Annotated in this window: 232 protein-coding genes, 4 pseudogenes and 1 riboswitch (1 of these 237 only partly in view); of the genes and pseudogenes, 138 read left to right on the top strand and 98 right to left on the bottom strand. The window is 28.0% G+C overall.

What is annotated here, in order from left to right:
* Nucleotides 1–138, top strand: partial view of a hypothetical protein gene (locus tag CINS_RS05405; protein WP_039650516.1) — the 3' end only. Its footprint begins 234 nt before the window's first position; the window shows 138 of its 372 coding nt (coding positions 235–372); its start codon lies off the left edge, out of view; its stop codon occupies nt 136–138.
* A gap of 19 nt (nt 139–157) precedes the next feature.
* On the opposite strand, the gene CINS_RS08080 is transcribed toward CINS_RS05405, so the two are convergent.
* From CINS_RS08080 to CINS_RS05395, 3 genes and pseudogenes are all read right to left on the bottom strand, one after another.
* Entirely contained in the window at nt 158–598 is a 441-nt protein-coding gene (locus CINS_RS08080; protein WP_414973615.1) for a methyl-accepting chemotaxis protein, read from the bottom strand.
* A gap of 936 nt (nt 599–1,534) precedes the next feature.
* A pseudogene (locus CINS_RS08075) lies at nt 1,535–2,092 on the bottom strand (cache domain-containing protein); the annotation flags it as partial.
* A 138-nt stretch (nt 2,093–2,230) separates the two neighbouring features.
* Entirely contained in the window at nt 2,231–2,695 is a 465-nt protein-coding gene (locus tag CINS_RS05395; protein WP_039650512.1) for a low molecular weight protein-tyrosine-phosphatase, read from the bottom strand.
* Between the two features lie 112 nt (nt 2,696–2,807).
* Between CINS_RS05395 and thiD the strand changes: the two genes are divergently transcribed.
* The 3 genes from thiD to CINS_RS05380 are packed head-to-tail and all read left to right on the top strand — an operon-like array spanning nt 2,808 to nt 4,918.
* On the top strand, nt 2,808–3,614 hold the full coding sequence (thiD, locus tag CINS_RS05390) for a bifunctional hydroxymethylpyrimidine kinase/phosphomethylpyrimidine kinase (protein ID WP_039651414.1): 807 nt from the start codon (nt 2,808–2,810) through the stop codon (nt 3,612–3,614).
* A 48-nt stretch (nt 3,615–3,662) separates the two neighbouring features.
* The gene (gene thiE / locus CINS_RS05385; protein WP_039650510.1) at nt 3,663–4,286 is read left to right on the top strand and encodes a thiamine phosphate synthase; all 624 of its coding nucleotides are present in this window, start codon (nt 3,663–3,665) and stop codon (nt 4,284–4,286) included.
* The gene (locus CINS_RS05380) at nt 4,283–4,918 is read left to right on the top strand and encodes a uroporphyrinogen-III synthase (RefSeq protein ID WP_039650508.1); all 636 of its coding nucleotides are present in this window, start codon (nt 4,283–4,285) and stop codon (nt 4,916–4,918) included. The genes thiE and CINS_RS05380 overlap by 4 nt, the downstream gene beginning before the upstream one ends.
* Here CINS_RS05380 and CINS_RS05375 read toward each other — a convergent pair.
* Entirely contained in the window at nt 4,899–6,227 is a 1,329-nt protein-coding gene (locus tag CINS_RS05375) for an MATE family efflux transporter (RefSeq protein ID WP_039651412.1), read from the bottom strand. The genes CINS_RS05380 and CINS_RS05375 overlap by 20 nt on opposite strands.
* Nucleotides 6,228–6,466: 239 nt before the next feature.
* Here CINS_RS05375 and CINS_RS05370 point away from each other — a divergent pair, with 239 nt between their 5' ends.
* Nucleotides 6,467–7,087: a hypothetical protein gene (locus CINS_RS05370; RefSeq protein ID WP_039650506.1), complete on the top strand. Its 621-nt coding sequence runs from the start codon at nt 6,467–6,469 to the stop codon at nt 7,085–7,087.
* A 26-nt stretch (nt 7,088–7,113) separates the two neighbouring features.
* Here CINS_RS05370 and lepA read toward each other — a convergent pair whose 3' ends face one another.
* The 15 genes from lepA to ribE form a co-directional block, all read right to left on the bottom strand.
* Nucleotides 7,114–8,904: a translation elongation factor 4 gene (gene lepA, locus CINS_RS05365; protein WP_039650504.1), complete on the bottom strand. Its 1,791-nt coding sequence runs from the start codon at nt 8,902–8,904 to the stop codon at nt 7,114–7,116.
* Nucleotides 8,904–9,329 carry a hypothetical protein gene (locus tag CINS_RS07645; RefSeq protein ID WP_052251979.1) on the bottom strand — a complete coding sequence of 142 codons (426 nt, stop codon included), beginning with the start codon at nt 9,327–9,329 and terminating at the stop codon, nt 8,904–8,906. Before CINS_RS07645 ends, lepA begins: the two co-directional genes overlap by 1 nt.
* An 8-nt stretch (nt 9,330–9,337) precedes the next feature.
* The gene (gene ccsB / locus CINS_RS05355; protein ID WP_039650502.1) at nt 9,338–12,568 is read right to left on the bottom strand and encodes a c-type cytochrome biogenesis protein CcsB; all 3,231 of its coding nucleotides are present in this window, start codon (nt 12,566–12,568) and stop codon (nt 9,338–9,340) included.
* Between the two features lie 2 nt (nt 12,569–12,570).
* Nucleotides 12,571–13,266: a high-affinity branched-chain amino acid transporter, ATP-binding protein gene (locus CINS_RS05350; protein WP_039650500.1), complete on the bottom strand. Its 696-nt coding sequence runs from the start codon at nt 13,264–13,266 to the stop codon at nt 12,571–12,573.
* The gene (locus CINS_RS05345) at nt 13,253–14,023 is read right to left on the bottom strand and encodes a high-affinity branched-chain amino acid transporter, ATP-binding protein (RefSeq protein ID WP_039650498.1); all 771 of its coding nucleotides are present in this window, start codon (nt 14,021–14,023) and stop codon (nt 13,253–13,255) included. Before CINS_RS05345 ends, CINS_RS05350 begins: the two co-directional genes overlap by 14 nt.
* The gene (locus tag CINS_RS05340; protein WP_126437491.1) at nt 14,020–15,051 is read right to left on the bottom strand and encodes a branched-chain amino acid ABC transporter permease; all 1,032 of its coding nucleotides are present in this window, start codon (nt 15,049–15,051) and stop codon (nt 14,020–14,022) included. Before CINS_RS05340 ends, CINS_RS05345 begins: the two co-directional genes overlap by 4 nt.
* A 2-nt stretch (nt 15,052–15,053) precedes the next feature.
* Complete coding sequence (locus CINS_RS05335) at nt 15,054–15,950, bottom strand: branched-chain amino acid ABC transporter permease (RefSeq protein WP_039650495.1); 897 nt, start codon at nt 15,948–15,950, stop codon at nt 15,054–15,056.
* 8 nt (nt 15,951–15,958) lie between these two features.
* The gene (locus CINS_RS05330; protein WP_039650493.1) at nt 15,959–17,074 is read right to left on the bottom strand and encodes an ABC transporter substrate-binding protein; all 1,116 of its coding nucleotides are present in this window, start codon (nt 17,072–17,074) and stop codon (nt 15,959–15,961) included.
* A gap of 10 nt (nt 17,075–17,084) precedes the next feature.
* On the bottom strand, nt 17,085–18,197 hold the full coding sequence (locus tag CINS_RS05325; protein WP_039650491.1) for an ABC transporter substrate-binding protein: 1,113 nt from the start codon (nt 18,195–18,197) through the stop codon (nt 17,085–17,087).
* A gap of 15 nt (nt 18,198–18,212) precedes the next feature.
* A complete protein-coding gene (locus CINS_RS05320; RefSeq protein ID WP_039650489.1) occupies nt 18,213–18,650 on the bottom strand; it encodes a c-type cytochrome in 438 nt (145 codons plus the stop codon).
* Nucleotides 18,651–18,772: 122 nt separating this feature from the next.
* On the bottom strand, nt 18,773–18,994 hold the full coding sequence (locus CINS_RS05315; RefSeq protein WP_039650487.1) for a ribbon-helix-helix domain protein: 222 nt from the start codon (nt 18,992–18,994) through the stop codon (nt 18,773–18,775).
* Nucleotides 18,995–19,004: 10 nt separating this feature from the next.
* The gene (locus CINS_RS05310; RefSeq protein ID WP_039650485.1) at nt 19,005–19,571 is read right to left on the bottom strand and encodes a bacteriohemerythrin; all 567 of its coding nucleotides are present in this window, start codon (nt 19,569–19,571) and stop codon (nt 19,005–19,007) included.
* Nucleotides 19,572–19,685: 114 nt separating this feature from the next.
* Nucleotides 19,686–19,892, bottom strand: a complete 207-nt coding sequence (locus CINS_RS05305; protein WP_039650483.1) for a hypothetical protein — start codon at nt 19,890–19,892, stop codon at nt 19,686–19,688.
* 1 nt (nt 19,893) lies between these two features.
* Entirely contained in the window at nt 19,894–20,571 is a 678-nt protein-coding gene (gene pgeF, locus CINS_RS05300; RefSeq protein WP_039650481.1) for a peptidoglycan editing factor PgeF, read from the bottom strand.
* Nucleotides 20,535–21,143, bottom strand: a complete 609-nt coding sequence (gene ribE / locus CINS_RS05295) for a riboflavin synthase (protein WP_039650480.1) — start codon at nt 21,141–21,143, stop codon at nt 20,535–20,537. The genes pgeF and ribE overlap by 37 nt, the downstream gene beginning before the upstream one ends.
* A gap of 117 nt (nt 21,144–21,260) precedes the next feature.
* Here ribE and mnmG point away from each other — a divergent pair, with 117 nt between their 5' ends.
* The 13 genes from mnmG to argS all read left to right on the top strand — a co-directional run bounded on the left by mnmG (nt 21,261) and on the right by argS (nt 34,618).
* Nucleotides 21,261–23,111: a tRNA uridine-5-carboxymethylaminomethyl(34) synthesis enzyme MnmG gene (gene mnmG / locus CINS_RS05290; RefSeq protein WP_039650478.1), complete on the top strand. Its 1,851-nt coding sequence runs from the start codon at nt 21,261–21,263 to the stop codon at nt 23,109–23,111.
* A gap of 143 nt (nt 23,112–23,254) precedes the next feature.
* Nucleotides 23,255–23,758: a ubiquinol-cytochrome c reductase iron-sulfur subunit gene (petA, locus tag CINS_RS05285; RefSeq protein WP_039650476.1), complete on the top strand. Its 504-nt coding sequence runs from the start codon at nt 23,255–23,257 to the stop codon at nt 23,756–23,758.
* Nucleotide 23,759: 1 nt separating this feature from the next.
* Complete coding sequence (locus CINS_RS05280) at nt 23,760–25,004, top strand: ubiquinol cytochrome c oxidoreductase, cytochrome b subunit (RefSeq protein ID WP_039650474.1); 1,245 nt, start codon at nt 23,760–23,762, stop codon at nt 25,002–25,004.
* Nucleotide 25,005: 1 nt separating this feature from the next.
* The gene (locus CINS_RS05275; RefSeq protein ID WP_039650472.1) at nt 25,006–26,133 is read left to right on the top strand and encodes a ubiquinol cytochrome c oxidoreductase, cytochrome c subunit; all 1,128 of its coding nucleotides are present in this window, start codon (nt 25,006–25,008) and stop codon (nt 26,131–26,133) included.
* A gap of 170 nt (nt 26,134–26,303) precedes the next feature.
* Nucleotides 26,304–27,467 (top strand): class I SAM-dependent methyltransferase, encoded by a 1,164-nt coding sequence (locus CINS_RS05270; protein WP_039650470.1) that lies wholly within the window; start codon nt 26,304–26,306, stop codon nt 27,465–27,467.
* A 115-nt stretch (nt 27,468–27,582) separates the two neighbouring features.
* Nucleotides 27,583–28,371 (top strand): 30S ribosomal protein S2, encoded by a 789-nt coding sequence (gene rpsB / locus CINS_RS05265; protein ID WP_039650468.1) that lies wholly within the window; start codon nt 27,583–27,585, stop codon nt 28,369–28,371.
* Nucleotides 28,371–29,447, top strand: coding sequence for a translation elongation factor Ts (tsf, locus tag CINS_RS05260; protein ID WP_039650466.1), 1,077 nt, complete (start codon nt 28,371–28,373; stop codon nt 29,445–29,447). The genes rpsB and tsf overlap by 1 nt, the downstream gene beginning before the upstream one ends.
* 2 nt (nt 29,448–29,449) lie before the next feature.
* Nucleotides 29,450–30,085: an ABC transporter ATP-binding protein gene (locus CINS_RS05255; RefSeq protein ID WP_039650464.1), complete on the top strand. Its 636-nt coding sequence runs from the start codon at nt 29,450–29,452 to the stop codon at nt 30,083–30,085.
* Nucleotides 30,072–30,842 (top strand): flagellar biosynthetic protein FliR, encoded by a 771-nt coding sequence (gene fliR / locus CINS_RS05250; RefSeq protein WP_039650463.1) that lies wholly within the window; start codon nt 30,072–30,074, stop codon nt 30,840–30,842. The genes CINS_RS05255 and fliR overlap by 14 nt, the downstream gene beginning before the upstream one ends.
* Before the next feature lie 60 nt (nt 30,843–30,902).
* On the top strand, nt 30,903–32,162 hold the full coding sequence (locus CINS_RS07865) for a hypothetical protein (protein ID WP_039650461.1): 1,260 nt from the start codon (nt 30,903–30,905) through the stop codon (nt 32,160–32,162).
* Nucleotides 32,159–32,773, top strand: coding sequence for a deoxyguanylate kinase / guanylate kinase (locus tag CINS_RS05240; protein WP_039650459.1), 615 nt, complete (start codon nt 32,159–32,161; stop codon nt 32,771–32,773). Before CINS_RS07865 ends, CINS_RS05240 begins: the two co-directional genes overlap by 4 nt.
* Nucleotides 32,774–32,775: 2 nt before the next feature.
* The gene (locus CINS_RS05235; protein WP_039650457.1) at nt 32,776–33,012 is read left to right on the top strand and encodes a twin-arginine translocase TatA/TatE family subunit; all 237 of its coding nucleotides are present in this window, start codon (nt 32,776–32,778) and stop codon (nt 33,010–33,012) included.
* A 10-nt stretch (nt 33,013–33,022) separates the two neighbouring features.
* Nucleotides 33,023–34,618 (top strand): arginine--tRNA ligase, encoded by a 1,596-nt coding sequence (argS, locus tag CINS_RS05230; RefSeq protein WP_039650455.1) that lies wholly within the window; start codon nt 33,023–33,025, stop codon nt 34,616–34,618.
* Here the strand turns inward: argS and CINS_RS05225 are convergent.
* The 5 genes from CINS_RS05225 to CINS_RS05205 form a co-directional block, all read right to left on the bottom strand.
* Nucleotides 34,609–35,124: a threonine/serine exporter family protein gene (locus tag CINS_RS05225; RefSeq protein WP_039650453.1), complete on the bottom strand. Its 516-nt coding sequence runs from the start codon at nt 35,122–35,124 to the stop codon at nt 34,609–34,611. The two genes, argS and CINS_RS05225, sit on opposite strands and share 10 nt — an antisense overlap.
* Nucleotides 35,121–35,897, bottom strand: a complete 777-nt coding sequence (locus tag CINS_RS05220) for a threonine/serine exporter family protein (protein WP_039650452.1) — start codon at nt 35,895–35,897, stop codon at nt 35,121–35,123. The genes CINS_RS05225 and CINS_RS05220 overlap by 4 nt, the downstream gene beginning before the upstream one ends.
* Before the next feature lie 65 nt (nt 35,898–35,962).
* Complete coding sequence (locus tag CINS_RS05215; RefSeq protein WP_039650450.1) at nt 35,963–36,562, bottom strand: DedA family protein; 600 nt, start codon at nt 36,560–36,562, stop codon at nt 35,963–35,965.
* Between the two features lie 104 nt (nt 36,563–36,666).
* On the bottom strand, nt 36,667–37,149 hold the full coding sequence (locus CINS_RS05210) for a peptidylprolyl isomerase (RefSeq protein ID WP_039650448.1): 483 nt from the start codon (nt 37,147–37,149) through the stop codon (nt 36,667–36,669).
* Between the two features lie 8 nt (nt 37,150–37,157).
* Nucleotides 37,158–37,865, bottom strand: coding sequence for a YebC/PmpR family DNA-binding transcriptional regulator (locus tag CINS_RS05205; RefSeq protein WP_039650446.1), 708 nt, complete (start codon nt 37,863–37,865; stop codon nt 37,158–37,160).
* 146 nt (nt 37,866–38,011) lie between these two features.
* Between CINS_RS05205 and CINS_RS05200 the strand changes: the two genes are divergently transcribed.
* From CINS_RS05200 to CINS_RS08070, 5 genes are all read left to right on the top strand, one after another.
* Nucleotides 38,012–38,353 (top strand): DMT family transporter, encoded by a 342-nt coding sequence (locus CINS_RS05200; protein ID WP_039650444.1) that lies wholly within the window; start codon nt 38,012–38,014, stop codon nt 38,351–38,353.
* Between the two features lie 2 nt (nt 38,354–38,355).
* Complete coding sequence (locus tag CINS_RS05195) at nt 38,356–38,664, top strand: DMT family transporter (RefSeq protein WP_052252010.1); 309 nt, start codon at nt 38,356–38,358, stop codon at nt 38,662–38,664.
* 12 nt (nt 38,665–38,676) lie between these two features.
* A complete protein-coding gene (locus tag CINS_RS05190) occupies nt 38,677–38,871 on the top strand; it encodes a heavy-metal-associated domain-containing protein (protein ID WP_039650440.1) in 195 nt (64 codons plus the stop codon).
* Nucleotides 38,864–40,981, top strand: a complete 2,118-nt coding sequence (locus tag CINS_RS05185) for a heavy metal translocating P-type ATPase (protein ID WP_039650438.1) — start codon at nt 38,864–38,866, stop codon at nt 40,979–40,981. The genes CINS_RS05190 and CINS_RS05185 overlap by 8 nt, the downstream gene beginning before the upstream one ends.
* Nucleotides 40,982–41,342: 361 nt before the next feature.
* Nucleotides 41,343–41,468, top strand: a complete 126-nt coding sequence (locus tag CINS_RS08070; protein WP_414973614.1) for a DUF2165 family protein — start codon at nt 41,343–41,345, stop codon at nt 41,466–41,468.
* 91 nt (nt 41,469–41,559) lie between these two features.
* On the opposite strand, the gene CINS_RS05175 is transcribed toward CINS_RS08070, so the two are convergent.
* From CINS_RS05175 to alaS, 6 genes are all read right to left on the bottom strand, one after another.
* Nucleotides 41,560–43,455, bottom strand: a complete 1,896-nt coding sequence (locus CINS_RS05175) for an NAD(P)/FAD-dependent oxidoreductase (RefSeq protein WP_039650436.1) — start codon at nt 43,453–43,455, stop codon at nt 41,560–41,562.
* Nucleotides 43,456–43,532: 77 nt separating this feature from the next.
* Nucleotides 43,533–44,078 (bottom strand): ferric reductase-like transmembrane domain-containing protein, encoded by a 546-nt coding sequence (locus CINS_RS05170; protein WP_039650435.1) that lies wholly within the window; start codon nt 44,076–44,078, stop codon nt 43,533–43,535.
* The gene (gene msrP / locus CINS_RS05165) at nt 44,078–44,971 is read right to left on the bottom strand and encodes a protein-methionine-sulfoxide reductase catalytic subunit MsrP (protein ID WP_039650433.1); all 894 of its coding nucleotides are present in this window, start codon (nt 44,969–44,971) and stop codon (nt 44,078–44,080) included. Before msrP ends, CINS_RS05170 begins: the two co-directional genes overlap by 1 nt.
* A gap of 82 nt (nt 44,972–45,053) precedes the next feature.
* Entirely contained in the window at nt 45,054–46,985 is a 1,932-nt protein-coding gene (locus CINS_RS05160; protein ID WP_039651407.1) for a transglycosylase domain-containing protein, read from the bottom strand.
* Nucleotides 46,972–47,523: a septum formation inhibitor Maf gene (gene maf / locus CINS_RS05155; RefSeq protein WP_039650431.1), complete on the bottom strand. Its 552-nt coding sequence runs from the start codon at nt 47,521–47,523 to the stop codon at nt 46,972–46,974. The genes CINS_RS05160 and maf overlap by 14 nt, the downstream gene beginning before the upstream one ends.
* Nucleotides 47,523–50,060 carry an alanine--tRNA ligase gene (gene alaS, locus CINS_RS05150; RefSeq protein ID WP_039651405.1) on the bottom strand — a complete coding sequence of 846 codons (2,538 nt, stop codon included), beginning with the start codon at nt 50,058–50,060 and terminating at the stop codon, nt 47,523–47,525. The genes maf and alaS overlap by 1 nt, the downstream gene beginning before the upstream one ends.
* A gap of 108 nt (nt 50,061–50,168) precedes the next feature.
* Here alaS and CINS_RS05145 point away from each other — a divergent pair, with 108 nt between their 5' ends.
* From CINS_RS05145 to hemH, 3 genes are read left to right on the top strand one after another with little or no spacing between them, the layout of a single operon-like run.
* On the top strand, nt 50,169–51,245 hold the full coding sequence (locus CINS_RS05145; protein WP_084594001.1) for a DegT/DnrJ/EryC1/StrS family aminotransferase: 1,077 nt from the start codon (nt 50,169–50,171) through the stop codon (nt 51,243–51,245).
* Nucleotides 51,242–52,105, top strand: coding sequence for a Gfo/Idh/MocA family protein (locus CINS_RS05140; protein ID WP_039650429.1), 864 nt, complete (start codon nt 51,242–51,244; stop codon nt 52,103–52,105). The genes CINS_RS05145 and CINS_RS05140 overlap by 4 nt, the downstream gene beginning before the upstream one ends.
* Nucleotides 52,105–53,001 (top strand): ferrochelatase, encoded by an 897-nt coding sequence (gene hemH / locus CINS_RS05135; RefSeq protein WP_039650428.1) that lies wholly within the window; start codon nt 52,105–52,107, stop codon nt 52,999–53,001. Before CINS_RS05140 ends, hemH begins: the two co-directional genes overlap by 1 nt.
* Nucleotides 53,002–53,024: 23 nt before the next feature.
* Here the strand turns inward: hemH and CINS_RS05130 are convergent, their stop codons facing one another.
* The 17 genes from CINS_RS05130 to sstT form a co-directional block, all read right to left on the bottom strand.
* Complete coding sequence (locus tag CINS_RS05130) at nt 53,025–54,815, bottom strand: cell division protein FtsI/penicillin-binding protein (RefSeq protein WP_039650427.1); 1,791 nt, start codon at nt 54,813–54,815, stop codon at nt 53,025–53,027.
* A gap of 3 nt (nt 54,816–54,818) precedes the next feature.
* On the bottom strand, nt 54,819–55,106 hold the full coding sequence (gene fliE / locus CINS_RS05125; protein WP_039651403.1) for a flagellar hook-basal body complex protein FliE: 288 nt from the start codon (nt 55,104–55,106) through the stop codon (nt 54,819–54,821).
* Between the two features lie 11 nt (nt 55,107–55,117).
* Complete coding sequence (gene flgC, locus CINS_RS05120) at nt 55,118–55,612, bottom strand: flagellar basal body rod protein FlgC (RefSeq protein WP_039650426.1); 495 nt, start codon at nt 55,610–55,612, stop codon at nt 55,118–55,120.
* 10 nt (nt 55,613–55,622) lie between these two features.
* Nucleotides 55,623–56,054 (bottom strand): flagellar basal body rod protein FlgB, encoded by a 432-nt coding sequence (gene flgB / locus CINS_RS05115; protein ID WP_039650425.1) that lies wholly within the window; start codon nt 56,052–56,054, stop codon nt 55,623–55,625.
* A gap of 92 nt (nt 56,055–56,146) precedes the next feature.
* On the bottom strand, nt 56,147–56,788 hold the full coding sequence (gene aat, locus CINS_RS05110; protein WP_039650424.1) for a leucyl/phenylalanyl-tRNA--protein transferase: 642 nt from the start codon (nt 56,786–56,788) through the stop codon (nt 56,147–56,149).
* Entirely contained in the window at nt 56,763–58,892 is a 2,130-nt protein-coding gene (locus tag CINS_RS05105) for an ATP-dependent ClpAP protease, ATP-binding subunit ClpA (RefSeq protein ID WP_039650423.1), read from the bottom strand. The genes aat and CINS_RS05105 overlap by 26 nt, the downstream gene beginning before the upstream one ends.
* On the bottom strand, nt 58,889–59,182 hold the full coding sequence (locus CINS_RS05100; RefSeq protein ID WP_039650422.1) for an ATP-dependent Clp protease adaptor ClpS: 294 nt from the start codon (nt 59,180–59,182) through the stop codon (nt 58,889–58,891). The genes CINS_RS05105 and CINS_RS05100 overlap by 4 nt, the downstream gene beginning before the upstream one ends.
* Nucleotides 59,166–59,780: a thioredoxin domain-containing protein gene (locus CINS_RS05095; RefSeq protein ID WP_039650420.1), complete on the bottom strand. Its 615-nt coding sequence runs from the start codon at nt 59,778–59,780 to the stop codon at nt 59,166–59,168. Before CINS_RS05095 ends, CINS_RS05100 begins: the two co-directional genes overlap by 17 nt.
* A gap of 14 nt (nt 59,781–59,794) precedes the next feature.
* Nucleotides 59,795–60,250, bottom strand: a complete 456-nt coding sequence (gene smpB, locus CINS_RS05090; protein WP_039650418.1) for an SsrA-binding protein SmpB — start codon at nt 60,248–60,250, stop codon at nt 59,795–59,797.
* 3 nt (nt 60,251–60,253) lie between these two features.
* Nucleotides 60,254–61,006, bottom strand: coding sequence for a 4-(cytidine 5'-diphospho)-2-C-methyl-D-erythritol kinase (locus tag CINS_RS05085; RefSeq protein WP_039650416.1), 753 nt, complete (start codon nt 61,004–61,006; stop codon nt 60,254–60,256).
* A complete protein-coding gene (csrA, locus tag CINS_RS05080; RefSeq protein ID WP_039650414.1) occupies nt 61,003–61,230 on the bottom strand; it encodes a carbon storage regulator CsrA in 228 nt (75 codons plus the stop codon). The genes CINS_RS05085 and csrA overlap by 4 nt, the downstream gene beginning before the upstream one ends.
* On the bottom strand, nt 61,224–62,042 hold the full coding sequence (locus tag CINS_RS05075; RefSeq protein WP_039650411.1) for a pseudouridine synthase family protein: 819 nt from the start codon (nt 62,040–62,042) through the stop codon (nt 61,224–61,226). The genes csrA and CINS_RS05075 overlap by 7 nt, the downstream gene beginning before the upstream one ends.
* On the bottom strand, nt 62,035–64,101 hold the full coding sequence (locus tag CINS_RS05070) for a UvrD/REP family helicase (RefSeq protein ID WP_039650409.1): 2,067 nt from the start codon (nt 64,099–64,101) through the stop codon (nt 62,035–62,037). The genes CINS_RS05075 and CINS_RS05070 overlap by 8 nt, the downstream gene beginning before the upstream one ends.
* Complete coding sequence (locus tag CINS_RS05065) at nt 64,098–64,544, bottom strand: hypothetical protein (RefSeq protein ID WP_039650407.1); 447 nt, start codon at nt 64,542–64,544, stop codon at nt 64,098–64,100. Before CINS_RS05065 ends, CINS_RS05070 begins: the two co-directional genes overlap by 4 nt.
* Nucleotides 64,537–66,258: a M3 family oligoendopeptidase gene (locus tag CINS_RS05060; RefSeq protein ID WP_039650405.1), complete on the bottom strand. Its 1,722-nt coding sequence runs from the start codon at nt 66,256–66,258 to the stop codon at nt 64,537–64,539. The genes CINS_RS05065 and CINS_RS05060 overlap by 8 nt, the downstream gene beginning before the upstream one ends.
* Complete coding sequence (locus CINS_RS05055) at nt 66,255–67,139, bottom strand: aspartate carbamoyltransferase catalytic subunit (RefSeq protein ID WP_039650403.1); 885 nt, start codon at nt 67,137–67,139, stop codon at nt 66,255–66,257. Before CINS_RS05055 ends, CINS_RS05060 begins: the two co-directional genes overlap by 4 nt.
* An 11-nt stretch (nt 67,140–67,150) precedes the next feature.
* Nucleotides 67,151–68,377 (bottom strand): serine/threonine transporter SstT, encoded by a 1,227-nt coding sequence (gene sstT, locus CINS_RS05050; RefSeq protein WP_039650401.1) that lies wholly within the window; start codon nt 68,375–68,377, stop codon nt 67,151–67,153.
* 136 nt (nt 68,378–68,513) lie between these two features.
* Here sstT and metK point away from each other — a divergent pair, with 136 nt between their 5' ends.
* Nucleotides 68,514–69,710: a methionine adenosyltransferase gene (metK, locus tag CINS_RS05045; protein ID WP_039650400.1), complete on the top strand. Its 1,197-nt coding sequence runs from the start codon at nt 68,514–68,516 to the stop codon at nt 69,708–69,710.
* On the opposite strand, the gene CINS_RS05040 is transcribed toward metK, so the two are convergent.
* Nucleotides 69,702–71,027, bottom strand: a complete 1,326-nt coding sequence (locus CINS_RS05040; protein WP_039650398.1) for an apolipoprotein N-acyltransferase — start codon at nt 71,025–71,027, stop codon at nt 69,702–69,704. The genes metK and CINS_RS05040 overlap by 9 nt on opposite strands.
* Here CINS_RS05040 and yajC point away from each other — a divergent pair.
* The 13 genes from yajC to hpf are packed head-to-tail and all read left to right on the top strand — an operon-like array spanning nt 70,997 to nt 85,053.
* Nucleotides 70,997–71,272 (top strand): preprotein translocase subunit YajC, encoded by a 276-nt coding sequence (gene yajC / locus CINS_RS05035; protein WP_039650396.1) that lies wholly within the window; start codon nt 70,997–70,999, stop codon nt 71,270–71,272. The genes CINS_RS05040 and yajC overlap by 31 nt on opposite strands.
* Entirely contained in the window at nt 71,265–72,845 is a 1,581-nt protein-coding gene (secD, locus tag CINS_RS05030; RefSeq protein ID WP_039650394.1) for a protein translocase subunit SecD, read from the top strand. The genes yajC and secD overlap by 8 nt, the downstream gene beginning before the upstream one ends.
* Nucleotides 72,845–73,816, top strand: coding sequence for a protein translocase subunit SecF (secF, locus tag CINS_RS05025; protein WP_039650392.1), 972 nt, complete (start codon nt 72,845–72,847; stop codon nt 73,814–73,816). The genes secD and secF overlap by 1 nt, the downstream gene beginning before the upstream one ends.
* Before the next feature lie 2 nt (nt 73,817–73,818).
* Nucleotides 73,819–74,163 (top strand): DUF6394 family protein, encoded by a 345-nt coding sequence (locus CINS_RS05020; RefSeq protein ID WP_039650390.1) that lies wholly within the window; start codon nt 73,819–73,821, stop codon nt 74,161–74,163.
* A gap of 19 nt (nt 74,164–74,182) precedes the next feature.
* Entirely contained in the window at nt 74,183–76,612 is a 2,430-nt protein-coding gene (leuS, locus tag CINS_RS05015; protein WP_039650388.1) for a leucine--tRNA ligase, read from the top strand.
* Nucleotides 76,609–77,106 (top strand): LPS assembly lipoprotein LptE, encoded by a 498-nt coding sequence (lptE, locus tag CINS_RS05010; RefSeq protein ID WP_039650386.1) that lies wholly within the window; start codon nt 76,609–76,611, stop codon nt 77,104–77,106. The genes leuS and lptE overlap by 4 nt, the downstream gene beginning before the upstream one ends.
* Nucleotides 77,106–78,479 (top strand): hypothetical protein, encoded by a 1,374-nt coding sequence (locus CINS_RS05005; protein WP_039650384.1) that lies wholly within the window; start codon nt 77,106–77,108, stop codon nt 78,477–78,479. The genes lptE and CINS_RS05005 overlap by 1 nt, the downstream gene beginning before the upstream one ends.
* Nucleotides 78,476–79,645: a bifunctional tetrahydrofolate synthase/dihydrofolate synthase gene (locus CINS_RS05000; protein ID WP_039650382.1), complete on the top strand. Its 1,170-nt coding sequence runs from the start codon at nt 78,476–78,478 to the stop codon at nt 79,643–79,645. The genes CINS_RS05005 and CINS_RS05000 overlap by 4 nt, the downstream gene beginning before the upstream one ends.
* Nucleotides 79,632–80,543 (top strand): zinc metallopeptidase, M23 family, encoded by a 912-nt coding sequence (locus CINS_RS04995; protein WP_052251978.1) that lies wholly within the window; start codon nt 79,632–79,634, stop codon nt 80,541–80,543. Before CINS_RS05000 ends, CINS_RS04995 begins: the two co-directional genes overlap by 14 nt.
* Nucleotides 80,471–80,875 (top strand): bactofilin family protein, encoded by a 405-nt coding sequence (locus tag CINS_RS04990; protein ID WP_039650378.1) that lies wholly within the window; start codon nt 80,471–80,473, stop codon nt 80,873–80,875. Before CINS_RS04995 ends, CINS_RS04990 begins: the two co-directional genes overlap by 73 nt.
* Entirely contained in the window at nt 80,865–83,801 is a 2,937-nt protein-coding gene (locus tag CINS_RS04985) for a transcription-repair coupling factor (RefSeq protein ID WP_039650376.1), read from the top strand. The genes CINS_RS04990 and CINS_RS04985 overlap by 11 nt, the downstream gene beginning before the upstream one ends.
* Nucleotides 83,798–84,481, top strand: coding sequence for a 3-methyladenine DNA glycosylase (locus CINS_RS04980; protein WP_039650374.1), 684 nt, complete (start codon nt 83,798–83,800; stop codon nt 84,479–84,481). Before CINS_RS04985 ends, CINS_RS04980 begins: the two co-directional genes overlap by 4 nt.
* Nucleotides 84,482–84,534: 53 nt before the next feature.
* Entirely contained in the window at nt 84,535–85,053 is a 519-nt protein-coding gene (gene hpf, locus CINS_RS04975) for a ribosome hibernation-promoting factor, HPF/YfiA family (protein ID WP_039650372.1), read from the top strand.
* A 24-nt stretch (nt 85,054–85,077) separates the two neighbouring features.
* On the opposite strand, the gene CINS_RS04970 is transcribed toward hpf, so the two are convergent.
* Nucleotides 85,078–87,612, bottom strand: a complete 2,535-nt coding sequence (locus tag CINS_RS04970) for an RNA polymerase beta'' subunit family protein (RefSeq protein WP_039650369.1) — start codon at nt 87,610–87,612, stop codon at nt 85,078–85,080.
* Nucleotides 87,613–87,776: 164 nt separating this feature from the next.
* On the opposite strand from CINS_RS04970, the gene groES reads away from it, so the two are divergent.
* From groES to CINS_RS04955, 3 genes are all read left to right on the top strand, one after another.
* A complete protein-coding gene (groES, locus tag CINS_RS04965) occupies nt 87,777–88,037 on the top strand; it encodes a co-chaperone GroES (RefSeq protein WP_039650367.1) in 261 nt (86 codons plus the stop codon).
* A 12-nt stretch (nt 88,038–88,049) separates the two neighbouring features.
* Nucleotides 88,050–89,690, top strand: coding sequence for a chaperonin GroEL (gene groL, locus CINS_RS04960; protein WP_039650365.1), 1,641 nt, complete (start codon nt 88,050–88,052; stop codon nt 89,688–89,690).
* A gap of 129 nt (nt 89,691–89,819) precedes the next feature.
* Entirely contained in the window at nt 89,820–90,386 is a 567-nt protein-coding gene (locus tag CINS_RS04955) for a nudix-type nucleoside diphosphatase (protein ID WP_039650363.1), read from the top strand.
* Nucleotides 90,387–90,396: 10 nt separating this feature from the next.
* On the opposite strand, the gene CINS_RS08065 is transcribed toward CINS_RS04955, so the two are convergent.
* The 5 genes and pseudogenes from CINS_RS08065 to rpmB form a co-directional block, all read right to left on the bottom strand.
* The gene (locus CINS_RS08065; protein ID WP_373274099.1) at nt 90,397–90,864 is read right to left on the bottom strand and encodes a CZB domain-containing protein; all 468 of its coding nucleotides are present in this window, start codon (nt 90,862–90,864) and stop codon (nt 90,397–90,399) included.
* Nucleotides 90,853–91,137, bottom strand: a pseudogene (locus tag CINS_RS08060) (methyl-accepting chemotaxis protein); the annotation flags it as partial. The gene CINS_RS08065 and the pseudogene CINS_RS08060, both read right to left, overlap by 12 nt.
* A gap of 409 nt (nt 91,138–91,546) precedes the next feature.
* Complete coding sequence (locus CINS_RS04945) at nt 91,547–91,762, bottom strand: HP1242/YdcH family protein (protein WP_039650361.1); 216 nt, start codon at nt 91,760–91,762, stop codon at nt 91,547–91,549.
* A gap of 58 nt (nt 91,763–91,820) precedes the next feature.
* Nucleotides 91,821–92,948 carry a potassium channel family protein gene (locus CINS_RS04940; protein ID WP_039650360.1) on the bottom strand — a complete coding sequence of 376 codons (1,128 nt, stop codon included), beginning with the start codon at nt 92,946–92,948 and terminating at the stop codon, nt 91,821–91,823.
* 34 nt (nt 92,949–92,982) lie between these two features.
* Nucleotides 92,983–93,177 carry a 50S ribosomal protein L28 gene (rpmB, locus tag CINS_RS04935; protein WP_039650359.1) on the bottom strand — a complete coding sequence of 65 codons (195 nt, stop codon included), beginning with the start codon at nt 93,175–93,177 and terminating at the stop codon, nt 92,983–92,985.
* Nucleotides 93,178–93,329: 152 nt separating this feature from the next.
* Between rpmB and rpe the strand changes: the two genes are divergently transcribed.
* The 3 genes from rpe to thiC all read left to right on the top strand — a co-directional run bounded on the left by rpe (nt 93,330) and on the right by thiC (nt 96,231).
* A complete protein-coding gene (gene rpe, locus CINS_RS04930) occupies nt 93,330–93,977 on the top strand; it encodes a ribulose-phosphate 3-epimerase (RefSeq protein ID WP_039650358.1) in 648 nt (215 codons plus the stop codon).
* Entirely contained in the window at nt 93,974–94,741 is a 768-nt protein-coding gene (locus tag CINS_RS04925) for a 3'-5' exonuclease (protein ID WP_039650357.1), read from the top strand. Before rpe ends, CINS_RS04925 begins: the two co-directional genes overlap by 4 nt.
* A gap of 28 nt (nt 94,742–94,769) precedes the next feature.
* A riboswitch (TPP riboswitch) is annotated at nt 94,770–94,874 on the top strand.
* A gap of 61 nt (nt 94,875–94,935) precedes the next feature.
* Nucleotides 94,936–96,231 carry a phosphomethylpyrimidine synthase ThiC gene (gene thiC / locus CINS_RS04920; protein WP_039650356.1) on the top strand — a complete coding sequence of 432 codons (1,296 nt, stop codon included), beginning with the start codon at nt 94,936–94,938 and terminating at the stop codon, nt 96,229–96,231.
* Nucleotides 96,232–96,270: 39 nt separating this feature from the next.
* On the opposite strand, the gene CINS_RS04915 is transcribed toward thiC, so the two are convergent.
* Together CINS_RS04915 and nrfH are read right to left on the bottom strand one after the other, a co-directional pair.
* Complete coding sequence (locus CINS_RS04915) at nt 96,271–98,103, bottom strand: ammonia-forming cytochrome c nitrite reductase subunit c552 (protein WP_039650355.1); 1,833 nt, start codon at nt 98,101–98,103, stop codon at nt 96,271–96,273.
* Between the two features lie 15 nt (nt 98,104–98,118).
* Entirely contained in the window at nt 98,119–98,619 is a 501-nt protein-coding gene (gene nrfH, locus CINS_RS04910) for a cytochrome c nitrite reductase small subunit (RefSeq protein WP_039650354.1), read from the bottom strand.
* Nucleotides 98,620–98,822: 203 nt separating this feature from the next.
* Between nrfH and CINS_RS04905 the strand changes: the two genes are divergently transcribed.
* On the top strand, nt 98,823–100,916 hold the full coding sequence (locus CINS_RS04905) for an RNA degradosome polyphosphate kinase (RefSeq protein ID WP_039650353.1): 2,094 nt from the start codon (nt 98,823–98,825) through the stop codon (nt 100,914–100,916).
* Between the two features lie 22 nt (nt 100,917–100,938).
* Here the strand turns inward: CINS_RS04905 and rpoD are convergent, their stop codons facing one another.
* Nucleotides 100,939–102,816: an RNA polymerase sigma factor RpoD gene (gene rpoD / locus CINS_RS04900; RefSeq protein WP_039650352.1), complete on the bottom strand. Its 1,878-nt coding sequence runs from the start codon at nt 102,814–102,816 to the stop codon at nt 100,939–100,941.
* A 131-nt stretch (nt 102,817–102,947) separates the two neighbouring features.
* Between rpoD and CINS_RS04895 the strand changes: the two genes are divergently transcribed.
* The 13 genes and pseudogenes from CINS_RS04895 (at nt 102,948) to purU (ending at nt 113,653) form a co-directional block, all read left to right on the top strand.
* Nucleotides 102,948–103,757 (top strand): flagellar hook-basal body protein, encoded by an 810-nt coding sequence (locus CINS_RS04895; RefSeq protein WP_039650351.1) that lies wholly within the window; start codon nt 102,948–102,950, stop codon nt 103,755–103,757.
* 19 nt (nt 103,758–103,776) lie between these two features.
* On the top strand, nt 103,777–104,571 hold the full coding sequence (gene flgG, locus CINS_RS04890) for a flagellar basal-body rod protein FlgG (RefSeq protein WP_039650350.1): 795 nt from the start codon (nt 103,777–103,779) through the stop codon (nt 104,569–104,571).
* Between the two features lie 172 nt (nt 104,572–104,743).
* Nucleotides 104,744–107,518 carry a periplasmic nitrate reductase subunit alpha gene (gene napA, locus CINS_RS04885; protein ID WP_039650349.1) on the top strand — a complete coding sequence of 925 codons (2,775 nt, stop codon included), beginning with the start codon at nt 104,744–104,746 and terminating at the stop codon, nt 107,516–107,518.
* Between the two features lie 3 nt (nt 107,519–107,521).
* On the top strand, nt 107,522–108,271 hold the full coding sequence (gene napG / locus CINS_RS04880) for a ferredoxin-type protein NapG (RefSeq protein ID WP_039650348.1): 750 nt from the start codon (nt 107,522–107,524) through the stop codon (nt 108,269–108,271).
* Nucleotides 108,268–109,059, top strand: a complete 792-nt coding sequence (gene napH, locus CINS_RS04875) for a quinol dehydrogenase ferredoxin subunit NapH (RefSeq protein WP_039650347.1) — start codon at nt 108,268–108,270, stop codon at nt 109,057–109,059. The genes napG and napH overlap by 4 nt, the downstream gene beginning before the upstream one ends.
* A complete protein-coding gene (locus CINS_RS04870; RefSeq protein WP_039650346.1) occupies nt 109,049–109,567 on the top strand; it encodes a periplasmic nitrate reductase, small subunit, cytochrome c550 protein in 519 nt (172 codons plus the stop codon). The genes napH and CINS_RS04870 overlap by 11 nt, the downstream gene beginning before the upstream one ends.
* A gap of 2 nt (nt 109,568–109,569) precedes the next feature.
* Nucleotides 109,570–110,496, top strand: coding sequence for a nitrate reductase accessory protein (locus CINS_RS04865; RefSeq protein ID WP_039650345.1), 927 nt, complete (start codon nt 109,570–109,572; stop codon nt 110,494–110,496).
* On the top strand, nt 110,483–110,818 hold the full coding sequence (locus CINS_RS04860) for a chaperone NapD (protein ID WP_039650344.1): 336 nt from the start codon (nt 110,483–110,485) through the stop codon (nt 110,816–110,818). The genes CINS_RS04865 and CINS_RS04860 overlap by 14 nt, the downstream gene beginning before the upstream one ends.
* Nucleotides 110,819–110,820: 2 nt before the next feature.
* Complete coding sequence (locus tag CINS_RS07830) at nt 110,821–110,991, top strand: SoxR reducing system RseC family protein (RefSeq protein ID WP_145961682.1); 171 nt, start codon at nt 110,821–110,823, stop codon at nt 110,989–110,991.
* Between the two features lie 92 nt (nt 110,992–111,083).
* Entirely contained in the window at nt 111,084–111,329 is a 246-nt protein-coding gene (locus CINS_RS04855; RefSeq protein WP_039650342.1) for a hypothetical protein, read from the top strand.
* Between the two features lie 56 nt (nt 111,330–111,385).
* A pseudogene (locus CINS_RS04850) lies at nt 111,386–111,751 on the top strand (CiaD-like domain-containing protein); the annotation flags it as partial.
* Complete coding sequence (locus CINS_RS04845) at nt 111,720–112,829, top strand: multifunctional tRNA nucleotidyl transferase/2'3'-cyclic phosphodiesterase/2'nucleotidase/phosphatase (RefSeq protein ID WP_039650338.1); 1,110 nt, start codon at nt 111,720–111,722, stop codon at nt 112,827–112,829. The pseudogene CINS_RS04850 and the gene CINS_RS04845, both read left to right, overlap by 32 nt.
* Nucleotides 112,826–113,653, top strand: a complete 828-nt coding sequence (purU, locus tag CINS_RS04840) for a formyltetrahydrofolate deformylase (RefSeq protein ID WP_039650336.1) — start codon at nt 112,826–112,828, stop codon at nt 113,651–113,653. The genes CINS_RS04845 and purU overlap by 4 nt, the downstream gene beginning before the upstream one ends.
* A 28-nt stretch (nt 113,654–113,681) precedes the next feature.
* Here purU and glnA read toward each other — a convergent pair whose 3' ends face one another.
* Nucleotides 113,682–115,112: a type I glutamate--ammonia ligase gene (gene glnA / locus CINS_RS04835; RefSeq protein ID WP_039650334.1), complete on the bottom strand. Its 1,431-nt coding sequence runs from the start codon at nt 115,110–115,112 to the stop codon at nt 113,682–113,684.
* A gap of 201 nt (nt 115,113–115,313) precedes the next feature.
* Between glnA and CINS_RS04830 the strand changes: the two genes are divergently transcribed.
* The 18 genes from CINS_RS04830 to CINS_RS04745 all read left to right on the top strand — a co-directional run bounded on the left by CINS_RS04830 (nt 115,314) and on the right by CINS_RS04745 (nt 128,100).
* On the top strand, nt 115,314–116,021 hold the full coding sequence (locus CINS_RS04830) for a hypothetical protein (RefSeq protein WP_039650332.1): 708 nt from the start codon (nt 115,314–115,316) through the stop codon (nt 116,019–116,021).
* Nucleotides 116,018–117,274 (top strand): peptidase U32 family protein, encoded by a 1,257-nt coding sequence (locus CINS_RS04825; protein WP_039650330.1) that lies wholly within the window; start codon nt 116,018–116,020, stop codon nt 117,272–117,274. The genes CINS_RS04830 and CINS_RS04825 overlap by 4 nt, the downstream gene beginning before the upstream one ends.
* The gene (purE, locus tag CINS_RS04820) at nt 117,271–117,765 is read left to right on the top strand and encodes a 5-(carboxyamino)imidazole ribonucleotide mutase (RefSeq protein WP_039650327.1); all 495 of its coding nucleotides are present in this window, start codon (nt 117,271–117,273) and stop codon (nt 117,763–117,765) included. The genes CINS_RS04825 and purE overlap by 4 nt, the downstream gene beginning before the upstream one ends.
* Nucleotides 117,766–117,774: 9 nt before the next feature.
* On the top strand, nt 117,775–118,281 hold the full coding sequence (locus CINS_RS04815; protein WP_039650325.1) for a DUF3972 domain-containing protein: 507 nt from the start codon (nt 117,775–117,777) through the stop codon (nt 118,279–118,281).
* Nucleotides 118,281–119,141 (top strand): glycine--tRNA ligase subunit alpha, encoded by an 861-nt coding sequence (glyQ, locus tag CINS_RS04810; RefSeq protein ID WP_039651401.1) that lies wholly within the window; start codon nt 118,281–118,283, stop codon nt 119,139–119,141. The genes CINS_RS04815 and glyQ overlap by 1 nt, the downstream gene beginning before the upstream one ends.
* On the top strand, nt 119,131–119,853 hold the full coding sequence (locus tag CINS_RS04805; protein ID WP_039650323.1) for a Nif3-like dinuclear metal center hexameric protein: 723 nt from the start codon (nt 119,131–119,133) through the stop codon (nt 119,851–119,853). The genes glyQ and CINS_RS04805 overlap by 11 nt, the downstream gene beginning before the upstream one ends.
* A gap of 11 nt (nt 119,854–119,864) precedes the next feature.
* Complete coding sequence (locus CINS_RS04800; protein ID WP_039650321.1) at nt 119,865–120,584, top strand: zinc ribbon domain-containing protein; 720 nt, start codon at nt 119,865–119,867, stop codon at nt 120,582–120,584.
* Entirely contained in the window at nt 120,581–121,756 is a 1,176-nt protein-coding gene (gene waaA / locus CINS_RS04795) for a lipid IV(A) 3-deoxy-D-manno-octulosonic acid transferase (RefSeq protein WP_039650320.1), read from the top strand. The genes CINS_RS04800 and waaA overlap by 4 nt, the downstream gene beginning before the upstream one ends.
* Nucleotides 121,746–122,498, top strand: coding sequence for a pseudouridine synthase family protein (locus tag CINS_RS04790; protein ID WP_039650318.1), 753 nt, complete (start codon nt 121,746–121,748; stop codon nt 122,496–122,498). Before waaA ends, CINS_RS04790 begins: the two co-directional genes overlap by 11 nt.
* Before the next feature lie 57 nt (nt 122,499–122,555).
* A complete protein-coding gene (gene ffh / locus CINS_RS04785) occupies nt 122,556–123,893 on the top strand; it encodes a signal recognition particle protein (protein WP_039650316.1) in 1,338 nt (445 codons plus the stop codon).
* A gap of 68 nt (nt 123,894–123,961) precedes the next feature.
* Complete coding sequence (rpsP, locus tag CINS_RS04780) at nt 123,962–124,189, top strand: 30S ribosomal protein S16 (protein WP_039650314.1); 228 nt, start codon at nt 123,962–123,964, stop codon at nt 124,187–124,189.
* Nucleotides 124,190–124,192: 3 nt separating this feature from the next.
* On the top strand, nt 124,193–124,435 hold the full coding sequence (locus CINS_RS04775; RefSeq protein ID WP_039650312.1) for a KH domain-containing protein: 243 nt from the start codon (nt 124,193–124,195) through the stop codon (nt 124,433–124,435).
* On the top strand, nt 124,428–124,958 hold the full coding sequence (rimM, locus tag CINS_RS04770) for a ribosome maturation factor RimM (protein WP_039650311.1): 531 nt from the start codon (nt 124,428–124,430) through the stop codon (nt 124,956–124,958). The genes CINS_RS04775 and rimM overlap by 8 nt, the downstream gene beginning before the upstream one ends.
* A complete protein-coding gene (trmD, locus tag CINS_RS04765) occupies nt 124,955–125,659 on the top strand; it encodes a tRNA (guanosine(37)-N1)-methyltransferase TrmD (protein WP_039650310.1) in 705 nt (234 codons plus the stop codon). Before rimM ends, trmD begins: the two co-directional genes overlap by 4 nt.
* Before the next feature lie 11 nt (nt 125,660–125,670).
* Complete coding sequence (gene rplS, locus CINS_RS04760) at nt 125,671–126,027, top strand: 50S ribosomal protein L19 (protein ID WP_039650309.1); 357 nt, start codon at nt 125,671–125,673, stop codon at nt 126,025–126,027.
* 20 nt (nt 126,028–126,047) lie between these two features.
* The gene (locus tag CINS_RS04755) at nt 126,048–126,383 is read left to right on the top strand and encodes a cupin domain-containing protein (protein WP_039650308.1); all 336 of its coding nucleotides are present in this window, start codon (nt 126,048–126,050) and stop codon (nt 126,381–126,383) included.
* A 53-nt stretch (nt 126,384–126,436) separates the two neighbouring features.
* Nucleotides 126,437–127,777 carry a class II 3-deoxy-7-phosphoheptulonate synthase gene (locus CINS_RS04750; protein ID WP_039650307.1) on the top strand — a complete coding sequence of 447 codons (1,341 nt, stop codon included), beginning with the start codon at nt 126,437–126,439 and terminating at the stop codon, nt 127,775–127,777.
* Nucleotides 127,774–128,100, top strand: coding sequence for a Spx/MgsR family RNA polymerase-binding regulatory protein (locus CINS_RS04745; RefSeq protein WP_039651399.1), 327 nt, complete (start codon nt 127,774–127,776; stop codon nt 128,098–128,100). Before CINS_RS04750 ends, CINS_RS04745 begins: the two co-directional genes overlap by 4 nt.
* A gap of 48 nt (nt 128,101–128,148) precedes the next feature.
* Here CINS_RS04745 and CINS_RS04740 read toward each other — a convergent pair whose 3' ends face one another.
* The 4 genes from CINS_RS04740 to fliP form a co-directional block, all read right to left on the bottom strand.
* Nucleotides 128,149–130,383 carry an autotransporter outer membrane beta-barrel domain-containing protein gene (locus tag CINS_RS04740; RefSeq protein WP_039650305.1) on the bottom strand — a complete coding sequence of 745 codons (2,235 nt, stop codon included), beginning with the start codon at nt 130,381–130,383 and terminating at the stop codon, nt 128,149–128,151.
* A gap of 93 nt (nt 130,384–130,476) precedes the next feature.
* Nucleotides 130,477–131,043, bottom strand: a complete 567-nt coding sequence (locus CINS_RS04735; protein ID WP_039650304.1) for an anthranilate synthase component II — start codon at nt 131,041–131,043, stop codon at nt 130,477–130,479.
* Nucleotides 131,040–132,791 carry an aminodeoxychorismate synthase, component I (aminotransferase-4 domain-containing) gene (locus CINS_RS04730; protein WP_039650302.1) on the bottom strand — a complete coding sequence of 584 codons (1,752 nt, stop codon included), beginning with the start codon at nt 132,789–132,791 and terminating at the stop codon, nt 131,040–131,042. The genes CINS_RS04735 and CINS_RS04730 overlap by 4 nt, the downstream gene beginning before the upstream one ends.
* A gap of 136 nt (nt 132,792–132,927) precedes the next feature.
* Nucleotides 132,928–133,662 (bottom strand): flagellar type III secretion system pore protein FliP, encoded by a 735-nt coding sequence (gene fliP / locus CINS_RS04725; RefSeq protein ID WP_039650300.1) that lies wholly within the window; start codon nt 133,660–133,662, stop codon nt 132,928–132,930.
* A 182-nt stretch (nt 133,663–133,844) separates the two neighbouring features.
* Between fliP and glmU the strand changes: the two genes are divergently transcribed.
* From glmU to truA, 7 genes are read left to right on the top strand one after another with little or no spacing between them, the layout of a single operon-like run.
* The gene (gene glmU / locus CINS_RS04720) at nt 133,845–135,137 is read left to right on the top strand and encodes a bifunctional UDP-N-acetylglucosamine diphosphorylase/glucosamine-1-phosphate N-acetyltransferase GlmU (RefSeq protein ID WP_039650298.1); all 1,293 of its coding nucleotides are present in this window, start codon (nt 133,845–133,847) and stop codon (nt 135,135–135,137) included.
* Nucleotides 135,134–136,297 (top strand): bifunctional phosphopantothenoylcysteine decarboxylase/phosphopantothenate--cysteine ligase CoaBC, encoded by a 1,164-nt coding sequence (coaBC, locus tag CINS_RS04715; protein WP_039650296.1) that lies wholly within the window; start codon nt 135,134–135,136, stop codon nt 136,295–136,297. Before glmU ends, coaBC begins: the two co-directional genes overlap by 4 nt.
* Nucleotides 136,294–136,914: a hypothetical protein gene (locus tag CINS_RS04710; protein ID WP_039650294.1), complete on the top strand. Its 621-nt coding sequence runs from the start codon at nt 136,294–136,296 to the stop codon at nt 136,912–136,914. The genes coaBC and CINS_RS04710 overlap by 4 nt, the downstream gene beginning before the upstream one ends.
* 3 nt (nt 136,915–136,917) lie before the next feature.
* A complete protein-coding gene (gene uppS, locus CINS_RS04705; protein WP_039650292.1) occupies nt 136,918–137,586 on the top strand; it encodes a polyprenyl diphosphate synthase in 669 nt (222 codons plus the stop codon).
* Nucleotides 137,583–138,338, top strand: coding sequence for a prepilin peptidase (locus tag CINS_RS04700; RefSeq protein WP_052251977.1), 756 nt, complete (start codon nt 137,583–137,585; stop codon nt 138,336–138,338). The genes uppS and CINS_RS04700 overlap by 4 nt, the downstream gene beginning before the upstream one ends.
* The gene (locus tag CINS_RS04695; protein WP_039650290.1) at nt 138,335–139,360 is read left to right on the top strand and encodes an LptF/LptG family permease; all 1,026 of its coding nucleotides are present in this window, start codon (nt 138,335–138,337) and stop codon (nt 139,358–139,360) included. The genes CINS_RS04700 and CINS_RS04695 overlap by 4 nt, the downstream gene beginning before the upstream one ends.
* The gene (truA, locus tag CINS_RS04690; RefSeq protein WP_039650288.1) at nt 139,360–140,082 is read left to right on the top strand and encodes a tRNA pseudouridine(38-40) synthase TruA; all 723 of its coding nucleotides are present in this window, start codon (nt 139,360–139,362) and stop codon (nt 140,080–140,082) included. Before CINS_RS04695 ends, truA begins: the two co-directional genes overlap by 1 nt.
* Here the strand turns inward: truA and CINS_RS04685 are convergent.
* Nucleotides 140,076–140,528, bottom strand: coding sequence for a methylated-DNA--[protein]-cysteine S-methyltransferase (locus CINS_RS04685; protein ID WP_039650286.1), 453 nt, complete (start codon nt 140,526–140,528; stop codon nt 140,076–140,078). The genes truA and CINS_RS04685 overlap by 7 nt on opposite strands.
* 91 nt (nt 140,529–140,619) lie before the next feature.
* On the opposite strand from CINS_RS04685, the gene CINS_RS04680 reads away from it, so the two are divergent.
* The 8 genes from CINS_RS04680 (at nt 140,620) to CINS_RS04640 (ending at nt 149,718) form a co-directional block, all read left to right on the top strand.
* Nucleotides 140,620–141,867 (top strand): ankyrin repeat domain-containing protein, encoded by a 1,248-nt coding sequence (locus CINS_RS04680; RefSeq protein WP_052251976.1) that lies wholly within the window; start codon nt 140,620–140,622, stop codon nt 141,865–141,867.
* The gene (locus tag CINS_RS04675) at nt 141,864–142,616 is read left to right on the top strand and encodes a short-chain dehydrogenase/reductase, subgroup 5 (protein ID WP_039650285.1); all 753 of its coding nucleotides are present in this window, start codon (nt 141,864–141,866) and stop codon (nt 142,614–142,616) included. The genes CINS_RS04680 and CINS_RS04675 overlap by 4 nt, the downstream gene beginning before the upstream one ends.
* A gap of 8 nt (nt 142,617–142,624) precedes the next feature.
* On the top strand, nt 142,625–144,337 hold the full coding sequence (locus tag CINS_RS04670; protein WP_039650283.1) for a Na+/H+ antiporter NhaC family protein: 1,713 nt from the start codon (nt 142,625–142,627) through the stop codon (nt 144,335–144,337).
* On the top strand, nt 144,337–145,377 hold the full coding sequence (trmA, locus tag CINS_RS04665; protein ID WP_039650281.1) for a tRNA (uridine(54)-C5)-methyltransferase TrmA: 1,041 nt from the start codon (nt 144,337–144,339) through the stop codon (nt 145,375–145,377). Before CINS_RS04670 ends, trmA begins: the two co-directional genes overlap by 1 nt.
* A gap of 668 nt (nt 145,378–146,045) precedes the next feature.
* Nucleotides 146,046–147,257, top strand: a complete 1,212-nt coding sequence (gene ilvA / locus CINS_RS04655) for a threonine ammonia-lyase (protein ID WP_039650276.1) — start codon at nt 146,046–146,048, stop codon at nt 147,255–147,257.
* A 23-nt stretch (nt 147,258–147,280) separates the two neighbouring features.
* Nucleotides 147,281–147,772: a PAS domain-containing protein gene (locus tag CINS_RS04650; RefSeq protein WP_039650274.1), complete on the top strand. Its 492-nt coding sequence runs from the start codon at nt 147,281–147,283 to the stop codon at nt 147,770–147,772.
* 69 nt (nt 147,773–147,841) lie between these two features.
* Entirely contained in the window at nt 147,842–148,333 is a 492-nt protein-coding gene (locus CINS_RS04645; RefSeq protein ID WP_039650272.1) for a PAS domain-containing protein, read from the top strand.
* A gap of 11 nt (nt 148,334–148,344) precedes the next feature.
* Nucleotides 148,345–149,718, top strand: a complete 1,374-nt coding sequence (locus tag CINS_RS04640) for an MCP-domain energy taxis signal transduction protein (protein ID WP_039650270.1) — start codon at nt 148,345–148,347, stop codon at nt 149,716–149,718.
* 18 nt (nt 149,719–149,736) lie between these two features.
* Here the strand turns inward: CINS_RS04640 and CINS_RS04635 are convergent, their stop codons facing one another.
* From CINS_RS04635 to bamD, 4 genes are all read right to left on the bottom strand, one after another.
* Nucleotides 149,737–151,518 (bottom strand): aminopeptidase P family protein, encoded by a 1,782-nt coding sequence (locus tag CINS_RS04635; protein ID WP_039650268.1) that lies wholly within the window; start codon nt 151,516–151,518, stop codon nt 149,737–149,739.
* 10 nt (nt 151,519–151,528) lie between these two features.
* Nucleotides 151,529–153,022, bottom strand: coding sequence for a peptide MFS transporter (locus CINS_RS04630; RefSeq protein ID WP_039650267.1), 1,494 nt, complete (start codon nt 153,020–153,022; stop codon nt 151,529–151,531).
* 206 nt (nt 153,023–153,228) lie between these two features.
* On the bottom strand, nt 153,229–155,607 hold the full coding sequence (gene lon, locus CINS_RS04625; protein ID WP_039650266.1) for an endopeptidase La: 2,379 nt from the start codon (nt 155,605–155,607) through the stop codon (nt 153,229–153,231).
* Complete coding sequence (bamD, locus tag CINS_RS04620) at nt 155,607–156,263, bottom strand: outer membrane protein assembly factor BamD (protein WP_039650265.1); 657 nt, start codon at nt 156,261–156,263, stop codon at nt 155,607–155,609. The genes lon and bamD overlap by 1 nt, the downstream gene beginning before the upstream one ends.
* A gap of 181 nt (nt 156,264–156,444) precedes the next feature.
* On the opposite strand from bamD, the gene fliW reads away from it, so the two are divergent.
* The 5 genes from fliW to CINS_RS04595 all read left to right on the top strand — a co-directional run bounded on the left by fliW (nt 156,445) and on the right by CINS_RS04595 (nt 159,002).
* Nucleotides 156,445–156,843 (top strand): flagellar assembly protein FliW, encoded by a 399-nt coding sequence (gene fliW, locus CINS_RS04615; RefSeq protein WP_039650264.1) that lies wholly within the window; start codon nt 156,445–156,447, stop codon nt 156,841–156,843.
* Nucleotides 156,843–157,577: a pyrroline-5-carboxylate reductase gene (locus tag CINS_RS04610; protein WP_039650263.1), complete on the top strand. Its 735-nt coding sequence runs from the start codon at nt 156,843–156,845 to the stop codon at nt 157,575–157,577. The genes fliW and CINS_RS04610 overlap by 1 nt, the downstream gene beginning before the upstream one ends.
* Nucleotides 157,574–157,867, top strand: a complete 294-nt coding sequence (locus CINS_RS04605) for a prepilin-type N-terminal cleavage/methylation domain-containing protein (RefSeq protein ID WP_039650262.1) — start codon at nt 157,574–157,576, stop codon at nt 157,865–157,867. The genes CINS_RS04610 and CINS_RS04605 overlap by 4 nt, the downstream gene beginning before the upstream one ends.
* Nucleotides 157,848–158,474 carry a type II secretion system protein gene (locus tag CINS_RS07640; protein WP_052251975.1) on the top strand — a complete coding sequence of 209 codons (627 nt, stop codon included), beginning with the start codon at nt 157,848–157,850 and terminating at the stop codon, nt 158,472–158,474. The genes CINS_RS04605 and CINS_RS07640 overlap by 20 nt, the downstream gene beginning before the upstream one ends.
* Nucleotides 158,475–158,567: 93 nt before the next feature.
* Complete coding sequence (locus CINS_RS04595) at nt 158,568–159,002, top strand: hypothetical protein (RefSeq protein WP_039650260.1); 435 nt, start codon at nt 158,568–158,570, stop codon at nt 159,000–159,002.
* Here CINS_RS04595 and CINS_RS04590 read toward each other — a convergent pair.
* The 6 genes from CINS_RS04590 to CINS_RS04565 form a co-directional block, all read right to left on the bottom strand.
* Nucleotides 158,977–159,612: a MarC family protein gene (locus CINS_RS04590; protein WP_039650258.1), complete on the bottom strand. Its 636-nt coding sequence runs from the start codon at nt 159,610–159,612 to the stop codon at nt 158,977–158,979. The genes CINS_RS04595 and CINS_RS04590 overlap by 26 nt on opposite strands.
* A gap of 50 nt (nt 159,613–159,662) precedes the next feature.
* Complete coding sequence (gene rpsR, locus CINS_RS04585; RefSeq protein WP_039618521.1) at nt 159,663–159,923, bottom strand: 30S ribosomal protein S18; 261 nt, start codon at nt 159,921–159,923, stop codon at nt 159,663–159,665.
* A gap of 10 nt (nt 159,924–159,933) precedes the next feature.
* Nucleotides 159,934–160,467: a single-stranded DNA-binding protein gene (locus CINS_RS04580; protein ID WP_039650256.1), complete on the bottom strand. Its 534-nt coding sequence runs from the start codon at nt 160,465–160,467 to the stop codon at nt 159,934–159,936.
* Nucleotides 160,468–160,469: 2 nt separating this feature from the next.
* Complete coding sequence (gene rpsF, locus CINS_RS04575; protein WP_039650254.1) at nt 160,470–160,844, bottom strand: 30S ribosomal protein S6; 375 nt, start codon at nt 160,842–160,844, stop codon at nt 160,470–160,472.
* A 92-nt stretch (nt 160,845–160,936) separates the two neighbouring features.
* The gene (holA, locus tag CINS_RS04570; RefSeq protein ID WP_039650252.1) at nt 160,937–161,902 is read right to left on the bottom strand and encodes a DNA polymerase III subunit delta; all 966 of its coding nucleotides are present in this window, start codon (nt 161,900–161,902) and stop codon (nt 160,937–160,939) included.
* Complete coding sequence (locus CINS_RS04565) at nt 161,895–163,835, bottom strand: RNB domain-containing ribonuclease (RefSeq protein ID WP_039650251.1); 1,941 nt, start codon at nt 163,833–163,835, stop codon at nt 161,895–161,897. The genes holA and CINS_RS04565 overlap by 8 nt, the downstream gene beginning before the upstream one ends.
* A gap of 119 nt (nt 163,836–163,954) precedes the next feature.
* Here CINS_RS04565 and ilvC point away from each other — a divergent pair, with 119 nt between their 5' ends.
* Genes ilvC through CINS_RS04540 form a run of 5 tightly spaced genes read left to right on the top strand, consistent with a single transcriptional unit; the run spans nt 163,955 to nt 168,086 of the window.
* Complete coding sequence (ilvC, locus tag CINS_RS04560) at nt 163,955–164,977, top strand: ketol-acid reductoisomerase (RefSeq protein ID WP_039650248.1); 1,023 nt, start codon at nt 163,955–163,957, stop codon at nt 164,975–164,977.
* A complete protein-coding gene (locus CINS_RS04555) occupies nt 164,978–166,075 on the top strand; it encodes a divergent polysaccharide deacetylase family protein (RefSeq protein WP_039650246.1) in 1,098 nt (365 codons plus the stop codon).
* Nucleotides 166,059–166,823, top strand: coding sequence for a DNA-processing protein DprA (locus tag CINS_RS04550; protein WP_039650244.1), 765 nt, complete (start codon nt 166,059–166,061; stop codon nt 166,821–166,823). The genes CINS_RS04555 and CINS_RS04550 overlap by 17 nt, the downstream gene beginning before the upstream one ends.
* Nucleotides 166,820–167,206: a Holliday junction resolvase RuvX gene (ruvX, locus tag CINS_RS04545; RefSeq protein WP_039650242.1), complete on the top strand. Its 387-nt coding sequence runs from the start codon at nt 166,820–166,822 to the stop codon at nt 167,204–167,206. Before CINS_RS04550 ends, ruvX begins: the two co-directional genes overlap by 4 nt.
* On the top strand, nt 167,193–168,086 hold the full coding sequence (locus CINS_RS04540; RefSeq protein WP_039650240.1) for an RsmB/NOP family class I SAM-dependent RNA methyltransferase: 894 nt from the start codon (nt 167,193–167,195) through the stop codon (nt 168,084–168,086). Before ruvX ends, CINS_RS04540 begins: the two co-directional genes overlap by 14 nt.
* A 194-nt stretch (nt 168,087–168,280) precedes the next feature.
* Here the strand turns inward: CINS_RS04540 and rpsO are convergent, their stop codons facing one another.
* On the bottom strand, nt 168,281–168,553 hold the full coding sequence (gene rpsO, locus CINS_RS04535) for a 30S ribosomal protein S15 (RefSeq protein WP_039650237.1): 273 nt from the start codon (nt 168,551–168,553) through the stop codon (nt 168,281–168,283).
* A 210-nt stretch (nt 168,554–168,763) separates the two neighbouring features.
* On the opposite strand from rpsO, the gene CINS_RS04530 reads away from it, so the two are divergent.
* The 8 genes from CINS_RS04530 (at nt 168,764) to dnaK (ending at nt 176,766) form a co-directional block, all read left to right on the top strand.
* Nucleotides 168,764–169,168: an Rrf2 family transcriptional regulator gene (locus CINS_RS04530; RefSeq protein ID WP_039650235.1), complete on the top strand. Its 405-nt coding sequence runs from the start codon at nt 168,764–168,766 to the stop codon at nt 169,166–169,168.
* Entirely contained in the window at nt 169,161–171,320 is a 2,160-nt protein-coding gene (gene flhA, locus CINS_RS04525; protein WP_039650233.1) for a flagellar biosynthesis protein FlhA, read from the top strand. Before CINS_RS04530 ends, flhA begins: the two co-directional genes overlap by 8 nt.
* A 9-nt stretch (nt 171,321–171,329) precedes the next feature.
* Nucleotides 171,330–172,382, top strand: coding sequence for a DHH family phosphoesterase (locus CINS_RS04520; RefSeq protein ID WP_039650231.1), 1,053 nt, complete (start codon nt 171,330–171,332; stop codon nt 172,380–172,382).
* Nucleotides 172,383–172,437: 55 nt separating this feature from the next.
* Complete coding sequence (locus CINS_RS04515) at nt 172,438–172,602, top strand: hypothetical protein (protein WP_232012959.1); 165 nt, start codon at nt 172,438–172,440, stop codon at nt 172,600–172,602.
* Complete coding sequence (locus CINS_RS04510) at nt 172,599–173,228, top strand: hypothetical protein (RefSeq protein ID WP_039650229.1); 630 nt, start codon at nt 172,599–172,601, stop codon at nt 173,226–173,228. Before CINS_RS04515 ends, CINS_RS04510 begins: the two co-directional genes overlap by 4 nt.
* 358 nt (nt 173,229–173,586) lie before the next feature.
* Nucleotides 173,587–174,369: an HrcA family transcriptional regulator gene (locus CINS_RS04505; RefSeq protein WP_039650227.1), complete on the top strand. Its 783-nt coding sequence runs from the start codon at nt 173,587–173,589 to the stop codon at nt 174,367–174,369.
* On the top strand, nt 174,366–174,875 hold the full coding sequence (gene grpE / locus CINS_RS04500) for a nucleotide exchange factor GrpE (RefSeq protein WP_039650225.1): 510 nt from the start codon (nt 174,366–174,368) through the stop codon (nt 174,873–174,875). Before CINS_RS04505 ends, grpE begins: the two co-directional genes overlap by 4 nt.
* 22 nt (nt 174,876–174,897) lie before the next feature.
* Entirely contained in the window at nt 174,898–176,766 is a 1,869-nt protein-coding gene (gene dnaK / locus CINS_RS04495; protein ID WP_039650223.1) for a molecular chaperone DnaK, read from the top strand.
* A gap of 21 nt (nt 176,767–176,787) precedes the next feature.
* Here dnaK and CINS_RS04490 read toward each other — a convergent pair whose 3' ends face one another.
* The 3 genes from CINS_RS04490 to CINS_RS04480 are packed head-to-tail and all read right to left on the bottom strand — an operon-like array spanning nt 176,788 to nt 178,855.
* The gene (locus CINS_RS04490) at nt 176,788–177,441 is read right to left on the bottom strand and encodes a DNA/RNA endonuclease G (protein ID WP_039650221.1); all 654 of its coding nucleotides are present in this window, start codon (nt 177,439–177,441) and stop codon (nt 176,788–176,790) included.
* A complete protein-coding gene (locus tag CINS_RS04485; protein WP_039650218.1) occupies nt 177,438–177,881 on the bottom strand; it encodes a GatB/YqeY domain-containing protein in 444 nt (147 codons plus the stop codon). Before CINS_RS04485 ends, CINS_RS04490 begins: the two co-directional genes overlap by 4 nt.
* Nucleotides 177,878–178,855 carry an exopolyphosphatase, Ppx/GppA family gene (locus tag CINS_RS04480; protein ID WP_039650216.1) on the bottom strand — a complete coding sequence of 326 codons (978 nt, stop codon included), beginning with the start codon at nt 178,853–178,855 and terminating at the stop codon, nt 177,878–177,880. Before CINS_RS04480 ends, CINS_RS04485 begins: the two co-directional genes overlap by 4 nt.
* Nucleotides 178,856–178,909: 54 nt before the next feature.
* On the opposite strand from CINS_RS04480, the gene CINS_RS04475 reads away from it, so the two are divergent.
* From CINS_RS04475 to CINS_RS04465, 3 genes and pseudogenes are all read left to right on the top strand, one after another.
* A complete protein-coding gene (locus CINS_RS04475; protein ID WP_039650214.1) occupies nt 178,910–179,677 on the top strand; it encodes a pyridoxine 5'-phosphate synthase in 768 nt (255 codons plus the stop codon).
* The gene (gene pdxA, locus CINS_RS04470; protein WP_039650212.1) at nt 179,674–180,774 is read left to right on the top strand and encodes a 4-hydroxythreonine-4-phosphate dehydrogenase; all 1,101 of its coding nucleotides are present in this window, start codon (nt 179,674–179,676) and stop codon (nt 180,772–180,774) included. Before CINS_RS04475 ends, pdxA begins: the two co-directional genes overlap by 4 nt.
* Before the next feature lie 46 nt (nt 180,775–180,820).
* Nucleotides 180,821–182,334: pseudogene (locus CINS_RS04465) on the top strand (inorganic phosphate transporter).
* Here the strand turns inward: CINS_RS04465 and mnmH are convergent.
* From mnmH to CINS_RS04430, 7 genes are read right to left on the bottom strand one after another with little or no spacing between them, the layout of a single operon-like run.
* Nucleotides 182,323–183,306, bottom strand: a complete 984-nt coding sequence (gene mnmH, locus CINS_RS04460) for a tRNA 2-selenouridine(34) synthase MnmH (protein ID WP_039650210.1) — start codon at nt 183,304–183,306, stop codon at nt 182,323–182,325. The pseudogene CINS_RS04465 and the gene mnmH overlap by 12 nt on opposite strands.
* Entirely contained in the window at nt 183,299–183,787 is a 489-nt protein-coding gene (locus tag CINS_RS04455; protein ID WP_039650208.1) for an HIT family hydrolase, FHIT branch, read from the bottom strand. The genes mnmH and CINS_RS04455 overlap by 8 nt, the downstream gene beginning before the upstream one ends.
* A gap of 1 nt (nt 183,788) precedes the next feature.
* Nucleotides 183,789–184,388, bottom strand: coding sequence for a beta/alpha barrel domain-containing protein (locus CINS_RS04450; protein ID WP_039650205.1), 600 nt, complete (start codon nt 184,386–184,388; stop codon nt 183,789–183,791).
* On the bottom strand, nt 184,373–185,608 hold the full coding sequence (locus CINS_RS04445) for an ATP-dependent nuclease subunit B (RefSeq protein ID WP_126437489.1): 1,236 nt from the start codon (nt 185,606–185,608) through the stop codon (nt 184,373–184,375). The genes CINS_RS04450 and CINS_RS04445 overlap by 16 nt, the downstream gene beginning before the upstream one ends.
* A complete protein-coding gene (locus CINS_RS04440; protein ID WP_039650203.1) occupies nt 185,584–185,955 on the bottom strand; it encodes a YkgJ family cysteine cluster protein in 372 nt (123 codons plus the stop codon). Before CINS_RS04440 ends, CINS_RS04445 begins: the two co-directional genes overlap by 25 nt.
* Nucleotides 185,942–186,637 (bottom strand): tRNA1(Val) (adenine(37)-N6)-methyltransferase, encoded by a 696-nt coding sequence (locus CINS_RS04435; protein WP_039650200.1) that lies wholly within the window; start codon nt 186,635–186,637, stop codon nt 185,942–185,944. The genes CINS_RS04440 and CINS_RS04435 overlap by 14 nt, the downstream gene beginning before the upstream one ends.
* Entirely contained in the window at nt 186,638–187,579 is a 942-nt protein-coding gene (locus CINS_RS04430; RefSeq protein WP_039650198.1) for an NAD(P)-binding domain-containing protein, read from the bottom strand.
* 237 nt (nt 187,580–187,816) lie between these two features.
* Here CINS_RS04430 and CINS_RS04425 point away from each other — a divergent pair, with 237 nt between their 5' ends.
* Nucleotides 187,817–189,064: an MFS transporter gene (locus CINS_RS04425; RefSeq protein WP_039650197.1), complete on the top strand. Its 1,248-nt coding sequence runs from the start codon at nt 187,817–187,819 to the stop codon at nt 189,062–189,064.
* Nucleotides 189,061–191,070 carry a CocE/NonD family hydrolase gene (locus CINS_RS04420; RefSeq protein ID WP_039651392.1) on the top strand — a complete coding sequence of 670 codons (2,010 nt, stop codon included), beginning with the start codon at nt 189,061–189,063 and terminating at the stop codon, nt 191,068–191,070. Before CINS_RS04425 ends, CINS_RS04420 begins: the two co-directional genes overlap by 4 nt.
* A gap of 36 nt (nt 191,071–191,106) precedes the next feature.
* On the opposite strand, the gene CINS_RS04415 is transcribed toward CINS_RS04420, so the two are convergent.
* A complete protein-coding gene (locus CINS_RS04415; RefSeq protein ID WP_039650194.1) occupies nt 191,107–194,613 on the bottom strand; it encodes a 2-acylglycerophosphoethanolamine acyltransferase / acyl-acyl carrier protein synthetase in 3,507 nt (1,168 codons plus the stop codon).
* Between the two features lie 55 nt (nt 194,614–194,668).
* Nucleotides 194,669–195,280, bottom strand: a complete 612-nt coding sequence (locus tag CINS_RS04410) for a nitroreductase (RefSeq protein WP_039650192.1) — start codon at nt 195,278–195,280, stop codon at nt 194,669–194,671.
* A 134-nt stretch (nt 195,281–195,414) separates the two neighbouring features.
* On the opposite strand from CINS_RS04410, the gene CINS_RS04405 reads away from it, so the two are divergent.
* From CINS_RS04405 to gltS, 4 genes are all read left to right on the top strand, one after another.
* Nucleotides 195,415–196,548 (top strand): efflux RND transporter periplasmic adaptor subunit, encoded by a 1,134-nt coding sequence (locus CINS_RS04405; RefSeq protein WP_039650191.1) that lies wholly within the window; start codon nt 195,415–195,417, stop codon nt 196,546–196,548.
* A complete protein-coding gene (locus tag CINS_RS04400) occupies nt 196,545–198,473 on the top strand; it encodes a MacB family efflux pump subunit (RefSeq protein ID WP_039650189.1) in 1,929 nt (642 codons plus the stop codon). The genes CINS_RS04405 and CINS_RS04400 overlap by 4 nt, the downstream gene beginning before the upstream one ends.
* Nucleotide 198,474: 1 nt before the next feature.
* Entirely contained in the window at nt 198,475–199,815 is a 1,341-nt protein-coding gene (locus tag CINS_RS04395; protein ID WP_039650187.1) for a TolC family protein, read from the top strand.
* A 113-nt stretch (nt 199,816–199,928) separates the two neighbouring features.
* Nucleotides 199,929–201,137, top strand: a complete 1,209-nt coding sequence (gene gltS, locus CINS_RS04390; protein ID WP_039650185.1) for a sodium/glutamate symporter — start codon at nt 199,929–199,931, stop codon at nt 201,135–201,137.
* 25 nt (nt 201,138–201,162) lie between these two features.
* Here the strand turns inward: gltS and nth are convergent, their stop codons facing one another.
* A complete protein-coding gene (nth, locus tag CINS_RS04385) occupies nt 201,163–201,786 on the bottom strand; it encodes an endonuclease III (protein ID WP_039650183.1) in 624 nt (207 codons plus the stop codon).
* Nucleotides 201,787–201,865: 79 nt separating this feature from the next.
* On the opposite strand from nth, the gene CINS_RS04380 reads away from it, so the two are divergent.
* The 5 genes from CINS_RS04380 to CINS_RS04360 all read left to right on the top strand — a co-directional run bounded on the left by CINS_RS04380 (nt 201,866) and on the right by CINS_RS04360 (nt 206,959).
* Nucleotides 201,866–202,681, top strand: a complete 816-nt coding sequence (locus CINS_RS04380; protein WP_039650180.1) for a major antigenic peptide/PpiC-type peptidyl-prolyl cis-trans isomerase — start codon at nt 201,866–201,868, stop codon at nt 202,679–202,681.
* Nucleotides 202,681–203,745 (top strand): class II fructose-bisphosphate aldolase, encoded by a 1,065-nt coding sequence (fbaA, locus tag CINS_RS04375; protein ID WP_039650179.1) that lies wholly within the window; start codon nt 202,681–202,683, stop codon nt 203,743–203,745. Before CINS_RS04380 ends, fbaA begins: the two co-directional genes overlap by 1 nt.
* 74 nt (nt 203,746–203,819) lie before the next feature.
* Complete coding sequence (locus tag CINS_RS04370) at nt 203,820–205,151, top strand: MotA/TolQ/ExbB proton channel family protein (protein WP_039650177.1); 1,332 nt, start codon at nt 203,820–203,822, stop codon at nt 205,149–205,151.
* Nucleotides 205,138–206,100, top strand: a complete 963-nt coding sequence (locus CINS_RS04365; RefSeq protein WP_039650175.1) for an OmpA family protein — start codon at nt 205,138–205,140, stop codon at nt 206,098–206,100. Before CINS_RS04370 ends, CINS_RS04365 begins: the two co-directional genes overlap by 14 nt.
* Nucleotides 206,087–206,959: a pyridoxal-phosphate dependent enzyme gene (locus CINS_RS04360; RefSeq protein WP_039651391.1), complete on the top strand. Its 873-nt coding sequence runs from the start codon at nt 206,087–206,089 to the stop codon at nt 206,957–206,959. The genes CINS_RS04365 and CINS_RS04360 overlap by 14 nt, the downstream gene beginning before the upstream one ends.
* 42 nt (nt 206,960–207,001) lie before the next feature.
* Here the strand turns inward: CINS_RS04360 and CINS_RS04355 are convergent, their stop codons facing one another.
* A complete protein-coding gene (locus CINS_RS04355; RefSeq protein ID WP_039650173.1) occupies nt 207,002–208,351 on the bottom strand; it encodes a sodium-dependent transporter in 1,350 nt (449 codons plus the stop codon).
* Nucleotides 208,352–208,447: 96 nt separating this feature from the next.
* On the opposite strand from CINS_RS04355, the gene CINS_RS04350 reads away from it, so the two are divergent.
* Nucleotides 208,448–209,623, top strand: a complete 1,176-nt coding sequence (locus CINS_RS04350) for a type II NADH dehydrogenase (RefSeq protein ID WP_039650171.1) — start codon at nt 208,448–208,450, stop codon at nt 209,621–209,623.
* Nucleotides 209,624–209,627: 4 nt separating this feature from the next.
* Here CINS_RS04350 and dsbD read toward each other — a convergent pair whose 3' ends face one another.
* Nucleotides 209,628–211,316: a protein-disulfide reductase DsbD gene (gene dsbD, locus CINS_RS04345; protein ID WP_039650169.1), complete on the bottom strand. Its 1,689-nt coding sequence runs from the start codon at nt 211,314–211,316 to the stop codon at nt 209,628–209,630.
* Nucleotides 211,317–211,429: 113 nt separating this feature from the next.
* On the opposite strand from dsbD, the gene CINS_RS04340 reads away from it, so the two are divergent.
* The gene (locus CINS_RS04340; RefSeq protein WP_039650167.1) at nt 211,430–212,209 is read left to right on the top strand and encodes an amino acid ABC transporter permease; all 780 of its coding nucleotides are present in this window, start codon (nt 211,430–211,432) and stop codon (nt 212,207–212,209) included.
* On the opposite strand, the gene CINS_RS04335 is transcribed toward CINS_RS04340, so the two are convergent.
* From CINS_RS04335 to CINS_RS04315, 5 genes are read right to left on the bottom strand one after another with little or no spacing between them, the layout of a single operon-like run.
* Nucleotides 212,206–212,970 carry a transporter substrate-binding domain-containing protein gene (locus CINS_RS04335; RefSeq protein ID WP_039650165.1) on the bottom strand — a complete coding sequence of 255 codons (765 nt, stop codon included), beginning with the start codon at nt 212,968–212,970 and terminating at the stop codon, nt 212,206–212,208. The two genes, CINS_RS04340 and CINS_RS04335, sit on opposite strands and share 4 nt — an antisense overlap.
* Nucleotides 212,967–213,692: a 3-deoxy-manno-octulosonate cytidylyltransferase gene (gene kdsB, locus CINS_RS04330; RefSeq protein WP_039650163.1), complete on the bottom strand. Its 726-nt coding sequence runs from the start codon at nt 213,690–213,692 to the stop codon at nt 212,967–212,969. The genes CINS_RS04335 and kdsB overlap by 4 nt, the downstream gene beginning before the upstream one ends.
* Nucleotides 213,689–215,095: a threonine synthase gene (gene thrC, locus CINS_RS04325; protein WP_039650161.1), complete on the bottom strand. Its 1,407-nt coding sequence runs from the start codon at nt 215,093–215,095 to the stop codon at nt 213,689–213,691. The genes kdsB and thrC overlap by 4 nt, the downstream gene beginning before the upstream one ends.
* A 1-nt stretch (nt 215,096) precedes the next feature.
* Nucleotides 215,097–216,008 (bottom strand): tetraacyldisaccharide 4'-kinase, encoded by a 912-nt coding sequence (locus CINS_RS04320; protein ID WP_039650159.1) that lies wholly within the window; start codon nt 216,006–216,008, stop codon nt 215,097–215,099.
* Entirely contained in the window at nt 215,995–216,735 is a 741-nt protein-coding gene (locus CINS_RS04315) for an NAD+ synthase (RefSeq protein ID WP_039650157.1), read from the bottom strand. Before CINS_RS04315 ends, CINS_RS04320 begins: the two co-directional genes overlap by 14 nt.
* A gap of 61 nt (nt 216,736–216,796) precedes the next feature.
* On the opposite strand from CINS_RS04315, the gene CINS_RS04310 reads away from it, so the two are divergent.
* The 6 genes from CINS_RS04310 to CINS_RS04285 are packed head-to-tail and all read left to right on the top strand — an operon-like array spanning nt 216,797 to nt 221,047.
* On the top strand, nt 216,797–217,396 hold the full coding sequence (locus tag CINS_RS04310) for an MBL fold metallo-hydrolase (protein WP_039650155.1): 600 nt from the start codon (nt 216,797–216,799) through the stop codon (nt 217,394–217,396).
* A complete protein-coding gene (locus CINS_RS04305; RefSeq protein ID WP_039650153.1) occupies nt 217,396–217,677 on the top strand; it encodes a hypothetical protein in 282 nt (93 codons plus the stop codon). The genes CINS_RS04310 and CINS_RS04305 overlap by 1 nt, the downstream gene beginning before the upstream one ends.
* A gap of 55 nt (nt 217,678–217,732) precedes the next feature.
* On the top strand, nt 217,733–218,710 hold the full coding sequence (locus CINS_RS04300) for an agmatine deiminase (RefSeq protein ID WP_039650151.1): 978 nt from the start codon (nt 217,733–217,735) through the stop codon (nt 218,708–218,710).
* Nucleotides 218,707–219,588 (top strand): cation diffusion facilitator family transporter, encoded by an 882-nt coding sequence (locus tag CINS_RS04295; RefSeq protein ID WP_039650149.1) that lies wholly within the window; start codon nt 218,707–218,709, stop codon nt 219,586–219,588. The genes CINS_RS04300 and CINS_RS04295 overlap by 4 nt, the downstream gene beginning before the upstream one ends.
* A 4-nt stretch (nt 219,589–219,592) precedes the next feature.
* Nucleotides 219,593–220,465, top strand: coding sequence for an N-carbamoylputrescine amidohydrolase (locus CINS_RS04290; RefSeq protein ID WP_039650148.1), 873 nt, complete (start codon nt 219,593–219,595; stop codon nt 220,463–220,465).
* Nucleotides 220,466–220,477: 12 nt separating this feature from the next.
* On the top strand, nt 220,478–221,047 hold the full coding sequence (locus CINS_RS04285) for a 4-methyl-5(beta-hydroxyethyl)-thiazole monophosphate synthesis protein (protein ID WP_039650146.1): 570 nt from the start codon (nt 220,478–220,480) through the stop codon (nt 221,045–221,047).
* A 24-nt stretch (nt 221,048–221,071) separates the two neighbouring features.
* On the opposite strand, the gene CINS_RS07985 is transcribed toward CINS_RS04285, so the two are convergent.
* Nucleotides 221,072–221,311, bottom strand: a complete 240-nt coding sequence (locus CINS_RS07985; protein ID WP_257719617.1) for a SelT/SelW/SelH family (seleno)protein — start codon at nt 221,309–221,311, stop codon at nt 221,072–221,074.
* A 96-nt stretch (nt 221,312–221,407) separates the two neighbouring features.
* On the opposite strand from CINS_RS07985, the gene dnaE reads away from it, so the two are divergent.
* Entirely contained in the window at nt 221,408–225,019 is a 3,612-nt protein-coding gene (dnaE, locus tag CINS_RS04280) for a DNA polymerase III subunit alpha (RefSeq protein ID WP_039650144.1), read from the top strand.
* Entirely contained in the window at nt 225,006–226,247 is a 1,242-nt protein-coding gene (locus tag CINS_RS04275) for a DUF2920 family protein (protein ID WP_039650142.1), read from the top strand. The genes dnaE and CINS_RS04275 overlap by 14 nt, the downstream gene beginning before the upstream one ends.
* Nucleotides 226,248–226,681: 434 nt before the next feature.
* Here the strand turns inward: CINS_RS04275 and CINS_RS07635 are convergent, their stop codons facing one another.
* The gene (locus CINS_RS07635) at nt 226,682–227,353 is read right to left on the bottom strand and encodes a HepT-like ribonuclease domain-containing protein (RefSeq protein ID WP_052251971.1); all 672 of its coding nucleotides are present in this window, start codon (nt 227,351–227,353) and stop codon (nt 226,682–226,684) included.
* Nucleotides 227,354–228,196: 843 nt separating this feature from the next.
* Here CINS_RS07635 and CINS_RS04265 point away from each other — a divergent pair.
* Nucleotides 228,197–228,382, top strand: a complete 186-nt coding sequence (locus tag CINS_RS04265) for a hypothetical protein (protein ID WP_039650140.1) — start codon at nt 228,197–228,199, stop codon at nt 228,380–228,382.
* A gap of 181 nt (nt 228,383–228,563) precedes the next feature.
* Here the strand turns inward: CINS_RS04265 and CINS_RS04260 are convergent, their stop codons facing one another.
* The gene (locus CINS_RS04260) at nt 228,564–229,097 is read right to left on the bottom strand and encodes an RloB domain-containing protein (RefSeq protein ID WP_170161464.1); all 534 of its coding nucleotides are present in this window, start codon (nt 229,095–229,097) and stop codon (nt 228,564–228,566) included.
* Nucleotides 229,090–229,332, bottom strand: a complete 243-nt coding sequence (locus CINS_RS04255) for an AAA family ATPase (protein WP_039650138.1) — start codon at nt 229,330–229,332, stop codon at nt 229,090–229,092. The genes CINS_RS04260 and CINS_RS04255 overlap by 8 nt, the downstream gene beginning before the upstream one ends.
* A gap of 504 nt (nt 229,333–229,836) precedes the next feature.
* Between CINS_RS04255 and CINS_RS04250 the strand changes: the two genes are divergently transcribed.
* Both CINS_RS04250 and CINS_RS04245 read left to right on the top strand, forming a co-directional pair.
* Nucleotides 229,837–230,109 (top strand): hypothetical protein, encoded by a 273-nt coding sequence (locus CINS_RS04250; protein ID WP_039650136.1) that lies wholly within the window; start codon nt 229,837–229,839, stop codon nt 230,107–230,109.
* Between the two features lie 3 nt (nt 230,110–230,112).
* Complete coding sequence (locus CINS_RS04245; RefSeq protein ID WP_039650134.1) at nt 230,113–230,487, top strand: HNH endonuclease; 375 nt, start codon at nt 230,113–230,115, stop codon at nt 230,485–230,487.
* Nucleotides 230,488–230,686 lie beyond the last annotated feature (199 nt).

The following is a 230,686-nucleotide window of genomic DNA, read 5'->3' as shown; positions in this document are numbered from 1 at the left end:
TCTAAAATGGCTGAGTTTTATATGTTTGATATGAAAATATTGTTTTTATTAGATGAGATAAAAAACTTAAAAAAAATGTATGAATTACAAGTTGATGGAGTGTGTTTAATATCATACATTAACAACAAAGAGGTATAACAATATACCTCTTTAATTATTAAAACTTCTTCTTCCCTGCATCTTCTAAGATATCATGAGCTATTTGATTTACATTCTCTGATATAACTGAACTATCTTTAGCTATTTTTAAATTCTCTTGAGTTACATGATCAATTTGAGCTACAGCATCATTAATTTGAGTAATACCTGTAGTTTGTTCTTTAATACTTTCACCCATTTCATTAATAGATTGAACTAAGATATTAGTATTAGCTTCAATTTCACCTAAAGACTTTTGAGTTCTTTCAGCTAGATTTCTAACTTCATCTGCAACAACAGCAAATCCACGTCCATGTTCTCCAGCACGAGCTGCTTCTATTGCAGCATTTAATGCTAATAGATTGATTTGATCAGCAATATCTCCTATGATAGAAGTAACATTTTTAATCTCTTCACTTTGAGCTATTACTTCACTAGTTTTAGATGAAACATTTTGCATAGAAGAAGTTATTTCTTCTAAAGCTGCTGCAGTTTCTTCTAAAGAAGAAGCTTGACTAGAAGATGAATCTGTTAATTCTCTAACAGCACTTTGTAATTTACCACTTTCTGTTGCTAATAAATTAGCAAATTCAGAAGATTGTCTTAACATTTGAACAATTTCTTGTCCTAATACATTAGTAGTTACTTCTACTTCACCTTTAGCATTTTTAACTTCAGTAGTAAAGTCTAATGCTTTATAGCTATCAAATACACGATTGATTTCATTCATATTAGAACCAACTTTTGCTTCTAATACACTAAGCATTTTATTTAATACATTTTTTAATTCTATTAATTGAGGATTAGCAGGTATTGCAGTAATTCTTGCTGTTAGATTACCACTTTCTATTTCTTTAGCTGTTTCAACTGATTGTTCTACTGCTAGACCATCTTGTTCTAAAGCATTTTTAGTTTTAGTAATGTTTTCATTAATAGCTAAAGCCATAGCACCAAATTCATCATTAGTATTAACATTAATCATAGCAGAGTCTTTTGTTTTATGATTGATGAAGTCAAAGAATGAGTTTAGGCCGGTTTGGATTTTTTCCAAAGGAGATAAATAGCGTGAAACGATAAAGTATAATAATAAAACACTTAAAATACTTGTAAATATAACTATAATAGCTTGAATATAAGCAATTTTTTCACTAGAATGATTGATAGTATCGGTATATGTCATAGTACAAATAGTGTTATCATTTACAATATTGCAAATACCAAGTCTTTTACTTCCTGTGCTACTAGTATAAAAAAATGGTTGATTATTGCTTGTTGTCGCAAATGTATTTGCTACAATTGATACGCTTGGAGCATCTCCAAGATAATTGCTATTTGTTGAGACAAAGGCAAATTTATTTTTATCATAAGCAAGAGAATCTCCAGGCATTTGTTTTAGATTCTCTTCTAAGTCTTTAACCAAAATATCAATTGCCAAAATTCCAATAAATTTTCCATCTTTGATTAAGGGCATAGCATAAGTAAAGCAAGGTAATCCGGTAGTAACGTCGATATAAGAGGCTGTAATGTATAATCCATTTTTCTTTTTGGCTTCTATATAAAACTCTCTAGTTCTTGCATCATATCCATCAGCTTTTCCATAAAGTCCAAAATCTAGATTTCTACTATCACTATCAGGATCACTTACTATTAACTCTCCATCAGGCTGAGCGATATATACAGCAAGGTAATTTCCAGCATCTCTAAATGCTTTTAATTGAATCCCAACATTTTCCATTAACATTTCTTGTGAATTAAGCTTAGAATAAGGATTTCTAAGAATAGTTTCTGAAAGTTTCTGTAAAGAATTTGAAGTATTTTCTCGAAAATTTTCTACTAAATTTACCGTAGCAACTAAGCGATTTTGTTCTGATTGTATAATTTCATTAAATAAAGATTGTTTAACGAAAATAAAAGTTATGATACCTAGAATTAGCAAGCAAGCTACAGCTATCATATTTGCAATGAGTGAAACTTTAAGTTTGATACTTTTCATGCCTTAAATCCTTTTTTTAGTTTTTTTGTAAATATTTTTGAAGATTAAGATTATAACACTTGAGTAATTAAATTAAGATAAAGTAAAATTAGATCTTGTTTAGATGCGTTGGGATTTGATACAAGTAAGTAAGTTATTGCAAGCATTTGAAAGTATTAAATAGGTTTCATCAAAATCGCCACTATACCAAGGGTCAGGAACTTCATCATAATCTAAATTTACAACATAATCTGTAAGTTTTTTGATTTTATCTTTATATGCTGGAAACATTTTGATGGTATTTTTTAGGTTGGAATTATCCATAACTATGATTAAATTATTTTCTTGACACATTTTTTCATTAAGTTTTTTACTACAAAAATTTTTAACCAAAATATTTTTATTTTTTAGAATTTCTTTCGTTTTATAATGAGCATCTTCTCCATCATGATAACCTGATGTTCCAGCACTACTTACATTGATTTTATTGTTTAGATTGTTTTGAGCTATGAGATCTTTCATTATGAATTCTGCCATAGGAGAACGACATATATTACCCAAGCATACAAAAATTATATTAAACATACTATATACCTTTTAAATTTTTGTAATTATATATAATTTAAGTATTTTTAGATTAATTAAATCTAAGTTATAATCTATTTTAGATATAAAATAGAGTTTGAGGATAAAAATGATACAAGCAAAAACACAACATAAAATTCCTATTTTAACTATTGCTGGAAGTGATTGTAGTGGTGGTGCTGGCTTGCAAGCTGATTTAAAGACTTTTAGTGCTCATGATTTATTTGGCATGAGCGTGGTTGTAAGCGTGGTTGCTGAAAATACTGCTAGAGTTATCTCTTGTTTTGATATACCTAAACAAATGATAGATGAACAAATGTTGGCAATTTATGAAGATATTAAGCCAGAAGCTGTAAAGATTGGTATGCTTGGATCGAAAGAAATCATACAATGCGTTAAAGAAAATTTACTTCAGTTTGAATCTAAAAATATAGTAATTGATCCTGTGATGTTTGCTAAAAATGGCTATGCTTTGATGCCTTTAGAAAATTGTCAGTTTTTTAAAGATGAAATTATATCTTTGGCTGATGTCTTAACACCTAATATACCTGAGGCTGAATTTTTATGTGATTTTAAGATTACCAATGAAGATGATATGAGAAGAGCAGCTATTGAGCTTCATAAGATTGGAGCTAAAAGTGTTTTAGTTAAGGGCGGGCACAGTAAAAATAATACCAATGATGTTTTTTTTGATGGAGAAAAATTTAGTATCTTTAAAGGTGAAAAAATTGATACTAAAAATACTCATGGAACGGGTTGTACATTAAGTTCAGCTATAGCATCAAATTTAGCCCTTGGTAAAGAAAAAAATGAAGCTATAGCTTTGGCTAAGGAATATGTCTTTGGAGCTATTTTAAATTCTTTAGCACTTGGAAAAGGATGTGGTCCTACAAATCATTTCTTTAAATTTGAGAAATAAATATGTTTATAGAATGCATCAAATTAGATACTACATTAGGGCAATTATATGAATTCATCTAAACTTTATCTGGTTGCTAGTAAGGGTAAAAAAAGTGAGAATGAATTTTTAAATATTATTAAGACTTCCTTAGAGGCAGGGGTTGATATAATTCAACTTAGAGAAAAAAATCTTAATACCTTGGAATTTTATCACTTGGCATTAAAGGTAAAAGCTATATGCGATGAATTTAAGATTCCATTTTTAATTAATGATCGATTGGATATTGCTTTGGCAATTGATGCTAGCGGAGTGCATATTGGGCAAACAGATTTACCCTTACAAAAGGCTAGAAAGCTTTTAGGTAATGAAAAAATTATAGGAATAACCATTAATCATAAATTTGAATTAGAAAATATAAAAGGTGCTGATTATTTGGGTGTTGGAGCTGTATTTAATACTCCTAGTAAAGAAAATTGCGTTGTGCTTGGAATTGAAGGATTAAAAGAAATTACAAGATTGAGTTCTTTGCCTGTGATTGCAATTGGTGGTATAAATGAAAATAATATAAGTATGTTAAAAGATAGTGGTGTTACCGGTGTGGCTGTAATTAGAGCAATTATGGATGCTAAAAATCCATATGAAGCAACTTTATTTTTAAAAAAAATAATTAAAGATTTGTATTCGTTATGATATATTTTATAGGTAGAGAAAAATTTTACGGTGTGGAAAATATTATTTTAAATGAAATTAAATTTTTTGAATTTAATGTTAATCTTAATGATTTTGATTGCTTGATTATTAGTTCAAAAAATTCTATCAAAGCTTTGATGCAAAGCCATTCTACTTTAAATTTTAATATTAATTTATATGCAGTGGGTGCTAAAAGTGCTCAGTTTGCAAAGAGTGTTGGATTTGTAAATGTGAAATATCCTAGTTGTGCTTATGGAAAGAATTTAGCTGAAGAATTTATGTGTGAATTTAAAAATAAAAGATGTTTATATTTAAGAGCTAAAAAAATTAGCTCTTGTATTGATACTTATTTATTAAATCAAGGAATTAATTTAAGACAAATTGTTGCTTATGAAAATGTGGCTTTAAATCCGCAAGAAACAATAAAATTAAAACATCCTGCTGTTTTTATTTTTTGTGCCCCATCAAGTATTGAACAATTTTTAAAATTTTTTACTTTTAAAAAAGAAGATAAAGTAGTAGCTATAGGTCAAAGTACCGCTTCAAAACTTAAAAATTTTAAAAATTTATATATTTGTGAAAAACAAGATCTAAACTCATGTTTAAGTTTGGCTAAGAGTTTAGATGTCTAAAAACTTTTTTAAGCATCAAAGATACGATAATTAATATAACACAATCAGCTACAAATGGAGTAATCCAAACTCCATTTAAATTAAAAAAATGTGTCAAAATTTTCAAAAATAGATAAGGTAGAATTAAATTTTGCATAATAGAAACAAATAAGGAAAGCAAAGGTTTATCTAAAGCAGTAAAAATGGAAATACCAACATCTCCAAACCAATTTATTAAAAGAGAAAAACAAAACAAATATAGAGCATTACTTCCTATAGTTAAAAATAATTCATTTTCTTCTTTGTTGAAAAAAGACACGATATCCTCATGATAAAAAAATACACATAAAAAGATTAGAAAAGAAAATATACAAGAACCCCAAAACATTCTTTTAAAAATTTGTTTAATTCTTGAAATATTTTTACAACCATAATTATAGCTTATAGCAGGTTGCATAGCATCACACATTCCTATGACTATCATATAGGAAAAAGTACTAAGATAAGTGATTACCGAAAATGCTGCAACAGCTATATTTCCTGATATATTTAATAAAAGTATATTAGCTAAAATAGTATATATTGAACTAGAAATATTGGAAAAAAATTCTGAAGACCCATTATAAATAATATTTTTTAATGTATTAAAGCTCACTAAAGGTTTGCTAAATTTTAGTGTTAAATTTTGAAAAACAAAAGGAATAAAAGCTAAAATACTTCCTATAGACATACCTATACAAGTGGCAAGAGCAGCTGAAAAAACACCCCATTGAAATACTATAATAAAAAGCCAATCTAAAAATATATTTATAAGAGCTATTAAGATATTTATTACCATACTATAAAGTGTCTTGCCACAAACTCTTAAGTAATTATCTATTGCAAAGCTTATGATGATTATTGGAGAAAATAAAGCAAATATTTGCATATATTGGGTTGAAAGCAATTGTATATTTTGATCTGCACCCATTGCTATGCTTAATGGTTGTGCTAGAAAAAATTCTAAAATTCCCATAATGCACGAAATTATAAAAATAAGAATAATACAAAAAGAAAAAATTTGTTTTGCTTTTTGTACCTTTGCCTTTCCAAGATTAATGGCAATTTGAACTGATGAGCCAATGGCTATCATGTCAGCTAAAGCAAAACTTATCATAATAAAAGGTATCATTAAATTCATTGCGGCAAGTGCATCAGAGCCTAAGTATTTTCCAACAAAAATTCCATCAATAATTACATAAAGATAAATGAAGGCCATGCTAGCCATATTAGGTAAAGCACATTTTATAAAAAGTGTAGTAGGGTTTGAGTTGGTGTAAAAATTACGTATTGACATGATTTTCCTTATTAAATTATTTTGTTTTGAGCGTAAATGAATAAAAATTTAATAAAGAGATTCGATGCCTTCTATAATATCTTTAAAATATGGATCAACAATTATGATAAAAAAATTAAAAAGCATTGCATAACCTAAATTTTAAAAATATTTAGTTGAAATTGTATCATATTTGATATAAAATTTAATTTTTTTTATCCGATTTTTATAGACCTACAAAAAAAGGAGCAAGGATGCAAATAAATTCGTATTCACGTGTGGCAATGGAGTCGCAAATTAGCAATAGGAAGGCTGATTTGAATACAAAACTCGAAGATACCAACACTAAGAGTGCAAATAGCACAAAGGATATTGATAAAGACAAGCTAGATAAGCTTGCTAGTTTAGGTGGCAAAGGTATTACTGAGCTTTATACGATGAGTTTTATGCAACAAACTTTAAGTATTAGTTCATATAATAGTTTTTCTCAAGCTGGCATTGCGAATTTTACAAATTCAAATAATTCTTTATCGTCAATACTTTCTGGTGTGGATTTTAAAGCTATAGGCTATGAGGGAAAAGATATACTTAGTCTAAATAGCGAAGAAGCCAAAGAGCTTATTGGAGAAGATGGTTTTTTTGGTGTAACAAAAACTTCTCAGAGATTAGCTGATTTTGTTATTAATGGAGCTGGTGAAAATATAGATAAACTTCAAAAAGGCTTAGAGGGGCTAAAGTCAGGATTTGCGCAAGCAGAAAAAATGTGGAGTGGTAAGCTTCCTGATATTAGCCATGAAACGATTGATAAAGCTATTGAAAAAGTAACTCAAAAAATTAATGATTTGGGTGGAAATTCTTTAAATATCAACGCGTAAAATTTCTCCTAGTTATACTAGGAGAATTAATCTATTTTTAATACACTTAAAAATGCTTCTTGAGGTAGATGAACTTTTCCTATGGCTTTCATTCTTTTCTTGCCTTCTTTTTGCTTTTCAAGCAATTTTCTTTTTCTTGTGATATCTCCGCCATAGCATTTTGCGGTAACATTTTTGCCCATGGATTTTACATTTTCTCTAGCAATAATTTTGTTGCCAATACTTGCTTGTATAGCTACTTCAAAAAGTTGTCTTGGAACGATTTCTTTCATCGCTTTGACTAATTCTCTGCCTTTACTTAAAGCTTTTTCACTTGGAACAATAATGCTTAATGCATCCACATTTTCTCCAGCTACCTTAATGTCAAGTTTTACCAAATCACCTACTCTAAATTCTATAGGTTCATAATCAAAACTTGCATATCCTTTGGTTAAAGATTTTAATTTATCATAAAAATCCATCACTATTTCATTTAATGGTATATCATATTCAAGCAATACCCGTTCAGTTGTAATATAATCCATTTTAATTTGAATACCACGTTTTCTATTTAGCAAAGTAATAAGATTTCCCAAGAATTCACTTGGGGTGATTATTGTAGCTTTTACATATGGTTCTTTGATATGATCAATATTATTAATAGGCGGTAATTCACTAGGATTTTGAATTTTTAATATTTCTCCATCTGTTTGATATACTTCATAAGTAACAGTTGGTGCAGTAGCGATTAGATCAAGATTAAATTCTCTTTCTAATCTTTCTTTAATAACTTCCATATGTAAAAGACCCAAAAATCCCACTCTAAAACCAAAACCAAGAGCTAATGAGGTTTCTGGTTCGTAAGTTATAGAACTATCATTAAGTTTTAGTTTATCAAGAGCATCTCTTAAATCTTCGAATTTATCTGTTTCTATAGGATATAATCCGGCAAAAACAAAAGCTTTAGCTTTTTCAAATCCTCCTATAGCTTCCTTAGCTTTATTTTTTGTAAGTGTTATGGTATCACCAACTTGTACATCGGCAACATTTTTTAATCCAAGCACTATCACGCCAACTTCACCAGAGTGTAATGTTTTTGTTTTTATAGGACTTAAAGGATGTGGATAAAATAGGTCTTGAACTATATGTTTTTTATCTGTACTCATTATAAGCACTTCATCATTTTTATTAATACAGCCATCATAAACTCTCACTAAGGCTAACGCACCAAGATAATTGTCAAACCATGAATCATAAATTAAAGCTTTCGTTGATAAAGCATCATTATCTTTAGGTGAAGGTATTTTTGTAATAATTGTTTCTATAAGTTCTTTAATACCAATTCCTGTTTTAGCGCTAACGCAGATAGCATTTGAACAGTCAATACCTATAATATGTTCAATTTCGTGTTTAACCTTTTCAACATCAGCTGATGGTAAATCGATTTTGTTAATCACTGGAATGATTTCTAAATCATTTTCTAGGGCAATATATACATTAGCAATAGTTTGTGCTTCAACTCCTTGAGAAGCATCTACTACAAGTAAAGCTCCTTCACAACTAGCTAAAGAACGACTTACTTCGTAAGAAAAATCCACGTGACCTGGGGTGTCTATTAGGTTAAGTATATAATTTTGATTATTGTATTTGTAGTTTAAATGTACTGATTGAGCTTTTATGGTTATACCTCTTTCTTTTTCTATATCCATAGTATCCATAACTTGTGAGCTCATCTCTCTATCGCTAATAGCACCGCATTCGCTGATTATTCTATCAGCAAGAGTACTCTTTCCATGGTCAATATGTGCTATGATTGAGAAATTTCTAATATTTTTCATTAAGCTTCTCTCATTTTTCTTTTAGCTAAGCCGATTTGTTCATAAGCATCAATTTCTTTTTTTAAAGACATATATCTCTTTTTTAATTCATTATTTAAAAATGAAATATTTTTTGGTGTTGCATTGCTATTAGCTGAAATAGCACTAACAAAATCAAGTTTTATTTTTGTGGATTTATCTTTTGAGTTAGTGTTTAATTTTTGTGAATTTAAAAATTGTAAAATTAATTCATGTATAGCTTGAGAATTTTTAGCAGAATTAGCTTTTGAAATAAAATCTTCTATATTACTAGTGGATATATTGGGTTTTAAATTTTGTTGTTTTGTGTTTTTATCATTACGATTGAAAAATATTATAGCAACTATACCCAAGACAATGGCAAGTATCAAAATGAAAATTAAAATGATTAAAAAAGAAGTACTCATTTATATCCTTATAATTTCTTTGCATAAGATCTTTTAAAATAGCTAACTATACTCAATACTACCATAAAAATAAAACCCCAATATACATAATCAGGTATTTTTACTGCATCTCCAGCTGCGTAAGAATGCATTCCACTTAAAAAATAATTTACTCCAAAATAAGTCATAATAATTACCCAATATGCAAACATTGAGCACATTGCAAAAATATACTGATTTGCCCATTTAGGAATCATACGAATATGTAAAATAGCAGCATAAACTAATATACTAATTAGAGCCCATGTTTCTTTTGAATCCCAACTCCAATATCTTCCCCAGCTTTCATTTGCCCATATGGCACCTAAGAAATTTCCAACCGTGAGCAGACAAAGTCCTAAAATCATAGCCATTTCATTGATTCTTGTAGCTTCTGTTATATTTCTTAATACATTTTCATTATGTTTGCCATTAAATTTTAGTATAGAAAATAATATTAAAACAAAAATTCCAAGTAAGGCACAAAGTCCTAAAAATCCATAACTAGCTGTAATTACTGAAACATGTATTGTTAGCCAATATGATTGCAAAACTGGAACCAAATTAGTAATTTGTGGATCCATTTGACTTAAATGAGCTACTCCTAAAGTCACACCAGCTAAAATAGACGTTAAAGAAAGTGCAATAGGGCTTTTTTTTGAAAAGAAAATTCCTGATAAAGATAATGCCCAAGCTATATAAACCATGCTTTCATAAGCATTACTCCAAGGTGCTCTACCTGCTATATACCAGCGAAAAGCAAGTCCTAATGTATGAATTAAAAATGCAATAATATTGACAATATAAATAAATTTAAAAGCAAGATTAATGCGAATTTTTGGCATTAGCATTTTTATAAAAACAATTATAAGAAGCAATATCCCTGCAAATAAATAAAGTGGAGTGAGATTTACAAAAATTTGGCTTTTATTAAAAAATATTTCTGCTTTAAGTTTGTTTGGATTAGGCATTACTTCATGCCCATATTTGTTTTGATAAATTTTAATTTCATTTAGTGCTTCATCTGCATCTTTCCAATTGTTAGATTTTATAGAGTTAGATACAGCATTAAAGTAATTTTCAAGTAGCTTTCGTACTTCTAGACCTTCTTCGCCTTTTAAACCGATATATGCTTGATAAGGAGATAACCATTGGTTATTTGTATGATTTTGCAAAGGTATAAATTTAAAGATTTCACCAGAAAAAATTAAATTAAGTATATTAACTCTTTCATCAAGCTTGAGAATTTCTTTATCAAAAACACTTCTACGGTTGGGATTTTTTCTATTTGCATTTTCAACATATTTTTGTAGTTTGTAGTCTTTAGTGGTGAAAAAATCTTTAAAACTAACATAAAGAGAAGGTTTAATTTCTAAGATTTTAGAAATTTCTTCATTAATAATTTTATTTTTTGGCATAAAAATTACATTTTTATCATACCAAGCACCACCATCAAAAATCATTGAAATAATTACTGCTTCTGCACTTTTTTTATCATAACTAGTGCTTTTATGAATTTTTTCTAAAACTTCAATCGCAAGAGTATTAAAAGGAACCATTCTGCCATCTGATTTTTGAACTACTAGTGTGGCTAATTCTTTTGCGTGTTGTTCGTTTACTGTTATGGGTTCAATAGCATAAATTTTTGTTGAAGTAAAAAATACAAAAGCAAATAACAATACTACGCTAGTTTTTTTGAGTGTATCTTGATTAACCAATTTAGCTAATATTCTAAATCTTGAATGTGGGTTTAAGATATTTAAAAACATACCTAAAGTTAAGAAAAAATATCCTAAATAAGTAGGAATTTTTCCAGGATCTTTATTGACTGAAAGTATTGTTCCATTTTCATCTTGATCATAAGAACTTTGATAAAACCTATAACCATTATAATCTAAAACATTGTTCATAAAAATTTTATAATCAAATTTTTCATTACCATTATCAACTTCAACATAACTTGCATAAGACATAGGTGACATAGAACCTGGATAGCGTATTAATTCAAAATCTTTTAAATACATTTCAAATGGCATTTCAATACCTTTAGGTCCCCATCTTAGAAAAAATGCTTGTCCGGCAACATCTACTCGTATAGGGGAATTATATTCTATTAAAAATACTTCTTTATTTTCACCTTTATAATTAATCGTTAAATTTAGAGCGTTGATGGCATTGCTGGAGAGCTGGGTTGGCATATATTTTGTACTCTGCGCAAAATCTTTAAAATTATTTAATACAGAATTATTCCAATATTTTGCTTCACCAAATAAAGAAATTAAAATATTTCTTCCAAATTCTATCCAACTTGATTTAAACCATGTAAAAAAACTTTCATCTTGCGCTTGATTGACGCCTTCTAAAGTTTTTTTACCATGTAAAGATGCAAATTTTATAACAAAATTGATGTCATTAAAAGAATATAGTCTTTTATCGTGTGTATTTGCTTTTTGCGAAGCTTTGAGAACATTTTCTTTACCATCAGCCATCGACATAAATTTTAAATCAATACTTGAGCTAATATTTAAATTTTTATCGATTTTTATGAAAGGACTAGGGGTGTTATCGTTTAAAAAAGAAATATTGACACCGCTTAAATTTTCTATTTCACCTTCTTTGAGAATTAATTCTTTCGCGTTGTTATTTTGTGAAATCATTAATGATAAAATTGGATTAGAATTATTATCTTCAGTATAAATTTCTTTAGCATCTAAAATTAAATTTTTATAAGTCACATTAGCTTTATCTTGAGGTAAAATTAAATCAAAAGAAAAATTATTAGCAAATGGTAAGCTAGCAATATATTCAGATTTTGAAGCACTATAAACTTTATCATCATATAAAGTAGCTATATAAATATAACTTTGTGAAGTTTCAATAAGATTATTTTTTTCATTTTCTCTAATGTGTAAATTTCCTTCAAATCCTGTATATCTAGTCACTGCAGAGCCAAACAAAATAAGCAAAAAAGAAGCGTGAAATATAAAAAGAGGAATTTTATTCTTATTAAACATTTTATATTTAAAGATAGCAGCTAAAAGATTTAATCCTAAAAGTAATTGTATAAAACCAAACCAAGATGTTCCATAAATCATTGCCCATGCAGTTGGTGTGTCGTAAGTACTTTCTATGAATGTAGCCAAGGCACAAAGTAGAGCAAATAATAAAAATAAAAAAATGGAAATTTTTATATTGCCAAAAATTAAGAGTTGATTTTTCAACTTTAAGCTCCTAAATATTTTTTTCGTATTTCATCGTTTCCGATAAGATCTTTTGCGGGTGAATGCATTGCTATCTTCCCATTTTCTAATACATAAGCATAATTACTAATTTTAAGAGCAGAAAATGCGTTTTGTTCCACAAGCAATATAGTTATTCCCTCTTCTTTAAGTTTTACAATAATATCAAAAACCTCTCCAACTATTTTTGGAGCTAGTCCTAAAGAGGGTTCATCTAGCATTAAAAGCTTTGGTTCGCTCATCAAAGCTCTAGAAATAGCTAGCATTTGAGCTTCTCCACCACTTAAAGTTCCAGCAAGAGCATTTCTTTTATCTTTTAGTCTTGGAAAAAGTTTATACATTTGATTTTTTAAATGTTCATAATTTTCAGCATTATTAAATGCTCCTATTTTTAAGTTTTCCTCTATGGTTAAATTTACAAACACCCTTCTACCTTCTGGAACTAAGGCTATACCTTTTTGAACTAAAGTATGTGGTAAATGTCTTTGGGTGTCATAACCTAAGAAAGTGATTTCACCTGATTTTTTAACACAATTTAACATTGCATTTAAAGTAGATGTTTTACCTGCGCCATTAGAGCCTATTAAGCTAACAATTTCGCCCGTATTAATAGTAAAATCAATACCTTTGACAGCTTCAATCAAGCCATAATATACATGTAAATCTTTAACAACTAGCATTAAAATCTCCTAAATAGGCATTGATAACTTCAGGGTTTTGCACAGCATCTGTTGGCTTTCCTTCAAATATAGTTTTACCATAATCAAGTACCATAACTTTATCACAGAGTTTATTAACAAATTTCATATCGTGTTCTATTAGTAGAACGCTAATTTTTTTAGTATCTCTTATATTGAAAATTAGCTGTGCTAAATCATCGCTTTCGGTTGAATTCATACCAGCTGCTGGCTCATCTAGTAATAATAACTTTGGATTTGTAGCTAAAGCTCTCGCAATTTCTACTTTTCTTTGCTGACCATAGCTTAAATTTGTAGCATTTTCATAAGCTAAATCAGCAATATTAAGTTGTTCAAGTATTTCATATGCTGCTTGCTTGGTATTTTTTTCTTGATTGCGAAATCTTCCTAAATGTAAGAAGGCTTCAAAAATATTATATTTAATACTTTGGTCAAAACCAATTAAAACATTTTCTAAAACACTCATGCTTGAAAAAAGACGGATATTTTGAAAAGTTCTTGCTATACCAAGATGAACAATTTCATGAGGTTTAAAATTATTAATTTTTTTATTAAGAAAAAAAACTTCACCGTTGCTTGGTTTATAATTTCCAGTGATAATATTAAATAATGTTGTTTTTCCAGCACCATTTGGCCCGATAAGTCCAAAAATTTCACCTTCTTTAATAGAAAATGAAGTATCCACTATAGCTGTAACTCCACCAAAATTTTTATGAATATTTTTAAGTTCTAAAATCATTTTTTATTCCTTTTAGAAAACTTAAATAAAAAGTCTGTAAGTTCTTTATCTCCCATAATACCTTTTCTTGCAAAAAGCATTACTAGGATTAATATTACTGAAAATACTACCATTCTTAATCCAGGCATAGCAGGAGTTTCGTAACCAAAAATATTCATACTTTCATCTAAAAATCTTAAGTATTCGCTTCCACCGATTACTAAAATAGTTCCTATAATAGCGCCAGTAGTAGATCCAAGACCTCCTAAAACAATAATAATAAGAAGTTGAAAAGTAAATAAAAAGTCAAATTGTTCAGGCGAAACAGATGCCAAAGCACAAGCAAGCAGTCCACCGCCAACACCTTCTAAAAATGCTGAAGTGCTAAATGCTAAAGTCTTAATCTTAAAAGTATTAATACCCATAGCTAAAGCAGCATCTTCATCATCTCTTACTGCTTTCATAGCTCTTCCAAATTTGGAATTTATGATATTTAAAATAATAATAACTGATAAAATAGCTATCCCACCACTCCAATATAAGGTTGTGTGTTTTGGAATATCATTAAGCCCCAAAGAGCCATTTGTGATGGATGCAAAATTAATAGCCATAAGTTTGATAATAATGCCAAATCCCAAAGTAACAATGGCTAGGTAATCTCCTCTGACCCTAAAAACGGCAAAAGCTAAGATTAAAGACAATATCATAGAGCAAATTCCAGCTGCTAATAATGCAATGATAAAACTTGGTGAATGAATTGCTAAAATAAAACTGCTAGGATCTTCTAAAGAAAATTGATCTATCTTACTTTCGCTAGTAAGTAAGACTAAAGCAGCTATATAAGCGCCAACTGCAACAAAACCATTAGGCTCTAATGAAAATTGACCTGTAACTCCATTTATAAGATTGTAACTTACAGCTAAAATAATAAAAATAGCAATATTACTTAAAATACCTACTTTATAATCGTTAAGAAAATAGGGGGATAGTGTAATAATAGCAATAGCAATAATAAAAAATATCAAATGAGTAATTTTTTTACAATTCATAATTAAAACCTACTTTTTTCAAAATTTATACCTAAAATTCCAGTAGGTTTAAATAATAATATTAAAACTAAAAATATAAATGCAAATGCATCTTTAAAACCTGAAAGATCTGGAAAAAGCGCTACTACAACTACTTCTGTAAAACCGATAATCAAACCACCTAAAACTGCTCCAGCTACTGAACCAATACCACCTAAAACTGCAGCTCCAAAGGCTTTTAAACCTATTAAGGTTCCCATGCTAGGTTCTACTGAAGGATAGCTCACAGCCCAAAAAATTCCACCAATAGCAGCTAAGGCAGAACCTAAAGCAAAAACTATGGCGATAATACGATTTGCATCAATACCCATTAAGTTTACTGTATGTATGTCAAATGCCAAAGCCCTAATGGCGATGCCATATTTGCTTCTATAAAGAATATATAAAACGATTAATAGGATAAAAAAAGTTAAGATAGGTACTAAAATACTATTTACACTAATACTTATTTCATTTATATTAATCACATTTTCTAAGTAAGTTGGAATTGGAAAATATCTAGGAGTAGAACCAAACATCACATTGAAAACATTCTGTATTAAAAAACTAATACCTATAGCTGTAATCAATAAAGAAATCCTAGGTGCTTTTCTCAAAGGTTTATAGGCAATTTTATCTATGGCAATACCTAAAGCGGCCGCAAAAAGCATAGCTAGCGACAAAGCTCCTAAAAAAGGAACATTCATGTTTGTCACACAAAATAATGCTGCATAAGCACCCACCATCATTATATCGCCATGAGCAAAATTAATTAATCTTAATACGCCATATACCATAGTATAACCTATGGCTATAAGTGCGTACATACTACCTAAACTAAAACCATTAATAATTTGTTGTAAAATTAAAGAATTGTCCATTTAACCTCTTAAGGAAGAATTGAATCTTTATAAATTTGCTTTTGATTTTCTATCGTTTTGATGACGATCGATCTAGTGGCATTCCCACTTTTATCAATACTAATAACACCGCTTACACCATGAAAATTTGATGTAGAGTGAATATTGTTATTAATGCATTCTGTATTGAAATTATTAACACATTTTTCCATGGCATTATAAATAACAAAATAAGCATCAGCTCCCATTGCGCTGAAATTTGGTACTTCTTTGTTTTGTTTTTCTTTTTCATAGGCTTGGATAAAATCTTTTGATAAGTCAGTAGGAGGATTATTATAATCAAAACTATCTGTAAAAATATAACCTTCTGCTGCATCTTGAGCTAAATTTATAAAAGTTTCATCAGCAACCCCATCTGCTGAACCCATAGGAATATTTAAACCCATAGATTTTGCTTGTCTTGCAAATAATGATGCTTCAGTATAATATACTGGAAGATATATAAAATCAGGATTTAAAGTCTTGATTTGAGAAATTATTGCTTTAAAATCTTTATCACCTGCGGTAATTCTAAATTTATCTAGGATTTTACCACCTTGCTTGCTAAATTCTTGATCAAAGGCTCTAGTTAATCCTAAAGAATAATCTGTTGTTTGGTCAGTTACTATAACTGCTTTTTTATATTGGAGTTTATTTTTTATATAATTTGCCAATGAAGAGCCTTGGAAACTATCCATAAAACAGACTCTACTTGCGTAAAGTTTTTTATTTAAAATTTTATCAGCTGTTGCAGCAGGAGCAACAACAGGAACTTTCTTTTCTTCTCCGATTCTTATAACTTGTAAAGTATTTGCTGTAATCATTTCTCCAATTAAAGCTTGAACATTATTTTGAGAAACAAGTCTTGTGCTTGCATTTGCACTTTCAATTTTATCGCCTTTAGTATCTACCACTACAAGATTAATCGTATCACCATTACTTAGTGTATTTTTCATAGAATTTGCAATTTTAATGCCATCTAAAGCACTTTGTCCGTAAGCAGCAGTAGCTCCAGTTAAAGGAAGAACAACACCAATATTTATTTCTTTTGCTTGTAAAATGTTTGCAACTATGATTGATAATACAGCGATACTAATTTTTTTCATATCATTCCTTTCAAGGATTAATAATAGTTTTATAATTTTGTTTTTGTTCTTGTATTTCTTTAATAACTACAGAACGACTTGCATTTCCATTTTGATCAATACTTATGATTCCACCAACACCTTCGAAGTTTGAAGTAGAATGAATTTTATCATTTATGCATTGAGAAGTAAGATTTTTTGAACATTCATTCATAGCATTAATCATCACATAGTAAGCATCAGCACCCATTGCAGAAAATGCTGGAAGTTCTTTAGTGTTATGTTCTTTTTCATAAGCTTGTATAAACTTTTTTGATAAATTAGTAGGAGGATTATTATAATCAAAACTATCTGTAAAAATTACACCATTTACTGCATCTCCACCAAGTTCTATAAAAGTTTTATTATTAACTCCATCTCCTGCACTTAAAAGTTTATCAAAACCTACAGCTTTTGCTTGTCTAGCAATTAAAGCAGCCTCAGGGTGATAAATTGGCATATAAACAAAGTCAGGATTGATGTTTTTTAATTGAGATACGATAGCTTTGAAATCTTTATCTCCAGATGATATAGTTAGTTTTTTAAGTATTTTTCCACCATTTTTCTTAAATTCTTTTTCAAATGCTTTGGCAAGTCCTAAAGAATAAACATTGCTTTGATCTACAATAATAGCAACATTTCTCAAATTTAGGTTTTGATAAGCATAATTTGCAAATTTATCACCTTGGAAACTATCCATAAAACAAACTCTACTTGCATAAGTTTTTTTATCTAGAAGTTTATCCCCTGAAGCAACAGGAGCTATAGCAGGAATTTTTCTTTCTTCAGCTATTGATAAAACTTGCATGGTATTTGGAGTTACTGCTTCGCCAATTAACCCTAATACTTTATCTTGAGATATTAATCTAGTTGTAGCATTTGCACTTTCAATTTTATCACCTTTAGTATCAACCACTATAATCTTAACACTGTCTCCATTTTGTAAATTTGGGTTGAGAGAATTTGCAAGTTTAATACCTTCATAAACATCATTACCATAAGCTGCCAAAGAACCAGTCAACGGCAGAACAATACCTATTTTTACCTCTGCAGCATACATAAAACTTGCATAAAATAAGCTAGCTAGTATAAGTTTTTTTTTCATAACAACACTCCTTTTTTATTTTAAAAATATCCCATGTTTTGTTTTAGCTTTTGGTTCTTCTTCTAACAATTCTTCTCGGTTTAATTCCATAGAGAAATTTTGTCCTTTTAAATAAGCGATAATATGATCCATATCACTATCACTTAGTCTTTTTGCATAAATTCCCATTTGAATATTATCTGTATTGGAATTAGGGTAATATCCATTGGCATAATCTTTTAGTGAGCCTTTAATTTGTGCGGGAGTTAAACTATTGATGGATCTTTTGCCATAATTAGATTTTCCACCATTATCTCCATGACAAACATTGCATTTGTTGTCAAAATATATTTTTTTAGCTTTTTGCATATCATAATTAGTATTACCATTAAATGTATATGTCAATAAAGATTTAACATTAAATGCCATTAGAGAATTTGTAAAAAATAAAACAAACAAAATCAATCGTAACATAAAAATATACCTTTGTTTTAGCAAATAAGGGTTGATTATATCTAAAAAAGATAAATACTAATTTTTTTATATAGAAAAATAACAATTTAAATTTGAATAACTGAGTAAATATTGATACTAAATTAGCATTTTAATTTTTTTATAATGCTATCAAGCTTTTTACTATTTCCATCTTTTAAATCTTCTAAAGCTTCAATAGCTGGGGCAAAATCTTCCATATCATCTAGATAGTTTTCTAAAGCATCTCTTAAAATTTGTGCTTTTTTCTTTTTAGCAAGTTTAGCTGTTTTATCTAAGCGATCGAATAATTCTTGTGAAAGTGAGAGAGTATAGCGTTTTTTCATATTTAAACCTTTACTTTAATTTTATATATTCTTGACAAATCTTGCATTTGTAATGAACATTTGAAGTTTGAATCTTTTTGTGAATCTCATATGAGACTTTGTGAATCTTGTTTTTACAAGAGCAAATATAATTATAAGTATTTTGTAATGGTTCTTCTTCTATTTCAATAGAACTTTGTTTTTTTAAATGCTCTTGGTGCCATTTTTCTATTTTCATATCTTCTTGCAATATATGCTCTAATAACCATTTAGAAGCTATAATATTTAATTTTTCTTTTAAATCATTCGTACTTTTTATATTTTGTATTAGATCTATCATAGATTGTATTATGCTTTTGTGAATTTTCTGATGGTTTGGGAGATCAGGATATCCTATTTTTGCCATATATTTTTCTTCATCAGCAAAATGTTCTTTCATATAGTTAAAAAAATCAGCAAGTAAAAATTTAACCTGTCCCTTGTGTATAGGTTTATCAGAGATCATTTCAGCATTAGCAGCTAATTCAAAGAGTTTTTTATGTTGCTCATCTATGTCTTTATTATGGATGCTGTATTTATCACACCATCTTGGTAACATATTAACTCCTTGTTTATCAAAAGTTATAAGTTTATGAATTATATTTTATTATTTATAAATATAATATAAATTTTTTAAATACTTCAATGTCTATTATAAAAATATAAAACAAAATTATTTGTTACTCATTTTTGCTTTTTCTTTTGCATCAATTAGCGTTGTAATAAAATTTGAAATTTCTTTAGTATCTTGAGTACTAAGTGGCGTTACTGTTTGGTTTAAAATTTGAGTTACTAAAAGCTCGTTACTTAAATCATTATCTGAAAACTCTCTTGCTTTTTGTAAAATTTTTAAGGCTTGTAAATTTCTTATTTCATACATTTTATATTTTATCCTTTAAATAAATTGCACTCACAATGCGATTTGAAGTTTGATTTCTTCTATATGAAAAAAATCTTTCATCTTCAAATGTGCAGATATTAATATCCAAAATTTTAGTTATACCTAGATTATTTGCTTGAAATTTAACCATTTTTTTAAGATCAAGCATATTTTTCTCTAGAAATTGAGGAAATTTTTTTTCAGCATATTGTAAAATTTCTCCGTTAATTTCATAATTTTTAGCACAAATTCCAGCAGAAATAATAAGCTGAATGTCTTTAGGAATGCTGTTGAAATTAGTTTGCATTTTAAAAACAGCTTGTTTTAAAATATTTTGAAAACATCCTTGTCTGCCAGAATGTAAAGCAGCTATAATTTGTTTATCTTGATCATACAAAAGTATAGGCAAACAATCAGCGCTTAAAATACATAAAGCTGTATTTTTTGAATAACTAATCACTCCATCACAGTTTATATTAAAATTATTCTCATAAGTAGTTACGATGTTGGAATGAATTTGATTTAAAAATACACAAGTTTGAATATTTGTATCAAAAGAGAATACACTAGCGCCAACTATTTGTTTTTTAAAAACACTATAATCTTTATCAAAAGCAACAAAGGCTTTAATGTGCTCATTTTCTAATATAGTGATGAAATTTTGTCTATTTGTTGCCATGTAAGATTTTCTTTGTAGTGTATTTGTTTATAAATATAGCGCGCTAAGAGGTCACTTTCTATATTTACTCTTCTTTTTACAATATAATTTTTAAACAATGTTTCATTAAAAGTAATAGGGATGATAGTTAAGCGAAAATGATCATTAAACACTTCATTTATTGTTAGACTAACCCCATCAATACCAATACTTCCTTTATTTGCTATAAATGGCATAATATTTTTTGGAGCTGTTATATAAAAATCTACTCCATTTTCATTTGTTTGGATTTTTATGATTTCTCCAATTGCATCTATATGTCCTTGCATTAAATGCCCATCAATTCTATCACCATAACATAAAGCAGGTTCAATATGAACGTAATGTTTTAAATTTTCTATAGCTATGTGAGTTCGGCTTTCATATGAAAGTTCAACACTAAAGCTGTCTTGATAAACTTTAGTTACACTTAAACACGCGCCATTTACTGCTATACTATCGCCTAAATTTGGCTTGTATTTCGCCTTTAAAGTGAGAATGTTATTTTGATAAGATTTTACAAACGCTAACTCTCTAATAAGCCCATTAAACATTAAAAAGCCTTGATTTTTTATATGGATTTTATCTAAAACTTATAAATTTAGTTTTAAGCACTTTGTTGAAAAAAATATTATATAATTTTTGCCTTTTTATAAATTTAAGGGCAAGATATGTTTGACATTATTGTAATAGGTGGTGGCCATGCTGGTGTTGAAGCTAGTGCAGCAGCAGCTAGAATGGGTAAAAAAACTTTACTTTTGACAACTTTAATAGAACAAATAGGCGCAGCAAGTTGCAATCCTGCCATAGGAGGCTTAGCTAAAGGACATTTAGTTAAAGAGATTGATGCTATGGGTGGCTTGATGGGTCAAATTACCGATGAGGCGGGAATACAATTTAGGGTTTTAAATGAAAGCAAGGGCGTAGCTGTGCGAGGTAGTAGGGCTCAAATAGATATGGATACTTATAGAATTTGTGCTAGAAATAAACTTTTAAAATTAGATAATTTAGAAATTTCGCAAGAGCAAGTTTTTTCTTTGATTATTGAAAATAACGCAGTTATGGGTGTAAAAACGAATTTAGAAAATACATATTTTGCAAAAAAAATTATTTTAACAACTGGAACTTTTTTAAATGGATTAATTCATATAGGAGAAACTCAACTTCAAGCAGGTAGAGTAGGGGAGCTTGCGGCTGTAAAATTAGGGGAATATTTAAAGCAAAGTGGTTTAAAAATAGGAAGATTAAAAACTGGAACTTGTCCGCGAGTGGATTCTAAAAGTATTGATTTTAGTAAGTTGGAAATTCAATATGGTGATGAAAATCCTAAGGCTTTTAGCTTTAAAACAAAGCAATTTAAACCTACTCAACTTCCTTGCTATATAGCAAGAACAAATTTGAATACGCATAAAATTATAAAAGATAATTTTTATAGGGCTCCGCTTTTTACAGGACAAATTGAAGGGGTAGGTCCTAGATATTGTCCTTCTATAGAAGATAAAATTAATCGTTTTAGTGATAAAGAAAGTCATCATTTGTTTATAGAACCACAAACTAAAGATGCGACAGAATATTATATAAATGGTTTTTCTACTTCATTGCCTTATGAGGTGCAAATTGCCATGTTACGTAGTATTGAAGGATTTGAAAATGCTAAAATTACACGTTTTGGATATGCTATTGAGTATGATTATATTGATCCAACAGAATTAAAACATACATTAGAAACTAAAAAAATTAGTAATTTATATTGTGCTGGACAAATTAATGGAACAACTGGTTATGAAGAAGCTGCAGTACAAGGATTTATGGCAGGAATTAATGCAGTTTTAGCTATAGATGAAAGAGAAGCTTTTGTACTAAGAAGAGATGAAGCTTATATAGGTGTTTTAATTGATGATTTGGTGACCAAAGGGACTAAAGAACCTTATAGAATGTTTACTTCAAGGGCTGAATATAGATTACTTTTAAGAGAGGAAAATGCTATTTTAAGACTTGGGGAATATGGATACAACTTTGGACTTTTAAGCAATGAAGATTTTTTATATATAAGCACCATTAAGGAAAATGTACAAAGAGGTCTTGAATACTTATTACAAACTGCTTGGACTCCAAGTGGCACCAATAATGATTTTTTGCAAAATATTAATGAAGAAAAAATCACTTCTATTGTAACTTTACAAAAAATTGTTGCGCGAGCTAGTTTTAGTATAGAAAAATTAAAAGCTTTAAGTGCTATGTTTGAAGATATGGATGAATATTCTTTAAATGAAATTTTAAATGAAGCAAAATATTATCATTACATAGCTATGCAAAAAGTACAAATTGAAAAAATGAAACATTTGAATGAGCTTAAAATTCCTGAGAATTTTGATTTTACAAAAGTTAGTGGATTGAGTAATGAGGTGGTTGAAAAGTTACAGAAATTTAATCCTCCAACGATTTTTGCTGCTTCTCAAATTAGTGGAATTACTCCAGCTGCACTAGATATTTTGCATATTTACATTAAAATTAAGAAATAATTTAGATATTTGGTATCTAAATTATTTTAATGATACCTTTTTTATCCTATTATTTGGTATTTTGCGAAAGAAAAAATTTATTATTTTTACGATACACTACTTGCTTTTACACTGAAAAATTAAATCAAAATAAAGGAAGTATTATGGCTACATCTGAGAGCAGGCGAAGCTTTATGGGATTTGCCTTTGGAACAGTAGCTGCTGTGGGTGGTGCTTTTTCATTAGTTGCAATGAAAAAAACTTGGGATCCATTGCCAAGTGTTAAAGCAGCAGGAGTTACTACAGTTGATCTTACTGGAATGAAAGAAGGTGAATTAAGAACTATTGAGTGGCGTAAAAAACCAATTTTCATTTTAAAAAAAGATGCTGAAATGGCAAAAGATAGTAAACGAGATGTTGTTGTAGGTGATGTTGCTTATACCGTAGTAATAGGACTTTGTACGCATTTGGGCTGTATTCCAGCTTATGCACCTAGTGATAGAATATTTAAATGTGCTTGTCATGGAGGAGAGTTTGACACTAGTGGTAAAAATATATTTGGTCCTCCTCCAAGACCTTTAGACATTCCACCTTTTAGAATTGATGGAACAAAATTAGTTTTGGGTGAAGAAGGTCCAGAATATAAAAAAATAATGGCGGAGGCTTAAAATGGCGCAAATTAGAAAAGCTACTGGTATTATTGATTGGCTTGATCAAAGATTAGCCGTAAATAAACTTTTTAATGTTTTAATGGCACAATATTGGATACCAAAACAAATTAATTTTTTATGGGCAATGGGCGTTATATTAACAACACTTTTTGCAGTACTGTTTGTTTCAGGATTGTTTTTAGTAATGTACTATAAACCAGATGTTGCTTTGGCTTTTGATAGTGTTAATAAAACTATCATGCAAGAGGTTGAATATGGATGGCTTTGGCGTCACATGCATGGAGTTGCCGCTTCTGTTATATTTTTGATTATTTATATTCATATGCTTACTGGAATTTATTACGGTTCTTATAAGAGAGGTCGTGAAATGATTTGGGTAAGCGGAATGTTATTGTTTGTTGTTTTTTCAGCAGAGGCATTTAGTGGTTATATGTTGCCTTGGGGACAGATGAGTTTTTGGGCTGCTCAAGTTATTACTCAACTTTTTGGAGGAATTCCATTTATAGGTGATGAGTTGGTTATTTGGATAAGAGGAGATTTTGCTGTTTCAGATCCGACCTTAACAAGATTTTTTATGCTCCATGTTTGTCTGCTACCTATTGTGATTTTGGCGATTATAGCTTTCCACTTTTATTCATTAAGAATTCCTCATGTTAATAATGAAATTTCAGAAGAAATTGATTTTGATTTAGAAGCGGAAAAATATTTAGCAGGTGATACTAAAAGCGCTAAAGTTATCCCTTTTTGGCCCGCATTTTTAGCAAAAGATTTCATGTATATTGCATTATTTATGATTTTCTTTTTCTATTTAGTGAGTTTTAATTTTAATTTTGCAATGGATCCTATAAATTTTGATCCTGCCAATTCTTTAAAAACTCCTGCACATATTTATCCTGAGTGGTATTTCTTATGGAGCTATGAAGTTTTACGAGGATTTTTCTTTGATATAGCTGGCATTAAGGCTTTTGATATAGGTCTTGCTGCTTTTGGTATAGCTCAAATTATTTTCTTTTTATTACCATGGCTAGATAGAAGTGATGTCGTAAAACCTGCACATGAAAGACCGTTGTTTTTTGTATGGTTTTGGGTTTTGTTGGTAGATATGATTGTATTAACTGTGTATGGAAAACTTCCTCCAACAGGTATTAATGCATGGATAGGATTTTATGCATCTATAGTATTTTTATTGCTATTATTAGTTGTATTGCCAATTATTACAATTATGGAAAGAAAAAGGGGTTAATATGAGAGAATTAAAAATATTTTTCGTAGTTGTATTTTTTACTGGTTTGGTGTATTGGGGCGTAGAACCTTTTGCTCATTCTGTTATGAATCCTCTTTCTACTCCTGTAAATTTTAATTTTGCACAAGCAGATGAAGAATTTTTTAAACAAGAGATAGCCACCAAAGAAAAAGCATTGGAAGAAGCTAAAGCAAGTGGAAATGAAAAAGCTATTGTAAATTCTCAAAAAACTTTAGATGCTGCAATGCAACAAGAGCAACAAGTCAAACAAATGTGGGAAAAGATTGCTAAAATTGATTTTTCAAAAGCTAATGTTCAAAAAGGAAAGGAAATTTTTGAAGGAAATTGTGTGGCTTGCCATGGTATGAAAGCTGCTGAAATTCCTGCTAGTATTACGGACTCTTCTTTAGGCGTAACCCCTCCTGATTTAAGTGATGCTGGTAGTATTTATGATGAGAAATTTTTAGCAGCATTAATTATAGATCCTGTAAATACTTTGCAAATTTCACATAAATTTAATGACGAAAATCCTTTTTTGATGCCTGCATATCCTTTAAGTGGTGATGAGGTTCAAGATAGTAGTGATCTAGCTAATTTGATAGCTTTTTTAAAAGATACGGCAATAAATTATGAAAAAGATTTTGAAGCAACATTAAAAACTCAATTAGAAGAAAAATATTCTAAAAATCAAGATTTATCAGATGCAGCTAAAACAGCTTTGATTACGAAAGAAATTGATTTTGCAAAAAATAAAAAAGTATTTGAAAATGCTTGTGGAAGATGTCATGATGTAAAATACGATGGTTTTATGTCTAGTTCTAATATGAGTGATTTAAAAAATTATCTTGGCATGACCCCTCCTGATTTATCAATGATGATTCGTTCTAAAGGCGAACATTATCTTAATATTTTTATTAATGAACCACAAAAGAAAATTCATGGGACAGCTATGCCTAGAGTTGGACTAAATGAAAAATCACAAACTCAAGTTATTGATTATCTTGAAAAGGTTGGAGATAGTAAAAAAGAAGAAAGAGAGCAAACTGGAATTTATATTATGATTTTCTTTGCGATCTTAAGTATTTTTGCTATAGGTTGGAAACGATCAGTTTGGTCAAAACTTCATTAATTACTGTAATCCGCCATTGGGAATAATGGCGGATATTTTTATTTATTATCCAAATTTTTAATTATAAATTATAAATATTTTACTATTTTGTGTATTGACTTAGTTTTATGTAAAATTAATATTATTTTAATTATTATTCTTTGATAAAAATTATTATTAAGGAATAATTAGTGTTTGAGAAATTATTAATAAAAAAAATGTTTAAAAGATTTACTTACGGTGATTTTAAAGTTATTTTTTGGGATGGAGATGAATTATGTTTTGGAAAAAATGAAGCCAAATTTTCTTTAGTTTTTAAAGAAAAAATTCCATTGAAATATTTATTTGCAGACGTAAGTTTAGTTTTTGCAAGGCACTATATGCAAAATAAATTAGATATATATGGCAGTTATGATGAATTGATGAAAGTGCTTTATTATTTTTCTAATAGAAATTTTTTAAAAAATGATAAGATTATTTTAAGTAAAATACATCAACATCAAGAAAGCAAAAATATTAAAAGTCATTATGATTTGGGTAATGATTTTTACAAACTGTGGCTTGATGAAACCATGAGTTATTCTTGTGCTTATTTTAAAGAAGCTAGCGATACGCTTTATGATGCACAAATTAACAAAATAAATCATACTCTTAAAAAACTTGATTTAAAGCCTAACGAAAAACTTTTAGATATAGGTTGTGGCTGGGGTTTTCTTTCTGTTAAAGCTGCTTTAGAATATGGAGTTAATGTTGTTGGTATTACTATTTCTCAAGAGCAATTTAATAAAGCTAATGAATTAGTGAAAAATTTTCAGCTTGAAAATAAGGTTGAAATAAGATTGCAAAATTATCAAGATTTAGAATTTAAAGACTATTTTGACAAAGTTGTTTCTGTAGGTATGTTTGAACATGTTGGAAAAGATAATTTGGATTTATATTTTGCTAAAGTTAAACAAGTATTAAAACCTGGTGGAAGCTTCTTATTGCATTCTATTTTGTCTCTTTTTGAAGGAAAAACCAATGCTTGGATAGATAAGTATATTTTTCCTGGTGGATATTTGCCTTCTTTAAGAGAAGTCATAAGTATTGCAAGTGAATCCGATTTTCATCTTTTACTTGCTGAAAGTTTGAGAATACATTATGCAAAAACATTAGATTGTTGGTATGAGAATTTTACTAATGTATTAAGTGAAGTTAGAAAAAAATATGATGAAGAATTTATAAGAATGTGGAGTCTTTATTTACGTTCTTGCTCAAGTGCTTTTAGAGTTGGTAGTGTTGATTTGTTTCAGTTTTTATTAACTAAAGAAATTAACAATAATTTATCTTTAACTAAGGAATACGTTTATAAGTAAAAACTAAACTTAAATTTGGTAAGATTCCAGTTTCATTTCACACGCATCAATCCTTTTTAGCTTGTTTAAATTAAGGGGTGCGGAGGAATAAAGCTAAATTAATAAGGAGAAGCTCATGGTTAGTATGAGAGATTTATTAGAATGTGGTGTTCATTTTGGACATCAAACAAGAAGATGGAATCCAAAAATGAAAAAATTTATTTTTGGTGAAAGAAAAGGAATTTATGTAATTGATTTACAGAAAACCTTAAGATATTTTAGATATACCTATAATATAGTTCGTGATGCTGCTGCAGAAGGAAAAACTATACTTTTTGTTGGAACAAAAAAACAAGCAGGCGGAGCAATTAAAGAATATGCTGAAAAATGTGGAATGCCATATGTAAATCATAGATGGCTTGGCGGTATGATGACAAATTTTGGAACAATTCGTCAATCAATTAGAAAATTAGAAGTTATAGAAAAAATGGAAGAAGATGGAAGTATTAAGCTTCTAACAAAAAAAGAAGCTTTGATGCTTACTAGAAAAAAAGAAAAATTATTAGCGTATCTTGGCGGTATTCGTTATATGAAAACTCAACCAGATATGATTTTTGTTATTGATACAGTTAAAGAAAAAATTGCTGTACAAGAAGCAAATAGACTAAAAATCCCTGTTGTAGCTCCACTTGATACAAATTGTGATCCTGACTTAGTTGATTTCCCAATTCCAGGTAATGATGATGCTATTCGTTCGGTTCAGCTTTTTTGTCAAGAAATGGCTGAAGCTATTAATGAAGGAAAAGCCTTGAGAGATCAAGATGGTGACGTTATAGATCAAGAGGCACCAGTTAGCGATGAAGAAAAAAAAGAAATTTTGGAAGAAGCTATGAGTGAAGAAGATTTTGAAGGAGATAGAGAATAATGGCTGAAATCACCGCACAGATGGTAAAGGAATTGCGCGAAAGTACTGGCGCAGGTATGATGGATTGTAAAAATGCCTTAAAAGACACAGATGGAGATTTTGAAAAAGCAGTTCAACTTTTAAGAGAAAAAGGTTTAGGAAAGGCTGAAAAAAAAGCTGATCGTTTGGCAGCTGAGGGTCTTGTTAGTGTAAAAGTGAGTGATGATTTTAAGATTGCAACTGTAAGTGAAATTAATTCTGAAACAGATTTTGTTGCCAAAAATGAACAATTTATTTCATTAACTAAAGATACAACAAATCATATTCAAACTAAAAATATTCAAGATATCGAAGAACTTTATTCAAGTGAGATTGATGGAGTTAAATTTGAAGAATATTTGAAAAGTCAAATTGCAACTATTGGTGAAAATTTGGTCGTAAGAAGACTTGCAACATTAAAAGCCGGTGCTAATGGCGTAGTTAATGGTTATATTCACACCAATGGTCGTGTAGGTGTTATTGTAGCAGCATCTTGTGATAGTGAAGCAACAGTCTCAAAGTGTAGTGAATTTTTAAAACATCTTTGTATGCATATAGCTGCCATGAAGCCTAGCTACCTATCTTATGAAGATTTAGATATGGAATTTGTAGAAAATGAATACAAGGCTTTAGTGGCTGAATTAGAAAAAGATAATGAAGAAAGAAGAAGATTAAAAGATCCAAATAAACCTGAGCATAAAATTCCAAAATTTGCGAGTAGAAAACAGTTGAATGAAAGTATTTTAAAGGAAGCAGAGGAAAATATTAAAGCTGAGCTTAAAGCGCAAGGAAAACCTGAAAAAATATGGCATAACATTATTCCTGGAAAAATGAATAGCTTTATTGCTGATAATTCTCAATTAGATAGTAGACTCACATTGATGGGTCAATTTTATGTAATGGATGATAAAAAAACTATTGAGCAGATTATAGCTGAAAAAGAGAAAGAATTTAATGGAAGCATCAAAATAGTAGACTTTATCCGTTTTGAAGTTGGAGAAGGTTTAGAAAAGAAAACAGAAGATTTTGCTGCTGAAGTTGCTGCTCAGATGAGTTAATAATGGAAATTTTAAGAGCGGAAAATTTAAAACATAGTTTTGATTATCCGCTTTTTGAAAATCTTGATTTGTCATTATATGCAAAAGACTGTGTGGCTATACAAGGACCTAGTGGGTGTGGTAAATCAACTCTTTTGCATATACTTTCTACCTTATTAAAACCGCAATACGGAAATGTTTATTATAGAGGTAAAGATATATATAATATACAAGATAAAGAATTGTTAAATATTCGTCGCAATGAATTTGGAATTATTTTTCAAACTCATTATTTATTTAAGGGTTTTTATGCTTTTGAAAATATAGAACTTGCTAGTATCTTGAGTAAACAAAAGATTGATAATGAACTTTTATATAAACTTGATATAGCTCATTTAATGAAGCAAAAAATAACTAGATTAAGCGGTGGACAACAACAAAGAGTTAGTATTGCAAGAATTTTGAGTAAAAAGCCAAAAATTATTTTTGCAGATGAAGCTACAGGAAATTTAGATTATAAAAATGCTTGTAATGTGATTGAAATTCTAATTGATTATGTAAAAAATAATAAAGCTATATTAGTCTTTGTGACACATGATCAAGAACTATCAAAAAAGTGTGATTATGTTTATCATTTAGGAAATCATGGAATTTGTTAAGTATCTTGGTGATCAAAATGTTATTACTTTTATGCTACTTTTTGCGAGAATGAGTGGTTTGATTGTTTTTTTTCCATTTTTTTCACACAATAGCATTCCTTTAATCATTAAAACCACTTTGACATTGTTTTTAACAATGTTTTTATTTCCTTTAGCAAAATTAGAAAACAATATTTTAGATAATTTTTTTATACTTTTTATTTTAAGTGAAATTTTATTTGGTATGATCGCTGGTCTTATCTTACAAATGGTTTTTGCTATTTTGCAAATGGCAGGTGAGCAGGTATCTTTTACTATGGGTTTTTCTATGGCTAGCATAGTTGACCCAACTACAGGTGTTAATACACCAGTTATTTCACAAGTTTTAAATTTATTAGCTTTGCTTTGCTTTTTAGCTTTTGATGGGCATCATTTGATTTTGCTTTTTATATCGAACTCTTTAGAATATATTAATTTGGGTGGATTTTATCCTCATGAAAATTTAATGCTATATCTAAACAAATCTATGGTAAATATCTTTGTTCTAGGTTTTTCTATGGCTTTTCCTATTTTAGCGATTTCTTTATTATCAGATGTAATTTTTGGCATGCTGATGAAAACAATGCCTCAATTTAATTTATTAGTTATTGGTTATCCCATAAAGATATTTTTGTCTTTTGCTGTTTTAATAGCAATTTTATTAATAATGATGCAGTATTTTAAAAATTTAATTATGAAAGGTTTTGAACATATAGAATTATTATTTTTCAACATATAAGCAATAAATAATTAAAAATATTTTAAAATAACAGTATTTTTTTAGTTTTAGGAGATGCAAATGAAAGTTTTGCTTGTTAATTCTAATGTTGCAGTATCTAAGTTGGTTAGTTTGGGTGTGCAAAAACTTGGTTATGATTTTGAAGAAATTGCTAATATTGATGATGAACTTTCATATTATGATATTATTCTTGTTGATCACGATAGCGAAGTAGATTTTGATTATCTTGCAACTAAGTGTGAACGATTAATTTATTTATTGCCAAGAAATCAAGAAAAAAAGGATGGAATAGAGTATTTATATAAACCTTTTTTACCAACTGATTTTATAGAGTTACTTAGTGAAACTAGAGCTGTTGTTAAAAATATTGATAGTGAAAATATAGATGAAGAATTGTTAGAAATTAATGATGATATGGATATTGACAAAGATATTGAAAATGATGAGTTATTAGAAGAACTAAATTTAGATGAAGAAGAAAATCTAGAAGAAAATCTAGAAGAAAATCTAGAAGAAAATCTAGAAGAAAATCTAGAAGAAAATCTAGAAGAAAATCTAGAAGAAAATCTAGAAGAAAATCTAGAAGAAAATCTAGAAGAAAATCTAGAAGAAAATCTAGAAGAAAATCTAGAAGAAAATCTAGAAGAAAATCTAGAAGAAAATCTAGAAGAAAATCTAGAAGAAAATCTAGAAGAAAATCCTGCCGATTTACTTAATATTAATAATTTAGAAGAACCTCTTGTAGAGGAAGTCGGAGAAAAGGAGATCGATTTTACTGATATTCCAGATGATGCTAAATTTATTGGTGAAAATGATGATATAAACTTTGAAAATTTACACGATGAACAGCCTCATGTAGAAGAAATCTTGGAACAACAAGATAAATTGCAAAATGATGAATTTGTTTTAGAAGATGAAATTAGCACTCAAGATAAAATTAAAGAAGAGCTTGCTGCTATTGATGAATTGGATGAAGAATTTAATACAACTAATGATGAAATGGTAGAAAAAAATAATATGGGTAAAAATATGGAACAAGAATATGACTTTTATTCTTTAAATGAAAAAGACATTAAAGAAGCTTTAGGTGAAAATATTTCTGAACAATCAATAAGTGATAATATTGATGATACAGTTGATCATATTGTATGTGATAAATCTTTAATGAAGGAACAAAGTGAAGAAATGGTCAATGAGCTAAGTAAAAGTATTGCACAAACCATTACTTCGAGCATTACAGATGATACCTTAAAAGCAGCATTAAAAGGTATGAATATGAGTATAAATATAAATATAAGTTTTGATGAGAATAAACATTGAGTGGTCAAATTTTAATTATATCAGGACCAAGTGGAGCAGGTAAGAGCACTTTATTGAAAAAACTTTTTGAAGAAAAAAAAGATATTTATTTTTCTGTATCAAGTACTACCAGAATGCCAAGAAAAGGTGAAAAAAATGGTATTGATTATTTTTTTATTAGCGAGAATGAATTTAAACAAGGTATAGAAAATGGAGAATTTTTAGAATGGGCTTTAGTACATAAAAACTATTATGGCACTTCTTTGGTTCCTATAAAGCAAGCATTGCAAGAAGGAAAAAGTGTTATTTTTGATATTGATGTACAAGGTTTTTGTATAGCAAAAGAAAAAATGTCACATTTTATCACTTCAGTTTTTGTTACAACTAAAAGTAAAAAAGAGCTTGAAAAAAGATTGCTTAAGCGAAATGCTGATAAAATGGAAGACATTGATAAAAGACTAGAGAATGCTAGTAAAGAAATGGAATTCTTAGATCAATATGATTTTTTGATAATTAATGAGGATATTCAAACAAGTTACAAGCAGTTAGAAGCAGTATTTGAAGTATCTAAAATAAAAAGTCAAAAGTATAATTTAAAAGAAATTATAAATCAATGGAATAAAGGAGAATAAATATGCATATGCCAAGTGGAACCCAATGGTTAATTATACTTCTTATAGTAGTATTACTTTTTGGTGCTAAGAAAATACCTGAACTTGCAAAGGGTTTAGGTAAGGGAATTAAAACTTTTAAGGATGAAATGAATACCGAAGATGATAAGAAAATAGTTCAAGATGATACTCAAAAAATTGAGAAAACGAATGATAAAAATGATTTTGTAAAAGAAAATGACGAAATAAAAAAAGCATAAAAGGTAAAAATTGAAAACTTTAATTTATGAAATAATTAAAGAAAAGATAGGAATGGATTTTATTTTAGAAAATCCTAAAAATAAAAATCTAGCACATTTTGCAACTCCGTTGGCATTTTCTCTAGCCAAAGAATTAAAACAAAATCCTATGTTGATTGCAAAAGATATAGCTTTAAAGTTACAAAAATGTGAGTGTTTTGATAGTGTTGAAGTGGTTAATGGATATGTAAATTTTAAGCTTTCTAAAGATTTTTTAAATACTTTAGCTAATAAAGCCTTGAAAGATCCTAACAACTTCGCAAGAGATGAAAAAAAAGAAGAAAGTTTTTTGCTTGAGTATGTTAGTGCAAATCCAACAGGTCCATTGCATATAGGACATGCAAGAGGCGCGATTTTTGGTGATACCTTAGCAAGGCTTGCAAGGCATTTGGGATATAAATTTGATACTGAATATTATGTGAATGATGCGGGCAATCAAATTTATCTTTTAGGATTGTCAATTTTACTTATCGTTAAAGAATATTGTTTAAAAGAAGATGTAGTTTATCCTCAAGAGTATTATAAAGGTGAGTATATTATTGATCTTGCTTATGAAGCATTTGGTAAATTTGGTACAGAATTTTTTATCGAGGAAAATATTTTAAATCTTGCAATATGGGCCAAAGATAGAATGCTTGAATTAATAAAACAAAATTTAGCTGATGCAAATATTTATATTGATTCTTATGTAAGTGAAACTAGTTATTATAAAGATTTGGAAAATACCCTAGAAAGTCTAAAAAAACATGGTGGGATTTACGAAAAAGATGGAAAAATTTGGCTTGCATCTACTGCTAAGGGTGATGAAAAAGATCGAGTAATTTTAAAAGATGATGGGAAAGGTACTTACCTAGCTGCTGATATAGTTTATCATAAAGATAAAATGAGTCGTCCATATACAAGATGTATCAATATTTGGGGTGCTGATCACCACGGATATATAGCTAGAGTAAAAGCTGCTATGGATTTTTTAGGTTTTAACAGCAATAATTTAGAGATTATTTTAGCACAAATGGTTTCATTATTAAAAAATGGTGAACCATACAAAATGAGCAAAAGAGCTGGTAATTTTATATTAATGAGTGATGTTTTAGAGGAGCTTGGCAGCGATGCGCTTAGATATATTTTTCTTAGTAAAAAATGTGATACGCATTTAGAATTTGATATAGATGAATTTACAAAAGAAGATAGTTCTAATCCTATATTTTATATAAATTATGCGCATGCTAGGATTCATCAAGTTTTTGCTAAGGCTAATAAATCAATAGAAGATGTTGTTGATATTGAATTTAATACATTAAACGAAGAAGGTATGAATCTTTTATTTGAAAGCTTAAATTTAAAAGCTGTTTTAAAAGACGCATTTGAGAATAGGGCATTGCAAAAAATTCCAGATTATTTAAAAAATTTAGCAACACTTTTTCATAAATTTTATAATGAAAATAAAGTAGTTGGTTCTAAAAATGAAGATGAATTATTAAAACTTTTCGCAATCTGTGCTTTGAGTATAAAAACTGCTTTTATGTTGATGGGAATTGAAGCAAAAAATAAAATGAATCATGATTGATCTTGATCATGATTTTTTATATTTCTTGTCATCATAAAACTTTGCTCAAAAAACAAAAGCAAAGTCACACTAACTCCTACTGCTAAGGCTAAAGTTACAGAAAGAGTTGTAAAAAAATAATCGAAAAATTGTATTAGAAATTCTGTTTTTAATTTGATTTCATCGGTCCTTATGAAGGATATAAGATATAATATCGCTTTGTATGCATAAATTCCGGGTATCATCGGAATGAGTGCTGGAAAAGCTATGATTTCTGCAGGAGTTTTAAAAATTTTAGCTAAAAAAAGTCCAATGCAACCTATAGCAAAAGATGCGATAAATGTTGATATGGCTAAAGTTTCGAATCCAAAATAATTTATTAAAGTAAAACGCAAACTATGGGCAATAGCAGCCAAAAGAGCAGATAAAAAAAGAGTTTTTAATGGAGGATTGCATGCATATGCAAAACCAAATCCTGTAATAGCTGCAAAAAGCATATCCCAAAGTATAGATGAATAATCAATCATTGTAAAATTCCAAAGTTATTAATACTTAAAGTTGTATAAATTCCAATAGCAATACAACAAATCAGTATCGCTACGCTAATAATGCGACTAAAACCCATTAAAATATGATTTTTTAAAATATCTATTATAGAATTTATAAAATAAACTCCTGGTATGAGATATAAAATACTAGATCCAAGCGCCACATTTGATTCTTTGATAAGATTTAGATCAACTCCCAAAAAAACTATTAGTGAAGAAACAAAAGAGCATATAATATATTGAAATCTTAAATCAATTTTGATTTTAGTGAGAATAAATCTTAAGTTTAGCCCAACTAATGTAGCAATAAAAACAAAACCGCATCCATAAATATCACCACCAAAAAGTTTGCAAAATGCGGAATTTGCACTAGAAACTAGAAAAATATTCAAAAATACTGAGCCTTTTTTAACTTGGGTTATTTTGTAGAATAAAATTTTAGCTTGACTTAGATTATATTTATTATCATAAATTTTCCAGCTTAATGCACTCAATTCTAGAATAAGTGTGAAATTAATATGTTTATGTTCATTAGGGACAATAAAAGTTCTTTGAATAGAGTTATTTTCTCTATCATAAATATTGATTGCGGTATGATGGAAGAAAAAATTCATATTTATTTCATAATTGTAAGCATCAGCTATTCTACTTACACATTTTGCAACTCTTGCAGTATAAGTACCAGCACTTAAAAAAATGGTAATATATGATATTAAAAAGTCTGTTAATTCTTGAATATTTGGTTTATACATTTTTCCTCTAATTTTGTTTTATTGATTAATTGTATCAAAATAAAATTAAGTAAAAAATCAATATTTTATTGATTTTTCTTTCTTATAAGAATATAAATTAATATTACAAAACATACAAAAATAATACAAGAGATTACAACTAAGTGTAGGTATTCTTTTAATAAATTTTCATTTTGACCTAAAACATATCCCAATATAAGTAAAATTAAGCACCAAATTCCAGCTCCTAAACTTGTATATAATATGAATTTACTCAAATTCATTCTTGCAAGTCCAGCAGGAAGTGAAATATACTGACGTAAGCCAGGGATCAATCTACCCGTGAATGTTGAAATTTCTCCGTGTTTATTGAAAAAAAATTCAAATTTGTTAAATTTTTCTTCATTAATTCCAAAATATCTACATATTTTTAAAACTATATTTCGCCCTAAAAAATAACAAAGATAATAGTTAAATAACGCTCCTAAAAGTGCTCCGAAAATTCCACAAAAAAGGCAAATGAAGAAGTTTAATTCATTTTGTTGTGCTAGGTACCCTGCAGGAATCATTACTATTTCACTAGGAAAAGGAAAAAAAGAGCTTTCAATAAACATTAAAAAAATTATTCCTAAATAACCCCAATCTTTTGCGAGTGTTAATAAAAAATTTATAAGATCTTCAAGCATTTATATTCCTAATTTAGTTTTGAGAAGTTTAATTTAGTATTTTAAATTTTTAGATAATTTAAGAGTAAAACGAGTATTTTCTCCTTGAATTTAAGGAGAAATATTTATTTGCTTTTTAAGATTTTAATAATTTTAATTTTATCCTCAGCTTTAATGCTATCTAAAACTTTTAAACTTTCTTTGTCATTTTCGTCAATTTGTCCAAATACGGTATGAACTCCATCGAGATGGGCTTGTGAACTATGGCAGATGAAAAATTGAGATCCGCCTGTGTCTCTTCCTGCGTGTGCCATAGATAAGCTTCCTCTTAAGTGCTTATGTTTTTGATTGTCACATTCGCACTCAATTTCATATCCTGGTCCACCCGTGCCTGTACCATAAGGACAACCACCTTGTATAACAAAATTTGGTATAACTCGATGAAAACTTAGTCCGTTATAAAATTCTTCATTTGCTAAATTTGCAAAGTTGCAAACAGTTTGTGGTGCTTCATCAGGAAACAATTTTAAAGTCATATCACCTTTATCAGTACTTATAATAGCATAGTTATAATTATTAGCATTTTGAGTGTCAATTTTTTTTAGCATATTTTTCCTTATTCTATATTAGTATAAACTGCTTGAACATCATCATCATCATCTAATTTATCAAGTAGTTTTTCTATGTCAAGCAATTGTTCTTCGCTGAAAGTTACTGGATTATTAGCAAGGTATTCTAAACCTGCTTTTTTTAGCACTAAACCTTTTTTTTCTATAACATTACTTAATTCACCAAAAGCAGTATAATCTCCGATAATTAACAATTCTTCTTTGTTTTGTTCTAGTTGTTCAAGTCCAAAATCAATAAGCTCAAGTTCAAGCTCTTCTAAGTCTCCCTCAAATTTTTCTAAATGAAAAACAGCCTTATAAGAAAACATAAAAGTTAAAGAACCATTTTGTAAAATTTCTCCACCATTTTTGCTAAAAATTGCCTTAACATTTGCTACAGTTCGGGTAGGATTGTCGCTCATACATTCAACTATAATTAAAGCTCCATGTGCTGCTTTTCCTTCATAGTGTATATTTTTAATATCTGCACCATCTTTACCGCTAGCTCTTTTTATGGCCGCATCAATATTATCTTTTGGCATATTATTAGCTTTTGCAGTAGCTATGGCACTACGAAGCTTAGGATTCATATCAGGATCAGTTCCACCTTCCTTGGCTGCTACTTGTATAGCTTTGGCAAGTTTTGGAAAAAGTTTGCTCATTTTATCCCATCTTGCTTCTTTAGAGGCTCTGCGGTATTCAAACGCTCTTCCCATAAATTCTCTCTTTCTTGAATAATTTAAACGTAAAAGTATAAACTAATAAGTCTAAATTTGATTTTAAAGAATTGTAAGATAAAATAAACAAATATTAAATTGTATTCTCAATATCAACATAAAAATCAAAATATATAAGGACGTCAATGAATGCGAAAAAGGAAGTTTTAATCGCATGGTTATTTTTGATTGGAGCTATTGTTTTTGAAGTAATAGGCACAAGTTTTTTAAAAATGGAAAATAAAATTTTTGCTTATTTTTTTATGGCTCTTTTTATAGCTTGTTCGTATTATTTTATGGGTCTTGCGATCAAAAAAATTCAAATTGGTATTGCGTATGCTGTATGGGAACTTTTAGGAATGATTTTGATTCTTTTAATTTCTTTTTTATTGTTTAAAGAGACTCTAACAAATCTGCAGATGTTAGGAATTGTTTTATCTATTGTTGGCATAGTGATGATTAATGTTGGTGAGGTAAAAGAAGAATGAAAATATACTTATTGATGATTATTTTATCTGCTTTACTTGATATTGCTGCTAATTTATTGCTTAAAAAATCTGAAAGTTTTAAATATAAAAAATGGGGTTTTAGTGCTATTATTTGCGCCATTATGGCTTTTTTCATTTTATCTTTTAGTTTAGAATACGTACCTTTGAGTATAGCTTACTCAACTTGGGGTGCAGTTGGTATTATAGGAACTTGCCTTGGAGGATGGATTTTATACAAAGAAAAATTAAATAAAATAGGTTTAGCTGGTATCGTTGTTGTTTTGGTAGCTATGGTGCTTTTAAATTCTTAAAAAAGGAAAAATATGCAAATAAAAACAAAAAATATTAATTGCCAAAGTTGTGTGAATTTAATTAAAGCTTCTTTAGAAGATGAGTTTGGTCCTATGCAAATTGATATTGAGAATAAAACGATTAATATTGATTTACAAGATAATCAAATTCAAAATTTTAAAGACCAATTAAAAGATTTAGGTTTTGAAGTTTTAGAAAATGACTGAATTAAAATTTAAAATAGCAAATATGACTTGTGTAAATTGCTCTAATGCTATAGAAAAAGTTTGCTCTAAAATTGACGGGGTGAAAGATGTTAGTGTTTCTTATTTAAATTCGAGCGGTGTTTTTTTGGTAGAAAATGAAAATCTCAAAAATAAAATTGAAGAGAAAATTAAGGCTCTAGGATTTGAAATTTTAGAAGATGAACAAAATTTACAGCTTTATAAAATTTCACAATTGAAAAAACTTAAAAATATGTTTTTTTTGAGCATGATTTTAAGCGCTATCATAATGTATTTTGAAATGTTTATTCAAAATACTCTTTCAAGTTTTGTGCAATTAGCTTTATCATTTGTAGCCATTTTTTATTGTGGAAAAAGCTTCTTTTCTCACGCGATTAAAGGATTGTGGCATAAAAATTTAGATATGAATACTTTAGTTTCGCTTGGAGCTTTAGTATCTTTTGTGTATTCTTTTTTGGTGTATGTAGAAATCTTCAGCAAAGATGGTTATTTATATTTTAGTAGTGGGGCTATGATTATAAGTTTTATACTTTTAGGTAAATACTTAGAGGAAAATGCCAAATTTAAATCCTTAGAATATCAAAATAAATTAAAAAGCATAGATGTAAAATATGCACACATTATTTTAGAAGATGGTAGTGTAAAAGAAATTTCCAGTTCTTTTGTAAAAAAAAATGATTTGATTATGGTAAAAGAAGGTGAGAGTGTTGTCGCTGATGGCTTTGTGGTAAATGGAGAAGCTGAAGTAGATGTAAGCTTTTTGACAGGGGAATTTTTGCCTCTTATAAAAAAAGAAGGTGATGAAATTCTAGCAGGCAGTATTTTGCTTAATGGAAATTTAAAAATTAGAGCAAGTAAAAAATCTATAGAAAGTTCTTTAGAGCAGATTAAAAATTTAGTATCTAAGGCAGGGAGCATAAAAACTCCATTAACGAATTTAGCAAATAAAATTTCAGCATATTTTGTAGCTTTTATTATTTTATTAGCTATATGTGTTTTTGTATTTTGGTATTTTGCACAGGGAATAAATGTAGCCTTTTTGCATGCTTGTGCTACGCTTTTGATTTCTTGCCCGTGTGCTTTAGGTCTTGCAACCCCTATAGCAATAATCAGTGCTTTATCCAATGGAGCAAAAAATTCTATCTTAGTGAAAAATCCTGCTATTTTAGAAAATTTATATTCGATTAAATTGGCTATTTTTGATAAAACAGGAACTTTAACAAAAGATGAGTTGAGTGTATATCGACACAACTTATCTTCAAATGATTTTGAAAAATTAGCTCAGATTGAAAAATTAAGCTCACATCCCATAGCTCAAGCTATATCTAAGAATTTAAATACAAATTTAAATTTAACAGGTAAGCTAAGTGTTATGATTGGAAATGGTTTGTCCTATATAGAAAATGATGATGAATATTTTATAGCAAATGAAAAATTTTTTAAATATAAAAATATTGACATCAGTAAAAGTAAAGAATTTTTAAGAGAATTTAAACAGCAAGCTCCAACAACTCTTTATTTTGTAAAAAATAAAATTTGTTTAGGTGGAGTTTGTTTAGCAAATGAATTAAAGCCTATGGCAAAAGAAATGATTAATAATTTAGCGGATAAAAATATAAAAAGTATTATATTAAGCGGAGATAATGAAGCAAGTGTATCTAAAATAGCTAAAGAGTTAGGTATTAAGGAATATTATGCAAATTTAAATCCAGAAGAAAAACTAGATTTTATTAAAGAAAGATTACAACAAGAAAAGGTTCTTTTTGTAGGTGATGGTATCAACGATGCACCAGCATTGATTTTGTCTAGCGCTAGTATTAGTTTTTCTAAAGCAAGTAATTTAGCTAAAAAAAGTGGTGATTTTATTTTGATAAAAGATGATTTAATGTTGATTGATTATTGTTTTAAACTTTCTAAAAAAACTCGAAATATTATAAAACTAAATTTATTTTGGGCTTTTATTTATAATATTCTTTGTATTCCAATAGCCGCTGGATTTGTTTCTTTTATTAGCTTAAGTCCTCATTTGGCAGCTTTAGCTATGTGCTTTAGTTCCATAACTGTCATATTAAATTCGCTCAGAATACGTTAAATATTTAATATTAATTAAATTAAACTAATATTAAATTAACATAGAAGGAGTTATTAGATAAATTGCAACTGCGATTTTTCGATAATAAACATTATAAGATGTTCTAAAATAGCTATTTTGCTTACAATAGCTTCTTTAACAACTATCTATTGTTGTTTTTGGTAATATAACTGATTATAATTTCTAAGCCTGAATATTTGGCAATACTATAGTTTATATAGCGATTTTAAACCCCATGCATCACAGTGCTTACATTTTTATCATTTGTTTTGAAGCCTTTATTATGTTGACAGCTTTTAAAGGTGCTTTAGATATGTTTAAAACTAGAAATTTAGATGCAAAAATTTTATAAATCTAAAAAATTGGAATTATCGTCTTAGCTTGTTGCTGTTTGCTTTGGTTTTTTGGTTTTCAAGTGGTAGCTGTAGAATGGTTTGGTATGTGGATGAGAAAATATAAAATGGCCTGTCTGATGCTAATAGATTAGTAACTTATATGTTTTTGACTTTAATTTATGTAAGCATCAAAAATGATGATTAATTTTTTCCAAGCTCCTTTTAAATAGGAGCTTGAAGTAATTACAATTCATTAACAGCGCGATATGCTTGATCTATAGCTGAGTGCATATATGCTGACCATTCAGAATCTGAATTTGCTATGGTGATATTCCCAAAAGGTTTTCTTGCAAGTTCGATTGTTTTTTCAACTTCATCGCTATCATCAAAAAGACTATTTTCTCCATATGAATAGCAATGACCCCAACGATTTACAACAATAGCTTGAATATCTTTTTTATGATTAAATCCAGCAGAACCTAGCATACCTTGGAGTTGATCGCGTATAATTTTTTCATGATCTTCAAAAGTCATTGTAAATAATAAATTTCTACCAACTCTAGCTCTATCTCTTGCATCTAAACCATCAAGATCAATTCCTTGCATAGAAGCAAATACTAATGGAGAACAAACCATATGCACACAAATAGGTTTTTTTGGATCTCTTGGATGATGATAACCACCCATGTCCACTGGATAGTCTAGTTTTGTTCTAGCATAAGGCATTTTTGGAGAATAAATTTCGTGAACTCCAAGTTTTATAAATGGCTCCCAGTTGCTAATAATAACATTTGTATGTAAAAGTGAAGTTTTTACATTTTTACTTAAAGCTTCTTTTTGGTCAGCAGGGAGTGTTGGTATTATATAAGGTATCATACTATTATAATTTGCCATAATAACTTTTTTGGCTTTTACTCTATAGTTTTTACCTTTATTTATATAAGTTACCAATGCTCCATCTTTGATATTTTCTACATTAATTACTGTGCTATTTAATCTTAAGCGGACTTTATTTTTAGCTAAATCAAGTTTAGAATAATCAAAATGAGCTAAAGTAATCTCGTCCATATCTTTACCTTTTTTAGATACTTCTGGGATTAATTTTTTTACCATCAATCTAGCAACAGTTGCATTGCCATCAGCACAATGGTGAATATAAGGCTCTTCCATCTCAGCTAAAGCTTCGCCTTCGATAGGATCAAGTCCAAGTTTATCAAATCCAGGTAAGAATGAAGTTCTTGCATCTGAGCAAGATACTGCATCAATTCCTAAGGCTAAAAAATCATCAGTCATACCTTCAAAAAATTTTATAGCTTGAGGTGAAAGTTTTACTTTTTCTTCCAAGAATTTTTTATAGCTTGTTTTATCTACGTATTCATCTCTTTGTGCTTTGGTCATACCTTTTAAATAATCTTTTTCGCTTTTAAATAAAGAAATTAAATCTTTTTTGTCTTTTTCGTTTAATGGAAAATCTGCTATAAAATCTTCTATGCTTTTTCCATTGTGCTTTCCATCTGGTATATCATCACAAATTACTTTTCTAGGGTTACCATTAACAACTTTATCGACTCCAAATTCAGATTTAGCAAAATATACTCCTCTGCTAAGTTTTAAATCAGGATAGAAATCTACATCAAAGCGTTTAGCAAGTTCATCAATATTAACACCTATAGAAGATAACAAATCCACTACTTCTTTAGAATATAATGCATTTGGAGACTGGAAAGTTTCGCTTCCGCCGTAGCTTAAAATAGTTCCACTTTCTAATTCTATTTCATTTCTTCTTGCGTGCCCTCCAAAATCATCATGATTATCAAGAATTAAAATTTTTTTATCTTTTCCAAATTTATCTTGATAAAAACAGGCAGCTGCCAAACCACTTATGCCAGCACCTACTACCACTAGATCGTATTCTTGTTTAAGTTTTAAAGCACTAAAATCAAATTTTTGTCCATCTCTTAATATATGTGCAAATTCATAACTTGCATTATTGCTACCTCTTAAGCCAAGCCATTTAGGTGGATAGTATTCTTTAGTAAAATCATCAATTTTAGCTTCTTTTCCGTAAAGAACTTGCAGTGGAGTCATACCAGCAACAATGCCAAGTGCCATTCCGTTTAAAAAATCTCTTCTTTCCATAAGTTATTTTTCCTTAAAATTAAGATATAAAAAGTCTTATTTTAAGGAATATATCATTACAAAAATCTTAATGTTGATTATTTTTTCTTTTTAATTACTTTAAAAAATTTGATTGATAAAAAAATAATGGCTATAGTTAAAAATAAAAAATGCGGTAATTGAGGAATTTTTGCAGATATAAAATAATGCCAAGCGGTGATTGTAAAACAAATATATCCAAATTTTCTAATTTTACTAAGTTTTCTAAAAAATTTAAAAGAACTAATAAACATTAAAGTGAGTATTAAAAAAGATAAAAACCCACTAAATTCTAAATTTTTACTAAAAGTATCTTTTAAAAAAACGAAAATATTGAAATTTTTTGTAAAAATAAAATAATTTAGAAAATGTATTAAAGCCCAAAAAAACGCGTAAAACCCTAAAAATTTAGGGTAATCTTTGGTAATTTTAAATTTGTATAAAGAAAAGAATAAACTTGAAGCAAAAAAGATTAAGCTGCATAAACCACTGTAAAAATATACCGCTTTGACTATATCAAATTCGCCCAAAAGTTGATATGTGCTAAAAATAATACTAAAGCAAAATAATGCAAAAATAATTAAATTCATTTGCTTTGATTTCATTAAAAATTAACCTTTAAATCCATATTTGCGTATAAATGAGCCACTTCTTTAGTATAACCATTAAACATCAAGGTTGGTTGAGTAAAAAATTCTCCTAAAGGTCGTTCGTTAGCCTGAGACCATCTTGGATGAGAAACATCAGGGTTGACATTAGCATAAAAACCATATTCTTTAGGGTTTGCTAATTCCCAAGTTGTTTGAGGCTGCTCTTTTGTAAATTCTATTTTCACTATGGATTTAATACTTTTAAACCCATATTTCCAAGGTACCACCAAACGAATCGGAGCCCCGTTTTGTCCTAATAGAGGTTTTTTATACATACCCACAGCCATTAAAGTCAAAGGATGCATTGCTTCATCTAATCTTAAAGCTTCCACATAAGGATATTCAAGAGTTGGGAAAAATGAAGCTTGATCGGCAAATTGATTTTTATCAAAAAGAGTAGTAAATTTTATAAATTTAGCATTGCTTGTAACTTTGCATTTTTCGATTAAAGCTCTTAATTCAAATCCAATCCAAGGTACCACCATAGACCAAGTCTCTACGCAACGAAATCTATAAATTCTTTCTTCTAGAGGAAAAGATAATAAATCTTCCATGGTTAAAATTAAAGGTTTTTCAACCTCTCCGTTTATTTCTATTTTCCAATTGTTGGTATTAAAATTTTTAGCTAGTTCAACAGCCTTTTTTTTATTGGTAGAAAATTCATAAAAATTTACATAATTTGTAACATTTTTTTCATCGCTAATTTTTAATTTTTCTAAATTTTGACTAGGGGTGAAATTTAAAGCCATAAGTTTAGATTGCATTAGACTTGTTCCTAATAGAGCCCCTGCTCCGAGTTTTAAAAAATGACGTCTTTTGTTGTATAAATTTTCTGGAGTGATTTTCATAACAATCCTTTATATAATTTTTAAAAATTAAATCATATAAAGGAAAATAAAAAAGAAATTTTATTAGTTTATAAAAAATATTTTAGAAAATTATTTCATTGTTTTCTAAAAGAGTGGAATTTCGTTTAGGAAAAGGAGAAGTTTGGGTATAGTATTCCTTACTTTTTTCAAAAAATCCTTGAAAAACTCCATTTGGAATTTTAAATTTTCTAGCGCTATCAGGATAAAGTTCTAGATATTTAGTTAAAAAATCTTTAAAAACTGGAGCCGCAGTTCTTGCGCCACCTTCTATTTGTCTCATAGGCTTGTTATCATCATTACCATACCAAATAATTGCTTCTATTTCTGGAGTTATGCCGCAAAACCAAGCATCAATACTTTTATTTGAAGTACCTGTTTTTCCAGCTATTTCTATATCTTTAACTTTTGCATTTTTTCCAGTTCCTTCTTTGACAACATTTTGCATCATATCATTAACTAAAAAAGCTTGCGCTGGATCACTTATCCTTTTTTCGTTAGAATTAAATTCCACTACAACTTTACCATCTTTATCTAATACTCTTTTTATTAAAATAAGTTCCTTTTGTACACCGTAGTTTCCAAAAACAGTGTAGAGTTCAGCATAATCATAAATAGAAATTCCAAAACTTCCTAAAACTATAGAAAGATCAACGGGAATATTATTAAATCCCATATTGCTTAGCTTATCATGTATTACATCAAGCCCCAAAGATAAGGCAAGATTAATAGTAGCTAGATTTCTTGAACCTGTTAATGCGTCTTTTAAAGTGATTAGCCCTTGAAAATTACCGCCATAATTTTTAGGCTTCCAGTCTTTTTCATTTTTATTATTGCTTTCGAAAATTCTTGAAATATCTGCAACCTTACTCATAGGAGAATATCCCATATCAATAGCTATTTGATATAAAAATGGTTTAAAGGAACTTCCAGGTTGTCTTAAGCTTTGCGTAGCACGATTAAAATTACTTTTTGTATAATTTACTCCTCCAATTAAAGCTAAAATATCACCAGTTTGATGATTTGCGACTATCATAGCGCCATTTAATGTACTTAAATTTGCATCTTTATCACGCCTTACTATTTCATCATAGCCAAATTTTAAAGATTCTCTTGCTAGGTTTTGCACATCAAGATCTATAGTTAATTCAATTTTGTAACCTCCACTTTTTAAATCTTTTATACCGCTTAGTTGTTTTAATACTTCTTGAGTAACATAAGGTGCTGAATTTTGTGTTAGGGTATCATCGTAAACTTTTGGAATTTCATTTAATGCATTGGCATATTCTTCGCTGGAAATCCATCCAAGATTATACATTCTTTGTATTACACTATTGGCTCTAGCTAGAGATAAATCTAAATGTTTTGTAGGATCATAAGCACTTGGTGCTTTTGGCATACCAACTAAAATAGCTATTTCTTTTAGACTTAGTTCATCTAAATTTTTTCTAAAATATCCTAAAGCAGCAGTTTTAACTCCATAATATCCATGTCCTAGAAAAATAAAATTTAAATATCTTTCTAATATTTGTTCTTTGCTAAGTGTGTGTTCTATTTTGTATGCAAGTATTGCTTCTTTTAGTTTTCTACTAAGTGTTCTTTCTGATGTTAATTCTGTGTTTTTTATAAATTGTTGGGTTAAAGTAGATGCTCCTTCTACAGTTTTACCACCGCTACCAATAATTTTAATAGCAGCTCTAATAATGGCATCTACATTAACTCCATTATGCTCAAAGAAGCTTGTATCTTCTATAGCAACCAAGGCTTCTATTAATCTTGGGGGAAGTTCTTCATAAGGAGCATAAAAACGATGCTCATCAAAAACATTAGCTATTAACTTGCCATTTTTATCAAAAATTTGAGTAGTGAGTGGTGGTTTGTAGTCTTTAAAGGTGTATTGATTTAAGTTTGAATCTGAAAATAAGTATACAGCAAAAATTAGTATACCTATAATACAAACTATACATAAAGAAGTAAGAATTTTAATTATTTTCATCATAAAATGCTTTCAAAATTTCAATATTTAAGCCTAAGATTGTACTTTGATTTCCTATGATTTTTTTAATATATTTTTTATGAAAACCTTCACTCATAACTCCACCAGCCTTGTTTTGATAAAGCTTTGAATCGATATAATTTAACATATCATTATTATCAAAATGATCTAACATCAGATCGCCTTTACTAAGGTTTATAATTTTTTTATTTTTTAGTATTAATATCATAGCATTAATTACGCTAATATTCCTGCCACTTTGCATATTTAGCATCTTTAGAGCTTCTTCATCATTTTTTGGTTTAGTTAAAATTTGATTTTCAATACAAACAATACTATCAGCAAATAAAACACTTTCAAAATTAGAATGTTTAGCAAAAAATTGTTTTTGTTTTTCTAAAACAACTTTTTGTGTATACAAATATGGCGATTCTTCTTTAATATTTTCATCATAATTAAAAAAGATTTGTTCAAAGTTAATACCTGCTTCTTTAAGTAAATTAGCTCTAGAGGTTGAGCTTGATGCGAGATAAAGCATTAATTTAATTTTCCTTTTATAATTTCTTTAGCCTTTTTTAATGCTTGTTCGATTTTACTTATATCTTTACCCCCAGCGGTAGCAAAATCATCTCTTCCGCCTCCATTGCCATCTAATATAATAGCAATTTCTTTTACTAAACTACCGGCTTTAATAGGTGTATTCTTAGAGCCTGCTACGATAAGTACTTTATTATCTTTTTCTTGTAAAAGCAAAATGACACTTTTTTCAAATTTATTCTTAAAATCATCAACTAAGCTTTTTAAGTCAGCATTTTGAATTTGTGCAATGCTTATAGCTGTATCGTTAATTATTTCATGTTTTAAATCTAATTTATTTGAATTTTTTATTTCATTTTTTAAGGCTTGATTCTCACTTTTTAATTTATTAAAAGCATTTAAAATATCATTGGTTTTAAGTGTTTCTTTTATATGATTTAATTCTTCAAAAAGAGTGTTAGCATATAAATTAGCTGCTTTGCTTACAACTGCTTCTATTCTTCTTATTCCAGCACTTACTCCACTTTCTTTTACGATATAAAAACTTCCAATTTCTGCACTATTTTTAACATGCGTTCCACCACAAAGTTCTTTGCTTTCTCCAAGAGTGAGTACTCTTACTTTATCACTATATTTTTCACTAAATAAAGCAATAGCACCACTTTGTTTAGCTTCATCTAAATCTAAAATTTCAATCTTAGCTTCCACTGCTTTTGCTATATAGTCATTAACTAGATTTTGAATTTGTGTCAATTCTTCTTTACTTAAAGCTTTTGCATGGGTAAAATCAAAACGCAATTTATTATGCTCCACTAAAGAGCCAGCTTGTGTAATATGTGGGCCTAAAATTACTCTTAAAGCATGGTGCAATAAATGCGTAGCGCTATGGTGTCTTGCAGTTTGTTCTCTTTTGGTTGTATCTATACAAGCAATAACTTCTTCATTTTCTTTAATATCTTGAACTAATTTAGTTAGAGATAAATTAATATCAAAGAATTTTTGTGTATTTAGAACTTCATTATCATTGATTGAACCATTATCGCCATTTTGACCCCCGCTAGTAGCATAAAATGGAGTTTTTTCTAACATTATCCACACATTTTCATTTGCTTTAGCATGAGTTATAATCTTAAAATTTTCATCTAAAATAGCTAAAATTTTAGTCCTTTCTTCATAATTTTCATAACCACTAAAGGTATTGGTGCCAAATTTTTCAAGTAGTATTTTGAAATCTCCATTGACAGCTTTATCTCCACTTCCTTTCCAAGAAGCTTTTGCTCTAAGCTTTTGTTCTTGCATTAATGCTTCAAATTTGGCTTCATCAATTACAATATTTTTTTCTCTTAACATGTCAGCGGTTAAATCAAGCGGAAAGCCATAGGTATCATAGAGTTTAAATGCGACTTCTCCGCTAAAAGTATCTTTAGTATTTTTTAATTCTTCATTAAAAATGTGGATACCATTTTCAATAGTGCTTAAAAATCTTTCTTCCTCAAGATAAATCTGTTCTTTAATAAAATCTTTCTTTTCATTTAGATAAGTATAGTGTTTACCCATTAAATCACATACAATATCAACCAATTTATACATAAAAGGTTTTTTAAGTCCTAATAAATAACCATGTCTCAAAGCTCTTCTTAGAATTCTTCTTAGAACATAACCTCTACCTTCTTTATCAAAGCTTGTACCTTGAACTAATAAAAAAACGCTTGATCTTATATGATCAGCTATTACTCTATAACTTGCTCCATTTTCATAAATATAAGTTTTGTCGCAAAGTTTTGCTATTTCTTCAATGATAGGCATAAAAAGTGAGCTATCAAAATTGCTAAATTTTCCTTCTTTGATGGCAACAACTCTTTCTAGACCCATACCTGTATCAATACTTGGTTTTGGCAAAGGAGTGAGCTTTCCATCAGCACTTCTTTCATATTGCATAAAAACAAGATTCCAAATTTCTAAGAACCTATCTCCATCTCCACCCATATAATCTTCATCACTATTAAAATATTCTGCACCTTGATCATAAAAAATTTCACTACAAGGACCACAAGGACCAGTATCGCCCATTTGCCAAAAATTATCTTTATCGCCGAATTTGTAAATTCTTTCTTTTTCTATGTGTTTTAACCACATATTAAAGGCTTCATCATCATTTTCATGCACAGTAACATAAAGTTTATCTTTAGGTAGTTTTAAAATTTCAGTTACAAATTCCCAAGCATAAGCAATAGCTTGTTCTTTAAAATAATCTCCAAAACTAAAATTTCCAAGCATTTCAAAAAAAGTATGGTGACGTGCTGTGTACCCAACATTGTCTAGATCATTATGTTTACCTCCTGCTCTGATACAGGTTTGACAACTTGTTTTTCTTGGAGGATTTGGACGAGGAATTTCTCCTGTAAAAATGCTTTTAAAAGGTACCATTCCAGCATTAGTAAAAAGCAAGCTCGCATCATCAGGTACTAACGGTGCACTAGGGGTTATATCATGTCCTTTTGATTTAAAAAAATTTAAATATTCTTCTCTTATATCCATATGTGTTTCCAATAATTTTTGCTCAAAATGATACCAAAAATACTTTAAATTAAGTAAAACTATTTTATAATCAAATGTCATTTTGAATTAAGGTTTAAGTATATGCAAATTCCTTTTATAGATTTAACAACTCAATATAATACTTATAAAAATGAAATAGATCAGACTATTAGTGAAGTATTACAAGAAGCTACTTTCATAGGTGGAAAAAAACTTGAAGATTTTGAAAAAAATTTGGCAAATTATGTGAGAGTAAAACATGCCATAGGATGTTCTAGTGGAACTAGTGCGCTTTATCTTGCTTTGAAAGCTTTATGTATTAAAGAAAATGATGAGATAATTTTGCCATCTTTTACTTTTATAGCAACTGCTGAAATGGTAGCTTTAATTGGAGCCAAACCTGTTTTTGTAGATATTGACTTTAAAGATTATAATCTTTGTTTAGAACAGGTAAAAAAAGCTATTACTCAAAAAACTAAAGCAGTTATAGCAGTAAGTATTTTTGGATTAATGCCTGATATGATAGCGTTGCAAGAAATCTGCAAAAATCATCATATTTTTTTAATTGAAGATGGGGCGCAAAGTTTTGGTGCTAGCGAAAGACAACAAAAATCATGCTCTATAGCTGATATCTCTTGTACAAGTTTTTTTCCTTCTAAGCCTTTGGGAGCTTATGGTGATGGTGGTGCTATTTTTACTGATGATGATGAATTAGCTCAAAAAATTAGAATTTATTTAAATCATGGGCAAATTCAAAGATATAGACATAAATATATAGGTGTTAATGCAAGGCTTGATACAATTCAAGCTGCGATTTTAAATGTGAAATTAAAATATCTAGATGATGAAATATTAAAACGAGAAAAAATTGCACAAATTTATGATGAGAATTTAAAAAATTGCATACTTCCACCAAGAAAATTGGATTTTTCTAGCGCTTGGGCTCAATATAGTATTCGCGTTAAAAATAGAGAAAAGCTTATGCAAAAATTACAAGATCAAGGTATACCAACAGCAATACATTATCCTTTAGGACTACATTTGCAAGAAGCATTCGGTTATCTTAATTATCAAAAAGGAAGTTTAATAAACACAGAGCTTTTAAGTGAAGAAATTTTATCTTTACCTATGAGTGCTTTCTTAAAAGAAGAACATCAAGCGAAAATAATCAAGGTATTACAATGATTATAGGTTTGATAGGTTTGGGCAAAATGGGAAAAAATCATTTAAAAGAGCTTGAAAAAAATTCAAAAATAAAAAAAATTTGTTTATTTGACCCTTTTTGTAAAGAAAATTTTCAACATGTTTTGTATGATGATTTTGATAGTTTTTTAGAAGAAAAGTTAGATGCTGTTATTATAGCTACACCTACTAATACACATTTGCAAATCTCATTGAAAGTGTTTACCAAGATTAAAAATGTTTTGATAGAAAAGCCATTGGCTTTGAATTTGGAGCAAATGCTACATATACAAGATATTGCTAAAATTCATAAAATAAAAGTCGGAATAGGTTTTTGTGAAAGATTTAATCCTGTTATATTAACCTTAAAAGAAAAACTTTTACAAGATGAGGTAATAAGTATCAATATCCAAAGGATTTCTTTGTATCCTCAAAGGATTATTGATGTTGGAGTATTAAGTGATCTTAGTGTGCATGATCTTGATTTATTACGTTTTTTAACTCAAAAAGAGATCACTAAAATCAACATTCATAAAGATTATTATCATAATGAAAGATTTGAAGATGAAGTGATGATGAGTTTGGAATTAGGACATATTTTAGCAAGCATCCACAATAGCTGGAATGCAAAAAAAATTACACGAAAAGTTACTATTTTGGGAAAAAACCATACCTATGAAGCAGATCTAAAAAATTTTACGCTTTATATAGATGATAAAAAAGTGGAAAATTTATATAATAATTCTCCTTTACAAGGAGAACATGAAGAATTTTTTAAATTTTTACAAGGCGCTACAACTCAAAATTTAGCTAGTATAGAAGACGCTTTAAAAATTCAAGAAATTTTAGAAAGAGTTTGCTAATGAAATATGTTTTTTTTCTTAATATGGGCGGAGTAAATCAACTAAGCGAATGCGAAGTTTTTTTAAAAAATATGTTTAATGATCCTTATATTTTAGATATTAAAAATGCTTTATTAAGAAAATTTGTAGCTTTTATGATAAGAAAGTCAAGACTCAAAGCTATGATAAAAAATTATGAGAAAATGGGAGGAAAATCTCCTTTAACACAAATTACGCAAAGTTTATGTAATAAGTTAAATTCTCAAAATAAACAATATCATTTTGATTTTATAAGTTTATACGTACCACCTTTTGCTTGTGATGTTTTTGGTAAATATAATTTTAAAAAAGAAGATGAAGTTATTTTATTTCCTTTGTATCCGCATCATTCTAAAACAACGACTACAAGTTCTGTTGAATCAGCACGAATGAATTTGACAAAATTAAAAAATCAAGCAAGTGTTAGAGTTATTGATACGTTTTATAAAGATGAAATTTATAACAAAATGATAATTGAACATATTTTAAAACAAAAAAAGTACGAACACAAAATTTTAATTTTTTCTGCACATTCTTTACCTATTTCTATTATTAAAAAGGGTGATTTGTATGAAAAGCATATTAAAGATCACGTAGATATATTAAAGAAGGCTTTAAAATCTCATTTTGATGAAATTGTACTTTCTTACCAGTCTAAGTTGGGTCCTGTAAAATGGTTAGAACCAAGTACAAGTGAAATTTTATCCAAGATAGAATCCAAAGCTTTGATTTATCCTATATCTTTTTGCATAGATTGTTCGGAAACTATTTTTGAATTAAGTATGGAATATAAACATTTAGCAAAACAAGAATACGATCTTATTGCTTGCCCCAATGATTCTGTTGAATTTATTGATTTTATTATATCTAGGCTTTAATGTTGATATAAATAAAGATAAAGTTATTTTTTATCTTTTATAGGAATTAAATAATTTTCTTTGATGAGAATATGAACTATATCTTTAAATATTGGCAATGCGCTTTGTGCAGCATAATAACTATAGGCTTTAGTGGGATTTCTCACTAGAACTCCTATGGTATAAGCATGATTTGCATCATTGGCAAATCCAAAAAAAGAAGCATTGTAACGATTAGAGGTATATCCTTTTGTTTCGGCTATACGAGCAGTTCCTGTTTTGCCACCTATGATAATGCCTTCAGTAAAAGCTTTTTTTCCTGTGCCTTGTTCGATAACATTGATTAAAATTTGTTGCATTTGTTGGGCTGCTTTACTAGATAAAATTTTATCTTTTTTTATATCTTTATCTAAATTTACCAAACGTCCATCTTGATAAAATTTATTTGCAATTTGTGGAGTAATATAAATTCCGTCATTATTAAAAACATTATAGGCAGCTAAGAGTTGCATAAAAGTAGTTTTTAATCCATATCCATAACTTAAAACAGATTTTTCTATGTCTTTTAATCTTTTTGGGTTAGGAATTTCGCCTTTTTGTTCATAAGGTAAATCTATACCACTTTTTTCGCCAAATCTAAAAATTCTAAGCCCTGAAATAATTTCTAAGTTACTAAGTCTTTGAGCAATTTTTATCATACCAATATTAGACGAATAAGTAATAACTTCTTCCATAGTCATTTTATTTTTGATATGATCATCTCGTATGGTAAAACGACCTAGTTTGTATCGGCCTTTGTTTGTATCTATAATCTCATTTGTTTTTATTTTATCAAGCATTAAAGCGGTAGTAAAAATAAAAGGTTTGATAACAGAACCAGCTTCGTATCCATATTCTACAGCACTAGCATTTAAGACTGATAAATCTTTTCCACGGTTTTGTGGGTCGTATCTTCTCGAGCTAGCTAGTGCTAGAATTTTACCACTTTTACTTTCCATTACAGCAACAATTATTTCATTGGCTTTAAGATCATCATTTTTTTGATCTATAGCTTTTTCTAGACTTTTTTGAAGCTTTAATGATATGTTTAAATACAAATCACAGCCATTAACTTTACGTTGCTCATAAGAATATAAATTTAAGATAATATTTCCACCTATATCTTTTAAACCTTGAATTTTAGCATTTTGTAGAGGATTTAAACACTCATTATAATATTTTTCTAAACCTTTAATACCTGAATTCTTTAAAATATCACTTTCAGTATCCATATAAGTTCTAGTGTATCCTATAATAGGGGTTAAAGAATCTTTTGGCATATACACACGATCTTCTTTATGTTCTATTATATTAAGCCCTCTTGTTTCAACTCGTCCATTATTGTTTGTAAATGGTTGAAAAAAACCTTGGGTGTAGAGTTTTTTTGCAAGTTCTTTAAGATAACTTGCATTTTTTGAATTGATATTTTGCAATAAAATAAAACTATAACTCCTTTTTTTGCCATTCATTCTTTTTTTTATATCTTGCATTTCTTCGTCACTGGCGCCACTATAAATTTGAAAAAGCGTTAAAAAAAGATCTTTTTTACTAGGATCTAAACTTCTTAAATCTATCTCTGCTCTGTAAATTTGTCTACTAGAAGTAACAATAAAATTATCATTGGTGATAATATTACCTCTTAAGGCAGAAAAATATTGTTCTTTTTCTGTATTTGGAATATGTCTTTTAGAAGTGAGAAAAAATGTAGACAATAAAAATAACACCATGAAAAATAGAGCCATACAAAAAGCAAAAGCAACCTTAGAGACTCTATTTCGAGTAGCATTTTGGAGCATATATTATATTTGAGTTCTTGAAATTTCTTTATACGCGTTTATAGCTTTATTTCTAACTTCAAGCATAAATTTCATACTTGTTTCAGCTTTGCTAATTGCTATAGCTGCTTGATGCAAATCTTTTACCTCTCCAGTAGCAATATCTGTCATCGCTGCTTCAGCATCTTCTTGATTTTTATTAAGATCGTTAATAGAATTTTTTAATAAACTTGAAAATTCATTGCCAATACTATTTGTATTAGTTGAGTTGGTTTTGTTGTTTAAGTTGTTGAGTTGATTAATGTTGTTTATATTCATTTGTATTAACCTCTTAATAAATCTACAGCACTTTGTGCTATGGTTTTGGTGCTAGTAAATGCACTTACATTTGCTTGATAAGCTCTAGTTGCTTCTATTAAATCAGCCATTTCTATTACAGGATTGATATTTGGAAATGCGACATAACCTTGTTCATTTGCATCTGGATGAGATGGATCAAACTTCATACGAAAATCCTTATCATCTCTTACCACTTTATCAACCACAACACTCATTATAGCAGGTTTTGCATCTTTTTGTGAAGCCGGATCATTAAGTGGATTTTCATATTCCAAAAAATTACTATTTTTTTCTATTTGTTTGTTTAAAATTTCACTAAAATCAGTTGCTTTAAAAATCACTTCTCTTCTTCTATAAGGACCGCCTTCAGCTGTTCTAGTTGTATTTGCATTAGCTATATTTGAGCTAATTACATTCATTCTAAAACGTTGAGCACTAAGTCCGTATCCACTAATGTCAAAATCACTTAAATAAGCCATTATTTATCTCCTAGCCTAATTTTGAACTTGTTTCAATAATAGTTGAAAAAAGATTACCTTGTCTTTTTAAGACACCATCTAAAGCAGAAATCATCATAGTGTTTTTACTCATTTCTGTAGTTTCTACATCTAGATCAACTGTATTGGCATCATTTCTTGCTAAATGTCCATCTCTTAAATAAATTGTAGATTTATTTGGATCTGGAAATTTCCAAGGTTTTTGATGATTTGTATCAGTATTTGCAAGTTCAAGTTCTTTAGTATCTTTTCTTTTGAAAATTTCATTTGCTCGATTAACTAAAGCAGTTTCAAATTCGATATCTCTTGCTTTATAAAAAGGAGTGTCAACATTTGCGAGATTAGAACTTATCATTTGACTTCTCAAATTTCTACCCGCTAATGCATTAACAACAAGTTCTTTTGATTTAAAAGGGCTTATCATTTTTCTTTCCTTTCATAAAAGCTTTCGCTAGAATATAAGCAAAAAATATTCCAAAATTTAATATTCTTATTTAAATGAGGAATTATATCTTTTTAGAGTAAATTTTTGAAATTCTTAAAACCACTTTGAGAGTTAACTTTTGTTTCTAAAATTTTTAAAAAGTCTTTTTTAATTAATTCTTGTGCCCCCATGAATTTTAAGTGTTCATTGGGCACTTGACAATCGATAATAAAATCAAAAGGAGATAAAATTTCACAAAGTTTTATTAGTGCGATTTTAGAAGTATCTTTTTTCACGCTAACCATACTTTCACCGAAAAATACTTTACCTATGATAAGCCCGTATAAACCACCGATAAGTTCGTCTTTCTCATATACTTCAACACTATGTGCTAAATTTTGTTCAAAGAGTTTATTGTAAATTACAATAAATTCTTTTGATATCCATGTTTTGGATCTTGATGCACAAAGATTGATTAACGCATTAAAATTGCAATCAAGTTTAATATTGTAAATTTTTAAAGCCTTTTTTATACTTTTTTGTATATGAATATTTGTAGGAAAAAGTACCATTCTAGGAGAAGGACACCACCAAGTAACAGGATTGCTTGTCCATGGAAAAAGCCCTAATTTATATGCGTGAGGTATAAAATCTAACTCCAGTTTTTCACTTATAAAAACTGGAGCATCATCAGGACTTTGTAAAAGTTTAGAATATAAATTCGATTTTTTCATCTTTAGAAAGTCTTAATTTAACTTTTCCACCGTTTTTAAGTTTACCAAATAAAATTTCATCACTTAATTTTTCACCAATTTCATCAGCTATCACGCGTTTTAATAGCCTAACTCCAAAATCTTTAAAAGATGCTTTTTTTGCAATAAATTCCTTTACTTTTTGATCTGCTTCTATGCTAATATCTTTTAAATTCGAAATTATAAGTTCAAGTTCTTTTTGAACTATTTGTTCTAAAATTTCATTATTTAAATCATTAAAATGTACGATTTTATCAATACGATTAATAAATTCAGGAGCAAAAAAATCTTTTATAGCCTTGTTGTTTTTTTCTGTATTATTACTTAAAAACCCTAGTTCATTTGTTTCCTTAAGACCTAAATTGGAAGTCATAATAATAATAGTATTTTTAAAATCAGCCTTAAGACCACTATTGTCAGTAAGGCTTGCATTGTCAAAAATTTGCAAAAAAGTATTAGTAAGATCAGGATGAGCTTTTTCTATTTCATCAAAAAGTATCACGCTAAAAGGATTTTTTCTAATACTATTGCTTAACAATCCTCCATCTTCATATCCTACATAGCCTGCTGAAGTGCCTATAAGTTTGCTAACATCGTGTTTTTGAGCATATTCGCTCATATCAAATCTTTCAAGATTTAAATTTAAATTTTGTGCTAATTGTTTTGCAAGTTCAGTTTTACCAACTCCGCTTGAGCCTGTAAATAAGAATACACCTCTAGGAGTGTTTTTAGCTTTTAAACCTGCATAACTTTGCTTTAAAATAGAACACAAAGCTTTTATGGCTTCATCTTGTCCAAAGATACTTTTTTCTAAATTTTTTTCTAAATTTTTTAAAATTTTTCCTTGATCGCTTTCATAAATTTTATGAGAATGAGTCATTCTAGCTAGGGTATTTTCTAAATCTTTATTTTTAATTATTTTTTTATTTTTTTTATCTTCTAATGCAAAACTAGCACCTAATTCATCTATTAAATCTACTGCACTATCGGGTAAAAATTTATCGGGTAAAAATTGTTTAGCAAGTTTAATGCTAGTTTGTAAAATTTCATCATTAAGTTTTATTTTGTGGAAATTTTCATATTTATTTTTTAAACCTTTTAAGATGAGGAAGCATTCTTCTTCGCTTGGTTCATCTATATCTATTTTAGCAAATCTTCTACTTAAAGCTTTGTTTTTATCAAAAGTATTTTTGTATTCTATAAAAGTAGTTGCTCCAATGCATTTAATGGAACCATTACTTAAAGCAGGTTTTAATAAATTGGACATATCTGCGTGACTTTCATTGCTCGCACCTGTACCTACTATAGTGTGAATTTCATCTATAAATAAAATTGCATTAGGTATGTTTTCTAATTCCTTAATAATATCTTTTAATCTTTTTTCAAAATCACCTCTATATTTAGTCCCTGATAATAAACTAGCCATATCAAGGCTGTAAATTTTTGAATCTAGTAAATGTTTAGGTACTTTGTTCTGGGCAATAGCTAAAGCTAATCCTTCTACAACTGCAGTTTTTCCAACTCCAGGTTCTCCTACTAAAATAGGATTATTTTTTTTACGTCTACTTAAAATTTGCATCATTCTTTCAAGTTCAAATTTTCTACCAATAACAGGATCTATTTTTCCCGATTTGGCAAATTCTACAAGCTCAATTGTATGAGTTTTTATATTTTCAAATTCACTATTTTGTAAAAGTTTTTCTAATTTTTCTTTGTTGATTAAGTGTTTTTTTAAAAGTTGATGAGAATATGATTTTTCTTCTTGAATTAATATAATTAAAAAATTCAATACACTGGCTTGATTTTTTTTGTTTAAATTTTGCAAAATATCATCAAGTACTATGGAGAATACAGGTTCTGTATCTTTTTTTAAAATTTCATTATTTTTTGCTAGATAGTTTTTTAATTCTATTTCAAAAGTTGATAAATCTCCATCTCCAATTTCTTCAAGTATTGTTTTAAAATCATTGCTTAATTTTACTAAAGTAAAAAGTAGGTGTTCGCAAGTTATAAATTCATGGTGATTAATAAAGCTTAAATGTCTTGCATTTGGGATAAATGAATCTATTAATTCTTCATATTTCATTGTTCTTCTATCCTTGCTTGTAATGGAAAATTGTTATTTCTTGCAGCTATTTCAACTTGCTTTTTTTTACTTAAGGCAATTTCTTGAGTATAAATTCCGCACACTCCACTGCCTTGGTTGTGAATTTCTAGCATAATAGTACTTGCTTTTTCGAAATTGTGATGAAAAATATTCATTAAAATATCTATAACAAATTCCATTGTTGTGATATCATCATTTAATAACAAAACCTTGAACATTTTAGGTTCTGCTAGTTTTTGTTGCTCTAAAACTTCATTCTTTAGACTCATTAAGAATCCTATCAATATCTTTTTGCATAATCTGGGTTGGGACTTTTCCTAAATAATATTTTACAAAATGTTGTGAATTTTTATTCCAAAAATCACTTAAATTTTGATAGCTTTTATTTTTTAAAACTACTTTAAATGGAAGCTGCTCCATATTTTTATAATCTATATCTTTTAAAATTTGTGCAATGATTCTATCATTTTCTTTAGAATTACTTAAAAAATAATATGCTCCATATGCGATAGCAAAATCTTTAACTGCTTGATCGCTTACATCTTCAAAATGACTTAGTCCTATTAAGATAAAATTAGAACTATTTTTTTGCCACAAATTTGTAAGAGAAGATGCTTCTTCTTGGCAAGGTGTGCAAAAAGTTCCAAAAAAGTCTAACATTAAAATTTTTTCTTCCTCTCCTTTAATTACGAACCCATTTTCAGTTCTTACTAGAGTCTTTTCACCCCCATTAACGCTTTGCAAGACTATTTCTTCACCTGTTTTAAATTCTTCAAAGGCGAAATCATTCTCTATAGTAGTTTGATTAGAACAAGCATTTAAAAAGAGTCCAATACCTACTAAAATTACATATATAATTTTTTTCATGTAAATCCTTTAAATTAATAATGATTTTTTATAGCAGCTCTTGTTTCAAGGTCTGCTTGCTTTTTCTTAAGACTTTCTCTTTTATCATGTAAGTTTTTTCCTTTTGCTAAGGCTATCAAAATTTTAACTTTATTTTTTTCATTGAAGTAAAGTTCTAAAGGTACTATTGTGAATCCTTGAGTGCTAATTTTACCAAAAAGCTTATCAATTTGTTTTTTGTGCATTAAAAGTTTTCTAACGCCTTTTTCATCATGTCTGTAAAAAGCATGTGTGGTATTTAGATGAGATATGTGAGCATTTAGCAAAAAGATTTCTCCTTTAATAATACGCACAAAAGAATCTTTTAAATTTGCTCTAAGAGCTCTTAATGCTACAACTTCAGAGCCTTTTAAAACTATACCCGCTTCAAATTTTTCTAAAATTTCATAGTCAAAAAAAGCTTTTTTATTTTTTACAATAGTTTTTTTCATTGATTAAGCCTTAAAAACACTGCTTCCACTTCCACTTAAAAAATATCCTTGAGAAAGAAATTTCTGCATTTTAGGATAAATTTTTACACAAGGAGCAAATAAATCATTTAATTGAATATTTTTAAAGTCTAATAATTGTTGTGTTTTGAGTTGATTAAATTGTTTAGCTAGTTGTAAATTTTCTTTTAAATCATAATGTGTTTCATCAAATGCTTTATAAACTTTAGCACTAGAGCAAGCAAAATCTAAAAAAGTAAAATTTAATAAAGTAAAATTATCTTCAAAATATTCTATAATTTCACCGCAACCACTAACATTTGCACTCTCATAACCACTTAAAAAAAAGAGTAAATCAGAACCAAGTTTTTGGCAAATTTGTTTTAAAGTATCTTGAGATAATTTTAAATTTAATTCTTCATTAACCATAAGTAAAAAAGCAACAGCATCGGTGCTGCTTCCACCAAGACCTCCACCTATGGGGATATTTTTAATTAGTTTTAAGCTTTTATTTTTAAAAAATTCTTTTAATTGTTCTTTATATCCTAAATTTTCAAGTTCATAATATGCTTTATGAATAATAGTATCTTCTTTAAAATTTCCAATGATTTCAAAACCTTCTTTATTTTTTTCATCACTAAAATTTAGTTCATCATATAAATGTTTTAATAAAACAAAACGCGATGATATCAGATGATAAGATCTTGTATCAAAACCTATAACTTTTAAAAATATATTAGCTTTTGCAAAAGCCTTCATTTTTTAAGCTTTTTACTTAAATCATCAAGTTTAATAGTTTCATCGCTAATAGAGTGTAAATTTTCACTTTTTACTTGTTCAATAAGTTCTTTTCTTAAAATCATTAGAGTTTTGGGAGCCTCAATACCTATTTTTGCGTATCCTTTTCCTGTTTGGACTATTTTTATTTCTATATCATCACCAATTTGTATACTTTCATTTTCTTTTCTTGATAAGATTAGCATTTTAAAACCTTATTTAAATAATATTGTACTTGATTGTTTTCTATATTTATAATGGAAAAAAAATCATCTTCTTCTAAGAGATAGCAACCTTTTTTTTGAATTTCTAAATCGTCTAAAAAGATTTTTTGTCCATTGTGTAATTTTTGAGGATATTTTATCGTATTTTTTTTAAGATTTAAATAATCTAATATATTAAGTTCTTTTTCGTTTTCATAATAAAAATTACCTTCGCAAAGTCTTTCAAGAGAGCTTAGGGTAGCATCAATTCCTAATTTTTTAGCAAATAATTCACAATAAGATCTGATATATCCCCCCTCGCTTACTGAAATTTCCATAGTTAAAAATGGATGATGATAATGCAAAATTTTTGAATAAAAAATTTCCATTTTACAAGTTTTCAAATTTGTTTCAAGACCTTTTTTTGCTAGCTCATAAGACCGTACGCCATTGATTTTTTTAGCACAATAAGCAGGTGGAATATAAGAAATAATCCCCAAAAGTTCTTCTTGTATTTTTTGTAAGATTGAAAAATCAAATGGTGGTAAAGAAGTTATATTTTCTATATTTTGATTATCAAGACTTTTAGATTTTACACCAAACCAAAGTGTAGCTTTATAAATTTTAGGACTTTTTTTAAAAAATCTAAATAATTTAGTATATTGTCCAAAAGCAATTAGCAAAACACCTTTTGCAAAAGGATCAAGAGTGCCAGAAAAGCCGGCTTTTTTGTTGTTATATTTTTTTTTAAGTTGATTTAAAAATGCATTAGAACTTAGTCCACTTGGTTTGTATGCTACAAAAAGTTTATTCATATAATTTTTCTACAAAATTTGACATTATAACTCTTTCTATGCCGCCAAAATTAATGGTTAATTTTTCTTCAATTCTTGTTTTACTTACACCTATAACTCTACCTATACCAAAAATTTTATGTTTGATTAAATCACCTTTTTTATATGACTTAGTATTATCATCAAAAATTAATTCTTTTTTGATTACATTACTTTCGCCTAAAAATCTACTTTTAGCGAGTTTGGTTCTACTACCTTTGTAAAATCTTGAATTGGCATAGCTTAAATAGAGTTTTTTCTTAGCTCTTGTGATAGCTACATAGGCCAATCTTCTTTCTTCTTCTATATTGCTTGATTCACTTGTTAGCGGAAAGAAACCTTCTTCTAATCCTACAATAAAAACATAATCAAATTCAAGACCTTTGCTAGCGTGTATACTCATAATACAAATACTTTCTTGCTCTAAGCCATCTTGTTCATTTAAAAGTGTGATTTCATTTAAAATATCATCTAAATTTTCATAGTTTCCATGGGAAATTTTATCTTTTAAATTAGCATAAAGCTCATCAATATTTAAAATTTTATCTTCACCTTCTGGAGAATTTTTGTAAAATTCTTTTAATTTAAATTCATTTTCCAAGGAAGTAATAATATCAAGTAAATTATTTTTTTCTTTGAGTTTGTGTATGCTTAATATAAATTTTTCTATTTCATTTTCTGTTTTTTTGCTAAAAAATCCGTTTCCTGTCATTGTGCAAAGTGCTTCAAATAAAGACAATCGGTGTTCTTTGGCATAGTCTTGAAGTTTGTTTAATGTAGCTTTGCCAAAATTTCTTTTAGGTTTATTTATAATACGCTTAAAAGAGTAATCATCATTTAAATTAGATAATAATCTTAAGTAAGAAATAATATCTTTGATCTCAGATCGCTCGTAAAATCTAATTCCGCTTAATAACTTAAAAGGAATTTTTTCTATGGTGAAAACTTCTTCTAAGGCTCTAGAAAGTGCATTAACTCTGTAAAGTATAGCAATTTCACTAGGATCAATACCTAATTTTAAGAGTTTTGTAACTTTTTCTGCGACTTTAAAACTTTCAATTTTTTCATCATCATTTTGTAAAACTTCAATTTCTTCACCTTTATCTTTTGTACAAATTAAAACTTTACCTAATCTTTTTCTATTATGCTCGATCAATTCATTTGCAGCTTGTAAAATAGCATTAGTGGAACGATAATTTTGCTCTAGTTTTACAAGTTTAACATTGCTAAATTGTTCTTGAAAATTTAAAATATTTTCTATTTTAGCTCCACGCCATCCGTAGATACTTTGATCATCATCACCAACTACGCAAATATTTTCATGATTTGAGCATAATTTTTTTAGAATTTGATATTGTAAAGTATTTGTATCTTGATACTCATCAACTGTTATGTAAGCATATTTTTTACTTTGTTCTTTTGCAAAAACTTCATCTTCTAAAATTTTATTTGTCAGCATTAGCAAATCATCAAAATCCATAAAATTATTTTGGATTAAAAATTGTTCATATTGCTCATAGGTGTGAATAATTTCTCTATAACTTTTGCTTTTCTCATCTTCTAATAATTCTAATTCTTGTTGGATTTCTTGAGCATTTTTACTTTGATTTTTAAAATTTGAAATATAAGCTCCAATATTAGATAATGAATTTTGTAAATTTTCACTTGCTAAATCTTTTAAAATCTTTTTTTTGTCGTCTGTATCAATAATAACAAAATTATTTGCCCGTGAAATTCTTTCACTATAAAGCCTTAAAAATAACAAGCCAAATTTATGGAAGGTGCAAAGTAGAGGATTTTGTGAATTTTCATTTTCAATTAAAGACAATGCTCTGTGTTTCATCACGCTAGCAGCTTTATTTGTGAAAGTAAGAGTCAGTGTGTGGTGAGCTGGAATTCCTACTTTATCAATTAAATATGCAAGTCTTGTAGTGATAGTTTTTGTCTTTCCACTACCTGCGCCAGCAAGTATCAACATAGCACCATCTATATGTAAAACAGCTTCTTTTTGGCTTGGATTTAAACTTTGCAATAAATTCATTTTTTTAGTATATCTTTATTGCTTGGATTGTTTAAAAAGGCATTCATAGATTTTTCTTTATGTTTTTGATCATTATGTTTTTTAAAATAATTAGAAAAATTTACAAAAATTATATTGTCTGATACTTGAATTTGAGTGATTGCTCCTAGGTCAACTTTTACAAAAGTTGCAAAATCATCAGGGCCAAAACCAGCGTGAAATTCTATATTTTCGTGGTTTAAAATTATAGATTTAAACGTATATCCTCCTAGCGCAAAAACACAATAAGGATTATTGCTTATCATATCGATTTCTTTTGGGAGATGAGGTTCTAAAGTTACAAATTTAGTATTTACTAAAATGCTAAATTCTATATCTTCTTTAATTAAAATTTGTAAGCACTCATATATGCCCTTTTGCATTAAATTTATAAAATTTGTGTCGTTTAAAATTTTATCAATCATCACTAAGCCTTAAAAATTCATCTACCATTTTTTTTACCTGCTCTAAACCTATGTTCCAAAATTCATCACTTTCTATATCAAATCCAAACATAGACACAAGCTCATTTGGACTTTTACTTCCTCCACTACTTAAAAATTTGATATATAGTTGTACAAAATTTTCACATTTTTTGCTTTTATATAGACCATATAAAGCAAGTACTAGAAGTTGTGCATAAGCATAAGCATAGCAATAAAATGGTGAATGGATAAAATGTGGTATGTAAGAATACCATAATGAATATTCTTTGCTTAATTTGACACTATCTTTAAACATCTTTTGGGATTCTTCCATCCAAATTTCGCTTAATTCCTTGGAATTTAACTCTTCGCTTTTGGCATGAAATTTTCTTTCAAATGTAGTAAAATTAATTTGCCTATACAATGTAGCGAATATATCTTCGATTTTAGCAGCATATAAAGATAAAAGTTCGTTTTTATTTAATTTTTCTTTTATATGGTCAAAAATTAACATTTCAGCAAATACTGAAGCTGTTTCTGCAGTAGTTAATGGTGTATCTTGATTTAAAAAACTAACATTATATGAAAGTTTTTGATGGATGGTATGACCAAGTTCGTGGGCTAAAGTGAAAAGATCTCGTCTTTTATTAGTAAAATTTAATAAAATATATGGATGCGTTAGTGGAGTGCTAGAATGAGAAAAAGCTCCGCTTTGTTTGAAGTCTTTAGGATAAACGTCGATCCAACCATTGTTAAAAGCTTCATTAGCTATATTATAAAATTCTGTTGAAAAATTTTTAAAAGCTTGCAAAACAGTTTGTTTTGCATCTTCAAAATTTATTTGCATATCCTGTCCAATTGGTGCATATCTATCGTAATCTTTGAGATGTTTGTAGCCTAGTATTTTCTTTTTAGCATTGTAAAATTTAGCAACTAGATCAAAGGAATTTTCAGTTGAATTAATGAGTGCATCTACACTTTTTTTAGAAATTTGATTTTTGATATGTCTTGGAGTTTCAGGATTTTCATAAGCTCTCAATTTACATATACTAGAAAGTTCTGTTTTAATCATATTAAAAATATAGACTAAAAGCTTATTTTGCTTTTTTAAACCTTTGCTAAAACATTTTGATGCTTTTTTTCTAATACTTCTATCAGAATCATAAAGCTTACTTAGAATTTCTTCTTCACTTATTTTTTTTCCATCAAATTTAAATCTTAATGCGCTAAAAGTTTCATCAAACAATCTTGAAAAAGCACTAGCACCAGTATTTGATAGGTGCAAAATTATTCTTTCTTCTTTTTGTGAAAGATTATGTTGTTTATGTTTTATAAGATTTTCTAAGTAAAAAGCATAATTTTTACAATGATTTATAAAATCTTGACTTTTTTCTTCACTTAATTCACAAAATTCAAGTTCAAAAAAAAGCAAATTTTCTTCTATTTCTTTGCTCAAATTTTCGTATTTTGCATAAAATGAACCTTTGGTTGTATCTTGGGCAAATATTAAATATACATAAGTCAAAACATGAGAGAGCTTTAAAATTAGATTTTCGTATTTTTGTAAAGCTTGTAAAAAATTCTCATTGTTTAAACTATTCAAGTTGTTTTCGTAGTTTTGCTTAAATTGTTTCGTTTGTTTGCTTAGCTCATCTATATATAAATTTAATTCTTTTTCATCTTTAAATAAGATACTCAAATCCCAAGTTTTCATATTTTACTTTCTAAAATTAATTTTTTTAATACAGCCATTCTAATAGCAACTCCATTTTTGACTTGCGTTAAAACTTTTGATCTTTTATCTGCCATAATTTCATCGCTTATATCTATATTTCTATGTACAGGACCTGGATGTAGTATGATAAGTTCTTTATCTTTTATAAGCTTTTTTGTGATACAAAAATCATTTGCATAATCTTTCAATGATGCATAAGTTGGTATATTATGTCTTTCAGTTTGTGTTCTAAGACTCATAATTATATCAACATCATCAATAATATCTTTTAATTTGTGAAATTGTTTTATAGGATAATTTGGCATAAAATGTGGAGGTCCAACTAAAGAAATATCGATACCAAATCTAGGAAGTAATTCTAAATTCGAAGCTGCAACACGAGAATTTTTTATATCCCCGACTATAGCAATTTTTTTATCTTTAACATTATAGTTAAAATATTCCATTATAGTAAAAAGATCAAGAAGGGCTTGCGTTGGATGCGCATGTTTTCCATCACCACCGTTAATAATGGGACAATGAGTATAATTAGCAAGTGCATATGGAACACCTGAATTTTTATGTCTTACTACAATGACATTAGGCGCCATAGCATCTAAATTAGCAGCAGTATCAAAAAGTGTTTCACCTTTGCTTGAGCTACTTCTTGAAACATCAAGTTTTAATACTTTTGCACCTAATCTTCTTGCTGCGCTTTCAAAGCTTGATTGTGTTCTTGTTGAATTTTCAAAAAAAATTGTTGTAACGCTTTTGCCTTTTAAGTCATCTCGTTCTTTTTCATCTAAATAAGACTTAGCGTCTTTAAAAAGCTCTAAAATTTCTTGATTGCTAAAATCTTTTGTGGTAATTAAGTGCTTCATGAAAAACCTTTTTAAAATTTTAAATTAAGCTCATTATCAGAACAAATTGCACTAAATAAAACATCTGTAGAGCTATTAAGTGCAGTTTCTACGCTATCTTGAATAACCCCTATAATAAATCCTACAGCCACAACTTGCATAGCAATATTATAATCAATATTAAATAAAGAACATGCAAGTGGTATTAAAAGTAGCGATCCTCCAGCTACACCGCTTGCTCCACAAGCAGCAAAAGCTGCTAAAATACTCAACAATATAGCTTGTAAAAAATTAATTTCAATTCCAACTGTATGAGCAGCAGCTAAGCTTAATATGGCTATGGTTACAGCAGCTCCAGCCATATTAATAGTGGCACCCAAAGGTATAGAGATGCTGTAAAGATTGTTGTCAATATTAAGTTTTGAGCATAAAGCCATATTTACAGGAATATTTGCTGCAGAACTTCTTGTAAAAAATGCAAACACGGCACTATGTTTTATACAAATAAAAATCAATGGATATGGATTTTTTTTTGTATAAATAAAAACAATTAAAGCATTGATAATAAAAGCTACAAAAAGCATAGTTAAAACCAAGATTATCAACAATTTTGCATAACTTAAAAGACCTTGAGCTCCAGTTTGAGCTACAGAATTTGCCACAAGGCCAAAAATTCCAAAAGGAGCGAGTTTGACAATAAATTTAACTATTTTTAATACACCTTCGTTAATATCTGTAAAAAGTTGTTTTGCGTCATTAGAACAATGTCTAAGAGCAAAACCTCCACCTATTGCCCATACTAAAATACTTAAATAGTTTCCTGAAGAAAGAGCATGTATGGGATTATCTACCATTTGAAACAGTAAAGTTTTAAAAACTTCACCAATATGAGATGGACTTGAATTCGAAGCTTTTTCAATATTTGTTAAAACAAGTTCAACAGGAAAGATAAAACTAATACTCACAGCGCTAAGTGAGGCTAAAAAGGTTCCAAATATATATAAAAAAATGATATGTTTTATTTTAGTGTTTCCATGATTGAATTCTTTTGTGCATATTGTTGTTAAGATCAAAATAAATACCAAAATAGGCGCTATTGCTTTTAATGCTCCTGTAAATAAATTACCCAATATGTCAGCAAAAGCAGCTAGATCCTTAGAAAGCAATCCAATGAGTATCCCTAAAATAATACCAATACAAATTTGCAATATTAAGTTACCATTTTTATAATGTGTAATTATACTAGAAATAAAATTCATTAGAAACCTTTTTTGATTATGTATTGACTATACGGTTAATTCTATCAAAGCAAAGCTTAAAGTTTTTGATTTTTAAGTAAAGTTTTGTTAAAATCAGGAGAACAATTAAGATAATTTTAATTTTTAAAGGAAAAAAATGTATTTATTTACTTCTGAGGTTGTTAGCGCAGGACATCCAGATAAGTGTGCAGATATAATAGCTGATAATATTGTTGATGCTTTTTTAATTCATGATAAAGATTCGCGTGTTGCTAGTGAAGTATTTGTTGCTGGTAATAAGGTTGTAATTGGTGGTGAAATTAAATCTAAACATAAATTAGAAAAGATAGATTATGAAAATATAGTCAAAAAAGCCTTAGCTGATATTGGTTATAATGGTCACCCACATTTTAGCAAAAAACAATGCTTACATCCTGATGATGTGGAGGTTATGGTATTTTTAAATGAGCAAAGTCCTGATATTAATCAAGGTGTTGATCAAGAAGATGGTGAAACAGGAGCTGGTGATCAAGGTATAATGTTTGGTTTTGCAAGTGATGAAGCTAAAGAATATATGCCTGCAGCGATTTCTTATGCAAGAATGCTTTGTGATAAAGTATATAATTATGCTAAACAAAATCCTGATAAGCTTGGAGTTGATATAAAAACTCAAGTTACAATTGATTATGAGACTAAAGAAAATTTTGAAAATTGCAAACCTAAAAGTATTCACACCATAGTGGTTTCAGCACCATGCGTAGATAATATGGATATTGAAAATTTAAGATCTTTGATTATGGAATTAATTTTAGATACAAATTTACCAAAAGAACTTTTTCATATAGATAAAACAAGAATTTTGATTAATCCGACAGGAAAATATGTAAATCACAGTTCATTACATGATAGTGGCTTAACAGGAAGAAAGTTAATAGTAGATAGTTTTGGTGGTTATGCTCCAATAGGTGGAGGAGCGCAATCTTCTAAAGATTACACCAAGGTGGATAGAAGTGGCTTGTATGCTGCAAGATGGCTTGCTAAAAATATAGTTGCCGCTCAGCTTGCAAAAAAATGCATTGTCCAGCTTTCTTATGCTATAGGTGTTGCTAAACCAACTTCAGTAAGCGTGGATTGTATGGGGACGAATACTAGATTAAACGATGATGTTTTGAGTGACTTTGTGATGAAGAATTTTCCTTTAACTCCTAATTGGATTAAAAATAAATTTGCTCTTGATAAACCTAGCAAAGATACATTTTTATATGCTGATGTTGCTGCTAGAGGTCAAGTTGGTCAGGCGGATTATCCTTGGGAAAAACTTGATGCTGTGGAAGAGTTTAAATCATTAAAATGAGGCTTTAAAAAGCTTCATTTTATCTTTTATCTTTTGTAATAAGATTTCTTTTGGTTTTATTACTGCATTACCTTCTCCATTAGTTGAATGATATATACTTACATTGTAATTGTTCGCATAAAATCGAAGTAAAATATTTTGCAGTCTATGTTGAATAGAGTGGTTAAACCATGCGTTGTTTGAAATAGCTATGATAATTTTAGAATCTTTATATAATTGTTCTTTTGTTGCTTCATAGCATATAGCATTAGTTATATTTTGTCCATTTAAGCTATATCGATTAAGCATACTTCCTTTTGAAAATTCTTCTAAATCATAAAAATTTTTTTTAAATAATTTCTTGAAAATAGGAATTTCTTCCCCAAATGGAACAAGATAATATTTGTTAAAAATTTCTATTTTTCCTTTATTAAAGATATAAGTACTATTATAAATATTATTAGAAGATAAGCTTATGGCTCCAGTGATGATAATGATTTTGTGAGATAGTTCTTTTAAAAGTTGTATGTGATATGAACTTTTATTTAATGCAAAGGCAAAGGCAGTTTCTGGAAAAACTATTAATTCTTTTTTTTCTTTAATTGCTTGTATTATTTGATTTATAATCATATTCGAATGAGTTTGTAAATTTTCTTGTATGAATTTTTGATCTTGAGGTATGTGAGTTTGGATGAGTTTGTAGTCTAATTTTAATTCGTCTGGAAATTTTTGCTCGTATTGGAGACCTATTAAAATTAAAATTAAAATAATGCCTATTTTATAGTATCTTGAGATATATCTTTCGTAATAAAAATAAGCTATAAGAAAAATAATAACTGCACCCTTATAATTTGCATCAAATATTCCATATACACTTAAAATTCCAAAATTCAGCCAATCAAAACCAAAAGGATGTATAAAACTTAGTAAAAAAATTCCGCAAAGACGTAAAAAATCAAAATGTAAGAAGTAGCAAATTAAAAATAAAACACCATAAATAATTCCAATAATAAATATCTCTACAGGAATCAAATAAGATAAATTAAAATAAATTGATGATAATCCTATCCACCAAAACCATAAAATTCCTATAAAAAAACCTGTTAGAAAATAGGACATTTTACTTTTACTACGCAATAATATAACTAGACCATAGATACTTAAAAAAGGATTAAGTAATTCTAAAAATAAAATTTCAAAAAAAGAAAGATATATAAAATTTGAAATTAAAAGTGCAGAAAAAAAGGCTTTTATTATTTTAAAGATGATAGAATTAGAGTTTATAAATTTTAAAAAAAGGGGAAGAAATGGCAGAAAACGGAAATATTTGGACTTCATTGTTGCCTCTCGTTGTGCTTTTTGCAATTTTTTATTTTTTGGTTATTAGACCACAACAAAAACAAGCAAAAGACCATAAATTAATGATTTCATCTTTAGAAAAAGGTGATAAAATCATCACTAGTGGTGGAATAATTTGCGAAGTGGTAAAACCAGAAGAAGATTTTATCAAAGTTAAGCTTAATGATGAAAATGTAATGATAAAAATTTCTAAAGATTTTATAGCAAAGAAAATTGATGCGTAGTGGAAAAATTACCTACAGAAGTATTATTTTTCTTATAGTTTTTATTATCGGTCTAGTTTTTTCTATACCTTCTTTTATGCAAACTCAAAATGGAGCTAAAATTAATTTAGGACTTGATTTGCAAGGTGGCTTATATATGTTACTTGGGGTTGAGGTTGATGAGGCAATTAAATCAAAAATCAAGTCTATAGCTTCATCTCTTAGTTATTCTATGAATAAAGAAGATATTATTGTTGATAAGATAAAAGTTAATGATGATAATATAAATTTTACCCTTTTAGATGAAAATGATGTTACTAGAATTGATCTGTTGTTAAAAGATATTAAAGGTTTGGCTATTGAACATCAAGATTTTCATTATACAATTTCTTTAACTCAAGAAGAAATTAAACTTACGCAAGAACAAGCTATATTACAAGCAGTTGAGACTATAAGAAATCGGTTGGATCAATTTGGACTTGCAGAACCAAATGTAGCACGCTCAGGAGAGGATAAAATTTTGGTTGAACTTCCTGGTATTAAAACTGCTGCAGATGAAACAAGAGCAAGAGAGCTTATTGCTAAAGCAGCACATTTGCAATTAATGGAAGTAGATGATGTAAGAATGGATCAAGTTAATAACCTCACACCAAGAGAAGCTGCAGAATATGGAGATGTAATTTTTGAAGATGCTAAAAATCCTCAAATAAAATACATTGTAAAATCTATACCAATATTAGATGGTGCAATGTTAACAGATGCTAAAGTTGGTTTTGGGCAAGGAAATAATCTACCAGTTATCAATTTTACTTTAAATTCAGAAGGCGCAAAAAAATTTGGAGATTATACGGGAAATAATGTAGGTAAGCGTCTAGCGATAGTTTTAGATAATAAAGTGTATTCTGCACCACGAATTAATGAAAGAATTGGTGGGGGTAGTGGACAAATTAGTGGTGGTTTTACGGTGGAAGAAGCTCACGATGTTGCTATTGCCTTGAGAAGTGGTGCGCTTTTGGCACCTGTAAAAATGCTTGAAAAAAGAAGTGTTGGCCCATCATTAGGAGCTGATAGTATTAAAATGAGCATGATTGCTTTGGCTGGAGCGTCTATTTTAGTAATTGCTTTTATGATCATATATTATGGTATAGCAGGAATATTTGCTAATATTGCTTTGGTCGCAAATATTTTGATGATTATTGCTGTAATGGCGATGTTTGGAGCTACGCTTACTCTGCCTGGTATGGCCGGTTTAGTTTTAACTGTTGGTATGGCTGTAGATTCTAATGTTATTATAAATGAAAGAATTAGAGAGTTATTAAGAGAAGGTATGAGTATAAAACAAAGTGTTGAAGGTGGATATAAACATGCTATGAGTGCGATTTTAGATTCAAACATCACTTCACTTATCACTTCTGTAGTGCTTTATGCTTATGGAACAGGTGCGGTTAAGGGTTTTGCTGTAACTTTAAGTATAGGAATTTTAGTTTCAATGATTACATCAATTGTAGGAACTCATGGAATGTTTGAAATATTTATGAATCGTATGGAAAAAAGCAATAATACTCGACTTTGGTTTGGATATAGGAGACCTTAATGCAGTTTTTCAGTCAAAAACACATTTATGATTTTATGAAGATGAGATTTGCAGCAATATCTTTATCTCTTATTTTATTTTTTGGTTCAATTTTTGTTCTTTTTACTAAAGGTTTAAATTTTGGCATTGATTTTACTGGTGGAACATTAATACAATTACAATACGAGCAAAAAGCTCCACTTGCTGATATAAGAAAAGCAATATCTTTTAATGAAAATTTAAAAGGTGCGAGTGTTACTGAATTTGGTAGTGAAAATGAGGTGATTATTCGTTTTTCAGGAAGTAGTGATAGTTTGGGATCAGATCCTGGCAGTAGTATTGCAAATTTGTTACAAAGTACTGGTAAATTTGAAGTACGTCGCGTGGATGTGGTTGGTCCTAAAGTGGGTGATGAGTTAAAAAATAAAGGTCTTATGGCAGTTGGTATTTCTTTGATTGCTATTTTGATTTACCTTGCTATCAGATTTGAATGGCGTTTTGCTATGGCTTCTATAGTTAGTGAAATTCATGATATTGTGATTACTTTAGGAGCTATTGCTTTATTTGAAATTGATGTAAATTTAGATATTTTAGCGGCAGTTTTAACTGTACTTGGATATTCGTTAAATGATACTATTATTATTTTTGATAGAATCAGAGAGGGTGTTAAAACAAGTAAAAAATCACAACTTGACCTTATTATAAATGAATCGGTTTCAGCTACTTTATCAAGAACGACTCTTACTAGTGGTTTGACTTTAATTTCAGTTGTTGTATTGTATTTTTTTGGTGGTTCGATGATAGAAGGTTTTGCATTAACCATGATAGTAGGTATTTTAGTAGGAACTGCAAGTTCTATTTTTGTGGCAAGTCCTGCATTATTGTGGTTTAAATTTAGTGTCACACAATACCGTCAAAAAGAACTAGAAAAAGTTAAAAAAAGACAGGAAAAAGATAAATTAAGATCTATGTATGAAAAAGGAATGGTTTAAAAATGAATTGGGGTAAAGTTATATATATCTTTTTTGCTCTTATGAGTTTAACTACCATAGCAGGTTTTTTGTATGAACAAAATGAAGTTGCTTTATTTGTAGCAGCTTGTGTAAATTTAATTTCTACATTGTTAAAAATAGGTGTTAGAAATTTTTTAGCAGCAGAGTTATTTGCCAGTTCTTTAGTTGCAGATTTACATTTAATACCTGCATTTGCACTAATGCAAATTAATCCAGGAGCAATTATAATGGTTTATACTTTAGCTATAGGAGCACTGATAGCTAATATATTTTCAATGATTTTAGTAATAGTTGATTCAGTAAAAAATACAGAGGATGATAATTAATAATTAGGAGTGATAAATAATGGCATATGAAGCAGCACGAATAGAAAAAAAATGGCAAGAGAAGTGGCAAGAAAATAATTATTTTGAACCAAAAAATGATTATTCTTTGCCAAAAAAATATGTTTTGTCAATGTTTCCTTATCCTAGTGGTAGAATTCATATGGGACATGTTAGAAATTATTCTATAGGTGATGCAATTGCAAGGTATTACAGAAAAAAAGGTTTTAATGTTTTACATCCAATAGGTTTTGATAGTTTTGGTATGCCTGCTGAAAATGCTGCTATAAAACATGGTATTCATCCGAAAAAATGGACTTATGAGAATATTGATTATATGAAGAATGAATTATTTTCTTTAGGTTTTTCATTTTCGAAAAAACAAATGTTTGCAACTTCAGATCCTTTATATACTAAATTTGAACAAGAAATTTTTATTAAAATGTATGAAAAAGGTCTTATCTATACAAAAGAAGCTGAAGTAAATTGGTGTGATTATGATAAAACAGTTTTGGCAAATGAACAAGTAGAAGATGGCAAATGTTGGCGTTGTGGTCATGATGTTATTAGAAAAAAAATGCCTGGGTATTACATTAAAATCACCGCATATGCCGAAGAATTATTGCAAGATTTGAAAAAATTAGAAGGTAAGTGGCCTAATCAAGTTTTAACAATGCAAGAAAATTGGATAGGAAAAAGTATTGGTCTTAGTTTCGATTTTGCTTTGGATAAAAATGAAAATATAAAAGCTGAAAAAATTAATGTCTTTACCACTAGAGCAGAAACAATATACGGGGTTTCTTATATCGCTTTAGCTCCTGATCATAAAATTGTAAATGAATTAATTTCTAAAAGACTTTTAAAGCAAGATATAATAGATAAAATTCAAAATATACAAAACCAAAGTCCTCGCCAAAGGCAAGCATCTAAAAAAAAAGGATATTTTTTAAATCTTTATGCTATACATCCTTTAAGTCAAGAAAAAATTCCACTATGGGTTGCAAATTTTGTATTAGGAGATTACGGTAGTGGAGCCATTATGGGTGTTCCAGCCCACGATGAAAGAGATTATGAATTTGCAAAAGAATATAATATTGCTATAAAAAAAGTAATTGAAAAAGATCAAAGCGATCAAGAATATTATTTTATTAAAGAAGGTAAATTAATAAACAGTGCTGAATTTAGTGGATTAGAATGCGATGAAGGAAGAGAGAAAATAATTTCAAAAATTGAAGAGTTAGGTATTGGTAAAAAAATAACTAATTTTAAAATTCGAGATTGGGGTGTTTCAAGACAAAGATACTGGGGTGCACCTATACCTATGATTAAATGTCATAGTTGCGGTTTGGTACCTCAAAAAATCGAAAATCTACCTATAACCTTACCTGAAGATGTAGTGATTAATGGAGAAGGTAATCCTTTGGATAAACATAAAGAGTGGAAAGAATGTATTTGTCCAAAATGTGGTCAACAAGCTCAAAAAGAGAGTGATACTTTAGATACTTTTTTTGAAAGTTCTTGGTATTTTGTACGTTTTGCAAGTGATAATTCTACTTGGGAAAAGCAAGCTGTCAGTGAAAAAAGTGTTGATTATTGGATGAACGTGGATGAGTATATTGGGGGTATTGAACACGCAATCTTGCATTTGCTTTATGCTAGATTTTTTCAAAAAGCGTTGAGAGATTTAGGATATCTAAAAGATAGTGAACCTTTTGAAAGACTTTTAACTCAAGGAATGGTTACCAAAGATGGCTTTAAAATGAGCAAATCTAAAGGTAATGTTATTGATCCTGATTATATTATAGAAAAATATGGGGCTGATAGTGCTAGGTTATTTATACTTTTTGCAGCACCTCCTGCTAAAGAACTAGAATGGAATGATAATGCACTAGAAGGAGCTTTTAAATTTATTAATAGGTTGTATGAAAGAGCGATAAAATTACAACCTGCTTCTTTAGAACAAATTGATCATAGTAAATTAAGCAAAGATGAAAAATATGCGAGATTAAAAATTTATGAGGCTTTAAAAAAATCTTTTGAAGTATATGAAGAAACTTTTGCTTTTAATACTTTAATTGCTTCATGCATGGAAGCTTTAAATGCTTTAAGCACCATAAATAATGAGAAGATTTTAAAAGAAGCATTCTATATCATTTTAAATATTTTAGAACCTATAATTCCTCATGTTTGTTTTGAATTGAGTGAATATTTGTTTAAGTGTGAAAATTTTAAAATTTTGGAAATTAAAGAAGAGGTGTTTATCAAAGATAGTTTTGTTATCGCAATCAGTGTTAATGGAAAAAAACGTGGAGAAATAGAAATCTCATCTGATACAAACAAAGATGAAATTTTGATTTTAGCCAAAGAAAATGTGGCAAAATGGATTGTTGATAAAGAATTAATTAAAGAAATTTATATTGATAAAAAACTTGTAAATTTGGTTGTTAAATGAAAAAAATAATTTTTACATTTTTGATTATTTTTTTAGTATCTTGCGGATATATACCTTCTTCGCATATGGCTGGAAAAGTATTAGGAGAAAATGTTTTTTTAAGAATTAATATAAGTAAACAAGATCCACAAAATAGCGTATTTATTACTGATATTTTAAGAGAAGCTATGTTAAATAAGCTTGGTAGAAATATTACTAGTGAAAATAATGCTGATAGTATAATTATTGTTACAATGAAAGATTTAAAATATACTCCAATGATTTATGATAAGAATGGTTATGTTGTAAATTATAAAGCGGAATTATTTTTGGAATTTAAATTGCGTTATCAAAATGGAAAAGAAGAACTTGTAAATACTAAAGGTAGTTATTATTTTGATATTAATCCCAATTCGATCATAAGTGATAAAGCAAGATTTGAAGCAATTAAAAATGCTTCAAGCCAAGCTTTTGATGAATTTGTCTCTATTATTGCTATTAGAGGTTATAAATAATGGCAAGTCATATAAATGAAATTGCAAAAGAAACTTTAATAAAATTAAAGGAAAGAAAACTTCATCCAACACCTGAAAATTATAGTGAAATTTTTGAAGAATGTGCAAAAAAATTTGGTATTTCAAGCTCTAATAAGGTTAAAATTGAAAAGTATATCAATCTTTTAGATGAAATTTATAAACAGGAATTAAAAAGAAAAAGTATACATACTATTGATGAATTTTTAGTTTTTTTAGTTTCGAGACTTAATCGACAAACTAGTAAAAAATATGAAGATGTTTATGCTTTATTGGAATTGGTTATTTATCAACTTAGCATAAGTAAAGATAAGAAAATAAAAGAATTAGCTCAAGCTTCATTACATAGATTATCACAAGTGATGGATATTGAAACTATTTATCTTTTAAGGGCAAAATGGAAAGATCTTGAAAAAAGTTACGAAGATGACGAGCTTTTAAAAAAATTAGAAGAATTTAATATAAGAGGTTTTTCTGACTTTTATTTTTTAATAGAAAAACTTATTTTCATGTTAAAAGAACGTTCTTATGAAAAGCAAGCAGAAATTTTACTTTGTACTTTAGATCCTTTATTTGGAAAGAGTCAAGAAATAGAGCAATTTAAAGAACAATTAAAAGAAAATCCAAGAATGATAGCAAGAAAAGAATTTACTCGTGATTTTTGTCTAATGATACAAAAAAAAGAAGTTATAGATAGATATTATATACAAAAAAATCTTTCTTTTTTTCATAAACACTTGGAAAGTTTGAATGAAATGGTATCTGAACTTTATGATCACAATCAAGAGGATGTAAAATTCATAGATACTTTGGTAAAAGATGAAAATGGGAATGTGCAAATTAATTTTGACATTTTAAAAGATAAATTGTTATATGCTAATGAACAACTTGCGCAAATTAAAACACAAATTCATGCAACTAGCGATGATGAACAAAGGGAGCAATGGAATTTAGCTCAAGAATTAAAAAAACTTGATGAAAACTATCATCTTTACTCTGTGAATTACGCTTTATGCTTTTTTAAAATAAATAATATAGAGCATGTGATTAATACATATGGAATTGATAGTTATAAAACTATTGAAGAAAAATTCAAAAAAGTTTTGAAAGATTCTTGTAAAAATACTGAAGAAATTTGGATTTTAGATGAAAATTCTTATCTTGTTATTTTGCCAGGTAAGAATTTAGAATATGCGCAAGCTTTTACTGAAAAAGTATTAAAGCTTATTGAAGATTATAAATTCATCTATAAAGATGAAATTGTAAAATTAAAATTATCAGTATCGTATATGGAAAAAAATAGTTTTACGGGTGGCGATATTTTAAAAGAACTTATAGATAAAAGTGTAAAATGAAATTTAAAAATATTCTTGCAGAAAAAACTATGTTTTATAAAAAAATCAATAGATTTTTTATGTTTTCTATGTATGAAAAATATAAAGATCAATTTGCAAAGACGAAAAATATTCAGATTATAGGAACTAATGGAAAAGGTAGTACAGGAAGATTTTTGGCTATGCTTTTACAACAAGAAGGTTTTAGTGTAGGTCATTACACTAGTCCTCATATTTTTACTTTCAATGAAAGATTTTGGTTAAATGGAGTTATTTTAGATGATGAAACTTTAGAAAAAGCACATAAAAAATTAGAGCAAATTCTAGCTCATGATTTACAAAAGCTTAGTTATTTTGAATACGCTACTTTTTTAGCGCTAGTGGTATTTGAAAAATGTGATTATGTAATATTTGAAGCTGGAGTTGGTGGAGAATATGACGCTACAAGTGTTTTTGATAGAGATTTTAATGTTTTTACTAAAATTGGTTTTGATCATCAAGAAATGTTAGGAGATTCCCTTAAAAAGATTGCAAGAGCTAAATTAAAAGCTATGAAATCTAAAGCGATTATTTCTAATGAACAAGAAATAGAGGTTTTAAAATTAGCTAAGCATATTGCTCTTTTAAAAAAATCTACACTTTGGATATCCACACTTTGCAGAGATAAAAAGATTGAATTTTTTGCTCAAGAGTATATTGAAAAGTATCATTTGGCTATATTTTTAAAAAATAATCTTTTACTTGCATTAGAAAGTTTTATGTTAATTTTGAACAAAAATAAAAATAATTTGATTGAAAGTCTTAGTAAGCTTCCAAGATTGGATTTAAGGGGTAGATGCGAACAAATTTCTCGTAATCTTTTTGTTGATGTTGGTCATAATGAAATGGCAGCTTCAATTTTAGTTTCAATTTTTAAGGAAAAAAAAGTTCATTTAGTTTATAATTGCTTTTTAGATAAAGATTTTCGTAATATTTTAAGAATACTAAAACCTATTATTGAAATGGTTGAAATTTATAATTATCAGTGTGAAGACAGAGCTTTAGCTGGTGAAGAGTTAATAAGATGCTTAGAAGAGTTAGATATTAAATATAAAACATTTTATTCTATACAAAAAGAGAATTTATATTTAGTTTTTGGTTCTTTTGTTTTGGTTGAAAAATTTTTAAGAGGGTATTGTGAAAGATAAATTTACACTTACTATAACAGATGTTAATGGTTCTAGACATTTTTTATTAAGTCAAATTATTAAAAAAGTGATTATTTATTTTACTTCTTTTGTTTTTATAGTTATAGTTTTAGGTGCTTTATATATTAATTATTTGGCAACTAAAAGAGCAGAGCTTTTGAAAGATCAAGAGAGTTTGAGTGTAAAAAATACCAAACTTTTTTCTCAAAATGAAAGTATGCAAAAAAATTTAGAAGAAAAAGCCGCTTTATATGATGAACTTCAAACTCAACTTGCTGATATTGAAGAAAATCTTGGTTTAAAACAAGATGAAAGTTTAGATATACCTGAAAGATTAGAAAAAGTAAAATTGACAAACGACCAAGCATATTTGTTTTTGACTCAAATTCCTAATGGTCATGTAATAGCAGATAATGGTATCACTGGAGAATTTGGTTGGCGTCATCATCCTATATTAAATAAAAAAGAGTTTCATCCAGGTATTGATTTAAGGGCGCCTTTAAAAACTCCAATTTATGCTCCTGCAAATGGAGTTGTTGAATATGCTGCATACAGTAATAATGGATATGGTTATTCTGTGATTTTAATTCATAATTTTGGTTTTAAAACAGTTTATGCTCATATGACTCGTCAAGATGTTGTTAAGGCAGGAGAATTTGTAAAAAAAGGTCAATTATTAGGCTATACAGGTAGTACAGGACTTTCTACAGGTCCACATTTACATTATGAAGTTCGATTTATTAATAAACTTTTAGATCCTATGATTTTTATCAATTTAAATCATAAAAACTATGAACAAATTTTTGATCAAGAAAGGAGAGTTCCATGGCAATCTTTAATAAAGGCTCTATTGCTTCAGTATCCGAAACTACAGTCATTTCAAGCGGCGCAAAAATAGAGGGCAGTTTTTATTTTAATTCTATGCTTCATCTAGATGGAGAAATTACTGGAGATATAATTTCTTCAAGTGTTATAGTAATAGGTAAAAGTGGTGTTTTAAAGGGACAGGTTAAGGCTGATAAAATAGTTATTAACGGTATTTTCGAAGGAGAAATGAGCGTAGATTCTCTTGAAATTTTATCTGGTGGTGTTTTGAATGGAAATATTGTCGTAAAACAGCTTAGTATAGAAAACGGTGGTAAATTTAATGGAAGCAGTAAAATTGTAGAAAAAGATGAAGAGGTGGCTGTATTAGATAGTGTAGAAGAAACAAATCAAGATGCAAGCTAGATTATATGAGTATTTGCAAGATATACAAACTGAGTTAATAATTTGCGAGGATGATAAAGAGGCTGATGATTTAGCTCAAGTTTGTTTGTATTTGGGTTTTAAAACTTATGTTTTACCAGATTTTAGAGCGCAATTTGGAAGCGATTTGCGTTCTTTTTCAAAAGAGTTATTTGAAATTTGTAAAGTTTTAAATGCTTATCACAAAGAAGCACAAAGTAAAATTTTAATTTCTCCTATAAGAACTATACTACAGAAATTACCAGGAAAAAATAATTTACAAAATATTATTCTAAAAAGCAATTCATCAATTAAATTAGAAAAATTTAAAGAGGAAATGCTGCATAGCGGATATGAATTTGTAGATATTGTTCAAGATAAAGGAGAAATTTCTATCCGTGGAGAGATAATTGATATTTTTGCTATAAATGAAGATCAGCCATTTAGAATTTTACTTTTTTCAGATGAAGTAGAAAGTATAAGATATTTTGATGTTAATTCTCAAAAATCTATACCTAAAGAACTTTCTAGTATAGAAATATGTCCTTTTTTAAGTAATTTAAATCAAGATCAATATAATAATTTGCAAGAAAAAATTAGAAATTTTCAAGGTCAAAGCATTATTAGCGATGTTAATTCTTTAGGTTTTTGGTGTATTGATAATTTTTATGATTATTTAAATTTAAATTTTATAAGCGTTAAAGAATTTCAAAGCAATGATTTTGAAGAGGATATTAGTAAAATTAATCAAAATATTTTACCTCAAGCTAAATATTGTAAAAATTTATTAAGCACCTACAATCAAGATTTTTTTTCTTTTCATAAAGATAAAAACATTATAGTTCTGGCTAAGAATGAAGTTTTATTTAGGGCTTTAAATATAGAGCATTCTCAAAATATTACTCTAAAGATATGCGATTTGAGATTAAATTTAATTACTAAAGAAAAATTAATTGTTTCTTTGAATAAAAAGCAAAAAAATAAAAGAATTAAAAAAGCAAATTTGATTATAGATGAACTTAGAGTAGGTGATTATATAGTTCATGAAGATTATGGAGTAGCTAAATTTTTAGGACTTGAGATTATTGTGATTGCTGGAGCAAAAAAAGAATTTGTGGCACTTGGCTATTTAAATAATGATAAATTGCTTTTACCTGTAGAAAATTTATATATGATAGATAAATATATAGGTGTTAGTGGTGGTATTCCTTTGCTTGATAAGCTTGGCAAAGGAACGTTTTTAAAACTTAAGGAAAAACTTAAAGAAAAACTTTTTGCTATTGCATCCAATATTGTGTCATTAGCTGCTGCAAGATCGTTAATTAAAGCTAAAAATTTATATATTTCTGAAAATTTACAAGATGAATTTATAAATAGTGCAGGTTTTGCTTATACTAAGGATCAAGAGCAAGTATGTAAAGAAATCTTTCAAGATATTCAAAGTTCTAAAGTTATGGATAGATTGCTTAGTGGGGATGTTGGATTTGGTAAGACAGAAATTGCTATGAATGCTATATTTGCTTGTGTAAAAAGCGGTTTTACTGCTTTATTTTTTGTACCTACAACTTTACTTTCTTCTCAACATTTTAAGACATTAAAGCGTAGATTTACTAGTTTTAATATTAATGTTTTTAAACTTGATCGTTTTACTAATTCAAAAGAAAAAAAACAAATTTTAGAATTTTTAAAAGAAAAAAAGCCTTGTGTAGTTGTTGGAACTCATTCTCTTTTAAATATAGAATGTGAAAATTTAGGTTTGATTGTGATTGATGAAGAGCATAAATTTGGTGTAAAGCAAAAAGAAAAATTAAAAGAATTTAGTAAAAATTCGCATATTCTTTCAATGTCTGCAACACCTATACCAAGAAGTTTAAATCAAGCATTGAGTTCTTTAAAATCTTACAGTGTTTTACAAACTCCACCTGATGATCGTTTAGATGTGAGGACTTTTGTTAGAGAGAGTAGTGATGCTTTGGTTAAGGAAGCCATTTCGAGGGAATTAAGACGAGCGGGTCAAATATTTTATATTCACAATCATATTGCAAGTATTAATGAGAGTAAGAAATATCTTTTAGAATTATTTCCACATTTGAAAATTTTAATATTACATTCTAAGATTGATGCTAAAACAACTGAAGAAGAAATGCTTAGATTTGAGAATAAAGAATATGACCTGTTGCTTTGTACATCTATAGTTGAAAGTGGTATTGATCTTCCAAACGTAAATACTATTATAATTGAAAATTCAGATCGTTTTGGTATGGCTGATTTACATCAACTAAGAGGTAGAGTAGGACGAAGTTCTATACAAGGATATTGTTATTTTTTAATTGAAGATAAGGAAAAACTTACAAAAGATTCTTTAAAAAGATTAACTAGTTTAGAGAGTAATTCTTATTTGGGTTCAGGCTCTGTACTTGCTTATCATGATTTAGAAATTCGTGGAGGAGGTAATTTATTAGGTGTTGATCAAAGTGGTCATATTGAACAAATTGGTTACAGTTTATATCTTAAAATGCTTGAAGATGAAATCAATAAATTAAGCAAAAATGAGACAATAAAAGAAAACAAGATTGATTTAAAACTAAATGTCAATGCTTTTATTAATAGTGAATATATCAACGAGGATCGTTTAAGATTAGAACTTTACAGAAGACTTAGTAAATGTGCGAGTGTGAGTGAAATATATGAAATAGAAAGTGAAATGATTGATCGCTTTGGAAAATTAGATATTTATACAAAACAATTTTTAGATTTAATTACAATAAAAATTTTAGCTAGTGATGATTATAAATTAATCAGTAACTTTGAACAAAATATTTGTTTTGTAAAAAATGATGATAATAAAGAAATTGTCAAGGCAAAGAGTAAAGATGATGACGATATATTAGATACGATACTCACTTATCTTAGAAGAACAAAATCATGAATGGTTATGAAATATTTAAAGTTTTGATTTTAGCTGATATTGAATTTAAAGAATTTGAATGGTTTGAAAATAATAAATTGAGTGAATTTGAAATTTTAATTTCTGTTATTTTAACTCAAAATACCAATTGGAAGAATGTACTTAAGGCCTTAGAAAATTTAAGAAGTGCTAATATTACTAAATTTGAAGATATTCAAGTTATTTCAATGCAAAATTTTGCTTCGTTAATAAAACCGAGCGGTTTTTATAATACGAAAGCTAAGTATATAAAAAATTTTATTCAAGCTTTATTTGATAATTTTGCTTCATTTGATGAATTTAAAAATGAAGTTTGTCGAGAATGGCTTTTGGATATTAAAGGTTTAGGTCAAGAGAGTGTTGATGGAATTTTAAATTATATTTGCAAGCGTGAAGTTTTAGTAGTGGATGCTTATAGTGCCAAAATTTCAAGATATTTGGGTTATGAATTAGATAATTATGAAGATTTAAACGAATTTTTTATACAGAATATAGCTAGTAATCAAAATAATTTAAATAAATTATTAGGAAGACAATATGAACTTTATAAACTTTATCAAATTTTTCACGCAATGATTGTAATTTTTTGCAAAAAATACTTTTTGGGTAAAAATATATCGACTCAAGGAGAAGGGATATTAAAGTCTTTGACGATGGTTTAATATTTTACTTTTAAAGTGCTATAATGTATTTGACTTCAAAAAAAGGAGAAATAATGAATACAAGTATAGTTGGAAAGCAATTTGAGCTTACAGATTCTATTAAAGAATATGTAGAAAAAAGTTTTGAAACTTTAACAAAATATAATCTTGATGTGATTTCTGCTCGTTGTGTGATTAGTGCTGATGAAAGACATGGTAAAAAAGGATTTTGGGCTGAGTTTAGTATAAATTTAGCAGGAATTAATACCGTTGTAGTTAAACAAAAAGATAAAGATTTATATGCTGCTATTGATTTAGCAGTTGATAGAATTTCTAAAGTTTTGAGAAGATTACATGATAAAAATACTACTCATAAGCACCAAGATGAAATAAAAGAAAACACTATTTTACCGAGTATTGTTGATGAAGACGAGATAATTCCTACAGAGTTAGAGCTTTATAAGCCTTTAGAGATTGATGAGGCTTTAAAAAAACTTAAATCTAGCAAGGATATATTTTTAGTATTTAATGATATGGATGCTAAAATGAGAGTCTTATTTAAGAAAAAAGATGGAAAATTTGGTTTATTTTAATATGATTCTAAGCTCTTTAGGAGCTTAGAATATTTTATTGAAAAGTTGATTTATACCTTTATTGTTTTTATTTTTTTCTTCTTTTGGATTTTCTCCAGTGATGATATTTTTGATTGTGTTCAAAGTGCTTTTTGTATCTAGTTTAATTTTTGGATTTTCTGTTGTCCCATTGATTGTTCCTTTAAATTTAGCTCTATCTATTTCTATATTAAATGGGATGTTTAAAGCACTATTTTGAGTGTTTATTTTACCTTTTGCGATATTTATTTTGCTACGATCAGCTAGTAAATCAAGATTTAAATCAATAAGATTTTTATTAATAATAGCATTTGCGTTTCCGCTACGATAAACATCTTCAGTAATATCTTTTTGTAATAACAACATTAGTGTATTTGTCATTAAATTCTTTTTTAATTTTCCATTTTTAAGATCTAGCGAAAGTTCTCCATTTTCTGTTAAAAGATTATAATTTGCTTTTACATCAGATTTTGCTTCATAATAGTCTGGAAAATCTAAACTTTGAGCTAAATTTGATAAATCAACATTTTTGATATTTGCTTGAAGTATATTATTTTTTAAGGTTGCATCCATTTGTCCTTCAAAAATTTTTTTACTAATAATATTTGCATCAATTAAATTATTTTCAAAATTTAATTGACCATTAAAATCTGCCTTTCCTTTTAATTTTCTATCTATTAAAAAGCCTAAAGTTGAAAAATCATTGAGTGAAATATCATAAGTACTTTGTAGAAGAATTTTATTAAGATCAAATTTTCCCTTAAAGGTGTTAATATTAGCAAATGATGAAAGTATTTTTGCATCAAAATCCAAAATAGATTTATTGATTTTCCCTTCTATATTTGCTTTTGCTGAAGTGTTTTTTGGAAATTTTTTATTAAGAAGCTTTGAAAGTTCTATTTCATTAAATGATGAATTGATATTTGCATTAAATTTTCCATTTAGATTGTTAATATCTAAAGAATTTAATTCTACTTTGGCATCAATATCTCCGTATGCTAAAGTTTGTTGTCCTATTAAAGGAAAAATTTGTTCTAATTTTACATTGTTTATAATTGCTTGCAAGCTTTTTCCGTTAGATTTTGCATTGATTAATCCTTGCATAATTTTAATATTTGCATCAAGATTATTAATAATATTATCTTTTAAATCAATTTTAGCATCTATATTTAAAGGTCCGTTAAGATTTTGTTTTGTTAAAACTTTTAGCTTATTAAGATTGTCTACAAAAGCATTTATATTTGTATTTAAATTTTTATTTTCAAGATTATAAGAACCACTTAAATTTGATATTTTAGCTATATTTGAATCCATTAATGCTTCGTAATTAATAAGAGAGTTTTTTGCATTTGCTTTTGCTTGTAGATTAAATGATGTTTTTGGAAAATCTAAACCATTGATTTTTTTAAATTCATTAGTGTTGATATTTGCATTTTTAAGTTCTGCAAACATATCAAAATTTTTAAAATCTAAACCTTGAGCATTAAAATTCAATTGTAATTTAGAATCTATAATTTCAGGTATAGAGATAGTTTTGAGTAATTGTGCGATTTCTATGGTTGTCGTATTTATATTTAAGTTATTATTTAATAATGTAGTTTTTAATTCCCCGCCAAAACCATAAATAGTAGCATTTAATTTTTGTAATTGATTTTGTGTAAATTCTAAATCACCATTGATTTTGCCTTTTCCTTGAAGTTTTATTTTAGCAATATTTGAAAATTGATTAAAATCATCTAAAAATATTTCAAAATCAGATTTTAATTTATTGTTTTGAATTTCATAAACGCTTTGTTTTGTATAAAATTTAAAAAAATTACTTAAAATTTCACTTTTAGAAATAATATTGCCATTTTGTATTGAGGATTTAATTTCACCTTTTATGAAATTTTCTTTTGGTAAACTAAGGTTAAAATCTTTTTGAATTAATGTACTATCAACGGAGCTTGTGTAAAAATTAATCAAAGAATTTCCATTTGGTTTTAAATCTTTAGCGCTAATATCAGTGATAATATTTATTTTTCCTTGTATATATCTTGGTAAATTCGCAAAATCTAAAATCTGTGCAATATCAATTTCTTTTCCTAAAAGTTGTAAATTTAAAGGCGTAAAATCGACAATATTAGCTTTTAAACTAAGATTAGAATTAAATAAAAATCCATTTCCATTTACATTAAAATCATTGCTTTTTCCAACAATATTTCCTTTAAATGTAAAATCTTGCTGATTGCTTAATTTTAATTCTTTAATATAACTTTTTTGTAATCCTATGAGATAATTTAAATCAAAGCCTAAGCTCAAAGGAGATAATTTTCCATCAATATTGACAAAAAATTTATTATCTAAATTTGCTTTTATATCTAAAGTAGAAAAGCGAATTTCAAAGTTATCAAAGCGAATATTCATACCACTTTTTTGTGTGATAATTTCTTCTATTTTTGGTTTTAAGAAATTATTTCCTATGCTTGTAAAAAGCAAAATATAGCCGCTTGTAAGCAACACAAAAATAACTACTAAAAAAGTATAAGTAATTTTTTTCATTTTATAACCTTTATATTAATATATCATATAAATTTAGTTTATTAGACTAAACTTATATGATATATATAACTTAATTTATTGACAGTTTACTTTATTTTGTGTATAATCTTATCACTCAAAAATAAAGAGTGCTAATAATAACACATTATTGAAAGGATAAAAAAATGAATTTTCAACCTTTAGGAAAGCGTGTATTAGTTAAACGCTTAGAAGAAGCTACTACAACTGCTTCGGGAATTATTATACCAGATAATGCTAAAGAAAAGCCACTAAAAGGTGAAGTTGTTGCGATAAGCAAAGAAGTAGAAGGAATGCAGGTAAATGATACTATAATGTTTGCAAAATATGGTGGTACGGAAATAAAAATAGATAATGTAGAATATTTAGTTTTAAATGTTGATGATATACTAGGAATTTTAAAATAAAAGGATACTAAAATGGCAAAAGAAATATTTTTTTCAGATGAAGCAAGAAATAAACTTTATGAAGGTGTTAAGAAATTAAATGATGCAGTAAAAGTTACAATGGGACCAAGAGGTCGCAATGTATTAATTCAAAAAAGTTTTGGTGCTCCGTCTATCACAAAAGATGGTGTTAGTGTAGCTAAAGAAGTTGAGTTAAAGGATTCTTTAGAGAATATGGGTGCTTCCTTGGTTAGAGAAGTTGCTAGCAAAACAGCTGATCAGGCAGGAGATGGTACTACTACTGCGACTGTATTAGCGCACGCTATATTTAAAGAAGGTTTAAGAAACATTACAGCTGGTGCGAATCCTATTGAAGTTAAAAGAGGTATGGATAAAGCTTGCGAAGCTATTGTAGTTGAACTTAAAAAAATGTCTCGTGAAGTAAAAGATAAAAAAGAAATTGCTCAAGTTGCAACAATATCAGCAAATTCAGATGAAAAAATTGGAAATTTAATTGCTGATGCTATGGAAAAAGTAGGTAAAGATGGAGTTATCACTGTTGAGGAAGCAAAATCAATTAATGATGAATTGAATGTTGTCGAAGGTATGCAATTTGATAGAGGCTATTTAAGCCCATATTTCATTACAAATACTGAAAAAATGACAGTGGAATTACAAAGTCCATTTATTTTATTATTTGACAAAAAAATTGCAAATTTGAAAGATTTGTTACCAATTTTAGAGCAAATTCAAAAAACTGGTAAACCTCTTTTAATTATAGCTGAAGATATTGAAGGTGAGGCTTTAGCAACTTTAGTTGTAAATAAATTAAGAGGTGTTTTAAATATCTCTGCTGTGAAAGCTCCAGGATTTGGTGATAGAAGAAAAGCTATGTTGGAAGACATTGCTATATTAACTGGCGGTGAAGTGATTTCTGAAGAACTTGGAAGAAATCTAGAGAGTGCTAATATTCAAGATCTTGGACAAGCTTCTAGTGTAATTATTGATAAAGACAATACTACTATTGTAAATGGTGCTGGAGAAAAATCAGCTATTGATGCTAGAATTACACAAATAAAAGCTCAAATTGCCGAAACAACAAGTGACTATGATAAAGAAAAATTGCAAGAAAGATTAGCAAAACTTAGCGGTGGAGTGGCAGTAATTAAGGTTGGTGCTGCTACTGAAACTGAGATGAAAGAGAAAAAAGATAGAGTAGATGATGCATTGAGTGCTACAAAAGCTGCTGTTGAGGAAGGAATTGTTGTTGGTGGCGGTGCTGCTTTAATTAAAGCAAAATCTAAAATTAGCTTAAATTTACAAGGTGATGAAGCAATTGGTGCTGCAATCGTAGAAAGAGCTTTAAGAGCACCTTTAAGACAAATTGCAGAAAATGCTGGTTTTGATGCTGGTGTTGTAGTAAATACTGTGGAAAATAGCAAAGAAGAAAATACAGGTTTTGATGCTGCAAAAGGTGAGTATGTTAATATGTTAGACAGTGGTATTATCGATCCTGTTAAAGTTGAAAGAATCGCCTTGTTGAATGCAGTTTCTGTTGCTAGTATGTTACTTACTACAGAAGCTACTATTAGTGAAATTAAAGAAGATAAACCTGCTGCTATGCCAGATATGGGCGGTATGGGTGGAATGGGCGGTATGGGTGGAATGATGTAATCCATCACCCCTTTCCTTATTTTTTCTTCATTTTTTATTAAACCGTCTTTTGAGACGGTTTTTTTACAACTTCAGTTTTATATTCTTTTAGTATAATTAAGATAGATTACATTTTTAAGGTTTTTAATTATGAAAAATTTAAAAGAAGAGGTGTTTACTAGATCACAATATATTAAGCCAAAAAGATATTCTTATCAAGGTAAGGATAATAAAATTTATACTTGGGATTTCATAGAGGCTATGGATAGTGTTTCCATCTTTTTGTATCATATTCAAGATGATGCTTTTTTATTTGTAAAGCAATTTAGAATTCCATTGTGGGATTACCAAAAACGTAATAATATAAATTTAGATGAGATGGGATATAGTATAGAACTTTGTTCAGGTCTTGTGGATAAAAATTTAAGTTTAGAACAAATTGCAAAAGAAGAATGTATTGAAGAAGTTGGATATAGTCCTAAAAACATAGAGTTGATCGGAGAATTTTATACTGGTTTTGGTTCCGGTGTGAGTAGGCAATTTTTATATTTTGCACAAATAGATGAAAATGATAAAGTTGGATACGGAGGTGGAATTGATGGAGAAAATATTCAAATACTTAAGGTTCAAAGAAATGCTTATGAACAATTTTATAAGTTAAATCCTACCAAAAGCCCTTTGCTTGAATTTGCATATTTATGGTTTAAGAACAGATAAAATTCTGCTCTTAATTGTTTTCTTTTGCTGTATCTTCTTCTAAATTAGTTTCTCTTTCTTCTAGCATCTCTTTAAATATTTCAAATAGTTCTTCAGAAGCTTTTTCTGCGTTGAAACATTTATCTAAAATTTGATTTTGCACTAATTCATTTGCAGTATTTTCATTATGTGCTAAATTTATTGCTTGATTAATGTTTTCATGAACCTTTTGATGTGGGATATTTAATTTTCCAAAAGATCTTCCGCTTGCAAATCTTTCTTTTCCTATTCCCATCATCCATTTTGCAAGTCTACAATTTAGATGATCGGATAATTCTTTACCAGAAAGATGAATAATTTCATTATAACCATTTAGTTTAAACGCTATATGATCTAATTTTGCAAGTGAAATAAAAATTTCAGAGGTGATGCTTTTGGCATAATTACTAGTTGAATTCGCATTGGAGATTAATTGTGTAAATTTACTTGAAAAATTCACAATATGTTCATTTGATTCAAGAGAAACTTTTTCTACTTGTTCACTTTGACTATACATTTCATCTGCATTTTGTTTTAATAAATTTATATTTAACTCCACTTCTGAAGTTGCTTTTTGAGTTTTTTCAGCAAGTTTTCTAACTTCATCTGCAACAACAGCAAAACCTCTACCATGTTCTCCAGCACGTGCTGCTTCGATAGCAGCATTTAGCGCCAAAAGATTAGTTTGATCAGAAACATCTTTGATGAGATTGATTACATTTGTAATCTCATCAACGCTACGATGAAGATTTCCCGCTGTGTCCCTTGATTGATTTGCAGAATCAATAATACTTTGAAGTGAAGAAATAATTGATTGTGTAATAGAATTTAATTCTTGCATATCGTGCAAAGAAGAATCAGAATATTGAGAAATAATTTCTGCCTTATTTACATTCTCTTGCATATCACCTTGTACATTGGATATACCTTTTAAAACTCCATTTAGTAACATGTCTAAAAGTTTTGTTTCAAGTGCGGTAATACTATTGTTGCTTATGGCATTTTTTTCACAACTGGCTATCAACTCTTGCTTTTCAAGATTTAATCTTGCATTCTCTTCTTCTAAAAATTTAACTTTATTTTCTAATTCTTTGATTGTATTTTGTATTTGTTTATTACCAAACATGAATTTTCCTTAAAAGTTATTTTTGATAGTTTGATAAATAAGTATTCAACTCATCTTTTAATTTTAATTTTTCTTTTTTAAGATTTGCAATTTCAAGATTGTCTAGATGAATTCTACCTTCTTCTGCATCTTTAATTTTATGATCGAGTTCGTTGTGTTCATCAAATAGCTTGTCAAAATGTTTATCTTTGCCTTTTAGTTGAGTGATTAAATCTCGAAATTCGTGTAGCATGAGTTCTCCTTTTTTTGATTAATATTAAAATAAATTACAAATTATACTTTAAATTTAGTTAAATGTATTTTAATTCATCAGGTTTTTGTTTATTTTTAATAATTTTTTTTGCTATTTTGATACTATCGGCTGTACCTACTAAAAGTAATTTTGAACCAGTACCTATTAGAGTATCACCTTTTGGCATAGGTGTAAATTTTTTATTTTCTAAAATCCCAACAACGCTAACATTTGCCATATCTCTTAAGTGAATTTCTTTTAATCGTTTAAAACGTACCCATGATTCATCTGGGATTTTTACTTCTTCTAAATCAATAGGGCTATTTTTTTTATACAAGTAGTTTTCTAATAAATTTTCCATATCAGGTCTTGCTGACATAGCACTTAATCTTTGAGCAACAAGTTTAGTTGCTGAAACAATAGAATTTGCTCCAAGTTTTTTCAATTTTTGTGTTTCATCATCATTTGCTGAACTAGCAAGTATAAAATAAGGATTGATTCTTTGTAGTTCTTTTTCAAATAATCTTACAGAGGCAATGATTGCAATGTTGTCTGCGATATTGTGGCTAAGAGTTATAACTCCTTTGGCGCTAGAGAGATTTGATTTTAAAAAGGCAAGATTTGTGTGTGGTGCAGCTTCTATATAATACGGGTAGCGATATTTTTCAGATATTTCATCAAAATTTTGAATTTCATCGACAACAACAAAAGGAATATGATTTTCTCTAAATTGTTGTGCTAATTCTATAGTGAAATCGTTGTGATAACATATCACAAAGTGATTTTTTAATCTTGCAACTTTATGTAACATCCTTCTTTCCTTTATAATTTTTAGTAAAGTTCCTTTTTTTATTATTTCTATGACTAAACCCATGCAGAATGTGAAAATTGTAAAGGTTGATAGTACATATAAAACTGTAAATATTCTACCGGCTGTCGAAATTGGATTTACTTCTGTATATCCTAAAGTGGTAAAAGTCATTCCTGCTTGATAAATAGCATCATTGAGATTAAAATTACTTGTGAGCATATATCCAAAAGCACCAATGAGAGTAATAATAACAATAGCTATAAGGGGAATTCTTAAAAATTTAAGCTGTCCATATAACTCATCATTGAGACTGATTGCAGGTTTGGGAGAAGAAGACCAATTGAGGAATTTTTTGAGCTTTTTCAAAAAAGACATTTGTAAATTCCTCTTTTATGTTTAGATTTTATAATTATTTATTATTTTGCTTTCTAAGAGTTCTTAAAGTAGAAGCTGCAACCCTAACTTTTCTCGTTGTACCATCTTCTAGAGTAACACGAATAGTTCTTAAATTTGGCAAAAATCTTCTTTTTGTTTTATTGTTGGCGTGACTTACGTTATTGCCTACCATAGGTCCTTTTCCTGTGATTTGACATATTCTTGACATTGCTATTTCCTCGTCTTTGATTAAAATAAAATAATTCTTGAAATTGTATCTAAAATAAACTTAAAAAAATCAAATACTAAAAACAATAAAGAAAATATTGATATTAAGTATGGTAAAATAACCACTTGTATATAAATATTTGGAGAATATTAATGTATGTAGCACCTAGTTTATTATCAGCAAATTTTTTAAATTTAGAAAAAGATATTAAAGAAATACATGAAGCTGGAGCTGATTTGTTACATATTGATGTAATGGATGGATATTTTGTTCCAAATTTTACTTTTGGACCTTGTGTTTTAGAAAATATATGTAAAATTAGTCCAATTCCTTTAGATGTACATCTAATGGTAAATGATGTGAGTAAATTTGTAGAATTTTTCAAACCGCTAAAGCCAAAATTTATAAGTTTTCATGTTGAAATAGAAAAACATCCAATAAGAATTTGTGAAGATTTGAAAAAAAATGGAATTCATCCTGCAATTGTTTTGAATCCACATACTCCTGTATCCAATATAGAGCATCTTTTAGAATTTGTAGATATGGTTCTTTTAATGAGTGTTAATCCTGGATTTGGAGGGCAGAAATTTTTACCTTTAGTTTATCAAAAAATTAGGACTTTAAGAGAGATGATTGATAAAAAAAATCTTAAAGTTTTTATAGAAGTTGATGGTGGCATAAATGGGTTAAATGCGCCTGATTTAGATGAAGCTGGTGCTGATATTTTAGTAGCGGGGAATTATATTTTTTCTTCACAAGATTATAAAACTGCAATTAATTCATTAAAGTGTGAATTTTGAGTCAACAGCAAATTGATGATTTTATTAATAAACTAAGTAAAGAAAATAAATCATTTTCTTGGGTTATTAATGAAATAAAGAATATAGAAGAACTTTCTTCTTATGATTTTGACTCGCATACATTTTCGCTTTTAGGGCTTGGTATTGAAATTAATAAAAACAATCAAATTTGTTTAAAAACTAAAAATACTGATATAAAAAATGAAATTTTTTGTGTAGTGGATATTGAAAGCACAGGAAGTATTAAAAATGGACAAATTTTAGAAATTGGTGCTGTTAAAATTCAAAATTTTAAAGAAATTGATCGTTTTGAAAGTTTAATTCAAGTGGATAATATTCCAGAAAATATTACAGAATTAACAGGCATTACTCAATATATGAGCAAAGAAGCTCCATCGTTAAAATTTGTTTTAAATAATTTTAGGTTATTTTTAAAGGATTCTATTTTTGTAGCGCATAATGTTCGATTTGACTATAATTTTTTATCAAAAGTTATGCAAGAAAATGATTTTGGTGTTTTATTAAATAGAAGATTATGTACCATAGATCTTGCTAAGAAGTGTATCGATAGTCCTAAGTACGGACTTGAAACATTAAAAGAATTTTTAAATATACAAAATCAGCATCATAGAGCTTTGAATGACGCTTTAGCTGCAAGTGAAATTTTAATCTATTGTATTAAAAAAATTCCATTTTATATAAAAACTACTGAGGAATTGTTGCAATTTAGCAAACAATCAAAAAATAAAACTAAAAAGAAATAAATTTTTTTATAATTTACGCTATACTTACTGCCTAAATGACGGGAGCTTGTGTGACAGGCTGAGAGTAAGCTAAAAGCTTAGACCGAACCAGAACTAGATAATGCTAGCGTTGGGAAGATTTATATTAACTGCTTTTTTTACTTATTTTTTACCCTTTCATTTATCCATAAAAACTATTTTCAAGGATAAACAATATGAAAACTCAAATGACGTACGCAAAAGAAGGTGTATTTACAAAACAAATGCAAATTGTTGCACAAAAAGAACAAGTTGATCAAAATTTTTTGATAGAAAATATAGCAAGCGGTAAAATTATTATACCAGCAAATATTAATCATAAGGCATTAGATCCTAATGGAATAGGATGCGGTCTTAGAACAAAAGTGAATGTAAATTTAGGTGTATCTAATGATTGTATAGATTACACAGAGGAGATGCAAAAAGTTGATTTGGCACATAAATTTAATATAGAAGCTATAATGGATTTAAGTAATTATGGCAAGACAAGTAAATTTAGAGATGAGTTGATTGCAACTTCAAAAGCTATGATAGGGACAGTGCCTGTTTATGATGCGGTTGGATTCTTAGAAAAAGATTTAAAAGATATTAAAGCTAAAGATTTTTTAGATGTGGTGTATCATCATGCAAAAAGTGGAGTTGATTTTATGACCATACACGCAGGTATAAATTCCAGAGCAGCTAGAGTATTTAAGGAGTGCGATAGAATTACGAATATTGTTTCAAGAGGCGGATCTGTACTTTATGCTTGGATGCAAATGAATGATTGTGAAAATCCTTTTTATGAGTATTATGATGATTTATTGGCAATATGTAAAGAATTTGATGTAACTTTATCTTTAGGAGATGCTTTAAGACCAGGTTGTACTCATGATGCAAGTGACAGTGCTCAAATAGCTGAGTTGATAGAATTATCTTTGCTTACAAAAAGAGCTTGGGAACAAGATATACAAGTTATGATAGAAGGACCAGGTCATATGGCTATAAATGAAATAGAAGCAAATATGCAAATTGAAAAGAGAATTTGTAATGGTGCCCCTTTTTATGTTTTAGGACCTTTGGTTACTGATATTGGTGCAGGATATGATCATATAAGTGGAGCAATAGGTGGTGCTGTTGCAGCAGCAGCAGGAGCTGATATCCTTTGTTATGTAACTCCTGCGGAACATTTAAGATTGCCTGATATAAACGATGTAAGAGATGGTATTGTGGCTACAAAAATAGCAGCTCATGCTGGAGATATAGCAAAACTTCCAAAAGAAAGAGCAAGAGATGATGCTATGAGTAAAGCAAGACAAGATATTGATTGGGAGAAAATGTTTAAGTTTGCTATAGATGGAGAGAAGGCTAAAAAGATGTTTAATGAAAGAAGGCCTGAAGAGCTTAATTCTTGTTCTATGTGCGGAAAAATGTGTGCTATGAACACCATGAATCAAATTTTAAAAGGTGAAGAAGTTAAATTAATAAAATAAAACAAATAAAGAATAAAATCCCGTTTAACGGGATTTTGATTATTTATCTATGTTTTGATAATTATATGGTTTAAGATTTTTATCCATATCTAAAAGATGTTGTGAAGGGTTGCCATTAATATTATCATGTTTATAATAGCGCTCTCCTGCCTTATGCCCATTTAAATCTACTTTATAGCGGATATCTCCTGGATTAAATTTTTGAATATCTTCAAAAGTTAAATTAGAAGTTTTAAAGTCTTTGATTCCATTTACATTAGCAATTTCTACTAATTTAGTTTGTCCCATTCTTGCCATGTCCACAGCTTGTAAAAGCATTCTTGAGGCTTCTCTTGGATTGTGAAAACCTGTAGAATTTTCAGCACCAATAAAATCTGCTCTCATTTGAGCTTTTCTATGGAGTTCTAATACTTCTTTTAAAGTATTGTTGATTTTATTTACATCTGCTTTATTATCTGTTTGGTACTCTGGCATCATGCTTAAATATTCACGTATAACTTGAATATCTTTGATAAGACTTACAATGGCATATTCTGCCGTTCTTAAGTCATGAGCAATTGAATTTTGAATATCTTTAATTTGTGCTTTAAGATATTCTTCGCTTTGAGTATGACAAGTTTTACAAGCAGCATTAATATTTTGTAAAGGCGAAGTAACATTATGTTGAGTCATTTTCTTAGCACCTTTTCTAATATAAGGCATATGACAATCTGCGCAACTAACTCCATTAGCTGCATGCACCCCACCGCTGTATAATTCACTTTCTGGATGTTGAATTTTTATCATAGGCGCACCACTTAATTTATGAGCCCAATCTTTATCAAAAATCGTGCGTACTTTATCATAATAATCGTCAAACATTTCTATTCTAAAAGCTTGGCCTTTTTTCCATTCACTCCAAGGAAATACTAATTCTAAGCCATCTACTTCTATTTGTGTTGGTTTATTACCATCTCTCCAAGAATCAAATTCATCGTAAGTTTTTTGAGTCCCATTCCACCATTTTTTAGTAGAATCATTAGCTATGCTTTCTCCCATTACTTTGATTTTTTCTCCAGTAGGTCTAAAATAATATTCCACGTGGCATTGAGAGCAAACTAAAGTTCTCATTTCTTCTCTTGTAGCTTTTACGCCTTGTTCTTCATCTTTCTCATAACCTCTTGCTATAAGAGCATTTATAGCAGCTGGGCGTGTAAGCCTCAAACTCATATTATTTGGGGTATGACAATCTGCACAAGTTATTCCCATTCTTTTACCTCCATGAGGACCACTATGTTCTAAAGAACCTTCTTTGTAACCATTTACTGCAGGAATATTTTTTATCATTGTCCAATATTTTGTAGAATTAAATGCTATCCATTTTTCTTTTTCGTTATTACCTTGTGTATTCTTAATAAGCCATGGAGACCAACCACTATGACAATTCATACAAGCAGTTGGTTGTCCACCAAATCCAGCAAATCCATGAGAATTTAAAAAATCTTTGTTATTTCTTGCTGTATCCATTTGATCAACTTGCACCCAAAAATGTCCTCTTTCTTCATTAGCGTCAATTGAAAAAGGATATCCTGCCCATAAAATAGTAAGTTGAGGGTATCTTATTAATTTTGAATATGATAGATTTCCGCCAAAATCAGTTTCCATAGGCTTTTCTCTTTCTACTGTAAGATACATATCCAAATAATCTGGAAAATTTTTACCCCATTCATCAAAAGTAGGATTTTCATCGCTCATCTCAACGAAATTTTTGCTAACAATACCCCCAATACTCTCTTCTTGCTTTTTACTTATATCATTATTTAGCCATAAAACAGCACCGATTAACACAAGTAAAATTATTATACATGAGTATAAAAGACTTTTTTTATTCATTGAATCTCCTAAAAATTAAAATCCACGCTTATGTCCGACGCTACCATGACACGAAACGCAATTTAAAGAATTATCCTTATGAGGATTGGTTGTCGCATTAATAGCTACGCTAGCGTAATCAAAGTGACAACGAATACAATTATCTTGCACCATTTTTTTACTTTTTTCGTTTGCATTTAAATTTGTTGGCAATTCATTTAATTTAAATGTAAAGGCGTAAGCATGCCCTAGACCACTTTGTGCTTTAGCAATCCATTTATCTAAAAAGTTGTGAGGTAAATGGCAATCACTACAGGTTGCTCTTGGCTCACCTTTAACTTTTTTGGAGTGAGGAGCTGCAAGATAATCATTGTAAACTTCATTCATAATATGACAATTATTACATGATTGACTCGCATTGCTAAGATAAGAAGTACCTTTGGCGTTGTAAAAGGTATAAAAACCAATCACAAAAAATACGACAAGTAAAAGTAAAAAAACGCTAAACAGACTAGGAAAAGCCTTTTTTTGCTTCAAGAATTCCTCCTTGCATAATAAGGCATCAAAATGCTATGTTGTAACTATATTATAAATATATTTAATATTAATTTAAAGATATAAAATATCTTAATTTATTATAAATGGTTTTTTAAGATTTAATATCATAATAATTTAATAAAGGTAAGTATTCTTAATATATAATATACTATTTATTAAATAGATTATTTAAGGTAAATAAGATGCAGTTTCAATCATCTATGTATATTAACAGAGAATTATCTTGGTTAGCTTTTAATTCTAGAGTGTTAGATCAATGTTCCAAAGAGCTTCCATTGCTGGAAAAACTGAAATTTATAGCTATATATTGCACTAACTTAGATGAATTTTATATGATTAGAGTGGCTGGTTTAAAACAACTTTTTGTTGCTGGTATTAGCACCACTAGCAATGATGAAATGACACCATTGGCGCAATTAAAAGCCATAAGAAATTATTTGCACGAAGAAAAATATGTGCTTGAGCAATATTTTTCTAAAATTTTATCTGACCTTGAAAAAGAAAACTTGTTTATTAGATCATATGAAGAGCTTGATGAGGATATGAAACAACAATGTAATGAACATTTTTTTTCTAATATTTTTCCTGTTATAGTTCCAATTGCTGTAGATGCTACTCATCCTTTTCCGCATTTAAACAATTTATCTTTCTCTTTGGCGGTAAAGCTTTGTGATCCTATCCATCCAGAGCTATTAAAATTTGGAATGATACGTATCCCAAGAGTTTTACCTAGATTTTATCAAGTAAGTTCAAATATTTATGTGCCTATTGAAAGTATAGTTCATCATCACACAGAACACATTTTTCCTGGGTATAAGCTTTTAGCTTCTGCTGCTTTTAGGGTAACTAGAAATGCAGATATGGAGATTGAAGAAGAGGAAGCTGATGATTTTATGATGATTTTAGAACAAGGGTTAAAGCTCCGTAGAAAAGGTGCATTTATTCGTTTGCAAATTCAAAAAGGTGCTGATGAACAATTGATAGAATTTTTACGCTTACATATGAATATTTTTCATAAAGATATTTATGAATATGATACTCTTTTAAATTTATCATCGCTTTGGCAAATTATTTTAAACAAAGAATTTACTCACTTACTAAGTCCTGTATATACTTCAAAAATTTTACCGCCATTTGGAGATAATTTATCGATATTTAGCGCTATGGATAAACAAGATATTTTGGTCTTTCAACCTTATGAAAGTTTTGAACCTGTTTATCAATTTATAAAAGAAGCAAGTAAAGATCCTAAGGTTGTTTCTATACGAATGACACTTTATAGAGTGGAAAAAAATTCAAATATAGTTCAAGCCTTGATTGATGCTGCAAATGATGGTAAACAAGTTACTGTAATGGTCGAACTTAAGGCTCGCTTTGATGAAGAAAATAATTTACATTGGGCAAAATCATTAGAAAATGCTGGTGCTCATGTAATTTATGGTATTACAGGATTTAAAGTACATGCTAAAGTTGCTCAAGTAATTAGAAAAGAAGGTGATAAACTTAAAATTTATAATCACCTTAGTACAGGAAATTACAATGCTAGCTCAGCTAAAGTTTACACAGATGTTAGTTATTTTACTTCAAAGGAAGAGTATTCACAAGATACTACGACATTTTTTCATATTTTGTCAGGGTATAGTAAAAGCCGTCGTTTAAAAACCTTATCGATGAGTCCTAAGCAAATCAAAGAAAGAATTTTAGAAATGATAGCAATTGAAGCAAATCAAAGAGAAAATGGTGTCATTATAGCTAAAATGAATGCTTTAGTTGATGCGGATGTGATTAAAGCTTTATATGAAGCATCTAATAAGGGTGTAAGAATTGATTTGATAGTTAGAGGAATTTGCTGTTTGAAACCAGACGTGCAAGGTTATAGTGAAAATATAAAGGTTAGAAGTATAGTTGGAAAATATTTAGAGCATGCAAGAATTTTGTATTTTAAGCATACAAGTCCAAATTATTTTATTTCAAGTGCAGATTGGATGCCAAGAAATTTAGAAAGACGTCTTGAGTTGATGACACCAATATATGATGAGCACTCTAGGGCAAAGTTGGCACAAATATTAAAATTGCAATTAAGTGATAATGATTTAGCTTATGAATTAAATAGTGATGGCAGATATAAAAAGATTATCATCAATAAAGATGATAAAATCAATAATTCTCAAAAAATTTTAGAAGATTATATTAGTAGAATTTTTTATACACTTAAAAAAGATACGGATCAAAGCAGAGCAACACATCTTGCAACTAAACTTTTTAGAGATAATTAATCCTTTTATAGTTAAGGATTAATTATTTCCAGCCTTCAATATAATTTTTAAGTTTTCTACCAACTTTAGGGTGCTTAAGTTTTTTTATAGCAGAACTTTCTATTTGTCTTACTCTTTCTCTAGTGACATTAAGTTCTTTACCAATTTCTTCTAAAGTTCTATCGCTTTCATCATCCATTAAACCAAAACGCATCCTAATAACTGCTTTTTCTCTATCATTTAGTTGATCTAAAACTTCATCAATTTGTTCTTTTAAATCATCTTTTAAAATGTGATCCATAGGTGAAAGTGAATTTCTATCTTCTACAAAATCTCCAAATTTACCATCATCTTCATTGCTAATAGGTGCTTCTAGAGAAACAGGTTCTTTTGTGATTTTGATAACTTGTTTTACTTTATCTACACTTAAATTTACTTCTTTAGCGATAATGTTAACATCCGGTTCTTTGCCTTCTTTTTGTAAATATTCACGAATTATTTTATTGATTTGATTGATAGTTTCTATCATATGAATAGGAATTCTTATAGTCCTTGCTTGATCTGCTATAGCTCTTGAAATAGCCTGTCGTATCCACCATGTAGCATAAGTTGAAAATTTATAACCTCTTTTATATTCAAATTTATCAACTGCTTTCATTAAACCAATATTACCTTCTTGAATTAAATCTAAAAAAGGTAAGCCGCGATTTGTATATCTTTTTGCTATGCTAACTACAAGTCGTAAATTTGATTTAGCCATTCTAGTTTTTGCCTCATCAGAAATTCTTTTGCCTCGTTTGATTTGTTCTAAAATTTCTTTTAATTGATCTTTTTCTAAATCAAATGAATTTTGGCTAGCTTCTTTTGTTTGAATAAGTTTTTTAATTTCCATATAAGTACTAACCATAGTTGTTTCCAAAGCACGCTCAGTTATTTCTTCTTTGCTAAGTTTAGTGATATCTTTTAAGATATCTGCATGTCTTTGTTTGAGTTCTTCTGAAAACATTGGTAAACGGTATTCTAAGCGCTTAAGTTCCTTATCAAATTCTTCATCACTTTTTAAAGCAGTTTCCATTGATTTTACTATTTCTGATATGAGCTTTGAAGTTGGGCCTAAGTTCATAAGTTTTTCTTTTAATATATTTTTCTTAAAAGCTATTATTAATTTATCTAATAAGTCATCTTCGTTTTTTTCTGCGCTAATGGTGGAAATGGTTTTTAACCATTCTTTTTTTGCTTTTTCTAAAGCTTTAAAGCTTTCTATGACTTTTAAAGTTCTTTCATCTTCTTTTTTATTTGTTTTTTTAATTTTTTTATCACTATTTAAATCATTTTCGTCGTTTTCATTTTCTTCATCGGTATCTATTTCATCTTCATTTTTATCATCTTCATTTTTATCGTCATCTTCAAAGCTTTTGAAAAGTTCCTTTACTCTTCTTTCTCTATTGATTAAAGGTTCTTTATAATCAAGTATAAAGTCAATCAAATAAGGCACCGAACAGAAAGCATCGATAATAATATCCTCACCAAGTTCTATTTTTTTAGAGATTTCTACTTCTTCATCTTTGTTTAATAATGAAATTTGTCCCATTTCTCTTAAATACATTCTTACAGGAGAATCTGATCTACTCCATTCTAATAAATCATTTTCATTAGCTAAATCAAATTCATTTTCCAAGCTTGTATCTTGTAGTTTTTGTTTTTCTTCTTGCAGTTTTTTTGCTTCTTCTAGATTACGTTTTTTTGCAATTTCTGCTGAAGATACTAATTCTACTTTGTGTTTGGTCATTAAATCTCGAATTTTTTTTACACTAGAGGCATTTGGAATTTTTGCTAAGTACTTGACAAGTTTTTCATATGTGATATAATCTTTAGAATTTTCTTTAAAAAGTTCTTCTAAAGTATTCGCTTCGCCAGCCATAAAGTGTCCTTTGAGATAATTTTAGTATGAAACTTGTTATTCTTCCTAAAAATTAATTAAAAACAAATAAAATTTTTTGGAATAGATATTGCTTTGTGTGATTAAAATATTTCAGATTTTTAGGAATTACAATGCAAAATGGATATTATCAAGCCACTGGTGCTATGGTTACACAATTTAATCGCTTAGACGTTGTAACTAATAACCTTGCCAATGTCAACACTAGTGGTTACAAGAGAGATAATGTTGTTATTGCAGATTTTAAAAGGATTTTTAAAGAAACTCAAGATGAGTTGCCTATAGAAAATCATACAAGAGATGCAGCGAGATTTGTAAATACTACTATAGATAGAGTACCTCAAGTTAATCATGTATATACAAATTTTAATGTTGGATCCATGAAGATGACCCATAATCCTTTAGATCTTGCTTTAACAAGAGAAGATACTTTCTATCTTATTAAAACTAACAACGGAGAAGTAAGATTAAGTCAAGATGGAAATTTTCAACTTGATGAAGATGGATATTTGGTTAATCGTCAAGGATATAGGGTTTTAAGTAGTGATTATTTTAATAATCCAGAAAATGATGGAATTCGTATAGGTGATTCCAATGCTTTTGTTAATGTAGATAAAAATGGGATTATTAGCACTACAAATCAAAATATTGCAAGATTATTTGTAGCTCAAGTAGATGATTTAAGAGATTTACAAAAAGATGGTGATAATATGTATAAAGTAGATGTAAATAAAATAAGAGATTTACAAAATTCAGGTGCTATTAAACAAGGTTTTACTCAAGGTTCTAATGTAAATCCTGTGACTGAAATGGTTGGATTAATAGAAGCAAATCGTATGGTTGAGATGTATCAAAAAGTTATGACTTCTCATATGGATGATTTAAATCAAGAAGCTATTAATAAATTAGCAAATGTTAAATAAAAATTCTAAGGATAGATAAATGTTAAGATCGTTATACACAGCAGCATCAGGGATGGTGTCTCAACAAACACAAATTGATGTGACTTCAAATAATATCTCAAATGTTAATACGGTAGGTTATAAGAAATCTCGTGCTGAATTTGCAGATTTAATGTATCAAACAATGAAATATGCTGGAACATCAACTTCAAGCACAACTAAACATCCAAGTGGGATAGAAGTAGGTCTTGGTTCTAGAGTAACTGCAATTAGCAAGATCTTTAGTGAGGGTAGTTTAAAACAAACTTCAACTGCTGGTCTTGATATGGCTATAGCAGGAAATAATGGTTTTTTTCAAATTCAAATGCCTGATGGAACAATCGCATATACTAGAAATGGGCAATTTACAAAAGATGCTGAAGGTAATATAGTAAATTCAGATGGATATAGACTTTTGCCAGAAATGACAATTCCAGAAGATGCGACTGCAATTAATGTTGCAACCGATGGAACTATTTCGGTTATTCAACCAGGAAATACAGCTGAAACTCAGATAGGACAAATAGAGCTTGTAAATTTTATTAATCCTGCTGGTTTACATGCGCTTGGAGACAATCTTTTGGTGGAAACTGATGCAAGCGGTGCTCCTATTGCTGGTATTGCCGGAGAAAATGGATTTTCCCCTATTAAACACGGATTTGTAGAGCTTAGTAATGTTCAACTTGTAGAGGAGATGACAGATCTTATTACTGGACAAAGAGCTTACGAAGCTGGTTCTAAAGCTATTACAACAAGTGATGATATGCTTGGTATAGTAAATCAATTAAAACGCTAAGATAAATTAGCGTTTTAATAATATGCTTAATTTTTTTTAAAAATACTAAATAAATCCTAAATGTAAGTATTTAAAAATATTCCTTTTTATAATTTAATTTTAATATAAATGTGATAATATGACATTTGTGTGTTATTTAATATACGCAAAATAAACAATAACGAGGGATACGATGAACAGAAGAGACTTCATTAAAAATACTGCTATTGCAAGTGCTTGTAGTGTTGCGGGTCTTAGTGTTCCAAGTAGTGTGCTTGCAAATACTGAAAATAAATGGCGCTGGGATAAAGCTGTTTGTAGATTTTGTGGTACAGGATGTGGAATATTAGTTGCGAGTTTAGATGGCAAGATCGTTGCAGTAAAAGGAGATCCTGCGGCTCCAGTCAATCGCGGATTAAATTGTATTAAAGGTTATTTTAATGCAAAAATTATGTATGGTGAAGATCGTTTGGTAACTCCTTTACTTCGTGTAAATTCTAAAGGTGAATTTGATAAAAAGGGGAAATTTCAACAAGTTTCTTGGCAAAAAGCTTTTGACGAAATGGAAAAGCAATTTAAAAAAGCATACAAGGAAAAAGGTGTTGAAGGTATTGGAATTTTTGCAAGCGGTCAATATACTATTCAAGAAGGATATGCTGCAGCTAAACTCGTAAAAGCTGGTTTTAGATCAAATAATATTGATCCAAATGCGCGTCATTGTATGGCTTCTGCAGTTGTTGGATTTATGCAAACATTTGGAGTTGATGAGCCTTCTGGTTGTTATGATGATATAGAGCTTACAGATACTATAATTACTTGGGGCGCAAATATGGCAGAAATGCATCCAATTTTATGGTCAAGAGTAAGTGATAGAAAATTAAGTAATCTTGATAAGGTAAAAGTGGTAAATTTATCAACTTTTTCAAATAGAACTTCTCATATAGCCGATACTGAAATTATTTTTAAACCTAATGCTGATTTAGCTATTTGGAATTACATAGCAAGAGAAATTGTTTATAATCATCCAGAAGCTATGGATAAGGATTTTGTTGATAAGCATTGTATATTCACAACAGGATATGCTGATATTGGTTATGGAATGAGAAATAATCCTAATCATCCTAAATTTAAAGTAAGTGAAAAAGACACTGTTGCTAAGCAAAACGCTATTGTTTTAGATGATGAAGAAGCAATATCTTTAGCTTATCTAGGAGTGAAAACAGGTGATAAATTTGAAATGAAGCATCAAGATAAACCTGATACACATTGGGAAATTTCTTTTGAGGATTTTAAGAAAGCATTAGAACCTTATACACTTGATTATGTGGCTAAAGTGGCAAAAGGCAATGAAGATGAAAGCATAGAAGAATTTAAAAATAAATTACAAGAACTAGCAAATTTATACATTGAAAAAAATAGAAAAGTTGTAAGTTTTTGGACTATGGGATTTAATCAACATACAAGAGGTTCTTGGGTAAATGAGCAAGCTTATATGGTGCATTTTTTATTAGGTAAGCAAGCAAAACCAGGTAGTGGAGCTTTTTCTCTTACTGGACAACCAAGTGCCTGTGGAACAGCAAGAGAAGTGGGAACATTTTCTCATCGTTTACCGGCTGATATGGTGGTTGCAAATGCTAAACATAGAGAAATTTCTGAAAAAATTTGGAAAATACCTGCAAATACAATTAATCCAAAACCAGGTGCTCCATATTTAAATATTATGAGAGATTTAGAAGATGGAAAAATCAAATTTGCTTGGGTGCAGGTGAATAATCCATGGCAAAATACAGCAAATGCAAATCACTGGATAGATGCAGCCAGAAATATGGATAATTTTATTGTTGTAAGTGATTGTTATCCAGGAATTAGTGCTAAGGTAGCAGATTTAATTTTACCAAGTGCTATGATTTATGAAAAATGGGGTGCTTATGGTAATGCAGAAAGAAGAACCCAGCATTGGAAACAACAAGTTTTACCTGTAGGTGAAGCTATGAGTGATACTTGGCAGATTATGGAATTTGCAAAACGCTTTAAATTAAAAGAAGTTTGGGGTGAAATGAAAGTTAATGATAAGCTTACTTTACCAAGTGTTTTAGAAGAAGCTAAAGCTATGGGTTACAATGAAGATGATACATTATATGATGTATTATTTGCCAATAGTGAGGCAAAAACATTCAAAGCTAAAGACAATATAGCAAAGGGTTTTGATAATTCTGAAGTTTTTGGAGATGAAAGAAAAATTATAGGTAGCGACGGAGAAGAATTTAAAGGCTATGGGTTTTTTATTCAAAAATATTTATGGGAAGAATATCGCAAATTTGGTTTAGGACATGGGCATGATTTAGCTGATTTTGACACTTATCATAAGGTCAGAGGTTTAAGATGGCCTGTAGTAAATGGTAAAGAAACCCAGTGGAGATTTAATACAAAATTTGATTATTATGCTAAAAAAGCTAATCCAAAATCTGATTTTGCTTTTTATGGTAATTTTGCTAAAGAATTGCCAAAAGGAGATTTAATAGCACCTCAAACAACTGAAAAGTATAGCTTAAAAAATAAAGTTAAAATTTTCTTTAGACCATTTATGAAAGCTCCTGAAAGACCGAGTAAGGAATATCCATTTTGGTTATCTACCGGTAGAGTATTAGAACATTGGCATAGTGGTACTATGACTATGAGGGTTCCTGAACTTTTCCGTGCAGTTCCTGAAGCACTTTGTTATATGAATGAAGATGATGCTAAGAGTATGCAAATTAATCAAGGTGATGCTGTGTGGGTAGAGTCGCGTCGTGGAAAAGTAAAAGCACGAGTGGATTTTCGTGGTAGAAATAAGCCTTCAAAAGGTCTTGTGTATGTTCCTTGGTTTGATGAGAATGTGTATATTAACAAAGTTACGCTTGATGCAACTTGTCCACTATCTAATCAAACTGATTTTAAAAAATGTGCTGTAAAAATTACTAAAGTGTAATAAATGAACAATAGAAGAGAATTTTTAGCTTTTGCATTTAAGCTTTTGTGTATAAGTAGCGGTAGCGCATTTTTGGCAAATTTAGCTTTTAGTTCTAATCAGGAGTATTTTTTAAGACCTCCTGGAGCCGATAATGAAAGAGAATTTTTGTCAAAATGTATAAGATGTGGACTTTGTGTGAAAGCTTGTCCTTACGATATTTTAGATCTAGCTACTTTGCAAGATTCTCCCCAAAATGGCACTCCTTTTTTTGTAGCGAGAAAAGATCCGTGTAGGTTATGTGAAGATATTCCTTGTATCAGGGATTGTCCTACCGATGCGTTGGATCATAAATATTTAGAACAAAAAGATGGAATTTATAAAACTAAGATGGGTATAGCTATTATTGATAGTGCTAGTTGCGTGGCTTATTGGGGAATTCAATGCGATGCTTGTTATAGAGCCTGTCCTTTAATAGACAAGGCTTTAAAGTTAGAATTAAAACGCAATGAAAGAACTGCTAAACATGCATTTTTACTTCCGGTTGTTGATCACGAAGTTTGTGTAGGTTGTGGGCTTTGTGAGAAAGCTTGCATTACTCAAGAAGCAGCTATCAAAGTTTTACCTAGAAATTTTGTTTTAGGAAGAGCAGGGGATAATTATATTAAAGGCTGGGATGAAAAAGACGAAAAACGTCTACAAGATGTTGACACCAAAAAGAAATTCAACAACAATAAAGCTAAAAATTATCTTAATGATGGAGAATTGCTGTGAAATATCTTATTTTAAGAAGGATTGTGCAAATTTCTATTTTAATTTTATTTTCTTTTAGTGTATTTGATTTTATTTTAAAGGGAAATTTGAGTTCTTCTATTTTATTTTCCACTATACCACTTAGTGATCCATTTGCGTTTTTGCAACTTGTATTTGCTAGCTTACAAATGGACGTAATGGCTTTAAGTGGAGCTTTAGTAATATTTTTCTTTTATGCTATTTTTGCTGGAAGAGCTTTTTGTGCATGGGTATGTCCGATTAATATTATTACAGATTTAGCTCATTTTTTTAGGATGAAATTAAAAGTAAATCAGATAAAAACAATTAATGTTAATAAAAATCTGCGTTACTATATAATGACTTTGTCTTTAGTTTTGTCTTTAGTTTTGTCTTTTCCTGTCTTTGAGGAATTTTCTTATATAGGAATAATCCAGAGAGGGATTATATTTGGGGGAGTTTCTTGGATTTTTATAGCATTAATTATTTTTTGTATAGATGCTTTTTTGAGTCCTAGATTTACATGCTCTCATTTTTGTCCTTTAGGTGCTTTTTGGGCTTTAGTATCTCATTTTTCACTTTTAAAAGTAAGATATGATTTGCAAAAATGCACTAAATGTTATAAATGTATCCAAATTTGTCCTGAAAAACAAGTGCTTTGGATGATAGGAAAAGAAGAGCAAGATGTTAAATCTGGAGAATGCATAAGATGTGGAAAGTGTATTGATGTTTGCTGCGATGATGCTTTAGGTTTTAATATATTAAAAATAAGGAGAGAAAATGAAAAATAAAATCTTTTTATCCTTAGCAGTAGCTACTTTAATAAGTGCATGTGGTTTTGCTGTTAAAAGTGTTGATTCAAAAGATTTAGGTTTAAGAAAAACAAGTTTAGAGAGTGAAAATATAGAGTTATTAGATGTTAAATATTCTCAATTATCAGCTGGTGAATCTGTATTGATAGAAAGATCATTTGAAAATGCTCCACCACTAATTCCTCACACTTTAGAAGATATGCTTCCTATTGTTAAGGATAATAATATTTGTTTGAGCTGTCATGATCAATCTATTGCAAAAGATGTTGGTGCAACACCACTTCCAAATAGTCACTATTTTGATCTTAGAAAAAATAAATCTACAAAAGATATGGTAAGTGAAGCTAGATTTAATTGTACTCAATGCCATGTGCCACAAAGTGATGCAAAGCCTTTGGTAAATAATACTTTTGAAGCTAAATTTAAAAATGAAGAATCAAAAAAAAGGTCAAATCTTTTAGACGTTTTAAATGAAGGTGTCAGATAAGAATGAAAAAAATATTTTTAATCTTACTAATTGGAATTTGTGCATTTGCAAGTGAATTAAAATTAAAATCTAATTTAAATGCAATAAAATTAATCGATGAAAAGCTATTAATAGGCTTGGATAATGGGGAAATTTTAAGTGTTCTAGTAAAAGACAAGCAAGAAAAACTAATTACTAAATTAGCTAAGATTAAAAATTTTTATGAAGATAATGTTGATCCTAGAATTTACAGTATTGATTATTTTGACGGTATGGTATTGGTTTTAAGTGAAGGAGATTTTGGAAGTAAAAAATTAAATATCTATAATGAAAATATGATATTTGATTTTCAACTTCCAAATAATAGTGTTAAAAAAGCTTTATTTTTAAATAATAATATTGTTGTATTAGCTGCATTAGATTCTAGTATTGAGCTTTTGGATTTAAAAACAAAAAAAGTTATTAAAAAGACTACATTTTCAAATTCAAGCTTAAGTGATGTTGTTTTAGATGAGTATAAAAACATTTTAGTTGCTGGATTTGAAAGCGGAGAAATAGTGCTTTTTGATTTAAATAAATGGCAAAAAATAAAAAATTACAAAAATATTCACAAAGATAATATTTATCAGTTAGATTATAAAAACAAAACTATACTAAGTTGTAGCACGGATAGAAAGTTAGGTATTATTGCAAACAATAACGAAAAAATTTTAGAAAAAGATTTTTTAATTTATGCTTGTGCTTTAAATCAGAATGGTACTATAGCTGCCTTTAGTGATAATGAAAAAAATATTATAGAATTAGTGGATACAAAGACATTAAAAACAATAAAAAAATTTCAAAACAGAAATTTTTTGTTAGAATATCTTATATTTTTAAATAATGATGAACTTGTAAGTGCGGGTTTTGAGAATACAATAATATTTTGGAGTATAAATGAATCTTTCTAGTGTTTTAATCTTATCTAAAAAAGAACAAGTGGATTGTCTTAAGAAAAAAATTGAAAAAATTCCTTTTTGTAATATAGAATTAATACAAGATGAAAAAATTATTGTAATAATTGAGAGTGATAATTTAGATGATGAGCTGCAAACTTATAAAAATTTAGAACAATTAGATGGGGTTATTAATATTAATATGGTATTTTCCTATCAAGATTTAGATAAAGAAAGAGAAAAAATTTTAAAAGATAATTTTAAAGTAGATACCTTTAATGAAAATATGAAAAAAGATAAAATAGAATATTATGGAAATATTTATAAAAAGTTTTGATAATGGTTTTTTTGATTCCTTTAATTTTGATTATAGCTTCTGTGTTTATTTTTGATTACATGTATTTTTCTAAAGAAAATGAGAATGTAAAAATTCAGCAAAAAAATGAAACAAAAGACCTTAAAAATCATAAACAACAGTATCTTGAAAGTATATTGAATCAAGATAAGTAATTTTTCTGTGTTTTTTAAATATAATGATAAGATTAAAAATATATTAAAAACTTTTTAGATAAAATTTAAGAATCTATTTTTTGTGAGTTTATATGAGATATACAGTTACCGAAGCTTCTATTTATGAAGCGCAAGGACTTAAAAATGAAGCCTTGGAGATTTATAAGAATATTTTAAAACAAGATCCCCAAAATAAAAATGCCATTGACGCTATTAGAAGATTAAGTGGATTACGTTCGAATCATAAAGATTTAAATTATGAAATGCTTGATTTTTTTGTAAATATGAAAAGCGAAGAAGAAATTAATGAATTTAAAAGGTGGTTGATAAAACTATGAATATAGAGGATTTAGCGAAAAAAGCAATTAGTGAAGTGAATTCTGAATTAGATCAAAATGATGAGTTTGTTCCTATGGTGGAGGAGTCTAAACAAGGTGATAAAACCTCAAATATTCAAGAGAATAAGATTAAACAAGAGATTAACAAGGTAACTCAAGAACTTATGCAAGAGTTAGACCAATTAGAGGTGCAAATCAGTAGTGAAAAACCTATTATAAAAGTTGAAGAGTCTAAAATATTAGATGAAGAGCAGATTATAAATAATGAAGAATTTTTTTTAAAAAATATTAGAGAAAGAATTTTGGTTTTATTTGAAGGTTTAAAAAATACAAAAGATGAACATTTAGAAAAAAGATTAGAAATTACCATAACTTTTTTAGAGTTTTTACTTGCGAAAATTGAAGATAGACTTAAAAAATGATGATGATTTTTTAAGTATTAAGAATATTTTACAACCTTTTACACAAAGAGCATATTTTGTAGGTGGATGTGTTAGAAATACTTTTTTAAATTTGCCTTGTAATGACTATGATATAGAAATATATGATATTCAACCTAAAATTTTTGATGAATTAATGAAAAAGCTTGGAGCTGATGGTGTTGGAAAAAGCTTTTTTGTGTACAAATATAAGAAATTTGATCTTGCTCTTGCGCGTTATGAAAATAAAATTTCTTGTGGACATAAGGGATTTGAAGTTTCTATTTGTAATGATGAGCAAGATGGTGCTAAAAGAAGGGATTTTACTATTAATGCTTTAATGGTGAATATTTTTGATTATAGTTTCTATGATTTTTTTGGTGGAGTTGAGGATTTAAAATTAAAGCAAATAAGACATATTAACGATCAAAGCTTTAAAGAAGATAGCTTAAGAATTTTACGTGCAATTGCTTTTGCATGCCGTTTTGATTTTGTGATTACAGATGAAACATTAGCTTTAATGAAAACTATGGATATTAATGATCTTTCAAGAGAAAGAATCAATAATGAACTTTATAAAATTTTTAAGACTTCAAAATTAGATAAAGCTTATAAATATTTTAAGCAATTAAAATTAGAGAATTCAATTTTTTATCATTCAACAAACAATATAGAATTTAATAATTTGCTAAAATCAAGTCAAAAATTTATAAAACATGATGGTTTATTTTTGTATCTGTATTTAAATTTCTTTCAAATTAAAAAAAAAGAATTTTTTGTAAAAACTAAAATTAAGAAATATTTTTTGAAGTATAGTGATCAAAGATTTATTTTAGGCAGTGTAAGTGATTTTGATTTGGCTAAAATTTCTTTAGATCTTAAGCTTTGTGAGTGGCTTGGTCTTTGGAATCAAGATCGTATAGAACAAGCTAAAAAAATTAATTTATTTGAGCGCAAATTTCAAAGTCAAATTACAGCAAAAGATTTGTTAGATCAAGGATATAATGGAAAAGAACTTGGAATAGAACTTTATAAAATAAAAATTGAAGAAATAAAAAAATATTTAAAGGAGTTAAGGTGAGTGAATATATTTTAAAGATTTCATGTAGTGATGAAAAAGGATTAATATATAAGATTTCAGATATTATTTTCAAATATAAAATTAATGTTATTAAAAACGATGAATTTGTTGGAGAGCATAGATTTTTTTTTAGAGCACATTTAGAAGGTGAGCTTGATATATCAGCTTTTCAAGATAAATTAAAACTTATGCTTCCGCAAGATGCTTTGGTGGAAATTTATAAAAAAAGAAAAAAAGATATTGTTATTTTTGCAACTAAAGAAACTCATTGTATTGGAGAATTGTTAATTCGTCATTTTAGTGGAGAATTTAATGCTAATATTAAAGCTGTAATTGCAAATTATAATAATTTAAAGCCTCTAGTAGATAAATTTAACATAGCTTTTCATACCATAGAAGCTCAAGATTTAAGTAGGGAAAAACACGAAGAAAAAATACTTCAATGCTTAAAACAATATGAATTTGATTATATAGTTTTAGCTAAATATATGCGTATTTTATCACCTTCTTTTGTAAAGCATTTTGAAGGAAAAATTATTAATATACACCATTCTTTTTTGCCTGCTTTTATTGGTGCAAATCCTTACAAACAAGCTTATGAGCGAGGAGTTAAGATTATTGGTGCAACTGCACATTTTGTAAATAATGATTTAGATGAAGGTCCTATTATTACTCAAGATGTTATCCCTGTTACTCACGAATACTCTTGGCAAACTATGCAACAAGCTGGTCGTAATGTTGAAAAGAATGTATTTTCAAAAGCTTTAGATCTTGTTTTTGATGATAGAATTTTTATTTATCAAAATAAAACAATAATATTTTAGTTTGTTTGATGTCATAGACATCAAACAATTAGCAAGAATAGCAAGTTTTAAATTCATAAGCCGTTGGTCTAGCTTCAACAGGCCAAACTTGAGTTTCAAATTTCATATGTTGATAGTCATCTATAAAAATATCACTCATAACAGGCTTTAAAAAGGCATTTTTACGTATTAGTGCTTCAAGAGAACCTCTTAAAGTATGAGGAAGCTGTTCTATACCTTTTTCTCTAATTTCATCTAATGTTAATGCAAATAAATTTTCATCCATTGGGCCTACTGCTTCTGTTTTATTTTTTATACCATCTAGTCCCGCCATGAGTAAACTTGTAAAAGCTAAATAAGGATTTGCAGTGCTATCAGGAAATCTTATTTCTACTCTAGCGCTTTTTTCGTTTATACCATATGGTACACGACAACTAGCAGATCGATTTTGACAAGAATAGGTCAAAATGCATGGAGCTTCAAATCCAGGAACTATTCTTTTATAAGAATTTGAACTAGGGTTGGTAAATGCAGCCACACTTCTTGCATTACCTAAGATACCACCTATGTAGTAAATAGCGTTTTTACTTAGTTTGCCATATCCATCTTTATCATAAAATAAATTTATACCATCTTTCCAAAGACTCATATGTACATGCATACCACTTCCATTATCACCATATAAAGGTTTTGGCATGAAAGTAGCAGTTTTTCCATTCAAGTGAGCTACCATTTTAACTACATATTTATAAATTTGCACATTATCAGCAGCTTCTACTAGATTGCCAAATTCCACTCCAATTTCTGCTTGACCTTGTGCAACTTCATGATGATGGACAAAAGTTTTTAAACCAACTCTTTCTAAAACCTGAACCATTTCAGATCTTATATCAACACTAGAGTCGATAGGAGATACAGGAAAATACCCACCTTTATTTCTTGGTCTGTGTCCATTATTGTAGCTATCTGAAAAATCTTTATTATCATTCCATTCTCCTTCTTCAGTATCTACTTCGTATTTTGAACAATTTGAAGAATCAACAATTTTTACATTATCAAAAATGAAAAATTCATTTTCAGGACCAAAGTAAGCTGCATCTGCAATATTGCTATTTGATAGATATTCCATTGCTTTTTTGGCAATACTTCTTGGACATTTTTCGTACATTTGTCCTTTATAGATGTCATATACATCACATATTACTATGATAGTTGGATCGGCTGTGAAAGGATCTAAAAATGCACTTTTTACATCAGGTTTAAGTATCATATCTGATTTTTCTATTGGTTGCCAACCATGCAATGAACTAGCATCAAATGGAATACCATTTTCAAATGTATCATGGTCAATAGCTTTAAGGTTGTAAGTTATATGATGCCATGTGCCTATCATATCGGTAAATCTAAAATCAACGAATATAACTTCGTGTTCTTTACAATAATTAAAAAATTCCTCTATTGTTTCAACAAATTTTGCCATACTACTCTCCTAAATATATTTTAATTTTTAAGATTGTAGTATATTTTTTTTAAATTAAGTTTAAATTAATATTTTTTTTATTGGCAAAATTAAAATATAATTTTATTTTTAAAAAAATAAAGTATTTTTTATGTGAATTAATATTGAATTATAATTTTTTGTAATATAATGCAAAAATATATTTATTATAAAAGGTGTAAGATGACCCAAGAAGAGTTAGATGCTTTAATGAATAGTTCTGATGATTTAGATCTTGATTCTGTGAGTGCAGAAGAAGTGAAGTCAGAAGCAGATTATGAAGATGAAGAAAAAAATCAACAACTTGTTAATAGTATGATAAGTGGCGATTATAAAGCAAGAGCTGATATGGCTTGGCCACCACCTCCACCAAACAAAGAGCATAAAGTTGTGCATCAACTTGATGATGTGACAAGAGATAGTGAATTAAAAGCTACAGAAATGATGGAAAAACTCGAAGCAATTAATGATTTTTTTGCAAATTCTGAGAATGAACTTTGTGTAATTAGTGAAACTTTAAATAAAAATATTGATATTTTTGAAAAATTGAGTACGAAATTTCCTAATGTTGAAAGTTTTAAAGAGGCTATAGAAACAAATAACAATGCGAAAAATATCATTGACGAGATTACAGGTTGTTTACAAACTGGACAAGATGAAGTAATGATGGCTATGGATGCTATGCAATATCAAGATATACATCGTCAAAAGATTGAACGTGTTATTAATGTAATGAGAGCATTGAGTAGATATATGAGTAGCTTATTTGAAGGCAAAATTGATGATGAAAAGCGTGTAGGTTCTGCTGTGCATATTGAGGGTGATACTACCGCTGATGTTGTAAGCAATGATGATATAGAGGCGTTGATAGCTAGTTTAGGCAAAAAATGATACAACCTGAAATTGTTGCACCTGCTGGAAATTTTAAAAAATTAAAAATCGCTTTAGCTTATGGAGCTGATGCTGTTTATGCTGGAGTGAGTAATTTCTCGTTGAGAGCTAGAACAGCTAGGGATTTTAATTATGATACTTTTCAAGAAGCTATTGAATATACTCACAATAAAGGTAAAAAAATTTATGTAACTATTAATGGTTTTCATTTTAGCTCTCAAATTGAAGGTTTAAAAAAACATATTTTAAAATTAAAAGATATGAAACCAGATGCTTTTATTGTAGCGTCAGTAGGTGCTATGCGTTTAGTTAGAGAACTTGCACCAGATATTAATCTTCATGTTTCTACACAAGCTAATATCTTAAATTATCTTGATGCACAAGTTTATAAGGATATGGGAACAAAGCGTGTTGTAATAGCAAGAGAGCTTGGGTTGAAAGATGCCAAAGAATTAAAAAATCATTGTGATGTAGAATTGGAAAGTTTTGTTCACGGTTCAATGTGCTTTGCTTACTCTGGAAGATGTTTGATTTCATCAGTTCAAAGTGGTCGTATGAGTAATCGTGGTTCTTGTGCTAATGATTGTCGTTTTAGCTATGAACTTTATGCTAAAAATCCTGAAACGAATACCTTATTTAGATTAGAAGAAGATCAACAAGGAACCCACATTTTTAATTCTAAAGATTTAAATTTAAGTTCATATATACAAAAAATTATGCAAGAAGATTGTATCAATGCCTTTAAAATAGAAGGTAGAACTAAAAGTGAATATTATGTTGCACTTACAACTAGAACCTATAAAATGGCAGTAAATGATGTTTTAAATAATTCTTTTGAAGTAGATAAATACGAGAGTGAAATTCAAACATTAAAAAATAGAGGCTTTACAGATGGTTATTTGGTATCAAGAGCTTATGAAAAAAAAGATTCTATAAATCATGATACTAGCATTGAAGAAGGAACACATCAAGTGCATGCTATTAGCGAAGATGGTGAATTTTTTAAATGTAAAGGTAAGGTCAAAATAGGTCAAGAGTATGAGATTTTATCACCTGTAAATTCTCACATTGAAATTGGAGAAAATAAACTTGGTGCTGTATATGAAAAAAATGGAAAAAAATTTGTGATATTTAAGCAACTATTAGCGAAAAATAATAAAGAATTTGATGAAATTCATAGTGGCAATGAAAATGAAATTTCTTTGCCTTTTAAATTTCCAGATTATAGTTTTTTAAGAAAGAGTATAGAATGAAATTTGTAGCGGTATTAATGGGTAGTAAAAGTGATTATGATGTTGTTAAAGAAGCTTTGAAAGTGCTTGAAAAATTTAATATAAAATATGAAGTTTTAATCACTTCAGCTCACAGAAGCCCTTATAGGACTCAAGAATACATAAAAAATGCAGAAGCTAAAGGTGCTAAGGTTTTCATAGCAGCAGCTGGTATGGCCGCACATTTAGCAGGAGCAGTGGCTGCTCACACTACAAAACCTGTGATTGGGATACCGATGTCAGGAAGTAATTTAGCTAGTATGGATTCTTTATTTTCTACAGTTCAAATGCCAAGCGGAATTCCAGTAGCTACTTTAGCTGTTGGCAAGGCAGGAGCTATTAATGCAGCGTACTTGGCTTCTCAAATTTTGGCTATAGAGGATGAAAATTTAGCTCAAATGCTACTTGAAGATAGAAAAGAACAACAAGAAAAATTAAATAATGACTCTAGTCAAATTGAAATTTTTCTCTAAGGAAATCCAATGCAAACTTATTTAGAATTAAAAGAATTTTGTCAATTAGTTCATTTGTCTGAAGATGTTGTCAAAGGAATGATGGCAAAAGGTTCCTTAAATTTTAAAGAAGAAGAAGGTAAAATTTATATTGAAGCAAATCAAGGGACTTTTAGCGTAGTTCCAACAACATCTAATCACCAACAAGCTGCCATGGTAAATTCTATGACGTTAGCTGGTGAGAGTTTTGTGGAAAAAACTATTGGTACAATCTTAAATTTACATGAAAAAGTTTTAGATGCGAAAGATGAAACCTTGGAAGCTTTAAAGAGTGAAAATAAATTTTTAAAAGATGCGCTTTATTCGATGCAAGAATTGTATGATGCTGATCGTAGTACTATCGAAACTTTAAATTCAGAATTAAAACATGCAAGAGATGAAATAGAATTTTTGAAAAGAAAATATAAAATGATGTGGAATAAAACAGTAGATCTGTATGCGAATACGCAAGACCAATCAGAGGAAACAAAAATATGATAACTTTTTCAAAAATGATACTAAGTTTGCAAGAATTTTGGCAAAAACAAGGTTGTGCTATTATGCAGCCTTATGATTTTCCAGCAGGAGCTGGAACTTTCCATCCTGCTACCTTTTTAAGAAGTTTAGGTAAAAATCCATGGGCAACAGCTTATGTAGCTCCAAGTAGAAGACCAACAGATGGTAGATATGGAGAAAATCCTAACAGATTAGGTGCTTATTATCAATTTCAAGTTTTAATTAAACCAAGCCCTGATAATATACAAGAGTTATATTTAAAGAGTTTGGAAAATTTAGGGTTTGATTTGAAATCCCATGATATACGTTTTGTTGAAGATAATTGGGAAAGTCCGAGTTTGGGTGCATGGGGATTAGGTTGGGAAGTTTGGCTTGATGGTATGGAAGTAACACAATTTACTTATTTTCAACAAGTTGGTGGTATAGCCGTGGATTTAGTAAGTGTTGAAATTACTTATGGGCTTGAAAGAATTGCGATGTATCTTCAAAATGTTGATAATGTTTATGATATTGTTTGGAATGAATTTAATGGTGAAAAAATTAAATATGCAGATGTTCATAAACAAGGAGAATATGAATTTAGTAAATATAATTTTGAAATTAGTAATGTTTCAATTTTAAATTCTCAGTTTGAGAATGCTTATAATGAGTGCAAAAATGCTTTAGATGCTAAACTTGCTTTACCTGCATATGATTATTGTATGCTTGCTGCACACACTTTTAATCTCCTAGATGCAAGAGGTGCTATTTCTGTGACTCAGCGACAAGACTACATGCTAAAAATTAGAGAATTATCTAAAAATTGTGCTTTGATTTATAAAGAAAATTTAAATGAAAATTAAAGAAATTTATCATTTTCTTAATTCAATAAGTCCATTTGAAACTCAAAGTTCTTGGGATAATAGTGGGTTGTTGATTGGAGATTTAGATCAAGAAATTAAAAAAATTTATTTGAGTTTAGATGTCGATGAGCATTTACTTGAAAATGCAAGTTGCAATTCTTTGTTTATAGTTCATCACCCTTTAATTTTTAATGGCTTAAAACATATTAGTGGACAGTTATATCCTCAAAAATTAATTACAAAAATGATACAAAAAAATATTGCTTTAATTGCTATGCATACGAATTTTGACTTAAGTCATTTGAATGCTTATTTTACCGAGGAAATTTTAGGTTTTAATATCAAGACAAAAGATAACTTTGTCATTTATTGTGATATTAATTTGTCCTTTAATGACCTTGTATCACATATTAAAGATAAATTATCATTAAAATATATAAAAGTAGTAGAAGCTGCTAGGGAAATTAATTCTATAGCTATATGTACAGGTAGCGGTGGAGATTTGATTCCGTATATAAAAGCAGATTGCTTTTTAAGTGGCGATTTTAAATATCATCAGGCGCTTGAAAGTTACCACAATGGACTTAGTTTGATTGATATGGGGCATTATGAAAGTGAGAATTACTTTGGTAAAATTTTATCAAGATATTTGCAAAATTTTCCTATAGAAGTTATAATATCAGTTTCAAAAAATCCATTTCAATATTTTTAAGGAAAAATTAAATGAATAAATATTTAGAACAACTTATAGTGTTGTCGCAGGTTGACAAAGAATTAGATGGTTTCACATTGAAGGTAGATGAAGCTACTAAAAATTTAAAAGAAAAAGGTTTATTGCTTGATAAGACTATAGAAGAAATTGAAGCTTTTGATAAAGATATTAAAGATATAGAATATCAAAAAGTTCAAAATAATAATCATATATTAGAATTTAGTGAAAAAATCAAAGAACTTTCTAAAAAGAGTGCGGCTGTTAAAACTGAAAAAGAAGCTAACGCCTTAAAGATAGAAGAAGATATAGCTAAAGAACAGCTTGATGCAGCGAATGAGGAAATAGAGAGATTAGATAAAATCTTAGAAAATAAAGAAGTATTTAAACAAGAATTAAAAATTAAAAAAGAAGAGCTTGAAAATGAAGTGGATAAAATAGATGCTGAAACTAAAGCGGTTCTTGTTGGTATAGAAAAAGAAAGATTAGAAATTTATGATAAAAAAGTAAAACTTATGAGTGAAATAAATCAAAAAGTCTTAACTTTTTATGAAAAAATTAGAAAATGGGCGCACAATAGTGCAGTAGTTCCTGTAAAAAAACACGCATGTTATGGTTGTTTTATGAGAATTTATGATAAAACCTACTTGGCTGTTTTAAAAGGAGATGAGATAATAACTTGCCCGCATTGCGGTAGGATTTTATACAAAGAAAAAGAAGAAAATCAAAATTGATTTTTTGTTATTATACTTTTGCTGTAATTTTTTATATTATTACAGCGCCTTTTTTATTTCTTTTAAGCTTCTTCAAAGAAAAATATAAAATATCTTTAAAATCAAGATTTTTTCTTTATAAAAATTTAAAACAAGAATATGCAGATGTTCATTTTCATGCTTGTTCTTATGGTGAAGTTAAAAGTATGGGTTGTTTGTTTAAGCAAATTAATAATTATAGAATTTCAGTTATCACAAATACGGGGTTTAATGAAGCATTAAGACATACTCATAAGGTTAATTTTTTACCATTTGAAATTTTTATTCCTTTTTGGTTTAAGCCTTGTAAAGTTTTGGTGATATTTGAAGCTGAACTTTGGTTAATGCTTGTGTTTATGGCAAAATTTTTTAATGCAAAGATTATTTTAATTAATGCTAGGATCAGCGATAAGTCGCAAAAGAAGTATGAAAAATTTAAATTTTTCTATAAAGTTATATTTAGGTATATTGATGAAGTTTTTGCTCAAAGCTTAAAAGATAAAGAGAGATTAGAAGCTCTTGGTGCAAAGAATGTTATTGCATATAAAAATATTAAAATTAATAATGAAAACAAAACAACAAGAAAATTTTTAAAATTAAATTCTAGATTGTTAATTCTTGCTAGCACTCATGAAAATGAGGAGGAATTGATACTTTCTAAAATAGAGCTTAGTGAAAATGATAAACTAATTATAGCTCCAAGGCATCCTGAGCGTTTTAAGAAAGTAGAAAAAATTTTACAGACGTTTTGTAAAAAAAATAATTTTTCAATGCAGAAATTTTCAAATTTAAATTTAAATAATAATACCTTAGAAAATGAATTTGTAGGAAAATGCTTATTATTGGATAATTTAGGAGAGCTTGAAAATTTTTATAGCATCAGTGATATAGTGTTTTTATGCGGATCTTTTGTAAGAAATATTGGTGGTCATAATCCAGTTGAAGCTGCAAAATATAAAAATATTATTATTTCTGGCGAGTATTTTTTTAATCAAGAAAGTTTATATAGTGAAGTTGAAAATATTTATATTTGTAAAAATTTAGATGAAATTAATACTTATTTACAACAAGAATTATCTTATGCAAAAATTAAAAAACAAAATGATTTGTTGCAAATTATCCAAAGTATAAAAGAAGGTTTAAATGCAAGATAAGGCGTATAAATTATTAGCTATACAAGAAAAAATTTCAAATAATCAAGCTAAAGATTTAATTGATAGTGGATGTGTTTTTGCTATGGGAAAAAAGATAGTTATAGCAAGAGCATTAATGAATTCTAAAACCAAATTTGTAATCCAAAAAATAAAAAAAGCAAAAATTTTATATGAAGATGATAATATTATTGCATTAGATAAGCCATTTGGACAAATTAGTGAGAATTTAGAAATAAGATTTAAAGCAAAATTAATTAATAGACTTGATAAGGAAACAAGTGGTGTTTTACTTTTAAGTAAAAATGAAAATTTCAGATTAAAGTGTATAGAAGAATACAAAAAACAAAATGTTTATAAAAGTTATTTGGCTATAGTTGATGGAGTAATAGCAGAAGAAGTTGAAATTCATGAAAAAATTTCAACAACTAAAACTAATAATGGAGCTTTTAGCAAAATTGATAAATTTGGACTTGAAGCGTATACTCATGTAATACCTTTAATGGTAAATGCTAAAAAAACTTTAATTAAGGCTATTATAAAAACAGGACGCACACATCAAATTAGAGTTCATTTAAAACATATAAAAAATGGTATCATAGGTGATGAAAAATATGCCAAAATATCTGCTGCAAGAATGTTTTTGCATTGCTATGAAACTAATATTTTTGATTATAATTTTAAGGCTTTGTTAGATGATAGCTTTAATGTTTATGGATTTGAAATAAAAAATTTGAATTTTTAAAGGCATTTAAGCTAAAAGATTTTATAATTAAAGTTTTAATTTAAAAAAGGGATAAAAGTGTTTGAAATAGTTAGTGAATCGTTTAAATCTGCAGTTAATAAACTTCGTTTTGTGGATGATGAAAAGGCTTTAAAAAATGCTTTAGATACATTAAAAAAATCCCTTTTAAAAGCAGATGTTCATCATAAAGTGACAAAAGAATTACTAGCACTTGTTGAAAATGATCTAAAAATAAATGGTATTGGACAAAAGCAATTTTTAGATTCCATAAAGAAAAATTTAGAAGATATACTTAGTGTAAAGGGCAAAAACCAAGGTTTTGTTTTTTCTAATAAACCACCTACAGTTGTATTAATGTGTGGTTTACAAGGTGGTGGTAAAACTACTACAACAGTAAAAATTGCAAATTACTTAAAACTGAGAAATAAAAAAGTTTTAATTGCAGCTTGTGATTTGCAAAGATTAGCTGCAGTTGAGCAGCTTAAGCAATTAACACAGGCTAATGAATTAGATTTATTTTTCATAGAAGAAGAGAATAATCCTTTAAATGTTGCGAAAGAAGCTTTAGATAAGGCTAAAAAATCTTTGTATGATGTATTACTTGTTGATACAGCAGGTCGTCTTGCTATAGATACAGCATTGATGGAAGAATTAAAAGAGGTAAAAAATATTTTAACTCCTGATGAAATTTTTTATGTTGCTGATGCTATGAGTGGTCAAGATGGAGTGAAGACAGCTGCTTCTTTCAATGATGCTTTGGGCGTTACAGGAGTTATTTTAAGTAAATTTGATGCTGATACAAAAGGTGGTGTTGCTTTAGGTATTGCAAAACAGATTGGGGTGCCACTAAGATTTGTAGGTGTTGGTGAAAAAATAGCTGATTTAGAAATTTTTATACCAGATAGAATAGTTAATCGTATTATGGGTGAAGGTGATCTGGCAACTTTGGCAGAGAAAACAGCAGCTATTATAGATGAAAAAGAAGCCAAGATCTTAAACAGGAAAGTCAAAAAGGGTGAATTTAATTTTAATGATTTTTTAAATCAGATGGAAAATGTGAAAAAACTTGGAAGTATGAAATCAATAATGGGAATGATACCTGGTCTATCATCTATGGCTGCGAATATTAAAGATATTGATTTAGATAATTCTAAGGAAATTATTCATATAAGAGCTATGATTTCGTCTATGACACCTAAGGAAAGAGAAAATCCTGAAGTTTTAAATAATGCTAGAAAGCGTCGTATTGCAGAAGGTGCTGGATTGTCACAAATGGAAGTTAATCGTTTTTTGAAGCAATTTAATAATGCGGCGAAGCTAGCAAAGAAATTTTCAAACAAAAAAGGTATGGAAAATTTTATGAATATGTTGCAGCAAGCTAAAAGACTGCATTGATTAAAATTTTTTTATGGGTATATGTATATCTATAACAAAATTTTAATTTTTATTTTAGGAGTGTTGAAATGACAGTGATTAGACTTACAAAAATGGGACGTAAAAAAAGACCATTTTACCGTATAGTTGTAACTGATAGTAGAAAAAGAAGAGATGGAAGTTGGATAGAAAGTATCGGTTATTACAATCCGATGGTTGAGCCTGAGGTAATAAAATTTGATGCAGAGCGTTTAGCTTACTGGAAAAGTGTTGGTGCAAAATTAAGCGATAGAGTAGCTGCAATTACAAGTAAATAAAATATGGTCGAGAATTTTTTAAGAGAATATGCAAAATTAATTGTTGATTTTCCTGAAAAAATTGATATTAAAAGAAAACATATAGATGATAATTTTGCTGAGATTGTGATTTATGTGGATCCAGTTGATACTGGTAAACTTATAGGAAAAAATGGTAAGTTGATTAATGCTATAAAAACAGTTATTATGGCCTATAAAGTTAAAGATGCTACTTCTTATCGTATAACGGTAAAAGCTATTGAATAATGAATTAATACAAGTTGCTAAACTTGGTAAAAGCGTTGGATTAAAAGGTTATGTTAAGTTACATAATTTAAGTGATTTTTTTGAACAATTTAAAAAAGGTGCTAAATTTTTTGATGCTAATCAAAAAATTTACACTATTAAATCTTTTGATGCCAGTCGATCGTTAGCTTTATTTGAAAATTATGAAAGTTTAGAATCTGCAAAAATGCTAACAAATCTTTTGCTATATCAAACTAAAGAATTAACAAGACAAACTTGTATCTTGGATAAAGATGAATATTTTTATTTTGATATTATAGGATGTGAAATATTTGAGGATAATATAAGATTAGGTGTAGTTAAAGATATTTTAGAGAGTGGATCCAATTTTTTATTTTTAATTCAAAGTGATATTGATTTGGTTGATCGTTCATTGGCGCAAAATTTTTATGTTCCTTATGTTGATAAATATATACAAAATATTGATATTGAACATAAGAAAATTTTTGCAAAATACGCATTAGAACTTTTAGAAAATTCATGAGATACACTTTTGTAAGTTTATTTCCAGAACTTATAGAGCCCTATTTTCATGCTTCTATCTTAGCAAGAGCAAGAAAGAAAAATATTTTAGAATTTTCATTTGTTAATCCTAGAAATTTTACTATAAATAAACATCTAAAAGTGGATGATTATAAAGTCGGTGGTGGTGCTGGACTTTTAATGCAAACTCAACCAATGTTTGATTGTCTTGAGTGGATTAAAAAACAGCATAAAAATGTTCATTTTGTTTTCTTATCACCTTGTGCAAAATCTTTTAAGCAAATTGACTCTAAGCGACTTGCCAAGAAACAACATATATGTTTTGTTTGCAGTCGATATGAAGGATTAGATGAAAGGATAGTGGAAGAATTTGCCGATGAAATTTTTTCTATAGGTGATTTTATATTAACCGGAGGAGAGCTCGCATCTTTGGTGATGTGTGATGCTATTAGTCGAAATATTTACGGTGTGTTAGGTAATTCGCAAAGTTTAGATGAAGAAAGCTTTGAAAAAAATTTATTAGAAGCTCCATCTTTTTCAAGACCATTGATTTATGAAAAAGAAAATAAAAAATTTTATATTCCTTCAGAGTTTTTAAAGGGAAATCACGCTAAAATTACAGCTTTAAAAACTACTATGGCGTCTTGCAAAACGAAATTTTTTCGTCCCGATTTGTATCAAAAGCATGAACGCAAATTTTAAGGAATATCATTATGAAAAATAAGTATATAGAACAATTTGAACAAAAGCAAATTGAAGGTAAAAATGTTCCAGAATTTCGTGCTGGAGATACTTTGAGACTTGCTATTCGTATTAAAGAGGGCGATAAAACAAGAATTCAAAATTTTGAAGGTGTTTGTATTGCGCGTAGAGGAAATGGTGTAGATGAAACTTTCATTGTACGTAAAATTGGTGCCAACAATGTTGGTGTAGAAAGAATTTTTCCTATTTATAGTGAAAGTTTAGAAAGTATTGCGGTATTAAGAAGAGGACGTGTACGTCGTGCTAGGTTGTTCTATTTAAGAGATAGAAGAGGTAAGGCTGCGCGTATTAAAGAACTTAAAAAGTAAAAGTGAAATTTAGGACGCAAATGTATGAAGTAATTTCTTGGGTACAAGAAATTCAAAATGGAGTAAGTGTTTCTAAAAAAATAGAAAATGCTTATACTAAAGAAATCTGTATAAGTATGTCAAAAGGTAGTTTTATGAAAGATCATAAAGCACCCTTTGATATTACTATACAAGTGTTAAAGGGCTCTATTGATTTTGGAGTTTTAAATCAGCAAATTTTACTCAAAACTTTAGATAGCATTAGTTTAAAAGCTGATGAAGTTCATAATCTTTTAGCGTTAGATGATTCTATAGTGCGTTTGACTTTATATAAACAAGATAGTTTCAAGCGCGTTGAAAGTGTTTTAAAATCTTAATTTAAGTCTTGTTTTGTATAATTTAGCTTACTAAAAAATCAGAAAGCTAAGCTATGAAATGGACGAAAGATTCTTGGAAAAATTATAAAATTCAACAACAACCACAATATCCTGATGAAAATCAACTACAAGAGGTTATTAAAAGATTAGAAAAATTACCACCATTAGTTTTTGCAGGCGAGGTAGATAAATTAAAAAAATCCCTTGCTAAAGTTGTAAATTCGCAAGCATTTTTGCTTCAAGGAGGTGATTGTGCTGAGAGTTTTATAAATTTTGGAGCTGATAATATAAGAGATATGTTTAAAGTTATGCTTCAAATGGCTATAGTATTGACTTTTGCTGGATCTTGTCCTATTGTTAAAGTAGGACGTGTTGCAGGACAATTTGCAAAACCAAGAAGTAGTGAATTTGAAGAAATTGATGACATGAGGCTTCCAAGTTATCGAGGCGATATTATCAATGGTTTTGAATTTAATGAAAAATCAAGGATAGCTGATCCTAAAAGAATGTTAGAAGCTTATTATCAAAGCGCTACGACTTTGAATTTATTAAGAGCTTTTTCAAGGGGTGGTTTGGCAGATTTAAGAGTGGTGCACAAGTGGAATTTAGGATTTTTAAAGAAAGCAGAGCTTGGTAAAAAATATGATGAACTTAGTGAAAAAATTACTCAAGCTTTAGCCTTTATGCAAGCTTGTGGTATTACGGATACGCCAAATCTTTCTCAAACAGCATTTTATACATCTCACGAGGCTTTACTTTTACCATATGAAGAAGCATTAACAAGAGTAGATAGTTTAAGCGGTGATATTTATGATTGTTCAGCTCATATGCTTTGGATCGGTGAGCGTACTAGGAAAGTGGATGAAGCACATGTGCATTTTCTTAGCGGAGTAAAAAATCCTTTAGGAATGAAACTTAGTGCTAATTATGATTTAGACGAGCTAAAAAAGATAATAAGTATTTTAAATCCAAACAATGAGGCAGGTAGGTTAAATTTTATCATTCGTATGGGGTGTGATAAAATACAAAATGCTTTGCCAAAATTATTTAAAGAATTAAAACAAGAAGGGTTTAATATGCTTTATAGTATTGATCCTATGCATGCAAATACAGTTAAATCGGGTAATTTTAAAACAAGAGAATTTGATAAAATCATCCAAGAAGTGCGTGCATTTTTTGAAATAGCTATGAGTGAGGGAGTGTATCCTGGTGGGGTACATTTGGAAATGACAGGACAAAATGTAACTGAATGTGTGGGAGGCTCTTTACATATCACTCAAGAAGAACTTTCTAAACGCTATGAAACACAATGTGATCCAAGATTAAATGCTGATCAGGCTTTAGAATTGGCATTTATCATAGCAGACTTAGTTAAAAAGGCAAGAAAATGTTGAAATTTTATGGTATTAAAAATTGTAATAGTGTTAAAAAAGCTATGGATTATTTAAATTCTAAGCAAATTGAATTTGAATTTTTAGACATTAAAAAACTAGATGAGGAAACTTTGAATTTTTGGCTTAGCAAAAGGAGTATTTTAGAGCTTGTAAATACAGCGGGCATGAGTGCTAGAAAAATAGGATTAAATAAAGAAAAACTCCAAAATTTAAGTCAAGATGAAATTAAAGCGATGGTTTTACAAAGTCCAACACTCATAAAACGCCCGTTAATTGTAAAAGATGATGAAGTTTTTATAGCCAAAGAATATGAGAGTTTTTAAAATGCTAGAGTTTTTGCTCTAGCATTTATGAGTTTTTAAAAAATATTTTTAGAATTTATATTTAAAACCTACTTGACCGCTTATATAAGTTTCATTTTTACCATCTGTTTTACCAGCTAGTATTTGTTTAGCTCCAATACCTGCATTTAAGCTAAATTGTTCACTAATATCAACATTACCACCAACGATGATTTGTCCATAAGTTTTTTTCTTATCATTTCCTTTTACGCTAGGTAATGTGACTCCATTTAAGCTTGCTACAAAATCATCGCCATTATTTATCACATATTGTTCTATTTTTGGAGTGATAAATAAATATGATTCTTCGCTCATATATTTTCTAAGTTCAGCTCCAAATTCTAATGAAATGGAATTGTTGCTAGCGCTACTCACATCTTTTCCTGCAATTCCATTTTCTTTATAGCTTGGAGTATGTGCGTAGTAGTAGTTTGCACCAGTAAAAGGTTTGACAAATAAAGTATTATCACTAAAATCAAAAACATATCCCATATTAGCACTCAAACCAAAGAATTTTCTATTAAAGTCAGCACTATTTGTAGTATTAAATCCTCTATTTACAATGTCTTGATCTGTTGGAGAAAATTGAGCGTAAGCTTTAACATTAACTTCTACTTTTGGACTTATGTAGATATTAGAATAAGCACCAAATTGGAAATTATCTGATTTTTGGGTTAAAAGATTATCTTTTATCTTAGCGTTTGCATAAGTAAAATAAGCACCAATAATAACATCATCGTTAATTTTTCTATCCATACCTATAGTGGCTCCATATAAAGCACCACTATCTCCATCTATGATGTTTGCACCGCCTATTATATTACCCCAAATGCTGTTATTATAATTATCAACATAATTTCCTCCATAATCATTAGTAGCAAATCTTATTTGAGATAATTTTGTAGCGTAATTTCCATAAGGGTTATTTAACATAGCTACACGAGAACCTATAGATACATCATTTGAAACATTAATAGTTGAGTTTATACCTGATGAGGCTTGATTTACATTTGAAATAGATTTAGCTGAATCTTTTATATCATTTGCTACTTGCTCCCCGACTTTATCAAATTTAATGTTGCCAATCGCGTTAAAATCCTTACCAAGAGTAAGTCCATCTAATATTTTAGAAACAAAGTTTTTATTAGAAGCTGAAACACTAGAATCATTTTTAATATAATCATCATTAGAGATTATTCCGCCTGACGTATTTTTAATCATCTCATCAATTTGCTGTATTTGTTTATCTAATTTTGCAATGGCTTCATCAATTTTATCTTTATTGCCATTTTCTTCTTCTTTTTTTAGATCTTTTTTTATTAGTTCTAGATATTTTTTATCACTCTCTAAGACTTTTTTATTGTCTAAGACATTTTTATTTGCACCACCACTAATTAAAAGCTTATTATCTTTAGTAGAAAGTTTGTAATCAACAAATTCTTTTACATCCATAGCTTTTGTATCTTCATAATCAAGTCCTAAGTCTTTGGTGCTCATGCCAACAATACTTTCCAAACTTTTACTTATATTTGCACTAGCTTTGTTTGAACTTGTTATATCTTTATTAAACCCTTCACTTGCACTCATAAAAACATAATTATTTAAAGCTAAATCACCAAAACTTGTTGTTCCTATGGAAAAGTTTGAATTTGTGATATTTGCTTTACCATTTACTTGTATGTGGTTTTGGCTTTTATTACCACCTATGGTGGCTAGAATAGATTTATCAGCTGTGAAATTTCCATTTATCTCAAGAGAGCCTTGTAGGCCATGTCCATCGGCGATGAAAATAGCTGAAGATTTCATATAATCAAAAACACCTTCTGTAGGCTCAGATGAACCTTTTATGCTAAAATCTCCATTTACGATAGATTTTCCATTCATGCTTTGAAATATCACATTAGTAGCTTCTGTTTTGTTGGCAGTAATGGTATAGTTTGATACAGCGGTAGATAAATTTCCACTTGAAATATTTTTAATAGTAAGATCATTAGAACCTAAATCAATGCTTACCGTCGCTAAGTCTTCATATCCTTCTTTAGCTATGCTATTAGGTAAATCTGTATCATTAATTTCAATAGTTAAATCACTATTGGTATGTTCTTTTTTTAGAGCAAAATGTTGCCCGTCGTTTGTTTCAAAATGTTTCTCCATACTACCATCACCATCTTTGATGGTAATTTTACTTGCTAAAGCATTGCTACTTAATAAAGCTCCAATGCTAAATCCTATTAAAACTTTACTTGCAAAGTAAGAAAGTTTCATCAATTATCTCCTTAAAATTAAAATGAAAAAAAGCATTATACCCCCCCCCATAAATTTAAATTTAAAGTAAATGAAAAAAATATAAATATTAGATTATTGCAAAGTAAGAAAGTTTTTAAGTAGCTTTTTGCCATTTTGACTTAAAATGGCTTCCGGATGAAATTGAATTCCGTAAATGTCGTATTTTTTATGTTTAATCGCCATAATGATACCATTTTCATCTGTTGCTAAAGTTTTACATTTTTTACCTGTATAACTTACATACAAAGAATGATATAGACAAATTTTAAAATTATTATTTAAATTTAAAAACAAAGGATTTGGAATAAAATCTATAGTTTTTATTTTACCATGAGTAGGATTTGGAAGTTTGGAAATTTTGCCACCAAAAGCATAGGCTATACATTGGTGTCCTAGACAAATTCCAAGAATTTTTTTATTTTTTTTAAAATACTTTATAGTCTTTAAACTTAACTTTGATTCTTTTGGAGAATTTGGTCCAGGAGAGATTAAAAGATGTGTGAAATTATATTTTTTTAATTTCTTAGGATGTTTAAATTGATCATTTTTTATAATTTTATATTTTATATTAAGTTCTTTTAAATAGAATGCAATAGTATAAGTAAAAGAATCATAGTTATCTATAATTAAAACTTTCACAAAATTACCTTTTTTAGACCTCTTAAGGAGTTGATAGCATAAATTTCTTTAGCGTTTAAAAGCTCATCTTTAGTGATATCTTTTTCTTTGATGAGCTTGTGTTTTAAAAGTGTTTGTCTATAAATACCATTTAGGCAGTTTTTAGCATAAGGAGTAAAATACTCATCATTTAAATTTATAATAATGTTGGTTCTTGAACCCTCACAAAGTAGACCTTGTTCGTCAAAAAAAACTATATCATAGCAAATATTTTCTTTCCATAGTTTAGCATTTGTATCATATATACTACGCAAAGAAGTCTTATGAAAATTTAAAAAATTGATTTTTAAGATATTATCACTAAGAAGTAGTTTATCGCTTGAATTTTCTTTTATATCAAAAAAATCAAACTCAAAAATTCCGTTTTTAAATAATTTTAATTTCAAAGCCTTTTTACTCTTTTGTAAAAAATTGCTTTTGCTAAAATAATGTTTATTTTTGAAAGTAAAATCATTGAAATTTTGTAGTGATATAAAATATTTTTTCTCATATTCTTGTGTTAAAATCGTTTTAAACTTATCTTTTAAATTTTTAGTATTAAAATTGAAAAAAGCAGCTGAATTCAAGATTCTTTGTAAGTGTTCTTTAAAAAATAAAATATAGCAATCCTCATAATACATTGTCTCAAATAAATAGAATTCATTTCTTAAAATTTTAGTTTTTAATTTTAATTCTTCAAATTCTTCATCTTTATTAGAGTCCCATACAAGACCACTTCCAACACCATATTTGAAAAAGTTTTCATTATTATTTTTTTCTATGGTTCTAATAGCTACGCTAAATTTAGTTTTTTCTTTGTGAATTAAACCTATAGCTCCGCAATAAATCCCCCTTTTTCTTTGTTCTAGTTTTTTTATAAATTTTATAGTTTCAATTTTTGGAGCACCTGTAATAGAACCACAAGGAAAAAGAGCTTTGAATATATCAAAATAATTTATATTTTTCTTTAATTTTCCGCTAACTTTAGAAATGAGTTGATGTAAAGTAGGATAAGATTTAACAATAAAAAGTTCGGTTTTTTGTGTATGTTTTACAATGAGCTTTGATAAGTCATTGCGTAATAAATCTACTATCATCACATTTTCACTAAGAGTTTTTTCATCGTTTTTTAAAAAATATTTGAATTTTTCATCTTCATTTTTTAATTTGGATCTTTTGATGGTGCCTTTCATGGGTTTAGTTGAGATGATATTATTTTTAATTTTGAAAAAAAGTTCAGGAGAAAATGAGGCAAGTTCTAAGAATTCATTTTTTATATATGCTTTAAATTGAGTATTTTGTTTAGGATAAAGACTAATAAAACTATTATAAAGATCAAGATTTGATTTAAAATGCAACTCTTGAGTCAAATTAACTTGATAGCTCTGACCTTTAGCTATAGCTTTTTTTACTTTATCAAAGTCAGTAAAATATTTTTTTTGATCTAAATCTTGGGTAAAGATAGGACAAAAATCTAAATTTTCATCTTTTTCACTAAATCTAATTTTTTCTCTAAAGGCTAAAAAATATACAAATGGTTCTTTACTTGTATAATTTTGTTTTTCCAAATATCTATAAAATTCGTATTTTACATAACCTAAAAAATAAAATTTATCTTTATTTTTTTCTATAATTTTAAATACTTTTTTGCTTTGTCTTTGGTTGTATGCTTGAAGCGTGAATGCAAGATTTTTATATAAAAAAGATCCAAAAATTCCAATTTTTTCCATAATGCTATACTAAAAATCTAAAGTTAATTAAATTTGTTATTGAATTCATATCTTGTTTTGAAAAACACTTATCACAAGGCAGATAAAAAATACCAAATAAAAAGATATATGCTAACACTTATAAATTTCACTTTAGTTAAGTTAAAAAACTTTTGACTAGATTTTGTATAAGTAAATTCCACCCATCTACTAAAACAAAAATAAGCAATTTAAAAGGCATAGAAATCATAACAGGAGGAAGCATCATCATACCCATAGCCATTAACACCGAACTTACAACCATATCGATAACTAAAAATGGTAAAAAGAGTAAAAATCCTATTTCAAATGCTGTTTTTAATTCACTAATCATAAAAGCAGGTACTAAAACTGTTAAGGGTACTTCATCTATAGTTTTTGGATTTTCCAAATTTCTAATTCTATAAAAAAGCGCTAAATCTTTTTCTCTAGTGTTTTTAAGCATAAAATCTTTAAAAGGTTTGACACTTTTAGCAAAAGCTTCTTCATAGCCAATTTTTTCCGCTATATATGGCTTTATTCCTTCGTTATATGATTTTGTAGCAACTGGTTCCATAATAAAAAAAGTTAAAATTAAAGCCATGGTTGCTAAAATAGTATTTGGTGGCATTGTTTGTGTACCTAAGGCAGTTCTTAGAAAAGAAAATACTACAATCAATCTTAAAAATGAAGTCATGATAAAAATAATAGTTGGAGCAAGTGCTAATATAGTTAAGACGATGATTATATTTAATGTTGTTACTAATTGTTGAGGAGTATTAGGTGCACTTAAACTTAAATTTACAGTTGGAATGGTTACTTCAGCACCCAAAAGCATTAAACTTGACAAAAACAATAACAACAAAGCTTTCAATTTCTTTCCTTAAGCTTAAAATAAGCCAGTATTTTAGCAATTTTACTCTTAAAAAATATAGAAAATTTAAGTTAAAATTGAAAGTTTATAGATAAAAATTTTTATATTTATCTTTTGAATAAAGATTATTTTTTTACTTTTGCTTGTTAAAATGAGAGTTATTTTTTTATAAAAGGTTTATTATGAAAATTTCTGTGCTTATTTTGGCTGCTGGACTTGGTACACGTATGAAATCACAAAATCCAAAAGTACTTCAAAAGATTTGCTCAAAAGCAATGATTTTGCATATTTTAAAACAAGCTTATAAAATCAGTGATGATGTATGTGTGGTGCTTTCTCATCAAAAAGAAAAGGTTGAACAAGTTGTTTTAGAGCATTTTCCAAATACACGCTTTTTAGAGCAAGATTTGCAAAATTTTCCAGGTACTGCAGGAGCTTTAAGGGGTTATGAAGGTAAGCATGAAAAAGTATTGATTTTATGTGGTGATATGCCTTTAATTAAGGCAGAGGATTTAGAAAAAATAGCTTTAAATGAAAGTGATTTTAATGTAGCTGTTTTTAGCGCTAAAGATCCAAAAAGTTATGGAAGAATAGTATTAAAAGAAAATAAAATTCAAAAAATAGTAGAAACAAAAGATGCAAACAAAGAAGAACTTGCTATAAACATTTGCAATAGCGGTGTTTATGCTATAAAAGTACAAATTTTAAAAGAAGTATTACCTTTGATAAAAAATGATAATAAAGCTAAAGAGTATTATTTAACCGACGCAGTATATTTAGCAAAGGAAAAAGGCTATGAAATCGATGCGGTGTTTGTAAATGAACAAGATTTTATGGGTGTTAATGATAAAGTAGAACTTTGCTTAGCTCAAGATCTTATGCAAGAAGCAATTAAAAAAGAATGGATGAAGCAAGGAGTGATTTTTCATATGCCTGCAACGACTTTTATTTCAGATGAGGTTGAGTTTATAGGCGAGTGTGAAGTGTATGAAAATGTGCGTATAGAGGGAAAATCAAAAATCATTAATTCAATTATCAAAAGTTCAAGTGTGATTGAAGATAGTATAGTAGAAAATAGCGATGTAGGACCTTTAGCACATTTACGTCCAAAATGTCAGCTTAAAAATACTCACATAGGAAATTTTGTAGAGTGTAAAAATGCATTATTAAATGGAGTAAAAGCAGGACATTTGAGTTATTTGGGGGATTGTGAGATAGATGAGGGAACTAATATCGGTTGTGGTACTATCACTTGTAATTATGATGGAATTAAAAAACATAAGACTAAAATAGGAAAAAATGTATTTGTTGGATCAGATACGCAGTTTATAGCTCCAATTAATATAGAAGATGAAGTTATTATAGCTGCGGGAAGTACAGTTTATAAAGATGTCAATAAAGGTTCTTTATATATTAATAGAGCGAAAGCTGAAGTTAAAAAAGAATTTTTTTATCAAAAATTAGGAAAAAAATGAAAACAGTTTTGCTAGCAATTAGTGGAAGTATAGCATTTTATAAAGCTTACGAACTTATTTCTTTATTTAAAAAAGAAGAATTTAGAGTAAAAGTTTTACTTTCTAAGGGTGCATTAAATTTTGCTAGCAAGATGAGTTTTGAGGCTTTAGCTGATGAGGTTTTGTGCGAGGAAAACGAAAGTTGGAATAATTTTAATAATCACATTGCTTTTAGTAAAGATTGTGATGTCGTAGTTTTTGCGCCTGCTAGTATAAATTCTATTAATAAATTTTCTCAAGGTATAGCGGATAATTTGTTTATTCAAACCTTGATTGCAGTAGATAAATCAAAATCTTTTATAATAGCTCCTGCAGCTAATACGAATATGTATTTACATTTTAGCGTTCAAAAGTCCTTGAAATTACTTAAGGAAAATGGATATATTATTATTGATCCTATTGTAAAGACATTAGCTTGTAAAGATGAAGGTATAGGGGCTTTGGCTGAAATAAAAGATATTTTTAATATTACCAAAAGAGAGCTTTTAAAAGAGAAATTTTGGTGTACTCAAAATATAATTGTTACAGGTGGAGGAACGCGAGAAAAAATAGACGATGTGCGTTGTATAAGTAATTTTTCAAGTGGAAAAATGGCAAAAGCTATAGCTGATGCGTGCTATTTTTTGGGTGCTAATGTAAAATTATTTAGTTCTATCAATTTTGATACACTTTATGAGCTTTATGAATTTGAAAGTTCAAAAGATTTAAAAGAACTTTTAAATGATAATTTAGAAAATGATTTTTTAGTGATGGTAGCAGCGGTAAGCGATTTTATACCAAAAATCATAAAAGGAAAAATTAAAAAAGAAGAATATCTAGAAGGTTTAGATCTACATCTAAAATTAAATGAGGATTTGCTTAAAAATTGTAATTTTAAAGGCAAAAAAATAGGCTTTAAAATGGAATATGATAAAATTTGTGCCGTGGAAAATGCTAAGAAATCTTTGCTAGATAAAAATTTAGATATGATTTGTTTGAATATTTTAGATGAAGATATGGAATTTGGAAGTGATGAAAATCGTATTAGCTTTATAACTAAAGGACAAATATTTCAAAGTCAAAAAATGAGTAAAGAAAAACTTGCTTTTGTTTTAATGCAAGAAATGAGTAAGCTCCAATGAATATTATAAATTCAACCTTGCCTGTAAAAATGCAAATTCTGGAAAAAAGATCATATAATCGCTATGTTTTACTTTTGAATACTAAAAAGCTTGAAACAAAGAGCATGATAGATCTTGAAGTTGGACAAGAATATTTAGCTGAAGTTTATGAAGACAAGGGAGTAATTTCCTTTAAAAATCTTTTAAAAAAACCTAATATAAAACTTTTTGATGGTGGAATTTCTATTATAGAAAGGCTTTTAAAAGATGCAGATGAAGATTTGTGGTATAAAAATCATATAGTTCAAAAAATTATTGAGAGTAAAAATGCTTACGAATACGAGATTTACAAAGAAATGTTTTTTGCTTTTTTTGAAAAAATTTACCATATTCCTTTTGTTTATAATTCACAAAGAGCTTTATTTGAAGCCAAAAAAAATGGAAAAGACGTGGAAGTTTATTTATATTTAGAGATTTTTGGTGCCTTAAAAATTTATATTAGCGAAGGTAAAATAGTGCGTATTCAAACTCCTTTTGCGAAAGTAGCGCAATTTTTACACGAATATTTTAACTTTGAAATAGTGTCTACTTTATCCCCTATGTTCGTATTTAAGAGATTGATGGATATAAAGGGTTAATAAATGAATAAATTAAAGCATCTAGCTGTAGTTATGGATGGGAATCGAAGATGGGCTAGAAAAAATGGTTTATTGGAAAAAATTGGCTATAAACAAGGCGCTAAAATAGTAGAAGAAATTATAGAAGTTTGTATAGAAGAACAAATTGAAAATTTAACTCTTTATGCTTTTAGTACTGAGAATTGGCAAAGACCTAAAGAAGAAGTGGATTTTCTTTTTAAATTGTTAGAGAAATATCTTGATGAATCTTTGCCTCAATTTATTATGAATGAGGTGCGCTTTAGGGCTATAGGGAATTTTGACCTTTTGGATGATTTTATTTTACAGAAAATAAAGAAATTTGAAGATCAAACTAAGGATTACTCTAAATTATGTGTTAATTTGGCTATTTCTTATGGATCTAAAGATGAAATAGTGAGAGCTGTAAAAAAGATTATTGAAAAAAAACTTGAAATCACTGAAGAAAATATTCAAGCAAATTTAGATTTAAGTGAAGATGTAGATTTGTTTTTAAGAGTGGGTAGTGCTAAGAGAATTTCAAATTTTTTATTATGGCAATCAAGTTATGCTGAAATTCATTTTAGTCCAACACTTTTTCCTGCTTTAACTAAGAAAGAATTTAATTCTATTATCAATGATTTTAAAAAACGCAAAAGAACTTTTGGTAAATGATTTTTTTTATTTTACTAGGACTTAGTATAGGCTCTTTTGTTAATGTGGTTATTTTTAGAAAAATATATAATCAAAGCATTATAAATCCTAGGTCTCATTGTTTAAAATGTAATAAAACTTTAAAAATTTTTCATTTAATACCTTTAATTTCTTTCATTTTGCTAAAAGGAAAGTGTTCTTTTTGTAGAGAGAGAATTTCTGTTATTTATCCATTAAATGAATTTTTTTGCGCTTGCTTGTTTGCACTATCTTTTTTGCTTTATGGAGATGATATTTTTAAAGTTTTAATTTTTTCATTAATTTTGAGTATATTTTTAATACTTTCTTGGATGGATTATTATTTTAAAGCAGTTAGTGAAATTTGGCTTTGGGTGTTGTTTGCTTTAGCTTTTATTTTTGATTTTATTTCTTCTAAAAATGTTATAAATATCTTAAATTTTGAGGAAAATTTTATATTTAAAGCTTGTTTTGGCGCCGGATTAATGTTTTTATTAAAAAGTTTTATTAATTTTATAAAAAATTTTCAAAAAAAAGATGAAATTTTGGAGAGTTTAGGAGAGGGTGATGTTATAATCATAGCTTCTATTTTTGGCATTTTTGATTATAAAGCAGCTTTTTTAATCTTATTTATTGCTTCTTTACTCAGTTTAATTTTATTTATCAAAATAGCTAAAAAAGATTATCAAATGCCTATGATTCCTTTTTTGTTTATAGCGATTTTGCTACATTTTAGCATAGAAAGTTGGATATGAAATTAGTTTATAAGTATTTATTAAATCAATTTTTAAACACGATGTTGTCTTTGTTTTTTACTTTATTTGTTATTGTGTCGATTATTTTTTTTATTCAACTTGCAAATATTACTTCTTATGTTGAAATTACTATTGTAGAATTATTCCAGTTATATATATATTTGCTACCAAAAACTTTGGCATTTACTTTACCTATTTCTTTTTTCATAGCTTTAACTTTAAGTTTTTATAGACTATCTAGAGAGAATGAAAGTATAGTTTTATTCACCCTAGGAATTTCGCCAAAAATTATTGCGATTTTTTTTATGAAAATAGCTGGGATTATAAGTGCTTTTATGTTGGTGGTAGTTTTAATTTTTATACCTATATCGTTTGAACTTTTTGATAATTTCATAGATTATAAAAAAATTAGTACAAAAATTAATATCAAAACTGGGGAATTTGGTCAAAAATATGGCGATTGGCTTATATTTGTTGATGAAAAAAATGCTGATAATATTTATAAAAATATTATTATGTATCATCCTAAAAAAAAGCCTGATGATAAAGAACAAATTATATTGGCTAAAGAAGGAAAATTGGAGAATCAAGAAGGTTATGTTTCATTTAAACTTGATGAGGGTAAGGCGTATGAGATAAAAAATGATAATTGGCATATTTCTAGTTTTAAAAATTTATTAATTAAAAATAAAATTTATTCTAAAGAATTAAGTGTTAAAAATTTTTATGATTATTGGTCTGATTTAAATACTCGTAAGGAAAAGGCAAAAGAATTTGTTATATATACGCTTATAGCACTTTTTCCGCTTGCTAGTACCTTGTTTGCTCTTTCCTTTGGTATAGTGACTTATCGTTATGAAAAAGGTTTTGCTTATTTGGGTATTTTTTCTGTTATTTTTGTATATTTTAGTTTATTAATTAGTTTTTATAGACCTCCTTTAATAGTTGTAGGTATAATTTTTGTAAGTTTTTTAATAGTTTCTATAATTTATTTTAGAAAAAAAATCTTAAGTAGATACTAATGCTTGTAAAATTAACTTTTTCTTATGATGGTTCTAAATTTCAAGGTTCAGCAAGTCAACCTCATAAAAATACCGTCCAAGATAAACTTGCGCAAGTATTAGGCCATCTTGGAATTTATGAGAAAATTTTATTTGCTTCAAGGACAGATAAAGGTGTACATGCTACTAATGCAGTTGCTAGTGTTGAGATTGATGAATATTTTCGTGATTTTGTGTATTTAAAAAACAAAATTAATTATTTTGCACATCCTTATATACATGTTAAAAATATTCAACAAATACCACAAACTTTTCAAGTTCGTTTTGATGTGAAAAAAAGGAAGTATTATTATGTGCTTTTTCATGGAAACTATAATCCTTTTTTAGCTTCTTATGTTCATTTTTATCCAAAGATAGATTTAAATTTAGCATCTAAGATTATTTCAATATTTGAAGGTGAACATGATTTTAAATTTTTTCAAAAAGAAGGATCAAATAATAAAACAACAATAAGAAAAATTTACAAAAGTAAGGTTTTTTCTTATAAAGACTATAGTATATTTTCTTTTGAAGCTAATGGTTTTTTAAGATCACAAATTAGAATGATGATGGCTGGAATTTTTAAAGTTTTAGAAACTAAAATTAGTCAAGATAATCTTAAAGAACAAATTGATACCAAAAAAATACATACTAGATTATTGGCACCTTCTAGTGGTTTATATTTAAGTAAAATTATTTATTGATCTTTTTCAAGTTCAAGTAAAAATTTCTTTATAAATATTCCATCTGCATATCCTCCTATGCAGTTTTTAGCTAGAACTCTATGACACGGTATAAAAATAGCAATTTTATTTGTAGCATTTGCATTACCAACAGCTCTGTATGCCTTGGGATGATTAATTATTAAAGCTATTTCTTTATAGGTTTTTGTATGACCAAATGGTATATTCATTAGTGCGCGATAAACGTTTTGCTCGAATTTACTTCCTTGTATTAATAATGGAGTTTTAAAGACTGATAATTTTTTAGAAAAATATAAATCTAACTCTTTTTGGGCTAAATTTAATATAGGACAATTGTTGTTTTCAAGGTGTAGTTTTTTATCTATGAAATGCAGATTTGTCAATTTTTTGCCATTACTTTGTAAAAGTATATAAGATACATCGGACGAATAAATACTTTGATACATTTTTAATCCTAACTCATAAAATAATTAATTGTTATTAAAGCAAAAATTTAGCTAAAATGTCGATTTATTTCGAAATTTTTAAGGATAATATTTGAGATTTTTAATTTTAAGTTTTATATTTTGTTTTCAAATTTTTGCTTTAGAGTATAGTTGTGATTATTTAAAAGAGAAGAAAACGAATTTTTTCAAAGATTTTAGTCCACAGAATATGGAAGATTATTCGCAGGTTGATTTAAATTGTCAGTTTTCTTTAAAAAATAGTGAAATTACCAATAAACTTTACATGCTTGCAAATGAAATTAGGGGTAGTAATAGCGCATGTGTAGGTGCGGAATATTTTAGTGATCTTAGAAAATTTGATTTTTTGCTTTTAAAAATCGCATTAGATCCTATGAGCTATCAAGTAAGCTTGCAAGATGCTAATAGTTTGGAAAAGAAGTTTGCAAAGCTAAAAGCTTATTTTAGGTTTTGGGCTTATCAAAGTGTAGGTAATTTTAAACTTTATAAGGATTTTTGGAAAGCTTATAATGATGCGATTAATCCACTTACAATGTATTTTTATAAAAATTTCAAAATGGATAAAGCTAGTGCTGTTTATTTTGCAAGTAGTGCTTTGAATGAATTTTTAAATTGGGCTGTTGGTGAAACTAAAATTTTCAAAGATATTTCTGATTTTGAAAAATTTATTGCAAATCCGCATAATTCATTGGATCAAATTCGAGAATATATTTATGTAAATAAACTTAATGCTTTAGAGTTAAATAATGGTTTTAAGTCTGCTTTATTAAACAATAAAAACACAGAGATTATTGCTGAATTTATTAAGCTTGGTGTGAAATTAAATGAAGGCTATGAATCAGCTTTATTTTATGCTTTGGGTAATTATGATAATGTTAAATTGCTTTTAGAAAGTGGCGCTGAGGTTGATTATAAAAATTCCTTCGGCAAAACACCTTTATTTTATGCTGTTGAATATAGTAATTACGAAGTTTCCAAACTTTTGATTGAAAATGGTGCAAATGTTAATCAAAAATACATCAATGATAATGAAAAACTTTCTGTGACCAGCGTTGGTGCTAATACCCCTTATTATATCACTTTGTGTGCATTAGAGCATACTTCTAAAAATATATTTATGCATGCTGCAAATTATTCTGATGTCAAAATGCTAAAACTACTTGTTAATTATGGAGTAAAAATTAACGAGATAGATGATTTAGGTTTTAATGCTTTAGATTTTGCCTTACTTGCTAAAAATAGTGAAAATGTAAAATATTTAAAAGAAATAGGGTTGAAAGAAAATGAAAATTTGGTCATCTATGAGGAAATTTCGCCATGAAAACTGCATTAATTACAGGTGCTAGTTCGGGTATTGGTTTAGAAACTTTAAAAGCATTAATTGAGCTTGACTATAAAGTTGTAGCTATAGCGCGTCGTAAAGAGAGATTAGAAAGAATTCAACAACAATTTCAAGATAAAGTTTTTTCAATTGTTGTAGATGTAAAAGACAAAGATACAGTATTTGATGCTGTGCAAAATTTACCATCATGTTGGAAAGATATTTCTTTGCTTGTAAATAATGCAGGGCTTGCTTTAGGACTTGAAGATTTTAGTCAATTAAGTATTGATGATATTGAAAATATGGTAGATACAAACGTAAAAGGATTTTTGTATATTGCAAAAGCAGTGCTACCTTTGCTAAAAAGAAACAAAAATGCTCATATTATTAATTTGGGCTCTATAGCGGCAAATGTTCCCTATTATGGTGGAAATGTATATTGTGGTACCAAAGCTTTTGTAGCACAATTTTCTAGGGCTTTAAGAACTGATTTACGTGGTACAAATATAAAAGTAACAAATATTGCTCCTGGACTTTGTAAGACTGAATTTAGTGAAGTAAGGTTTAAAGGTAACAAACACAAAGCAGAAGAAATTTACAAAAATACTAAATATATCACAGCTCAAGATATAGCAAGAGTTATTTCTTTCATAATTACACTACCTGAGCACATTAATATCAATGAAATTGAATTGATGCCAGTGACCCAAACTTGGGCTGGAACTTTTAGCGAAAAAATTTACAATTAAGGAAAAATATGAAGTTGTTTTGTTTATTATTAGCTCCTCTTTTTGTATTTGCTGATGCACAAAGTAATGCAGAACTTTTCGGAGCTTGGACTCTTTTACCACCTATTGTGGCTATTATATTAGCTTTTGTAACAAAAGATGTAGTATTATCTTTATTCTTAGGTGCATTAAGTGGAACCTTTATGTTAGGACTTATTGAAAATAGTGTTTATCAAGCTATTATTGCTTCTTTTACAGGATTTATCAATAAAGTTGTAAACGCTATGGCAAGTCCTGGTAATGCAGGAATTTTGTTGCAAGTTTTAACTATAGGTGGTGTGGTTGCTTTAATCACAAAAACTGGAGGTACAAAAGCTGTTGCGCTTTGGTTATCAACTAAAGCAAAACAAGCTAAAAGTTCTCAGTTTGCTACTTGGTGTATGGGGATATTTATATTTTTTGATGATTATGCCAACTCTTTAATTGTAGGACCTATTATGCGTCCTGTTACTGATAAATTTAAGGTAAGCCGCGAAAAACTTGCTTTTATTATGGACGCAACTGCGGCACCAATTACTGGTTTGGCTATTATTTCAACTTGGATTGGTCTTGAAATTTCTTTAATTCGTAGTGGCTATGATTTAATTGATGATGCAACTTTAACACATTTAGGTATTATTAGAGAAGAAATCAACGCTTTTGAAATTTTTGTACAAACTTTACCATATAGGTTTTACAATCTTTTTATGTTAATTTTTGTACTTTTGACTATTTACACTGGTAGGGAATTTGGCCCTATGCTAAAAGCAGAGCTTAGAGCAAGATCGGGTAAGTTTTCTCATGGATACGAACAAATTGATAATATAGAAGATAAAGTTTTAGAACCAAAAGAACATATAAAACTACAAGCTTCTAATGCAATAATTCCTCTATTTGTTTTAATAGCATTTTCTTTTATTGGATTTTATTTTAGTGGATATAACGCAATTGAAGATACTACTTTAAAAGCACAAATTGATGCTATGCCTTTAAGTTTATTTGCTTTTAGGGAAACTTTTGGAGCAGCAGATGCCTCTATAGTTTTATTTCAAGCAGCATTGCTAGCAACTATTGTAGCTATAATTTTGGGTATATATAGAAAGATTTTCAACCTTAAAGAAGCTATTGCTATTTGGACTCATGGATGGAGAACCATGATTATGACAGTGATTATTTTACTTTGTGCTTGGTCTCTTGCTTCTGTGATTAAAGATTTGGGAACTTCAAAGTATTTAATTGATTTATTTTCAGATAAAACACCTATTTATCTATTACCAACAGCTATTTTTATTTTTGCTTCAATTATTTCTTTTTCAACCGGTACTAGTTATGGAACTATGGGTATATTGATGCCTTTAGCTATTCCTTTAGCTATGGCTGTTGGGGTACATAATAATTTAGATGGAATAGAACTTCATCAATATATGGTTATTAATATTTCAGGTGTTTTAACGGGTGCGATTTTTGGAGATCATTGTTCTCCAATTTCTGACACTACTATACTTTCTTCTATGGGAAGTAAATGTGATCTTTTAGCTCATGTTAGCACTCAAATGCCTTACGCTTTAAGTGTTTGTGCTATAAGTATACTTTGTGGCTATTTACCAGTAGCCTTAGGATTAAATGTTTGGTTAGGATTGTTATTGGGTATTGTTGCAATGGGTATTTTACTTCTTATGGTGGGTAAAAAGGTTGATGCTTAATGCATTTTGAAGAAAAAATTATTTTAAATAAAGCATTGTTTTCATCATTATTTAATGGTGAAATTCAATGTTTTAATTCTCCATCTAGTGCTTACAGAACTAGAGCTGAATTTTCTATATATCATGATGAAAATAATAAAATTCATTATGCTATGCATGAGAATAAAAAGAAAATTCCTATTCAAAAATTTGAAAAAGCAGAAAAAGTAATTCAAGAATTTATGCCTATATTATTAGAAAATATAAATGAAAAATTAGCACATAAGCTTTTTGGGATTGAATTTTTATCTACAAAATTAGATTTAAGTGTAACCTTGCTTTATCATAAAAATATAGAAGAAATTTTCGAGGATTTAAAAAAATTATCATGTGATCTAAATATTAAACTCATAGCTAGAAGTAAAGGTAAAAAAATTGTTTTTAATGGAGAAAATTTAAGACAAGAACTTGATATTAATGGTAAAAAAATATTTTATGAATTTAACAATGAGTGTTTTATTCAACCTAATACTTACATTAATGAAAAGATGATTGAATGGGTTTTATCTTGTATAAAAAAAGATGAGAAGAAAGATTTATTAGAGCTTTATTGTGGCTATGGGAATTTTACTATTGCATTAGCTAGTAATTTTAACGAAATTCTAGCAACTGAAATTTCTAAAAAAAATATAGAATTTGCTTTGCGAAATTGTATTTTAAATGATATTTCAAATATCAGTTTTGTTAGGCTTTCTAGTGAAGAATTAAGTCAAGCTTTTGAAAAACAGCGAGAATTTAATCGTTTGAAAAATATAAATCTTGATACATTTAACATATCGCATGTTTTGGTAGATCCTCCTAGAGCCGGATTAGATGAAAATGTTATAAAGCTTATTAATAAATTTCAAAATATTATTTATATTTCATGTAATCCAATCACTTTAAAAAATGATCTTGAAATTTTATGTAATACCCATAAAATAATACAATTTGCTTTTTTTGATCAATTTGCTGGTACTCCTCATCTTGAGTGTGGTATTTATTTAAAAAAATATCATTAAATGGCAATATAAAACATTAATTTTGCACATATTATTATTATTATGGTAAAAATAAATATTATAGGATGAATATTTTTATGTAGAGGATTTTGTTTTTTTAATATTATTTTATAAAATAGTGAAAATAATATTAGTATAAAAATACATAAAGCAAAAAATATTTTAGTTATAAAAAGCCAATTCAAAAGATTTAGGTGGAAATAAGCTAAGTATAAACCACTGATAAATAAAATTAACACGATACATGGCATTATTTTAAATGCATTGTTTATATTAAGGATGGTGTTTTTTTTAGAATATTTTAAAAAAAATATATCAGTAAATAAAAATCCTACAAAAAAAATAGCACAAAATAAATGTAAAATTAAAACATAGGGATAAATATTAAGCATAAATAAAACCTTATATAATATTTTTTCTAAATTTTACAATATTTTAATTGATAAAATTATTGATTTGTGTTAAATATATCTTTGTTGATCTAAAAAATAAGTTGTGATAAATTATAGATTTAATGAAAACTGCATTATTAGTGAAAATATAATCTAATATTTTAAACAATTTTTTTGGTAACTTTGAAAATATTAAAATTTTTATGAAAGTACTAAAATTTATATAGTTCGTATGAAATAAATATGTTAAAATAAAATTAGAACAAAGGAAAAGTAATGATAGAACTAAATAAAATTTATCAAGCAAAACAAAAAATATCTGAATTTATTCTAAAAACACCTTTTGTTCATTCTTCTTTTTTGAGTGATTTTTTACATACTGATATTTTTTTAAAATGTGAAAATTTACAAAAGACTGGAGCATATAAAATACGAGGTGCTTATAATGCTATAGCAAATTTAAGTGAAAAACAAAAGGCTCAAGGAGTTATTGCAGCAAGTGCTGGAAATCACGCTCAAGGAGTAGCTATAAGTGCTAAAAAATTTGGCATTAAAGCAGTAATAGTTATGCCTGAAGCTACTCCACTTTTAAAAGTGAGTGCAACTAAAAATTTAGATGCTCAAGTAATCCTTAAGGGTAATAATTTTGATGAAGCTTACGCTTTTGCTTTAGATTATGTTAAACAGTATAATCTAAATTTTATTCATCCTTTTGAAGATGAAAATATCATAGCAGGACAAGGAACCTTAATGCTTGAAATGCTTGATGAAGCGAGTGATTTAGATATGATTTTGGTTCCTGTTGGAGGAGGAGGATTAATTAGTGGTATTGCTAGTGCTGCAAAACAAATTAATCCGGATATAAAAATAGTTGGAGTTAGTGCAAAAGGTGCTCCTGCAATGTTTGAAAGTTTTCATAGTAAAAATATTATAAATTCAAAATCCGTAAGAACTATTGCTGATGGTATAGCTGTTAGAGATGTTAATAAAATTAATTTTAACATTATAGTTGAATGTGTAGATGAATTTATACAAGTTGATGATGAAGAAATTGCGAATGCTGTGTTGTATTTACTTGAAAAACATAAGATGATAGTTGAGGGGGCTGGAGCATCTACAATTGCTGCTCTTTTGCATAAAAAAGTAAATTTGGATAAATGTAAAAAAGTGGGTGTTGTATTAAGTGGTGGAAATATAGATGTGCAAATGTTAAACATTATTATAGAAAAAGGTCTATTTAAATCTTTTAGAAAAATGTGTATTAATGTGACATTAGTGGATAAGCCTGGAGCTTTAACAGCTTTAAGCGATACTATTAAAGAGGCTAATGCGAATATAATAAAAATTGATTATGATAGGTTTTCTACTAAATTAGACTATGGTGATGCTATGATTTCTATCACCTTAGAAACTAAAGGGATGGAGCACCAAGAGTTAGTTAGAAAAATACTTTTTGAAAAAGGTTTTCATTTTAGTGAAATTTCATAAAATATTTTAATTAGGGTTAATTTATGGAAAAAGAGATTATTTTAGAGTCTAATACTCTGATAACTTCAAAAACGGATTTAAAAGGTAATATAATCTATGCAAATAGTTATTTTTTAAAATATGCAGGTTATCAAATGGGTGAAATTTTATATAAACCACATAATATAGTTCGTCATCCTGATATGCCAAGAACGGTGTTTAAATATTTGTGGAATTACATACAAGAGGGAAAAGAAATCTTTGCTTTTGTAAAAAATAAAACAAAATTTAATGATTATTATTGGGTTTTTGCTAATGTAACTGCTTCTTTTGATCAAAAAGGGAATATTATTAATTATTATTCTGTGAGACGAAAGCCAAAAAAAGAAGCGGTTGATACAATAAAAGAAGTTTATAAAACACTTTTAAAAGCTGAACAAAATGGCGGTATCAAAGCAGGTATTGAGGAATTAGTAAAGATCGTTAATTCATATAAAATGAGTTATAATCAATTAATTCTTGAACTTCAGGCATAATTTTAAGATGGTATTTTGTTTTAATTTTATATAATATAAAAATTATCTTATTAAAATTAAAGGAGTTAAATGTCTCAAGAAAGAGTTTTAAATTCAGATACTTTGATAACATCAAAAACCAATTTAAGAGGTGAAATTATTTATGCAAATGATGATTTTTTAAAATATTCTGATTATTCTATAAAGGAAGTTCTTTATAAACCGCATAGCTTAATGCGTCATCCTGATATGCCAAGAACGGTGTTTAAATATTTGTGGAATTACATACAAGAGGGAAAAGAAATCTTTGCTTTTGTAAAAAATAAAACAAAATTTAATGATTATTATTGGGTTTTTGCTAATGTAACTGCTTCTTTTGATCAAAAAGGGAATATTATTAATTATTATTCTGTGAGACGAAAGCCAAAAAAAGAAGCGGTTGATACAATAAAAGAAGTTTATAAAACACTTTTAAAAGCTGAGAAAGATGGTGGTATCAAAGCAGGTATTGAAGAGCTTCAAAATATAATGAAATCTCATAGTATGACATACAATCAATTGATGCTTGCATTACAAAAATAAAAGGAATATTAATGAAAAATATTTTATATATTGGGACTACACTAAGTGTATTAGGTTGTATTATGGTAATGAGCTTAGCCGAATTTATTTCAGCTGGAATATTGGTTTTATTGTGTGTGGTGTTTATAATTGGTATCTATATTCATAAAAATGATGAAGAATTTAATGATAAAATTTTACATTTAAGTCAAGAATTAAAAAATGGAAATTTTGATGAGAGAGTGATTTATATCAAATGTAGAAATAAAAAACTCAAGGAGATTGCAGATAATTTAAACAATACTATAGATGGTTTAGAGGCTTATTTAAGAGAAATTAATACATCTATTGCTTGTTCTCAAAAAGGTGAATATTTTAGAAGGGCAATTCCTGAAGGATTAAAAGGTATTTTCGTTCATAATATTAATTTTATTAATAGATCTTTGGATGATATTGAAAAAACTGGAAAAACTGTATTTAAAAATGCACTTTCTAGAGAATTAATGGATTTAAGTTTAAGCAGTCAAAATAAAAATTTAAATGATTTATCTAATGCATTAAATAAAATCATTAGATTAATGAGGGAAGTATTTGGGGACATAAAGATTATTTCTGATACAGCACAAAAAAATGGCATAGAGATAGGTAGTTTGCAAGAATCTATTTCATCTATGATGCAAGTAGCTGATGAGAGTAAAAATGCTGTTAATACTTTTGCTTCTAATGCTCAGAATATTAATTCTATTGTAGAAGTGATTAGAGATATTGCAGATCAAACTAATCTTCTTGCTTTAAATGCGGCAATAGAGGCAGCACGTGCTGGAGAGCATGGTAGAGGTTTTGCAGTGGTTGCAGATGAAGTTAGACAATTGGCTGAAAAAACTCAAAAAGCAACAGGGGAAATTACCTTGGCTATACAAGTTATGAATCAAGAAATAGGCTCTATACAAGAAAACAGCGAAAAAGTTTTTGGTATAGCTAATTCTTCTGATAGTAAAATTGCAGATTTTAGTGAGGCATTTAGAGAATTAGAGGGTAAAAGCTCGCACTTAGGAAAAGAATTTGTAAATTTTGCGTCTGAACTAACTCTTTCTGCTATGAAGATAGATCATATATTATATAAATCTGATGTTTATTTGACTTTAAATGGTTCTAAAAATGAACTACAAAATCTTGCACCTGTGTCTACACTTTGTAATGATGAAGATGCTAAAAATATATTCTGTCCATTGGTTACTCCGCATGAGTTAGAGACTAAAGGTGATTATATACAAACTAAAGCAGATAAAGCTGTAAAACTTGCGAAAAACGAAGTAATAGATAAACTAACTTATGATGCTATTATTAGTGATATTAGAGAATTAGAAAAAGAAAGTAGAATGATAATGGATAAGCTAGAAGTATAAAATTTCTAGCTTAAATTGTTAAAGTTTTTGAGTTCGTATTGTAAGCCATTGTAAAACTTTAATATTATCATTTAGCTTTGGAGAAAGCTTTTGATAAACTTCTTGGTGATAATTATTCAACCAATCTTTTTCTTTTTGATCTAATAAAGTTAAGTCTATGCAACTAGGTTCAAAAGGACAAAGAGTAAGAGGTTTAAAATATAAAAAATTTCCAAATTCTGTATTTTTTTGGTTTTGTACCTTAGTGTGAGCAACCAAATTTTCAAGTCTTATTCCCCATTTATTAGGTCTATATATTCCAGGCTCTATGGAAGTTACCATTCCTTCTTTGGCTTTATTTTTCTCAAGAAGTGGGGCAAAATATGAAAGCACTTGAGGACCTTCATGTACATTTAGAAAATATCCAACCCCATGTCCTGTTCCATGCATATAATCAAGTTGTTCTTCCCATAAAGGAGCACGAGTAATAGCATCAAGTAGAGGTGTGGCAATGTTTTCAGGAAAAATTGTTCTTGATATTGCGATATGAGCTTTCAAAACTAGAGTGTAATCGTGAATTTGTTCAGCATTCATCTTTCCTATTGGAACAACTCGGGTAATGTCTGTTGTTCCATTTTTATACTGACCACCTGAGTCTAATAATAACAAGCCATCTTTTTGTAAGTAAGCATAACTTTCATCTGTTGCTTTATAATGTACAAATGCAGAATTAGAATTAAAACCAGCAATGGTAGCAAAACTATTGCTTATATAATAAGGACTTTGAGATCTAAATTTTGTAACTTCTTTGTCTACATCAAGTTCACTAATCTTTTCATTGTTTTTTATAGCTTCTTCTAGCCATGAAAAAAATTTACACAAGGCAACCCCATCTTCAATCATAGCATCTTCTATAAAAGCAATTTCTTTAATATTTTTTTGTGATTTTAAATTGGTACTAGGATTTAAATTTTCTATGATAGTGACACTTTGATCTAGGGAATTTATTAATAATGCCGTCATTTTTGCTGGTTCTATTAATAAATTAATGTGATGAAGTTTTTTAAGTTCATCTTGTACACATTCGTATGGCTTAAGTTCTATGCCATCTTGTTTTAATTTTTCCACTAAAGTTGTTTCAATTTTATTTGTATCTACAAAAAGATAGGCTAAATCTTCTAGAATTAAGAGATGGCTTAAAAACACAGGAATATATGATACATCCGATCCTCTTAAATTTATAATCCAAGCTATATCGTCTAAACTGGAAATAAGATGTGCTTTTGCATTAAGTTGAGACATTTGTTCCCTAATCATTTGTAGTTTTTCTTTTCTCGTATGTGAGCAGTATTTTTCTTCGTGTTCATAAATTTTATTTGTAGGTAGACTAGGACGTTTTTCCCATAAGCTATTAATAAAATCTTTATTAATAACATTAATATATTTATTTAGTTCTTTTAAAATTTCTAAAGGTAAGATAGCAAAATCTACCCCTAAAGTCTCTTTTTTACTGTAATTATTTTTAATCCATCCTAAAAAAGTATTGGAGCTATCTTGTTTTTGTAAAACCATGCCACTGCCCTCTAATTCTTTTTCAGCTTGTAGCCAATAACGTCCATCTACCCATAGATAAGATTGTGTTTGTGTAAATACCAAAGTCCCTACAGAGCCACTAAAGCCACTCATAAAAACCTTACTTTTATAATATTCTGGTAGATATTCGCTTAAATGAGGATCTGCGCTTAAAATAATATAAATATCTATATTGTTGTTTTTCATCAAATCTTGTAATTTTTGAATTCTTTCTTTATGAATATTCATCTTATTCTCCTTAATGATTTATCATTTTATTTATTTTATTTTTGAAAATAAACAAAATAAAAGCCATAGCCAAGAGAATCCATATGCATTGAGAAAATAAATCCACTAGAGCATTTGCATTATCTTTGCTTGCTTCACCTCCAATTAAGCCTGCGATGATATTTCCTAATGAAAGACTAACAAACCAAAGCCCCATTACTTGAGCTTTTATTAAATTTGGTGCTATTTTTGTCATTAAAGATAATCCTACAGGACTTAAGCAAAGTTCTCCTAGTGTCAAAAAGAAAAAGCTTAGTACTAACCATAAAGGAGAGGCAAGATCGTTGCTACTTATAACACTTTTAGAAGCTAATACCATTACAAAAAATCCTAATGCAGCGCCTATCAATCCTAATGTAAATTTACTAATAGAAGAAATTTCAAATTTCATTTTAGCTAAAATGGTCCATACAAACGCTACTATTGGAGCAAATGCTATAATAAATAAAGCATTGATAGATTGAAACCATACTGTTGGAATTTCAAATCCTAAAAAATTTCTATTAGTTAATGTGTCGGCAAAGAAATTAAAAGAAGTGTATTGTTGTTCAAAAACAGACCAAAATACAGCAGCTGAAAAAAATAAAATAATAAAAACTAATAATTTTTTCTTTTCATCATTATTAAGAGAACTAAAGAAGAATAAATATAAAAAGTAGATTCCAGCATAAAACAATATGATAAATACCATATTTTTCGCAATAGTTATAGGATTTAATTTAATAAATCCTCCAAAAATAAAAAAAGATAAAGCAATTAAAATCACAACAGCTACTATAGCAAACCACAAAACATTTTTGTTGTATTTTATAGGCTTATCCCAAGAATATTTAATCCCGACATTCTTATCAAAATCAACCAAATCGGGAATAGTTTTAAAATAAAAAATAAGCAAAGCAATAAGCATACCTATACCACCAGCACCAAAGCCTATATGCCATCCATATTTCACTTGTAAAAAACCACAAATTAAAGGTGCTATAAAAGCTCCTAAGTTAATTCCCATATAAAAAATTGTAAAACCTGAATCACGTCTTGGATCTTCTTGACTATAAAGCATACCTACTACAACAGAAGCGCATGTTTTAAAAAGTCCTGTTCCTATAACTATAAAAGCTAATCCAACAAAAAACATTGTTGAATTAAATATGGATAAAGCTATAGATAAATGTCCAAGAGCGATAATAATAGATCCTATAAATATAGCTTTTTTTTGTCCTAAATAATTATCGGCCAACCAACCTCCAGGTAAAGCAGCAAGATATAAGCAACCTCCAAAAATTCCAGCTATAGCTGCAGCTTCTTCTTTGCTTATATTCAAGCCTCCTACACTAATACTAGCTGCCATAAAAAGCACTAATAAAGGTCGAATACCGTAAAAAGAAAATCTTTCCCAAAGCTCTGTCATAGATAAACTAAATAATGGTTTTGGATGACCTAAAAATGATTTGTCTATATTTTTCATTTACCCTTCCTTTTTCATTGATCTTTTATATAGAATAACATAAAATTACTCTTATTTTATAAAATAACATGCTTTAGGATGAATTATGTTACAATATAGCACTTTATTGTCAAGAAATAATATTTAAATATCATAAAAATTAAATAATAATAAAATTTTATATTTTTAATAAGACTTTTATATCAATAAGTTATTAAAAGATAGCTTTAAATAAGAGCTATCTTTAATACTTCTTCTAAATTTTTTACACCTATGATTTCCATATTTTGTATAACTTCTTGAGGGATATCTTTCAAATCTCTCTCAAAATTTTTATATGGAATGATAGCTATTTTTATTTCAGCTTTATATGCTGCGATTAATTTCTCTTTCAATCCACCTATTGGTAAAACATTACCCATGAGATCAATTTCACCTGTCATAGCAACATTAGATTTTACTTTTTTGTTGCTAAAAATAGATGCAATAGCGGTTGTGATCGTTATGCCTGCACTTGGACCATCTTTAGGCGTTGCACCATCTGGGACGTGAATGTGTAAATTATATAAGTTATAAACATTTTCATCATTTTTGTAGATTATATTCTTAGGAATTTTAATGATATTTTGATCAATTAAATTTTTAATGAGGTTAAAAGAAATTTTAGCAGATTCTTTCATTACATCTCCCAAGCTCCCAGTAAGTGTGAGTTCGCCTTTGCCTTTGATTTTAATAGCTTCAATTTTTAAAACATCTCCACCTACAGCAGTCCAAGCTAAACCATTGACCTGACCAATTTTATTTTCTTTTTCATGTTTTTCTATTTCAAATACTTTCTTATCAAGAAAATCTTTTATATTTTTAGTACTAATTTTTATAGTGTGAAGATCTTTATCTAAGAGAAGTTTTTTAACACATTTTCTGCATATTTCAGCAATTTTTCTTCTTAAATTTCTTACTCCAGACTCTCTTGTATAATCACTAATTATTAATTCTATAACTTTTTTATCGAAAGAAATTTCTTCATTTTTTAGACCATGTTTTTTAATTTCATCGGGAATTAAAAAATTCTTTGCAATTTGAAATTTTTCTTGAGGGGTATATGAACTAAGTTCTATAAATTCCATTCTATCTTTTAAAGCAACTGGAATCAAACTTGCATCATTTGCAGTTGCTACAAATATAATTTTACTTAAATCTATATTGAAATTAAGATAATAATCTCTAAATTTGGTGTTTTGTTCAGGATCTAAAATTTCTAACAAAACAGCACTAGGATCTCCTCTATGGTTGCGACTTAATTTATCTATTTCATCTAAAACAACGACAGGGTTGCTTTGTTTGGCTTCAATGAGTCCTTGTACTATGCGACCTGGCATAGCTCCTATATAAGTTCTTCTATGACCTCTTAATTCGTTTACATCTTCTAAACCACCAAGAGCAATTCGAACTAATTCCCTTTTTAGAGCTTTGGCTATTGAGTTAGCAAGGGAAGTCTTGCCAACACCAGGAGGACCAACTAAACATAAAATTACTTTAGCGCCATCTTTATCTTTGATTTTGCGTTTTTCTAAAAGTTCTTTTACGGCAAAATATTCTTCAATACGTTCTTTTGGCTTTTCTAAAGCATAATGATCTGTGTTTAATTGTTTGGTTACATCTAACAAATTTAATTTTTTCTTTGATAAAGATTCAAATGGTATATCTAAAACAGTTTCTATGTAAGTTTGCACCATGGAAGCTTCAGAATTGTCTTGATGAATTCTTTCGTATTTTTGTATTTGTTTTTTGATTTCTTTGTATGCATCATCATACATAAAAGGTTTTTTATTTTCTAACTTTTTATTGTATTCTTCAACTTCACTTTCTTTTTGTATGTCACTCCCTAATTCTCTTTGAATTTGTTTTAATTGTTCTTTAAGAAAGTATTCTTTGTTGACTTTATCTATTTTAGAATGTACTTTATTTTTGATTTCTTTTTGTATTTTATTGGCTTCTATTTCTTTAGCAAGATGGTCGATTAAATTTAGAAGTTTGATTTCTAAATTTGTTTCTATAAAAAATTCATATGCTTGATGTTTTTTTATTTTGATGGAATTTAATATTAAATCACAAATTCTGCTAGGATCACCATCTTCTTCGATCGTTCTTAAAAGATCTGGCGGAAAATAATGACTAACCATAGACAATGCTTTAGCTTTTTCTTTTAACACTTCAATAATAGCTTCTTTTTTTGTAGAACATAAAGATTCTTGATGGATTAAATCTACTAAAGCACTTAAAGGATCATCTGAGATTGGTTTGATAATTTTAGCTTTAGCATAACCTTGAAATAAAATTTTGATTCTGCCATCTGGAAGCGGAACCTTTCTCATGATATTTCCAATAACTCCACAATCATAAATATCATTAAAACTTCTCCCACCTTCTATTTTCGAAGGCGCAACAAATATCATGGTTTCATTTTGTATGGCTACATCTAAAGCTTTGATGTTTTGTATATCATTTAGAAAAATAGGGGTAATCATAAAAGGATATAAAAATAATTCATCTTCAATAAGCACTGGAAGTTGCGCTGGATAATTTTGATTATTGTCTATTTTCATTATAATTTACCTTCTTCAAATATTCTTCTATACCACGGAAGTTCAGGTTTAATCATGTCTAAATTTTTAAAATCAGAATTATCTAGTTTTTCTTTATAAATTTTATAACTTTCTTCTCTATCAAGTTTTTTATAAAGTTCAGCTATGTTAGAATCAAGATAAAAAATAGCAAGATTAAATTTAGTGAGCATGGTATTAATTAAATCGTTATATTGAACGTTTGGATAATTTTTATTATATTCTTGAATTTCATTGACAGTTTTGAGCATTAAAGCTTGATTTCGATTTGGAACAGCAAAAGAATCAAATTTTGCTTTAATTTTTAGATATCTAATGTATGCAACATTTTGAGAATCCCCAAATTTATTTAAATATTCATCAAGATAAAAATTTGCTAATTCATATTGTTCTTCATCGATATGTGCTTGAGCTAAAATTAATAAAGTCTGTTCTAATAATGGATCAGCTATATGTTCAGCTGCCATTGAAGTATAATGTTGATCTGCGAGTTCAAGATTTTTTTCTTGTAAATCTTTTATGATTTGTTGATACCATTCAATGGAACTAAGATTATACAAATCTGTGGTTTTTTTTGTTCCGCAAGCTCCCAGCAATAATCCTAAAACAACGAGTGAAAATATAAGAATTTTTTTCATTATTCAACCTTAATAAATTAAAAACTATAATTATAATATTTTTATGTTTATGAAATTGTTAATTTTTAAAAACTAAAATTATATTTTTGAAAAAGTTGTAAAATATTTGAGCATTTTAAAATTTGGAACTAATTTTGCTTTGTTTTATGCAATTTCTTAGCAAATTAGATTAGGAGGCAGAATGAATTTAGAGGTTAAATGTCCTATTTTAGGTTTTGAAGAAACTAAAAATATGAATTTTTATCAAATTGACGAGGTATTTTATAGACTTAAAAGTCTTGATGGAAAAGATTTTTCTTTTGTAATGATTGATCCGTATATGATACGTCCTGATTATGATTTTGAAGTTCCTGATTACTATCAAGAATTATTGGGCTTAAATGAAAAAACTAATTTTGGTGTTTTTGTAATTGTTGCAATTAATGAACCTTTGGAGGAATCAACGGTAAATTTTTTAGCTCCGGTTGTTATGAATTATGATGATGGTTCTTTAGTGCAAGTAATTTTGGATACTGCAAAATATCCAGACTATTTTCAATCAGAAAAGATTTCGGCATTTATTAAACAAGCAGCAAAATAATGTCTGAAATTTATATTTTGGGAAGTGGTGCTATGGCAAGTGCTTTAGCGAAAGGATTATGTGATAATTATGAGGTTACTATTGTTGCAAGAGATATTACTAAAAATATCATATCGTGTTCGAATATTAAAATCATTTCTTATGATGAATTTAATTTAGAAGATAAAAATATAATTTTAGCTTTTAAACCTTATGCTTTAGATGAGGTAGCTAGTAAGTTATCAGGAAAGGCAAAATGGATAATTTCCGTTTTAGCAAACACTTCTTTTGAAAAACTCCATATTATACAAGCACAAAATTATGTAAAAATAATGCCCAATATTGCAGCAAAGTTTAAAGCTTCAGCAACTCCATATTTGATGGAAAAGCTATTATTTAATGATGAAATTTTAGCATTGTTAAATACCTTTGGTAAAGCTTTTTTACTTCAAAATGAAAAAGAATTTGATATAGCAATGGTTCTAAGTGGTTGTGCGCCGGCATTTTTGTCTTTAGTAGCAGAATCATTAGCTAATGCTGGAGTGAGGAATGGATTGAATAATACTTTAAGTTATGAATTAACTAGATCGACTTTTGAAAGTTTTAGTGTATTATTTAATAAAGAACATCCTGCATTAATTAAGGAAAAGATTTGCTCTCCTGCAGGAGTGACAATAAAAGGAATAGAAGCTTTAGAAAAAAAAGCTGTAAGAGCTGCATTTTTTGAAGCATTTTTGGCAAGTATGAATAAATGAAGCAAGCTTTTAGTCTCCTAGAGCTTGCTTTTTGCATAGTATTACTTGGAATTATTTTTAGTTTTTATTATCATATATTTTATTTTAAAACTTCTAATATGGTTTATCAAAATCAATATCTATATGAAGTGGAAAAAAATCTTATAGAAAAAAAATCTTTAAACTCGAGAAACATTCAAATTTATAACTATATTTTTGTAGAACATTTTGATAATATATTAAACCTTAAATCTTTGCAAATAAAAGACGATTCTTATAAGAAATATTTTTATGATGAAGAAAGCTTTTAGTCTTTTAGAACTCGTTTTAAGTTTAATAATATTTGGGATAATTGTTTCTATTCTTGTATTTCCTAGTACTCAAATTTATAAAAAAGCCCTTGATATACAAAATAAAAATAATATTTTTTTAGATCTAAATTATATATTATTGAATCTAGAAAAGATTTATCAATCTTGCTATCAGTTTAAATATGATGAGTACTCTTTTGAATGTTATATGAATGCATCAAATGATATATTCTATGATACCAATTTAAAGGAATTTAATTTTAGTGGTATTATGTTGAACATAGGAAGCTTTATAAGTCCAAATAGTAATTTTTATTTTATTAAAAATGGTGTCTCTTATGGAATTTTAAGCAATTATAAAGATATTCACTCAAATAAAAAACAAAAAAACTATTCTAAAGATTATATTTATTTGTATGCTCTAGAGAGTAAAAAAATTTATAAAGTTTATGTAAACGATAGAGAAAATGTAGTATTTTCTAATGGAAATTTTGAAGGTTTTTATGGTGTTGTATATGCTTATATAAAAATTAATTTTGAAAAAAATAAAATTTTTTTAGATATCAAAGATTTTGAAAATGATAAAAATAGGTTTTTTACTTTATGAAAATATTGATAATTTTCGTATAACCAAAGAAAAAAATATTATAAAAATAACTCTTTGTAAGCAGAAAGAATGTTTAAATAAATGGATTTTTAAATGAAAAAATCTTTTGTAATGATTTATGTTGTATTTTTAGTAATTTTTATTTCTTTTTTATCTATTTTTATTGTTAAAACGTCATCATATTCATCAAGAATAATGAAAGATTATATTTTTTATACTCAGGGAAAAATACTACTTTATGATTTTAAAGAAATATCTAAATACTTTTTATACGAAGCTAAAAAAGAAGGAAAAGAATGTTTAGAAAATTTAAAATTAAACTATAATGGTATTTTAATAAGTATAGATTATATATATCCTTTGGCAAAATGTATAAATGAAAAAGTAATTTCAAACTATCAACAAGCTGATTCTATTATAGCTGTGAATATAGGTATACTCTTAAATACTGATAAAGGAGTAAATGAAGAGATATTTTTACAAAAAAGTTTTTTTATCTATCCTAAATTTGATAAATATAAGTTTTAATTCCAACAAATATCATTTTTACCCCCATAGCCATGATAAACACTAAAGCAATCCTAGAAAAAACATATAGAACTAATTTTCCTATCATTTTCTCAATAGTTGCTGAAAAATGAAAAAGTATAAAAATGAAAAAGAAAGTAAGTAAAACAGATGCAATTGCTATGATTAAATTATGATCTTCAGATATAACTATAATGGTAGAAAGAGTTCCAGGGCCTACCAACATAGGAAAAGACATAGGAACAATACTTTTTTTTAAAAGCTCTTGAGGGGTTAGATCATTATAATGTTGGAATTGATTTTTTGTAGGGGTGAATAATAAATTTTTAGTACTCATAATAATCAGTATAAGTCCACCAGCTACTCTTAAATCATTAATATCTATTTTAAATAAATATTTCATAACAAAAGGACCTAAAAGTAAGAATGTTAAAACAATACAAAAAGCAGTATAAATAATATTTCTAAATAACTTTTTTCTTTTTTGGGCGTCTAAACCCTCTGTCATTGCTAGAAACTGAGGAATGTTCCCAAAGGGATTTAATACAGCTATAATAGCAACCGATGCAAGCAATACTATATAAAATTCAGATTCTATATCTGAAAACATAAAAAACCTTTTAATAAACCCTTAAGTTAAAAACTTAAGGGATGGCGATATTATAATCCTTCGAAAGGATTTGTTACAACTTCTTTTCTATCTACTATATAAGGAATTAATGCTACATGTCTTGCACGTTTAATAGCAACTTCAACCATTTCTTGATGCTTTTTGCTAGTTCCTGTTAAACGACGAGGCATAATTTTAAATCTTTCTGATAAAGCATGTTTTAGTAATGCTGTATCTTTGTAATCAATAAAATCAACTTTTGCTTCAGTATATTTGCAATATTTTCTTGAATATTTTCTTTTTTCTGCCATATTTTTTCCTTTAAAATGGTAAATCTGTATCATCATCATACTTATCTATATCAATTTCTCGCATAGGAGTCTCCCTAGGAGTGCTATTTTGATAAATGTTTGATGATGTGTTTTTAGTTTGCACTTGAGAATATGGATCAAAACTTTGTTGTTGATCAAAATTTGAATTATAACCTTGAGTAGCTTGATTGCTATAATTTGATTGTTGATTATTTTGAATACCAGATCCTAACATTTCTAAATTTTCAACTTGAATACTATGTTTGGATCTATTTTGTCCATTTTGATCATTCCATTGCTCAAATCTTAACCGACCTTCAATTAAAATTTTACTACCTTTGCTTAGATATTGATTAGCTATTTCTGCTGTTCTGCCAAAAAAACTAATGTCGATAAAGCAGGTTTCTTCTCTTTTCTCACCAGTGTTGGTGCTAAATCTTCTAGTTACTGCAATAGCCGAAGATCCTATAGCACTACCTGAAGGAGCATAACGCATTTCTATATCTCTTGTAAGATTACCTACTAAAACGACTTTATTGAACATTATCAACCTTCTATATTTTCATTAGCTTTAACTTCTTTTTTTTGTTGTTTGATACCTTTGCTTAATTTTTCCCAAGCAGCAATTTCTTTCTTATTTTCATATTTTACAATTAAGAATCTTATAATTTCTTCTGTAATTCTTAATACCCTTTCAAGCTCTGAAATTAAATTAGTAGGAGCTTTAAAGTAGATTACAAAATAAGTTCCTCTTTCGTATTTTTTAATTTTGTAAGCTAGTTTTCTAGTGCCCATTTCTACTACACTTTCAATTTGTGCACCATTTTTTACAAGGACTTCTTTTACAAAATCCAACTTAGCACTTACTTCTTCTTCTGTAAGTGTTGGTTTTAATATGAACAAAACTTCATAATGTTTCATTGTATTTTTTCTCCTTATGGATATAAAGCCCAAAATATTTTAGGCAAGGATTTGCTAAAATGCAAGTTTTATTTTAGCATAATTTTCTTAATTTAACTTTTTAATATAGAGCTAATATGTAGGAGATTTGAAATTAAAAATTCCTTTTTTTCTATTTTGGATTTTTTTTTAAGCTCGTATTCACATTCGCACAATATGAAAAAAATTTTTTTATATTGTGGAATTTTTATATTTAGAGCTTGTGCTTGCAAATTTTTTGCTATATGAGTAGGAGGTATATAACCCAAAATTTCTTTTAAATTTAAATTTCCGTATGATTTTACGTACAAAGCTATCTTAAAAAGTCTTGAAAAATTTGAATATAAGGCATTAATAAAAGCTATTTCATTATAATTATCAAGTAATTTCTCAAGATCATTACGTAAATCTTTTTTTTGAAGCATATTATCAAAAAAATTTTCAAAACCAATAGTGCTTAAGCTATAGCAATGTTCTTGGATAATTTTTTCATCAATATTTAAACCACTAAATTTATTCAATTCACTTGATGCTAGATATAAATTTTCATTGAAATTGTAAAAAAGTGTAAAAAGAGCATTTTGAGTGATTTCTATATTTAGTTCTTTAGCTTTTAATGCAAGTAATTCTATACCTTCTTTGGCAGAATTTACTTTAAAAAATCTACAAAAATTTTCGTTAAAAATTTTTTCTAAGTCATTTAACTTTGAATTTTCATCATATATTTGGAGTAAAAAATAATTTTCTGGTGAATTTTGGCAGAGTTCAACGATCTTTTTAATTTCTTTTGTTGGAATTTTCTTAAAACTTTTAATTTCAAGTAGTTTTGTTGAGCTAAAAAGAGATGAGCTTGATAGATAGTCATAAGCTTGATTGAAATCATATTCATCAAAATATAATTTTAAATTTTCTTCAAAATTATATTTCTTTTTAATAAAATGAACAAAAAGTTCTATTTGAAAATTATCTACTCCATAAAGTAAAAAAAAATTTGGAATATTTTTGTTGTTTAAAAGACTTTGAAGTTGATTTTTATACATCCTGACTTCTTTCTAGTTGAAAAAAATTTGTTATTTTTCCAAAAATTTTTGCACTAATAATATCCACTTGAGTAATTTCTATTTCAACATGCTCTAAAAGATTTGCTTTAGAACCGATGATAGTTATTAAGGCACCTTTTATTTTATCATCTAATTTAACTTGTAAAGAATTTTGATTTTCTATTACTATAGCTTTGAATTTTTTACCGATATTTTCTTTTGCCCATCTTGCAAATTTTCTATCCATGAAATCCCAAGCAACTTTATCTGCTTCTCTTTCTAAAATACTTAATTCCTCGCACGTATTTTGTATATTTAAAAGTAAATAATCAAATAATTTTTTATCATTGTTAATTTTGGCTTTTAAAAGTCTATGCAAGATGAGATCAGAATATCTTCTAATGGGACTTGTAAAATGTGTATATTTATCAAATCCTAAGCCAAAATGTCCGGCGTTTTCGCTAGAATATTCAGCTTTTTTTTGTGCTTTTATAACAAGCTTATCTACTTCAGGACGTATGTTTAATTCATCTGCTAATGTTTGAATATCTTTAAAAAGTTCGATTGTATTATTTTTAGAATTCACATCTATACTAAGGGTTGATAAATCAGTCAGTAGTTGATCTATTTTTTTAAAATCAGGGCTTAAATGATTTCTAAATATTCCTACTTCTATAAGTTTTGCTGCTGCTTTATTAGCTAAAAGCATGCATTCTTCTATAAGATTGTGTGAGGAAGTATCATCTTCTAAGCGAGTACTTTTTAATTTGTTAAATTCATCAAGTTGCATTCTTAGTTCTTGAGTTTTAAATTCACAAGCATTTTTTAGTCGTTTTTTGCGTAAATTTTGAGTAATTGTAAAAAGTTCATAAATCCAATTTAAATCTTCTAGATCTTTTAATTTTACTAAATAATTATCTACTTCATCATAATTAAAACGTCGTTTGGAATTAATGATTGATTCAAATAATTCTTCTTTAATAATTTCATTATCGTGATTTAGTGTAATTTTGAAACAAAATGCTAAACGATCTTCGTTTGGTTTCAATGAGCACATATTTTCACTTAAAGATCTTGGGAGCATGGGTATAGCAATATGTGGAAAATAAATGGAAAATCCACGATTTCTAGCTTCTTTGTCTATTGCACTATAAGCATGTACGTAGGAACTCACATCAGCTATAGCGATATAAATAGCATGTTCTTTTTTATCATAATATATGGCATCATCAAAATCTTTTGCATCAATTGGATCAATGGTGCAAAAACTTAATTTTCTAAGATCCACTCTTTGGGGATACATATTAGCATCCACTATATCTCCATAGGCTTTGGCTTCATTTTCACATAAAGTGTCAAAAATTGTATTTTTATTATAAAGGGCCAATGAAATTTTTTCATCTATAAAATCATCATCAATATGCCCTATAACTTCAGTGATATTATTATTGTTATTTTCTATTTTTAATATTGTGCCAAGTGGTAGTGCTTTTAGAGATTTTTGCGAGGCTTTTAAGGCGCAAGTTAATCCTGTTTGTATATTCATACCAAGGATAGCTTCCCCATACTTTTTAGTGATAACTAGGGAAGTTTCATGAGCTCTTTTTAAAACTAAAATAACTTTAGCACTGGGACGCTTCTTTTTAATAGGTAAAAGTTTTACAACAACAACATCAGCGTAATTTGCTCCTTTTAAATTTTTATTTTCTATGAGTAAATCTTTTTTAAAATTTAAATCAAAACTCTGCAAAAAACCTGTTCCATTATTCGAAATATCTATTTTTCCAAATGTAAAACCATCTTTTAAGTAATATTTGTTTTTATAAAATTTTATAATATCGCATGTTAATAATTCTCGTATTATTTGTTTATTTTTATGAGTAAGTTCATTTGCGTTTAAACCATAGTTAAGTTGGTTGAATAATTCTTTCAAACATTTTTCCTGTTTTTATAATTTTCATAAGACTATCAAAACAAAAATTCTATCATAAAAGAATTAAATTTATATTTTTTAGATACAATAAACACTTATTTTATATTTAGGAGCGTATAATGGCTGTGTCTATTTATTATGATAAAGATTGTGATATAAATTTAATAAAATCAAAAAAAGTGGCTATTATAGGCTTTGGATCTCAAGGCCATGCTCATGCTATGAATTTAAGAGATAGCGGTGTTGAAGTTATTATAGGTTTGAAAGAAAATGGAGTAAGTTGGAAAAAAGCACAAGATGCTGGATTTATTGTAAAAAATGTAAAAGAAGCTAGCAAAGAAGCTGATGTTATTATGATATTAGCTCCTGATGAAATACAAAGTGAGATTTTTAATTTAGAAATTAGGCCAGAATTAAGATCAGGCAAAACTCTAGCTTTTGCTCATGGTTTTAATATACACTACGGTCAAATTATACCTCCACAAGATGTTGATGTGATCATGATAGCTCCAAAAGCTCCAGGCCACACTGTAAGACATGAATTTAGCATAGGCGGAGGAACCCCTTGTTTAATAGCTATACATCAAGATAGAAGTAAGAATTCTAAAGCTTTGGCGTTAAGTTATGCTAGTGCTATTGGTGGAGGAAGAACTGGTATTATAGAAACTACTTTTAAAGCAGAAACTGAAACAGATCTTTTTGGCGAGCAAGCAGTGCTTTGTGGAGGTCTTACTGCTTTGATTCAAGCCGGATTTGAAACCTTAGTAGAAGCAGGATATGAGCCTGAAATGGCTTATTTTGAATGTCTACATGAAATGAAATTGATTGTGGATTTGATTTATCAAGGCGGTATAGCTGATATGAGATATTCTATATCAAATACTGCTGAGTATGGTGATTATATTACTGGAGAAAAAATCATTACTAAAGAAAGTAAAGCAGCAATGAAATCTGTTTTGAAAGATATTCAAAATGGATCATTTGCAAAAGATTTTATTTTAGAAAAGAGAGCTAATTTTGTAAGAATGCATGCGCAAAGAAGAATGATGCAAGATTCTTTAATTGAAAAGACCGGTCGAGAGTTACGTGCGATGATGCCTTGGATTAATTCTAAAAAATTAGTAGATAAAGATAAAAACTAATTGAAAACTATAAATATATCTAAAATTCTTTTAATCTTTTTTATAATAGCGGTTGGAATTGTTGTTCTTTTTTATGGAGTTTTATATTTTCAACAAGAAAGACAAATTGTAAAATCACAAGATGACAATTCTTCCAATGAACATAATATAACTTTTATTCAAGAGAATAAAGAAGTAAATATAGATAATAATGATTTAAATGTTGTTTTGGAAAGTGAAAAATTTGATTTTTTAGATAAAAATATTAGTGAAATTTTATCTTTAAATGAAAAAAGTGAAGACAATAAAACTATTGAACAAAATTTAAATGAAGAGCAAAAAATGTCTGATTTGTCAGAATATGCTCAAATAGAAGATGATATAAAGTTAGATAATAATATAACAAAACAAAAGGTACCAGATGATTATGTTTTGAATAATAATCAGCATACATTAATCCAAATAAAACAAGAAAAACCATCTTTAGCCATTATTATAGATGATATGGCTAATTCTACGCAAGTTAAGATGCTTAAAAATACAAAATTAAAATTAATTCCTTCGTTTTTTCCTCCAGATAAAAGGCATCCTCATACAGCAGAACTTGCTAAAGAATTTGATTTTTTTATGGTTCATCTACCTTTAGCTGCTATAAAATATGACAAAGCAGAATTAAATACTTTAGAACCAAATGATGCAAGAGAAAAGATTTTTAAGCGTATAGCATATATTAAGGAAAAATTTCCAAATTTGATATTTATAAATAATCATACAGGAAGTTTATTTACTTCTGATGAGAAGGCAATGAAAAATCTTTTTGACGCTTTTAGTGAATATGGGTTTATTTTTGTAGATTCTAAAACTATTGGAAATTCTAAAGCTTCGAAGCTTGCAAAAGTATATAATCAGCCTTATATAGCAAGGGATATCTTTTTAGATAATGAAGATGATATCGAATATATTAAAAAACAGATAATGCAGGTAGTTAAAAGAGCTAAAGATAGAGGTTTTGCTATAGCTATAGCTCATCCAAAGAAAAATACTTTTGAAGCTTTAATGCAAAGCAAAGAGCTTCTTCAATCAGTTCAGCTTGTTTATTTAAATGAAATTTATAAATAAAATTGAAGAATTTGATATTTTATCAAAATCACCAGATAAAATATATTACAAAGGAAATTTAGAACTTTTAAAAAAGAAAAAAATTGCTATTATTGGTTCTAGAAAAATGAGCATTTATACTAGAAATTGTATTTTTGAACTTGCAAAATTATGTAAAAATGCAGGGATTTGTGTGGTAAGTGGAGGTGCTTTAGGAGTAGATATTGCTGCTGCTAATGCTGCTTTTCCAAGTACAATAGCAGTGTTTGCCAATGGGCTTGATGAAATTTATCCAAAAAGCAATAAAAAATATATAGAGGCTATTTATCAAGAAGCTTTGGCATTGAGTGAGCATGATGGAAATTATAAACCAAAGCCATATGATTTTTTACTTAGAAATCGTCTGATTGTAGCTCTAAGTGAAGTTGTTGTAATTGCCCAAGCTGACATCCAAAGTGGTTCCATGCAGAGTGCAAGACTTGCTTTAGATATGAAAAAACCAGTATATGTTTTACCTCAAAGAATAAAAGAAAGCGAAGGAACCAATTTACTTTTATCTCAAAAACAAGCGAATTTGTTGCATGATTTTTCTCATTTTGTATCAAAATTTGGAGAACTAAACAAAGAACCTTATGATGAATTATTAGAATTTTTAAAAATAGAGGATAATTTAGAAAAAATTTTAACTAAATTTGGGGATAAGATTTATGAATATGAATTGGAGGGTTTGGTGGAAATTTGCGGTTTAAAAGTAAGGTCTAGAATTTGAAAATTTTAGCTTTAGATGTTGGCTTAAAAAGAATAGGAATAGCTATTTGTTTTGATAAAAAAATAGTTACGCCTTTGAATGCTATCATAAGACAAAATAGAAATCAAGCTGCACGTGAAGTGGGTAAAATTTTAAAAGAATACAATATAGATACTTTGATAGTTGGTATTCCAAAAGGAGGATCTTGTGAAGAAGAAATGCAAAAGCGTATACATCATTTTGTCTCTTTGTTGAATTTTGATAAAGAAATAATTTTTACTGATGAAAGTTTTAGTTCTAAAGAAGCTATGGGATTGGGAATTGCAAATTTAAAGAAAAAAGATGGCAAACTTGATTCTTTGTCAGCTTATTTAATTTTGAAGAATTATTATGGCATTGTTTAATTTAGAATTGACTTTAAATGATCTTTATACAAGTGATCAAAAATATAAAATATTGCAAAGTTTTAATTGTGATAAGAATATTAATATTTTTAGAAATTCTTTGGTTGTTAATTCACATGATTTAGAATGCGTTTTAAGTGATGAAAAAATTTTGTTTAATAAAATAGATGAATTTTGCTATGAAATCCCCTATGAATACAAAAGCAAATTAAGTTCTATGAGAGCTTTTATCGAAGGACAATTTTATATACAAAATTTTTCTTCTTATTTATGCGCCAAAGTCTTAGATGTAAAAGCTGGAGATGAGGTTTTAGACATGTGTGCTGCTCCTGGTGGAAAAAGTATAAATTTAGCAAATTTTATGGAAAATAAAGGATATTTAGCATGTTGTGAGCTTTCAAAAACAAGGTTTTTTGTGTTGAAGAATAATTTAGAAAAATATCAAGTTAAAATTGCAAAATGCTTTTTGAAGGATTCTAAGATTATAGGAAAAATTTGTCCTTTAAAATTTGATAAAATTTTACTTGATGCTCCTTGTTCTACTTTTGCAAAATTAGGATTTAATATAGAAAAAAACACTAAAGAAATTAAAAAGATTTCGAATTTACAAAAAAAATTACTACATTCTGCTTTATCTGCATTAAAGTATGGTGGTGAACTTGTGTATAGTACTTGTACTTTTTTAAGAGAAGAAAATGAAGAAGTAATTGAAAATGCTCTAAAAAATTTAAATTTTGATCTAGAATTGTTAGATTTTGAACTAAATAATGTTGAATATATTCAAGCTAATTCTAGAAATTTTGATCTTTCTTATGCTAAAAGAGTATTACCTAATAATTTTGTTGATGGATTTTTTATAGCAAAATTGAAAAAACTTTAAATGTCAATAAATTTTAATGTGAAATATACATTGCGAGATAAAACTTAAAGTGCTATTTTTAGGTATTTTAAAGACCAATTCACACTGTGAAACTCTTGTGAATTAATGCATCAAAATTTGTAATCTTAAATTAAGAGTAAATTTATATTTGTAAGTAGATGAATAATAAATTCTAGGATAAATAAGCACGAAGCTTATTTATCTCTTAAATTTAATTCGCCGATTAGTTTTGTGTAAGCTTGATAATCTTTTCTTTTAAGATAAGAAAGTAATCTTTTTCTTTGACCTACAAGTTTTAGTAAGCCTAAACGAGACGAAAAATCTTTTTTATAAATTTTCAAATGTTCTGTTAAATCCGAAATTCTAGCACTTAAGAGAGCGATTTGAACTTCTGGTGAACCTGTATCACCATTTTTTCTAGCAAATTTTGCAACAATTTCTGCTTTTTTAGCCGAATCTAAAGCCATGATAGACCTCCTGAGCGGTATTTTAATTTTTTAAGAGTGGAAATTATACATAAAAAAACAAAAAGAAATCTGAATTCTATTAAAAATGTTTGATATCGTGATTTTTGTAATTTTGAAATATTATTTTTTTGATATAATACAATTTCTCGAAAAGAATAAAATTTTTAAAAATTGTGACAATATTTTTAGTTTAGAAAAAAGGGGTTTGGTGTGTTATTTACAAAAGCTAGCGAATATGCTTTATTATCTTTAATATATATAGCAAAATCTCAAGATCCGCAAGATGTTGACACTATGTCTAATGTTTTAGATATTCCAAAGAGTTTCTTAGCAAAAATTTTACAAGCTTTAGCTAAAGACAATCTTTTGAAGTCATTTAAAGGCGCAAAAGGCGGATTTGTTTTGGTTAAAAATCCTCAAGAATACACTTTGAAAGAAATCATTAACAGTGTGGAAAAAAAATCTGTAAATGTTTTTGAATGCAGTAATGGTGTGTGTCCTTCGCATAAAAGCGAAAATTGTAGCTTAATGCCAGTTTTAGTAAATTTGCAAAATAAGATTGATGATTTTTTAGTCTCTATTACTTTAGATGATATTATAAGAAATAATGGCTAAAAAAAATATAATTAATTTGGTTTTACCTTGGATTGCACCACTTATTGCTCCAATTGTTAAAGTTAAAAGTTTAACCGTTGTTGCTATAATAATTGCAATTTTGGCAATTATTATAGTACCTTTGCCAAGTTTAGTTTTAGACTTTTTTCTTGCTTTAAGCATAGCAATTTCTGTTTTGATAATATTAATATCTTTATACATACCAAAACCTACTGATTTAACAACTTTTCCAACTATGTTGTTAATTATTACGCTTTTTAGACTTTCATTAAATATAGCTACTACGCGTATGATTTTAAGTGAAGGACATCAAGGTCCTGCAGTTGTGAGTGATATTATAGCTAGTTTTGGAGAATTCGTTGTAGGTGGAAATTATGTTATAGGCGTGGTTGTATTTTGTATATTGGTTTTAATTAACTTTATGGTTGTCACTAAGGGTAGTACAAGAGTTTCAGAAGTTCAAGCTAGATTTACTCTTGATGCAATGCCAGGAAAGCAAATGGCAATTGATGCGGATTTAAACGCAGGTTTGATCGATGAAAAAACAGCAAGAGAGAGACGACAAGAGATTATAGCAGAAGCAAATTTTTATGGAGCAATGGATGGTTCTTCTAAATTTATAAAAGGAGATGCTGTTGCGGGGATTATTATTACTATTGTTAATCTTATCGGTGGATTTATGATTGGATATTTTCAACACGATATGGATCTTAGTCAATGCGCTTCTACTTATACTATTTTAACCATTGGTGATGGATTAGTATCTCAAATTCCTGGGCTCATTACTTCAACTGCAACTGCTATTATTATCACTCGTGCTAGTAAAGATGAAGAAAATTTTGCTGAAGGTTCGATTAATCAATTATTAGGTGAGTATAAAACACTACTTATTGTTGGTTTTATATTGTTTATTTTTGCATTAGTTCCCGGTTTGCCACATTTGTCTTTAGGCTTTATGGCTTTGGTATTTTTAGGATTGGGATTTGTAATTAAGCAAGTTCAAGAGGGTAAAATACATTTTGATACTACACTTAGTAAGAAAAATCAAGAAATTCAAGAAAAAGAACAAGCACAACCACAAAAGAGAAGTGAAGAAGAAATTTTAAAAGAAGAGGAGAATAAAATTACTGATATTTTAAAATTGGAAATTTTGGAGCTAGAATTAGGTTATGGGTTAATTAAATTGGCTGAAAGTGAGTTGACTGAACGTATAAGATCAACAAGGCGCAATATTGCTCAAAGTCTCGGATTTTTAATGCCAAAAATTAGAATTCGAGACAATTTGCAATTAAAACCAAATGAATATACTTTTAAATTAAAAGGTGTAGGTATAGCTAGTGCTGAAATTTACCCAGATAAATATCTAGCTATGGATAGTGGTTTTATTACTGAACCTATAGAAGGAATAGCTACTAAAGAACCAGCTTTTAATTCAGATGCTCTTTGGATAGATGCATCTTTGAAAGACGAGGCAACTTTAAATGGATATATAGTCATTGATCCTGCAAGTGTAATTTCAACGCATATGAGTGAACTTATTAAGGCTAATGCTGCTGAACTTTTAACTAAACAAGAAGTACAAAATTTACTTGATAAAATTAAAAACGATTATCCTATTGTTGTAGATGATTCTTTAAAAGTTGCAAGCATTGGATTAATTCAAAAAGTATTAAAAGCTTTATTAAAAGAACGTATTCCAATTAAAGATATGCTTACAATTCTTGAATCTATTAGTGACATTGCTGAAGTGAGCAAAAGTTTAGATATGATTATAGAGCATGTAAGAGCATCTTTAGCTAGAGTAATTACAAATTTATATGTTGATGAAAAAGGGAATATAAGCTTTTATATTTTTGATGCAGCAGCAGCAGCAAAGTTGATGGAGCATGTTCAATTTAAAGACGGAACTTATCATTTAATGATAAATGTAGCACAAACTGGAGCTTTGGTTGAAGCTTTAAAAGCTGAACTTGCAAATGTAGCTAATACTAGAATAAAACCTTTCTTGCTTTGTGTTGAACCACAACTAAGAAAATTTATTGCTGATATTTGTTCAAATTTTGGTATCAATATCACCGTACTTAGTTTTGCAGAAATTGCTGAAAATACTAAATTTGAAACAGAAGGCATTATAAAAGTTGATGATCTATAAGGATAAAATATGAAAATTTATCATCTTTCACATACAGATTTAGATGGCTATGCTTGTCAATATGTAGTAAATTTTTATTTTAAAAACTGTTTTTTTTATAATTCAAATTATGGAAAAGAAATTAATGAAAATTTTAATGTAATTTTTAAAAATATCGAAGAAGATTTAAAGAATAATCCGCAAGAAGAATTTGTTATCTTAATTACTGATTTAAATTTAAATTTGAATCAATGTGAAGAATTTCAAAAGGCCGTTGAGGGTAAAAAAATTAAACTTTTGCTTCTAGATCATCACCAAAGTGGTTTAGAGTGCGCTTTAAAATACCCATGGTATTTTTTAGATGATCAAAGATGTGCAACTAAAATAGTTTATGATTTTTTTTCTAGATGTTATGGTAAAAGTTCTGCTTTGAATGAATTTGTTGATGTGGTTAACGCTGTTGATATTTGGCTTAGTGAAGATAAAAATTTTGAATTAGGTAAGGTTTTGTTAGGTATGGTTTCTTCTGCGAAAGAAATTAATAGAGTAATGTTTTCAAATGAAAATATTGAATATATTTTTTATCTTTTTGAGCAATCAAAAAAATATATTCAAATGGAAAATTCTCATATTGTTTTGGATAATGACTTACATGGATTAAAAAAATCTTTTTTTATAAAAGATAATGATGATACTTTAAGTAATTTAATATCTAAATTTGTAGTGGAAAGGTTGAGCTTTAATAAAAATAAATTTAGTATTTTCTATAAGGGACAAAAGGGTTTATTGACTTCAAATATAGGAAATACTTCAGTAATAGGAAATGATTTTTTAAATCAAAATCCTGATTTTGATTTTTTTGTTGATGTGAGTTCTAGAAAAACATTAAGTTTTAGAGCAAACAATAAATTAGATGTTAGTTTGATGGCAAAGAATTTAGTAAATGGTGGAGGACATAAAAATGCTAGTGGAGGGTTATTTGCAGCTTACAAAGATAGTTCAAATTATGAATTTATAAAAGCCCAATTTAATGATTTAATTAAAAATAAAGAATTAAAGGAAACAAGTGAGAATAAATTATAATACAAAAGAAGAGTTACAAGATTTACAATATGAATTAAGTATAGTGTTAGAAGCAATGCTTTTGTATGCTGGAGTAAAAAAAACAAAGATAGAAGAAGCCATAGAGTGCTATATTGATTGTATAGATGATGTATGTTCTAAAAGCACCAAAGAAGGTGTCGATGAGATTTTAGAAGTGGTAGAATATCTTAGAAATCATCATGGAAATTTGTTTGTATGAAATATTTAATTATATTTTTAATGTTATTTTGTGCTCATGCAAATATTTATGATACGCTTAATGATTTTGCATATAATAAAAAAAATTCTTCAAATATTCAAACTAGAGATGTTTTAATGATAGAGTTAAAACGAGATAATAAAGCTTGTATTGATATGATTTTAAATAAAAATAAAATTTATATTTTAAAAAAATACGACATTTGTGATGATGTTGATGATTTTACTTTATATAAATATCTCAATCAAGATTTTATAAATTTATATTTTAAAGATCTAACATTTATAAAACAAGAGCTTATAGATATAAAAAATATTATGCGTGAAATTATGCTTTATTACACTTTGCACCATAGCTTTCCTAATAGTGTGAGAGATATGAGTAAGAGTAAAAAGATTGATGCTTTAAATTTAAATTCAAATTCGGGTGGACAAATTATTTATAAAGTAAATAATCAAGCTTGCGTAGTATTTGATTTGTTTGTTGATGAAAATTCGCAAGAAAATTTTTATATAATGGGAATTGAAAATTTAGATAAACAATGTTTAGAATTAATCTCATCGCCAGAATTTAAAGAGTTATCTTTTACGAAAAAAGAAATGAAAAAATATAGATTAAAAAATTAATCTAAAAAGTTTAATATAATAAAATTTAAAAATCCTGTTTATAGCCATTTTTTTCTTTTCTATATTTGAGAAAACATAGGCATTTAAATCGTGTTTTTCTCTTAATGTTAAATTTTTCATTAAATTAAACCTTTTTTAAATAAATATTGCTAACTGGAATTATAATGTTTTAACTTTTAAAAAAGCTGAAAATATATTTTTATTTATTTATATGTATAAGCTAAATAAAGTTTAGTTATATGTACTAAAGTATTTTAAATATTTTTATTTAAAATTAACTTGACATTATAATACTAAATATGTATAATAACTTCAGCACTCTTAAATAATGAGTGCTAATTTAAGATCAAGGTATGTTGTGAATTCTTATAGTAAAAAGGATTTAATCTTAAAGACTATTATCGAAACTTACTTAAATGGTAATATACCAGTTGGCTCTAATGAGTTAAATAATAAGGTTAGCATTCCAGCTTCTACTATAAGGGTCTATTTTAAAAAGTTAAGTGATGAGGGAATTCTAACTCAGCTTCATATTAGCAGTGGAAGAATTCCTACCACTAGAGCTATGAAAGCTTATTGGAGAGATTTGATATTTGAAGAAAATCTTGTAATAAGAGATCTTTCATTATTAGAATTTTTATTAAATAAGTTTGAAATTTATGCTTTGGTTTATGGTGGTGATGAGCTAATTTTAAATGAAATAAATGTGGTAAATAATAAATTTATCATACTTGATTTTAAATATAATGAATTGGTCTTAAAATTTAGTCAAGATGCATTTTTGTTTATGCAAAGATTAGTTGGACTTGAGTTAAAAGACATAGAAAATTTAGCATTTAAGGTAAATTTTGAAGAACTGTTGGAAAAAATTATTGCACTTAAACAAGCAATGATTTATTATAGATATAATGAAAGCAGGGCTTATCAAATTTATCAAAATGATAATTTTATTAAACTTTTATCTCCAAAGATTGGTTTTTATTTTGATGAAAAATTGAAGTTTGAGCCTTTATTTGAAGAGGGTTTTATGGGATTAAAATTTAAGAGTATGTTTTTAGGGAAAGAGTCTAATATCATTTTTGCTGGAAGTGTATATTCTGATTTTAAAACTATGTTAAATATTATAAAGGAGGCTGCATGAGCGAAGAAAAACAAAATGAAGAGAAGCTTGAAGAGGCAATGGAAAACACAGAAAATGATATTTCTGAATATGACAAACTTCAAGGAGAATACGATACATTAAAAGATGCTTATTTAAGAGCAAATGCTGAATTTGAAAATATAAAAAAGAGAATGGAAAAAGAAAAACTTTCAGCAACAATCTATGCAAACGAAAGCTTTGCAAAGGATTTGCTTGATGTTGTAGATGCTCTAGAAGCAGCTGTTAATGTAGATGCTAGCGATGAGATTAGTTTGAAAATCAAAGAAGGGGTGCAAAACACTCTTGATTTACTTTTGAAAAAACTTGAAAAACATATGGTTAAAAGTATTGATGCTAGTGGAGAATTTAATCCAAATTTACATGAAGCGATGTTTCATGTAGAGAGTGCTGATCATGAAAGCGGTCATATTGTTCAACTTTTACAAAAAGGTTATATGATGAATGATAGAGTGATAAGATCGGCAAAAGTTAGTGTTGCAAAATAAAATTTAATAAAAAGGAATAAAAATGAGTAAAGTTATAGGTATAGATTTAGGAACAACAAACTCTTGTGTGAGTGTGTATGAAAGAGGTGAAAGTAAAGTTATTCCAAACAAAGAAGGTAAAAATACAACACCTTCTGTTGTTGCTTTTACAGATAAAGGAGAGGTTTTAGTTGGAGATAGTGCAAAGCGTCAAGCTGTTACTAATCCTGAAAAAACTATTTATTCTATTAAAAGAATTATGGGGCTTATGATAAATGAAGAAGCGGCTAAAGAAGCTAAAAATCGTTTACCGTATCATATCACAGAAAGAAATGGTGCGTGTGCAATTGAAATAGCTGGAAAAATTTATACTCCTCAAGAAATTTCTGCTAAGGTATTGATGAAGTTAAAAGAAGATGCTGAGGCATTTTTAGGAGAAAAAATAGAAGATGCAGTTATTACAGTTCCTGCATATTTTAATGATGCACAAAGAAAAGCTACTAAAGAAGCTGGAACTATAGCAGGACTAAATGTACTTAGAATCATAAATGAACCTACGGCTGCTGCTTTAGCTTATGGGCTTGATAAAAAAGAAAGTGAAAAAATTGTAGTTTATGATTTAGGTGGTGGTACATTTGATGTTACTGTACTTGAAACGGGTGATAATGTTGTAGAAGTTTTGGCAACAGGTGGTAATGCATTTTTAGGTGGAGATGATTTCGATAATAAACTAATTGACTTTTTAGCAAACGAATTTAAAGATGAAACAGGTATTGATCTTAAAAATGATGTAATGGCTTTACAGAGATTAAAAGAAGCAGCTGAAAATGCTAAAAAAGAATTAAGTTCAGCAAATGAAACCAATATTAATTTGCCGTTTATTACAGCTGATGCAAGTGGTCCAAAACACTTAACTAAAACTTTAACAAGAGCTAAATTTGAAAGCATGATTGATGGGTTAGTGTCTGAAACTATTAGTAAGATTAATGAAGTGGTAAAAGATGCTGGATTGGAAAAAAGTGAAATTAAAGAAATTGTTATGGTTGGGGGATCTACTCGTGTACCTTTAGTTCAAGAAGAAGTTAAAAAAGCTTTTGGAAAAGAATTAAATAAATCAGTAAATCCTGATGAAGTTGTAGCAATTGGTGCGGCAATTCAAGGTGCAGTTATAAAAGGTGATGTTAAAGATGTGTTATTACTTGATGTAACTCCACTTTCTTTGGGTATTGAAACTTTAGGTGGAGTGATGACTAAAATCATCGAAAAAGGAACTACTATACCTACGAAAAAAGAACAAACTTTTTCTACTGCTGAGGATAATCAAAGTGCAGTTACTATTAATGTTTTACAAGGGGAGAGAGAATTTAGTCGTGATAATAAATCTTTAGGTAATTTTAATCTTGAAGGAATTCCACCTGCACCTCGTGGTATGCCACAAATTGAAGTGACTTTTGATATAGATGCAAATGGTATTTTAACAGTTAGTGCCAAGGATAAAGCAACTGGTAAAGCTCAGGAAATTAAGATCACTGGCTCAAGTGGTTTAAGTGAAGAAGAAATTAATAATATGGTGAAAGATGCAGAGCTTCATAAAGAAGAAGACAAAAGACGTAAAGAAGCAGTAGAATCGAGAAATTCTGCAGATAATTTAGTGCATCAAGTTGAAAAATCTTTAAATGAGCTTGGTGATAAAGTTAGTGATGATGATAAAACAAATATTCAAAAAGCACTTGATGAATTAAAAGAAACATTGAAAAATGCTAATGCAAGTAAAGAGGAAATAGAAGCTAAAATGAAAACATTAAGTGAAGTTTCTCATAAATTAGCAGAAAATATGTATAAAAAAGATGAAAAACCAAATGAAGATAAAAAGAAAAAAGATGATGATGTCATTGATGCTGAAGTAGAATAAAAGCATAAAGTAGGTTTTTACCTACTTTATGTACTTAGAACAATCTTCCTTAAAATAATTCCTATTAAATCTTGCAAAATTATCATCGTTTGGTACTTTATAGCACTCTATGTATGTTTTTGCTTTTAAAATTTTTACGTAAAAACTTGGGATTGCAATATTGTTTTTAATACGCTGAGGATTCTTTTCGTAAAAAATTAAATTTAGAACCTCTAATTCTTTATTTTTCTTTGCCAGATATCTTTCTCTTTTTTCAATTTCATTCCAAATTTCATTATTAATATCTTTTTTTTGAGGAGTTATGTTACTCATTAAAAAAGTACTAAATTGAGCTTGGGGTGTTGTATTCATAGATTGATTGGGAACCACATGTCCTCTTGTGTATCCACTTTTAATATAATCTTCCCAATAGGTCCGATATTTTTTTGGTATATTAGTATCTTCTGTAAATTTGGGACGTTTTTTAATATGCTGTCGATTTAAAATTTCGGCTGTTAGCCTATAAGCTATAGCCTTTGTGCCTTTGTAATCATAATCATAACAATTAATATAATAATATTTATTCATCAATAGTGAACAATTTTGAAAATATTGATCAAAACTAGGATGAAGCTCATATTGTGTATAAGCAAAAGAATTTAATACTAATGCACACAATCCTAATATTTTTTTCATGATAAAAGTTTTCTAACCATTTCATTTAATCTTTTTCCATCTACACTTGATTTAAAAATATTCTTAGCTTCTTTCATTAGAATTCCCTGCTCTTTTAAAGAAGATATTTTCAACGTAGTAATTAATTTTTTTAATTCGTTTTCTAATTCTTCGTCACTAAGTTGTTTTGGTAAGTATTGGCTTAAAATTTCTACTTCCAATAATTCTTTTTGAGCTAAATCTTCTCTTGAACCTTTATTAAAAGCTAATGCTGCTTCATTTCTTTTTTTGATTTCGCTTGCAATAATTTTATATATTCTTTCATTATCAAGTTCAATTCTTTCATCAACTTCAATTTGTTTAAAACAAGCACTCAAAGTCCTTAAAGTGTTTCTTTTAAAATCATCTTTTTGACGCATAGCATCTTTAATATCTTCCAAAATTTTTTCTTTCAAATTCATAATATTCCTTTATAAATGATATTTTTAAAATAAGCAATACAAACACCTTCCCTTACACCATCATCAACTACTATGAGTTTTTCTTTATCAAACAAGGCATATAAAAGTAAGGCACCTGCAATTAAATATTTTTTTCTATTCTCTCCTAAGTAAATTTTAGCTTTTTTTTGTTCTAAATTCCAAATTTTTATAGCAAAAATCAAAAAATCTCTCGATGTAAGTAATGCTCCATTGACTTTTTCTTCTGTATAGTCTATATACTTAATTCCGTGTTTATAAGCACAAAGTGTTGTGGGTACTCCAGAATTTAATGCAATATATTTATTTTTTAGAGATTTTTTTGCATATTGAACTTCTTTGAATGCTTCTAGCGCTAATTGCTTAAAATGAGGATGAAAATTATTAAAATGTAATTTTAATTGTTTGTTTTTTATAAATTTTAATCTTTGTGGATTTTTTTTAAAAAAATTAACAAAAATATTGTGTTTAGATCGTTTGAAAGTATTTTTTTCATAAAAACTTATAATGCCAAAATCATAACTTTTACTAAATTTTGTATTAGTAATTTCACATGATGCACCACCTAAATCACAATAATTAAAGTCTTTTCTAAAAAGATTGAGTTTTTGAAGTCTTGTTTTCATGCCTAAAATACTCAAATAAGCTTCAGTGTTGCTATCTATCAAATCAATTTTTAATCCAAAATCATTTTTTATTTTTTCAAAAATTTCTTTTGTATTATTTGCTTTTCTAAAAGCTGCGGTTGCAACTGCTTTAGCATTTTTTAAATTATAATTTTTGTTTTTTAGACTATTTAGTGCAGAAAATAATCTTTTTATAGCTTCTTGATTAATATTTGTATTTTGCATATTTTTAGCAGCAGCTATAATAAATTCTTCACTTTGCAATTTATTATAATTTTGATCCATTAATATTGCTCTTAATGTGTTTGAACCTATATCTATCCCTAGCATATCAAGACTCCTTAAAAATAAAGTATAATATCTAAAAAAATATAAGGAAAACTTATGCTTTTAGGAGTGAATATTGATCATATTGCAATTTTAAGAGAAGCTAGAAAGGTAAATGATCCGGATTTATTAGAAGCTGCTTTGATAGCTTCATCTTTGAGTGATCAAATAACCATTCATGTGAGAGAGGATCGTAGGCATGCTAATGAAAATGATTTAGAAAATATTTTGAAATATTGCAAGTGTGTTGTAAATCTTGAGTGTTCTGTTGATATGATAGAATATGCATTAAAATACAAACCACATCGTGTAACTTTAGTACCAGAAAAAAGAGAGGAATTAACAACTGAAGGTGGATTAAAGCTTGATAGTAAGAAGCTTAAAGAAAATATTTTGAAATTAAAACAAGCTCAGATTGAAATTTCCTTGTTTATTGATCCAAATTTAGATGATGTTCAAAAATCAAAGGAATTAAATGTTGATTTTATAGAACTTCATACTGGTAAGTATGCAAATATTTATAATGCTTTATATACTAATATTAATCAAACTTCGTATGCTATTAATGAATTGATGCTAGAAAAAAATAAATTAACAACACTTTTTAATGAAGAATTGGTAAAACTTAAAAAAAGTGCCAAGTTAGCTGATGATCTAGGGATGAAAATTGCAGCCGGACATGGGCTAAATTATAAAAATGTAAGAAATGTTGTAAATATTACGGAAATTAGTGAGCTTAATATAGGACAAAGTATAGTAGCGTATTCTGTATTTGTAGGATTAAGGGAAGCTATTTTGCGGATGAAAGCTTTGGTTAAAAGATGAAAAAAATTGCCATTAGTGTAGGGGATTTAAATGGTATAGGTATGCAAATTTTACTACAAGCACATACCGAGCTTGTAAAAATTTGCGAACCTTTTTATTTTATTCATTATGATTTATTTATAAAGGCTAAAAGTCTTTTAAATATTGAATGTAAAGAAAAAATCAATATAGTTGAATTTTCATATGGACATAAAACAAAATTTGCTTTAAAACAAGAAGATAAAAAATATAAAATTTATACCTTTACTTGCTTGTTGCAAAATGAAGTAGATATAAAATTTGATTTATACCCAAGACAATTAGATGCTAAAAGCGGAGCTTATTCTTTTTTGAGTTTTGAAGCAGCTAGTAAATGTACAGGTAAATATTTAGATGCATTAGTTACTTTGCCTATTAATAAAAAGACTTGGCAAATGGCTGGTATTTTATATAAAGGCCATACAGAAGCTTTACGAGATTTTTTTAACAAAGAAGCAATTATGATGCTAGGTTGCGAAGAGCTTTTTGTAGCCTTGTATACTGAACATATAGCTTTACGAGATGTTTATAAACATATAAAAGCATTAAAACTAGCACAATTTCTTATTAATTTTTATCAATGCACTCGTTTTGAACCCATAGGGGTTTTAAGTTTTAATCCTCATGCTAGTGATAATGGCGTTATAGGCGGAGAAGAAGAAAAAGAAATAATAAAATCCATTAGAATGGCTAATATTGCTTTGAAAGATACGAGCTTAAAATTAAATGAACTTACAGATGAAATGTTTTTGAAAGAAAAAGAAAGAGTATTTAATCAACAAAGAGATATTTTTATAAAAGATCCCTTGGTTGCAGATACGGCTTTTACTCCTTTTGCTTTACAAAAATGTAAGTATTTAGTAAGCATGTATCACGATCTTGCTTTGGCACCATTAAAAGCTTTATATTTTGAAAAAAGTATTAATGTGAGTTTAAATTTGCCTATTATAAGAACTAGTGTTGATCATGGGACTGCATATGATATGGCATATCAAAATAAAAAAATAAATTTAAAAAGTTATATTCAAGCTGTCAAATCAGCTTTGCAATTTTTAAAAATCAAAGAAAAAAATAAGTAAAATACATTAAAATGATAATCTTGAAATTCATCCTGAAGGAGTATATTTGAGTAGGGATAATGTAGTTGCATTTTTTATCTTTATAGTTAGTGTTGTGTGTTTTTTTATATGGGGATATAATTATATTCCTAATAATGCTATAGTTTTATTTGCCCTTGCTAGTGTTTTTGGAATTTTTATGGCCTTTAATATAGGAGGAAATGATGTTGCAAATTCTTTTGGAACTAGTGTTGGCGCTAAGACTGTAACTATAAAACAAGCTTTAATTATAGCCGCTGTTTTTGAATTAAGTGGAGCTATTTTTGCAGGTGGCTCTGTCACAAATACCATAAGAAGTGGCATAGTGGTTTTGCCTAGTGGGGTAGATCCTATGGTGTTTGTTTGTGTTATGCTTTCTGCTTTGTTGAGTTCTGGAATTTGGCTTTTTATAGCTAGCAAAAAAGGCCTTCCAGTATCAACTACTCACAGTATTATAGGTGGTATAGTTGGCTCAAGTATTGCTATGGGAGTTATATTTTTTAATCAAGATCAAGCTTTTTCTATGGTAAATTGGAGTGGTATATATAAAATAGTTTTAAGTTGGATTATTTCTCCTTTGCTTGGTGGTTTAGCAGCTTATTTAATATATGCTTATATTTATAAAAAAATTTTAAAACCTTCAATAGATATTAATCTTAAAATTAAAATAATTAAGAAAGAAAAAAAAGCTTTTAAAGAAGAATATTTTAAGAACTTAAAAGATAAGACTTATGAAGAGCAAATTCGAGAATTAAGTGCTATTGTTTTAGATGATGATGAGAAAAGAAGTGAATATAAATTGAGAATTAAAGCACTAAAAGAAAAAGAAAAAAATATTGATGTTTTTAGTAAAATGAAATTTCATGTCCCGCTTGTAGCATGTACAGCAGCATTGGTGATTTCATCTATGTTTTTGTTTAAGGGTTTAAATAATGTATCTACCTTGAATCTTATACAGAATATATGGATAGTTTCTATTATCTCTATCTAGTTACTTTAGCTGTGGTGCGATTGATGAAAAAAACTGAAGTGAATAAAACTATAGAAAAAATTTTTTCATGGTTTCAAATTTTTACCGCTTCAAGTTTTGCTTTTTCCCATGGAGCTAATGATATAGCAAATGCACTTGGACCTTTTGCAGCTATTTTAGATGTGCTTAAAAATAATACAATTAATCCAAGCTCACCTGTGCCATTTGCAGTTATGTTTATGTTCGGTATAGCTTTAGTAATAGGACTTTGGTTTTTAGGAAAAGAAGTTATTCAAACTGTTGGATCAAAATTAGCCGAAATTAAGCCAACTACGGGTTTTAGTGCTGAACTTGGTGCCAGTATAGTAATACTTCTAGCTACACAACTTGGTATTCCGGTAAGTTCAACGCATATTTTAATTGGTGCGATTTTGGGAATAGGGGTATTTAATAAAGATGCAAAGTGGAGCATGATGAAACCTATTGGCCTTGCTTGGGTGATTACTTTGCCGGTGGCAAGTATTCTTTCTAGTATTATTTTTATGATTTTTATAAAAATTTTAGTTTTGTAAATTTATAAGTTTTATTTTTGCCAAATTTATATCATCTGTATTAATGTAGTGATGAATTATATTAGGTTTTTTATACACTTTGTCATAGTAATTAAAAAGCATTAAAGCACAGTTTTCAAAGTCAGATTGCTCATAATTTTGCTGTAATTTATTTTTAAAATCTTTGCTTATATAAGGACTGATTTTTTCAACACAATGATAAAAAAAGTCCTTGTCTATATTTGAATAATCTTTTAAAATTCTTTGAATTCTTGATTTAATCGAACATTCACACCAAATTTTTTCTGCATCTTGCATAGCTTGAAATAGATTTAAAGGTAGAGTGAGATTTCCAATTTGTCTACTTTCAGCTTCTATGAAACATGTTTTATAGGGATAATTTTTTAAAAAATAAAAAAGTTCATCATCAAATGATTTTTGACTAGGTTGTTCTCCGTATATTTTTCCAAAACTTGAACCTTGATGATTGGCTAATTTTTCTAAATTTAGAGAATTTTCTAATAAATTTAATAAATCACTTTTTCCACTTGCAGTGTTACCACATAAGCAATAAAATTTTATATCTAATTTTTTTGTAAAAAAATGATTAACATAATTTCTGTAGGCTTTATATCCACCTTCTAGTCTTATAACTCTATATCCTATTTCTGAAAGTATTAAAGATAAGGATTTTGAACGCATTCCACCTCTAGCACAATAAATTCCAATTAAAGAGCCGATCTTATAATGTTTATAAATATTTTTAATATGAAAACTCATATTTTTGCATATGTAACTTGCTCCTTTTGCTTTTGCCAAGCCTTTGTTTTTTGTATAAATACTTCCAATTTCTTGAAATTCTTTATCATTTAGTGCGTAATAGTTTTTAGCATTTTTTATATGAGAATGTTTGTATTCTTTAGGACTTCTTGCATCAATAATCAAATCAAAAGAAAAATTTTGAAATTCATGGTAATTTGTCTCATTAAACATAGGTTAAAAAAGCCTTATTTAGCTTATTGTAGATTTTTTTTAAGTCATTTCCACATACTCTTGTATTTGCTATAGTGGTGATAAAATTAGTATCGCCGCTCCATCTTGGGACTAAATGATAGTGACAATGAGGTGCTATACCAGCTCCCGCAGCACTACCTAAATTCATCCCTATATTAACTCCTTTGGCAAATAATTCTCTTTTTAAAATTTTTACACCAATTTTTACCAAATGACTTATTTGTATCCATGCTTCGTCGTTCAAATCTTCTATATTTTCTATATGTTCATAAGGTATAATCATAAAATGTCCCGGACTATAGGGAAATTTATTCATAACGCCAAAACAATATTTAGCTCTAAAAATCACTCCTAGTTTTTCGTCTTCATTTAAATTTTCAGTACAATGACAAAAAGGGCAATCTTTTTTTTCTTTATTGTTAAAATACATTTCTCTCCATGGTGCATATAAATAATCCATATTACTCCTTAATACGGGCGTGAAGATGTGTTAAATTTTTACTTATAATAACTTTATTTTTCGGTAAAAAGTTTAAGAGTTTTTCATCTTCTATGTGAAAAATTCTTGCTCCAGCTAATATAGAATGATTTATATCATTTTTATTTTCTACAAAGAATATAGCCTCTAAACCAAGATGAATAGCTAAATTATAAAGCTTTTTTAATTCTAATGCTTTTAACATTTTTGGAAATAAATAAAAAGCATCTGAACCATATACTAGACTTTCTAAAATTTGATATTCATCAAAAATGAAGTCAAATTGTATAATAGGCTTTTGACTGTAACGTCTAAATAAACTTAAATTTTGTATGTCGTAATTTTGACAATTGCTAGTTGGTAAAATAATACAATCAAAATTATTATCTTTTATTTCCAATTCTTTAGAAAAGTAAATAGTGGAAAGATTGTTTTCTAATAACAAAGAATAAAGATCTTTAGGATAAAAAGCATTAGAGGACAAGCTTCTACCAAGCATATCATAGGAAAAAATTTCCTTTTTTTGGTCTAATATTTTTTTTGTCTTTTTAAAAAAATAATCTAAATTTACTTGTTCAAACATTTTTTAATAGCTTTTATATGTTCTTTACCTTCATCTGAATTTACAAAGTCTTTATCTTGTAAAATTGTTTGCAAAATATCATAAGCTTTATCACATTCTTTTAACTTATAATATCCCCAAGCTAAAGAATCAAGATAATACGCGTTATTTGGTTCTTGCTCTAAAGCCCAACCTACTAATTCTATGCCTTTTTTTACATCAATATCGTATTCGATTAAAGTATATCCATAAAAGTTTTGATATAAAGAATCACTGCGTATATCAACACTTTCTTCAAATTTTTTTAATATAGATTCTAACCTTTTTTTATCTAAAATTTTTTGATTTTTTTTATCCATATAATTTTCGAATTCTAATATGGCTGCCATTGCGAGGTATTTTTTATTTTTTTCTAATTCGTATTGTTTTAAAGCTAAATTATAAGCTTTACTATAATCTTTTATTTGAGTATATAAATATACCTTAATATCTGTGTTTAAATTATATTCTTGAGCAATATCTAAAGCTTGAGTGTATTTTTTTTCTTTATTTAATAGGTCTATTATGGCGTAGATATATCTAGTGTCATTGCTTATTTTGTACAATTCATAAAGTATTTGCATACTTGCTTGGGTATTATTTTGATCTTGGTAAATTTTTAAAAGCAGGGTGCAAGTATTTAAGGAGCAACCGTAATTTTTTCTAAATTTTTCTAAATTTTCTTTTGCTTGATTAATATTTTTTGTTCTTATATTTAACTCTGTAATTTTTAATAAAAGATTTTCGTATGCGAAGATTTCATAAGCTTGGTTATAAGCTTCAATGGCTTTTGTAAAAAGTCCTTTTTTTGCATAAATATCACCTAATAATTCGTAATTTTTATAGTTTTGTTCTTCTTGGATGAGTTTAAAAGTGTATTCTTCTGCTTTTTGATAATTGCCTTGTTCAAAGGCGTAAATAGCATGTAATCTTATAATAGGAGTTAAATTTAAAAAATCTTTCGAAGTTTCTAAAAGTTTTTCTTTTTGTTGCAAATTGTGACTTAAAGCTAAAAATAAAGCTTTTTGTAAATATATACTTTCATTGCTATCTTCAAATAGTTGCGTGTAAATATCGCAAGCATTCTTATATTCTGAGTGGTCTTCGTAAATTAAGGCTTGGATAATTTCTTGTTCATTTTTAGCAAAACTATGAGTATAAAAAAAAGTGATTAAAATTAATGAAAGCAAACTCCTACACATTCTTTTTTCAACTCCTCTTTATGTGTTTTAAAGTATTCCCAAAATGGGAAAGTTTTGCATTGTTTTGGTCTATATTTATAAATAAGACATTTCTTGTGTATTGTATCAAAAAAAATACAACGATAACCATCTTTATATCTTACTTCTTTGAGACTAAATTTAAATCCAACTTTAATGAGGTAGTTTTTTTGAAAGTCTTCAAAATTTAAATTTAAAAATTTTGCTATATTATCTAATTCTTCGCTAGATGCATATATATAACCACTATCTCCAGTGCAACATTTTCCACCACACTTTTCGCAAGCATTTTCATTAAATGTGTAATTATAATCTTTATGAGATATCATAGCTAATTGTCCCTAATTTATCATAAATTGCTTTTATATTTTCACTAAGCATATCATTTTTATACATAAATATTGGTGTAAGAACTTGCAAGGGGCTTTTACTATTTTTTTTAGCCTCAATTAATACAAGTCTAGCAGGTTTTTTATCGTTTGTGTGTATAAATTGTATTTTTGTGGGTTTGATTTTATATTTGTATAAGTATGAGCAAATTTCATCTGTAAAAGAGCAATCATAGCACATATAAAATTTTCCATTTGTTTTTATTAAAGAATTTATTTTATTTATCATTTTTTCAAGCGGCATAAATTCTTGATATCTTGAAATATTTAAATGTAAATTTTCACTTTTTGTAGTATTTAGCTTATAAAATGGAGGATTAGAAATTAAATAATCAAACTTAATATCGCTTTTAAAATCTAGAAAATCTTTGCAAATAGTTTGAATTTCGAGTTGGTTTTCTTTAGAATTTCTATAGGTAAGTTGAATATTTTTTTCTTGTACATCTAGCATATAGACTTGAGTTTTTGGAAAGTACTGTTTGGTAAGTAAACCTAAAATTCCGCATCCACACCCTATATCCAAAATATTTCCTTGCAAATTTTGTTGAGAAAAAAAATTAAAAAGTAAAAGGCTATCATTGTTGTATCTATAGCCTTTTTTGTATTGAAAAAGTCTTAGCATTTATTTGTAGAGGTAATCACAAATTTTGAAAGCGTCATTTAAACCTATAACTATGGAAGCTCCATTTTTGCTAGCTATATCACCAGCTACAAATAATCCTTTAATGTTACTTTCTTTATTTTCATTGAAATTTGGCACACCTTTTTCATCTACTTCAATAAGACATTTTTGTAAAAAATCAATAGGAGTTGAGCCACCTATAGCATAAATAACGCGATCATAAATTTCTACGCTTCCATTAGTAAAATTGATTTTAGCTTTAGCATTTTCATCTTCTACACTGGTGATATCAATGCCAAGTTTTGCTTTTATACTTCCATTTTGAAAAGCATTTTGTATATCTTCAAGGTTAATATCGTTTAATCTTGAAAAAGTTTCCCTTCTGTAACATAATGTTACATCGTTATTTTTAGCTAAATCTATTGCATATTCTATAGCAGAATTTCCGCCACCTACAACTAATATTTTTTCATCTTTGCTTGCAGAATTTGCATTAAAATTAATGATTTTAGTTAGGGTTATAGGCAAGCTATAGCTTGGTTTATTTGGTTTGCCCATCCTTCCTATGGCTACGATAGCATTTTTACAAAGATAATTTTCATTTGCAGTGCTTACTATAAAATTATCTCCATCTTGTTTAATACTTTCAACTTCACTTGAAAGTTTAATTTCAAGATTGTGTTTTTTGATAGCATCTTCAAAAGTTTTTATTGTACTTTCTCTTGTTCCATCTTCAAAATTAATATGTCCATAATTAGTACCATCACACCCTTTATAGGCTTTATCAACTCTTTTACCTTCTTTGTAAAATTTAACTAAAGTCTGGCAAATTGCATCTGTTTTTTCTAAAACTATTACTTCTTTATTTTTAATCTTTGCTTCAATACCTGCTGCTATACCAGCGGGTCCAGCTCCGATAACTACCATATCAAAAATTTTCATGTTTTTCCTTCAAAAAATTTATTAAAACATAAATGTAACAAATAATTTATAATAAATGATAAAAATTACAAATTTTAATTTTATATTGTATTTTAACTTTGGATTAAATTTTTATATAAAAATTTTATTAAATGTGAAAAAAATATACTAATAATATATTTTTTGCATAAAATTTATTTATTTATATATAAAAAATTAAAAAAAATTGTATATATTATAAAAAAGGAGGTATTTTATATGATAAAAGAAGAACGTAGTTTAAGAAGCAATTTTTTTACTTTGTTATTGCTATCTTTTTGTGGGTCTATAATTTATGGCTTGCCTTATTTTAGAAAATATTATTATGATGATTATATGTCACTTTATCATTTAAATAATTTTGAAATGGGTTTATTGGGTAGTGCTTATGGTTTGCTTGGTTTGTTTTCTTATGCTCTAGGTGGGTATCTTGCCGATCGTTTTGCTCCTAAAAAATTATTATTATTTTCTTTGGTTGCTACAGGGCTTGGGGGTTTGTTGCATTTATATTTTACTTCCTTAAATGCTTTATTAATTATTTATGGCGTATGGGGTATTACTTCTTTATTGACTTTTTGGCCTTCGTTGATGAAAGTTGTCAGAAGTTTAGCTAATTCTAAAGAACAAGCAAGAGCTTATGGAATTTTTGAAGGTGGTAGAGGTGTTGTTGGAGCTATACATTTAGCTATAGCTACTAGTATTTTTGGTTATTTTCAAACAAAAGCACTTGCAGGTCAAGGCATACAGATGGTAATTGTTTTTTATTCTATAGCACCCATTGCTAGTGCATTTTTATTATTTTTCCTTTTAAAAGATAATATAGAAGAAAAAAGTGAAAAAATGAAATTAGCAGATTTAATTACACTTATAAAAAATTCCGCTCTTTGGCTTGTTGTAGCAATTACATTTTGTACTTATTTTTTTAATATGAGTTTTTATTATTTTACACCATATGCTAGTAATGTTATAGGTACTTCTGCTGTATTTGCTGCTATATTAACAGTTTTAGCACAATATATTCGTCCAATTTCATCTACCATAGGTGGTTTTGTAGCTGATGGATATGGAAAAGCTAAAATTATGATGATAGGATTTATTTTAATGGGATTTGGAGTTGTATTTTTGATGTTGAGCTCACAATTGAGTGGTTTTTTACAAATGAGTGTTCTAACTTCAGCCTGTGTGGTAATTTATGTTGCTATGTATTCTAATTTTGGAATTTATTATTCTTTATTAAGTGAAGGAAAAATTCCTATGCATTTAACTGGTATGGCGATTGGTATAGTATCTACTTTTGGATATTTACCAGAAATATTTTCCCCTTTGTTAGCAGGAGATTTACTTGATAGATTTCCAGGCGTAAAGGGGTATTATATTTATTTTAGCATTATGATAGCAATGGCTATTTTAGGTGTGATATTTTGTATGATATGGATGAAAAAGTACAATCAAAAGGAAGCAAAATGAAAGAAATTATTAAAGAATTTGAATATGAAGTAAAAGTTATTGAAAATACATGGATTAAATTAAAAGATGGCACCATGCTTTCATCTAGAATATGGTTACCACAAACTAAGGAAAAAATTCCTGCAATTTTAGAATACATTCCTTATAGAAAAAACGATGGAACAAGAACTAGAGATGAGCCTATGCATGGATATTTTGCTGGTAATGGTTATGCTGTTGTTAGGGTGGATATTAGAGGAAGTGGAGAATCAGATGGTCTTTTAAAAGATGAGTATTTAAAACAAGAGCAAGATGATGCATTGGAAGTTATAGAATGGATTGCTAATCAAGATTGGTGCGATGGCAATGTAGGTATGATGGGAAAATCTTGGGGAGGATTTAATTCTTTGCAAGTGGCTGCAAGAAGACCAAAAAATTTAAAAGCCATTATTGTTGTTGGTTTTACAGATGATAGATATAATGAAGATATTCACTATAAAGGTGGATGTTTGCTTAATGATAATTTTTGGTGGGGAAATATCATGCTTGCATATCAATCTCGTTTTGTTGATCCAAAAATTGATCCTAATGGTAGAGATAAATGGCTAAATAGACTTGAAAATATGCCATTGTGGCCAGCTTTGTGGCTTGAACATACTTTAAAAGATGCTTATTGGAAGCATGGATCTGTTGGGGAAAATTATGATGATATACAAGTTCCTGTTTTTGCTTTAGATGGTTGGGCTGATTCTTATACAAATCCAGTTTTTACTCTCATGCAAGGCTTAAAAGTTCCAAGAAAAGCTATCATAGGACCTTGGGCTCATGTATATCCTCACGATGGAGCGCCTTTACCTGCTATGGGTTTTTTACAAGAAGCATTAAAATGGTGGGATAAATGGCTAAAAAATATAGATAATGATGTGCTTGATTGTCCTATGATACAAGCTTATATAGAAAATAGTATGAGACCAAATTCTAAAACGCAACTTATAGAAGGTCGTTTTGTTGGAGTGGAGGATTTAAACAAAGACATCCAATATGAAAATTTTTATTTAAATGTTCAAAAATTAACGTATGAAAAATCACAAGATTTTGTAAAAATAAGCACCTTGCAAAATCATGGTTTGTTAGCAGGAGAATGGATGGGAGCTGGAGTTTTGGGAGAAAGTCCAAGCGATCAAAGATTAGATGATGGTTTAGCTGTTGTCTTTGAAAGTGATATTTTAAAAGATGATTTAGATGTCTTAGGTTTTCCTTTGTTAAATATAAAACTTGCAAGTGATAAAGACAAAGCTATGTTATTTGCACAACTTAGTGAAGTAAGAGAAGATGGCTTTGTTAAAAGAGTAAGCTATGGAGTATTAAATTTAGCTTTAGATGATAATAAAGAAGAACTTCATTTGCTAAAAGATGGAGAGTTTATACATAAACAATTAAAACTTGATTTGTGTGGTTATAAGTTTTCTAAAGGATCTAAAATAAGATTATCTTTAGCAAATACTTTTTGGCCTATGTTTTGGCCTATGCCAGAAGTTTCAACTTTGACTTTACATTTACATCAGTGTGAACTTATGATACCTAAATTTTTAGGTTCAGATTGCAATAAAATTAATATGCAAGCACAAAGTGCTCCATTGACTCCTTTAACTTTATTAAAAGATGGTAGGGTTGATCGTAATATTAGTTATGATATTTTAAGCGATACATGGACTTGTGTAACAGATGGTGTTGGTGGAGTATTTGGAGAAGGTGTTTATAAATTTGATGAGGTTGATGTTTTGGTAGAGCATAATTTAAGAAGAGAGCTTAGTCTTCAAAATAACGATCCTTTAAGTGCTAAATACACTATTTTGCAAAAAATGAAAATAGGGCGTGAAAATTGTATGATAGATACAGATATTATCTTAACACAAACAAGTGATAAAGAGTATTTTTATATTAAAGGAAATATGAAAGTGCAAGAAAATAATGTTGTAGTTTTTGAAAAGGAATATGATTATAAGACAAAAAGAAATAGTTTGTAAAATTTTCCAAAGTGAATAATCACTTTGGAAAATGAATCAAATTAAAGTTTTTGCTAATTCTTTAGCACCTTTTAAATCTACCTTACCCGAACCTAGAAGAGGAATTTGATCTACTTTATAATATTTACTTGGTTTAAAAATGGCAGGCATATTAGAATTTTTAATAGTTTCGATAATGCCCTCAAAATTTTGCTCTTGACATTCTATGAGTAGATATATTATTTCACCCTTTTTTTCATCTTCTAAGGCTACAGCACAAAATTTTACTATTTCAGTATTGATGAATTTAGCAATTTCTTCTTCTAAAGCACCTAAAGAAATCATCTCTCCACCAATTTTTGCAAAACGAGAATATCGATCTACTATATATAAAAATCCATCCTCATCAACATGGCCCTTATCACCTGTGTTATACCAGCGTATACCTTCAAATTCTTTAATAACTTCTTCTGTTTTTTCTTTATTTCCTAAATATCCTACCATTACTTGATGACCACCAATGAGTATCAAGCCATCTTCACCGTGATTTAGACTTTTGTAAGTGGATGGATCTACTATGCGTATAGCGCTTCCTGGTAAAGGCATTCCGACACTTCCTTCTTTATTTGCACGATGTAGTACCCAATAAACAGGATCAAATTTGTTGGGTAAATTAACACTTGCTACAGGAGTTGTTTCAGTAGCTCCATAACCTTCAAAAATAGGTTTTTTGAATTTCATTTCAAATGCGCTTCTAACTTCGCTTTTTAATTTTTCCGCTCCAGATACGATAATTCTTAAGCTTTCAAACATTATCGCATCGAGTTTTTTATTTCTTGCGTAAATTCCTAAGAATGTTGAAGTGCCACACATAATACTAACATTATTTTTAACTATTGCTTTTGCTACACCTAAGGCATCTGTTGGATCGGCAAAAGTTATACTCTTAATACCTTCTAGTAAAGGTAAAAAAGTTGTTACGGTTAAACCAAAAGCATGGAAAGGTGGTAATGACGATAAAATCGCATCATCATCTTTGGGGCATAATACATCTGAAATTTGAGCTATATTGCTTAAAATATTACGATTATTTAGCATAACACCCTTTGGTGTCCCCTCGCTACCACTACTAAATAAAATTGCAGCTATAGCAAGATTGCATTTATTAGGCGCAAAAATAGTCTTTATTAAAAAGCTAGGTAAGATGCTAATTAGTGTTAAGATTGTAGCAATTTTAATTTTTTGATTTTTAAAATTAGCTATAACATCTTCCATAAAAATGAGTTTTACTTTGGAATCAAAATCTAATTTAATTCCTTTATTTTCTAGTTTTTCAAGAAATTTTTTAGAAGTATAAATTTGACGAATTTCAGAACTTTCAATAGCCAAATTAATAGCTTTAATTCCTGCTGTAAAATTTAAATTTACTACGATTTTATTTGCAAGTAAAATACTTAGGTTGCAAAGCGAACTTGCCATAGAAGCAGGTAATAAAATACCTACGCACTCTTCTTTTGGACCATAATTTATCTGTTTAGGTTGGATATTTAATTTATAGGATTTATTTTTAATAAATGAGCTTAATATTAAGCTTAAAGCAAGCATCTTTCTATAAGTAAAAGCTCCTACTAAAGGATCGATGATCGCAATTTTGTTTAAATTTCTTTTAGCATTATCAATCCACGCTCTTGCTATAGTATGCATACTTTCACATTGAGATTTCCAAGCAATAAAAGAAAGCTCGAAAACTTTAGCTTTAACAGTTTCTTTTTTAGAATGTAAAGGCAAGCCTTTTCCAAAAGCAATAGCTATTTTTCTTTTGTTTAATTTGCGATTTCTTGCTGAGAATTCTTCATCGCTACGCGAAAAAGCACTTCCCCAAAGGCCTCTGATATAAAAGGGTAAAATTATTCCATCATTTTCTTCTAATTTTGAACAAGCAAGCTCAAAGCCACCTTTAAATTCATTTAGCTGTCCATGTCTTGAAAGTATTCCTTCAGGGAAAAGGCATACTAAATTACCATCTTTGATATGTTTAGCTATAAGTTCTAAACTAGATTTACTAGAACTACTTGAAACAGGTATAACACCAAAATGTTCAAGAAAAAATTTAATATACCATTTAGAATAAATGCTTTTTTCCATAACAAAATAAATTTTTCTAGGTATAGCCATTTGAACAATAGCCCAATCTATAAAAGAAATATGATTGCCTAATAATAATGCCCCGCCTTTTTCAGGTATATTTGCAAAACCTTCAACTAACAAACGATAGCGCTGGATAAATGCAATACTCATAAGTAAGCGTACTAGAGAAAAAGGAAGTTTAGAAAGTACATATAAACTTCCAAAAAATGCCACAAGTATAATAAAATAGAAAAGATATGTAATATCTATTTTGAAAAATGCTCCAAAGGTTGCAATGAAAAGAAAAGCAAGCATAAAAATATTTTGTATGAAATTATTACCTGCTAAAACTTTTCCTAGTTCATTTTCTTTAGCATGAAATTGTATGAGCGAGTTTAAAGGTATGATAAAAAATGCACCGCACAATCCAAAGATAAAAAATACTACAGCATAGCTTGATAATGTTTCTAAATAAGGTACAAATACGCTCATTAAGAAAATTCCTAATGCTCCCAGTGGTACAAGACCTAATTCTATATAATTTTTAGAAAATTTTCCAGCAATTAATGAGCCTATAATAACACCTATTCCAGAAAAGGCTAATGTGCATTGTACATAAAAGGTGTTTTCTATAAAGAGCTCATTTTTTGCATAAACAGGAAAGGCCACTAAAAAAAGTTGTGATATAGCCCAAAATAAAGAAATTCCAATTATGCAAAGTCGTATAGTTTTATTTTTAAAAATAGCCTGTAAATTATTTGTTAAAAGCTTGCCTTGAAAGTATTGTTTTTTATCAAATTTTAAATTTAAATCCTCTTCTTTTAGTTGAGGAAGTTTATAGGCTAAAAAAAGTTCAATTAAAGCAAAAATAATTAACACTAAGCCTAGAGGTGCTATTTGTTGTAAAATATCAGATTCATCTGTAAAATTTGGTTTAAAAAGCAATTCAAAGCTGAGAGAAAATATGGCCATACCAGATAAAATAGCCACTATGCTAACAGCATTTATGGCTCCATTTCCCATAGCTAAAAATTCTTTTCCTACCAATTCTTTAATAAAGCCATATTTAGCCGGAGAATATAAAGCAGATTGTATTCCCATAATAAAAGTCATTATAAAAGCAGGCCAAAATGCCCCTAAGTAGTAGCATAAACAAATGATACATGTTAAGCCTACTGAAAAATATGCAGACAATTTCATAATTTTATTTTTTGGAAATTTATCTGCTAAAAACCCAGAAGGAGATAGCATAAGTATAAAAGGAAGTAACATTAATGTATTTACTATAGCACTTAGAAAAAGTTGAGTATTATCTTCATAAACTTTATATATGGTATTTTGAATGATAATTTTATGACCTAAATCAACAAAAGCATTTATAAAAGCTACTGCTAAAAAAGGTAAAATACCACAAAATTTTAAAAAATTATTTTGCATTAAAGATCCTTTGATTTTTGTGTGTATAAAATGTTTTTCAAGTAGCTGATTGTTATTAGTCTTTAAATTCTATAACTTCTTCAAAATTAAAACGGACTTTATGAGATTTTGTATCAGTATTTGCATATCCTAATGTAACTAGTACAGAAACTCTTTCTTTGTTTGTATCAAGTTTAAGATATTCATTGATTTGATCTTTGTTAAAACCACCTATTGCACAAGATCCTAAATTCAAGCTATGAGCTGCATTAAGGATATTAGCCAATGCTATATAGCTTTGTTCTTTAGCATAAATAAATTTTTCCTCAAGAGACATATTTTCAACAAAAGGAGTATAAGTTGTGATGACTTTATTATAAACCTCCTCACTTAATTTTTTTGATTGAATTTTTTCTTTAAAATAATTTGCAAAATCAGCTCTTGATACTATAACAATCACGGCACTACATTCTGCTACATGTGCTTGATTATATGCTATTTTAGAAAGTTCTTCTTTTTTTTTCTGAGATTGAAATACTAAAAATTTCCAAGGTTCTAATCCTAAAGAGCTAGGCGATAATCTAGCACATTCTAAAATATATTCTAAATCTTTTTTGGGTATATTTTTGTTTGTATAAGCTTTGATAGAAGATCTTTCTTCCATAAGTTTTAAATAGTCAGCTTTCATTTTAATTCCTCGTTTTGCATTTAAAAATATTATACTTAATAATACATATTTATACTTTAAATGAAGCTTGATAAGATTGCACAATTAATTTTTACTGAATACAATTTTACTTTAAGATGACTTAGGAGATTTTTTTGATTAAGAAAATTGCTTATTTGATATTACTTATAATTTTAATTGAAGTTGGAGTTTATTATTATTTTTACAATAAAGATGAATTCAATTATTTAACTTATGAAGTAAAAAAACGAGATATCACTCAAAGCATAGAGGCAATAGGAGAAGTATATGCAAAAACTCAAGTAGATGTTGGAGCACAAGTTAGTGGACAAATTACAAGACTTTATGTAAGATTAGGTGATTATGTAAAAGAAGGGGATTTAATAGCTCAAATTGATAAAGACAAACAACAAAATGATCTAGATATAACTAAAGCTCAACTTGAAAGTGCAAAAGCAAATTTAGAAAGTAAAAAAATCGCTTTAAATATTGCTTTAAAACAATACACAAGAGAGCAAAAGCTTTATGAAAAAAAAGCTACTTCTTTAGAAAGTCTTGAAAATTTGAAAAATAATTTTTATGCTTTAAAAGCTAGTGTAGCTGACTTAAATGCTCAAACAACTCAATTAGAAATTTCATTAAAAAACGCACAAAAAGATTTAGCTTATACTACCATAGTTGCACCTAGTAAAGGTGAAATCATAAATATAGCAGTAGAAGAAGGTCAGACGGTTAATGCAAATCAAAATACTCCAAGTATAGTGCGTTTGGCTGATTTGAGTGAAATGGAAATTCGTATGCAAATAGCTGAAGCTGACATTAATAAAATTAGTGTGGGTAAAAGTGTTAAATTTAATATTTTAAATGAACCTGAAAAAAAGTTTGAGGCTATTATTTCAAGTATAGATCCAGCAAATACTACAATTACTGATGCAACAAGCAATACAAATTTAAATTCGAATTTAAATTCTAGTGCTAGTGCTGTATATTATTACGCTAGAGTTTTTGTTAAAAATGATAATAATTTTTTACGTATTGGAATGAGCACGGAAAATGAAATTGCTATTAAAACACAGAAGAATGTTCTAGTGGTTCCCACCTTGGCGATTAAAAACGATACTGAAGGTTATTATATGGAAATTTTAAAAGATAATAAAAATATTATTAAAAAACCTGTTAAATTAGGTATTAAAGATAATTTAAATACCCAAATTGTAGAGGGAATAAATGAAGGTGATTTGGTAATTATAGGCAAAAATAAAAAATGATACTTTTAAAAAATATTTATAAAAAGATTAACGATACTGTTATCTTAGATAATATTAGTCTAAATATACAAAAGGGTGAATTTGTAGCTATTATTGGTCAATCAGGTAGTGGAAAAACTTCTCTTTTAAACATTATAGGTACTCTTGATGAACCAAGTAGTGGAAAATATTTTTTAGATAATTATGAAGTAAATACTGCCTCAAAAGAAGAAAAAGCAAGACTTAGAAGAGAAAAAATAGGCTTTATTTTTCAACGCTATAATTTATTAAATCTTTTAAATGCTAGAGATAATGTTGCTTTACCTGCTGTGTATGCTGGAAAAAATAAAAATGAGCGTTTTATAAAATCTAAAGAATTGCTTTCATTTTTAGGACTTGAACATAAGGAATTATCAAAACCTAATGAATTAAGTGGAGGACAGCAGCAAAGAGTTTCTATTGCTAGAGCTTTGATAAATGGTGGAGAGTTAATTTTAGCAGATGAACCAACTGGTGCACTTGATTCTAAAAGCGGAGAGATTGTTTTAGATATTTTAAAAAAGCTTAATGAGCAAGGTCATACTATAGTATTAGTTACTCACGATCCAAATATAGCTGCTAAAGCTAAGAGAATTATAGAAATTAAAGATGGGCAAATACTAAGTGATAGTTTTCCAAAAGAAATTAGAAAAATTACTAAAAAAACAATAACTAAAGAGGTGAAGAATTTATCTTTATTAAAAAATCAACTTTTGGAAAGTTTTAGTATGTCTGTTGCTTCTATTGTAGCTCATAAATTACGTTCTTTGCTTACTATGCTTGGCATTATTATTGGTATAGCTTCTGTAGTTTGTGTGGTAGCTTTAGGACTTGGTGCGCAAAAGAAGATTTTAGCTTCCATTAATTCTATTGGAACTAATACTATAGAGATTGTTTCAGGAAAAGGCTTAGGGGATATACGATCTGGAAAAACAAGATTGAATTTAAGTGATTTAAAAACTTTAAGTTCATTACCATATTTAGATGCAGTAGAAGCTGAGACTAGCAAGATGGGAGTTGTAACTTATAAGAATAATTCTTTACAAGCACGAATTCGAGGTGTTGGACCAAACCATTTAAAGCTTGATAGCTCTATTATGGTGAGTGGAAGATTTATTAATGATGAAGATATTAAAGATAATACAAATATTTGTATCGTAGATGAAAACGCATTAAAAATTTTATTCAACAATATAACTTCAGATCGTGTTTTGGGTAAAAGTATCATTTTCAATAAACAACCATTGATTGTAGTTGGAGTTTCTAAAAAAGAAGAAAAAAATGAAATTGCTGTAGATGATAATACTATAAAAATTTATACTCCTTATACGACATTAATGAATAAAATTACAGGCGATAAGCAAATAAGAATGATTGTAACTAAGGTAAAAGATGAAGTTAATCCTACATTGGCCGAAGAAGCTATAGTAAAAATTTTAAAAATTAAGCGCGGACAGAAAGATTTTTTTACCATAAATTTGGATAAGATTAAGCAAAAAATAGAAGAAAATACAGCCACTTTGACTTTGCTTATTTCATCTATAGCTATAGTTTCTTTAATAGTTGGTGGTATAGGCGTTATGAATATTATGCTAGTTTCTGTGAGCGAAAGAACAAGGGAAATTGGCGTTAGAATGGCTATTGGTGCTAGAAAAGAAGACATTTTGATGCAATTTTTAATAGAAGCTGTTTTAATTTGTTCTTTTGGAGCATTTTTAGGAGTAATACTTTCTTTTGTGATAATAGAAATATTTAATTCTTTACAATTAGGATTTACTATGATACTTTCTTTAAATTCAGTATTACTAGGGCTTTTGAGTTCAGTTTTTATTGGACTTATTTTTGGATTTTTTCCAGCAAAAAATGCTGCGAATTTAAATCCTATCAATGCACTTTCAAAGGAATAAAATGAAATTTTCTATTATTGCCTTTTTAGTTTTGTTATTAAGTGCTTGTGCTAGTATAAAATTAGAACAGATTCATCAAGAACAAATTTCACAACAAATATTTAAAGATTTTAATGCAAGTTATCCTTGGTGGCAAAAGTATAATAATAAAATTTTAAATCAAATTTTACAGATTGTTATTGATAATAATAAGGATTTGAATGTAGCAAGAATTAATCTTTTAAGTTCTTTAACAAAATATGAACTTTTAAAATTAGATTTATATCCAACCTTGAGCGGAGATTTAGGGGTAAATATTAATAAAAATTTAAAAAATGGTATGGAAAATAGCGGTTTTTCTAATGGTTTAATGCTAAATTATGAACTTGATTTATATGCAAAAATTTCTGATCAAATTGCATCATCTAATTTTTTGGTTAAAGCAAGTGAATATGAGTTGCAAAAAATGAAACTTGATGTTGTAAATCTTACTTTAAATTCTATTTTTGAATTAGTTTATTTTAATGATGTTGATGTTTTATTACACCATCATCTTAAAAATCTTGAACAAATGTTAGAAATTTACACTACAAAATTTGATTATGGTAAAGTAGAATATATTGATCTTTTAAATATAAAAAAATCTCTTCTTAACACTAAGCAAAATATCACAATAAATCTTCAAAATAAGGAAGCTGTGATAAAAAATTTAAAAGATCTACTAGGTTATAATAATGAAAAATTGATTGATGAACTTTTTTCTTATAAATTAGATGATTTTTTTATAGAAAAAATAGATTTTGATATAGACTTAAAAATGCTTTCTTTTACTCCAGAGATTCAAGCTAAATTCAATATTCTTAATTCATCTTATAAAAATTATTTTAGTATACAAAAGAGTATTTTGCCAAGTGTGAAAATACTTGGTAGATTAGATGGTAAAGATGAAACAATCAATGATAGTTTTAAATTTTTAATGCTTGGTGGCAATGTGGTAATTGATCTTCCTTTTTTGGATTTTTATAGAGTAAGAAAAAATGTAAAAATTTCAGAATATGAATACAATATTAGAGTTTTAGAATACAAAGATGCTTTGCAAAAGAATTTAAATAATTTTAATTTATGCTATAAAAATGATCAATATTACAATTCTTTGCTAGAAATTATGGAAGAAAATTATATTAATCAAGAAAAAATTACACAATTGTATTTTAATAAATACAAATTAGGACGCAATGAGCTTAAAGATTATCTTGATGCAGATGCTTTATTGATAAATTCTTTACAAGAACTTAATAGAGCAAGATTAGCCTTGCTTAAAAATATAAATTTATACCATAATATAGTTTTAGTCTCAGAATAAAAACCCAAAAAAATGTTTCGTTTTGTAATATATTAGGACAAGATTTGTAATTTTTTTTGTTTATTTAAAGTCATTTAGATTACAATTGTGTAACAAATTAACAAAGGAGTCATATGAATTTTGATTTTTATGCAACATTAGTCACTATGGTTATAGTGTTACTTGTAGGCGTGTTTGTTATAAAAAGAGTTAAATTTTTACGCGATTATAACATTCCTGAGCCTGTTGTAGGTGGAGCTATTGCAGCTATCGTTCTTTTAATCTTACATAGTTTTTTTTCAATAGATATCAAATTTGATTCTTCTATGAAAGATCCTTTAATGCTAGCATTTTTTTCTAGTATAGGCTTATTAGCTGATTTTGCATCTTTGAGAAAAGGTGGAAAAAAATTAGCAATTTTCTTAATAGTAGTTGTTGGATTACTTTTTGCACAAAATATAGTTGGTATAGGAGTAGCAACTGCTATGGGACAAAACCCATTAATGGGACTTATTGCAGGATCAGTTACAATGAGTGGAGGTCATGGGACAGGAGCAGCATGGGCAGCTGAATTTATAAAAGAACCTTATATGTATTCAAGTGCTACAACTGTTGCTATAGCGTGTGCTACTTTTGGACTAATTTCAGGTGGTATTATAGGTGGTCCGGTTGCAAGATATTTGGTAAACAAACACAACTTAGTAGTTCCTAAACAAAATGACGATAAAGATGCAATTTTGAATTTTCAATCTCCAGAAAAAGAAAGATTAATAACTCCTTCATCATTTATAGAATCTTTGGCATTAATTGCTTTATGTTTATTGATAGGTAGTGCTTTATCATCTTATATTAAAGCTGAAACTGGATTTACTTTACCAACTTTTGTATATTGTCTTTTTGTTGGTGTTGTTTTAAGAAATGTTTTATCTATTACACGAATTCATCATGTTTTCGATAGAGAAGTTTCAGTTTTAGGCAATGTTAGCTTATCTTTATTTTTAGCTTTGGCTTTAATGACTATTAGTTTATGGGATTTGGTTACTTTAGCATTACCAATGTTGGTGATTTTAGTTGTGCAAGTAGCTATGATGATATTTTTTGCTATATTTGTTACTTTTAGAATTTGTGGAAAAGATTACGATGCGGCAGTTTTAGCAGCTGGACACTGTGGATTTGGTTTGGGTGCTACTCCAACTGCTATGGTAAATATGCAAACAGTCACAAATCACTATGGTATGAGTCATATGGCATTTATTATTGTTCCTTTGGTGGGAGCATTTTTTATAGATATAGTGAATGCTTTAGTAATTAACGCTTTCTTGTATTTGCCATTGTTCCATTAAAAACAAATCTAGCACTTTTTAAGCGCTAGATTCTTTTATCTTTACTTTTACACAAATGATTCAAAAAACATTCTTTACATAATGGATTTTTTGCTTTACAGGTATATCTTCCGAACAATACCATTGCTTGATGAAGATAATTGAGATTATCTTTAAAAATTTTAGTTAAATCTTTTTCAGTATCTTCTGGTGTTTTTGCTTTACTTAGATTAAGTCTATGTGAAACTCTAAATACATGAGTATCTACTGCCATACAGTTAGCTCCACACCATTCTATCATTACAACATGAGCTGTTTTTTGACCAACTCCAGCAAGGCTTTTTAGAGAATTTTCATCCATAGGAATTTCTTCATTAAAATTTTCGCATACTGATTTTGCCATTTTGATAAGATTTTGAGCTTTGTTATTATAAAAAGAGCAGGAATTAATAAGCAACTTTAAACTTGATAAATTTGCATTTGCTAAATCTTTTACGCTTGGATAAGCTTTAAATAAAGCAGGGGTAATGAGATTTACTCTTTTATCCGTACATTGGGCTGATAACATAACGCAAACTATTAATTCATAAGCATTATTAAAAACTAGTTCTGTTTTAGCTTGACCAAAATGTTGTAAAAATAATTCTTTAATTTGTAAATTTCTTTTCATAAACTTATTGTATGTTAATCGCCTTTAAATAAAGTTTAGTTATAATGCCTAAATATAAAACTATTTTAAAGGAAGAATGATGAGAAAAATTTCTTTAGTTGCTACGGCTTTATTAATGGGTTTAAGTTTAAATGCTGCAGTTGTAGCTACTCTTGATGGTACAAATATTACTGATGATCAAATTAATGAAAATTTTGCTCCTATGTTAAGAGGTGCTAAGATATCTGATTTACCAGCTGAACAAAAGAAAGCGATTATTGACCAATATATTATGCAACAACTCGTGTTAAAAGATGCAAAAGCTCAGAAGTTAGAAAATGATCCTTTGTATAAAGAAGAGTTAGAGCGTGCAAAAGAAGCTATTTTGGCAAATATTTACCAAAAGAAAATTTTTGATTCTATTAAAAATGATGAGACAAAAGCAAAAAAATATTACGAAGAAAATAAAGATAAATTTACAAAACCTGCACAAGTTAAAGCTAGACACATTTTAGTAACTAGTGAAAAAGAAGCTGAAAATATTATTGCTCAATTAAATAAACTTAATGGAAAAGCATTAGAAGATAAATTTATTGAATTAGCAAAAGAAAAATCAATTGATAAAGGTTCTTCAGCACAAGGTGGAGATCTTGGATGGTTTTCTGAATCTACTATGGTAAAACCATTTGCTGATGCAGCTTTTTCTATGAAAAAAGGAACTATTTCAAAAACTCCAGTTAAGAGCGATTTTGGATACCACATCATTTTAAAACAAGATGCTAAGGCTAAAAATACTATGAGCTATAATGAAGTAAAAGCTGGTATTGAAAATAGTATGAAAATGGAAGAATTTAAAAATGTGTTTGGTAAAAAAGTTGAAGAACTCCATAAAAAAGCACAAGTGGAATATAAATAATGGGTGTTTTAGATCTTGTTAAACCAGGTATTTTAAGTGGTGATGAATTAAATATTGTTTATGATCATGCTAAAAAAGAAGGTTTTGCTATCCCTGCAGTAAATGTTGTGGGAACAAATTCTATTAATGCAGTTCTAGAGAGTGCTAAAAAAGTAAATTCTCCTGTGATTATACAATTTTCAAATGGTGGAGCCAAATTTGTAGCAGGTAAAGCTTGTCCTAAAGCTGATATTTTAGGTGCTATTAGTGGTGCTAAGCATGTACATTTAATGGCAAAAGCTTATGGAGTGCCTGTGATTTTACACACCGATCATGCAGCTAGAAAACTTCTTCCTTGGATTGATGCTTTAATAGAAGCTAATGCAGAATTTAAAAAAGACAATGGTATTGCTTTATTTAGTTCTCATATGATTGATTTAAGTGAGGAAAATTTAGAGGAAAATTTAAGTACTTGTGAAGTTTATTTAAAGCAAATGTCTGAACTTGGGATTTCATTGGAATTAGAGCTTGGTTGTACAGGCGGTGAAGAAGACGGTGTAGATAACACTAATATCGATAATGCAAAATTATATACTCAACCTGAAGATGTTGCTTTAGCATACGAAAGACTTACTAAAATTAGTGATAAATTTTCTATAGCAGCAAGTTTTGGTAATGTTCATGGAGTTTATAAACCAGGTAATGTTATCTTAAGACCTGAAATACTCAAAAACTCTCAAGAGTACGTAAAAAATAAATTTAATTTATCTCAAGATAAGCCGATTAATTTTGTTTTCCATGGTGGTAGTGGTAGTGATATAGAGGATATTAAAGCAGCACTTAGCTATGGTGTAATTAAAATGAATATTGATACAGATACTCAATGGGCTTTTTGGGATGGAGTTAGAGAATATGAACTTCAAAATAAAGCTTATTTGCAAGGACAAATTGGCAATCCTGAAGGCGATGATAAACCTAATAAAAAATATTATGATCCAAGAATTTGGCTTAGAGCTGGTGAGGAGAGTATGATCAAGCGTTTAGAATGTGCATTTAGCGATTTAAATTGTATCGATAGAAACTAAGAGTTTATAACTCTTAGTTAATTTTTCTGTGAATATGTAAATTTTTAGAGCAAAATTAACAAAGGTTTATAATAATGGAAGTAAAAACAACAGATGAATTTTCAGATCTTGTATTGCCAGATAGTAAAGGTAGTACAGGGATAGTTGCTTACTTGAAGATAATTTTTATACCAACAATATTATATCTTTTAGTTTTATTAGGGTATTTTGGCAAGATTGATTTCAAGGTAGAATTACATAGCGTCGTGATGATAGGTATTATTTATTTGATTGCTTTGATTTTTGCTAGACATAGTGCGGATTATGCTTCAAGTATTTTTGAGCAACAAAAAGATGAATTCAAGTTAGTATTAAAACGCTATATTATGAAGCATTTTTTAGTTATAGGAAAAGAAACAAAGTCTAATGCAAGTTTTGATGATTTTGCTTATGCGTACGCTAGAGAGTTAAGAAATGAAAATTTTGCTTCTGTTGGCGCAGCTGTTTTTCCTATGCTTGGAATCTTAGGAACCTTTATAAGTATAGCTATATCAATGCCTAATTTTAATTCAAGTGACACAGCAGGATTGGAACAAGAAATTTCATTGCTATTAAATGGAGTAGGTACAGCATTTTATGTTTCTATTTACGGGATATTCTTGGCACTCTGGTGGATTTTTTTTGAAAAATATGGTTCGAGTAAATTTCAACGTTTGTTAAATCGTCAAAAAAATGCTACAAATGACTTTTTCTGGTCTAAAGAAGAAATCGATAGGAAATATCTTCAGGAAAGTTTAAAACATTTTGAAAAAATTGGCATGATCTTTGAACATGTAAGCAATGAGGAATTTTTCAAAGAACTTGATAATACCATAGATAGGAAATTTAGTGTTTTTCAAGAATTAGTGAATGCTGAAGAAAAAGCTGTAAAGTTAAGTAGCGAACATGTAAAACAAACCATGAGTGATTTATCTAAAACTCAAAGAGAGCAAAAAAATATAGTAAAAATTTACACAGAAATAGCAAATGCTGTGAATATGTTAAATTCTAATATCAAGGATTTAACTCTTAGAATTTCTGAACAATATAATAGGCTTTTAGATGTAAGCTCTGAAAAAATTTCTCATTTTGACAAAAGTGTCAATGTACTTGATGATAAAATAGAAAATTTTGCTAATAATATAGAAAAATATCAAAATCTTATGCTAGAAAATCAAACAAAACTTTTTGAAGGATTTAGATCAAGTATTATTGAGGGAATGCATACTTTTAAAGAAACTTATGAAGATGAAAAAAGTATTGATGATAAAATTTCCATGATGGAAGAATTTAAAACAGAGAGTAAAGAATTAGATGAACAAACCTCAGAAGTGATTGCTAAGCTTGAAAATCAAAAAGAAAATGAAGACATAAATGATAAGAAATAATCAAAACAATAACGAAGAAAATAATTTCTGGATAGCTTATGCTGATTTAATGGCTGGGTTGTTATTTGTTTTTATTTTATTGATCGGTGCAATTGTGGTTAAATATGTTTTGACTCAAAGTGATCTAAAAATTATAAAGGAAAATCTGGAAAAACAAGAACAAAGACTTAGAGAAAATAAAGAGGAATTAAGTCAAAAAGAAGATATATTAAAAAATCTTAATCAAAAATTAAATAACACTTCTAATACTCTTAATGATATTAATAAACAAAAGCAAGAATTAGAGGCAAATGTAAATTCTTATGTAAGATTGAATCAGGATTTAAATTCATCTATTGATGAAAAAGATCAACAAATTTTTACTTTACTCGAGAGGTTAAATAAGAAAGATGAGCAAATTAGAGATTTAGAAGCTAATTTTGATGAAGCAAAAATAAAAATTAAAGAACTGAGTTTGATTAAAGAAAATACGATCAAAAATCTTCAATCAAAAATAGATGATAATATTACTTTAGATATAAATTCTGGTGCGATTATTCTACCTTCTGAAGTTTTGTTTGATAGTAATTCTTTTACTTTAAAAGCGCAAGCTAAAGAAAATTTAAAAACTATATTAACGCAATATTTTGATGGCATTTTAAAAGATGAAAAAATATTATCAAGCATTGAAAATATAGTCATAGAAGGACACACAGATAGTGCTGGATCGTATATTTATAATCTTGATTTATCGCAAAAAAGAGCTTATGCTGTGATGAGTTTTATCTATTCATTTTATAAAGATCCTAGACTTCAAAAATTATTAATGGCAAGTGGTAGATCTTATTCTGATGTGGTTATGAAAGATGGTAAAGAAGATCAACAAGCAAGCCGCAGAATAGAAATTAAATTTAATATCAATACTAACAATGCTTTGGAAAAGGTTGAAAAATACCTTGATAGTAAGTAGAATAGATAGTTTAAAATACGATGATTTTGATTTTTTTTTAAAAAGAGATGATCTATTAGGTTGTATCAATGGAAATAAGGCTAGAAAATTAGCCTTTTTTGAAAAAAATAAACATTTATTTAAAAAAGGACAAAAATTTATTTCTTATGGATCTTCACAAAGTAATGCTTTGGTGGCTTTAGCCATATTTTGCTATGAAAATAATTTTGAATTGATTTTCGTATGTGAAAAGATTAATTCTTTTTTAAAAAAAAATCCTCATGGAAATTACTTATTAGCTTTAGAATATGGTGCTAAAATTGTAGAAAATAATGATTTTTTGAATAAAAAAGCTAAAGCGTTAAATTTAATAAATAATGAGGATATTTTTATAGAAGAGGGTATTGCTACTAAAGAGGCTGAATTTGGTTATGAGCAGTTGGCTTTAGAGCTTGATGAGCAATTGAATGAAAATGTTGATATTTTTTTGCCATCAGGCACAGGAACTTCAGCGGCATTTTTAGCAAAACATTCTAAATTTAGGGTTTATACCTGTGCTTGTGTTGGAGATGAAGATTATTTAAAAAAGCAAATTTTATCTTTAAATGAAAATTATGATTTTAGTAATTTGACTATATTAAATCCTCCTAAAAAATATCATTTTGCTAAACCTTATATAGAATTGTTTGAGCTTTATAAAGATCTAAAGCAAAAATGTAATATTGAATTTGATTTAATTTATGATATGGTAGGTTTTAAAACTTTGATAGAGAATAAAAAAATGTTTTCTAATAAAATATTATATATCCATCAAGGTGGACTTGATGGAAATATAAGTATGTTAAAGCGATATGAATATAAATTTCAAGCTAATAAATAATATTATTACTTTAAAACTAGTAAAATAGAAAATATAATTTCACTAAAAAATTCCAAAATAAAAAATTGTTAAAATAATAATAGGAATAATAAATTTAACATAGTAAAACCATATTTTTAGCCAAATTGATTTTATTTTTCCGTCGTTTGATAATTCTTTAATTGCATCATCTTTCATAATCCAGCCAACATAAATACAACATAAAAATGCTGTTAAAACAAAAAGTATGTTGCCACTTATAAAATCAAAAGTATCAAAGATATTTTTATTCTTGATGATAATTATATCTTTTAATGGTCCATAAGTTAGAATACATGGTAAATTTCCAAGTAAGAAAATACTTCCTAAAGTAATATTTATGGCAGTATTTTTTGCAAGTTTGAATTTTTCTTCTAAAACGCTAATAATAACTTGATAAATAGGCAAGCTAGTGGTAAGTGCTGCGACAATTAATAGTAAAAAGAAAAATACACATATTATTCCACCAAAAGGTATATGAGAAAATGCCACAGGTAAAGTCTTAAAAACCAAGGAAGGACCACTATCAGGAGTCAAACCTGCGCTAAATAAAGCGGGAAAAATCATAAATCCAGCTAAGACTGCTATCAAAGTGTTTAAAACACCTGTGTATATCGAAGTTTTGATTAAATTCTCATTTTTATTTAAATGTGAAGATAAAGTAATCATTACTCCAAAACCTAAAGAAAGAGCAAAAAATACTTGTCCTAAAACATCTATAAATAATTTAGGTGTAATTTTAGATATATCAGGAGTTAAATAAAATTTTACACCTTCACTAGCACCTTCTAAGGTTAAATTTCTGACAACTACAATTAAAAGACAAATAAATAAAAATGGCATAAGATATTTAACGGATTTTTCTATACCTTCTATTACACCTTTTTTTAATATAAACCAATTTAATGCTACAAAAATTGTTGTAAAAATACCTATTAATAGTGGATTATTTTCTATTGTTAAATTATAAAAATTACTAGTATATTGAGCATTTATAGGGTTTGAAAGATCAAAATCTCCTATAATAATTTTAAAAATATAGGCTAAAACCCAGCCGCCTATAACCATGTAATAAGCCATAATTCCAAAGCTACCTAATAGACCCATATAACCAACACCCTTCCAAGTTTGATTAATATTAATACCACTAAATGCATCTACCGAGTTTAACATCCTTTTTCTTCCAATGACATTTTCAACTAAGATAACAGGAATTCCTATGCAAATCATAGCAATACAAAATGTTAAAACATAAGCACCCCCTCCATTTTCTCCTACTAGATAAGGAAAACGCCAAGTAGCACCAAAGCCAATTGTTGCTCCTGCTACTGTAAGTATGTATGTAAGAGTGCTACTCCATATTTGTCTTTGCATAATGTTTCCTTGGTAAATAAAATGTATTTTAAGATAAAAAGTTATAACATTATGCCAAAAAATTTAATATTTTTATAACAAAGTAAAGGATTTTTAATGCAAAAGAAAAAAATTCTATTTTTAGGTGCTGGGTATGCTAGTTTATCTACTATAAAAGCCTTGGATGAAGATTTTTTTGTCAAAACTCAAGTTAGCTTAATTAATAATAATTCTTATCACTATCATACTATTTTATTACACAAGGTTGCATCAAATGAAGATGTTGAAAGCCCTAAATTTGATCTTTTGCCCTTATTAAATTCTAATATTGAATTAATCCAAGATGAAGTTGTAAAAATAAAAAAAGACAAAGTTATCACTAAAAATGGTGAGTATGGGTTTGATATTTTAGTTTGTGGTTTAGGATTTACAAAGGAAACTTTTGGAATTAAAGGTATGCAAGAATATGCTTTAAGTATAGATAATTATGAAAATGCTTTGAAAATTAATGAGGAAATTTATAAAAAAATAAAAAATTATCGTTACACACAAAATAAAGATGATTTAAAAATTGCAGTTTGTGGAGGTGGTTTGAGTGGGGTTGAATTTATAGCTTCTTTAGCGTTGCAATTACAAGAAACTTGCAAAAAAGAGAATATTGCTTATGAAAATTTAGAACTTTCTATCATAGAAGCTATGGATCATATTTTGCCAATGTTTGATGTAGTTTTAGCTAGCAAGGCTAAGTTAAGACTGGAAAATTTAGGTATTAAAGTGTATGAAAAATCTAAAATTATAGAATGCGAAAGAAACGGGATAAGATTAAATTCTCAAGATTTTATAAAAGCAAATACTATAATTTGGACAGCTGGAGTTAGAGGAAATAGTGTTATAGAAAATAGTGATGATTTTTTAAGTGTAAGATCTCGTATTGAGATTGATGAATTTATGCATCCTATAAATATAGAAAATGCTAATCGATATTTTTTTATAGGAGATAATAGCATATTAAAAGATCCAAAAACTAATATACCTTATCCACCAACTGCACAATTAGCTTTAAGACAAGGTGCTTATGTAGCTAAATCTTTGATGAATATGATTGCCAATAAAGAAAATAACCAAAAATTTAAATTTATTAGCGGAAATACTCTTTGTTCTATAGGAAAAGATTATGCAGTAGGAAATGTATTGCATAAACCTTTAAGTGGAAAAATAGCTATAAAGCTTAAAATTTTTATAGAAAAATTATGGCAATACCAACTTCAAGGAATTAAGGGCTTTTTTAGATGAGTTATTAAGGTAATTTTTCTATAAATTCTTGTGCATTAACATAACCAACTATACGACCTTTTTCTTTAGTATTATGAAAAAATATCATAACTGGTGGGCCAAAAACATTGAATTCTTTCATCAGTGCTAAATCTTCTTTAGTGTTATTTGTAATATCAGCTTGCAAAAGTGTGTAATTACTTAATAATTCTTGTACTTTTGCATCTTTAAAAGTATATTGTTCTAAAAGTTTGCAGTTTTCACACCAAGCGGCTGTAAAATCTAACATAATTGGCTTGGTAGAATTTTGTAATTCCTCGTTTAATTCTTTTAAATTTTTAATTTTTTTGAAAGCTAAATTTTGAGAATTTTGCTCTATATTTGTAGAAAAATTTAAAGGTTTGAGTAAATTTTTTGAGCCCATAAATCCTCCAATTAGAATACTTAAGCTATAAACTAAAATCAGTATTAAAGAAGCTTTTTTAAATTTATCAAAGTTATTTTTAGTTTCATCAAAGAGTCCCATAAAGCTTGTAAAGAATACACCTAGTATTCCATAGAGTATTAAGATAATATCTTCACTTAAAATTCTTTCCATAATCCAGATAGCCATGGCAAGCATTAAAAAGCCAAAGAATACTTTAACTTTTAACATCCAAACTCCACTTTTTAAGAAACTTCCACCAAGACCCAATAAAAGCAAAGGCATACCCATACCAAAACTCATTATAAACAAAGAAAGCCCGCCTAATAATACATCTCCACTTTTTGTGATATATAATAACGCTCCAGCTAGTGGCGCTGCTACACAAGGACCTACAATTAGTGCTGATAAAAATCCCATAATTGCTACGCCTATAACTCCATTTTTATTTTCCATTTTTTTGTTGATGTAATTTTGAAATTTAAGTGGAAGTTGTAATTCGTAAAATCCAAACATAGAAAATGCAAGCAGAATGAAAATTCCAGTAAAAGTTATGATTATCCAAGGTTGTTGCAATAATCCTTGTACATTTGCTCCTGCAAGACCTACTAAAGCTCCAGCTATAGCATAAGCTAAAGACATAAAAAATACATAAACAAAAGAAAGATAAAAACTATGTTTTTTAGAAGAATTGTCTTTTAATTTCATAGCTATTAAAGATGAAAGTATAGGTATCATAGGTAAAATACAAGGAGTTAGTGAAAGTAACAAACCATAGCCAAAAAAAGTTATTAAAGTGATAAATAAATTTTCTTTACTTAGATTATTAGCGATTTGCTCATCTTCACTTGCATTTTGAAACTGATTTTTAATCGAGTTTATTTGATATATATCATTTTGTTTGATAAGTTCATAATTAATATTTACAGGGCGATAACATAAACCATTTTCAGAACAACCCTGATAAGTTAAACTAAGTTTTGCTTTATCTGTTTTTATAAAATCATCTAATAAAAGTTTAGGTATAAAAATTTCAAGTTGATTAAAAATTACTTCTTTGTTTTCACGTGTTGAAGTTTGTGGAAAATTTAATAGAGAAGTTATATCATCTGCATTAATTAAAACTTTAGTTTGTTCTTTATAAAGATAAATTTTATCTGCTAGGTTAATTTTTAAAAAAATTCCTTGATCAGAAGAATGAGTGTTTAGTCTAAATGCTTCATCAAGTTTTAAAATTTCACTAGAAAAAAGTAAATTAATACAACAAAAAAATATTAACAAAAAACGCATATTTTTCCTTGATATTGAAAGATAAAAGGTATTATTTTACTTATTTGTGGTAAATTTAAGTTAAAATTTGTCTTAAATAAAATGTTAGTCTTATAAAATAATTAAGGAAAAAATTGAGTTTTTTTGTTTTAAATCACAAATTTAATGAAAATAAGAGTTTAAAATTTACAAATTTTATTATCAATGCTTTTATATTGATAACTATTTTATTTACATTTTTTTATTTTATTTTTTTAAGCGCTACTTACAATTTTGATTTTTCAAGTTTGTTAGCATATAAATACAAAATGATATCAGGCTTTTTTACCACTTTGTTAATTAGTATTTTATCTTTGATTATTGGCGTATTATTTGCCTTGATTTTGTGTTATATGAGTTTATGTAGAATTATTATTTTTAATATGTTTTCAAGAGTTTATATAGAATTTATTCGAGGAACTCCTTTGCTTGTGCAAATTTTATTAATCTATTATATTTTTGCAGATAGTTTAGGACTTGATAATCGTTATATCTGTGGAATTTTGATTTTGGCTTTGTTTTCAAGCGCTTATATTTGTGAGATTTTTAGAGCAGGAATTTTAAGTGTACATAAAATTCAATATGAAAATGCTAAGGCTCTGGGTTTAAGTGAATTTGATATTTACAAGAGTGTAATTTTTCCTCAAGCTTTGAAAAATATCTTAGCTCCATTAAGCGGTCAATTAAGTAATCTTATTAAAGATAGCTCGCTTTTGAGTGTTATAGCTATTTCAGAATTAACGCAAAATGCCCAAGAAATTAATGCTTTTACATTTTCTACCTTAGAGATTTATATTCCTTTGGCATTATGCTATTTAATTTTAACTTTACCTATTTCAATTTTTTCAAGAATACTTGAAAAAAAACTCTCTTAAAAGAAAAATTCAAGTTTTTGTTCTTTGAAAATTTCTTGTATATCTTTTAAGTATTTTTGAGCTAAATCATCAAAAAAACCATTTTCTTTTGATTTTTGTATAAAATTGTTTAGTTCAATTTTTAGTTTTTCATTATTTTTATTTAAAGCTATAGCCCATTGTTCTGGATGCTCCTCAAAAGGTGTAAAAATAGCTTTAGTTTGATCTGAATTTTTTTGCCAAGCTTTATAGATACTCATTTGATCATAAATAAATCCATCAGCTTTACCTTGAATAACTTCCAATATAGCCGCACTTTCTTTATCAAAAACTAAAATTTTTGCGTTTGAGAGATTATTTTGAGCATAAATATGAGCACTAGTACCTCTTTTTAATGCTATAACTTTACCTTTTTTATTTAAATCATCAATGGAATTGATGTTTGATTTTTTTGCACTTAAGATTGCTAAATTTGCTTTAGCATAAGGGATAGTAAAATCAAGAACTTTTTTTCTTTGTTCGCTTACACTCATTGAAGACATAATTAAGTCAATCTTTTTGCTTCTAAGCGCTGGTATTAAACCATCCCAAGCTATGTTTTGAATTTGAAGGGTATAATTATTTTCTTTGGCAAATTCTTTCAAAAAATCAACACTAACACCACTTGGATTTCCTTTTGCATCACTCATTTCAAAAGGAGGATACGCAAGCTCCATACCAACTATCAATTCTTTTGCGTTTAGACTAAAGAATAATAAACATAATAATAGAAATTTTTTCATTTTTGCTCCTTTAATATTTTGATAGCTTTGTCATAATCTTCTTTGGTATCTATACCAATACTTTTACTAGTGATCTTTAACATCTTTATTTTTTTACCATTTTCTAAAGCTCTTAATTGTTCTAATTTTTCGCATTCTTCTAAAGTTGAATTTTTAAAAGTACAAAATTCTCGTAAATTTTTAACTTTATAAGCATAGATTCCTAAGTGCGCTTTAAATTTTTCTTTGTATGTAGCTCTTTCATAAGGAATTTTTGATCTTGAAAAATATAAAGCAAAATCATTTATATCTGTAATTACTTTAACTAAATTTGGATCTTGACTAGCAAACTCATCTATTTCTTTATAACAACTTGTCATAAAAGTTTGATTATTTTCAAAAGCACATTTGCTAAATTCTTTAAATTTCTTGATATTTTCTAATTCTATAAAAGGCTCATCAGCTTGAACATTGATGATAATTTCTTCTTGATTAATATTTAAAATTTCACAAGTTTCATTTATTCTATCAGTTCCACTTTCATGATTGATATTAGTTAATACAGCATCTATATTATGTTTTTGTGCTATGTTTAGTACATTTTTATCATCAACTGCAACATAAACTTTATCAATTGTTTGCATTTTCTTAGCAGTATAAACAAACATGGGCAAACCATCTATATCGCATAGTATTTTATTTTCGAAGCGACTTGATTTTAATCTTGCTGGTATAATAATCATTGTTTTATCCAATCTATAATAATCTGTTTTAAATCATTAATTTTGCAAGGAATTATCTTAAGATCTTCTTTTTCAAATAAAGAAATAATATTTTTATGTATGGGTTGGTGAAATTTTTTCGCAAGTTCTTCCATCGCTTCTTTTTCATTAATACATTCTTTATCAAATAAAGCCTTGTACATACTTGGTGTAAATTTGCTCCATTGAGCTGTAGAGGTTATGAGAGTGGGTGTGTTTAAATTAAGCATTTTAAAACAAGTGCAAGTATGAGGATCTAAAAGGTGATCTTGATAGTCTCTTATATATTGCATACATTCTTCATCAGTGCAAAAATCGGCTTCAAAATCCTCTTTTAAGAGTTTTAATTCTTCTTGGGTAAGTTCATAAAATTTTTGATTTTTAAGCATTTGCATTAAGTTTTTTGTTCTTTCATCTTTAAATTTATCAAAAAGTAATCTTTCTATATTTGAAGATATTAAAATATCCATAGCTGGAGAAATGGTTTTTTGTAAAGTTTTATTTCTTAAATCATATTTTCCTGTATTGAAAAATTCGCTTAAAATATTATTAGAATTTGAAGCAATTTTTATTTTTGCAATATTTGCTCCCATTTTCTTGGCATAATAAGCTCCTAATGCATCTCCAAAATTTCCACTTGGAATGATAATATCTATTTTTTGATTTATTTTTACACTTGCATAGTAATGGTAAATAATTTGAAAAAGTATTCTTCCAAAATTTACCGAATTTGCTGCACTAAGATTAAATTTTTCTTGTTTTAGTGTATTTTTGAAATCATCATCTTGTAAAAGAGTTTTTAAAGCATTTTGAGCATCGTCAAAATTACCTTTGATTGCTATAGATTTTAAATTATCAGCCTTTGTATGAATCATTTGCAAAGCTTGAGTTTTACTCGTTCCATTATCTGGATATATACAAACTACTTTAATATTTTTTTTATTTTCAAAACTTTTTAATGTTGCAGGTCCTGTATCTCCGCTAGTAGCACACATAATTAAATAAGAATTATCTTTTTTTAAATATTCTAAAAGCACTCCAAAAGGTTGTAAGGCCATATCTTTAAAAGCTCTAGTTGGCCCATGATACAATTCATTTATATATAAGTTTTCATTAATTTTTTTAAGATTTATCGGACAACTTGCATCGTCAAAATTTTCATAAGTTTTTAAAGCTTTTTTAAATATTTCTAAATCTAAATCAAAATCAAAAGCTTCTATAATTTTTAAAGCAAATTCTGTATAGCTTAAATTTCGTAGTTGTTTAAAATCTAACCGTGGTAAATTTAAAGGAGCATATAATGCATTATTTTTAGCACTAGGATTTAATAAAGCGTCTGAGAAATTTGAAGTTTCATTAATATTTTGAGTAGAGTGTAATAACATTTTATCTCCTTAAATTAAAATTTTGTATGTAGTTTTTTAAAATTTGTTTAAAATTATCATCTAGGATGATTTCTAATTTTATCAATTCTATTTTAAAGCCAAAATCTTTCACTTTTACATAATCTTTAAAGGTAAGCATTAAAGTATCACAATTGTGTTTTTTTAAAAGTTTTTCTAATTCTTGTTTTTTAAAAGCGTAATGATCAGCAAAAAAATAACAAGCTCTAGCTTTTATAAAATGTTCATAAAGTCTAAAAGGCTTAGCAATAGAAGTTATTAAAATAGCTTTTTGGTTTTCTTTTACATAAGAATGTCTTAAAAAATCTTTTCCTTCATGTGCTATATAATCAGCTTGTTTTTCGTAAAATTTAGGCAAACGATAAGGTCCACTCGGTAGAGTAAAATTAAAAAATGGCTTGTCTTTACTTTGAAGTAAAATATCAAATTTATTTATATGAAATTTAGAAAAAGCATCGTCTAAAATTATGAGTTTTGCACCAAGTTCTATAGCTTTGTTAATACCAAAAATTCTATCTTCGCTGACTATGACTCCATAACATTCATGATTTAGCGCATATTCCATGGCCTCATCACCACTTTCATCGAGGTTGCATAATATTTGATAATTATGTTTTACTACAATTAAGCCTTTGCTTTTTCTTTTGTAACCTCTAAGTATAATAAAACTTTTTTCAAATTCAGCAGCTATAGCTTTGCAGATAGGGGTTTTACCGTTACCTCCTATAGTTAAATTTCCAACACTAATAATAGGAATATTAAAATGAATTTCTTTTTTGATTTTAGTATTTAAAATAGCTATAAGAGCATATAAGAAGCTAAAAGGTAGGAGTAATATGGCTAATAATTTCTGATAGAATTTAGGCTTATAAAAATATTTATCAATCCAAATCATCAAAATTCTCTAAAGTGGTAGGAAGTTTTCTTTTGAAAGTATTATTTTGCATACGCTCTAAAACATTTCTTTTTAGCTTTTCATCAAAATTTTCTAAGGTTTGATTGTTTTCTATAGCTTTTAAAACACTATCAAGCTCTTTGTAGGTATAACCTAAATCGTCTTCATCGCTTTGATTTGGCCAAAGATCTGCACTAGGAGGTTTTTTTATAAAATTTTCATGTAAATTCAAAAATTTCGCAAATTCAAAAATTTCACTTTTATAAAGTGTAGCGAGTGGATTAAAAGCACAAGCTAAATCTCCATATATTGTTCCATATCCAAGCATGAGTTCACTTTTATTAGAAGTTCCCACAACAAGAGCATTTTTTAATGCAGAATAATCATAAAGTAGCGACATGCGAATTCTTGCGGCAAGATTTCCTTTGCGAAGTTTATCCGGTTTTTCGCATAATAATTCAAAATTTTCTAAGATTGAGTCAATGTAAATGATTTTATACTTTATATTTAGGGTATTGCAAAGCATAATTGCATCGTTTAAATTATCTTTTTTAGAATATTTTGTAGGCATTAATAAAACATAAAGTTTATCTTTTATTGCTTGTTTGCAAAGGCAAGCTACTACTGCTGAGTCTATACCGCCACTTAGCCCTAAGATAAGATTTTTATCTTTTGCATTTTTTCTTATAAAATTTATTAATAATTCTTGTAATTTTGTATAATTCATAAAAAAGTCTTAGTAATTAAATTTCTTAATTATATTTTGATTTAGTTAAAAGGAAGTTTATATGCGTATTTTGAAATGTCCTTGTGGTCCTTATGAAACAAATTGTTATATTGTTGATTTTGAAAATAAACAAATTATCGTAGATCCAGGTCAAAATGCTTTGAAATTTATAAAAGAAAATGTTAGCAAACCTCTTGCTATTTTAAACACTCATGGTCATTATGATCATGTTTTTGATAATGCTAAAGTAAAAAAAGCATATCAAATTCCTATTTATATTCATAAAAATGATGAATTTATGTTAAAAGATCCTTTTAATTATGGTTTTGAACATAGTAATGCAGATTTTTTGATTAATGATGAGAGTGAGATTAAAATTGATAATTTTATTTTTAAATTTCATTTCTTTCCAGGACATACTCCAGGTTGCACCATGATAGAATTAGTGGGTGAAAATATAATGTTTAGTGGAGATTTTTTATTTCATAGAAGCATAGGTAGATGGGATTTTCCATATTCTAATGCAGATTTGATGAAAGAAAGTTTGTTAAAAATTTTAACTTATGAGAAAGATTTTGAACTTTTGCCAGGACATGGTGAAAAGACAACCTTAAAAGAAGAACAACAAGCAATACCTGCTTGGCTTAGGTATTTTAATTAATGGAAAAGATTTTATATATTTTAAGCTTTTTGCTTATTCTAAGTGCTATTTTAAGTTTTTTTAGACCTAAGGAACAAAAAAAGAAATTTTTTCATAAATGTCCTTGTTTTAGAGCCGTAGAGAATGGATTAATGAGTAAAATCTGTATTTATGCTGGAAGTTTTGGATTTATGTATTCTGTTCTTTATATGGGCTTTGATGTATATGATATAAAATTATTTGCTATTTTGATAGTTTCGTTTGGAATTTGGTATTTTGCTTGGGTTTTAAAAAAAGAGTAAAAATATACAATTAAAATGCTAAAATACTTTTTTAATTATCAAAAAAGGTATTAAAATGAGAAAGAGTATAGCTGAATGGCATGAGCAAGAACTACTTTTAATTTCCTTACCTCATAAAAATAGTGACTGGAAGTCATATTTAGAAGATATTTTAAAAGCTTATGAAGAATTTATTAAAGCAGTGGCTAGGTTTCAAAAAGTTTTGCTTATTGCTCCTAGTAAAGATGATTTTGAAAGATTTCAAAATATTAATAATGTAGATTTTTTTCAATGTCAAACTAATGATACTTGGATTAGAGATTTTGGTGCCATTGATGTTTATGAAGATAAAAAAATATTAGCGCTTGATTTTACTTTCAATGCTTGGGGGGATAAATTTCAAAGTTCTTTAGATAATGCTGTTAATTCTGAACTTTTTGAAAGGAAATTGCTAGGCAAGTTAGAAAAGATAGATTTTATTTTAGAAGGTGGAAGTGTTGATTTTAATGGCAAAGGAGTGATGCTTACAACTAGCGCTTGTTTGTTAAATGAAAATAGAAATTCTAAATTAAATAAAGATGAAATTGAAAAGAAAATAAAAGATATTTTTGGTTTAGAAAAAATTATATGGTTAAATTATGGATATATAAGAGGTGATGATACAGATTCTCACATAGATACTTTAGCTAGATTTATCAATGAAGAAACAATTGCATATTGTATATGTGAAGATGAAACAGATGAACATTATAAACCATTAAAAGCTATGGAAAATGAGCTTAGGAAAAGTGGCTATAAATTAGTAAGCTTACCTTTACCTAAGCCTATTTATTATGAAGGTAAGCGACTTGGGGCTACTTATGCAAATTTTGTATTTATAAATAATGCTTTAATAGTCCCAACTTATGATGATAAAAATGATCAAATTATTATAGATAAATTGCAAAAAATATGTAAAAATCACAAAGTTATTGGAGTTGATGCAAGAGTATTTTTAAGGCAAAATGGATCTTTGCATTGTTCGTGTCAAAATCGCTTTCAAGGTCTAAGATGAGTTTACAAAAAAAAGCAACAATAATTGCTAGTTTTTGTGCTATATTTTTAGCTATTATCAAATTTATAGTTGGATTTAGCTCAGGTTCTGTCGCTATACTTGCTAGTGCTATTGATTCTTTGGTAGATTTTGTAATTTCAATCTTAAATTTTTTAGCTTTGAAAAAAGCCTCACAAAAATCAAATGAAAAATATAATTTTGGATTTTCAAAAATAGAAGCTTTGATGGGCTTGTTTGAGAGTGCTGTAATTTTATTAATAGGTATTTATATTTTTTATGAAAGTGTGATGAAAATTTATAATCAAGAAAGTATAACAGATTTAAATTTAGGTATTTATATTATGGTTTTTGCCTTAGTTGTAACTTTTGTTTTGGTTTTATTTCTTTCTTATGTAGCTAAAAAAACACAAAGTTTGATTGTAAAATCTGATTGTTTGCACTATAAAAGTGATGTTTTGACAAATTTTCTTACTCTTTTAGCTTTAATAATTATTTATCTTACAGAATTTTATATTATTGATGCTATCTTTGGAATATTAGTAAGTTTTTATATAGCTTTTTCAGCATTTAAAATTATGAAAAAAAGTTTAGCTTTTTTAATGGATAAAGCTTTATCTGATGAAGTAGTAGCTTGGATACAAACTTGCATACAAAGACATCCTGAAATTATCAGTTTTCATCATTTAAAAACACGTCAAAGTCCTGATAAAAAATATCTTAGCGTGCATTTAGTGTTTTGTCCTATAATTTCCCTACTTAATGCACACAAAATTGCAGATGATATAGAAGATAAAATTAGACAAAATTATAAAGATGATAAGTGGGATATTCAAATTCATCTTGATCCTTATGATGATTCAGAAGAAGAGGGGAACTAAAAAAATGAAAGTAGCTTTGATACAACATAAATTTCAACAAAATAAAAAAAATACAATAGAAAAAACTTGTGAGCTTATAAAGCAAGCAAGTATGCAAAACGCTGAACTTGTTTGTTTACAAGAGCTTCATCAAACACAATATTTTTGTCAAAGCGAGAATGTTGATTTTTTTGATTTAGCAAATGAATATGAAAAAGATATTGAATTTTGGTCCAATGTAGCTAGAAAAAATAATGTGGTTTTAGTTAGTTCTTTATTTGAAAAAAGAAGTGCTGGACTTTATCATAATACTAGTGTGGTTTTTGAAAAAGATGGTAGTATTGCTGGTAAGTATCGTAAAATGCATATACCTGATGATCCTTGTTTTTATGAAAAATTTTATTTTACTCCTGGAGATTTAGGTTTTGAACCTATACATACGAGTGTTGGAAAACTTGGGGTTTTGATTTGTTGGGATCAGTGGTATCCTGAAGCTGCTAGAATAATGGCTTTAAAAGGAGCTCAAATTTTAATTTATCCAACAGCTATTGGTTGGTTTGATAAAGATAGTGAGGATGAAAAACAAAGGCAATTAGATGCTTGGATAGGGGTACAAAGAGGTCATGCTATAGCTAATGGTCTTCCAGTGGTAGCAATTAATAGAGTGGGTTTTGAAAAAGATGAAAGTGGAGTAGAAGAAGGTATAAGATTTTGGGGAAATTCCTTTGTTTTTGGAGCTCAAGGAGAAAAACTTTTTATGGCAAATTCAAGTGACGAAATTTGTCAAGTAGTTGAAATAGATATGAAAAGATGTGAAAATGTACGAAGATGGTGGCCATTTTTGCGTGATAGACGTATAGATTATTTTAATGATTTAAGTAAGAGATTTATTGATTAAAAAGGATAAAAAATGAGTAAAAAAGTGTTAGCACCTTTAGCTAAAGGTTTTGAAGAAGCTGAATTTATAGGTATAGTAGATGTTTTAAAAAGAGCAGGACAAATGAGTGGGAATTTAGAAGTTATTGTAGCTTCTTTAGATGATGAACTTTTGGTTAAAGGCGCAAATGGAATTTGTATTCAAGCTGAGAAAAAACTAGAAGAAATTGAAAGTATATCTTTAGACGCAATTGCTATGGCAGGTGGTTTTGAAGGTATGACAAATCTTAAAAATAATGAAAAAATTATTCAAATTATTAAAGATCTTTATACAAATAAAAAAATAGTGGCAGCAATTTGTGCTTCACCAATCGTATTGGCAAAAGCAGGAGTAATAAAAGGAGAATTTTCTTGTTATCCTGGTTGCGAAGTTGGCATTGATGGTACTAGAATTTCAAAAGCTGTTGTTGTGAATGAAAATGTAATTACTTCAGCAGGTCCAGCTACGGCTATACTATTTGGATTAGAGCTTGTTAAACACCTTTGTTCATTTGAAATTTACGAAAAACTTTATGAGGGAATGCTTGTACCTTTGACAAAATAAACCCTCAAAATGAGGGTTATGAAATTACATTGTTTTTATAAGTTTAACAATTTCTCCCTCATGAGGAAATCTGTCCACCTCGCAATTAAATAAATCTTTTTTTGAATAAATTACTGTGCCATTTATCTCAACGATAAAATGTCCGCCGCTTTTTTCTATTTGAGAAATTTGTGCATCTTTGAATTCATTTTGTATTTCTTCTGCAACCCTTGCAGCTTGTGGTCTGTAATTTCAAAGATTACAAAAATAAATTTTTACTTCCATAATGTCTCCTTTTTTAAAAAGTACTATATTATACATTTTTTATATTTTAAATTTATACATTTTTTTTATAATTACAAAAAAATATAAGGTAATTATATGAGCCAATTTACACATTTACATTTGCATACTGAATACTCTTTACTTGATGGGGCAAATAAGCTTAAAGAATTAGCTAAAACTTTAAAAGGTCAAGGAGCTACAAGTGTTGCTATGACTGACCATGGGAATATGTTTGGTGCTATTGATTTTTATAAAACTATGAAAGCTGAAGGTATTAAACCTATTATAGGGCTTGAAGCTTATTTACATAATCATGATGAACTAAATGATAAAAGCTCAAGACAGCGTTTCCACCTATGTTTGTATGCTAAAAATGAAATTGGTTATAAAAATTTGATGTTTTTGAGTTCTCAAAGTTATATACATGGTTTGTACTATTATCCAAGAATCAATAAAAAAATATTAGAAGAACATTGCGAAGGGTTGATTTGTTCTTCAGCTTGTTTGCAAGGAGAGATTAATTGGCATTTAAATACTAAAAATGAAAGAAATATTAAATTTGGTGCTAAGGGTTATGAAGGTGCTAAAGAAGCTGCTATGTGGTATAAGAAAGTTTTTGGAGATGATTTTTATCTTGAGATTATGCGTCATGGTATAGATGATCAAAAATTTATAGATGAATCTATTATTAAGCTTTCCAAAGAACTTGATATAAAAATTATAGCTACAAATGATACGCATTACACTTTTAAAGAAAGAGCTGCTGCGCACGAAGTTTTTATGTGTATTGCTATGGGAGTTAAGCTAGATGATCCTGGACGTTTAAGACACGAAGTTCATGAATTTTATGTTAAAACTCCTGAGCAAATGAGTGAGCTTTTTGCAGATATTCCTGAAGCTATTGAAAATACTCAAGAAATAGCTAATAAATGTAATTTAGAATTAAAATTAGGAGATCCAACTCCACCAAATTTTAAATTTACAAGAGAATATGCTAAAAAATATAGTTTAAATTTAGTAGAAGATAAAGAATTTAGCTTTGAAAATGATGATATAGTTTTTGAATACCTTTGTAAAAAAGGTTTAGAAGAAAGACTTCAATTTATAGATGAAAACAAGCATGAAGAGTATAAAGCTAGACTTGAATTAGAGATTAATATTATTAAAAATATGAAATTTTCAGGCTATATGCTCATAGTTCATGATTTTATCATCGCAGCTAAAGATAAAGATATACCCGTTGGACCAGGAAGAGGAAGTGCTGCTGGAAGTTTAGTTTCTTATTGTTTAAAAATTACAGATTTAGATCCTATACCTTATAATCTTCTTTTTGAAAGATTTTTAAATCCTGAGCGTGTTTCTATGCCAGATATTGATGTGGATTTTTGTCAAGATAGAAGAGGTGAGGTGATTGATTATGTCATTGATAAATATGGAGCTGAAAAAGTAGCTCAAGTTATCACTTTTGGTAAGCTTTTAGCAAAAGGAGTTATTCGTGATGTAGCAAGAGTTTGTGATATGAGTATTCCTGATGCTGATGCTTTGGCTAAATTAATACCTGAAGAACTTAAGATTACATTAGAAAAAGCCTATGAGCAAGAACCAAAAATAGCTGAATTTATTAATTCTCATCCAAAAGGACATCAAGTATGGGATTTTGCAAAAGCTTTAGAGGGGTTAAATAGAAATGCAGGTATGCATGCAGCTGGAGTGGTAATATCTAATGAGGCTTTGTGGAATAAAGCTCCACTTTTTAGACAAAGTAAAAATGATGAAAGACATCTAGTAACGCAGTATTCTAAAGAATATCTTGAAGATGTGGATTTGATAAAATTTGACTTTTTAGGACTTAAAACATTAACGGTTGTTGATAGTGCCATCAAACTTATAAAAAAAAGATATAACAAAGATGTTATTTGGGAAAAAATTGATGTAAATGATCCTAAAGTATATAAAACAATACAAAGTGGTAATACTTTAGGAATTTTTCAAATAGAATCAAGTGGTATGCAAAGTTTAAATTCTAGACTGAAACCTGAAAGATTTGAAGACTTAATAGCGGTTTTAGCTTTATTTAGACCAGGTCCTTTAGATAGTGGAATGGTAGATGATTTTATAGAAATTAAACACGGCAGAAAAGCTGCTACTTACGCATTTGATGACTTAAAACCTATACTTGAAAACACTTATGGAGTTATAGTTTATCAAGAACAAGTTATGCAAATAGTACAAAAAATCGGGGGTTTTTCTTTAGGTGGAGCTGATAATGTGCGCCGTGCTATGGGTAAGAAAAAAAGAGAAATTTTAGATAATCTTAAAGCAGAGTATTTAGAAGGTGCAAAAAAACAAGGCTATGACGAGAAAAAAGCTGATGATTTGTTTGAACTGATTTTGAAATTTGCTGAATATGGTTTTAATAAATCTCATTCTGCTGCTTATGCGCTTATTACCTTTCAAACAGCATATTTGAAGACTTATTATCCAAGTGAATTTATGGCTGCACTTTTGACAAGTGAGGAAAATAATGTAGATAAGGTTGCAAAATATATTGAAGAAATGAAAAGAATGAATATTAAGCTTTTGCCACCAAATATAAATAAAGCTCAAAGAGAATTTAGCGCTACTAAGCTCGAAGATGGTTCAGAGGCTATTATTTATGGACTTGGAGCTATTAAAAGTGTGGGAATTCCTGCGATTGAAAATATTATAGCTGTGCGTAGTGATAATGGATTTAGTGATTTTAATCATTTCGTGAGTTTGATTGATCCTAGTAAGATTAACAAAAAGACTATTGAAAGTTTAATAAAAGCTGGGGCTTTTGATGAATTTAAATATACTAGAAAATGTTTGATTGATAATCTTGAGCTTATAAGTGAAACGAGTAAAAAAATTGCAGAAATTAAAAGAAATTCTACTGCTTCATTGTTTGGAGAAGATGAAATTGCAGGAGACATTAAAGTAGAAATTCGTGAAACTAAAAATGAATTTGAACTTATGGAAAAACTTGGTTATGAAAAAGAAATGCTTGGAATTTATGTATCTGGTCATCCTTTAGATAAATTTGCTTCACAAATGCAAGGAATTGAATACTATAAGAGTGTTGATTTTGAAGAACTAAAAAATGAGGGTGAAATTTTATCTATAGGAAAAATTGAAGATTTTAAATCTATGATGAGTAGGGGTGGAAAAAGATATGCAAAAGCTATAATTTTAGATCTTTATTCTTCTTTTGAAGTTATCATTTTTGAAGCTCAAGTTGAAAAAATAGAGAATATATTTAAGGAGAATCAAGATGAGGTTTTTGCGTTTTTGCTTAGATATAAAAACAATGAAAGTGATTTAAGTTTCAATTTAAATGAGATTTATACTTTAGAAGAAGTCAAACAAAATGAAATTAAATCCATTACTAAAAGAAAAAAAATTGCTAATAAAAATTCTGATAAAGAATATACTCAAGAACCTATGAAATTTGAGGAAAATATCATAGAACTTGATATAAATAAGCTTAGCAAAGATATGGTGTATGAAATTTATTCTTTAGCTAATACAAGACATAATCCAAAAGATACTAATAACAAAAAACTTGTATTAAAAGTTCTTGATGTAGGAAGTTGCTTGCTTTATCATACAGGTTTTGTAATTTCTAATGCTGATATTAAAGAAATTGTACAAAAGTGCAAATTAAAGGAAAATAGTGTTAATCAATAAAACTTATTTCATAGATTCTTGTGATGATGTAGAACTTAATATAAAAAGAGAAAGTAAGCTTGAATTTAGATTAACTTATGATGATGAAAAAGAAATAGAAGCTGTGGTTTGTATGATAGCTGGAGGTGCGGCGGATATGAATTCTTATCTTTATGTCGATGATTATTGTGCAAAACAATATAAAGTTGCTGTTATTAATGTAAATTATCATTGTATAGGAAATCGTCCTCAACTTGGTTGTGATGTTGGTTTAGATGACATAGATAAATTAATTTTGGAAACAAATTTAAAAGCTATAAATTTAAACATACCTTATAATATTTATAATATTACTTCATTTGATGAGATGAATGAAGTATTTCTTTATATAGATAATCTATTAACTTATTTAAAAAATGAATCAAAAATTCAACAAAATTACAAATTACCGGCGCATGTAAGCTATAAACCTACAAAAAACGAATATCAAAATTTTGGAATCATGCAAGCAACAGATATATTAAATGCTCTTTTATATATTAATAAAAATCCACCTTTTAAGATTATGGGGGGGGGTATGAAGAATATTTTAATTGGAGATTCTTATGGAGGTTATTTAGCAAATTTATGTGCTAAAATAACTCCCTGGAATATTGATGTTGTGATAGATAACTCTTCTTTTATAAACTTTTTTGGAGATATTTGGAGATTAATAGGTTTTGGTAAAGAAATTGATTTTACTAGATATCATGGTACTTATGATAATATAATATTTAAAAATATTTTTTTATATTTAAGTGATAAAACTCATTGGACTTCCAATAAACAATCTCCGAGATATTTTTCACCAGCAAGAAAACTTATAAGAGAAATTTTAAATAAGGAGCATTTAAAAACTCAAAGTTTATATCCTAAACCAAAATATATTTCTTATCATAGTAAAATAGACAATCGTTCACCTTATCAAAATAAAGAATTATTTTATAATTTACTAACAAACATGAAATTTGATACTTGTTTATATGGTATTGATTATAAAGATGTTGATGGAAAATTTATTAAAAATTTAGAACATGGTATGGGTATTCCCATGAAATTACTCATTAAAAAGCATTTACCAGATATCTTAAAAGAAAAAGTTAAAGATAAAACTTGTAAAAAAGAAATTTCTTATAAAAGTGATGATTTAATTTATACTTTTAAAGAAAAAGATGACAAAATACTTTTAGAGGTAAATAAAATCAGCTAAAAATTTAGTACAAAAATATTTGCTTTATATAAATGATTCTCAAGATTATCATATGATTTATTAAGCAAACATATAATTGTATTTTATTGTTAAAATGTGTAAAAAAGCGATATTGTTTTTGATATTTGCCAAAAATTACTAAAGCTTCATAAAAGTATATTTGCAATCTTCTTAACTTTTTAATTTTATTTTTATAATTTTTAAGTTTTATCACATTCCTAGTAAAAAATATAAATAGGAATATCTTAGATATAATATTATAGTCGTTTTGATTAAGAATTAGTCTTGAGAACTATAAATTCAAAATCTTATTTGGCTTTAACTAGTATATAATTTACTAGATATCTATATAGATATTCTAGTGTCTATCATCATAATGAACATTTTGTGGCAAGTAAGAATAAGCCGCACTAGTATATTCATCGTGCGAATCATCATGCTTTTTTTAAGATATAAATTTTTTCTTTCGTAAAAGTAGAAATGTCATCTATATTCGTTGAATTTATACGCCCTCTAAAAAAATAAATTAAAAACGATAATGTTATACCGCCAGTTATAAATAATATAAATTCAACATTTTTATTATCTATTTTCATATTTTGTGAAATATCTACCATACTCAACAATAAAGACAAAGCTAAAACAATAGAAACTAACAATGCTATAATTATTTTTGCATTTAAGCTTAAACCTTTTTTTCTTACTACTTTTTCCATAATCTCAACTTCTTGTTTTTCATTTATTTCTAATTTTGCTATATGTATATTTATACTTCTTTTGATTCTAAATAAATCATACTTAATTACATTAGCAACAGCACTTAATCTAATTTCTTCATTATCGTGAGCTGCAAAATTTCTAGTATCATTTATTCTTTTTAAATCTTTTTTGTCAAATAAAGATAAGATTTCATCATCAGCACTTTCTTTAATTTTTTTAAAGCTTTCACTGATTTTAATTAGAGAAACAAAAATAAATCTTTGTGCATTTTCATCGTGCAATGTTTTTAATACATTTTCATCTTTGATTTGCTGATCAATTAAATCAATTTCATTTGCAATTTTTTGTAATCTTTTTATGTTCTCTAACCTAACTTCACTTGACATTTAAATTCCTTTATATTTAGTATTAAATTATACTAAAATTTGCAAAAAAATCAAGTTTTTTAATGCTTTTAAATGCCTATTTTATAGTATTTTGAAAGGGTTTTTATATTCTGCATTTTTGTCCTTTATAAAGTTTATTTTAAGTGCTTTTTAAGCGTATTTTTTACACATAAAAGTCCTTTATAAAGTCTTTTTTTCAAAAATAAAACTTTATAAATATTAATTATAGAATAACTTGCTATTAAATTAACAACTTTTAATCAGGATATAAAGATTGTTATTATTCATTTTGTAATATAAAGTTCATTTATAAACAATTCTATGCTGATTAATTTAATTGAGTTTAAGATTGTTTTTACAGGTGTTTTTATAAATAATGCTTTTAAAATTTTTATTTTAATTATTATCTTATAATAAAAAATAAAAACTAAAGGATATGAATTCTAATGATAAAGAATCAAAAATCAATTAATTTTTATTATTATCGATTTTTTTATCTTCATCAAAGTCATAAAAAGTAACAAATATAGCAACCACTATCGCAAAAGCTAATATAATGTATTGTCCCATTTTAGTTCCTTTTTTTGATTGTTATATAAATTATTAAATTAATATATTACTCAATCAACTTTAAAAATACAATATTATTTTTTTAATTATAATATTTCCAAAGATCTAGCTTTTATCACTTTCCATTATATTCATAGTTGTTTTGTTGATATTTTTGATACATTCTTTATATTGTTAGATTAAGAGTTTTAGTGAGTAAAAGCGAAACTACTTTTGAAATTATCTTAGAAAATTAAAACAAGCAAAATTAAACAATAAATCAAAAGGATAGATATGTTTAAAAACGAAGAATACATAAAACAGAGAAAAGCCTTATGGATAAAAAGTTTTGAAGCTTTTAAAGATGATGAAGAAATTAACAAAGAACAGTTAGAGCTTGCTGAGGCAGGAATAAATGATGGCTTTGAGGAAGATCAATTATATGAATTAAGCCAAAATTGTAAAAATAAGACAAAATAAAACTTACTCATAAATATTTAGATTGATTTAGCTAAAGAAAAAACTAATTTTAAATATTATTGATTAATCTACATATAATTACAATATAAAAGAAAGAAGTAGATATTTAATATATTTTAAGCACCATTATATTGTTCTAATAATTTTCTAAAATAATATAAATTACTTTGAATTTGATTATTTAGCGAATTTTATCAATCTCACACTGCTTATTGCAAAAAACAGCGATATTACAAAAATACTTTTCAGCATTTTCTATACATACACCTTTATTTAATATTTGAGAATATAAATCGTTAGTAGATGATTTAAAATTCTTATTATCGCTATATCCTAAATTTCTATAAAAATTTGTTTTGTTATTTTTACTATTATCTACAAAATGAAATCTAAGCCAATCTTCAAAATCATCAAGAGTAAGAAATAAATACTTGTCTTGTGATTTTTTTATATGTTTTATAAGTTTTTCTAAATTTTTCAACTCATTAGTATCGTGCTTTGCTCTATCTAGATCCATTACAATAATAAGCTTATCAATATAAAGTGCTTTTTCTATTCCATAAAGAATATTTTTATACGAATTATTATTTTTTAAATTTTTTACATCTATTTTAACATTATCATAATTTAGATATTTAAAAAGGGAATTAAAATAATCTTCTTCTGTTTTACCTTCGCACCAAATCTGTATACTGGGCTTTGTTTTTTTATTCATCATAAAGCCCTTTTAAATAATCAATATATGCTTTTTTCTTTTCGCTTCTAATATCGTAATCATAATATGTTCTTATCTTACTCTCTAGGTGTTGATCTTTTTGAATTAAAAATATTTGTTGTGAATTTAAAAAACTAACATCAAATAATAAAACATTATGAGATGAAACAATTAATTGTCCATTATGATTTTCCTCTGTATTAATAAGATTGTTAAATATAAGTATTAGCGCCAAAGTACTTATTGAAGAATCTAATTCATCAATAAAAACAATTTTTCCTTCCTTGATAATTTGAAAAATAACACTTGAGAGTAAAAAACAAATGGTGCCCGAGGTCAGCTACTAAAAAATCTCATTTAATATCTATTTTTAAATATATTTTATTTTATTAGTAACCCACTAATTAACCCATTACTTTACAATTTAATATATGTATAGCAATGGTTTCTTTTAATCCGATTAAAGTCAATATTAGTATATTTTTTATATTTCCGATTAAAATTAATACGACGTTAGCTAATGCTCCGATTAAAACCTCTGTGTTAAATAAGGACAATAGCTTTTATTTGGTTGTTTATTGCGGAGAAAAGATATAAGTACTTTTTGCTGTTTGGTATCTTAGTAAGAGCAAATAACATTCCAAACTTATGTATTTTTTATTTTTGTGTGAAAATATGATAAAATACAAAATAAGGAACTTCACTTATTTTTTTGCTTTAATTTTATAAGAGTAGAAAAATGTTTAAAAATGAAATAATTAACAATGCTGTACCTGCAAAGATTTTCATCAATAATCTTGGATTATATGATAATTTTCATAGAAATGTTAATGATATTAAAAGTGGTTTTAAAGTTAAAAGAGTTGGTGGAAATTTCTTTATTTTACTCCCTGATTGGTTTATGAAGATAATTGAAGCCGGCTATAGTTGTTATGCTATTAAGGCTTATGATGATTTTGAATATGAATTCAAAGTATCGCTTACAAAGAAAACTGAAATAGGTTTTTTATAAAAGATGAATACGTATAAATTTTGCAAATGTGGAAAGAAGATACTCTCTCATTTGAGTAAGTGTTCTGAGTGTAAGATAACAACCGTTAGAAATCAAAATAAACACTATGATGCTTTCAAAAGAGATAGAGATAGCTCTAGTTTTTATCATAGTGTAGAGTGGAAGAGATTGCGTTTTAGTTTTATTAATGATAATCCATTTTGTTTTAAATGTGGAAGATTTGCAAAGATTGTTGATCATGTTATCCCTATAAGACAAGGTGGAGAAAAACTAAATGTAACAAATTTACAAAGTTTATGTATGACTTGTCACAATAAAAAAACCAAAGAAGAATTAAAAGGGGTAGGGGGCCAAATCTCTATAAAGCCGATGTCCTAGTCACCGACCGGTTAGTCGTGAAAAAATGTGAGCTATTTTTTTATTGCGTGCGTAATTGACTAACTAATTAACCAATAAACACTGAGCTTAAAATATGAATAATTGGGGCTTATGTTTTAATTTCTTTTGTATGTTTCTTTATATTTAGTATCTAATTAACTAATACGCACTTTAACGCCTTATATTTTGTATAAAATCA

Source organism: Campylobacter insulaenigrae NCTC 12927 (assembly GCF_000816185.1).
Classification (GTDB): Bacteria; Campylobacterota; Campylobacteria; order Campylobacterales; family Campylobacteraceae; genus Campylobacter_D; species Campylobacter_D insulaenigrae.
Note: the sequence above shows the minus strand (reverse complement) of the source record. Positions and strands in the feature narration are given on the sequence as shown.

Coding starts and splice junctions, on each gene's coding strand:
- dnaK (WP_039650223.1), top strand. CDS start 174,898: ATGAGTAAAGTTATAGGTATAGATTTAGGAACAACAAACTCTTGTGTG.
- CINS_RS05310 (WP_039650485.1), bottom strand. CDS start 19,571: ATGTTACCAAGATGGTGTGATAAATACAGCATCCATAATAAAGACATA.
- CINS_RS04285 (WP_039650146.1), top strand. CDS start 220,478: ATGAGTAAAAAAGTGTTAGCACCTTTAGCTAAAGGTTTTGAAGAAGCT.
- CINS_RS04945 (WP_039650361.1), bottom strand. CDS start 91,762: ATGCTACACGAATTTCGAGATTTAATCACTCAACTAAAAGGCAAAGAT.
- CINS_RS04515 (WP_232012959.1), top strand. CDS start 172,438: ATGCTTTTGTATGCTGGAGTAAAAAAAACAAAGATAGAAGAAGCCATA.
- kdsB (WP_039650163.1), bottom strand. CDS start 213,692: ATGATTATTATACCAGCAAGATTAAAATCAAGTCGCTTCGAAAATAAA.
- CINS_RS05220 (WP_039650452.1), bottom strand. CDS start 35,897: ATGTATAAACCAAATATTCAAGAATTAACAGACTTTTTAATATCATAT.
- CINS_RS04815 (WP_039650325.1), top strand. CDS start 117,775: ATGCAAACTTATTTAGAATTAAAAGAATTTTGTCAATTAGTTCATTTG.
- CINS_RS05210 (WP_039650448.1), bottom strand. CDS start 37,149: ATGCTAAAAAAAATTGACACTCAAAATGCTAATAATTATAACTATGCT.
- CINS_RS04675 (WP_039650285.1), top strand. CDS start 141,864: ATGAAAACTGCATTAATTACAGGTGCTAGTTCGGGTATTGGTTTAGAA.
- CINS_RS04700 (WP_052251977.1), top strand. CDS start 137,583: ATGATTTTTTTTATTTTACTAGGACTTAGTATAGGCTCTTTTGTTAAT.
- CINS_RS04475 (WP_039650214.1), top strand. CDS start 178,910: ATGCTTTTAGGAGTGAATATTGATCATATTGCAATTTTAAGAGAAGCT.
- CINS_RS05190 (WP_039650440.1), top strand. CDS start 38,677: ATGCAAATAAAAACAAAAAATATTAATTGCCAAAGTTGTGTGAATTTA.
- CINS_RS05215 (WP_039650450.1), bottom strand. CDS start 36,562: ATGCTTGAAGATCTTATAAATTTTTTATTAACACTCGCAAAAGATTGG.
- mnmH (WP_039650210.1), bottom strand. CDS start 183,306: ATGTTTAATGAGACAAATTACCATGAATTTCAAAATTTTTCTTTTGAT.
- CINS_RS05370 (WP_039650506.1), top strand. CDS start 6,467: ATGCAAATAAATTCGTATTCACGTGTGGCAATGGAGTCGCAAATTAGC.
- CINS_RS04580 (WP_039650256.1), bottom strand. CDS start 160,467: ATGTTCAATAAAGTCGTTTTAGTAGGTAATCTTACAAGAGATATAGAA.
- smpB (WP_039650418.1), bottom strand. CDS start 60,250: ATGAAAAAAACTATTGTAAAAAATAAAAAAGCTTTTTTTGACTATGAA.
- alaS (WP_039651405.1), bottom strand. CDS start 50,060: ATGGATATAAGAGAAGAATATTTAAATTTTTTTAAATCAAAAGGACAT.
- CINS_RS04410 (WP_039650192.1), bottom strand. CDS start 195,280: ATGAAAGCTGACTATTTAAAACTTATGGAAGAAAGATCTTCTATCAAA.
- CINS_RS04980 (WP_039650374.1), top strand. CDS start 83,798: ATGAATGGTTATGAAATATTTAAAGTTTTGATTTTAGCTGATATTGAA.
- CINS_RS05280 (WP_039650474.1), top strand. CDS start 23,760: ATGGCGCAAATTAGAAAAGCTACTGGTATTATTGATTGGCTTGATCAA.
- glmU (WP_039650298.1), top strand. CDS start 133,845: ATGAAAATTTCTGTGCTTATTTTGGCTGCTGGACTTGGTACACGTATG.
- glnA (WP_039650334.1), bottom strand. CDS start 115,112: ATGGCAAAATTTGTTGAAACAATAGAGGAATTTTTTAATTATTGTAAA.
- CINS_RS04905 (WP_039650353.1), top strand. CDS start 98,823: ATGCAGTTTCAATCATCTATGTATATTAACAGAGAATTATCTTGGTTA.
- CINS_RS04830 (WP_039650332.1), top strand. CDS start 115,314: ATGACCCAAGAAGAGTTAGATGCTTTAATGAATAGTTCTGATGATTTA.
- CINS_RS04480 (WP_039650216.1), bottom strand. CDS start 178,855: ATGCTAGGGATAGATATAGGTTCAAACACATTAAGAGCAATATTAATG.
- CINS_RS05160 (WP_039651407.1), bottom strand. CDS start 46,985: ATGAAAATAATTAAAATTCTTACTTCTTTATGTATAGTTTGTATTATA.
- CINS_RS05060 (WP_039650405.1), bottom strand. CDS start 66,258: ATGAAAACTTGGGATTTGAGTATCTTATTTAAAGATGAAAAAGAATTA.
- CINS_RS05380 (WP_039650508.1), top strand. CDS start 4,283: ATGATATATTTTATAGGTAGAGAAAAATTTTACGGTGTGGAAAATATT.
- CINS_RS04440 (WP_039650203.1), bottom strand. CDS start 185,955: ATGATATCTCATAAAGATTATAATTACACATTTAATGAAAATGCTTGC.
- CINS_RS04265 (WP_039650140.1), top strand. CDS start 228,197: ATGTTTAAAAACGAAGAATACATAAAACAGAGAAAAGCCTTATGGATA.
- CINS_RS04365 (WP_039650175.1), top strand. CDS start 205,138: ATGATAAGAAATAATCAAAACAATAACGAAGAAAATAATTTCTGGATA.
- CINS_RS04355 (WP_039650173.1), bottom strand. CDS start 208,351: ATGCAAAGACAAATATGGAGTAGCACTCTTACATACATACTTACAGTA.
- ilvA (WP_039650276.1), top strand. CDS start 146,046: ATGATAGAACTAAATAAAATTTATCAAGCAAAACAAAAAATATCTGAA.
- rpsF (WP_039650254.1), bottom strand. CDS start 160,844: ATGAAACATTATGAAGTTTTGTTCATATTAAAACCAACACTTACAGAA.
- rpsO (WP_039650237.1), bottom strand. CDS start 168,553: ATGGCTTTAGATTCGGCTAAAAAAGCAGAAATTGTTGCAAAATTTGCT.
- CINS_RS05105 (WP_039650423.1), bottom strand. CDS start 58,892: ATGAAATATGAAGAATTAATAGATTCATTTATCCCAAATGCAAGACAT.
- CINS_RS04380 (WP_039650180.1), top strand. CDS start 201,866: ATGAGAAAAATTTCTTTAGTTGCTACGGCTTTATTAATGGGTTTAAGT.
- CINS_RS04685 (WP_039650286.1), bottom strand. CDS start 140,528: ATGTATCAAAGTATTTATTCGTCCGATGTATCTTATATACTTTTACAA.
- thiE (WP_039650510.1), top strand. CDS start 3,663: ATGAATTCATCTAAACTTTATCTGGTTGCTAGTAAGGGTAAAAAAAGT.
- CINS_RS07645 (WP_052251979.1), bottom strand. CDS start 9,329: ATGAGTACTTCTTTTTTAATCATTTTAATTTTCATTTTGATACTTGCC.
- fliR (WP_039650463.1), top strand. CDS start 30,072: ATGGAATTTGTTAAGTATCTTGGTGATCAAAATGTTATTACTTTTATG.
- CINS_RS04630 (WP_039650267.1), bottom strand. CDS start 153,022: ATGAAAAATATAGACAAATCATTTTTAGGTCATCCAAAACCATTATTT.
- CINS_RS04445 (WP_126437489.1), bottom strand. CDS start 185,608: ATGTGTAGGAGTTTGCTTTCATTAATTTTAATCACTTTTTTTTATACT.
- CINS_RS04645 (WP_039650272.1), top strand. CDS start 147,842: ATGTCTCAAGAAAGAGTTTTAAATTCAGATACTTTGATAACATCAAAA.
- CINS_RS04335 (WP_039650165.1), bottom strand. CDS start 212,970: ATGAAAAAATTTCTATTATTATGTTTATTATTCTTTAGTCTAAACGCA.
- CINS_RS04870 (WP_039650346.1), top strand. CDS start 109,049: ATGAAAAATAAAATCTTTTTATCCTTAGCAGTAGCTACTTTAATAAGT.
- CINS_RS04865 (WP_039650345.1), top strand. CDS start 109,570: ATGAAAAAAATATTTTTAATCTTACTAATTGGAATTTGTGCATTTGCA.
- CINS_RS04395 (WP_039650187.1), top strand. CDS start 198,475: ATGAAATTTTCTATTATTGCCTTTTTAGTTTTGTTATTAAGTGCTTGT.
- CINS_RS04425 (WP_039650197.1), top strand. CDS start 187,817: ATGATAAAAGAAGAACGTAGTTTAAGAAGCAATTTTTTTACTTTGTTA.
- CINS_RS04250 (WP_039650136.1), top strand. CDS start 229,837: ATGTTTAAAAATGAAATAATTAACAATGCTGTACCTGCAAAGATTTTC.
- CINS_RS04295 (WP_039650149.1), top strand. CDS start 218,707: ATGAGTTTACAAAAAAAAGCAACAATAATTGCTAGTTTTTGTGCTATA.
- CINS_RS04350 (WP_039650171.1), top strand. CDS start 208,448: ATGCAAAAGAAAAAAATTCTATTTTTAGGTGCTGGGTATGCTAGTTTA.
- flhA (WP_039650233.1), top strand. CDS start 169,161: ATGGCTAAAAAAAATATAATTAATTTGGTTTTACCTTGGATTGCACCA.
- CINS_RS05095 (WP_039650420.1), bottom strand. CDS start 59,780: ATGAAAAAAATTATATATGTAATTTTAGTAGGTATTGGACTCTTTTTA.
- CINS_RS04695 (WP_039650290.1), top strand. CDS start 138,335: ATGAAATTAGTTTATAAGTATTTATTAAATCAATTTTTAAACACGATG.
- hemH (WP_039650428.1), top strand. CDS start 52,105: ATGAAATATGTTTTTTTTCTTAATATGGGCGGAGTAAATCAACTAAGC.
- CINS_RS05345 (WP_039650498.1), bottom strand. CDS start 14,023: ATGATTTTAGAACTTAAAAATATTCATAAAAATTTTGGTGGAGTTACA.
- CINS_RS07865 (WP_039650461.1), top strand. CDS start 30,903: ATGAAAGTTTTGCTTGTTAATTCTAATGTTGCAGTATCTAAGTTGGTT.
- CINS_RS04605 (WP_039650262.1), top strand. CDS start 157,574: ATGAAGCAAGCTTTTAGTCTCCTAGAGCTTGCTTTTTGCATAGTATTA.
- CINS_RS05315 (WP_039650487.1), bottom strand. CDS start 18,994: ATGAAAAAACGCTATACTCTCTCACTTTCACAAGAATTATTCGATCGC.
- CINS_RS05340 (WP_126437491.1), bottom strand. CDS start 15,051: ATGAATTGTAAAAAAATTACTCATTTGATATTTTTTATTATTGCTATT.
- CINS_RS04750 (WP_039650307.1), top strand. CDS start 126,437: ATGAAATGGACGAAAGATTCTTGGAAAAATTATAAAATTCAACAACAA.
- CINS_RS05320 (WP_039650489.1), bottom strand. CDS start 18,650: ATGTTACGATTGATTTTGTTTGTTTTATTTTTTACAAATTCTCTAATG.
- pdxA (WP_039650212.1), top strand. CDS start 179,674: ATGAAAAAAATTGCCATTAGTGTAGGGGATTTAAATGGTATAGGTATG.
- CINS_RS04990 (WP_039650378.1), top strand. CDS start 80,471: ATGGCAATCTTTAATAAAGGCTCTATTGCTTCAGTATCCGAAACTACA.
- CINS_RS05200 (WP_039650444.1), top strand. CDS start 38,012: ATGAATGCGAAAAAGGAAGTTTTAATCGCATGGTTATTTTTGATTGGA.
- mnmG (WP_039650478.1), top strand. CDS start 21,261: ATGTTTGACATTATTGTAATAGGTGGTGGCCATGCTGGTGTTGAAGCT.
- truA (WP_039650288.1), top strand. CDS start 139,360: ATGCTTGTAAAATTAACTTTTTCTTATGATGGTTCTAAATTTCAAGGT.
- CINS_RS05395 (WP_039650512.1), bottom strand. CDS start 2,695: ATGTTTAATATAATTTTTGTATGCTTGGGTAATATATGTCGTTCTCCT.
- CINS_RS04755 (WP_039650308.1), top strand. CDS start 126,048: ATGTATGAAGTAATTTCTTGGGTACAAGAAATTCAAAATGGAGTAAGT.
- CINS_RS05170 (WP_039650435.1), bottom strand. CDS start 44,078: ATGAAATCAAAGCAAATGAATTTAATTATTTTTGCATTATTTTGCTTT.
- ilvC (WP_039650248.1), top strand. CDS start 163,955: ATGGCTGTGTCTATTTATTATGATAAAGATTGTGATATAAATTTAATA.
- CINS_RS04635 (WP_039650268.1), bottom strand. CDS start 151,518: ATGAATATTCATAAAGAAAGAATTCAAAAATTACAAGATTTGATGAAA.
- rpsB (WP_039650468.1), top strand. CDS start 27,583: ATGGTTAGTATGAGAGATTTATTAGAATGTGGTGTTCATTTTGGACAT.
- CINS_RS04420 (WP_039651392.1), top strand. CDS start 189,061: ATGAAAGAAATTATTAAAGAATTTGAATATGAAGTAAAAGTTATTGAA.
- CINS_RS05085 (WP_039650416.1), bottom strand. CDS start 61,006: ATGAAGGCTTTTGCAAAAGCTAATATATTTTTAAAAGTTATAGGTTTT.
- CINS_RS05040 (WP_039650398.1), bottom strand. CDS start 71,027: ATGAAGTCCAAATATTTCCGTTTTCTGCCATTTCTTCCCCTTTTTTTA.
- CINS_RS04310 (WP_039650155.1), top strand. CDS start 216,797: ATGCGTATTTTGAAATGTCCTTGTGGTCCTTATGAAACAAATTGTTAT.
- CINS_RS04415 (WP_039650194.1), bottom strand. CDS start 194,613: ATGCAAAATAATTTTTTAAAATTTTGTGGTATTTTACCTTTTTTAGCA.
- lepA (WP_039650504.1), bottom strand. CDS start 8,904: ATGAAAAATATTAGAAATTTCTCAATCATAGCACATATTGACCATGGA.
- CINS_RS04305 (WP_039650153.1), top strand. CDS start 217,396: ATGGAAAAGATTTTATATATTTTAAGCTTTTTGCTTATTCTAAGTGCT.
- CINS_RS04860 (WP_039650344.1), top strand. CDS start 110,483: ATGAATCTTTCTAGTGTTTTAATCTTATCTAAAAAAGAACAAGTGGAT.
- CINS_RS04775 (WP_039650312.1), top strand. CDS start 124,193: ATGGTCGAGAATTTTTTAAGAGAATATGCAAAATTAATTGTTGATTTT.
- rpmB (WP_039650359.1), bottom strand. CDS start 93,177: ATGTCAAGAATATGTCAAATCACAGGAAAAGGACCTATGGTAGGCAAT.
- napA (WP_039650349.1), top strand. CDS start 104,744: ATGAACAGAAGAGACTTCATTAAAAATACTGCTATTGCAAGTGCTTGT.
- CINS_RS04740 (WP_039650305.1), bottom strand. CDS start 130,383: ATGAAACTTTCTTACTTTGCAAGTAAAGTTTTAATAGGATTTAGCATT.
- CINS_RS04485 (WP_039650218.1), bottom strand. CDS start 177,881: ATGAATTTGAAAGAAAAAATTTTGGAAGATATTAAAGATGCTATGCGT.
- CINS_RS04290 (WP_039650148.1), top strand. CDS start 219,593: ATGAAAGTAGCTTTGATACAACATAAATTTCAACAAAATAAAAAAAAT.
- CINS_RS05205 (WP_039650446.1), bottom strand. CDS start 37,865: ATGGGAAGAGCGTTTGAATACCGCAGAGCCTCTAAAGAAGCAAGATGG.
- CINS_RS05335 (WP_039650495.1), bottom strand. CDS start 15,950: ATGGACAATTCTTTAATTTTACAACAAATTATTAATGGTTTTAGTTTA.
- csrA (WP_039650414.1), bottom strand. CDS start 61,230: ATGCTAATCTTATCAAGAAAAGAAAATGAAAGTATACAAATTGGTGAT.
- CINS_RS04510 (WP_039650229.1), top strand. CDS start 172,599: ATGAAATATTTAATTATATTTTTAATGTTATTTTGTGCTCATGCAAAT.
- rpe (WP_039650358.1), top strand. CDS start 93,330: ATGTATGTAGCACCTAGTTTATTATCAGCAAATTTTTTAAATTTAGAA.
- groES (WP_039650367.1), top strand. CDS start 87,777: ATGAATTTTCAACCTTTAGGAAAGCGTGTATTAGTTAAACGCTTAGAA.
- dsbD (WP_039650169.1), bottom strand. CDS start 211,316: ATGCGTTTTTTGTTAATATTTTTTTGTTGTATTAATTTACTTTTTTCT.
- aat (WP_039650424.1), bottom strand. CDS start 56,788: ATGAAAAAATCGAATTTATATTCTAAACTTTTACAAAGTCCTGATGAT.
- CINS_RS04450 (WP_039650205.1), bottom strand. CDS start 184,388: ATGTTTGAACAAGTAAATTTAGATTATTTTTTTAAAAAGACAAAAAAA.
- thrC (WP_039650161.1), bottom strand. CDS start 215,095: ATGTTATTACACTCTACTCAAAATATTAATGAAACTTCAAATTTCTCA.
- trmD (WP_039650310.1), top strand. CDS start 124,955: ATGAGATACACTTTTGTAAGTTTATTTCCAGAACTTATAGAGCCCTAT.
- CINS_RS04895 (WP_039650351.1), top strand. CDS start 102,948: ATGCAAAATGGATATTATCAAGCCACTGGTGCTATGGTTACACAATTT.
- trmA (WP_039650281.1), top strand. CDS start 144,337: ATGCATTTTGAAGAAAAAATTATTTTAAATAAAGCATTGTTTTCATCA.
- rpsP (WP_039650314.1), top strand. CDS start 123,962: ATGACAGTGATTAGACTTACAAAAATGGGACGTAAAAAAAGACCATTT.
- CINS_RS05130 (WP_039650427.1), bottom strand. CDS start 54,815: ATGCTCCAAAATGCTACTCGAAATAGAGTCTCTAAGGTTGCTTTTGCT.
- CINS_RS04790 (WP_039650318.1), top strand. CDS start 121,746: ATGCAAGATAAGGCGTATAAATTATTAGCTATACAAGAAAAAATTTCA.
- lon (WP_039650266.1), bottom strand. CDS start 155,607: ATGAAAATAGACAATAATCAAAATTATCCAGCGCAACTTCCAGTGCTT.
- CINS_RS05055 (WP_039650403.1), bottom strand. CDS start 67,139: ATGAAGCACTTAATTACCACAAAAGATTTTAGCAATCAAGAAATTTTA.
- CINS_RS05175 (WP_039650436.1), bottom strand. CDS start 43,455: ATGGAAAGAAGAGATTTTTTAAACGGAATGGCACTTGGCATTGTTGCT.
- CINS_RS07635 (WP_052251971.1), bottom strand. CDS start 227,353: ATGTCAAGTGAAGTTAGGTTAGAGAACATAAAAAGATTACAAAAAATT.
- CINS_RS04640 (WP_039650270.1), top strand. CDS start 148,345: ATGAAAAATATTTTATATATTGGGACTACACTAAGTGTATTAGGTTGT.
- CINS_RS05305 (WP_039650483.1), bottom strand. CDS start 19,892: ATGTATGAAATAAGAAATTTACAAGCCTTAAAAATTTTACAAAAAGCA.
- holA (WP_039650252.1), bottom strand. CDS start 161,902: ATGTATAAAAATCAACTTCAAAGTCTTTTAAACAACAAAAATATTCCA.
- CINS_RS05000 (WP_039650382.1), top strand. CDS start 78,476: ATGAAATTTAAAAATATTCTTGCAGAAAAAACTATGTTTTATAAAAAA.
- CINS_RS04670 (WP_039650283.1), top strand. CDS start 142,625: ATGAAGTTGTTTTGTTTATTATTAGCTCCTCTTTTTGTATTTGCTGAT.
- CINS_RS04435 (WP_039650200.1), bottom strand. CDS start 186,637: ATGCTAAGACTTTTTCAATACAAAAAAGGCTATAGATACAACAATGAT.
- CINS_RS05140 (WP_039650429.1), top strand. CDS start 51,242: ATGATTATAGGTTTGATAGGTTTGGGCAAAATGGGAAAAAATCATTTA.
- napG (WP_039650348.1), top strand. CDS start 107,522: ATGAACAATAGAAGAGAATTTTTAGCTTTTGCATTTAAGCTTTTGTGT.
- CINS_RS08080 (WP_414973615.1), bottom strand. CDS start 598: ATGCAAAATGTTTCATCTAAAACTAGTGAAGTAATAGCTCAAAGTGAA.
- CINS_RS04590 (WP_039650258.1), bottom strand. CDS start 159,612: ATGTTTTCAGATATAGAATCTGAATTTTATATAGTATTGCTTGCATCG.
- dnaE (WP_039650144.1), top strand. CDS start 221,408: ATGAGCCAATTTACACATTTACATTTGCATACTGAATACTCTTTACTT.
- CINS_RS04915 (WP_039650355.1), bottom strand. CDS start 98,103: ATGAATAAAAAAAGTCTTTTATACTCATGTATAATAATTTTACTTGTG.
- CINS_RS07640 (WP_052251975.1), top strand. CDS start 157,848: ATGATGAAGAAAGCTTTTAGTCTTTTAGAACTCGTTTTAAGTTTAATA.
- rplS (WP_039650309.1), top strand. CDS start 125,671: ATGAAAAATAAGTATATAGAACAATTTGAACAAAAGCAAATTGAAGGT.
- thiC (WP_039650356.1), top strand. CDS start 94,936: ATGAAAACTCAAATGACGTACGCAAAAGAAGGTGTATTTACAAAACAA.
- CINS_RS04430 (WP_039650198.1), bottom strand. CDS start 187,579: ATGAAAATTTTTGATATGGTAGTTATCGGAGCTGGACCCGCTGGTATA.
- CINS_RS05005 (WP_039650384.1), top strand. CDS start 77,106: ATGGCAAGTCATATAAATGAAATTGCAAAAGAAACTTTAATAAAATTA.
- gltS (WP_039650185.1), top strand. CDS start 199,929: ATGAATTTTGATTTTTATGCAACATTAGTCACTATGGTTATAGTGTTA.
- yajC (WP_039650396.1), top strand. CDS start 70,997: ATGGCAGAAAACGGAAATATTTGGACTTCATTGTTGCCTCTCGTTGTG.
- secD (WP_039650394.1), top strand. CDS start 71,265: ATGCGTAGTGGAAAAATTACCTACAGAAGTATTATTTTTCTTATAGTT.
- fliW (WP_039650264.1), top strand. CDS start 156,445: ATGAATTTAGAGGTTAAATGTCCTATTTTAGGTTTTGAAGAAACTAAA.
- purE (WP_039650327.1), top strand. CDS start 117,271: ATGAAATTTGTAGCGGTATTAATGGGTAGTAAAAGTGATTATGATGTT.
- CINS_RS04540 (WP_039650240.1), top strand. CDS start 167,193: ATGGCATTGTTTAATTTAGAATTGACTTTAAATGATCTTTATACAAGT.
- CINS_RS04800 (WP_039650321.1), top strand. CDS start 119,865: ATGAATAAATATTTAGAACAACTTATAGTGTTGTCGCAGGTTGACAAA.
- CINS_RS04315 (WP_039650157.1), bottom strand. CDS start 216,735: ATGAATTATACAAAATTACAAGAATTATTAATAAATTTTATAAGAAAA.
- CINS_RS04550 (WP_039650244.1), top strand. CDS start 166,059: ATGAAATTTATAAATAAAATTGAAGAATTTGATATTTTATCAAAATCA.
- CINS_RS05275 (WP_039650472.1), top strand. CDS start 25,006: ATGAGAGAATTAAAAATATTTTTCGTAGTTGTATTTTTTACTGGTTTG.
- CINS_RS05225 (WP_039650453.1), bottom strand. CDS start 35,124: ATGATTGATTATTCATCTATACTTTGGGATATGCTTTTTGCAGCTATT.
- CINS_RS04650 (WP_039650274.1), top strand. CDS start 147,281: ATGGAAAAAGAGATTATTTTAGAGTCTAATACTCTGATAACTTCAAAA.
- groL (WP_039650365.1), top strand. CDS start 88,050: ATGGCAAAAGAAATATTTTTTTCAGATGAAGCAAGAAATAAACTTTAT.
- fbaA (WP_039650179.1), top strand. CDS start 202,681: ATGGGTGTTTTAGATCTTGTTAAACCAGGTATTTTAAGTGGTGATGAA.
- bamD (WP_039650265.1), bottom strand. CDS start 156,263: ATGAAAAAAATTCTTATATTTTCACTCGTTGTTTTAGGATTATTGCTG.
- CINS_RS05255 (WP_039650464.1), top strand. CDS start 29,450: ATGGAAATTTTAAGAGCGGAAAATTTAAAACATAGTTTTGATTATCCG.
- CINS_RS04610 (WP_039650263.1), top strand. CDS start 156,843: ATGTCTGAAATTTATATTTTGGGAAGTGGTGCTATGGCAAGTGCTTTA.
- CINS_RS04320 (WP_039650159.1), bottom strand. CDS start 216,008: ATGATTTGGATTGATAAATATTTTTATAAGCCTAAATTCTATCAGAAA.
- grpE (WP_039650225.1), top strand. CDS start 174,366: ATGAGCGAAGAAAAACAAAATGAAGAGAAGCTTGAAGAGGCAATGGAA.
- CINS_RS04245 (WP_039650134.1), top strand. CDS start 230,113: ATGAATACGTATAAATTTTGCAAATGTGGAAAGAAGATACTCTCTCAT.
- CINS_RS05100 (WP_039650422.1), bottom strand. CDS start 59,182: ATGAGTCTAAAGAATGAAGTTTTAGAGCAACAAAAACTAGCAGAACCT.
- rpoD (WP_039650352.1), bottom strand. CDS start 102,816: ATGGCTGGCGAAGCGAATACTTTAGAAGAACTTTTTAAAGAAAATTCT.
- secF (WP_039650392.1), top strand. CDS start 72,845: ATGCAGTTTTTCAGTCAAAAACACATTTATGATTTTATGAAGATGAGA.
- tsf (WP_039650466.1), top strand. CDS start 28,371: ATGGCTGAAATCACCGCACAGATGGTAAAGGAATTGCGCGAAAGTACT.
- metK (WP_039650400.1), top strand. CDS start 68,514: ATGTATTTATTTACTTCTGAGGTTGTTAGCGCAGGACATCCAGATAAG.
- CINS_RS04520 (WP_039650231.1), top strand. CDS start 171,330: ATGAAAATTTATCATCTTTCACATACAGATTTAGATGGCTATGCTTGT.
- CINS_RS04595 (WP_039650260.1), top strand. CDS start 158,568: ATGAAAAAATCTTTTGTAATGATTTATGTTGTATTTTTAGTAATTTTT.
- CINS_RS04970 (WP_039650369.1), bottom strand. CDS start 87,612: ATGAAAAAAATTACTTATACTTTTTTAGTAGTTATTTTTGTGTTGCTT.
- CINS_RS04985 (WP_039650376.1), top strand. CDS start 80,865: ATGCAAGCTAGATTATATGAGTATTTGCAAGATATACAAACTGAGTTA.
- CINS_RS04805 (WP_039650323.1), top strand. CDS start 119,131: ATGAAAATTAAAGAAATTTATCATTTTCTTAATTCAATAAGTCCATTT.
- CINS_RS05070 (WP_039650409.1), bottom strand. CDS start 64,101: ATGAATTTATTGCAAAGTTTAAATCCAAGCCAAAAAGAAGCTGTTTTA.
- CINS_RS05330 (WP_039650493.1), bottom strand. CDS start 17,074: ATGAAAAAAATTAGTATCGCTGTATTATCAATCATAGTTGCAAACATT.
- CINS_RS04400 (WP_039650189.1), top strand. CDS start 196,545: ATGATACTTTTAAAAAATATTTATAAAAAGATTAACGATACTGTTATC.
- CINS_RS04300 (WP_039650151.1), top strand. CDS start 217,733: ATGAGAAAGAGTATAGCTGAATGGCATGAGCAAGAACTACTTTTAATT.
- CINS_RS04855 (WP_039650342.1), top strand. CDS start 111,084: ATGAGATATACAGTTACCGAAGCTTCTATTTATGAAGCGCAAGGACTT.
- sstT (WP_039650401.1), bottom strand. CDS start 68,377: ATGAATTTTATTTCTAGTATAATTACACATTATAAAAATGGTAACTTA.
- rpsR (WP_039618521.1), bottom strand. CDS start 159,923: ATGGCAGAAAAAAGAAAATATTCAAGAAAATATTGCAAATATACTGAA.
- CINS_RS04955 (WP_039650363.1), top strand. CDS start 89,820: ATGAAAAATTTAAAAGAAGAGGTGTTTACTAGATCACAATATATTAAG.
- CINS_RS05065 (WP_039650407.1), bottom strand. CDS start 64,544: ATGATTGATAAAATTTTAAACGACACAAATTTTATAAATTTAATGCAA.
- CINS_RS04730 (WP_039650302.1), bottom strand. CDS start 132,791: ATGGAAAAAATTGGAATTTTTGGATCTTTTTTATATAAAAATCTTGCA.
- CINS_RS05325 (WP_039650491.1), bottom strand. CDS start 18,197: ATGAAAAAAAAACTTATACTAGCTAGCTTATTTTATGCAAGTTTTATG.
- lptE (WP_039650386.1), top strand. CDS start 76,609: ATGAAAAAAATAATTTTTACATTTTTGATTATTTTTTTAGTATCTTGC.
- CINS_RS04710 (WP_039650294.1), top strand. CDS start 136,294: ATGAATATTATAAATTCAACCTTGCCTGTAAAAATGCAAATTCTGGAA.
- CINS_RS04825 (WP_039650330.1), top strand. CDS start 116,018: ATGATACAACCTGAAATTGTTGCACCTGCTGGAAATTTTAAAAAATTA.
- msrP (WP_039650433.1), bottom strand. CDS start 44,971: ATGAAAATCACTCCAGAAAATTTATACAACAAAAGACGTCATTTTTTA.
- flgG (WP_039650350.1), top strand. CDS start 103,777: ATGTTAAGATCGTTATACACAGCAGCATCAGGGATGGTGTCTCAACAA.
- CINS_RS05020 (WP_039650390.1), top strand. CDS start 73,819: ATGAATTGGGGTAAAGTTATATATATCTTTTTTGCTCTTATGAGTTTA.
- CINS_RS05185 (WP_039650438.1), top strand. CDS start 38,864: ATGACTGAATTAAAATTTAAAATAGCAAATATGACTTGTGTAAATTGC.
- CINS_RS05235 (WP_039650457.1), top strand. CDS start 32,776: ATGCATATGCCAAGTGGAACCCAATGGTTAATTATACTTCTTATAGTA.
- uppS (WP_039650292.1), top strand. CDS start 136,918: ATGAATAAATTAAAGCATCTAGCTGTAGTTATGGATGGGAATCGAAGA.
- CINS_RS04940 (WP_039650360.1), bottom strand. CDS start 92,948: ATGTCTTTTTTGAAAAAGCTCAAAAAATTCCTCAATTGGTCTTCTTCT.
- CINS_RS04260 (WP_170161464.1), bottom strand. CDS start 229,097: ATGAATAAAAAAACAAAGCCCAGTATACAGATTTGGTGCGAAGGTAAA.
- coaBC (WP_039650296.1), top strand. CDS start 135,134: ATGAAAACAGTTTTGCTAGCAATTAGTGGAAGTATAGCATTTTATAAA.
- pgeF (WP_039650481.1), bottom strand. CDS start 20,571: ATGGCAACAAATAGACAAAATTTCATCACTATATTAGAAAATGAGCAC.
- ribE (WP_039650480.1), bottom strand. CDS start 21,143: ATGTTTAATGGGCTTATTAGAGAGTTAGCGTTTGTAAAATCTTATCAA.
- maf (WP_039650431.1), bottom strand. CDS start 47,523: ATGCTTTATCTCGCATCAAGCTCAACCTCTAGAGCTAATTTACTTAAA.
- CINS_RS04370 (WP_039650177.1), top strand. CDS start 203,820: ATGGAAGTAAAAACAACAGATGAATTTTCAGATCTTGTATTGCCAGAT.
- CINS_RS05350 (WP_039650500.1), bottom strand. CDS start 13,266: ATGCTAGTTGTTAAAGATTTACATGTATATTATGGCTTGATTGAAGCT.
- hpf (WP_039650372.1), top strand. CDS start 84,535: ATGAATACAAGTATAGTTGGAAAGCAATTTGAGCTTACAGATTCTATT.
- nth (WP_039650183.1), bottom strand. CDS start 201,786: ATGAAAAGAAATTTACAAATTAAAGAATTATTTTTACAACATTTTGGT.
- petA (WP_039650476.1), top strand. CDS start 23,255: ATGGCTACATCTGAGAGCAGGCGAAGCTTTATGGGATTTGCCTTTGGA.
- flgC (WP_039650426.1), bottom strand. CDS start 55,612: ATGGCTTATTTAAGTGATTTTGACATTAGTGGATACGGACTTAGTGCT.
- CINS_RS04490 (WP_039650221.1), bottom strand. CDS start 177,441: ATGAAAAAAATATTAGGATTGTGTGCATTAGTATTAAATTCTTTTGCT.
- flgB (WP_039650425.1), bottom strand. CDS start 56,054: ATGATAAGCCCTTTTAAATCAAAAGAACTTGTTGTTAATGCATTAGCG.
- CINS_RS04455 (WP_039650208.1), bottom strand. CDS start 183,787: ATGGATTATTTATATGCACCATGGAGAGAAATGTATTTTAACAATAAA.
- CINS_RS05075 (WP_039650411.1), bottom strand. CDS start 62,042: ATGAATAAACTTTTTGTAGCATACAAACCAAGTGGACTAAGTTCTAAT.
- leuS (WP_039650388.1), top strand. CDS start 74,183: ATGGCATATGAAGCAGCACGAATAGAAAAAAAATGGCAAGAGAAGTGG.
- CINS_RS07830 (WP_145961682.1), top strand. CDS start 110,821: ATGGTTTTTTTGATTCCTTTAATTTTGATTATAGCTTCTGTGTTTATT.